At 72.1% G+C, this 228,110-nt stretch carries 208 protein-coding genes, 1 pseudogene and 1 riboswitch (2 of these 210 only partly in view); of the genes and pseudogenes, 100 read left to right on the forward strand and 109 right to left on the reverse strand.

The features are described 5' to 3' along the window. From DEI92_RS05340 to DEI92_RS05390, 11 genes are all read right to left on the reverse strand, one after another. Nucleotides 1-44 carry the beginning of a glycosyltransferase gene (locus DEI92_RS05340; protein WP_111012627.1) on the reverse strand. It extends 1,057 nt beyond the left edge of the window, so only the first 44 of its 1,101 coding nucleotides appear in the window; its start codon is at nt 42-44; its stop codon lies off the left edge, out of view. Further along, nucleotides 41-1,372, reverse strand: a complete 1,332-nt coding sequence (gene ftsW / locus DEI92_RS05345) for a putative lipid II flippase FtsW (protein WP_111008633.1) — start codon at nt 1,370-1,372, stop codon at nt 41-43. The genes DEI92_RS05340 and ftsW overlap by 4 nt, the downstream gene beginning before the upstream one ends. Beyond that, nucleotides 1,317-2,879 carry a UDP-N-acetylmuramoyl-L-alanine--D-glutamate ligase gene (murD, locus tag DEI92_RS05350; protein WP_111012628.1) on the reverse strand — a complete coding sequence of 521 codons (1,563 nt, stop codon included), beginning with the start codon at nt 2,877-2,879 and terminating at the stop codon, nt 1,317-1,319. Before murD ends, ftsW begins: the two co-directional genes overlap by 56 nt. Further along, on the reverse strand, nt 2,876-3,982 hold the full coding sequence (gene mraY, locus DEI92_RS05355) for a phospho-N-acetylmuramoyl-pentapeptide-transferase (RefSeq protein ID WP_111012629.1): 1,107 nt from the start codon (nt 3,980-3,982) through the stop codon (nt 2,876-2,878). Before mraY ends, murD begins: the two co-directional genes overlap by 4 nt. Further along, entirely contained in the window at nt 3,979-5,445 is a 1,467-nt protein-coding gene (gene murF / locus DEI92_RS05360; RefSeq protein ID WP_111012630.1) for a UDP-N-acetylmuramoyl-tripeptide--D-alanyl-D-alanine ligase, read from the reverse strand. The genes mraY and murF overlap by 4 nt, the downstream gene beginning before the upstream one ends. Then, the gene (locus tag DEI92_RS05365; protein ID WP_111008931.1) at nt 5,442-7,022 is read right to left on the reverse strand and encodes a Mur ligase family protein; all 1,581 of its coding nucleotides are present in this window, start codon (nt 7,020-7,022) and stop codon (nt 5,442-5,444) included. The genes murF and DEI92_RS05365 overlap by 4 nt, the downstream gene beginning before the upstream one ends. A 14-nt stretch (nt 7,023-7,036) precedes the next feature. Beyond that, the gene (locus DEI92_RS05370; protein WP_258370075.1) at nt 7,037-8,818 is read right to left on the reverse strand and encodes a penicillin-binding protein 2; all 1,782 of its coding nucleotides are present in this window, start codon (nt 8,816-8,818) and stop codon (nt 7,037-7,039) included. 29 nt (nt 8,819-8,847) lie between these two features. Next, nucleotides 8,848-9,516: a hypothetical protein gene (locus tag DEI92_RS05375; protein WP_111012631.1), complete on the reverse strand. Its 669-nt coding sequence runs from the start codon at nt 9,514-9,516 to the stop codon at nt 8,848-8,850. Nucleotide 9,517: 1 nt separating this feature from the next. Beyond that, nucleotides 9,518-10,477, reverse strand: a complete 960-nt coding sequence (rsmH, locus tag DEI92_RS05380) for a 16S rRNA (cytosine(1402)-N(4))-methyltransferase RsmH (RefSeq protein WP_111008628.1) — start codon at nt 10,475-10,477, stop codon at nt 9,518-9,520. 103 nt (nt 10,478-10,580) lie between these two features. Then, nucleotides 10,581-11,012: a division/cell wall cluster transcriptional repressor MraZ gene (gene mraZ, locus DEI92_RS05385; protein WP_111008627.1), complete on the reverse strand. Its 432-nt coding sequence runs from the start codon at nt 11,010-11,012 to the stop codon at nt 10,581-10,583. Between the two features lie 357 nt (nt 11,013-11,369). Then, nucleotides 11,370-11,738, reverse strand: coding sequence for a DUF3040 domain-containing protein (locus tag DEI92_RS05390; RefSeq protein WP_111012632.1), 369 nt, complete (start codon nt 11,736-11,738; stop codon nt 11,370-11,372). A 79-nt stretch (nt 11,739-11,817) separates the two neighbouring features. Between DEI92_RS05390 and DEI92_RS05395 the strand changes: the two genes are divergently transcribed. Then, nucleotides 11,818-12,936: a polyprenyl synthetase family protein gene (locus tag DEI92_RS05395; protein ID WP_111008625.1), complete on the forward strand. Its 1,119-nt coding sequence runs from the start codon at nt 11,818-11,820 to the stop codon at nt 12,934-12,936. A gap of 115 nt (nt 12,937-13,051) precedes the next feature. Here DEI92_RS05395 and DEI92_RS05400 read toward each other — a convergent pair whose 3' ends face one another. Continuing rightward, nucleotides 13,052-13,405, reverse strand: a complete 354-nt coding sequence (locus tag DEI92_RS05400) for an Rv2175c family DNA-binding protein (RefSeq protein ID WP_258368399.1) — start codon at nt 13,403-13,405, stop codon at nt 13,052-13,054. 212 nt (nt 13,406-13,617) lie between these two features. On the opposite strand from DEI92_RS05400, the gene DEI92_RS05405 reads away from it, so the two are divergent. Then, on the forward strand, nt 13,618-14,844 hold the full coding sequence (locus tag DEI92_RS05405) for a LysM peptidoglycan-binding domain-containing protein (RefSeq protein WP_258370076.1): 1,227 nt from the start codon (nt 13,618-13,620) through the stop codon (nt 14,842-14,844). Between the two features lie 139 nt (nt 14,845-14,983). Further along, nucleotides 14,984-16,996: a Stk1 family PASTA domain-containing Ser/Thr kinase gene (gene pknB, locus DEI92_RS05410; RefSeq protein ID WP_220037463.1), complete on the forward strand. Its 2,013-nt coding sequence runs from the start codon at nt 14,984-14,986 to the stop codon at nt 16,994-16,996. A gap of 99 nt (nt 16,997-17,095) precedes the next feature. On the opposite strand, the gene DEI92_RS05415 is transcribed toward pknB, so the two are convergent. The 3 genes from DEI92_RS05415 to DEI92_RS05425 all read right to left on the reverse strand — a co-directional run bounded on the left by DEI92_RS05415 (nt 17,096) and on the right by DEI92_RS05425 (nt 20,286). Continuing rightward, on the reverse strand, nt 17,096-18,433 hold the full coding sequence (locus DEI92_RS05415; protein WP_111008927.1) for a class II 3-deoxy-7-phosphoheptulonate synthase: 1,338 nt from the start codon (nt 18,431-18,433) through the stop codon (nt 17,096-17,098). A 125-nt stretch (nt 18,434-18,558) separates the two neighbouring features. Then, nucleotides 18,559-19,305, reverse strand: coding sequence for a 1-acyl-sn-glycerol-3-phosphate acyltransferase (locus tag DEI92_RS05420; RefSeq protein WP_111008623.1), 747 nt, complete (start codon nt 19,303-19,305; stop codon nt 18,559-18,561). A gap of 27 nt (nt 19,306-19,332) precedes the next feature. Continuing rightward, nucleotides 19,333-20,286, reverse strand: coding sequence for an ROK family glucokinase (locus DEI92_RS05425; protein WP_111008926.1), 954 nt, complete (start codon nt 20,284-20,286; stop codon nt 19,333-19,335). A gap of 118 nt (nt 20,287-20,404) precedes the next feature. On the opposite strand from DEI92_RS05425, the gene DEI92_RS05430 reads away from it, so the two are divergent. Continuing rightward, nucleotides 20,405-22,264: a long-chain fatty acid--CoA ligase gene (locus tag DEI92_RS05430; protein WP_111012633.1), complete on the forward strand. Its 1,860-nt coding sequence runs from the start codon at nt 20,405-20,407 to the stop codon at nt 22,262-22,264. 61 nt (nt 22,265-22,325) lie between these two features. Here DEI92_RS05430 and DEI92_RS05435 read toward each other — a convergent pair whose 3' ends face one another. From DEI92_RS05435 to DEI92_RS05445, 3 genes are all read right to left on the reverse strand, one after another. Beyond that, a complete protein-coding gene (locus DEI92_RS05435) occupies nt 22,326-24,221 on the reverse strand; it encodes a hypothetical protein (protein WP_146242843.1) in 1,896 nt (631 codons plus the stop codon). Nucleotides 24,222-24,344: 123 nt separating this feature from the next. Then, nucleotides 24,345-24,836 carry a peptide deformylase gene (locus tag DEI92_RS05440; protein ID WP_111008620.1) on the reverse strand — a complete coding sequence of 164 codons (492 nt, stop codon included), beginning with the start codon at nt 24,834-24,836 and terminating at the stop codon, nt 24,345-24,347. Continuing rightward, the gene (locus DEI92_RS05445) at nt 24,836-28,243 is read right to left on the reverse strand and encodes a pyruvate carboxylase (protein WP_111012635.1); all 3,408 of its coding nucleotides are present in this window, start codon (nt 28,241-28,243) and stop codon (nt 24,836-24,838) included. The genes DEI92_RS05440 and DEI92_RS05445 overlap by 1 nt, the downstream gene beginning before the upstream one ends. A gap of 121 nt (nt 28,244-28,364) precedes the next feature. On the opposite strand from DEI92_RS05445, the gene DEI92_RS05450 reads away from it, so the two are divergent. After that, nucleotides 28,365-29,180 carry a ParA family protein gene (locus tag DEI92_RS05450; RefSeq protein ID WP_111012636.1) on the forward strand — a complete coding sequence of 272 codons (816 nt, stop codon included), beginning with the start codon at nt 28,365-28,367 and terminating at the stop codon, nt 29,178-29,180. Nucleotides 29,181-29,302: 122 nt separating this feature from the next. Here the strand turns inward: DEI92_RS05450 and DEI92_RS05455 are convergent, their stop codons facing one another. From DEI92_RS05455 to DEI92_RS05475, 5 genes are all read right to left on the reverse strand, one after another. Next, nucleotides 29,303-29,788, reverse strand: a complete 486-nt coding sequence (locus DEI92_RS05455) for a MerR family transcriptional regulator (protein ID WP_258368453.1) — start codon at nt 29,786-29,788, stop codon at nt 29,303-29,305. Between the two features lie 292 nt (nt 29,789-30,080). Beyond that, nucleotides 30,081-30,788 carry a MerR family transcriptional regulator gene (locus DEI92_RS05460; protein WP_111008616.1) on the reverse strand — a complete coding sequence of 236 codons (708 nt, stop codon included), beginning with the start codon at nt 30,786-30,788 and terminating at the stop codon, nt 30,081-30,083. Further along, on the reverse strand, nt 30,788-31,270 hold the full coding sequence (locus DEI92_RS05465; RefSeq protein WP_111008615.1) for an FHA domain-containing protein: 483 nt from the start codon (nt 31,268-31,270) through the stop codon (nt 30,788-30,790). Before DEI92_RS05465 ends, DEI92_RS05460 begins: the two co-directional genes overlap by 1 nt. A gap of 166 nt (nt 31,271-31,436) precedes the next feature. Continuing rightward, nucleotides 31,437-32,459, reverse strand: a complete 1,023-nt coding sequence (locus tag DEI92_RS05470; RefSeq protein ID WP_258370077.1) for an iron chelate uptake ABC transporter family permease subunit — start codon at nt 32,457-32,459, stop codon at nt 31,437-31,439. Further along, nucleotides 32,456-33,475 (reverse strand): iron ABC transporter permease, encoded by a 1,020-nt coding sequence (locus DEI92_RS05475; RefSeq protein WP_111012637.1) that lies wholly within the window; start codon nt 33,473-33,475, stop codon nt 32,456-32,458. Before DEI92_RS05475 ends, DEI92_RS05470 begins: the two co-directional genes overlap by 4 nt. Before the next feature lie 190 nt (nt 33,476-33,665). Between DEI92_RS05475 and DEI92_RS05480 the strand changes: the two genes are divergently transcribed. Further along, nucleotides 33,666-35,120 (forward strand): S1C family serine protease, encoded by a 1,455-nt coding sequence (locus DEI92_RS05480; protein WP_258370078.1) that lies wholly within the window; start codon nt 33,666-33,668, stop codon nt 35,118-35,120. A gap of 25 nt (nt 35,121-35,145) precedes the next feature. Here the strand turns inward: DEI92_RS05480 and DEI92_RS05485 are convergent, their stop codons facing one another. Beyond that, nucleotides 35,146-36,576, reverse strand: a complete 1,431-nt coding sequence (locus tag DEI92_RS05485) for a hypothetical protein (protein WP_111036103.1) — start codon at nt 36,574-36,576, stop codon at nt 35,146-35,148. Between the two features lie 57 nt (nt 36,577-36,633). Next, nucleotides 36,634-36,954 carry a hypothetical protein gene (locus tag DEI92_RS16810; RefSeq protein WP_258370079.1) on the reverse strand — a complete coding sequence of 107 codons (321 nt, stop codon included), beginning with the start codon at nt 36,952-36,954 and terminating at the stop codon, nt 36,634-36,636. Nucleotides 36,955-36,998: 44 nt separating this feature from the next. On the opposite strand from DEI92_RS16810, the gene DEI92_RS05495 reads away from it, so the two are divergent. Beyond that, nucleotides 36,999-37,361 carry an RNA-binding S4 domain-containing protein gene (locus DEI92_RS05495; protein WP_111012639.1) on the forward strand — a complete coding sequence of 121 codons (363 nt, stop codon included), beginning with the start codon at nt 36,999-37,001 and terminating at the stop codon, nt 37,359-37,361. Between the two features lie 51 nt (nt 37,362-37,412). Here the strand turns inward: DEI92_RS05495 and DEI92_RS05500 are convergent, their stop codons facing one another. After that, a complete protein-coding gene (locus tag DEI92_RS05500) occupies nt 37,413-38,357 on the reverse strand; it encodes a DnaJ domain-containing protein (RefSeq protein ID WP_111012640.1) in 945 nt (314 codons plus the stop codon). A gap of 119 nt (nt 38,358-38,476) precedes the next feature. Beyond that, the gene (locus tag DEI92_RS05505) at nt 38,477-39,211 is read right to left on the reverse strand and encodes an aminoglycoside phosphotransferase family protein (protein WP_111008610.1); all 735 of its coding nucleotides are present in this window, start codon (nt 39,209-39,211) and stop codon (nt 38,477-38,479) included. Between the two features lie 147 nt (nt 39,212-39,358). Between DEI92_RS05505 and DEI92_RS05510 the strand changes: the two genes are divergently transcribed. Genes DEI92_RS05510 through pcp form a run of 3 tightly spaced genes read left to right on the forward strand, consistent with a single transcriptional unit; the run spans nt 39,359 to nt 41,947 of the window. After that, on the forward strand, nt 39,359-39,979 hold the full coding sequence (locus DEI92_RS05510) for a GntR family transcriptional regulator (RefSeq protein WP_181434657.1): 621 nt from the start codon (nt 39,359-39,361) through the stop codon (nt 39,977-39,979). 2 nt (nt 39,980-39,981) lie between these two features. Continuing rightward, complete coding sequence (locus DEI92_RS05515) at nt 39,982-41,295, forward strand: MFS transporter (protein WP_220037455.1); 1,314 nt, start codon at nt 39,982-39,984, stop codon at nt 41,293-41,295. 10 nt (nt 41,296-41,305) lie between these two features. Then, nucleotides 41,306-41,947, forward strand: a complete 642-nt coding sequence (gene pcp / locus DEI92_RS05520; protein ID WP_111012643.1) for a pyroglutamyl-peptidase I — start codon at nt 41,306-41,308, stop codon at nt 41,945-41,947. Here the strand turns inward: pcp and DEI92_RS05525 are convergent. From DEI92_RS05525 to DEI92_RS05535, 3 genes are read right to left on the reverse strand one after another with little or no spacing between them, the layout of a single operon-like run. Further along, nucleotides 41,940-42,878, reverse strand: a complete 939-nt coding sequence (locus tag DEI92_RS05525) for an NUDIX hydrolase (protein ID WP_111012644.1) — start codon at nt 42,876-42,878, stop codon at nt 41,940-41,942. The genes pcp and DEI92_RS05525 overlap by 8 nt on opposite strands. 55 nt (nt 42,879-42,933) lie before the next feature. Next, nucleotides 42,934-43,452: a metallophosphoesterase gene (locus tag DEI92_RS05530; RefSeq protein WP_111012645.1), complete on the reverse strand. Its 519-nt coding sequence runs from the start codon at nt 43,450-43,452 to the stop codon at nt 42,934-42,936. 1 nt (nt 43,453) lies between these two features. After that, nucleotides 43,454-43,960 carry a MarR family winged helix-turn-helix transcriptional regulator gene (locus tag DEI92_RS05535; RefSeq protein ID WP_111012646.1) on the reverse strand — a complete coding sequence of 169 codons (507 nt, stop codon included), beginning with the start codon at nt 43,958-43,960 and terminating at the stop codon, nt 43,454-43,456. A 127-nt stretch (nt 43,961-44,087) separates the two neighbouring features. Here DEI92_RS05535 and DEI92_RS05540 point away from each other — a divergent pair, with 127 nt between their 5' ends. Further along, on the forward strand, nt 44,088-45,233 hold the full coding sequence (locus DEI92_RS05540) for a hypothetical protein (RefSeq protein WP_146249103.1): 1,146 nt from the start codon (nt 44,088-44,090) through the stop codon (nt 45,231-45,233). A gap of 23 nt (nt 45,234-45,256) precedes the next feature. Here the strand turns inward: DEI92_RS05540 and DEI92_RS17005 are convergent. Beyond that, a pseudogene (locus DEI92_RS17005) lies at nt 45,257-45,774 on the reverse strand (VOC family protein). A gap of 73 nt (nt 45,775-45,847) precedes the next feature. After that, a complete protein-coding gene (locus DEI92_RS05550; protein WP_111012648.1) occupies nt 45,848-46,132 on the reverse strand; it encodes a GNAT family N-acetyltransferase in 285 nt (94 codons plus the stop codon). A gap of 81 nt (nt 46,133-46,213) precedes the next feature. On the opposite strand from DEI92_RS05550, the gene DEI92_RS05555 reads away from it, so the two are divergent. Continuing rightward, nucleotides 46,214-46,861 (forward strand): NADPH-dependent F420 reductase, encoded by a 648-nt coding sequence (locus DEI92_RS05555; RefSeq protein ID WP_111012649.1) that lies wholly within the window; start codon nt 46,214-46,216, stop codon nt 46,859-46,861. A 176-nt stretch (nt 46,862-47,037) separates the two neighbouring features. Here DEI92_RS05555 and DEI92_RS05560 read toward each other — a convergent pair whose 3' ends face one another. Together DEI92_RS05560 and DEI92_RS05565 are read right to left on the reverse strand one after the other, a co-directional pair. Next, nucleotides 47,038-47,610 (reverse strand): hypothetical protein, encoded by a 573-nt coding sequence (locus DEI92_RS05560; protein ID WP_111012650.1) that lies wholly within the window; start codon nt 47,608-47,610, stop codon nt 47,038-47,040. Between the two features lie 61 nt (nt 47,611-47,671). Further along, on the reverse strand, nt 47,672-48,643 hold the full coding sequence (locus DEI92_RS05565; RefSeq protein ID WP_111012651.1) for an aldo/keto reductase: 972 nt from the start codon (nt 48,641-48,643) through the stop codon (nt 47,672-47,674). Nucleotides 48,644-49,418: 775 nt separating this feature from the next. On the opposite strand from DEI92_RS05565, the gene DEI92_RS16285 reads away from it, so the two are divergent. After that, complete coding sequence (locus tag DEI92_RS16285) at nt 49,419-50,648, forward strand: hypothetical protein (protein WP_146249104.1); 1,230 nt, start codon at nt 49,419-49,421, stop codon at nt 50,646-50,648. A gap of 33 nt (nt 50,649-50,681) precedes the next feature. Here the strand turns inward: DEI92_RS16285 and DEI92_RS05575 are convergent, their stop codons facing one another. Beyond that, nucleotides 50,682-51,539: a LysR family transcriptional regulator gene (locus DEI92_RS05575; RefSeq protein WP_111008596.1), complete on the reverse strand. Its 858-nt coding sequence runs from the start codon at nt 51,537-51,539 to the stop codon at nt 50,682-50,684. Between the two features lie 138 nt (nt 51,540-51,677). Between DEI92_RS05575 and DEI92_RS05580 the strand changes: the two genes are divergently transcribed. The 3 genes from DEI92_RS05580 (at nt 51,678) to DEI92_RS05590 (ending at nt 54,617) form a co-directional block, all read left to right on the forward strand. Then, complete coding sequence (locus tag DEI92_RS05580) at nt 51,678-53,009, forward strand: MFS transporter (protein WP_111008595.1); 1,332 nt, start codon at nt 51,678-51,680, stop codon at nt 53,007-53,009. A 142-nt stretch (nt 53,010-53,151) separates the two neighbouring features. After that, a complete protein-coding gene (locus DEI92_RS05585) occupies nt 53,152-53,532 on the forward strand; it encodes a helix-turn-helix domain-containing protein (RefSeq protein WP_111012653.1) in 381 nt (126 codons plus the stop codon). 56 nt (nt 53,533-53,588) lie between these two features. Next, entirely contained in the window at nt 53,589-54,617 is a 1,029-nt protein-coding gene (locus DEI92_RS05590) for an NADPH:quinone reductase (protein WP_111012654.1), read from the forward strand. Nucleotides 54,618-54,629: 12 nt separating this feature from the next. Here the strand turns inward: DEI92_RS05590 and DEI92_RS05595 are convergent, their stop codons facing one another. Then, the gene (locus tag DEI92_RS05595) at nt 54,630-55,220 is read right to left on the reverse strand and encodes a DoxX family protein (RefSeq protein WP_111012655.1); all 591 of its coding nucleotides are present in this window, start codon (nt 55,218-55,220) and stop codon (nt 54,630-54,632) included. 130 nt (nt 55,221-55,350) lie between these two features. Between DEI92_RS05595 and DEI92_RS05600 the strand changes: the two genes are divergently transcribed. Both DEI92_RS05600 and DEI92_RS05605 read left to right on the forward strand, forming a co-directional pair. Beyond that, the gene (locus DEI92_RS05600; RefSeq protein ID WP_258370080.1) at nt 55,351-56,232 is read left to right on the forward strand and encodes a patatin-like phospholipase family protein; all 882 of its coding nucleotides are present in this window, start codon (nt 55,351-55,353) and stop codon (nt 56,230-56,232) included. A gap of 75 nt (nt 56,233-56,307) precedes the next feature. Beyond that, a complete protein-coding gene (locus DEI92_RS05605) occupies nt 56,308-58,440 on the forward strand; it encodes a prolyl oligopeptidase family serine peptidase (RefSeq protein WP_111012656.1) in 2,133 nt (710 codons plus the stop codon). Between the two features lie 19 nt (nt 58,441-58,459). Here the strand turns inward: DEI92_RS05605 and DEI92_RS05610 are convergent, their stop codons facing one another. Next, on the reverse strand, nt 58,460-59,689 hold the full coding sequence (locus tag DEI92_RS05610) for an acyl-CoA dehydrogenase family protein (RefSeq protein ID WP_111012867.1): 1,230 nt from the start codon (nt 59,687-59,689) through the stop codon (nt 58,460-58,462). Nucleotides 59,690-59,752: 63 nt separating this feature from the next. On the opposite strand from DEI92_RS05610, the gene DEI92_RS05615 reads away from it, so the two are divergent. Continuing rightward, nucleotides 59,753-60,415: a QsdR family transcriptional regulator gene (locus tag DEI92_RS05615; RefSeq protein WP_181434710.1), complete on the forward strand. Its 663-nt coding sequence runs from the start codon at nt 59,753-59,755 to the stop codon at nt 60,413-60,415. Between the two features lie 10 nt (nt 60,416-60,425). Continuing rightward, the gene (locus tag DEI92_RS05620) at nt 60,426-61,067 is read left to right on the forward strand and encodes an FMN-dependent NADH-azoreductase (RefSeq protein ID WP_111012869.1); all 642 of its coding nucleotides are present in this window, start codon (nt 60,426-60,428) and stop codon (nt 61,065-61,067) included. Nucleotides 61,068-61,109: 42 nt separating this feature from the next. On the opposite strand, the gene DEI92_RS16465 is transcribed toward DEI92_RS05620, so the two are convergent. From DEI92_RS16465 to DEI92_RS05650, 5 genes are all read right to left on the reverse strand, one after another. Beyond that, complete coding sequence (locus DEI92_RS16465) at nt 61,110-62,102, reverse strand: hypothetical protein (RefSeq protein ID WP_181434658.1); 993 nt, start codon at nt 62,100-62,102, stop codon at nt 61,110-61,112. Nucleotides 62,103-62,170: 68 nt separating this feature from the next. Continuing rightward, nucleotides 62,171-63,490 carry a bifunctional glycosyltransferase family 2/GtrA family protein gene (locus DEI92_RS05635; RefSeq protein ID WP_111012659.1) on the reverse strand — a complete coding sequence of 440 codons (1,320 nt, stop codon included), beginning with the start codon at nt 63,488-63,490 and terminating at the stop codon, nt 62,171-62,173. Between the two features lie 97 nt (nt 63,491-63,587). After that, nucleotides 63,588-65,033 (reverse strand): cell wall metabolism sensor histidine kinase WalK, encoded by a 1,446-nt coding sequence (locus DEI92_RS05640; protein WP_181434660.1) that lies wholly within the window; start codon nt 65,031-65,033, stop codon nt 63,588-63,590. Between the two features lie 68 nt (nt 65,034-65,101). Then, nucleotides 65,102-65,824, reverse strand: a complete 723-nt coding sequence (locus DEI92_RS05645; RefSeq protein WP_111012661.1) for a response regulator transcription factor — start codon at nt 65,822-65,824, stop codon at nt 65,102-65,104. Nucleotides 65,825-65,834: 10 nt separating this feature from the next. After that, a complete protein-coding gene (locus DEI92_RS05650) occupies nt 65,835-68,102 on the reverse strand; it encodes a glycosyltransferase family 39 protein (RefSeq protein ID WP_111012662.1) in 2,268 nt (755 codons plus the stop codon). A gap of 124 nt (nt 68,103-68,226) precedes the next feature. Here DEI92_RS05650 and DEI92_RS05655 point away from each other — a divergent pair, with 124 nt between their 5' ends. Then, the gene (locus tag DEI92_RS05655; RefSeq protein WP_111012663.1) at nt 68,227-69,249 is read left to right on the forward strand and encodes an MBL fold metallo-hydrolase; all 1,023 of its coding nucleotides are present in this window, start codon (nt 68,227-68,229) and stop codon (nt 69,247-69,249) included. A 42-nt stretch (nt 69,250-69,291) separates the two neighbouring features. On the opposite strand, the gene DEI92_RS05660 is transcribed toward DEI92_RS05655, so the two are convergent. Beyond that, nucleotides 69,292-69,954, reverse strand: a complete 663-nt coding sequence (locus DEI92_RS05660; RefSeq protein WP_111012664.1) for a hypothetical protein — start codon at nt 69,952-69,954, stop codon at nt 69,292-69,294. Between the two features lie 77 nt (nt 69,955-70,031). On the opposite strand from DEI92_RS05660, the gene DEI92_RS05665 reads away from it, so the two are divergent. Genes DEI92_RS05665 through DEI92_RS05675 form a run of 4 tightly spaced genes read left to right on the forward strand, consistent with a single transcriptional unit; the run spans nt 70,032 to nt 73,706 of the window. Then, nucleotides 70,032-70,838 carry an enoyl-CoA hydratase/isomerase family protein gene (locus tag DEI92_RS05665; protein WP_111012665.1) on the forward strand — a complete coding sequence of 269 codons (807 nt, stop codon included), beginning with the start codon at nt 70,032-70,034 and terminating at the stop codon, nt 70,836-70,838. After that, nucleotides 70,835-71,695 (forward strand): enoyl-CoA hydratase/isomerase family protein, encoded by an 861-nt coding sequence (locus tag DEI92_RS05670; protein WP_111012666.1) that lies wholly within the window; start codon nt 70,835-70,837, stop codon nt 71,693-71,695. The genes DEI92_RS05665 and DEI92_RS05670 overlap by 4 nt, the downstream gene beginning before the upstream one ends. Beyond that, entirely contained in the window at nt 71,692-72,639 is a 948-nt protein-coding gene (locus DEI92_RS16470; RefSeq protein WP_181434662.1) for a hypothetical protein, read from the forward strand. Before DEI92_RS05670 ends, DEI92_RS16470 begins: the two co-directional genes overlap by 4 nt. Next, entirely contained in the window at nt 72,636-73,706 is a 1,071-nt protein-coding gene (locus tag DEI92_RS05675; RefSeq protein ID WP_181434664.1) for a phosphotransferase family protein, read from the forward strand. The genes DEI92_RS16470 and DEI92_RS05675 overlap by 4 nt, the downstream gene beginning before the upstream one ends. A gap of 93 nt (nt 73,707-73,799) precedes the next feature. On the opposite strand, the gene DEI92_RS05680 is transcribed toward DEI92_RS05675, so the two are convergent. The 4 genes from DEI92_RS05680 to thiM all read right to left on the reverse strand — a co-directional run bounded on the left by DEI92_RS05680 (nt 73,800) and on the right by thiM (nt 76,706). After that, nucleotides 73,800-74,447 (reverse strand): TenA family protein, encoded by a 648-nt coding sequence (locus DEI92_RS05680; RefSeq protein WP_111012668.1) that lies wholly within the window; start codon nt 74,445-74,447, stop codon nt 73,800-73,802. Continuing rightward, complete coding sequence (thiD, locus tag DEI92_RS05685; RefSeq protein WP_111012669.1) at nt 74,444-75,253, reverse strand: bifunctional hydroxymethylpyrimidine kinase/phosphomethylpyrimidine kinase; 810 nt, start codon at nt 75,251-75,253, stop codon at nt 74,444-74,446. Before thiD ends, DEI92_RS05680 begins: the two co-directional genes overlap by 4 nt. Beyond that, complete coding sequence (thiE, locus tag DEI92_RS05690; RefSeq protein ID WP_111012670.1) at nt 75,250-75,900, reverse strand: thiamine phosphate synthase; 651 nt, start codon at nt 75,898-75,900, stop codon at nt 75,250-75,252. The genes thiD and thiE overlap by 4 nt, the downstream gene beginning before the upstream one ends. Further along, nucleotides 75,897-76,706 carry a hydroxyethylthiazole kinase gene (thiM, locus tag DEI92_RS05695; protein WP_111012671.1) on the reverse strand — a complete coding sequence of 270 codons (810 nt, stop codon included), beginning with the start codon at nt 76,704-76,706 and terminating at the stop codon, nt 75,897-75,899. The genes thiE and thiM overlap by 4 nt, the downstream gene beginning before the upstream one ends. Continuing rightward, nucleotides 76,698-76,795, reverse strand: a riboswitch (TPP riboswitch). It overlaps the preceding gene by 9 nt. A gap of 153 nt (nt 76,796-76,948) precedes the next feature. Here thiM and DEI92_RS05700 point away from each other — a divergent pair. The 6 genes from DEI92_RS05700 to DEI92_RS16480 all read left to right on the forward strand — a co-directional run bounded on the left by DEI92_RS05700 (nt 76,949) and on the right by DEI92_RS16480 (nt 81,887). Then, nucleotides 76,949-78,634: an AMP-binding protein gene (locus tag DEI92_RS05700; protein ID WP_111012672.1), complete on the forward strand. Its 1,686-nt coding sequence runs from the start codon at nt 76,949-76,951 to the stop codon at nt 78,632-78,634. A 101-nt stretch (nt 78,635-78,735) separates the two neighbouring features. Then, entirely contained in the window at nt 78,736-79,791 is a 1,056-nt protein-coding gene (locus tag DEI92_RS05705) for an ATP-dependent DNA ligase (protein WP_111012673.1), read from the forward strand. 4 nt (nt 79,792-79,795) lie between these two features. Continuing rightward, the gene (locus tag DEI92_RS05710; RefSeq protein ID WP_111012674.1) at nt 79,796-81,034 is read left to right on the forward strand and encodes a hypothetical protein; all 1,239 of its coding nucleotides are present in this window, start codon (nt 79,796-79,798) and stop codon (nt 81,032-81,034) included. A gap of 276 nt (nt 81,035-81,310) precedes the next feature. Beyond that, nucleotides 81,311-81,478 carry a hypothetical protein gene (locus DEI92_RS16475; RefSeq protein WP_181434666.1) on the forward strand — a complete coding sequence of 56 codons (168 nt, stop codon included), beginning with the start codon at nt 81,311-81,313 and terminating at the stop codon, nt 81,476-81,478. Further along, on the forward strand, nt 81,475-81,741 hold the full coding sequence (locus DEI92_RS05715) for a hypothetical protein (RefSeq protein ID WP_111012675.1): 267 nt from the start codon (nt 81,475-81,477) through the stop codon (nt 81,739-81,741). The genes DEI92_RS16475 and DEI92_RS05715 overlap by 4 nt, the downstream gene beginning before the upstream one ends. Continuing rightward, on the forward strand, nt 81,738-81,887 hold the full coding sequence (locus DEI92_RS16480) for a hypothetical protein (RefSeq protein WP_181434667.1): 150 nt from the start codon (nt 81,738-81,740) through the stop codon (nt 81,885-81,887). The genes DEI92_RS05715 and DEI92_RS16480 overlap by 4 nt, the downstream gene beginning before the upstream one ends. A 149-nt stretch (nt 81,888-82,036) precedes the next feature. On the opposite strand, the gene ligD is transcribed toward DEI92_RS16480, so the two are convergent. Beyond that, a complete protein-coding gene (gene ligD / locus DEI92_RS05720) occupies nt 82,037-83,062 on the reverse strand; it encodes a non-homologous end-joining DNA ligase (RefSeq protein WP_111012676.1) in 1,026 nt (341 codons plus the stop codon). Nucleotides 83,063-83,180: 118 nt separating this feature from the next. On the opposite strand from ligD, the gene DEI92_RS05725 reads away from it, so the two are divergent. Continuing rightward, complete coding sequence (locus tag DEI92_RS05725) at nt 83,181-83,360, forward strand: CopG family transcriptional regulator (RefSeq protein WP_111012677.1); 180 nt, start codon at nt 83,181-83,183, stop codon at nt 83,358-83,360. Further along, nucleotides 83,357-84,061: a hypothetical protein gene (locus tag DEI92_RS05730; protein WP_111012678.1), complete on the forward strand. Its 705-nt coding sequence runs from the start codon at nt 83,357-83,359 to the stop codon at nt 84,059-84,061. Before DEI92_RS05725 ends, DEI92_RS05730 begins: the two co-directional genes overlap by 4 nt. 196 nt (nt 84,062-84,257) lie before the next feature. Here the strand turns inward: DEI92_RS05730 and DEI92_RS05735 are convergent, their stop codons facing one another. After that, on the reverse strand, nt 84,258-84,854 hold the full coding sequence (locus tag DEI92_RS05735; RefSeq protein WP_258370081.1) for a G5 domain-containing protein: 597 nt from the start codon (nt 84,852-84,854) through the stop codon (nt 84,258-84,260). A 217-nt stretch (nt 84,855-85,071) separates the two neighbouring features. Here DEI92_RS05735 and DEI92_RS05740 point away from each other — a divergent pair, with 217 nt between their 5' ends. Next, nucleotides 85,072-86,313, forward strand: coding sequence for a glycosyltransferase (locus tag DEI92_RS05740; RefSeq protein WP_258370082.1), 1,242 nt, complete (start codon nt 85,072-85,074; stop codon nt 86,311-86,313). Beyond that, nucleotides 86,310-87,353 carry an excalibur calcium-binding domain-containing protein gene (locus DEI92_RS05745; protein ID WP_258370083.1) on the forward strand — a complete coding sequence of 348 codons (1,044 nt, stop codon included), beginning with the start codon at nt 86,310-86,312 and terminating at the stop codon, nt 87,351-87,353. Before DEI92_RS05740 ends, DEI92_RS05745 begins: the two co-directional genes overlap by 4 nt. Before the next feature lie 16 nt (nt 87,354-87,369). Here the strand turns inward: DEI92_RS05745 and DEI92_RS05750 are convergent, their stop codons facing one another. Next, nucleotides 87,370-87,861, reverse strand: a complete 492-nt coding sequence (locus DEI92_RS05750; protein WP_111012679.1) for an SRPBCC domain-containing protein — start codon at nt 87,859-87,861, stop codon at nt 87,370-87,372. A gap of 150 nt (nt 87,862-88,011) precedes the next feature. Between DEI92_RS05750 and DEI92_RS05755 the strand changes: the two genes are divergently transcribed. Beyond that, nucleotides 88,012-88,650, forward strand: coding sequence for a uracil-DNA glycosylase (locus tag DEI92_RS05755; protein WP_111012680.1), 639 nt, complete (start codon nt 88,012-88,014; stop codon nt 88,648-88,650). Between the two features lie 11 nt (nt 88,651-88,661). Here the strand turns inward: DEI92_RS05755 and DEI92_RS05760 are convergent, their stop codons facing one another. From DEI92_RS05760 to DEI92_RS05775, 4 genes are all read right to left on the reverse strand, one after another. Beyond that, nucleotides 88,662-89,303: a hypothetical protein gene (locus DEI92_RS05760; RefSeq protein WP_111012681.1), complete on the reverse strand. Its 642-nt coding sequence runs from the start codon at nt 89,301-89,303 to the stop codon at nt 88,662-88,664. A gap of 36 nt (nt 89,304-89,339) precedes the next feature. Next, a complete protein-coding gene (locus DEI92_RS05765; RefSeq protein WP_111008569.1) occupies nt 89,340-89,759 on the reverse strand; it encodes a DUF6892 domain-containing protein in 420 nt (139 codons plus the stop codon). A gap of 42 nt (nt 89,760-89,801) precedes the next feature. Further along, a complete protein-coding gene (locus tag DEI92_RS05770) occupies nt 89,802-92,612 on the reverse strand; it encodes a non-ribosomal peptide synthetase (RefSeq protein ID WP_181434669.1) in 2,811 nt (936 codons plus the stop codon). A gap of 291 nt (nt 92,613-92,903) precedes the next feature. Further along, nucleotides 92,904-93,842, reverse strand: coding sequence for an ADP-ribosylglycohydrolase family protein (locus DEI92_RS05775; protein WP_111012683.1), 939 nt, complete (start codon nt 93,840-93,842; stop codon nt 92,904-92,906). Nucleotides 93,843-93,954: 112 nt separating this feature from the next. On the opposite strand from DEI92_RS05775, the gene DEI92_RS05780 reads away from it, so the two are divergent. Then, nucleotides 93,955-94,869, forward strand: coding sequence for a hypothetical protein (locus tag DEI92_RS05780; protein ID WP_146249105.1), 915 nt, complete (start codon nt 93,955-93,957; stop codon nt 94,867-94,869). Between the two features lie 10 nt (nt 94,870-94,879). Here DEI92_RS05780 and DEI92_RS05785 read toward each other — a convergent pair whose 3' ends face one another. The 3 genes from DEI92_RS05785 to DEI92_RS05795 all read right to left on the reverse strand — a co-directional run bounded on the left by DEI92_RS05785 (nt 94,880) and on the right by DEI92_RS05795 (nt 97,181). Beyond that, the gene (locus DEI92_RS05785) at nt 94,880-95,392 is read right to left on the reverse strand and encodes a DUF427 domain-containing protein (protein WP_181434671.1); all 513 of its coding nucleotides are present in this window, start codon (nt 95,390-95,392) and stop codon (nt 94,880-94,882) included. An 80-nt stretch (nt 95,393-95,472) separates the two neighbouring features. Then, nucleotides 95,473-95,901, reverse strand: coding sequence for a hypothetical protein (locus DEI92_RS05790; protein ID WP_111012686.1), 429 nt, complete (start codon nt 95,899-95,901; stop codon nt 95,473-95,475). A gap of 143 nt (nt 95,902-96,044) precedes the next feature. After that, the gene (locus tag DEI92_RS05795; RefSeq protein ID WP_111012873.1) at nt 96,045-97,181 is read right to left on the reverse strand and encodes an acyl-CoA dehydrogenase family protein; all 1,137 of its coding nucleotides are present in this window, start codon (nt 97,179-97,181) and stop codon (nt 96,045-96,047) included. A gap of 92 nt (nt 97,182-97,273) precedes the next feature. Here DEI92_RS05795 and DEI92_RS05800 point away from each other — a divergent pair, with 92 nt between their 5' ends. From DEI92_RS05800 to DEI92_RS05810, 3 genes are read left to right on the forward strand one after another with little or no spacing between them, the layout of a single operon-like run. Continuing rightward, nucleotides 97,274-97,888, forward strand: a complete 615-nt coding sequence (locus DEI92_RS05800; RefSeq protein WP_111012687.1) for a 2Fe-2S iron-sulfur cluster-binding protein — start codon at nt 97,274-97,276, stop codon at nt 97,886-97,888. Next, the gene (locus DEI92_RS05805; protein ID WP_111012688.1) at nt 97,885-98,925 is read left to right on the forward strand and encodes a xanthine dehydrogenase family protein subunit M; all 1,041 of its coding nucleotides are present in this window, start codon (nt 97,885-97,887) and stop codon (nt 98,923-98,925) included. The genes DEI92_RS05800 and DEI92_RS05805 overlap by 4 nt, the downstream gene beginning before the upstream one ends. Next, nucleotides 98,922-101,015 (forward strand): xanthine dehydrogenase family protein molybdopterin-binding subunit, encoded by a 2,094-nt coding sequence (locus DEI92_RS05810; protein WP_111012689.1) that lies wholly within the window; start codon nt 98,922-98,924, stop codon nt 101,013-101,015. Before DEI92_RS05805 ends, DEI92_RS05810 begins: the two co-directional genes overlap by 4 nt. 11 nt (nt 101,016-101,026) lie before the next feature. On the opposite strand, the gene DEI92_RS05815 is transcribed toward DEI92_RS05810, so the two are convergent. The 4 genes from DEI92_RS05815 to DEI92_RS05830 form a co-directional block, all read right to left on the reverse strand. Beyond that, the gene (locus tag DEI92_RS05815; protein WP_258370084.1) at nt 101,027-102,010 is read right to left on the reverse strand and encodes an XdhC family protein; all 984 of its coding nucleotides are present in this window, start codon (nt 102,008-102,010) and stop codon (nt 101,027-101,029) included. Nucleotides 102,011-102,122: 112 nt separating this feature from the next. After that, complete coding sequence (locus tag DEI92_RS05820; protein ID WP_111012690.1) at nt 102,123-104,030, reverse strand: S9 family peptidase; 1,908 nt, start codon at nt 104,028-104,030, stop codon at nt 102,123-102,125. Further along, nucleotides 104,027-105,826 (reverse strand): N-acetylglutaminylglutamine amidotransferase, encoded by a 1,800-nt coding sequence (locus DEI92_RS05825; protein ID WP_111012691.1) that lies wholly within the window; start codon nt 105,824-105,826, stop codon nt 104,027-104,029. Before DEI92_RS05825 ends, DEI92_RS05820 begins: the two co-directional genes overlap by 4 nt. A gap of 1 nt (nt 105,827) precedes the next feature. Continuing rightward, a complete protein-coding gene (locus DEI92_RS05830) occupies nt 105,828-108,365 on the reverse strand; it encodes a carboxylate--amine ligase/circularly permuted type 2 ATP-grasp protein (RefSeq protein WP_111012692.1) in 2,538 nt (845 codons plus the stop codon). Nucleotides 108,366-108,541: 176 nt separating this feature from the next. Here DEI92_RS05830 and DEI92_RS05835 point away from each other — a divergent pair, with 176 nt between their 5' ends. The 6 genes from DEI92_RS05835 (at nt 108,542) to DEI92_RS16485 (ending at nt 115,151) form a co-directional block, all read left to right on the forward strand. After that, the gene (locus tag DEI92_RS05835; RefSeq protein ID WP_111012693.1) at nt 108,542-109,510 is read left to right on the forward strand and encodes a TIGR03557 family F420-dependent LLM class oxidoreductase; all 969 of its coding nucleotides are present in this window, start codon (nt 108,542-108,544) and stop codon (nt 109,508-109,510) included. A 149-nt stretch (nt 109,511-109,659) separates the two neighbouring features. Beyond that, nucleotides 109,660-110,649 (forward strand): 3-oxoacyl-ACP synthase III, encoded by a 990-nt coding sequence (locus DEI92_RS05840; protein WP_258370104.1) that lies wholly within the window; start codon nt 109,660-109,662, stop codon nt 110,647-110,649. Beyond that, a complete protein-coding gene (locus DEI92_RS05845) occupies nt 110,646-113,621 on the forward strand; it encodes an alpha/beta fold hydrolase (RefSeq protein ID WP_258370085.1) in 2,976 nt (991 codons plus the stop codon). Before DEI92_RS05840 ends, DEI92_RS05845 begins: the two co-directional genes overlap by 4 nt. Next, on the forward strand, nt 113,618-114,586 hold the full coding sequence (locus DEI92_RS05850) for an NAD(P)-dependent oxidoreductase (protein ID WP_111012694.1): 969 nt from the start codon (nt 113,618-113,620) through the stop codon (nt 114,584-114,586). Before DEI92_RS05845 ends, DEI92_RS05850 begins: the two co-directional genes overlap by 4 nt. Nucleotides 114,587-114,605: 19 nt before the next feature. After that, nucleotides 114,606-114,860, forward strand: a complete 255-nt coding sequence (locus DEI92_RS05855; RefSeq protein ID WP_111012695.1) for a hypothetical protein — start codon at nt 114,606-114,608, stop codon at nt 114,858-114,860. Nucleotides 114,861-115,010: 150 nt separating this feature from the next. After that, nucleotides 115,011-115,151: a hypothetical protein gene (locus DEI92_RS16485; RefSeq protein WP_181434673.1), complete on the forward strand. Its 141-nt coding sequence runs from the start codon at nt 115,011-115,013 to the stop codon at nt 115,149-115,151. A 145-nt stretch (nt 115,152-115,296) separates the two neighbouring features. Here DEI92_RS16485 and DEI92_RS05860 read toward each other — a convergent pair whose 3' ends face one another. The 7 genes from DEI92_RS05860 to DEI92_RS05890 form a co-directional block, all read right to left on the reverse strand. Further along, nucleotides 115,297-116,199, reverse strand: coding sequence for an ROK family protein (locus DEI92_RS05860; protein WP_181434674.1), 903 nt, complete (start codon nt 116,197-116,199; stop codon nt 115,297-115,299). Nucleotides 116,200-116,251: 52 nt separating this feature from the next. After that, the gene (locus DEI92_RS05865; protein WP_111012697.1) at nt 116,252-117,229 is read right to left on the reverse strand and encodes an N-acetylglucosamine kinase; all 978 of its coding nucleotides are present in this window, start codon (nt 117,227-117,229) and stop codon (nt 116,252-116,254) included. 1 nt (nt 117,230) lies between these two features. After that, the gene (locus DEI92_RS05870; RefSeq protein ID WP_111012698.1) at nt 117,231-118,394 is read right to left on the reverse strand and encodes an SIS domain-containing protein; all 1,164 of its coding nucleotides are present in this window, start codon (nt 118,392-118,394) and stop codon (nt 117,231-117,233) included. A gap of 139 nt (nt 118,395-118,533) precedes the next feature. Beyond that, nucleotides 118,534-119,883: a hypothetical protein gene (locus tag DEI92_RS05875; RefSeq protein ID WP_111012699.1), complete on the reverse strand. Its 1,350-nt coding sequence runs from the start codon at nt 119,881-119,883 to the stop codon at nt 118,534-118,536. After that, nucleotides 119,880-120,713: a carbohydrate ABC transporter permease gene (locus DEI92_RS05880; protein WP_111012700.1), complete on the reverse strand. Its 834-nt coding sequence runs from the start codon at nt 120,711-120,713 to the stop codon at nt 119,880-119,882. The genes DEI92_RS05875 and DEI92_RS05880 overlap by 4 nt, the downstream gene beginning before the upstream one ends. Next, nucleotides 120,713-121,699, reverse strand: coding sequence for a carbohydrate ABC transporter permease (locus tag DEI92_RS05885; protein ID WP_181434676.1), 987 nt, complete (start codon nt 121,697-121,699; stop codon nt 120,713-120,715). The genes DEI92_RS05880 and DEI92_RS05885 overlap by 1 nt, the downstream gene beginning before the upstream one ends. Next, a complete protein-coding gene (locus DEI92_RS05890; protein WP_111012702.1) occupies nt 121,696-123,027 on the reverse strand; it encodes an extracellular solute-binding protein in 1,332 nt (443 codons plus the stop codon). The genes DEI92_RS05885 and DEI92_RS05890 overlap by 4 nt, the downstream gene beginning before the upstream one ends. A gap of 212 nt (nt 123,028-123,239) precedes the next feature. Here DEI92_RS05890 and DEI92_RS05895 point away from each other — a divergent pair, with 212 nt between their 5' ends. From DEI92_RS05895 to DEI92_RS05925, 7 genes are all read left to right on the forward strand, one after another. Then, the gene (locus DEI92_RS05895) at nt 123,240-123,998 is read left to right on the forward strand and encodes a DeoR/GlpR family DNA-binding transcription regulator (RefSeq protein WP_111012703.1); all 759 of its coding nucleotides are present in this window, start codon (nt 123,240-123,242) and stop codon (nt 123,996-123,998) included. Between the two features lie 82 nt (nt 123,999-124,080). Continuing rightward, on the forward strand, nt 124,081-125,379 hold the full coding sequence (locus DEI92_RS05900; protein WP_111008539.1) for an alpha-glucosidase/alpha-galactosidase: 1,299 nt from the start codon (nt 124,081-124,083) through the stop codon (nt 125,377-125,379). Between the two features lie 124 nt (nt 125,380-125,503). Next, complete coding sequence (locus DEI92_RS05905; RefSeq protein ID WP_111012704.1) at nt 125,504-126,784, forward strand: D-tagatose-bisphosphate aldolase, class II, non-catalytic subunit; 1,281 nt, start codon at nt 125,504-125,506, stop codon at nt 126,782-126,784. 173 nt (nt 126,785-126,957) lie between these two features. After that, nucleotides 126,958-127,977, forward strand: a complete 1,020-nt coding sequence (locus DEI92_RS05910; RefSeq protein WP_111012876.1) for a PHP domain-containing protein — start codon at nt 126,958-126,960, stop codon at nt 127,975-127,977. A gap of 140 nt (nt 127,978-128,117) precedes the next feature. Continuing rightward, on the forward strand, nt 128,118-129,734 hold the full coding sequence (locus DEI92_RS05915) for a hypothetical protein (protein WP_111012705.1): 1,617 nt from the start codon (nt 128,118-128,120) through the stop codon (nt 129,732-129,734). 187 nt (nt 129,735-129,921) lie between these two features. After that, nucleotides 129,922-130,632 (forward strand): RNA polymerase sigma factor, encoded by a 711-nt coding sequence (locus DEI92_RS05920; protein WP_111012706.1) that lies wholly within the window; start codon nt 129,922-129,924, stop codon nt 130,630-130,632. Further along, nucleotides 130,629-131,531 (forward strand): hypothetical protein, encoded by a 903-nt coding sequence (locus DEI92_RS05925; RefSeq protein WP_111012707.1) that lies wholly within the window; start codon nt 130,629-130,631, stop codon nt 131,529-131,531. The genes DEI92_RS05920 and DEI92_RS05925 overlap by 4 nt, the downstream gene beginning before the upstream one ends. 110 nt (nt 131,532-131,641) lie before the next feature. On the opposite strand, the gene DEI92_RS05930 is transcribed toward DEI92_RS05925, so the two are convergent. Next, a complete protein-coding gene (locus tag DEI92_RS05930; RefSeq protein WP_111012708.1) occupies nt 131,642-132,667 on the reverse strand; it encodes an aldo/keto reductase in 1,026 nt (341 codons plus the stop codon). 172 nt (nt 132,668-132,839) lie between these two features. Here DEI92_RS05930 and DEI92_RS05935 point away from each other — a divergent pair, with 172 nt between their 5' ends. The 3 genes from DEI92_RS05935 (at nt 132,840) to DEI92_RS05945 (ending at nt 137,708) form a co-directional block, all read left to right on the forward strand. Then, complete coding sequence (locus tag DEI92_RS05935) at nt 132,840-133,454, forward strand: TetR/AcrR family transcriptional regulator (RefSeq protein WP_258370086.1); 615 nt, start codon at nt 132,840-132,842, stop codon at nt 133,452-133,454. Nucleotides 133,455-133,486: 32 nt separating this feature from the next. Next, complete coding sequence (locus DEI92_RS05940) at nt 133,487-137,041, forward strand: DEAD/DEAH box helicase (RefSeq protein ID WP_181434678.1); 3,555 nt, start codon at nt 133,487-133,489, stop codon at nt 137,039-137,041. Nucleotides 137,042-137,246: 205 nt separating this feature from the next. After that, the gene (locus DEI92_RS05945) at nt 137,247-137,708 is read left to right on the forward strand and encodes a GNAT family N-acetyltransferase (protein WP_181434679.1); all 462 of its coding nucleotides are present in this window, start codon (nt 137,247-137,249) and stop codon (nt 137,706-137,708) included. Nucleotides 137,709-137,738: 30 nt separating this feature from the next. On the opposite strand, the gene DEI92_RS05950 is transcribed toward DEI92_RS05945, so the two are convergent. Then, nucleotides 137,739-138,299, reverse strand: coding sequence for a cysteine hydrolase family protein (locus DEI92_RS05950; protein WP_111012711.1), 561 nt, complete (start codon nt 138,297-138,299; stop codon nt 137,739-137,741). Nucleotides 138,300-138,376: 77 nt separating this feature from the next. Here DEI92_RS05950 and DEI92_RS05955 point away from each other — a divergent pair, with 77 nt between their 5' ends. Continuing rightward, complete coding sequence (locus tag DEI92_RS05955; RefSeq protein WP_111012712.1) at nt 138,377-138,847, forward strand: MarR family winged helix-turn-helix transcriptional regulator; 471 nt, start codon at nt 138,377-138,379, stop codon at nt 138,845-138,847. Next, nucleotides 138,844-140,289 (forward strand): MFS transporter, encoded by a 1,446-nt coding sequence (locus tag DEI92_RS05960; RefSeq protein ID WP_111012713.1) that lies wholly within the window; start codon nt 138,844-138,846, stop codon nt 140,287-140,289. The genes DEI92_RS05955 and DEI92_RS05960 overlap by 4 nt, the downstream gene beginning before the upstream one ends. Before the next feature lie 89 nt (nt 140,290-140,378). Here DEI92_RS05960 and DEI92_RS05965 read toward each other — a convergent pair whose 3' ends face one another. Then, nucleotides 140,379-141,173: an aldo/keto reductase gene (locus DEI92_RS05965; RefSeq protein ID WP_220037236.1), complete on the reverse strand. Its 795-nt coding sequence runs from the start codon at nt 141,171-141,173 to the stop codon at nt 140,379-140,381. 106 nt (nt 141,174-141,279) lie between these two features. Between DEI92_RS05965 and DEI92_RS05970 the strand changes: the two genes are divergently transcribed. Beyond that, nucleotides 141,280-142,368: an alpha/beta fold hydrolase gene (locus DEI92_RS05970; RefSeq protein WP_111012714.1), complete on the forward strand. Its 1,089-nt coding sequence runs from the start codon at nt 141,280-141,282 to the stop codon at nt 142,366-142,368. A 51-nt stretch (nt 142,369-142,419) separates the two neighbouring features. Here the strand turns inward: DEI92_RS05970 and DEI92_RS05975 are convergent, their stop codons facing one another. The 3 genes from DEI92_RS05975 to DEI92_RS05985 all read right to left on the reverse strand — a co-directional run bounded on the left by DEI92_RS05975 (nt 142,420) and on the right by DEI92_RS05985 (nt 144,055). Then, complete coding sequence (locus DEI92_RS05975) at nt 142,420-142,779, reverse strand: hypothetical protein (RefSeq protein ID WP_111012715.1); 360 nt, start codon at nt 142,777-142,779, stop codon at nt 142,420-142,422. A 50-nt stretch (nt 142,780-142,829) separates the two neighbouring features. Further along, nucleotides 142,830-143,261, reverse strand: a complete 432-nt coding sequence (locus tag DEI92_RS05980; protein WP_111012716.1) for a hypothetical protein — start codon at nt 143,259-143,261, stop codon at nt 142,830-142,832. A gap of 77 nt (nt 143,262-143,338) precedes the next feature. Further along, nucleotides 143,339-144,055 carry a haloacid dehalogenase type II gene (locus tag DEI92_RS05985; RefSeq protein WP_111012717.1) on the reverse strand — a complete coding sequence of 239 codons (717 nt, stop codon included), beginning with the start codon at nt 144,053-144,055 and terminating at the stop codon, nt 143,339-143,341. Between the two features lie 120 nt (nt 144,056-144,175). Between DEI92_RS05985 and DEI92_RS05990 the strand changes: the two genes are divergently transcribed. Continuing rightward, the gene (locus tag DEI92_RS05990) at nt 144,176-144,547 is read left to right on the forward strand and encodes a hypothetical protein (protein WP_111008525.1); all 372 of its coding nucleotides are present in this window, start codon (nt 144,176-144,178) and stop codon (nt 144,545-144,547) included. Nucleotides 144,548-144,626: 79 nt separating this feature from the next. On the opposite strand, the gene DEI92_RS05995 is transcribed toward DEI92_RS05990, so the two are convergent. Beyond that, nucleotides 144,627-146,693, reverse strand: a complete 2,067-nt coding sequence (locus tag DEI92_RS05995; RefSeq protein ID WP_111012718.1) for a prolyl oligopeptidase family serine peptidase — start codon at nt 146,691-146,693, stop codon at nt 144,627-144,629. A gap of 54 nt (nt 146,694-146,747) precedes the next feature. After that, nucleotides 146,748-147,899: an MFS transporter gene (locus tag DEI92_RS06000; protein ID WP_258370087.1), complete on the reverse strand. Its 1,152-nt coding sequence runs from the start codon at nt 147,897-147,899 to the stop codon at nt 146,748-146,750. An 89-nt stretch (nt 147,900-147,988) separates the two neighbouring features. On the opposite strand from DEI92_RS06000, the gene DEI92_RS06005 reads away from it, so the two are divergent. Beyond that, nucleotides 147,989-148,291 carry a helix-turn-helix transcriptional regulator gene (locus DEI92_RS06005; RefSeq protein ID WP_111012720.1) on the forward strand — a complete coding sequence of 101 codons (303 nt, stop codon included), beginning with the start codon at nt 147,989-147,991 and terminating at the stop codon, nt 148,289-148,291. Nucleotides 148,292-148,358: 67 nt separating this feature from the next. Here the strand turns inward: DEI92_RS06005 and DEI92_RS06010 are convergent, their stop codons facing one another. Further along, a complete protein-coding gene (locus DEI92_RS06010) occupies nt 148,359-150,053 on the reverse strand; it encodes a glycoside hydrolase family 13 protein (RefSeq protein WP_111012879.1) in 1,695 nt (564 codons plus the stop codon). A 213-nt stretch (nt 150,054-150,266) separates the two neighbouring features. Between DEI92_RS06010 and DEI92_RS06015 the strand changes: the two genes are divergently transcribed. The 4 genes from DEI92_RS06015 to DEI92_RS06030 all read left to right on the forward strand — a co-directional run bounded on the left by DEI92_RS06015 (nt 150,267) and on the right by DEI92_RS06030 (nt 153,395). After that, entirely contained in the window at nt 150,267-150,605 is a 339-nt protein-coding gene (locus DEI92_RS06015; RefSeq protein ID WP_111008522.1) for a DUF3140 domain-containing protein, read from the forward strand. A gap of 89 nt (nt 150,606-150,694) precedes the next feature. Beyond that, nucleotides 150,695-151,180 carry a hypothetical protein gene (locus tag DEI92_RS06020; RefSeq protein ID WP_111012721.1) on the forward strand — a complete coding sequence of 162 codons (486 nt, stop codon included), beginning with the start codon at nt 150,695-150,697 and terminating at the stop codon, nt 151,178-151,180. A gap of 199 nt (nt 151,181-151,379) precedes the next feature. After that, on the forward strand, nt 151,380-151,829 hold the full coding sequence (locus DEI92_RS06025; protein ID WP_111012722.1) for a MarR family winged helix-turn-helix transcriptional regulator: 450 nt from the start codon (nt 151,380-151,382) through the stop codon (nt 151,827-151,829). Between the two features lie 117 nt (nt 151,830-151,946). After that, nucleotides 151,947-153,395: an MATE family efflux transporter gene (locus DEI92_RS06030; protein WP_111012723.1), complete on the forward strand. Its 1,449-nt coding sequence runs from the start codon at nt 151,947-151,949 to the stop codon at nt 153,393-153,395. Nucleotides 153,396-153,478: 83 nt separating this feature from the next. On the opposite strand, the gene pdxA is transcribed toward DEI92_RS06030, so the two are convergent. From pdxA to DEI92_RS06050, 4 genes are read right to left on the reverse strand one after another with little or no spacing between them, the layout of a single operon-like run. Further along, nucleotides 153,479-154,501, reverse strand: coding sequence for a 4-hydroxythreonine-4-phosphate dehydrogenase PdxA (pdxA, locus tag DEI92_RS06035; RefSeq protein WP_111012724.1), 1,023 nt, complete (start codon nt 154,499-154,501; stop codon nt 153,479-153,481). After that, the gene (locus tag DEI92_RS06040) at nt 154,498-155,550 is read right to left on the reverse strand and encodes a four-carbon acid sugar kinase family protein (protein ID WP_111012725.1); all 1,053 of its coding nucleotides are present in this window, start codon (nt 155,548-155,550) and stop codon (nt 154,498-154,500) included. The genes pdxA and DEI92_RS06040 overlap by 4 nt, the downstream gene beginning before the upstream one ends. Nucleotides 155,551-155,594: 44 nt before the next feature. Next, on the reverse strand, nt 155,595-156,488 hold the full coding sequence (locus tag DEI92_RS06045; RefSeq protein WP_111012726.1) for a cyclase family protein: 894 nt from the start codon (nt 156,486-156,488) through the stop codon (nt 155,595-155,597). Further along, nucleotides 156,475-157,815, reverse strand: coding sequence for an MFS transporter (locus DEI92_RS06050; protein ID WP_111012727.1), 1,341 nt, complete (start codon nt 157,813-157,815; stop codon nt 156,475-156,477). The genes DEI92_RS06045 and DEI92_RS06050 overlap by 14 nt, the downstream gene beginning before the upstream one ends. A 270-nt stretch (nt 157,816-158,085) precedes the next feature. On the opposite strand from DEI92_RS06050, the gene DEI92_RS06055 reads away from it, so the two are divergent. Both DEI92_RS06055 and DEI92_RS06060 read left to right on the forward strand, forming a co-directional pair. Beyond that, a complete protein-coding gene (locus tag DEI92_RS06055; protein WP_111012728.1) occupies nt 158,086-158,883 on the forward strand; it encodes a DeoR/GlpR family DNA-binding transcription regulator in 798 nt (265 codons plus the stop codon). Nucleotides 158,884-159,075: 192 nt separating this feature from the next. Beyond that, the gene (locus tag DEI92_RS06060; RefSeq protein WP_111012729.1) at nt 159,076-160,008 is read left to right on the forward strand and encodes a fibronectin type III domain-containing protein; all 933 of its coding nucleotides are present in this window, start codon (nt 159,076-159,078) and stop codon (nt 160,006-160,008) included. A gap of 189 nt (nt 160,009-160,197) precedes the next feature. Here DEI92_RS06060 and DEI92_RS06065 read toward each other — a convergent pair whose 3' ends face one another. Together DEI92_RS06065 and DEI92_RS06070 are read right to left on the reverse strand one after the other, a co-directional pair. After that, complete coding sequence (locus DEI92_RS06065; protein ID WP_258370088.1) at nt 160,198-161,382, reverse strand: dipeptidase; 1,185 nt, start codon at nt 161,380-161,382, stop codon at nt 160,198-160,200. A 40-nt stretch (nt 161,383-161,422) separates the two neighbouring features. Continuing rightward, the gene (locus tag DEI92_RS06070) at nt 161,423-162,286 is read right to left on the reverse strand and encodes an alpha/beta fold hydrolase (protein ID WP_111012731.1); all 864 of its coding nucleotides are present in this window, start codon (nt 162,284-162,286) and stop codon (nt 161,423-161,425) included. Between the two features lie 746 nt (nt 162,287-163,032). Here DEI92_RS06070 and DEI92_RS16290 point away from each other — a divergent pair. Next, nucleotides 163,033-164,331 (forward strand): ImmA/IrrE family metallo-endopeptidase, encoded by a 1,299-nt coding sequence (locus tag DEI92_RS16290; protein ID WP_146249106.1) that lies wholly within the window; start codon nt 163,033-163,035, stop codon nt 164,329-164,331. Between the two features lie 77 nt (nt 164,332-164,408). On the opposite strand, the gene DEI92_RS06080 is transcribed toward DEI92_RS16290, so the two are convergent. Further along, entirely contained in the window at nt 164,409-167,942 is a 3,534-nt protein-coding gene (locus DEI92_RS06080; RefSeq protein WP_220037456.1) for a bifunctional RecB family nuclease/DEAD/DEAH box helicase, read from the reverse strand. A 245-nt stretch (nt 167,943-168,187) separates the two neighbouring features. Between DEI92_RS06080 and DEI92_RS06085 the strand changes: the two genes are divergently transcribed. Beyond that, complete coding sequence (locus tag DEI92_RS06085) at nt 168,188-168,724, forward strand: CHAP domain-containing protein (protein WP_111012733.1); 537 nt, start codon at nt 168,188-168,190, stop codon at nt 168,722-168,724. An 86-nt stretch (nt 168,725-168,810) separates the two neighbouring features. Here the strand turns inward: DEI92_RS06085 and DEI92_RS06090 are convergent, their stop codons facing one another. Further along, nucleotides 168,811-172,014, reverse strand: coding sequence for a glycoside hydrolase family 38 C-terminal domain-containing protein (locus tag DEI92_RS06090; protein WP_146249107.1), 3,204 nt, complete (start codon nt 172,012-172,014; stop codon nt 168,811-168,813). Between the two features lie 155 nt (nt 172,015-172,169). Between DEI92_RS06090 and DEI92_RS06095 the strand changes: the two genes are divergently transcribed. Beyond that, a complete protein-coding gene (locus DEI92_RS06095; protein ID WP_111012735.1) occupies nt 172,170-173,228 on the forward strand; it encodes a LacI family DNA-binding transcriptional regulator in 1,059 nt (352 codons plus the stop codon). 391 nt (nt 173,229-173,619) lie between these two features. Beyond that, on the forward strand, nt 173,620-175,386 hold the full coding sequence (locus DEI92_RS06100; protein WP_111012736.1) for a class I mannose-6-phosphate isomerase: 1,767 nt from the start codon (nt 173,620-173,622) through the stop codon (nt 175,384-175,386). A 154-nt stretch (nt 175,387-175,540) separates the two neighbouring features. On the opposite strand, the gene DEI92_RS06105 is transcribed toward DEI92_RS06100, so the two are convergent. Next, nucleotides 175,541-176,626: an ROK family protein gene (locus tag DEI92_RS06105; RefSeq protein ID WP_111012737.1), complete on the reverse strand. Its 1,086-nt coding sequence runs from the start codon at nt 176,624-176,626 to the stop codon at nt 175,541-175,543. Nucleotides 176,627-176,854: 228 nt separating this feature from the next. Between DEI92_RS06105 and DEI92_RS06110 the strand changes: the two genes are divergently transcribed. From DEI92_RS06110 to DEI92_RS16490, 10 genes are all read left to right on the forward strand, one after another. Beyond that, nucleotides 176,855-178,105, forward strand: coding sequence for an ABC transporter substrate-binding protein (locus tag DEI92_RS06110; RefSeq protein ID WP_258370105.1), 1,251 nt, complete (start codon nt 176,855-176,857; stop codon nt 178,103-178,105). A gap of 3 nt (nt 178,106-178,108) precedes the next feature. After that, nucleotides 178,109-179,194: a carbohydrate ABC transporter permease gene (locus tag DEI92_RS06115; RefSeq protein WP_111012739.1), complete on the forward strand. Its 1,086-nt coding sequence runs from the start codon at nt 178,109-178,111 to the stop codon at nt 179,192-179,194. Then, complete coding sequence (locus DEI92_RS06120) at nt 179,194-180,015, forward strand: carbohydrate ABC transporter permease (RefSeq protein WP_111012740.1); 822 nt, start codon at nt 179,194-179,196, stop codon at nt 180,013-180,015. The genes DEI92_RS06115 and DEI92_RS06120 overlap by 1 nt, the downstream gene beginning before the upstream one ends. Before the next feature lie 469 nt (nt 180,016-180,484). Next, nucleotides 180,485-181,171, forward strand: a complete 687-nt coding sequence (locus DEI92_RS06125) for a uracil-DNA glycosylase (RefSeq protein WP_181434682.1) — start codon at nt 180,485-180,487, stop codon at nt 181,169-181,171. 100 nt (nt 181,172-181,271) lie between these two features. Next, nucleotides 181,272-183,362: a nuclease-related domain-containing DEAD/DEAH box helicase gene (locus DEI92_RS06130; protein WP_111012742.1), complete on the forward strand. Its 2,091-nt coding sequence runs from the start codon at nt 181,272-181,274 to the stop codon at nt 183,360-183,362. A gap of 93 nt (nt 183,363-183,455) precedes the next feature. After that, the gene (locus DEI92_RS06135) at nt 183,456-184,550 is read left to right on the forward strand and encodes a type I restriction endonuclease (RefSeq protein WP_111012743.1); all 1,095 of its coding nucleotides are present in this window, start codon (nt 183,456-183,458) and stop codon (nt 184,548-184,550) included. Nucleotides 184,551-184,763: 213 nt separating this feature from the next. Beyond that, on the forward strand, nt 184,764-185,363 hold the full coding sequence (locus DEI92_RS06140; protein WP_111012744.1) for a hypothetical protein: 600 nt from the start codon (nt 184,764-184,766) through the stop codon (nt 185,361-185,363). Between the two features lie 105 nt (nt 185,364-185,468). Beyond that, nucleotides 185,469-186,089 (forward strand): hypothetical protein, encoded by a 621-nt coding sequence (locus tag DEI92_RS06145; RefSeq protein ID WP_111012745.1) that lies wholly within the window; start codon nt 185,469-185,471, stop codon nt 186,087-186,089. Further along, entirely contained in the window at nt 186,079-187,329 is a 1,251-nt protein-coding gene (locus tag DEI92_RS06150; protein WP_111012746.1) for a hypothetical protein, read from the forward strand. Before DEI92_RS06145 ends, DEI92_RS06150 begins: the two co-directional genes overlap by 11 nt. Before the next feature lies 1 nt (nt 187,330). After that, nucleotides 187,331-187,501, forward strand: a complete 171-nt coding sequence (locus DEI92_RS16490; protein WP_181434684.1) for a hypothetical protein — start codon at nt 187,331-187,333, stop codon at nt 187,499-187,501. Between the two features lie 37 nt (nt 187,502-187,538). Here DEI92_RS16490 and DEI92_RS06155 read toward each other — a convergent pair whose 3' ends face one another. Beyond that, nucleotides 187,539-189,287 (reverse strand): DUF2075 domain-containing protein, encoded by a 1,749-nt coding sequence (locus tag DEI92_RS06155; protein WP_111012747.1) that lies wholly within the window; start codon nt 189,285-189,287, stop codon nt 187,539-187,541. Beyond that, nucleotides 189,274-189,594: a nucleotide pyrophosphohydrolase gene (locus tag DEI92_RS06160; RefSeq protein WP_111012748.1), complete on the reverse strand. Its 321-nt coding sequence runs from the start codon at nt 189,592-189,594 to the stop codon at nt 189,274-189,276. The genes DEI92_RS06155 and DEI92_RS06160 overlap by 14 nt, the downstream gene beginning before the upstream one ends. 146 nt (nt 189,595-189,740) lie before the next feature. Between DEI92_RS06160 and DEI92_RS06165 the strand changes: the two genes are divergently transcribed. After that, nucleotides 189,741-190,358, forward strand: coding sequence for a hypothetical protein (locus DEI92_RS06165; protein WP_111012749.1), 618 nt, complete (start codon nt 189,741-189,743; stop codon nt 190,356-190,358). Between the two features lie 140 nt (nt 190,359-190,498). Here the strand turns inward: DEI92_RS06165 and DEI92_RS06170 are convergent, their stop codons facing one another. From DEI92_RS06170 to DEI92_RS06180, 3 genes are all read right to left on the reverse strand, one after another. Beyond that, entirely contained in the window at nt 190,499-190,771 is a 273-nt protein-coding gene (locus tag DEI92_RS06170; RefSeq protein ID WP_111012750.1) for a hypothetical protein, read from the reverse strand. A 103-nt stretch (nt 190,772-190,874) separates the two neighbouring features. Beyond that, nucleotides 190,875-191,228 (reverse strand): hypothetical protein, encoded by a 354-nt coding sequence (locus DEI92_RS06175; RefSeq protein WP_111012751.1) that lies wholly within the window; start codon nt 191,226-191,228, stop codon nt 190,875-190,877. Then, nucleotides 191,225-191,416: a hypothetical protein gene (locus DEI92_RS06180; protein ID WP_111012752.1), complete on the reverse strand. Its 192-nt coding sequence runs from the start codon at nt 191,414-191,416 to the stop codon at nt 191,225-191,227. The genes DEI92_RS06175 and DEI92_RS06180 overlap by 4 nt, the downstream gene beginning before the upstream one ends. A gap of 152 nt (nt 191,417-191,568) precedes the next feature. Here DEI92_RS06180 and DEI92_RS06185 point away from each other — a divergent pair, with 152 nt between their 5' ends. The 5 genes from DEI92_RS06185 to DEI92_RS16295 all read left to right on the forward strand — a co-directional run bounded on the left by DEI92_RS06185 (nt 191,569) and on the right by DEI92_RS16295 (nt 195,046). Next, on the forward strand, nt 191,569-192,336 hold the full coding sequence (locus DEI92_RS06185) for an SDR family NAD(P)-dependent oxidoreductase (protein ID WP_111012753.1): 768 nt from the start codon (nt 191,569-191,571) through the stop codon (nt 192,334-192,336). Nucleotides 192,337-192,496: 160 nt separating this feature from the next. Next, nucleotides 192,497-193,156 carry a hypothetical protein gene (locus tag DEI92_RS06190; RefSeq protein WP_146249109.1) on the forward strand — a complete coding sequence of 220 codons (660 nt, stop codon included), beginning with the start codon at nt 192,497-192,499 and terminating at the stop codon, nt 193,154-193,156. Between the two features lie 215 nt (nt 193,157-193,371). Continuing rightward, nucleotides 193,372-193,878, forward strand: coding sequence for a hypothetical protein (locus DEI92_RS06195; RefSeq protein ID WP_146249110.1), 507 nt, complete (start codon nt 193,372-193,374; stop codon nt 193,876-193,878). 125 nt (nt 193,879-194,003) lie between these two features. Next, complete coding sequence (locus tag DEI92_RS06200; RefSeq protein ID WP_146249111.1) at nt 194,004-194,201, forward strand: hypothetical protein; 198 nt, start codon at nt 194,004-194,006, stop codon at nt 194,199-194,201. 251 nt (nt 194,202-194,452) lie between these two features. After that, nucleotides 194,453-195,046: a hypothetical protein gene (locus DEI92_RS16295; RefSeq protein ID WP_146249112.1), complete on the forward strand. Its 594-nt coding sequence runs from the start codon at nt 194,453-194,455 to the stop codon at nt 195,044-195,046. Nucleotides 195,047-195,192: 146 nt separating this feature from the next. Here the strand turns inward: DEI92_RS16295 and DEI92_RS16300 are convergent, their stop codons facing one another. Further along, nucleotides 195,193-195,690 carry a hypothetical protein gene (locus DEI92_RS16300; protein ID WP_146249113.1) on the reverse strand — a complete coding sequence of 166 codons (498 nt, stop codon included), beginning with the start codon at nt 195,688-195,690 and terminating at the stop codon, nt 195,193-195,195. Nucleotides 195,691-195,776: 86 nt separating this feature from the next. Beyond that, nucleotides 195,777-196,160, reverse strand: a complete 384-nt coding sequence (locus tag DEI92_RS06205) for a hypothetical protein (RefSeq protein ID WP_111012757.1) — start codon at nt 196,158-196,160, stop codon at nt 195,777-195,779. Nucleotides 196,161-196,278: 118 nt separating this feature from the next. On the opposite strand from DEI92_RS06205, the gene DEI92_RS06210 reads away from it, so the two are divergent. Together DEI92_RS06210 and DEI92_RS06215 are read left to right on the forward strand one after the other, a co-directional pair. Beyond that, complete coding sequence (locus DEI92_RS06210; RefSeq protein ID WP_111012881.1) at nt 196,279-198,075, forward strand: dihydroxyacetone kinase family protein; 1,797 nt, start codon at nt 196,279-196,281, stop codon at nt 198,073-198,075. Beyond that, the gene (locus DEI92_RS06215) at nt 198,072-198,533 is read left to right on the forward strand and encodes a ribose-5-phosphate isomerase (protein WP_111012758.1); all 462 of its coding nucleotides are present in this window, start codon (nt 198,072-198,074) and stop codon (nt 198,531-198,533) included. The genes DEI92_RS06210 and DEI92_RS06215 overlap by 4 nt, the downstream gene beginning before the upstream one ends. Before the next feature lie 147 nt (nt 198,534-198,680). Here DEI92_RS06215 and DEI92_RS16815 read toward each other — a convergent pair whose 3' ends face one another. The 3 genes from DEI92_RS16815 to DEI92_RS06225 all read right to left on the reverse strand — a co-directional run bounded on the left by DEI92_RS16815 (nt 198,681) and on the right by DEI92_RS06225 (nt 200,502). Then, complete coding sequence (locus DEI92_RS16815) at nt 198,681-199,106, reverse strand: RidA family protein (RefSeq protein WP_258370089.1); 426 nt, start codon at nt 199,104-199,106, stop codon at nt 198,681-198,683. 92 nt (nt 199,107-199,198) lie between these two features. Beyond that, the gene (locus DEI92_RS16820; protein WP_258370090.1) at nt 199,199-199,885 is read right to left on the reverse strand and encodes a hypothetical protein; all 687 of its coding nucleotides are present in this window, start codon (nt 199,883-199,885) and stop codon (nt 199,199-199,201) included. Then, nucleotides 199,882-200,502, reverse strand: a complete 621-nt coding sequence (locus DEI92_RS06225) for an LppP/LprE family lipoprotein (protein WP_111012760.1) — start codon at nt 200,500-200,502, stop codon at nt 199,882-199,884. The genes DEI92_RS16820 and DEI92_RS06225 overlap by 4 nt, the downstream gene beginning before the upstream one ends. 66 nt (nt 200,503-200,568) lie before the next feature. Between DEI92_RS06225 and DEI92_RS06230 the strand changes: the two genes are divergently transcribed. Continuing rightward, a complete protein-coding gene (locus DEI92_RS06230) occupies nt 200,569-201,453 on the forward strand; it encodes an oxidoreductase (protein WP_258370091.1) in 885 nt (294 codons plus the stop codon). A 23-nt stretch (nt 201,454-201,476) separates the two neighbouring features. Here the strand turns inward: DEI92_RS06230 and solA are convergent, their stop codons facing one another. The 4 genes from solA to DEI92_RS06250 all read right to left on the reverse strand — a co-directional run bounded on the left by solA (nt 201,477) and on the right by DEI92_RS06250 (nt 205,694). Next, a complete protein-coding gene (solA, locus tag DEI92_RS06235) occupies nt 201,477-202,616 on the reverse strand; it encodes an N-methyl-L-tryptophan oxidase (protein ID WP_111012762.1) in 1,140 nt (379 codons plus the stop codon). A gap of 10 nt (nt 202,617-202,626) precedes the next feature. Continuing rightward, nucleotides 202,627-203,580: a 3-hydroxyacyl-CoA dehydrogenase family protein gene (locus DEI92_RS06240; RefSeq protein WP_111012763.1), complete on the reverse strand. Its 954-nt coding sequence runs from the start codon at nt 203,578-203,580 to the stop codon at nt 202,627-202,629. Further along, a complete protein-coding gene (locus tag DEI92_RS06245) occupies nt 203,577-204,557 on the reverse strand; it encodes a sugar phosphate isomerase/epimerase (protein ID WP_111008473.1) in 981 nt (326 codons plus the stop codon). Before DEI92_RS06245 ends, DEI92_RS06240 begins: the two co-directional genes overlap by 4 nt. Nucleotides 204,558-204,812: 255 nt before the next feature. Further along, nucleotides 204,813-205,694 carry an NAD-dependent epimerase/dehydratase family protein gene (locus tag DEI92_RS06250; RefSeq protein WP_111012764.1) on the reverse strand — a complete coding sequence of 294 codons (882 nt, stop codon included), beginning with the start codon at nt 205,692-205,694 and terminating at the stop codon, nt 204,813-204,815. A 97-nt stretch (nt 205,695-205,791) separates the two neighbouring features. Here DEI92_RS06250 and DEI92_RS06255 point away from each other — a divergent pair, with 97 nt between their 5' ends. Beyond that, entirely contained in the window at nt 205,792-206,370 is a 579-nt protein-coding gene (locus DEI92_RS06255; RefSeq protein ID WP_111012765.1) for a TetR/AcrR family transcriptional regulator, read from the forward strand. A gap of 190 nt (nt 206,371-206,560) precedes the next feature. Here DEI92_RS06255 and rlmN read toward each other — a convergent pair whose 3' ends face one another. Continuing rightward, complete coding sequence (gene rlmN / locus DEI92_RS06260) at nt 206,561-207,811, reverse strand: 23S rRNA (adenine(2503)-C(2))-methyltransferase RlmN (protein WP_111012766.1); 1,251 nt, start codon at nt 207,809-207,811, stop codon at nt 206,561-206,563. Between the two features lie 193 nt (nt 207,812-208,004). Here rlmN and DEI92_RS06265 point away from each other — a divergent pair, with 193 nt between their 5' ends. Then, a complete protein-coding gene (locus tag DEI92_RS06265; RefSeq protein WP_111012767.1) occupies nt 208,005-208,394 on the forward strand; it encodes a TM2 domain-containing protein in 390 nt (129 codons plus the stop codon). A gap of 300 nt (nt 208,395-208,694) precedes the next feature. Here the strand turns inward: DEI92_RS06265 and DEI92_RS06270 are convergent, their stop codons facing one another. The 3 genes from DEI92_RS06270 to DEI92_RS06280 form a co-directional block, all read right to left on the reverse strand. Further along, nucleotides 208,695-210,173, reverse strand: coding sequence for a mannitol dehydrogenase family protein (locus DEI92_RS06270; RefSeq protein ID WP_111012768.1), 1,479 nt, complete (start codon nt 210,171-210,173; stop codon nt 208,695-208,697). A 264-nt stretch (nt 210,174-210,437) separates the two neighbouring features. Beyond that, nucleotides 210,438-212,927 (reverse strand): glycosyltransferase, encoded by a 2,490-nt coding sequence (locus DEI92_RS06275; RefSeq protein ID WP_146249114.1) that lies wholly within the window; start codon nt 212,925-212,927, stop codon nt 210,438-210,440. A 197-nt stretch (nt 212,928-213,124) separates the two neighbouring features. After that, nucleotides 213,125-214,066, reverse strand: a complete 942-nt coding sequence (locus tag DEI92_RS06280; RefSeq protein ID WP_111011469.1) for an NADP-dependent oxidoreductase — start codon at nt 214,064-214,066, stop codon at nt 213,125-213,127. A gap of 112 nt (nt 214,067-214,178) precedes the next feature. Between DEI92_RS06280 and DEI92_RS06285 the strand changes: the two genes are divergently transcribed. Continuing rightward, nucleotides 214,179-214,601 carry a PPOX class F420-dependent oxidoreductase gene (locus DEI92_RS06285; protein WP_111011478.1) on the forward strand — a complete coding sequence of 141 codons (423 nt, stop codon included), beginning with the start codon at nt 214,179-214,181 and terminating at the stop codon, nt 214,599-214,601. 10 nt (nt 214,602-214,611) lie between these two features. On the opposite strand, the gene DEI92_RS06290 is transcribed toward DEI92_RS06285, so the two are convergent. After that, entirely contained in the window at nt 214,612-215,145 is a 534-nt protein-coding gene (locus DEI92_RS06290; protein WP_111012770.1) for a hypothetical protein, read from the reverse strand. Nucleotides 215,146-215,403: 258 nt separating this feature from the next. Between DEI92_RS06290 and DEI92_RS16495 the strand changes: the two genes are divergently transcribed. From DEI92_RS16495 to DEI92_RS06300, 3 genes are read left to right on the forward strand one after another with little or no spacing between them, the layout of a single operon-like run. After that, nucleotides 215,404-215,565, forward strand: a complete 162-nt coding sequence (locus tag DEI92_RS16495; RefSeq protein ID WP_181434685.1) for a hypothetical protein — start codon at nt 215,404-215,406, stop codon at nt 215,563-215,565. A gap of 5 nt (nt 215,566-215,570) precedes the next feature. Next, nucleotides 215,571-215,843, forward strand: coding sequence for a hypothetical protein (locus DEI92_RS06295; protein ID WP_111011467.1), 273 nt, complete (start codon nt 215,571-215,573; stop codon nt 215,841-215,843). A gap of 7 nt (nt 215,844-215,850) precedes the next feature. After that, the gene (locus DEI92_RS06300) at nt 215,851-216,954 is read left to right on the forward strand and encodes an SDR family oxidoreductase (protein WP_111012771.1); all 1,104 of its coding nucleotides are present in this window, start codon (nt 215,851-215,853) and stop codon (nt 216,952-216,954) included. A gap of 112 nt (nt 216,955-217,066) precedes the next feature. Here the strand turns inward: DEI92_RS06300 and DEI92_RS16825 are convergent, their stop codons facing one another. After that, nucleotides 217,067-218,005 carry a C40 family peptidase gene (locus DEI92_RS16825; protein ID WP_258370092.1) on the reverse strand — a complete coding sequence of 313 codons (939 nt, stop codon included), beginning with the start codon at nt 218,003-218,005 and terminating at the stop codon, nt 217,067-217,069. Nucleotides 218,006-218,187: 182 nt separating this feature from the next. Between DEI92_RS16825 and DEI92_RS06310 the strand changes: the two genes are divergently transcribed. Together DEI92_RS06310 and DEI92_RS06315 are read left to right on the forward strand one after the other, a co-directional pair. Next, nucleotides 218,188-218,583: a hypothetical protein gene (locus DEI92_RS06310; protein WP_146249115.1), complete on the forward strand. Its 396-nt coding sequence runs from the start codon at nt 218,188-218,190 to the stop codon at nt 218,581-218,583. Nucleotides 218,584-218,594: 11 nt separating this feature from the next. Then, nucleotides 218,595-220,154 (forward strand): hypothetical protein, encoded by a 1,560-nt coding sequence (locus DEI92_RS06315; protein WP_111012773.1) that lies wholly within the window; start codon nt 218,595-218,597, stop codon nt 220,152-220,154. 57 nt (nt 220,155-220,211) lie between these two features. Here DEI92_RS06315 and DEI92_RS06320 read toward each other — a convergent pair whose 3' ends face one another. Further along, on the reverse strand, nt 220,212-221,321 hold the full coding sequence (locus DEI92_RS06320) for a hypothetical protein (protein WP_111012774.1): 1,110 nt from the start codon (nt 221,319-221,321) through the stop codon (nt 220,212-220,214). A 149-nt stretch (nt 221,322-221,470) separates the two neighbouring features. Between DEI92_RS06320 and DEI92_RS06325 the strand changes: the two genes are divergently transcribed. Beyond that, entirely contained in the window at nt 221,471-223,201 is a 1,731-nt protein-coding gene (locus DEI92_RS06325) for an HAD family acid phosphatase (protein ID WP_258370093.1), read from the forward strand. Nucleotides 223,202-223,301: 100 nt separating this feature from the next. Here the strand turns inward: DEI92_RS06325 and DEI92_RS06330 are convergent, their stop codons facing one another. Further along, entirely contained in the window at nt 223,302-224,351 is a 1,050-nt protein-coding gene (locus tag DEI92_RS06330) for a zinc-binding alcohol dehydrogenase family protein (RefSeq protein WP_111012775.1), read from the reverse strand. 338 nt (nt 224,352-224,689) lie between these two features. Between DEI92_RS06330 and DEI92_RS06335 the strand changes: the two genes are divergently transcribed. After that, nucleotides 224,690-226,255 carry a long-chain fatty acid--CoA ligase gene (locus tag DEI92_RS06335; protein ID WP_111012776.1) on the forward strand — a complete coding sequence of 522 codons (1,566 nt, stop codon included), beginning with the start codon at nt 224,690-224,692 and terminating at the stop codon, nt 226,253-226,255. 3 nt (nt 226,256-226,258) lie between these two features. On the opposite strand, the gene opgC is transcribed toward DEI92_RS06335, so the two are convergent. Continuing rightward, nucleotides 226,259-228,110, reverse strand: partial view of an OpgC domain-containing protein gene (gene opgC, locus DEI92_RS06340; RefSeq protein WP_146249116.1) — the 3' portion only. The gene runs 668 nt beyond the window's last position; only the last 1,852 of its 2,520 coding nucleotides appear in the window; its start codon lies beyond the right edge, outside the window; it ends in the stop codon at nt 226,259-226,261.

A 228,110-nucleotide genomic window follows, 5' to 3' on the forward strand; every position in this document is an offset into this window, starting at 1 on the left:
ACGTGCCCCGCCGTGCCTCCGCCCGCGAAGAGGAAGCGGCTCACCGAGCACCCCGTCCGGGGTTCGCGACCCGGCCGGCACGCGCCGCCGCGGCCGCCGCGGATCGCTGCGCCGCGACGAGGTGCCCGTCCACGGGTACTGCGGTGTCGGCGTCCGGAGCGACGCGGGCGAAGGACAGGACGACGCCGATCGCGACGAGCGTCATGATGAGCGCCGAGCCACCCGCGGATATCAACGGCAACGGCACGCCGAGCACGGGCAGGAGGCCGAGCACCACGGCGATGTTGACGAGTGCCTGCCCGACGATCCACACCATCACCGCGCCGGTCACCGTCCGCACGAACGGGTCGCGGGAGGTCCGGATCACCTTGACGAACCCGATCGCGAGGACCACGAAGAGGACGAGCACGACGATCGCGCCGATGAGCCCGAGCTCCTCGCCGATGATCGCGAAGATGAAGTCGTTGTCCGCCTCGGGCAGCCACGACCACTTGAGCTTCGAGTTGCCGAGGCCGACACCGAACACTCCGCCGGACGCGAGCGCCCACATGCCGTGCACGGGCTGCCAGCAGAGGTCCTGGTACTGGTTCGAGTTCGTGCAGCCCGACAGCCAGGCGCTGATCCGGGACGACCGCGAACTCGACGACATCGTGAGGAACGGGACGACCACCGCGATCGCGAGCACGCCCACCCCGAGGTGCCGCAGGCGGGCGCCGCCGATGAACAGCGCACCGAACACGAGCAGCATCATGATGATCGCGGTCCCGAGGTCCTTGCCGACGAGGACGAGCCCGATCGAGCCGAGCGCCGCGAGCCCCACGGGGATGAAGACCTCGCGCCAGTCGTCGAGCTTGTCCCGCTTGGCGTAGATGATCGCACCGATGCCGAGCGCGAGGGCGAGCTTGAGGATCTCGGACGGCTGCGCGGTGAAGGAGCCGATCCGGATCCAGTTCCGGTTGCCCTGGATCGAGTACCCGAGCGGTGTGAGCACGACGAGCGCCTGCACGACCAGGCCCGCGACGACGATCCGCATCGCCCACTTCCGCCAGAAGCGCACCGAGAGCCGCGATGCGACGAGCATGAGCGGGACGCCGATCACGGCGTACATGCCCTGTCGCGTGAAGGCCCCGAAGAAGTCCTTCGTGGCCGCGTACTGCTCGACGCTCGACGAGGACAGGACCATGACCACGCCGAACACGACGAGGAACAGGGTCACCCCGAGGATCGTGTAGAACGCGCCCGTCTCGGCGACGAACAGCTGGCGGACGGCGACCACGGCCCCGTTCGCGCGTCGAGCGGCCGCACCGGCAGACCGGTCACCGCCCCCGGTCCGGGTCGTCCCCGTGCGGACGGTCGTCGGCGGGTTCGCCATCGGCGTCTCCTCCCAGGTGCTCGTGGACGGCCGCCGCGAACCGGCGCCCCCGGTCCGCGTAGGAGCCGAACTGGTCGAACGACGCGGCAGCCGGGGCGAGGAGGACCGTGTCGCCGGGTCGTGCGACCGCGGCGGCATGCCGGACCGCCTCGGGCATGACCTGCTCAGTGTCCGATGCGAGGACCTCGACGAGGGGCACATCGGGCGCGTGTCGTGCGAATGCCGCGAGCACCGGTGCGCGGTCCGTCCCGATGACGACGGCCGCACGCACCTCGGGTCCGAACCGGGCCACGAGGTCGTCGACGTCGACGCCCTTGAACAGGCCGCCGACGATCCACACCACGTCCTCGAAGGCCGCGAGGGACGCCGTTGCAGCGTGGGGGTTCGTCGCCTTGGAGTCGTCGACCCAGCGCACGCCGTCGGCGACCGCCACGAGCTCCGTGCGGTGGTGGTCGGGACGGAACCCCCGGACCGCCTGACGGATGTCGGCGGGCGTGACACCACCGGCGCGGGCGAGCGCCGCCGCCGCGAGCACGTTCATCGTCATGTGCGGCGACGCGAGGCCGGCGAGCTCGAGGTCCGCCTGCGCGGCCAGTTCGAGCGCGGCGTTCCGCCGGTCGTCGAGGAACGCACGGTCGCACAGCACGTCCTCGACCACCCCGACGTCGCCCGGCGCCGGGACGCCCGCGGTGAACCCGACGGCACGGCACCCCTCGACGACGTCGGCGTCCTCGACCATGCGCCGCGTGGCCTCGTCGACGACGTTGTAGACGCACGCGACGACGGTGTTCGCGTAGACCTTCGCCTTGGCGTCCCGGTAGGCCGCGGCGGATCCGTGCCACTCGAGGTGGTCGTCGGCGAGGTTGAGGCACGTGGACGCGAGGGGCACGACGGCGCCCGGTCCGGTCGTCGGCATGCTGTGCAGCTGGTGGCTCGAGAGCTCGACGACCAGCACGTCGTACCCGTCCGGGTCGCGGACGACGTCGAGCACGGGGACGCCGATGTTGCCGCAGGCCGCGGCACGCCAGCCCCCGGCCGCGTACATCGCCTGGGTGAGCTGCGTCGTGGTCGTCTTGCCGTTCGTCCCGGTGATGAGCACCCACGGCGCGGGTCCGCTCGGACGCACCACCTTGTCGCGGACGCGCCAGGCGAGTTCGATGTCGCCCCAGACCGTGCTGTGCTCGACGGCCCAGGCGAGCGTCGGGTTCGACGGCGGCAACCCGGGCGACGCGACGACGAGGTCCGGGGCGGCGACGACGAGCTCGTCCGGCACGGTCGCCAGGGAGGTCCGCACGAACCGGGCACCGATCACGCCGAGCAGCTCGACGCGGTCCTCCGGGGCGTCCTCGGACCACACGGTGACCTCGCTGCCGAGTTCGACGAGGGTGTCGGCGACCGAGAACCCGGTGGCACCGAGCCCGAGCACCGCCACGCGGAGCCCACGCCATCCGGTGGCGTGCCAGCTGGTCAGACCGTCGAGCCGGGAGGCCCGGGTGGGTCCTGTCATGCTTTGGCTCTCGTGATCCACTCGAGGTAGAACAGCCCGACGCCGGCGGCGACACAGAGTCCGGCGATGATCCAGAACCGCACCACGACCGTGACCTCGGCCCAGCCCTTGAGCTCGAAGTGGTGGTGCAGCGGACTCATCAGGAAGATGCGCTTGCCGTGGGTGATCTTGAAGTAGGCCCGCTGCAGGATGACCGAGCCGGTGACGATGAAGAACAGGCCTCCGATGAGGACGAGCAGCAGCTCCGTCCGGCTGAGGATCGCGAGCGCGGCGAGGGCGCCCCCGAGGCCGAGCGAGCCGGTGTCACCGAGGAAGATCTGCGCCGGCGACGTGTTGTACCAGAGGAACCCGATGAGCCCGCCGCAGATCGACGCGGCCACGACCGCCAGGTCGAGCGGGTTCGTCACCCGGTAACACGCGTGCACGACGCTGTCGTCGAGTCGCGCTCCGCCGCACTCCTGGTTGTACTGCCAGAAGCCGATGAAGATGTAGGACGCGATCGCGAGGATGCTCGACCCGGTCGCCAGCCCGTCCAGCCCGTCGGCGACGTTGACACCGTTGGACGTGGACACCGTGAGGAACACGATCCACGCGAGGTAGAGCACGGTCCCGACGACGGTGCCGAGGGCCATGAAGTCGAGCCACGGGATGTCCCGTACGGCCGAGATCATCTTGGACGCCGGGTACTGTCCGTGCGCGTTCGGCACGACGAGGGCGACCGTCGCGAAGATCACGCCCACGATGACCTGCCCCAGCACCTTCGCCCAGCCGCCGAGCCCGAGGCTCCGCTGCCGACGCACCTTGAGGAAGTCGTCCACGAACCCGACCACGCCGAGCCCCACCATGAGGAACAGCACGAGCATCCCGGACAGGGTCACGGTGTCGCGGCCGGCGAGGTGCCCCACGAAGTACCCGATGACGGACCCGAGGATCAGGACGATCCCGCCCATGGTGGCCGTCCCGCGCTTGGTGTGGTGGGACTGCGGACCGTCGTCGCGGATGAACTGCCCCCACCCGAGTCGGTGGAAGAGCTTGATGAACAGCGGGGTGAGCAGCAACGTGAACACGAGCGACACCGCCGCGGCGATGAGCAGTGCGATCATGCCGGAACACCTCCGATGCGGTCACCGAGGTGTCGGAGACCGGCGGACTTCGAGGACTTGACCAGGACGACGTCGCCGGGGCGGAGCATGTCCTGCAGGGTACGGACGGCGTCCTCGGCGTCCTCGACGTAGACCGACTCGCCGTCCCACGATCCCTCGAGGGAGGCGGCCTGGTGGATGGGGAGCGCTCCGGGCCCGACGACCAGGAGCTGCCCGATGCCGAGGCGGACGACGAGCCGTCCGACGCGGTCGTGCTCCTCGACGGAGTACTCGCCGAGCTCGGCCATCTCGCCGAGCACCGCGACGGTGCGCTCGCCCGGACGGGCGATCTGCGCGAGCGTCCGGAGCGCGGCGGCCATCGAGTCCGGCGAGGCGTTGTACGCGTCGTTCACGACCGTGACGCCCTCCGGGCCGCCGTGGAGGAGCTCCATCCGCCACCGCTCGGCGCGCGTCATCGTGGCGAGCGCCTCGGCTCCGTCGGCGAGCGGGACACCCCACTCGGCGGCGACCGCGAGCGCGGCCGTGGCGTTCATGGCGTGGTGCTCGCCGAGGATGGCGAGGCGGACGGTGACGGTCTCCTCGGCCTGGGTCGGGCCTCCCGGCACCGCCGACGCATCCGTGCTCCGACGGGTCAGCGTGAACGCGGTGCCGTGCCGGTCGCTCGTCAGGTCCCCGATGCGGTACGCGGCGTCCGGGGAGGTGCCGAAGCCGACGACCCGTGCGGCTGTCAGCGCGCGCATCGAGGCAACGCGGTCGTCGTCGATGTTGAGCACGGCGGTCGCGGTCGACGGCAGGTCGGTCACCATCTCGGACTTCGCGCGCTGGGTCGCCTCGATCCCGCCGAACTCGCCCGCGTGCGCGAGTCCGACCTTGAGGACGACCCCGACGTCCGGCTCGGCGATGCGGACGAGCTTCGCGATGTGCCCGACACCGCTCGCGCCCATCTCGACGACGAGGAACCGCGTGTCGTGCGTGAGTCGCAGCATCGAGATCGGCGCGCCGACGTGGTTGTTGAACGAGCCCTCGGGTGCGACGGTCTCGCCGTGCCGGGACAGGATCGTGCGCAGCATGTTCTTGGTGCTCGTCTTGCCGTTCGAGCCGGTGATGCCCACCACCCGCAGGCGGCCGCCGGCGCGGACCCGGGCGACGACCTCGTGCGCGAGCGCGGCCAACGCGGTGTAGCCGTCCGCGACGACGATCTGGGCGACGTCGGCGTCCGGCCGGCCCGCCACCTCGGTCGCCGTGACGCGCTCGGTGATCACGAGCCCCGCCCCCGCCGACACCGCCGCGGGGACGAACAGGTGGCCGTCGGTCGTCTCGCCGGCGAGGGCGAAGAACACCGACCCGGGCCCGACGAGCCGGGAGTCCGTCTCGACGGAGCCCTCGATGACCCGCTCGGGCGCGCCGGCGACGAGTTCGCCGCCCACCGCCGCGGCGACCTCGGCGAGGGTGAGCGCGATCACCGGCGGGCCTCCCCCGGGGTCCAGCCGGCCTCACGGAGGGCGGCGCGTGCTTCGTCACGGGCGGAGTACTCCGTCCGGACCCCGCGGATGTCGCGGTAGTCCTGGTGTCCCGGTCCCGCCCAGAGGATCGAGTCGCCCTCGCCGGCGAGCGACACGGCGTGCCGGATGGCGGCCTCGGGCGGCGTGACCTCGTACAGCTCGTGGTCCGGGTAGGCCTCGCGTGCGGCGTCGACGAGCGTCTTGCGGATCGACGCCGGGTCCTCGAATCGCGGGTGGTGGTCGGTGACGACGAGCACGTCGCTGCCCGCCGCGGCCACACGGGCCATATCCGCCCGCTTCGTCGTGTCCCGGTCGCCGTCCGCGCCGAAGAGCATGATCACCTTGCCGGGCGTGAACTGCCGGACCGCGGCGAGGGTGTTGAGGAAGGCGTCGGGGCTGTGCCCGAAGTCGACGTAGACGCTGGGTCCCTCGTCTCCGGAGACCCGCTCGGTGCGGCCGGGGAGGTACGCGTCGATACCGCTCGTGCCGTCCTCGTGGCGGAGGGCCTGCTCGATGGCGCCGAGCTCGAACCCGCCTTCGACCAGCATGACGATCGCGAGTGCAGCGTTCGCGGCCATGTGCCACCCGATGAGCGGGACGCGGGTGGTCAACGACCGGCCCTCGGGGCCGGTGAGCCGGAACTCGGTGTACGCGGCAGCGGCCTCGGTGATCTCGACGCGCCACTCGGCCTCGACCTCGGGTCGGACCGTGATCGTCGTGACCGGGATCCGGGACTCGGCGACCACGCGCGCCCCCCACTCCGAGTCGAGCGAGACGACGCCCCGACGCCCGTGTTCGGGTTGGAACAGGGGCAGCTTCGCCTGGAAGTACTCCTCCATGTCGGCGTAGTCGTCGAGGTGGTCGTGGCTGAGGTTCGTGAACGCGACGACGTCGAACACGATGCCGTCGACCCGGTGTCGGCTGAGGGCCTGGGCACTCACCTCGACGGCGACCGCGCGCACCTCGCTCTCACGCATCCGGGCGAGGAGCGCGTGCATCTCGCTCGCCTCCGGCGTCGTGAGGCGGCTCGTCACGCTGAGCTGCCCGATGTGCCGCTCCGCGGTCGAGCTGAGTCCCGTGACGAGCCCGAGCTGCCCGAGGACCGCCTCGAGCAGGTAGGCGGTGCTCGTCTTGCCGTTCGTGCCGGTAACGGCGAAGAGCTGCGGCAGGTCCTCGGCGTCCTGCGTCGTGCGGTACACCCACGCGGACACGTCTCCGAGCGCCGCGCGCGGGTCCTCGACGACGATCACGGGGAGACCGCTCGGTGCCGCCAGGGCCACCCCGGCGTCGTCCGTCATCACCGCGACGGCACCACGCTCGGCAGCGTCAGCCGCGAACTCGGCCCCGTGACGGTGCGCTCCGTGGACGCCGACGAAGACGTCCCCCGGCTGCACCTCGGCGGCGCTGAGGGTCACGCCGGTGACCTCGATGCCGTCCGACGAACCGACGACGCGCAGGCCGAACGCGTTGACGAGTTCGGCGAGCGGGCGTGCGGCCGGGTGTTCGGGACGGAGGACCGGAGGGATCCGAGCGGACACGTGCTCCTTCTTCCTCACCACGTGGACGGGTAGGTCTTCTCCGCCGTCGTGGAGGGGGTGACGCGGTACTTCTCGAGCACCTGGGACATGAGGGTGTGGAACGCCGGAGCGGCGGAGCTGGAGAACCGATGTCCCGGCCCCGGCTTCGTGAACGTCACCGTGACAACATACTGGGGGTCCTCGGCAGGTGCCATTCCGGCCACCGAGATGATGCGGTCGCTGCCGTACCCGCCACCGTTCGCCACGGCGACCTCGGCGGTCCCGGTCTTGGCGGCCACGTTGTAGCCCGAGATGGGCTGCATGCCGGCGAGCGTGCCCGCGTGGTCGGTCAGGGTGCTCTGCAGCATCTGCACGACCTGGTCGGCCGCCGAGGTGGACACCACGCGCGTCGGCGTGACGTCGGGCTTGTCGGTGACGGTGCCGTCGGCCTGCTCGCACCCCGAGACGAAGTGCAGCGGGATCCGCTCCCCGCCGTTCGCGAGCGTCTGGTAGATGCTCGCGACCTGCAGCGCGGTGGTCGAGATCCCCTGGCCGAACATCGAGTTCATGTTCGTCTGCGGGTCCCAGGAGGGCGACGCGGCGTCGGGCCAGGTCGGCTGCCCCGGGAAGGCGATCCCGGACTGCGACTCGAACAGGCCGAACTTGCGCATGTAGTCGTACCGCTGCTGGGCGCTGAGCACCTGCCCCGCCTCGGTGATGCCGACGTTCGACGACTGGGCGAGGATCCCGGTCAGGGTCAGGTTCTCGGTGCCGTGGTACTCGGCGTCCGAGATCTTGCCGCCCCACGGGAAGGTCCGCGAGTACGGGACCGACTCCGGGGTGAGCGGCGTCGCCTTGCCGGTGTCGAGGAGGGCCGCCGCGATCGCCGCCTTGATCGTCGACCCCGGCTCGTAGGTCGCGGTGAGCGCCCGCGAGCCGAACGACCCGGTGTCCTTCGTCGCGTCCACGTCGTTCGGGTCGACGCTCGGCCAGTCCGCGATCGCGCGGATCTCCCCGGTTCCGACCTGGACGACCGTCGCGGTGGCCGACTGCGCTCCGAGGGCCTGCGCCTGCTGGGCGATGTCCTGCTGCGCCATGTACTGCAGGTCCTCGTCGATGGTCGTCTCGACGGTCCCGCCGTTCTTCGCCTGCTTCGTCGTGACCGTGCTGCCCGGCAACTGGACGCCGTCCTCGCCGCGCTCGTAGGTCTCGGACCCGTTCGTCGCCGCGAGGCACTTGTCGTACGCCAGCTCGAGCCCCGCCTGCGCCCCGTCCGTGCCCATGAACCCGGTGAGGTTGCCGGCGGCGGCCCCGTTCGGGTAGGTCCGCGATGCTTGCTTCTCGGGGTAGATCCAGGGGATGCCGAGCGCTTCGACCGCGCGGTAGTGCCCGACGTCCAACCCCTTGACGAGGTAGGCGAAGTCGGAGTTCGGGGCGGCCGCGATGGCGCGCTTCATGGTGGGGACGTCGCCACCGGACGCCGTCGCGAGCGCCTGGAGCGCCTGCGCGATCGAGACGTGCTTGATCCGGGTCCCGCCGAGCTTGCCCTGGAACGCGTCGACGATGCGGGGCGCCGTCGTGATGTTGTAGCGCGTGACGCTGTCCGCCAGGGGCGTGCCGTCGCGGTCGACGATGGACCCGCGGGTGCCGTACAGCGTCACCGGGATGCTCCGCTTGGCGACGGAGGCCTTGTCGAGCTCGGCCGCCTGCACGACCTGGATGTCGACGAGGCGGACGACGAACACCGCGACGAGTGCCATGATCGCCACCATCACGACGCTGTAGCGGATGCGTCGGTTCTGGAGGGTCTTCCTCACACTGCGTCCTTCCGGACCGAGGGCGACGGTCAGCGCGTCTGGGGCGCCTGGAGCTCGGCCGCGTCCGACGATACGGACGAGTCCGAGGAACCCTGGCCCGACGCGCTGGCGCCGCTGCTCTTCCCAGCATCGGAGCCCGACGTACCGGTCGCCGAGCCGGTCGTGGTGGTGTGGGTCGTCGGCTGCTCCGCGCTCGTGGCCGTGTCCCCGTGCTTCGCGACGACCGCGGTGCCGTCGAGCAACGCGTTCGGCACCTGGTTCGTCGTGGTGGCCGCGGTCGAGTCGGTCGCGGCGGCCGGCGTCGGCGTGCCGTACACCACGCCCGTCTTCGGGTCGAGGTACACGGGCGACGAGTTCGCGATCATCCCGAGCGCCTGGGCGTTGCGGGCGAGGTTCTGCGGCGAACGAAGGACGGACAGCTGCTCGTCGAGCTGCTGCTGCGACCGGCTCAGGTCCGTCTGCGTGGACTGCAACGCGTCGAGCTGGTAGGCGCCCTTGCTCAGGACCATGCTGATGCCGAGCTGGGCGAGCAGGAGCGCCGCCAGCGCGGCGACCGCCACGAAGGCGGCGACGATCCGCGGTCGTGCCCGACGCTGCGCGCGGGTCGCCGTGACCTCGACGAGTTCTGGGCGGGCACGGCGGTGGTCGGGGCGGGGCTCGGCCGCGATGCCGGCCGCGAGGGCGAGGTTCGTGGTCATGTCACTTCCGGATTCGCTCGGCCGCGCGGAGTCGCACGGGGGTGGCTCGGGGGTTGGCGGCGCGTTCGGCCTCGTCGGCCAGCTCGGCGCCCTTGACGACGGCGGTGAAGGTCGGGCGGTGCTCGGGCAGCTCGACCGGGAGGCCCGCGGGTGCGCTCGACCGCGTCCGCTCGGCGAGCGCGCGCTTGACGATGCGGTCCTCGAGCGACTGGTAGGCCTCGACGACGATCCGGCCGCCGACGCGCAGGGCGTCGAGCGCGGCCGGGATCGCGCGCTCGAGCACCGCGAGCTCCTGGTTGACCTCGATCCGGAGGGCCTGGAACACCCGTTTCGCGGGGTGGCCCTGCCGCTGCACCGCGACCGGGGTGGCGGCGGTGAGCACCTCGACCAGGTCCGCCGACCGCTCGAACGGGCGCTCGGTCCGGCGCGCGACGATGGCCCGGGCGTACCGCGCCGCAAGTTTCTCCTCGCCGTACACCGTGAAGATCCGGCGGAGCGCGCGCTCGTCGTACTCGGCCAGGACGTCGGCGGCGGTGGGGCCGGCGGTGCGGTCCATGCGCATGTCGAGCGGCGCGTCCTTGCTGTAGGCGAAGCCGCGCTCGGCCCGGTCGAGCTGCAGGGACGAGACGCCGAGGTCGAACAGCACGCCGTCGACGGCGTCGATCCCGACGGACGCGACGGCCGCGGGCAGCTCGTCGTACACGGTGTGCACGAGGTGGACACGGTCACCGAAGGGCGCGAGGCGCTCCCCCGCGATCCCGAGGGCGTCCGTGTCGCGGTCGAGGCCGACGAGGGTGAGCTCCGGGAAGCGCGCGAGCAGTGCGGCCGAGTGACCGCCCATGCCGAGCGTGGCGTCCACGAGGACCTTGCCGGACCCCTCGAGCGTCGGCGTGAAGAGCTCGACGATGCGCTCGAGGAGGACCGGTGTGTGCGGGAAGGTCCCGCCGTCGGATGCTGTCATGTCGCCCCCGCTTCCTGGACCGTGGATCCGGATCCCCATCCATCCCGACCTGACACCGGGGAAGGTGTGTCAGGGCGCATGGCTGGGAGTCCGGGTCCGCGGGTCAGAAGACGCCCGGGATCACCTCCTCGTCGTTCTCGGCGAAGTCGGCCTCGCTCGCGGCGTAGTAGGCCTCCCACGCGGGGGTGGACCAGATCTCGGCTCGGTCACCCGCGCCGATCACGGTCAGGTCGCGCTCGAGGCCCGCGTACTCGCGGAGGTTCTGGGGGATGGTCACGCGGTTCTGCTTGTCGGGCTGTTCCGCGCTCGCCCCGGAGAGGAACAGGCGCATGTAGTCGCGAGTGCGCTTGTTCGTCATCGGTGCCTGCCGGATGCGGTCGTGCAGCGCGGCGAACTCCTGCTGGCTGAAGACCACGACGCACCGTTCTTGTCCGCGCGTCATGACGATGCCGTCGGACAGCTCGTCACGGAACTTGGCGGGGAGGATGACGCGCCCTTTCTCGTCGAGCTTCGGAGCGTACGTACCGAGCAGCACGGCCGACCCCCTCTGCTCCAACGACCACCTCGTCCCTCCACTTTACTCCACCACCCACCACCCAGCAACGGAACGGCGCCCCGGGAAGGCCCCCGAGCCCCCGTTCTGGGGGCGAGAAGGCGGCGTCGCGGCGGGCCGGAGCGCTGCGGAACGCCCGCACGCATGCGGATCCGGCGCCGTTCCTCCCGGTCGGAGCGGGGGTGGAGGGAAGTGGGGGGATCGTGTGGAGCGGAGTGGAGGAGGGGGTGGAGGGCCGCGGTGTGTCGTCGGACCATCGACGGCTGTCGCCCGGGAACGCGACAGCGGGGCCGACCCGAAGGTCGACCCCGCTGTGGTGGTGCAGGTGGACGGGAGCGGCTACTGCTCCTGGTTGCGCTTGTCCCAGCGCTCGTTCATGCGGTCCATGAACGAACCGCCGGCGCCGCCCTTGGCGGTCGGACGGCCGGCCGGCCGGCCGGCACGCGAGCCGACACCGGGACGCAGTGCGAAGAGGACGCCCGCGAGCATGAGCACGAAGCCGACCACGCCGATCACGGGCTGCCGGAGCGCGAGGCCCAGCACGACGACGCCGACCCCGACGAGTGCCCCGAGGACACCGAGCGTGATCGAGGTGTAGGTCGGCCGCCCCTGCCGCTTGGTGACGCGGGCCACGAAGTCGGAGTCGTTCTGGTAGAGGCTGCGCTCCATCTCCTCGAGGAGTCGCTGCTCTTGCTCCGAGAGTGGCATCTCAAGTCCCTCATCCCTGGGATCGACGCTGGTTCAGTGGGCCGATTCTATGCCTCAGCCACCCACTAAGGTAAGGAGGGTGGCTGAGAGTACGCGGTTAGTGGATCTCGTCTCGGATCGCATCGAACGCGCGCTCACGGAGCAGCGCACGCGGCTCGCGGCGATCAGTCCCGACCTCGCGCCGTTCAGCGACTTCTCGCGCGATCTGCTCGCCGGCGGCAAGCGGTTCCGTGCCCTCTTCTGCTACTGGGGCTGGCAGTCCGTCGCCGGCCGGTCGGGCTCGTTCGACCCGCTCGCCGCGGGATCCCGTCAGACCACCGCGGAGGCCGTCGTCACCGCGGCCGCGGCCCTCGAGGTGTTCCACGCGGCGGCCCTCGTGCACGACGACATCATGGACCGCTCGGACACGCGGCGCGGCCGCCCCGCAGCCCACCGTCGCTTCGAGCGCCTGCACGCAGAGCACGGATGGATCGGCGACAGCGCCGCGTACGGCACGAACAGTGCGCTGCTCATGGGCGACCTCCTGCTCTCGCTGTCCGACAGCGTGTTCGACGAAGCCCTGGCCCTGCTCGAGCCCGGCCGTGCGCGCCTGGTCCGTCAGGAGTTCCACGCGATGCGACTCGACGTCACCGCGGGGCAGTACCTCGACATCCACGAGGAGACCGCGTGGCCGACCGTCGACGAGGCCGACCTGCTCGTCCGCGCCCAGCGGGTGATCGTGTTCAAGTCGGCGAAGTACTCGGTCGAGGCGCCGCTCGCCATCGGCGGACTCATCGCCGGCGCGGACGACCGCCAGCTCGAGGGGTTGCGGGCCTTCGGCCTCCCCCTGGGCGTCGCGTACCAGCTGCGCGACGACCTGCTCGGCGTGTTCGGCGACCCCGAGGTCACGGGCAAGCCCGCCGGTGACGACCTGCGCGAGGGCAAGCGGACGGTGCTCATCGCGACCGCACGGAAGGCCCTGCCCACGGGCGCCCGGCAGCTCGTCGACGAGTTGCTCGGCGATCCCGAGCTCGACGAGGACCAGATCACGATGCTCCGGGCGACCCTCACCGAGTCCGGCGCCGTCGCCGCCGTCGAGCGGTCGATCGAGCGGCACGTCGCCCGGGCGAAGGCCGCGCTCGCGGCGGCGCCGCTCACGCCGTCGGCGCGGGAGCAGCTCGTCGCCCTGGCGGACACGGTCGCCCAGCGCGTCGCCTGAGGACCACCCCGACTCGGCGACTGGTCGCGGCTCGACGACCCGCTGCGCCTCGGCGACCCGCTGCGCCGCGACGACCCGCCGCGCCTCGCCGCGCCTCGCCGACCATCGCGGCCGGTCAGAGCAGGGACTGCGCGACCCGGCGCACCTCGGCCTTGCGTCCGGCCCGGAGCGCTGCGATGGGCGGGACACCGATCGACTCCTCGGTCGTGAGCATCCAGCGCACGGCCTCGTCGTCGCTGAAGCCGTTGTCGCCGAGCACGATGAGCGTGCCGCGGAGCTCCGGCAACGGCTCCGCACCGTCGAGGAACTCGACCGGGACACGGAGCACACCGTCGACCCGCGCGGGGAGCAGGGTGCGCTGCTCGAACAGCCGGTGGACCCGGCCCGGGCTCACACCGAGCAGCTCCACGAGGTCGGGCACGGTCAGCCAGCGCTCGGACAGGGCGTCGTCCGTCAGTGCGTCAGTCACGCTGCCATGGTGCCAGAATCCCCCGCGGTCCTCGAACGGGGGCGAGGGGCACGTGAGTCACATCAGTCACATGCGTCTCGTTGATTGACTCGCGTGACGATCCGTGCCACGGTGGTGCGGACCTTGCCGCGGCGCGACGGAGCACCCGCGGCGCGGCACCCGGCCGAAGCAGCACGGCACCCCCGCCGCGGCCCCCGAGGAGAGTGATCACCGTGGACACCGACGACGCCGCCGCACGGCGCCCGCGCGCAGCCCGATTCGCGACGATGCCGATCGTCCTCGCCGGCACGATCGCCGTCGCCGCCGGCCTGACCGGACCGGTGGCCGCCGGACACCTGGACCAGCGCCATCGCCCCGAGGAGAAGCACGAGGGTGACCACACGCGCCGCGCCGCGCCCGACCGCGTCGAGACCGACCGCCCGGTGTTCGGCACGGCGGTCGCCACCTCGACCCCGACGGTCACGACCGTCGCCGCCATCACCGAGGCGCCGGCCTCGTACACCGTGGTCCAGGGCGACACGGTCAGTGCGATCGCGGCCCGGTACGGGCTCTCGCCGCGCGACGTCCTCAGCGCGAACGGCCTGAGCTGGAACGCGATCATCCACCCGGGGCAGACCCTGACGCTGCGGTCGGGGTCGACCGCGACCGGCCGGACCGGCGGGACCTCGACCTACCACGTGGTGTCGGGCGACACGGCGACCGGCATCGCGGCGCGGCTCGGTGTCTCCACGAACGCGCTGCTCGCCGCCAACCAGTTGTCGGCCACGAGTGTCATCTACCCGGGGCAGACGCTCCGGGTGCCATCGGCGACCACCACCTCGACGGTCGCGGTGACGACGAACGCCGGGACCAGCACCGCGGCACCGGCGGTCAGCAGCGCGACGACCGTGCACATCCACGCCGGCGACACCCTGGCCACGATCGCGTCGGCGCACGCCGTCTCGGTCGCCGACCTGCTCGCCGCGAACGGCCTGACCTACACGAGCACGATCTACGCCGGGAGCACCCTCGTCGTGCCGGCGTCGAGCGGTGTCGGCCTGACGAACGAGATGCGGGCCAACGCCGAGACCATCGTCCGCGTCGGCCGCGCCCTGGGGGTTCCCGAGCGGGGCCTCGTCGTCGCGCTCGCGGCCGCGATGCAGGAGTCCGGGCTCCGCGACCTCGACCACGGGGACCGCGATTCGATCGGACTGTTCCAGCAGCGGCCGAGCCAGGGCTGGGGATCCGCGTCCGAGCTCATGGACCCGACGTACGCGGCGAGGCTGTTCTTCGGCGGTCCGCACAACCCGAACGCCGGCACGACGGCCGGTCTCCTCGACGTCCCCGGCTGGCAGTCGATGTCGGTCACGGACGCGGCCCAGGCCGTGCAGAACTCGGCGTACCCGAAGGCGTACGGCCAGTGGGAGAAGCCCGCGACCGCGTGGCTCGCCACCCTCTGACGCCGGATCCGGCCGCCAGGTCGGAAGCGGGACCGGTCGCCCGTGAGCACCGCCTCCTCCTCCAGATCGAGATTGCATCACGGTCGGTGCGTCAGCGGCGGTGGTCCGACGCCCGATTCGTAGAATGCCGACCGTGACCATGAACGCCGCGACGGATCCGATGATCGGTCGGATGATCGACCAGCGGTACCGCGTCCGGTCGCGCATCGCCCGCGGTGGCATGGCCACCGTGTACCTCGCCACGGACGTCCGTCTGGAGCGCCGCGTCGCGATCAAGATCATGCACGGTCACCTGGCGGACGACGCCGCGTTCCGCGGACGCTTCATCCAGGAGGCCCGGTCCGCCGCCCGTCTGTCCCACCCGAACGTCGTGGGCGTGTTCGACCAGGGGCAGGAGACCGACTGCACCTACATCGTCATGGAGTACATCCCGGGCATCACGCTCCGTGACCTCCTGCAGGAGCACCGGGCGCTCACGAGCGACCAGGCGCTCGACATCCTCCGCGCCGTCCTCGCCGGGCTCGCGTCCGCGCACCGGGCGGGCATCGTGCACCGTGACCTCAAGCCCGAGAACGTCCTCCTCGCGGACGACGGCCGGATCAAGCTCGGCGACTTCGGCCTCGCGCGCGCCGCGACGGCGAACACCGCCACCGGTGCGGCCCTGCTCGGGACCATCGCGTACCTCTCCCCCGAACTCGTCACGCGCGGAGTGGCGGACACCCGGAGCGACATCTACGCCGTCGGCATCATGCTGTACGAGATGCTCACGGGCGAGCAGCCGTACAAGGGCGACCAGCCGATGCAGATCGCGTACCAGCACGCGAACGACACGGTCCCGGCGCCGAGCGCGAGCAACCCGGCGGTGCCGCCCGAACTCGACGACGTCGTCCGCTGGGCCACCGCCCGCGACCCCGATGAACGACCGCGCGACGCCCGCGCGATGCTCGACGGCCTCGCGGGCATCGACGAGCGGATGAGCGGTCCTCGCGCGACGTCCGTGCTCCACCCCGCCGGCACCACCACCGTCCTGCCGCTCGACGCCGCGCCCGCGGACACCACGATGCTCGGTCCGCGTGGTCCGCTCGCTCCGCCCCGGAGCCCGATCGGTCCGCAGCGCTCGACGGCGTCGGCGCCCCGGTTCCCACCGACGGCGAGCGACTCGGTCGAGACCGCTCTCGCTCCCGCCGCGGGACGCCTCGCGCACACGACCGCCCGGCGCCGTCGCCGCGGATGGGTCCTCCTCGCCGTCGTGGTCGTGGTGGCACTCGTCGTCGGGGTCGTCGCGTGGTGGTTCGGACCCGGGCCCGGCGGCAACGTGCGCGTGCCGGAGGTCGCCGGCAAGAGCGTCTCCCAGGCACGCCGCCTGATCGAGGAGCGGGGACTGCACGCCGCGTCGAGCACCGGTGCGCGCCCCGACGCGGTCGTCCACGCGGGCGCCGTCTCGGCGACCGCGCCGGACGCACGGCGCATCGTGACGCGCGGGACGACGATCCGGATCCTCGTCTCGTCCGGGCCCCGTCCCATCGTGCTGCCCGCGATCGTCGGACAGCCGGTCGCGACCGTGCGGAGCGAACTCGCCCCGCACTTCACACTCGAGCAGCTGCGCTACCGGTTCGACGGATCCGCTGCCGCGGGCACCGTCCTCGCCGCGACCGGCACGACCGAGGCCGGCGACGACGTCGACCTGACCACCGTCCACCAGTACGGCGAGCGGATGCCCGTCCGCCTCACGGTGTCGCTCGGCGCCGTGCCGGACGTCGTCGGCAAGTCGAGCGACGCGGCCACCGCCGCGCTCGAGGCGGTGGGGCTCGACGCCGGCCAGGCGCCCGGCCAGTACAGCGACGACGTCCCCACCGGCGACGTCATCAAGGCGATCCTCCCGGCCGACCCCGTGGTCAAGGGTTCCACGGTGCAGCTCGTGGTGTCGAAGGGGCCCGTCCCGATCACGCTCCCCGACGTCCGGAAGAAGCCGATCGACCAGGCCGCGTCGACCCTCCAGGCCCTCGGCCTGCACGTGTCCTACCCGGACTGCACGAACGTGCTGTGCTCGTTCTACGACTGGAAGTCGTCGCTGCCGGTGTCCGCCACCGACCCGGCCCCCGGCTCCACCGTGCACAAGGGCGACACGATCACGCTCGACTACGAGCAGTGACCGGTGCGCGCCGTCCGGCCTCGGCTGACGCAACGGGAGGCCGGGACGGACGGGAGGCACGACACCGGTCCGGTGCCGTGCCTCCCGTCCCGGGGACCGTCAGGACCGCGGTGCCGCGCTCAGCTCCTCGGCCACGAGGAACGCGAGCTCGAGCGACTGCATGTGGTTGAGGCGCGGGTCACAGAGCGACTCGTACCGGGTGGCGAGGGTCTCCTCGTCGATGTGCTCGGACCCACCGAGGCACTCGGTGACGTCGTCGCCCGTGAGTTCGACGTGGATGCCGCCCGGGTAGGTCCCGACCGCGCGGTGGGCCTCGAAGAAGCCGCGGACCTCGTCCACGACGTCGTCGAAACGCCGCGTCTTGTAGCCGGTCGGCGTCGTGAGGCCGTTGCCGTGCATCGGGTCGGAGACCCAGAGCGGGTTGGCGTCCATGCCCTTGATCGCCTCGAGCAGGGGCGGGAGCTTCTCGCGGACGAGGCCCGCACCCATGCGCGTGATGAACGTCAGGCGGCCCGGCTCGCGCTCGGGGTCGAGCTTGTCGATGAGCGCCTCCATGTCGGAGGCCGAGGTCGACGGCCCGAGCTTCACGCCGATCGGGTTCCGAACCCGCGACAGGAAGTCGACGTGCGCGCCGTCGATGTCGCGCGTGCGCTCCCCGATCCACACGAAGTGGCCGGACGTGTCGTACGGCAGCCCGGACCGCGAGTCGATACGGGTCATCGGGCGCTCGTAGTCCATGAGGAGGCCCTCGTGGGACGCGTAGAACTCGACGTGCTTGAGTTCGTCGAAGTCCGCGCCCGCGGCCTCCATGAACCGGATGGCGCGGTCGATCTCGCGGGCCAGGTGCTCGTACCGCGCGTTCGCCGGGTTCTCGGCGAAGCCCTTGTTCCAGCTGTGCACCTGTCGGAGGTCGGCGAACCCGCCCTGCGTGAAGGCGCGGATGAGGTTCAGGGTCGACGCCGCGGTGTGGTACCCCCGCACGAGACGCTGGGGATCCGCCTGCCGGGACTCCGGCGTGAAGTCGTAGCCGTTGATGATGTCGCCGCGGTAGGCGGGCAGGGTGACGTCACCGCGGGTCTCGAAGTCGCTCGACCGCGGCTTGGCGAACTGCCCCGCCATGCGTCCCATCTTGATGACGGGCGTGGAGGCGCCGTACGTCAGGACGACGGCCATCTGCAGGATCGTCTTCACCCGGTTGCGGATGGCGTCGGCGGTCGCACCGGCGAACGTCTCGGCGCAGTCACCGCCCTGGAGGAGGAAGGCCTGACCCCGAGCCGCCGCCGCGAGCCGGTCGCGCAGCACGTCGACCTCGCCAGCGAACACGAGCGGCGGGAAGGTCGCGATCTCGGCCGATGCGGCCTCAGCCGCGACGGGGTCCGGCCACGCCGGCTGCTGCTTGATCGGAAGCGTCCGCCAATAGTCGAGCCCCTCGATCACGTCCGGATCCTGCAGGGCGACGATGTCGGTCGACTCGAACACTTCGATTCCCTCGTGGTTGTGTGGCTCGATGCCACGTCGGGCAGGGCTGTCCACACCGGTCGGGGCGTGCGGACTGACTGAGCCTAACGTGGAAGCGTGGCGCCCTGTTCCCCAGCGGTGGAACCGACGCGCTGCCCCGTGGACCGGAGGGCCGCTGCGCCGCGCTCCTTGACGCTCGACGCGTACACGTCGGCGTACTCCTGGTGGCTCAGGCGTCGGAGCTCGTGCATGATCTCGTCGGTCACGCTGCGGAGGATGAAGCGGTCCGACTCCAGGCCCGTGAAGCGGGAGAAGTCGAGGGGCTCGCCGAAGACGACCCCGACGCGCTTGATCTTCGGCACGTGCTGACCGATCGCCATGACCTCGCGCGTGCCGACCATGGCGACCGGGACGACCGGGACGCGCCCCTCGAGCACCATGCGGGCGACGCCCGTGCGGCCGCGGTAGAGGCGCCCGTCCGGGCTGCGCGTGCCCTCCGGGTAGATGCCGAGCTGCTCCCCCCGCGCCAGCACGCCGAGGCCCGTCCGCAGGGAGGCCTCGCTCGCCTTGCCGCCCGACCGATCGATGGGCAGCTGGCCGAGCGCGCCGAAGGCGGTCTTCGTGGCCCAGCCCTTGATCCCACGACCGGTGAAGTAGTCGCTCTTGGCGAGGAACGAGATCCGGCGGTCGAGCACGACCGGCAGGATCACGGAGTCGATGAACGACACGTGGTTGCTGGCGAAGATGACGGGACCCGTCGCCGGAACGTGCTCACGCCCGACCACCCACGGGCGGAACACCGCCGTGAGCAGTGGTCCGATGAGCAGGTTCTTGAGCACCCAGTAGAGCATCGTCGCGTCCTCGGTCCGGTCGAGCGGTCAGGCGGTCCGCGCGTGGATCCGCGCCAGGTCCGCGGCACCGACGACACCCGCGTCGTTCACGAGCTCCGCGATGACGAAGTCCGGCTCCGGATGGTAACCCCGCGCGGGCAGGTTGTTCAGGTACGCCTGGCGGATCGGTTCGAGCAGGCGGTCCCCCGCGCTCGCGACCCCACCCCCGAACACGAACAGCTGCGGGTCGAGCACGGCCGACAGCGACGCGCACGCCTCGCCGAGGTGTCGTCCGAGTCGACGGAGCGCCGCGAGGGCCCCCGGGTCGTCGGCGAGGATGAGGTCGCCGACGATCTGCCCGTCCAGCGTGCCGCCGTTGGCGTCACGGGCCTCGGCGAGGGCGACACCGATGCCACCGGCGTCCGCGACGTCGTTCGCCATCCGCTGCAGCGCCCGACCCGAGCCGTACTGCTCGATGCACCCGCGCGCACCACAGCCGCACGGGAGCCCGTTCGGGACGATGCGGAGGTGGCCGATCTCGCCACCGGTGCCGAAGCCGCCGCGGAACAAGCGGTCCTCGGTGACGATCGCCCCACCGACACCGGTGCCGATCGTGAGCATCGTCATGTCGCTGACGAGGCGGCCGGCACCGAAGCGGAACTCCGCCCAGCCCGCGGCGTTGGCGTCGTTGTCGACGGTGATGTGCACGTCGCCGAGGCGTTCCTGCAGCCGCTGCCGCAGCGGCTCGTTCCGCCACCGGATGTTCGGCGTGTAGTAGACGATCGACTGCGAGGCGTCGATGAACCCGGGAGCCGCGACACCGACGGCCTCGATCGCGTGCTCCGCGCGAAGGCGTTCGACCATCGAGACGACGTCGTCGAGCATGGCGGTGGGGTCCGCGGCGTTGGTGGGGACCCGGTCCTCCGCGACGATCTCGCCGAGTTCGGAGACGACCGCGCCCGCGATCTTCGTGCCCCCGATGTCGATTCCGATGGCATGCACGAACATCGACCCTACCCGGTGTGGACACTGGACTCGCGCGGGGGCGTGGGTCCTATGCTGAGCGCGTCCGGCTCGACGACGAGGCGGATCAGCATCGACGGTCGACGAGGGAGTTGCCGTGCACGATCACCGAACCTCACCCGAGGGGACCGACCAGACCCACGCGGACGCCGGGCACGGTTCCGCCGCCCGGATCCTCGTCGAACGGGCCGCGGCGACGCCCGATCGCGGACTCCTCGCCCAGCGGCACGGGGAACGGTGGGTGCCGATGAGCGCTGCGAGCGTCCTCGCCCGCGTCCGCGCCGTCGCCAAGGGCCTCGTCGCCGCAGGACTCGAGCCGGGCGCCCACATCGCCGTGCTGTCCCGCACGCGGTCGGAGTGGACCATCGTCGACTTCGCGATCTGGCACGCGGGTCTCGTGTCGGTGCCCGTCTACGAGACGAGCTCGCCCGACCAGGTCCGGTACATCCTCCAGGACTCCGAGTCCGTCGCGATCGTCGTCGAGAGCGAGGAGCACGCACGCCGTGTGGCGGGCGTCGCCCCGGACCTCCCACGTCTCGCGCAGCACTGGACCATCGACGGCGGCGGGCTCGACGACCTGGCGCGACTCGGCGAACCGGTGACCGACGCCGAGCTGGACGCCCGCCTCGACGCGGTGTCCGCGCACGACGACGCGACCATCATCTACACCTCCGGCACGACGGGTCGGCCGAAGGGCTGCGTCCTCCGTCACGACAACTTCACGACGCTCGTCGAGGGTGCAGCGGAGGCGATGGCGGACGTCGTCGAGGAGGGCGCCTCGACACTGCTGTTCATCCCCATGGCGCACGTGTTCGCGCGGTTCATCGCCGTCATGTCGATCGGGACCGGTGTGCTCGTCGGTCACGAGCCGGACACCAAGGACCTCATGCACGCGGTCGCCACGTTCCGGCCGACGTTCCTGCTCGCTGTCCCGCGCGTGTTCGAGAAGATCTACAACGCGGCCGAGCAGAAGGCGGCCGTCGGCGGACGCGGCCGGGTGTTCCGGCTGGCGGCCGACACCGCGGTCGAGCACTCCGAGGCGCTCGCCACCGGGACGGTCCCGCTCGGCCTCCGCCTGCGGTTCCGGCTGTTCGACCGGCTCGTCTACGCGAAGCTCCGCGAAGCGCTCGGCGGTCGGGTGCGGTACGCGATCAGTGGGTCGGCACCGCTGTCGCCCCGCCTGGCCCACTTCTTCCGGTCCGTCGGGGTGCTCGTGCTCGAGGGCTACGGCCTGACCGAGACGACCGCACCCGCGACCGTCAACCGGGCGGCGGAGATCCGCATCGGGTCCGTCGGCCGCGCCCTCCCCGGCGTCGAGGTGCGGATCGCCGACGACGGCGAGATCCTCGTCCGTGGCGTCGACGTGTTCGACCGGTACTGGAACCGCCCCGACGCCACCGAGCAGGCGTTCGTCGACGGCTGGTTCCGCACCGGTGACCTCGGGACGCTCGACGAGCACGGCGTCCTGACCGTCACCGGGCGCGCGAAGGAGCTCATCGTCACCGCGAGCGGCAAGAACGTCGCACCCGCCCCGCTCGAGGACGCCGTGCGCGAGCACCCGCTCGTCGCGCAGGTCGTCGTCGTGGGCGAGGGCAAGCCGTTCGTCGCGGCGCTCGTCACCCTGGACCGCGAGATGCTGCCCGGCTGGTGCGCGGCGAACGGGATCGTCCCCGCGCTCACCCCCCGGAGCGCCGCCCACGACGCACGCGTCCACACGGCCGTGCAGCACGCGATCGACGCCGCGAACCAGCGGGTGTCCCGCGCCGAGTCGATCCGCTCGTTCACGATCCTGGACGCCGAGTTCACGGAGGCCTCCGGGCACCTCACGCCGAAGCTCACCGTCAAGCGGGACCGGGTGCTCTTCGACCACGCCGCCGACGTCGAGCACATCTACTCGGGCTCCGCGGTGCAGACCACCGCGGTGCCGGTCGTCGAGCACCGGCACCGCGGGTACTGACCCGACCCGACGACGAACGCCCCGCCGGAGCACCGGCGGGGCGTTCGTGTGTGGTCGCGGTTCAGCCGACCGTCACGGACTTGCATCCGAGCGTCGGGTTCGACCCACCGCCCTGGTTGATCGCGTACGCGCACACCTTGTGGGTGCCCTTCGCCAGCGAGACCGTCGTGCTCCACCCGGTGTTCGCCGGGGCTCCCGCCACCGCACGCGCCACGTCGGACCGGGCGATGGAGGTCGTCACGCTTCCCAGGTACTTCGACCCGGAGGTCTGGTCGTACAGCCGGACCTCCGTGCTCGAGGTCTGGTCCGGGTCCCATGCCCATCCGCGTGCCGTGGCCCCGCCGCTCGTCGCCGTGAGGGTGTCGAAGCTGCCCTTCGGGGTGGCCGAGGCGGTCGAGCCCGACGCGGCGGCCTTGGACATGATGACCGGCGCGGACGAGAACGCCAGTGCGTTCCCGCTGTTCGGGTGGTGGAGCACGACCTCGACGTGGTAGGTCCCCGCGGCCATCGAGCCGAGCGAGAAGGTCGTGGCGTTCGTGCCCTGCTGCACCGGGACGCCCGACGCGATCGTCGTGTAACCGGAACCGTTCGCGCTCGTACCGACCTTGACGTCGGCCGTCGTGCCGGCGACCCACGCCGCGTCGTGGAACTTGACCGTCGTGCTGCCGGTCGCGGCCGGCGTGTTCCGCAGGTGGATCGACTTGAGGTGCCAGACCGCGGCACCCTTGTCCTCGTTCGGGTCGAACCGGAACCCGGTGATGACCTGGCCGGCCCACCCGACCTTCGGGTTGAGGGCGGTCTCGTCGAGGGGGTTCACCGCGGTCATGTCGATCGCGACCTCACGGGCGTTCGCCCCGGAGAACGTCAGGATGTCGTTGCCGATCTGCGGCGTCGACGTGCTCGCGCCGTACCAGATGACGCGCGCCATCTTGCCGCCGCCCGCAGCGCTCGCCAGTGAGAACCCGCCGTCATAGGTCAGGTCGAAGGTGAGGTAGTGGTACTGGTTCGCGCTGAACTTCTGCACGGGCAGGTGGACCTGCGGGTCGCCCTGGTTCGGCCCCTGGTTCTGCGCCGTCAGACCGTCGCTGCCGTAGTGGATGAGCCGCGCGTTCTGCAGCGTGACGCCCGACGCGTTCGCCGACGAGGTGAACTCCCACGGCTTGCCCCGCTGGACCGTGGCGAGGTCCTTGCCGTCCGCCGGGCTGGGGCTGTCCACCACCGGCTCGGGCATCGGCTCGACCCGGTAGGTGCCGTGGTCGCCGGGCGGCATCGCGGCCTGCGTCGTCGTGCCGCCGTGCAGGCGCACCCAGTTCAGGGTCGCCGACACCGTGGGGTGCGCCGCGTTCGTGACGATGGGCTGGACGCGGAGTGCGACCACCTTCGCGCTCGTCCACGGGATCTTGCTGCCCTGGTTCGACGTCCCGTTGAGCGGGATGTCGTACACGTGGTCGCCCGCCGTGACGTTGAAGGTGGTCCCGCCGAGGCAGCTGCTCGTCTTCTCGCGGCAGGTGTACCAGTAGACGATGCCCTTGCCCGAACCGGCCGACGACGTGTTCATCTCGAACGACAGGCGCTGGTAGCGCGACGTGTTGATCGGCGCCGCGGCACCGTCCCGCCCGTAGGCCAAGCTGCCGCTCACCGTGTCGACGAGCGAGATGAAGCCCCCGGTGCCGTAGTTCATCGACAGCTGCCCGTTGGCCACCTTGTAGGTGCCGGGCCCGCTGAGGTCGGTGTTGTAGTCGGCCGCGTCGCTGAAGTCCCACGGGTCCTGGAAGGTCTCGGACGCGTAGTCCGGGGACTCCCCCACCACCGGCTCGGTCGCGGCGTGTGCCGGTGCCGCAGCACTGACCGTCACCACCGCGAGCGGCGCGGCGACGACCGTGAGGACCACCCCGAGGGCGGTCAGTCGTCCGCGGCGCGAGCGCGCACGGACGAGACGTGTTCCTGATGATGACATCGCTGTCCCCTGATCCTGTCGGCGGACGCCCTCTCTGCGTCCGGGTCCACGGTGACCAGGGAACCTGATCCGCGTCCACCCCGTGAACGGGGGTGCCCGCGTCGGGAGCGATGTGCGCCCCGGTCAGAACCAATCCTGCCCGCGGATGTCGCGGAGCGCACGTCGTCGTGTCTCCGGATCGAGCGTCATGACGTAGACGGTGCCGTCGAGGTGGTCCGTCTCGTGCTGCAGCGCCTCCGCCATGAGCCCCTCACCCTCGAGCACGACCTCGGCGCCGTCGACGTCGAGGCCCCGCACCCGCGCGTACGGGAACCGTCGGGTCGGGTACGCCAGGCCGGGCACCGAGAGGCATCCCTCGTCCATGAGCTCGGGCTCGCCACGGGTCTCGACGAGCTCCGGGTTGAGCACGTAGCCGACGAAACCGTCGACGTTGACGCTGAAGGCGCGCAGTCCGACGCCGATCTGCGGCGCGGCCACGCCGGCACGGCCCGGCACCCGCACCGTGTCGAGGAGGTCCTGCACGAGGTCCGCGACGCCGTCCGCGCCGATCCGGACCGGGTCGGCCGGTGACCGCAGCACGGGGTCGCCGAACAACCGGATGGGTCGGACCGTCATCAGGCGACCACCACCAGGAGGTCCCCGGCGTCGACCTGTTGGGTCACCGGGACGGCCAGCCGTGTCACCGTTCCCGCACGGGGCGTCGTGATCGCCGCCTCCATCTTCATCGCCTCGATGCTCGCCACGGCCTGCCCCGCCTCGACGCGGTCGCCGGGCTGCACCTTGAGCGTCACGACACCGGAGAACGGTGCCGCGACCTGACCCGGGTCGTCGCGATCGGCCTTCTCGGCGGCCTTCGACTCCACCGCGACCGACCGGTCACGGACGTACACGGGGCGGAGCTGCCCGTTCAGGGTGGTCATGACCGTGCGCATGCCGCGCTCGTCGGCGTCGCCGATGGCCTCGAGGCCGACGTGGAGCGTGACGCCCCGGGCGATCGACACGACGTGCTCCCGCCCCTGCTTGAGCCCGTACAGGTAGTCGGCGGTCCCCACGCCCGAGAGGTCGCCGTACTGGTCCCGGACACGGTGGAACTCGTCGATCGGACCCGGGAACAGGAGCCGGTTCAGGGCCGCCTGCCGCGCCCGGCCCGGCTCGGCGAGCACCGCGGCGTCCTCGTCCGAGATCGGCGTCGTCGTGAGGTGGACCTCGCGCCCGGCGAGCACCTTGCTGCGGAACGGCTCCGGCCAGCCGCCGGGCAGGTCCCCGAGCTCGCCCGCCATGAACCCCACGACCGAGTCCGGCACGTCGTACCGCTCGGGGTGCTGCTCGAAGTCGGCGGGGTCGGCGCCGACCGCCGCGAGCTGGAGTGCGAGGTCGCCCACCACCTTGGAGGACGGGGTCACCTTGGTCGGGCGTCCCAGGATCCGGTTGGCCGCGGCGTACTGGTCCTCGACCTCCTCGAACCGGTCGCCGAGGCCGAGCGCGATCGCCTGCTGCCGGAGGTTCGACAGCTGCCCGCCCGGGATCTCGTGCACGTACACCCGACCGGTGGGACCCGGGAGGCCCGACTCGAACGGCCGGTAGACGCGGCGGACGGCCTCCCAGTAGGGCTCGAGGTCGCTCACCGCCCGCAGTGCGAGCCCGGTGTCGCGCTCCGTGTGCGCCAGCGCCGCCACGAGCGCCGACATGCTCGGCTGGCTCGTGGTGCCCGCCATGGGCGCGGCCGCGACGTCGACGGCGTCCGCTCCGGCGCGGCTCGCCGCCAGGAGGGTCGCCAGCTGCCCGCCGGCGGTGTCGTGCGTGTGCACGTGGACCGGCTGGTCGAACCGCTCCCGCAGGGCCGTCACGAGGCGGTCGGCAGCACCGGCACGGAGGAGGCCCGCCATGTCCTTGATCCCGATCACGTGCGCACCCGCCGCCACCATCTGCTCCGCGAGGCGCAGGTAGTAGTCGAGCGTGTAGAGGTCCTCCGCCGGGTCGAGCAGGTCGGCCGTGTAGCAGAGCGCGGCCTCGGCGACGGCCGTGCCGGTCGCGAGCACGGCCTCCAGGGCGGGTCGCATCTGCGCGACGTCGTTGAGGGCGTCGAACACGCGGAAGACGTCGACGCCCGTCGCCGCGGCCTCGGCGACGAAACCCTCGGTGACCTCGGTCGGGTACGGCGTGTAGCCGACCGTGTTGCGGCCGCGGAGGAGCATCTGGATCGGGATGTTCGGCATCGCCGCACGGAGGGCCGCGAGCCGTTCCCACGGGTCCTCGCCGAGGAACCGCAGGGCGACGTCGTACGTCGCGCCGCCCCAGGCCTCGATGCTGAGCAGTTCCGGGGTGAGCCGCGCGACGTACGGCGCGACCGCGACGAGGTCCGTGCTGCGGACGCGGGTCGCGAGCAGGGACTGGTGGGCGTCGCGCATGGTCGTCTCGGTGACGGCCAGGGCCGTCTGCGCGCGCAGGGCTTCCGCCCAGCGCGCCGGACCGAGGGCGAGGAGGCGCTGCCGCTGCCCGGCGGGCGGCTCCTGTCCCAGGTGCACACGCGGGAGCTTCACCGCCGGGTCGAGGGCACCCGTGCCCGGCCCGTTCGGCTGGTTGACGGTGACGTCCGCGAGCCACGCCAGCACCTTGGTGCCACGGTCCCGCGAGACGTGGCCGCCGAGCAGCTGCGGGCGCTCCTCGATGAACGACGTGCTGACGTCACCGCGAGCGAAGTCCGGGTCCTCCAGGACGGCCTGGAGGAACGGGATGTTCGTGCTCACGCCGCGGATGCGGAACTCGGCGAGCGCACGACGGGCCCGAGCGACCGCGGCGGGGAACGACCGCCCGCGGCACGTCATCTTGGCGAGCATCGAGTCGAAGTGCGGGCTGATCTGCGCGCCGGTCGACACCGTGCCGCCGTCGAGGCGGACCCCCGCGCCACCCGGGCTCCGGTAGGTCGTGATCCGGCCGGTGTCCGGGCGGAACCCCTGCGACGGGTCCTCGGTCGTGATGCGGCACTGCAGGGCAGCCCCGTGCACCGCCACGTCCTCCTGCGACAGTCCCAGGTCCGCCAGCGTCTCGCCCGCCGCGATCCGCATCTGCGCCTGGACGAGGTCGACGTCGGTGACCTCCTCGGTCACGGTGTGCTCGACCTGGATGCGGGGGTTCATCTCGATGAAGACGTGCCGCCCGGCGCGCTCGCCGACCGTGTCGAGCAGGAACTCGACCGTGCCCGCGTTCACGTAGCCGATCGACCGGGCGAAGGCGACGGCGTCCCGGTGCAGCGCTGCCGCCACCGCGGGGTCGAGGTCCGGCGCCGGCGCGATCTCGATGACCTTCTGGTTCCGGCGCTGCACCGAGCAGTCGCGCTCGAACAGGTGGATGGTCCCGGCCTCGTCGCCGGTGGCGTCCGCGAGGATCTGGACCTCGATGTGCCGGGGCCGGAGCACGGCCTGCTCGAGGAACATCGTCGGGTCGCCGAACGCACTGTCGGCCTCGCGCATGGCCTCCTCGAGGGCGGGACGGAGGTCCTCGGGACGGGCGACACGGCGCATCCCCCGGCCACCGCCACCGGCGACGGCCTTGGCGAACACCGGGAATCCGATGGCCTCGGCGCCGCGCACGAGCTCGTCGACGTCGCGGGAGGCCGGCGTGCTGGCGAGGACGGGCACCCCCGCCGCGACGGCGTGTTCCTTGGCCGTGACCTTGTTGCCGGCCATCTCGAGCACGCGCTCGCCCGGGCCGATGAACGTGATGCCGGCCGCTGCCGCAGCGGCCGCCAGCTCCGGGTTCTCGGACAGGAAGCCGTACCCGGGGTAGATCGCGTCCGCGCCGCACTCGCGGGCGACGCGGACGATCTCGGCGACGTCGAGGTAGGCCCGGACCGGGTGACCGGGCTCGCCGATCTGGTACGCCTCGTCCGCCTTGAGCCGGTGCTCGGAGTTCCGGTCCTCGTAGGGGTAGACGGCGACCGTCCGGGCACCGAGCTCGTACGCGGCGCGGAACGCCCGGATGGCGATCTCGCCTCGGTTCGCGACCAGGATCTTGCGGAACACGGGCTGCCCTTTCGGCATGCACCCGGGCGTCGTCGTGGTGCCCGGGCGGACGGCGCGATCGGCCGTCGAGCACGGCGGATCTTGAGGTGGTTCAACCCTAGTGGGGCTATCGTGTCTCGACGTGCATGTACTCAGCGTCAGCTCCCTCAAAGGAGGCGTCGGCAAGACGACCGTGACCCTCGGCCTGACGTCCGCCGCGTTCGCCAAGGGACTCCGCACGCTCGTGGTCGACCTCGACCCCCAGTCGGACGTCTCCACGGGGCTCGACATCTCGCTCGTCGGCCACCTCAACGTCGCCGACGTGCTCGAGAACCCGAAGGAGAAGATCGTCCGTCAGGCGATCGCCCCGTCCGGGTGGACCAAGGGACGCCAGGGCAAGATCGACGTCATGGTCGGCTCCCCCTCGGCCATCAACTTCGACGGTCCGCACCCCTCGATCCGGGACATCTGGAAGCTCGAGGAGGCCCTCGCCAACGTCGAGGCCGACTACGACCTCGTGCTCATCGACTGCGCTCCCTCGCTCAACGCCCTGACCCGCACGGCGTGGGCCGCCTCGGACCGCGTGTCCGTCGTCACCGAGCCGGGGCTGTTCTCCGTCGCGGCGGCCGACCGCGCACTGCGCGCCATCGAGGAGATCCGCCGCGGACTCTCCCCGCGCCTCCAGCCGCTCGGCATCATCGTCAACCGTGCCCGCGTGCAGTCGCTCGAGCACCAGTTCCGCATCAAGGAGCTCCGCGACATGTTCGGCCCGCTCGTGCTGTCGCCCCAGCTGCCCGAACGGACGTCACTGCAGCAGGCCCAGGGTGCCGCGAAGCCGCTGCACGTGTGGCCGGGCGAGTCCGCACAGGAGATGGCACGGAACTTCGACCTGCTGCTCGAGCGGATCATGCGGACGGGCAAGATCGGCGAGTACGCCGAGGGGGTCGCGCAGGCCTGATCCGGCCGAGGCGCGGCGTCCCCGTGTCGCCTGCCGTGCGCTGCGCCGTGTGACGCGTCGGACGCGCGGGTCAGGAGACCCGGGAGACCGCGCGGGTCAGGAGACCCGGGAGACCGCGCGGGTCAGGAGGCCCGGGAGGCCCGGCGCGCCGCGAGCTCGTCGCTCGGGTCGGCCGCCGGCGTCGAGTCGAGTTCCACGAGACTCGTCTCGACCTCGCGCAGGACCTTGCCGACCGCGATGCCGAAGACACCCTGCCCTCGGGAGACCAGGTCGATGACCTCGTCGTTCGAGGTGCAGAGGTACACGGACGCCCCATCGGACATCAGGGTCGTCTGTGCCAGGTCGTTCACCCCCGACTCGCGGAGCTGGTTCACCGCGGTGCGGATCTGCTGCAACGAGATGCCGGTGTCGAGCAGGCGCTTGACGAGTTTGAGCACGAGGATGTCGCGGAAGCCGTAGAGCCGCTGCGAACCGGACCCCGCCGCGCCACGGATGGTCGGCTCGACGAGGCCCGTCCGCGCCCAGTAGTCGAGCTGGCGGTAGCTGATGCCCGCGGCCCGGGCGGCGACGGTGCCGCGGTAGCCGTTGGACTCGTCGCGCTCGGGCATGCCGTCGGTGAACAGCAGGCCGAGGTCGTAGCGGGTCAGCTCGCCGTCGGGCGTGTCCACGGCTGCGTCGGACGGTGCGTCCCCGGGGGTCCGGGGCGTTTCGTTCCCACTCATCAGACTGCCTTCCACGACGTTCCGGCCCGCAACCGAACGTTCAACGATCGGTTGAGAGTTGTGCCGAGGTCCACGCTAGCGAGTCGGACCCGGTCGTCGCGGGACATCCGCACCGGGGAGTTCGGCGTGTCGAGGATAAGCCCGACCGACACCGGCTGTCCACGTTCGGGCCCCGTGCTCACGAGGCGTCGAACCGCCCGATCGCAGCCCGGATGAGGCTCGACCGGACGACCTCGAGTTGCCCTGCGATCTCGCGGGCGAGCTCCGCCGCCTTGGCGCGTGAGGTGGCGTCGGACCGGCGCCGGACGGGCATGAGCGCCGACTCGATGAGACCGAGTTCGCGCTCCGCCGACGCCCGGAACGTGCGGAGATGCCGTGGCTCGATGCCGGTGCGCTGCAGCTCCACGAGCGCCTTGACGACGGTGACGGCGTCCTCGCCGTAGTGCTCGACGGCCGGCAGCAGCGACGCGGACACGGCGTCCGACACGAGCATCGGGGTCGCGCCGGCCGCGCGGACGAGCTCGTCGCGCGTGTACCGCCGCTCGGTGCCGAGGATCGAGGGCCGCGGGCCGTCGGCACCACCCGGCAGGACCGGGTCGCGCCCGGCGTCGAGGTCGGCCAGGTACTCCTTGATGACCTTGAGCGGCAGGTAGTGGTCTCGCTGCAGGCCCAGGACGATCCGGAGCCGCTGGACGTCGGCGGGCGAGAACTTGCGGTATCCGCTCTCGGTCCGGATCGGCGTCACGAGCTCGCGTTCCTCGAGGAACCGGAGTTTGGAGTTCGACAGGTCCGGGAACTCGGGCTTCAACCGCGCGAGCACCTGCCCGATCGTGAGCAGGTCGGGACCCGCGGCCGTCGACCGGGCCGCAGCGCTCCGCGCCGGCACTACGCGGTCGCCAGGCGCGCGATGTCGACGCGGGACGCGTAGAAGGTGAGGCGGAACTTGCCGACCTGCACCTCCGCGCCGTCGGCGAGCAGGGCCTCGTCGATGCGGACGCCGTCGAAGTAGGTGCCGTTGAGCGATCCGAGGTCCTTGACGCTGAAGCTCGTGCCGTGCCGGAGGAACTCGGCGTGCTTGCGCGACACCGTGACGTCGTCGAGGAAGATGTCGGCGTCGGGGTGTCGGCCGGCCGTCGTGACGTCGGAGTCGAGCAGGAACCGAGCCCCGGCGTTCGGCCCGCGGCGGACGACGAGCAGCGCCGACCCGGACGGCAGCGCGCCGATCGCGTCGATCTCCTCGGTCGAGACACCGTTCTCCGGCGTGAGCGCCGCCCCCATGTCCATGCTGAAGGTCAGGGTGGTGTCGACGCGCCGCTCGGGCGCATCGGATCGTGCGGCGCCGTCGCGCGGACCCGTTGGACCTGCCATCGTGGACCTCCTTCTGGCGGACCAGCGTATCGGAAACGCGCGGCACCGCGAACGCCCTTTCACTCCTGTGGAGCGACCGCACGGTCCACACACGTCCTGCACACGGCGGGACCGCCGGGAGGTCCCGCTCGGTCGGCGTGGAGCAGCCGGGAACGGGCGGGCGCGGTCAGCGCCCGCGCGCGATCAGCCAGAGCAGGTACGGCGCGCCGACGATGCCCGTGACGACGCCGACGGGCACCGCCACCCCGGGGATCGCGAACTGCGCCACGAGGTCGCTCGCCTGCACGATGACGGCCCCCACCGCCGCGGCGGGAGCGACGGCGACGCGACCACGACCGACGAGACGACGGGCGATCGGCGCGGCCATGAGCGCGACGAACGACACCGGGCCCGCTGCCGCCACCGCCGAGGCGCTCAGGCCGACCGCGGTGAGGACGAGCAGCACCTTGGCCCGGTCCGGCGGCAGCCCCAACGACGCCGCGACGTCGTCCCCGAGGGTGAGCACCCCGAGCCGCGGCGACTGGAGGAGGGCGAGGACGAACAGCACGACGAACGCCACCGCGAGCACCGCGAGCACCGTGGGGTCGACCGCGTTGAGGCTGCCCGTGAGCCACACGAGCGCGACGGCGGCGTCCTGCACGTTCCCGCGCGTGAGCATCCACCCCGTGACGCTCACGGCGATCGCCGCGACGCCGACGCCGACGAGGACGAGCCGGTTGTCCCCGATCCCGCCGCGCCAGCTCAGCGCGGCGATGACGACCGTCACGAGGACGGCACCGACGACGACGACCGAGAACAGAGTGAGCCCCGAGGCGGCGAACAGCGCGATGGCCGTGATGCCCGACGCGCTCGCGCCCGAGGTGATCCCGATGACGTCGGGGCTCGCGATCGGGTTCCGCACGACGCTCTGCACGATGCCGCCGGCGGTGCCGAGGCTCGCGCCGACGAGGACCGCCGCCAGCAGCCGGGGCCCGCGGAGCTCGGTGATGACGAAGTCCGTCACGCGGTCCGCGCGTCCGACGAGCGCGGCGAGGACCGCACCCGGGGAGATCGCGATCTCGCCGAGGCCGAGCGCGGCGACGGCGAGCACCACGACGAGCACGAGGGCCCCCGCGAGCACGAGGAGCTCGCGCCGCAGTCCGGCATCGGTGTCCCGTGGTCGCCGAGGGGTCCGGGTCGACACGCTCACAGGTCCCGCACCGCCCTGCTCCGGACGAGCGCGATGAACACGGGAGCGCCGATCACCGCCGTCACGATGCCGACCTGGACCTCGCCCGGGAAGGCGACGACACGACCGATGACGTCGGCGACGAGCAGGAGGGCCGGGGCCACGATCGCGGACAACGGCAGGGTCCACCGGTTCGCGGGACCGGTGACACGGCGGACGGCGTGCGGCACCGCGAGCCCGACGAACCCGACGGGTCCGATCGCCGCCGTCGCCGCGCCCGCGAGGAGGACCGTGGCGAGCGCGCCGAGTGCCCGCGCCACGACGACCCGCTGCCCCAGGGACGCCGCGAGCTCGTCCCCGAGGGCGAGCGTGTCGAGTGACCGGCCGAGGGTCATGGCGATGGCCAGGCCGACGACGACCGGCACGGCGACGACAGCGACGACGTGCAGGTCCCCCGTCGCCAGCGAACCCACCTGCCAGAAGCGGATGCGGTCGAGTGCCGACTGGTGCGTCAGGAGGACCGCGGTCGTGACCGACCCGAGTGCGGCGGCGACCACGGCACCGGACAGAGCGAGGCCCACCGGGGTCGGCCCGCGCCTCCCGGCCGATGCGATCCCGTACACCACGACGGCCGCGACGGCGGCGCCGACGAAGGCGAACGGCAGCGTCGCCGCCGTGCCCGCGATCCCGAACACCGTCGTCCCGACGACCACCGCGAGTGCGGCGCCGGCGTTGATGCCGAGGATGCCCGGATCCGCGAGCGGGTTGCGGGTGACACCCTGCATCACCGCGCCCGCCACGCCGAGCGCGGCTCCGGCGACGAGTCCGAGCGCCGTCCGGGGCACCCGCTCGCCGACGACGATGAGCGTGATCTCGTCCGTCCGGCCGGGGTGCAGGAGCACCGTGACGACCGCCAGCGGATCGATCGGACGCGCGCCGACCATGACGCTGAGCACGCACGCCGCGGCGAGCACCACCAGGGACACGGCGGTCGTCCCGACGAGGCGCGCTCGGCGCGGACGAGCGGTCGGGGACATCGGCGCAAGCCTAGTCCGGCTCCCCCGCGGTCGAACGGCGGGCGCGGTGGCGACGGCGACGGCGCCGCAGCCGATCCCGAGGGAGTGCGGAGCCGCTGTCCACGCCGCTCATAGGCCACTCATCGGATCGGGTCCTGTACTGGACGCATCGACGCCCCACCGGCTGTCGGACGAGCCACCGGAGAGACCAATGACCGAGCACCCCACCACCCCCGCCGACGACGAGCGCGGCGAGGACGCCCCGCGCGACACCACGCAGCCCATCGGCACGCCGGCTCCCGCAGCGGCACCGCACGTCGACCCGAGCACGCTGCGGTCCGCCTACGCGTTCGACGGATCGGGCCCCTACCTCTACGCGCCGGACGGCTCCGGCCCCTACACGTACACGCACGACGGCCACGGCCCCTACCTCGTCGGCGCCACGGCGGGTGCCACCGACCCGACCGCGGCAGCGAAGCCGAAGCGCCGCCGCGTCGGCCTCATGGTCGGGGCGGGTGTCGCCACCCTCGCGATCGTCAGCGCCGCGGGCGGCACCGCCTTCGGCCTGGCCTCCCGGGACACGGGGACCACGACCTCGAGCCAGTCGAGCGGGTCCTCGAGCAACGGATCGTCGGACAGCGGCGGCATCGGTGGCGGCTGGTCCGTCCCGGGCGACGGCTCGTCGAGCGGATCGAGCGGTTCCGGGTCGAGCGGGACCGGGTCGAGTGGATCCACCGACAGCGCCCAGACCACGGCCACCGACTCGCAGAAGGCCGGGATCGTGACGATCGACACGACGCTCGACTACGACTCCTCGTCGCAGGCGGCCGGCACCGGGATGATCATCTCCTCCGACGGCGAGATCCTGACGAACAACCACGTCGTCGAGGACGCCACGAGCATCGAGGTGACCGTCGAGTCCACCGGCAAGACCTACACGGCGGACGTCGTCGGCACGGACAAGACCGACGACGTCGCCGTGCTCGAGCTGCGCGGGGCGTCGGACCTCACCACCGCGACACTCGACGACGACGACAACCTGGCCGTCGGCGACACCGTGACCGACGTCGGGAACGCGGAGGGCCAGGGCGAACTCGTCGCCGCGAAGGGCTCCGTGACCGCGCTCGACCAGGACATCACCGTGCAGAGCGAGTCCGGCACCGGCACGGAGTCGCTCACCGGTCTCATCGAGGTCGCGGCCGACGTCGTGTCCGGCGACTCGGGCGGCCCGCTGCTCGACTCCGAGGGCGAGGTCGTCGGGATGACCACCGCCGCGTCGTCGGGCACGAGCGACGTCACCGGGTACGCGATCCCGATCGCGACGGCCAAGAGCATCGCCGAACGGATCCTGTCCGGCACCGCGACCTCGACGATCGTCATCGGGACCCCGGCCTTCCTCGGCGCGGAGGTCTCGTCGACGACTCCGACCACCGGCTCCGGTGTGACGCTGCAGGGCGTGGTGTCCGGGTCCCCGGCCGAGAACGCCGGGCTCGCCGCGGGCGACACGATCACGAGCATCGACGGCACCGCCGTGACCGGTGCCGATCAGCTCACCGAGCTCATCCAGGCACACGCCGTCGGGGACTCGGTCACCGTCGGGTACACCGCCGCCGACGGCACGGCGGGAACGGTCACCGCGACGCTGGTCGCCGGTCCGGCCGCCTGACGCGGGACGTCCGGGAGGACCGGGGTCAGCCCGCCAGGACCGTGCGGACGAGCAGACGGTGGACGTTCGCGGACGCCTCGACCCGGATCGCGGTCCCCTCGGCCGTCGCCCGTCCGATGCGCGCGAAGCCGACGCCCGCGGCGTGGACCACCGTGACGGGACGCGGCCGCGTCGGCACCCGGAGGTGCGACACGGTCCACGGGGCGTCCCAGAACCGCGCGAGCACCGGATCGGCCGTGCGGACCGCCACGGGCAGGTCGGGGCGGGCCGTCGGGTCCTCGACCCGGCGGTCCAGGACCGCGGCCGGGAGCCGCGGCGTCGCGAAGGCGAAGGTCCACGACGGGGTCACCCCGACCCTCCCGGCCGCGAGCGCCAGGAGCGTGGCGTCGTCGACGCTGCCGATGCGGAAGCCGGCCTCCTCGGTCCCGTCCAGCACGGTCACGGCGGCGTCGCCGCGCCACCAGCGGAGCCGGGTGGCGGGCCCGTCCTCCCGCTGCTGCTCGAGCGTGACGGGGTCGACGCCGGCTTCCCAGGGCGCGAGCACCGCGCTCGTCAGTGACGGGACGGTGCCGAAGCGGCCGACGAGCCCCTGGTCGATGAGCGCGCGACCGCCGGGCGACCGGAGGACCGCGGGGTTCCAACGGCGGCCCGCCATGCCCTGCAGCGCGGCGAGCGCCTCGGCGTCCACCGGCACACCGAACGGGGCGAGCGTCGGGCGCACGGGGACCGGGACGTCCTCGAGCACGCGTGGCGGCTGGGCTGCGGCCGGCGCGGGGCCGACGACGCGGACGGACTCGAGCACGCGGGCGACGACGTCGTCGGTGGCGTCGAGGACCGCGAGCGGGCGCTCGGCGACGACGTCGATGCGGTGCCGACCGGTGGTGACGAGCAGGTGCGACACGAAGACGCCCGTGCGGTCGGGGGCGCGGTGGCCGAGGGCGGGAACGGGCCGGTGCGGTTCGTGTCCGTGCTCGGTGCCGTCCGACTCGCCGACCGCGGGGCGGTCCGTCGCGGCGGCGGCCTCCAGCGGCGGAGCGGGGCGGTGGTACTCGACGAGGCGGGCCGGCGCCCCGGCGCTCCCCCACGGGTCGCACCCGACGACGAGCACGCCGTCGACCGAGCCGGGCAGCCGAGCGACCAGCGCGGCGGTCTCGTCCGCGATGCCGTTGTCGCTGGGGCGGGAGCGCACGGTCACGGTGACGCCGTCACCCGTGGTCCGGAGGTCCGCGTCGGCGGCGTGCACGGTCGCCCAGGACGCGGGGCGCGTGATGCTGACGCGGGCGGTGCGGTCGGTCACGGTGTCCGCGTGCTCGCGGCGACCCGGCGTCGACCGGCCGGGCGACGGCGCCGGCATCCCGGCCGACGAGCTCACGTCCGGCGACGACGGGGCCACCGACGACGGGCCCACCGATGACGGGGCCGGTGCCGGGTTCGGTGCCTGTGGTGCGGGGACCATGCCGTTCACGGTACGGGCGACGGGTCCCCCGCTCGACGAGGCGCGCGGGCGGCGCGCTCAGGACGCGCGTCGGCGCTCGCGGGGCGGCGGCGGCGGTGGCACCGGACGGGCGGCGACGACGGCGGCGAGGGCGATGTCGACGTCCTCGCGGCGGGTGCGCACCGTGCAGATCGTGTCGGTGCGTGCGACCAGGGTGCCGAGGGCGTCCCGCGCACCGTCGCCGTGGTGGGCGCGCACCACCAGGCGCGTGCCGATCGGGGCGGTGGCGAGGAGGGCGAGCGCCCGGCGGCGGTGGGCGTCCGCGCGGCGGACGTCGTCACGCGCAGCGGACCCCGCGTGGTCGGCAGGGTCGGCCTGGCCGTCGGGGTCGTCGTCCACGGCACTCATGGTAGGACCGGGGCGTTCCGCATAGGCTGTCGCGCATGGACCGCGCCCGCGTCGACAGCTGGTTGTGGGCGGTGCGGCTGACGAAGACCCGCTCCGCCGCCACCGCTGCCTGCCGTGCCGGGCACGTCCGGGTGAACGGCGAGCGCGTCAAGGCAGCGCAGTCGGTCGAGATCGGCGACGAGGTGCGGTTGCGGACCAACGGGGTCGAACGGATCGTCGTCGTGCGCGGGATCGTCGTCAAGCGCGTCGGGGCACCGGTGGCCGCCACGTGTCTGGAGGACCGGACGCCCCCACCGCCGCCGCGCGAGGAGACGGCCTGGTTGCCGGCGCGGGACCGCGGAGCGGGTCGACCGACCGGGCGGGAGCGCCGCGACCTCGAGAAGCTGCGCGGGTACTGAAGCCGCGTCTCGGGTCCGCGCTCGGCGCTCGCGGTCCGTCGACGAGCACGGTCAGACGAAGCGGACCGTCTCCTGGAGCCGCGCGCGGAGCTCGAACACGTCGACCGATCCCGTCTCGGCACCGGGGCCGAGCAACACGCCGGCCAGGGCGCTCCGCCGCACGACGAACGCGGTCGGTCTGCGTGCCGGTCCCACGAGCCGGACGTCGTGGTCGACCGCGGAGTCCGGGACGACCAGGAGCCGGCCCGTGAACCGGACGCGGGTCGCCTTCTGGACGGTGCGCGCAGCCCGGACGAGTTCGCGCACCGGGCGCTCCCCCGGCGCGAGGGTCGCGCCGACGACCTCGCCGTGCTCGATGCGGACGGGAGCACCCCAGTCGATGGACTCGAGCGCCCAGAGTCCGCTCGTCGTGAGGACGACGTGGTCCAGCTTGCCCTCCGGCCCGGCGTCGAGGTCGTGCCACACCGTCACACCGATCCCGAGGTCGGCGACGATCGCCGCGGTCGCCTCCTCGGCGAGCGCCTCGGCCAGGAGACGGCGGATGTGGCGCGGGGCGGAGCGGACGAGTGCCGGGTCGTACGGGTCCTCGATCGGGTCGCCGAGGCCGACCCACTCGCGCTCGGCGGCGAGGAAGACCTCGCGCGACAGTCCGCCGGGGTGCCCGAAGGACCGGGCACGTGGGCGGGAGTCGCGGCGCGCGGCGGGCGGCGCGTAGGCGTCACGGCCCGAGGCCGGACGCCCCGCGGGGTCGCCGGCGGGTCCGTGCCCGGCGATCGCCGAACGGGAGGCTCCCGCGTCGTACGCCCGGCGCGCCTCGGGGGTGCCGACGCGTTCCCACGCCTCTTGCAACAGGCGGAACGAGCGCGGGTCCCCGCCGAGGTCCGGATGGGTCTCGCGGGCAGCCCGGCGGTAGGCGCGCCGGAGGGTGTCGTCGTCGGCGGAGGCGGGGACGCCGAGCACCTCGTACGGGGTGGCGTCGGCAGGGCTGTCGCTCATGGCGGTGGAACACTACCGGCTCGCCGCGCGGAGCACGCCCCGTGATCGCCGTGGGCTCGCCGTGCTCCCGCTGGGCGCGGGCTGCGTGCCGGTGTGGTGCCGCCCGCGTGGAGCCCTGCTCAGGCCACGGCGTGCCGGATGGCGTCGGCGTGGTGCTCGATGTAGGCGACGTCGGCGCGGTAGAGCTCGGCGTGGCCGGCCGCGAGGTCCCGGGCGAACTTCGGGTCCCCGGCGGCGGCCTCGGACTCGATGGTCGTCACGAGGGCGACGAGGCCGGCGACCACGGCCTCCACGAGCCCCGCTCGGCTGGACGCGTCGAGGTCGTAGGCGCGGCAGAACTCGGCCGCACGGGCGAGCTGGTCGTCGAGACGCGTCACGGGGGTGTCCCCGGTCGTCAGCGGCGCGAACCGGTAGACCGCCGACGCGACGTCCCACACCCGCGGCCCGGGGTGGGCCGTGTCGAAGTCGATGATCCCGACCGCGGCCCGGCCGTCGAACACGCAGTTGTACGGGGCGAAGTCGCCGTGGCAGATCGTCTCGACAGGAGCACGGTCGGCTTGGGACCACACGTCGTCCGCCGCCACCGCGTAGGTGGCAGCGGCGTCGTGGTAGTTGCGCAGCAGCCGGGCCGCGGTGACGAGCGCGGCCTCGGACGCGACGTCGTCGGTCCAGGGGTACTCACCCGCGAGACCGGGGATGAACGACACGGTCTCGAGCACCTCACCGAGCGCGATCGGCTCCGGCGCCTCCACGAACCCGCGCTCGTGGAGGTGTGCGAGCAGCCGGTGGACGGTCGGTGTCCAGGGCCCAGCGGGGCGGTGGACACGGTCCTCGGCTCGCGTGATCCTCTCCATGACGGTCCCTCCAGTCGGACGTCGCCGTCGACGCCGTCCCGTCAATCTACGCGGTGGCACCTCGGGAGTCCGGGCCGGAAACGCGATGTTCACATGCTCCTCGGACAAGCTGCACGGGCACTTGCATGCAAGACGTACGATCGACACATGTCGTCCGCGGAGCGCGCCTACGAGCACACGAAGCAGCGGATCATCCGCGGTGAACTCCCTGGCGGTGCCCTCCTCAGCGAGGGGGTCGTCTGCCAGGAGCTCGGCATCAGCCGGACCCCGGTGCACGAGGCGTTCCTCCGGCTCGCCGCGGAGCAACTGCTCACGCTCGAGTCCCGGAAGGGCGCCGTCGTCCGCCCCATGTCCCCGAGCGAGTCCGCCGACGTCCTCGAGATGCGGGAAGCGGTCGAGGCGTCCGCGGCGACCCGAGCACTCCGCGGTGGCCCGCGTCCGGACCTCGTGCCCGTGCTCGACGACCTCCTGCGCGACCAGGCCGACGCGATCGCGGAACACGACGTGGACCGGTTCGTCGACGCCGACGACGCGTTCCACACCGCGGTCGTCGCGGCCGCGGAGAACCCCGTCGCGGTGCACTTCACCCGCCTCCTCCACGACCGCCAGCAACGCCTCCGGCACCAGCTCATCCGGGTCCGTCCCGAACAGCTCCACCCGGCGCTCGACCAGCACCGCGCACTGGCCCGGGCCGTCGCCGCCGGCGACGCCGCCCGCTACGCCGAGGTGCTCCGCGACCACGTCGCCGGGCACCGGGGCGCGCTGTGAGCGTGGACACGTCGACGGGAGCGGTCCCGTTGCAGCGGACCGGGCCTCCCGGCCGGCCCGGTGTGACGAGCCGGCGGGCAGCACGGGTGCGGCCGTGGCTCGCGGTGTGGGGCGCCGTCTTCGTCTGCTCGTGGGGCGGCAACCAGTTCAGCCCGTTGCTGCTCATGTACCAGGAGCGTGCGCACTACTCGACGCTCCTCGTCAACGCGTTCCTCGGCGTGTACGTCCTCGGTCTCGCACCGGCACTGCTCGTCGCCGGGTCGCTCTCCGACCGGCACGGACGCCGCCCCCTCATGCTCGTCGGGGTCACGGCGGCGCTCGTCGGCAGCGGCCTCCTGGCCCTCGGTCCGTTCGGCGCGGGGTACCTCGCGGCCGGGCGACTGTGCTCCGGGATCACCGTGGGCATCGCCATGGCCGTCGGGAACAGCTGGGTGAAGGAACTGTCCCAGGGCCGGTACGACCCGGTGGCCGACGCCGGATCGGGCGCACGACGGGCATCGCTCGCGTTCACCCTCGGATCCGGCAGCGGCGCACTCGTCGCCGGCTGCATGGCCCAGTGGGGCCCGGTCCCCGAGGTCCTGCCGTTCCTCGTGCACCTCGCCGTCGCGGTCCCGTTCCTCGTCGTCGTGCTGCGCGCACCCGAGACCCACACGTCCGGCGGCGTCACCGGGCCCTGGTGGCGGCAGCTCCGCGTGCCGTCGGCCGGACACCGGCGCTTCGTCCGCGTGGTCATGGTGTCGGCCCCGCTCGTGTTCGCGTCCGCCGCGATCGCGTACGGCTACCTGCCCACCCAGTTGCACGACGCGACCGGACGCTGGGGGCTCGTCTTCGCGACCGCCGCGACGGTCGTCGCGCTCGGGGTGTCGAGTGCGGTCCAACCGATCGCCGGACGGGTGCACTCCGTGTCGAGCGCGCGCGGGCTCGTCGTCGCCGTGCTCGTGATGACCGTCGGCATCGCGGTCGTCGCGCTCGCGATCGCGGCCGATTCGGTCTGGATCGGGCTCCTGGCGAACGCGGTCGTCGGTGCCGGCATGGGCATCGCCCTGGTGTCGAGCCTGCTCGAGGTGCAGCGGATCGCGTCGAGTCGGGACCTCGCGGGCCTCACCGGCGTGTTCTACGCGGTCGCGTACGCGGGGTTCCTCGCTCCGGCCGTGATCGCCGCGGTGGCCGCCGTCGCGCCCGTGACGGCGATCCTGCTCGTGGTCGTCGGCCTCGGTCTCGTGGCGTGGGTGCTCGTGGGCGTCTCGTCGCGCCGCCACCTGCCCGCCGCGGCCGCGGGCGTCGGACCGGACGACCCCACGGCGCACCTGGGTTAGGGTCGCGGGCGTGACCACGATCCTCCTGACCGGGTTCGAGCCGTTCGCGGACGCGCCCCGCAACCCGTCCTGGGACGCCGTCGAGCGCGTCGCCGCGACCTGGACGGGTCCGGAACGCGTCGAGGCCGTCCTGCTGCCCGTCGCGTTCGGACGCTCGGTCGACGCACTCCGTGACGCCGTCGAGCGGGTGACGCCGGACGTCGTGGTCGCGGTCGGGCTCGCCGAGGGGCGCAGCGCGATCACGCCCGAGCGGGTCGCCGTCAACCTCGACGACGCCCGGATCCCGGACGCCGACGGCGCGCAGCCCGTGGACGTGCCCGTCCTGCCGGGAGGCCCGGCCGCGTACTTCACGACGCTCCCGGTCAAGCGCATGGTCGCCGCCGCACGCGCGGCGGGCGCACCGGCCGCGCTGTCCGCCACGGCCGGCGCGTACGTGTGCAACCACGTGTTCTACGCGCTGCAGGCGTTGGCCGGGGCCGGGGTGCGCTCCGGGTTCGTGCACGTGCCCGCGACGCCCGAGACCCTGCGCGAGGCGGACGACGCCGTCCCGACGGTGTCGCTCGACGTGCTCGTCACCGGACTCGCCGCAGCGGTCCGCGCCGCGGTGGACCCGGCACCCGACCTGGCCGTCGCGGGCGGTGCGATCAGCTAGCGATCAGCGCTCGGAGCCAGGACGGCCCCGTCACCGACGCTCCGAGGGCCTCGACGCGCGCTCGCAGCCCGCGGTCGGCCGTCACGACGACGACCGGACCGGCCGCTCTCGCGATCGCCCGGTGCACGGACTCGACGATCGCGTCGTCACCCGCGCCGGTCGCGCGGACGACCTCGACCTCGGGGCCGTCGGTCCGGGCGGCTCGCGCATCTCCCTCGAGGACGACCGACCACCGCGGCCACCACCGACCGGCACCGAGTCCGAGTTCCGCAGCGGCCAGTCCCGACGCGGCGAGCGCGCCGATCGCGTCCACGAGTCGCTCGGCGGCGCCGGCGCGGTCCCGCCACCAGCCGTCCGGCACGCTGCCGACGACGTTCGCGGCGTCGACGACGACCACGGGCTCGGTCACGAGCACACCGCGGAGGGCCGGCCAGCTCGCGCCGAACCCCGGGTGCAGGGGCAGCCCCTCGACGTCGTCGACCGGCACCCAGTCGAGGGCGAGGCTCTCGCGGTCACCGACCTCGGCCCGGAACGGGTGGACGGCGCGTGCCACCACCGTCGTGTAGGTCCAGAACCCGAGGTCGAGCACGGAGGTGTGGCGGATCCGGAGCGCGGCGGCGGGGACACCGGCTTCTTCCGCGGACTCGCGGAGCGCTCCGGTGACTGCGTCCTCACCCTGGTGTCGCGCACCACCCGGGATGCCCCAGGTCCCGCCGTGGTGGCTCCACTCGACACGGTGCTGCAGCAGGACGCGGCCCGCACCGTCGTCGACGAGCAGCCCCGCGGCGCCGAACAGGCCCCACGCCTTCTGACCGTCCGGCCCGTACGCCCACGCGTCGCCCGGGTCCCGGGGGCCGGGCGGCGGACCCGGCGGGAGGGACGGCGCGGCCTCCGCGGGCACCGCGCGCTCGTCGTGCCGGTCGTCCGTCATCGCCCCAGCGTCCCACGTCGGCACACCGCACGGCCAGTCGGGTCGCGCCGCGGCCTCAGCGCTCCCGCGGGACCGGTGGGAGGCGCACGAGTTCGACCGCGAGGTCGCGACCGTCGACCACCGCGGTCATCCACGTGTGGTCGGGCTGTCGTCGCCGGTCCGTCGGCGATCCGGGGTTGAGCAGTCGGAGCCCGCTCGACGCGGTGGAGTCCCAGGGGATGTGCGAGTGCCCGAACACGAGGACGTCGACGTCGGGGAACCGCTGCGCCATCCGGGCGTCGCGTCCCGCCGCGGCGCCGGTCTCGTGCACGACCGCGAACCGCAGGCCCTCGACGTGCTCGTATGCGACGAGTGGCAGCCGGTCCGCGAACCCCGGTTCGACGTCGTTGTTGCCGCGCACCGCGACGAGCCGTCGAGCCCGGGCTGCGATCCGGTCGACGGTCGCCAGGTCCACCCAGTCCCCCGCGTGCACCACGAGGTCGGCGTCCTCGATCGCTGCCCAGAGCGCCGGCGGTAGGTCCTTCGCGCGCCGGGGCAGGTGGGTGTCGGACAGGAACACGAGGCGGGTGGGCACGTCAGGCCTCCATCGGGGCCGCGGCGCCCGGCAGGTCGTCGTCGTCGATGTCGGGAACCGGCACGGGATCCTCGGTCTCCGCGGCGTTGAGGCGCTCGAGCAGACCGGCGAGCAGCGCGACGTCGTCGTCGGACCACGACGCCAGCCGTTCCTCCAGGCTCTCGCGGTGCACGCGGACGGAGCGTTCCAGCGCCGCCTCGCCGGCCGCCGTCACCGCGAGCGGCTTCGCGTTCCCGGTGCCGCCGTCGACCTGCTCGATCAGGCCGGCGGCCAGGAGGCCCGACAACTGCCGCGAGATCGTCGACCGGTTGAGCCGCAGGTACCGGGCGATGTCGATCGCCATGCACCCGTAGTGCTGGGCGACGAAGTCGACCAGCGAGTGGTCGACGATGCTGAGCGCGGCTTCGGGACCTCGGGCGCGGACCGCGGCGCGCCGGGTGATCCGCGCGAGTTCCCGGTAGGCCCGGGTGATCTCGGCGGCACGAAGCCGATCGGTTCCCTGCTCCATCGACGAGTCCCTCCCTGTCGTCGCGTCCGCCGCGACCCGCTCCGCGAACGTGCCAGCGTGCGCGGTGCACCGCGTCGTGTACGCGACACGCTAGCGGACCGGGGATCGAAGTTGTACAGTGCAACACGTGTCCGATGTTGCAAAGAACAACTTGCTACCCGTCCGTCGCCTGACCGAGCGGCCGACGCCCGGTCACGCCGCCGACCGCCACGCCGGCAGCGCGCCCGCGCACGAGCCGTCCATGCTCCGTCCTGCCGGGCTCGGTCGGCTCCTGCTGTCGTTCGCCTCCCACATCCTCGTCCCACTGTTCCTCGCCGCGGGGATGGGCCTGGCCTACCTCGGCGCGTTCCACGCCCCGACCCCGAAGGACCTGCCCGTCGGGGTCGTCGGCACGGGAGCCGCGACCCAGGTGTTCGCACAGACCGTCACCGACCGGTCCGACGGCGCGCTCGTCGCCCACGTGGTGCAGGACCCCGCGCATGCGCGTGCGGCGATCCGCGACCGTGATCTGGCGGCCGTGTACGCGCCGGGGTCGACGAGCGCCACCCTCTACGTGTCCACCGCAGCGTCGGACACCACCGCGACCGCTGCCGAGCGGATCTTCGTGCCCATCGCCTACCAGCAGCACCTGCCGTTCCACGTGGTCGACGTCGTCGCCGTGCACGACGAGGACGCGACGGGCCAGGGACTCTTCTTCCTGCTGGTCGCACTCAGCGTCGGCGGGTACTCGAGCGCGATCGCGGTCGCCGCGTTCTCCGGGCGGCTCCGCCTGCTCTGGACGGCGGTCATCGGCGTCGCGACCGCCGGGGTCGTCGCGGGGATCGGCGTCGTCATCGCCGGTCCCGTCTACGGCGTGATCACGCACCATGCGTGGCCGATCTTCCTGTTCGCCTGGATGTACGACCTCGTCATCATCGCGCTCGGTGTCGGACTCCACCCGATGCTCGGCCGGTGGACCACGCCGATCCTCACGATGCTGTTCGTGATGCTCAACTTCACGTCGTCGGGCGGGATCTTCCAGTCGGCGTTCCAGCCCGGGCTGTTCGCGGGACTCCACACCTTCTGGAGCGGCGCGGCCTGGCTGCAAGCGGCGCAGGACCTGCAGTACTTCCCCGCGGCATCCCTCGGCCGCAGCGCCCTCGTGTTGGCGCTCTGGCTGGCCACCGCAGTGCTCCTGGTGCTCGTCGTGCACGGACTCGTCGCCCGACGGACCCGGATCGCCCGCGACCGCGAGGTCTCCCGACTGGAGGAGGAGCAGGTCGTCGCTGCCTGAGCACCCCCGGTTCGGAGCGAGGTTCAGCCCGCGGTCCCCGCGCCTCCGCGTCCGTCGGCGGCTGCTTCGAGCGCGGCGATGTCGAGCTTCACCATGTCCTGCATGGCGAGCATGGCGCGGGTCCGCCGTTCGGGAACGGGGTCCGCGAGGAGCTCGGCGAGTCGGACGGGCGTGACCTGCCACGCGACGCCCCACCGGTCTGTGCACCACCCGCACGCCACCTCGTGGCCGCCGTCGCTCGTGAACGCGTCCCAGAGCCGGTCGACCTCGTCCTGCGTGTCGCAGTCGACCTGGAACGAGATCGCATCGGAGTGCGGGTGCCCGGTCCGCCGTTCATCGCTCGCCATCGCTGCCCGAAGAGCGTGAACTCGACCACCAGCGCCTTGCCCGCGTCGGGCGTGCCGTCCGGCCATCGGCCGATGGAGTCGATGCGGGCGTCCGGGAACAGGCCCGTGTAGAAGGTGACGGCCTCCTCGGCCTGGTCGTCGAACCAGAGGAACGGGACGATTCGCTGCACGGGAGTGTCCTCTCCGGCGGTCACGACGTCGGACGACCGCCTCGGCGGGACACTACTGCCGAGGCGCCGGGATCACCAGACGGTCCACATCGTGGGGTCATCGGGAGAGCAGGTCGGCCTTGTCCGGGTGGTCCTCGAACCACTGACCGACGAACCAGCACATCGGGACGATCCGGCGGGTGCTCGTGGTCTCGACGTCGGCGACGGCCTGCTCGACGAGCTCACCCGCGTAGCCGTGACCCCGATGCGCGGGCACCGTGTACGTGTGCGGGAACGCGATCGAGTCGCCGTTCACCCGGTAGTCGAGCACGCTGACCAGGGCGCCGTCCACGTAGAGCGCGTAGCGGTCGCGGTCGGTCTCGTTGCGGAACTCGTGGGCCATCGTGCCATCCTGCCCGCCACCCCCGCGCGCTGCCCGGACGTGCGCTGACCATCGCGCGTCCGACCGGAGCACACTCGATCCATGACCACCATCGGATTCATCGGATCAGGGAACATCGGTTCGCAGCTCGCCCGACTCGCGGTGCAGAACGGCTACGACGTCGTGATGAGCAACTCACGCGGCCCCGAGACCCTGTCGGACCTCGTCGACGAACTCGGACCGCACGCGACCGCCGGGACCCCGGAGGACGCAGCGACCAAGGGCGACGTCGTCGTCGTGACCACGCCGCTCGCCGCGATCGAGACCATCCCCGTCGAGCCCCTCGTCGGCAAGGTCGTGATCGACACGAACAACTACTACCCGCAGCGGGACGGGCAGATCGCGGCCCTCGACGAGGAGACGACCACGGTGTCGGAACTGCTCCAGCACCACCTGCCGCAGTCGCACGTCGTCAAGGCCTTCAACCACATCGCCGCGGCCGACCTGACCACCGCGGGGACCCCGCGCGGTACCGAGGGGCGCCGTGCCCTCGTCGTGGCCGGTGACGACGACGAGGCGAAGCAGGCCGTGGGCGACCTGATCGACGAGTTCGGGTTCGACGCCGTGGACATCGGACGTCTGAGCGAGGGCTGGCGCATCCAGCGCGACACCCCCGGGTACGTCAAGCCGTACGCCGCGATCGACCTCGAGCTGGCGGTCGCGGACGCGAAGCGTTACCGCGACATGTGAGTCCGGGCCGGCGGCCGCCGGCGGTCGCGGCCACTGGCGGCCGCGGCCGCCGGCCCGGCGGCACACCCGCCGAGATCGCAGAAGATGCCGCTTCGACCTGGGTCGGAGCGGCATCTTCTGCGATCTCGGCGAAGGGGCCGGGGGTCGGCCCGGCCTGCCGGGCCGGGCCGGGCGGGTCAGCGGCGGCGGAGCGCCTTGCGCACCACGCCCTTCGCGACGTTGTGGGGGCGCTGCATCTCGCCCTCCTTGGCACCGACCACGATGATCCAACCGCCGAAGATCGCCTGGAGCCACTGCAGGCGCTGGAGCTTCCGCTGCACGCGCGCGAGCTCGGGTGACGTGCCAGGCGCCGGCTCCGTGGCCCCGGCCGCCGGCTGCCCCTTGCGCGCGTCCGCCTCGACGAGCTTGCCGTAGCGGTTGCCGACGACGGCCGTCCACAGCGTCACACCCGCGCCGACCAGGGTCACGACGGCCTTGTAGGTGTTGATGCGGTGCATGCCGTGCTGGACCGCGCTCCGCGGCGCGTTGTGCGCGGTCACGTCGAGGTCGGCGAGCAGGTGCAGCACGACGGCGCCCGTCTGGATCGGTCCCCAGCGCCGCCACCCGATGGTGGTGAGACGGGTCCGTTCCTCCGGGTCCGTGGCGCGGGCCGCGGCACCGTTGAGCCCGATGGCACCCATGAGGGAGCCGCCGAACCACGCGGCCGCGGTCAGGTCGTGGATGGATCGTCCGGGGAGGTTGCCTGCCATGTCCCGGACGCTACGCGCGGACGGCGCAGGAACGCCCAGCCGCCGTACGTCGGCGCTCGGGTCAGACCCCCTCGAACACCAGCGTCATCTCGGCGAGGTCGTCCTCGGACGGGGTCCAGGCCGAACCGGCGTCGACGTTCTGGGCGATCTGCTCCGGCTTGGTCGCACCCGCGATGACGCTCGTGAGTCCGGGCTGGGCCAGCAGCCACGCGAACGTCGCCTGGAGCATGGTCACGCCCCTGGCCTCGCAGAAGCGCTGGTACTCCTCGATGACGTCCCACGGGGCGTCGTCGAGCAGCTGCGGCTTGATGTTCGTGATCCGGGCGTCCGCCGGGCCGCCGCCGCGTCGGGTGTACTTGCCGGTGAGCAGGCCGTTGGCGAGCGGGAAGTACGGCAGGAACCCGAGCGCGTACGCCCGCACCGCCGGCAGGACCTCGGCCTCGGCACCACGAGCGAGCGGGCTGTACTCGTTCTGGGCCGACACGAACGACGTGGTGCCGGCGATGGAGGCGGTGAGCTCGGCCTCGGCGATCTGCCACCCGGCGAAGTTCGAGTGCCCGATGTAGCGGATCTTGCCCTCGCGCACGAGGTCGTCGAGCACCGACAGGGTCTCCTCGATCGGCGTGATCGGGTCGGGGACGTGCATCTGGTACAGGTCGATCCAGTCCGTGCCGAGTCGACGCAGCGACGCCTCGACGGCGAGCCGGACGTACCGACGGGAGCCACGGACACCCCAGTCGGGCCCGTTCGCACCGCGCATGTCGCTGCCGAACTTCGTCGCGAGCACGACCTCGTCGCGACGACCGGCGAGGGACCTGCCCATCATCGACTCGCTCCGGCCGGGCTCGCCGCCGTAGATGTCCGCGGTGTCGAACAGGGTGACTCCGGCGTCGAGCGCAGCGTGGACGACGGCGTCCGTGCCCTCCTGCGTCTCGGTGGCGGTGCCTGGTCTGCCGAAGTTGTTGCAGCCGAGCCCGACGGTCGAGACGACCAGGCCGGAGGGACCGAGAGGACGGTGTTCGATGTCTGCCATGCCGCAGACGCTACCGGCGTCACCCGCACTGGGGCGTCCGGGAACGGGCGCTGCGCACTAGAACAGTAGGACGGACCATCGAGAGGGAGCACGCGTGGGCCAGCACCGCATGCCGGGCGCGACGCCGGACCAGGCGTCGACGCCGGACGTGCCGACCCCTCCGCCAGTGACCGGGACCCGCGGCCTCCCGGCGTGGGTGACCGCACCGCCGACGCCCGTGGCACCCGTCCCGGCTCCGCAGACCGCCGCGCCCGCCGAACCGGGCGTCACCCGGCCCGTCGCCGCGACTGATCGCCCCGCCGTGGCGACCGGACGCCCCGTGACGGAGGGTGCGACGACGCCCGTTCCCGCCGCACGCACGGTTCCTGCTGATCCGCTTCGTCGTCCGCGGACCGCGCGAGCCCCCCTGCCCCCCGCGCCGCTCTCCCCCACGGTCGACACCGGCGCGATCGAGGCGGCCCGCCGTCACGCGGCGTCCGGCACGGCGTCGCGGATCGCGGCGACCGTCCGTCCGGGCACCTCCGACCCGACCGCGCCGCCCGTACCCGACCTCGCGGCATCCCTCACCGCGACCGTTGCCGGGCACGGCTCCGCGACCGCATCGGAGGCGGACGCTCACGTCACGTCCCCGCTCCCCACCGGCGAGCCGCACGCCGGTCCCACCGGCCGGACCGCATCGGGTCGCGGCCCGGGCCAGGTCCCGGTCCCGGATCCCGGGAGGCCCGGCGTCGGCGTCGCGGGTGCCGTCCGCCCCGCCACGTCCGGGTTACCGATCGTGGCGACCCCGGGTGGACCGCGCCCCGTCACGCCGCAGCCGACGGAACGACGGACGACCGACGCCGCCGAAGGGCCCGTCGAACCCCGGCCGGGTCAGCCGCGGTTCTCGGTGCCCGGGCTCGAGTACCTCGTGGTCGGAGGCCCCGTCGACGAGGACCTGCCCCGACCCGTCGGGGCCCCCAGGCCCGTCCCGGGGACGCCGGTCGCACCGGCGTGGGCGACTCCGACGGGCGCTCCCGCACCGCAGGCCGCACCGATCCCGCCCGGGACGACGAGCCTCGTGACGCCGGACACCGTCGACCCCGCCGCTCCGGCGTCGCCGTTCCCGGCTCCGGCACCCCCGGCCCCGACCGCGCGGGACCGGCGTCGTGCCGCCGCTGCCGAGAAGCAGACCGCCGCCGCAGAGCGGGCAGCGCAGAAGCAGACCGCGGCCGCAGAGCGCGCAGCGCAGAAGCAGACCGCCGCCGCAGAGCGCGCCGCCCAGAAGCAGACCGCGACGGCAGAGCGCGCCGCCCAGAAGCAGACCGCCGCCGCACGCACCGCCCCGGAGCAGCCTGCTCCGGCCGTCGGCGCCGCCGAGCAGCCCGCGGCGACGGCCGCGCAGACGTCGGACCACCGGGGCAGCGAGGGCAACGACGAGCCGGTCGTGTTCGCTCGCTCCGTCGCCTCGGCCGTGTCCCTCGCCGGTCGACGTGGTCGATCCGGTCGCCGCGGCGCCCGGACCGAGCGAGCGCACGGCCTCCACCGCGCAGCCCCCGTCGGGAGCCGAGAACCGCACGGATCCGACGCCGGCGCGCCCCGCCGGGCCGGGGCCCGGACCGACGACCCGCGGCGGGTCTCCCGGACCGACGCGGCACGGGCCTCCCGGACCGACGGGCCGGACGGACGCCCGGCCGTCAGCCCCGGCACCGCCGCCGCGCTCGCGGTGGTCGCCGGCCTCGCGACGCTCGCGGTCGGTGCCTGGTTCCTGCTCGTCGCGGGTCAGGTGCACGTCGTGGCCCTCGTGCTCGGCGGCCTCGCGATCGGTCTGGCCGTGACGGTGCTGCGGGCACGGGCAGCTGCGTCGTGGACCCGTCTGCTCTCGCTCGTCGGACTCGTGTTCGGCATCGCTGGCAGCGCCGTGCTGCTCGCCGGCCTCGCGAGCGCGCTCGCGCCGACCCTCGGGCTGCACCTGCCGGACCTCGGCACGATGACCGGGACCGGCAGCGCGACGTCCGTCACCTGGTGACGCGGACCCGACCGGACGACCGGACCGCGCGGGTCAGACCGCGCGGATCACGCCGCGGCTGAGGATCGCGTTCGTCAACGCGTCGACCGGCCCGCGACCGGCGGCCGGGTTCGCCATGAGGACGTAGTCGACGGCCGGGAGGTCCGGCAACACCAGCCGCTGGGACACCTTGACGAGGTCGGCCGGGATGAGGGAGTGCGGGAACACCGCCACCCCGATGCCTGCTCGGACCGCCGCGAGCACGCCGTTGACGTCGCGCGTGTTGCACGTGATCCGCCACGTGCGGCCGACGGCCTCGAGCGCGTCGATGGCCATCTGGCGACTGATGCTCGGCGCCTGGTAGGCGATGAGCGGCACGGGTTCGTTCGGCTCGAGCGCGATGCCGTCCTGGGCCATCCACACCATCTGGTCGCTCGCGACGCGCGTGCCCTCGGCGGGCTGCCCGGCGGTCTGCTTGATGAACACGAGGTCGAGCTGACCGGCCTTGAGCCGCCGGAGCAGCGGACCCGACTGGTTGACCGTGAGCTCGAGGTTGATGTGCGGGTGGAGCCGCCGGAAGTCGCGGAGGATGCGGGGCAGCTGGGTGATCGCGAGGTCGTCGGCCGCCCCGAAGCGCAGGCGCCCGCGGTTCGCCTGGCCCGAGAAGTACGCATCGGCCTGCCCGTGTGCGGCGAGGATCGTGCGCGCGAAACCGGCCATGGCGTCGCCGTTGTCCGTGAGCGCCACGCCCCGTGTGTCCCGGACGAGGAGGGTCCGGGACACCGCGGTCTCGAGCTTCCGGACGTGCTGGCTGACGGTGGGTTGGCTGATGCCGAGTCGGCCCGCGGCCTGCGTGAAGCTCAGGGTCTCCGCGACCGTCAGGAACGTGCGGAGCAGGATCGGATCGAGCAACAGTTCCCCCGGTGGTCGCGGCGATGGTCATCACGGAACGCAATGGATTGATAGGGACGATAGCCCTCGGCAATGGGTCTCGGCGATTAGTTTCGAAGATGAACAGCATTCGCCACCGATCGCCGGAGCCCCAGAACCGTGAGCGCCCCCTCGTCCTCGTCCACCCTCTACCCGCCGACCGAGCCGCTCCCCGTCCTGGCGACCCGCCCGCCGTGGCGACACACCCTCATCGCCCTGTCGGTACCGAACTTCCGGCTCTTCACGGCGACGAACCTGGTCGCGATGACCGCCGGGTGGATGCAGCGCGTCGCGCAGGACTGGCTCGTGCTCCAGCTCACGCACTCCGTGGCGGACGTCGGGATCACCGTCGCGATGCAGTTCGCCCCGATGCTCCTGTTCGGCCTGTTCGGCGGCGTCATCGTGGACCGCTACTCGAAGCGTGCGCTGATGATGCTCACGCAGGCGTCGTTCGCGCTGCTCAGCGGCGTGCTGGCGGCGCTGACGCTCGCGGGGGTCGTGCAGGCCTGGCACATCTGGGTGATCGCGTTCGTCGTCGGGCTCGTCACCGTGATCGACAATCCGGCGCGGCAGGTGTTCGTCACCGAGATCGTCGGACAGGAGCACCTCCGGAACGCGATCAGCGTCAACTCGTCGGTGTTCCAGCTCGGCGGCATGATCGGCCCGGCGCTCTCCGGCATCCTGCTCGTCGCGGTCGGGGCGGGCTGGTCGTTCGGCATCAACGGCATCGCCTGCGCGGCGGTCGTGGTGACCCTGGGGTTCCTCCGCGTCTCCGAACTCCACCGGATGCCGGCCGTGCCGCCGTCGAAGGGGCAGCTGCAGGAGGGCCTCCGCTACGCCATCCGGAAGCCGACGATCATCGTGCCCGTGGTGCTCGTCGCGTTCTTCTCGGTGTTCGCGCTGACCATGCCGGTCCTCCTGTCCGCGTTCGCCTCGGACGTCTACCACGTCGGGGCCGGCGGCTACGGCGTGTTCAACTCGATGGTCGCGATCGGCGCGCTGACCGGCGCGCTCCTGTCGACGCGGCGTGCGGTGGTACGACTGCGGACCATCGTCGGCGGCGTCGGCATCACGGGGCTGCTCCTCGTCCTCGCCGGCGCCGCGCCGATGATCGCGCCGTTCGCGCTCATCCTCGTCGCGGTCGGGATGGCGCAGCTGCTGTTCCAGACGGCGTCGAACTCACTCGTCCAGATGTCGTCGAACATCGGGATCCGCGGCCGTGTGATGTCGCTGTACGTGCTCGTCCTGCTCGGCGGCCAGGCGATCGGCGGGCCGGTCATGGGGCAGATCGTCGACCGCTTCGGTGCGCACGTCGGCATGGTCGTCGCGGGTGGGGTGCCCGCGATCGCCGCCGCGGTCATCGCGGTCGTGCTCGCTCGACGGGGCGGCCTGCACCTGGAGGTCCGCCTGCGGCACCACCTGCCGCTCCCGGCCATCGTCGGCCAGCACTAGGGGGCCGACGGACGGGAGGGACGGGGCGGAGCCGCCCCGCCCCTCCCGTCCGTCGTGCACCCCGTCTGGAACCGCACCATCAGGGCGTTACTCTCTTCGGGGAAGCGGGCACCTCGCGGGTGCACGGCGAGGAGCGGGGACGATGACCACGACGGACGCACCACGGTACGAGGCGTACAGCCCGTACGCGCGGGACTGCCCCACCCGGCAACTGCTCGACCGCATCGGTGACCGGTGGACCGTCCTCACGCTCGGGGCGCTCGTCGACGGGCCACGGCGGTACTCCGCGATCGCGGGGCGGGTCGACGGCGTGTCGCAGAAGATGCTGACGCAGACGCTGCGGGCGCTCGAGCGGGACGGCCTCGTCACGCGCACGGTGTTCCCGGAGATCCCGCCGCACGTCGAGTACGCCCTGACCGATGCCGGGTGGTCGCTCCGGACCGTGCTCGCCGGGCTCGAGGACTGGGCGACTGGCCACATGGACGACGTCCTCGCGGCCCGCGCGGCGTACGACGAACGCTGACGGTCGACCCGGGGTCCACCGGAACACCCGGCGCGTCCGCGTGGTTGCCTGCCGGTATGCGATCGATCGTCTACACCCACACCGGTGACCCCTCCGTCCTCGAGCTCGTCGAGCGGGACGTCCCCGAGCCCGGCCCGGGCGAGGTCCGCGTCCGGGTGGTCCGTTCCGGCGTGAACCCGACCGACTGGAAGTCGCGGCGCGGCGGCACGGACGGGTCTCGGTTGCCGTTCCCCGAGGTCACCCCCAACCAGGACGGCGCGGGCGTGGTCGACGCCCTCGGCGACGGTGTCGACGGCCTGGTGGTCGGTGACCGTGTCTGGACCTTCCTCTCCGCGCAGCAGCGTCCGACGGGCACCGCGCAGGAGTACACCGTCCTGCCACGGGAGCGTGTCGCGGCGTTGCCCGACGGCGTCGACTGGGACGTGGCCGCGTCGCTCGGGGTCCCCGCACTGACCGCGCACCGCGCGCTCACCGTGCACGAGGACGGGCCGACACGTCTCGGTCACGGGGCGCTCGCGGGACGGACCGTGCTCGTCGCCGGTGGCGCGGGTGCCGTCGGGCACGCCGCCATCCAGCTCGCCGCCTGGTCCGGTGCCCGTGTCGTCTCGACGATCAGCAGCCCCGCGAAGGCAGCACTCGCGACCGCGGCCGGCGCCCACGCGACCGTCGACTACCACGACGACGACGCCGCGGACCAGGTCCGGGCGTTCGCGCCGGACGGCGTCGACATCGTGGTGGAGGTGGCCATCCCGCAGAACGCCGACCTCGACGCGCAGGTGCTCGCCACCCGCGGTGTCATCGCGATGTACGCGAACAACGGCGGCGACGAGGCCACGCTGCAGGTCCGGCCGAACATGGCCCTGAACGCGCGGTACCAGTTCGTCCTGCTCTACACGATGGGCGAGGTGGCGCTCCGCGCGGCGGTCGAGGACGTCACCGCGGCCCTGCGCGACGGGGCGCTGCCCGTCGGCGAGGAGCACGGCCTCCCGATCACGCGGTTCCCGCTCGAGCGGACGGCCGACGCGCACGACGCGGTCGAGCACGACGCGGTCGGCAAGGTGCTCATCGACGTCCAGCCCGAGTGAGGCGGGGCGCGGTCAGCCCTCCTCGGGGTCCGAGGACCCCGCCGCCTCCGGCGTCTCGGCCGTGCTCTCCGCCGGAGGCTCGGTCGGGTCCGCCGCGAGCGCCCGCTTCCGGCGCGTGACCTGCACGGCGATCGCGACCGGGACGGCCGCCAGGGCCAGGCCGCGCATCCACGGGCGGTCGAACACGTGCCCGGTCGCGTGGTCGAGGGAGACCGCTCCCGGCCCACCGAGCGCGAACATCGACGCGGCGAATCCCAGGAACGCGGGGAACTCGAACCCGCCGTCGGCGTTGAAGAACCCGTTCGGCACGTGGATGCTCGCCGCCGTGCCCATGGTCGTCGCCGCGCCGGCACCGGCCACGGGGGTCCCGAGCCCCAGCACGAGGGCCGCTCCCGACCCCGCCTCACCGAGCCCAGCGAGCACGGCGTGCGGTTTCGCCGGCCGGAAGCCCATCGCGTGCATGCCCTGCGCGGTGCCCTCGATGCCACCACCGCCGAACGCCCCGAAGAGCTTCTGCGAACCGTGCGCGACGAGCACCGCCCCGAGGGCGACGCGGAGCAGGGTCGTTGCGGTGGTCGCCGCCGTGGTTCCCGGATGACGCATGGAGTTCCTCCCTGGTGTCGACGGGCCCGCACCACGCGGGCCGGTGTCGCCGAACGTACTCACGCTCTCCGGCACGCGCCCGCCGGTCGACGCTCCGGACTCCCCGAGGACGATGCGGTAGGCAAGAGGGGTGACCGACCTGCCGGACCTGACCGACCGCCCACAGCACACCGCGATCGTCCTGGGTGGAGGTGGCGTCGCCGGCATCGCGTGGGAGCTCGGGCTCCTGAGCGGGCTGCTCGACGCCGGGATCCCGCTCGCCGACGCCGATCTCGTGGTCGGGACGAGCGCCGGCAGCGTCGTGGGCACCCTGCTCCGGACGGGTGGCGTCGCGGACGCCTACGGTCAGCAGGTCGATGACGTGCCGTGGGACTACGAGGAACCGGCCTCGCCCGACTGGGCCGCGATCGGCGCGCAGTACGTGGCCGCGCTCCAGGGCGCCACGGGCGACCAGGACGCTCGCGCCCGCATCGGTCGCCTCGCGCGCACCGTGACGTCGGGACAGAGCCAGGAGGAACGCATCGCCTCGTTCCGCGCGACGTTCCCCGCCGACACGTGGCCGGACGCGCCCCTCGGCATCACCACCGTCGACGCGACCGACGGGTCGTTCCGGGTGCTCACCGCCGCCGACGGCGTCCCGTTGACCCGCGCGATCGCGGCGAGCTGCTCCGTGCCCCTCGTGTGGTCCCCGGTGACCGTCGACGGCCGCCCGTACGTCGACGGCGGCGCCCGCTCGGGGACGAACGCGGACGCCGCGGCGGGGTACGAGCGCGTGCTCGTCATCGCCTGCCGTGCGGAGGACCCGAGCCCGACCGGTCCGTGGCTCGACCGCGCAGTGGCCGGTCTGCGGCACGACGGTTCGGCCGTCGAGGTGGTCGTCGCGGACGCCACGAGCCAGGCCGCCTACGGCGCGAACGTCCTGGCGCTGTCGACCCGGGCCCCCGCCGCGCACGCCGGTCGGGCGCAGGCAGCCGCCGTGGCCGCGCGCGTCCGCGACTTCTGGGTCGGCTGAGCGATCGGTCGGCTGGCGCTCGGTCGGATCGGCCGACTCCGAGGCCGTGTCGCCGCCCTCCGATAGCGTGGGTGGATGCCGAACGACGACGACGCCACACCGTTCTCCGACCTCGACGCCTTCGTGGCGCTCCCCCGTGTCGACGGCATCGCGCTGTCGCCGGACGGCACGCGCGTGGCGCTCACGGTGAGCACGCTCGACCACGACCGGACCGGGTACACCCGCTCGATCTGGTCCGTGCCGACGTCGGGCGAGGGCGTGCCGGTGCGGCTCACCCGCTCGGCGAAGGGCGAGGGCGGCGTCGCGTTCACCCGGAACGGCGACGTCCTGTTCGTCTCCGCCCGTCCGGACGCCGACGCCGCGAAGGACACCGAGGCCGGTCAGGTGTGGCTCCTGCCCGCCGCCGGCGGCGAGGCCCGGGCGGTCACGCGACTCGCCGGTGGTGCGGGCATCGCGGCGACCGCGCGGGAGGCCGACACCGTGGTCATCAGCGCGGGGCTGCTCCCGGGTGCGAACGACGCCGAGGGGCGCCTGCTCGAACGCGACGCCGAACTCCGCGCGGCCCGGAAGGAGCACGCCGTCGCGGCGATCCTGCACGAGACCCACCCGGTCCGCTTCTGGGACCACGACCTCGGACCCGACGAGCCGCACCTGTTGGCGCTCGACCTCGGCGACCTGCACGAGACGCTCGACGCTCCCGTCGCACCGGGCACCGCAGCCCCGGACGAGGTCGCGGTGGCCGATGCACCGGTCGCCGTCACCGCCGAGTACCCCGCGGACCTCCCGCGCCCGCGCGACCTCACGCCGTTCCCCGGGCGCTCCGCCGACACGGCCGGGCAGGCGCTGACACCGGACGGCCGCACGCTCGTGGCGGCCCTCACGGTGCACGAGCAGCGCGGTGTCCGGGCCGTGCTCGTCGCGATCGACACCGAGACCGGTGAGCGCACCACGCTGTTCGACGAGCCGGACGTGTTCCACGAGATGCCGGCCGTCAGCCACGACGGCACGACGATCGCTTGGGTGCGCGCCCCGCGGGACACCCCGGCCGGGCCCGCCGACCGTGAGATCTGGGTGGCGGACCTCGACGGCGGCCACGCCCGACGCATCGCGACGGAGTGGGACCGCTGGGCGAACGAGTTCGTGTTCGACGCCGACGACCGCGCCCTCATCGCCACCGCGGACCAGGACGGCCGCGCGCCGGTGTTCCGGATCCCGCTCGACGGGAGCGCCGTCGAACAGCGCACCACGGACGAGCACGCGTACAGCGGGGTGGCAGTGGACCGGGCGACTGGCGTCGTCGTCGCGCTCCGGTCCTCCTGGGCGGCGCCGCTGCACCCGGTCCGGATCGACCCCGACGGCACCGTGACCGCCCTGCCGACCCCCGCGCCGCTGCCCGCGGTGCCGGGCCGCGTCGAGGAGGTCGAGACGACGACCGCGGACGGGACGCGCGTGCGCGGCTGGCTCGTCCTGCCGACGGGCGCGTCGGCCGACGCGCCCGCGCCGTTCCTGCTGTGGATCCACGGTGGACCGCTCAGCAGCTGGAACGCCTGGAGCTGGCGGTGGAGTCCGATGGTCGCCGCGGCGCGGGGCTACGCGGTCCTGCTGCCCGACCCGGCACTGTCCACCGGGTACGGCCTCGAGTTCATCGCGCGCGGCTGGAACGCCTGGGGGCAGGCGCCCTACACCGACCTCCTCGCCATCACCGACGCCGTCGTGGCGCGGCCCGACGTCGACGAGACCCGGACCGCGGCCATGGGTGGCTCCTTCGGCGGCTACATGGCGAACTGGGCCGCCGGGCACACCGACCGCTTCGACGCGATCGTCACGCACGCGAGTCTCTGGGCGCTCGACCAGTTCGCCGGCACCACCGACGCGTCGTACTACTGGCAGTCCATCTTCACGGCCGAGGGCATGGCCGAGAACGACCCGCACCGGTCCGTGGACGCGATCACGACACCGATGCTCGTGATCCACGGCGACAAGGACTACCGCGTGCCGATCGGCGAGGGGCTGCGGCTCTGGTCGGAGCTGGCCGAGCACCACGCCGACCCCGACGGCACCATGCCGCACCGGTTCCTGTACTTCCCGAACGAGAACCACTGGATCCTCACGCCGCAGCACGCGAAGGTCTGGTACGAGACGGTGTTCGCGTTCCTCGCCCAGCACGTGCTCGGCGAGGCCTGGGAGCGGCCGGAACTGCTCGGGTGAGGACGCCGGGCGGCAGCGGTCACACGAATGCGGCGTGCCCCGTGATCGCACGTCCCACGATGAGCGTGTTCATCTCGCGGGTGCCTTCGTACGAGTAGATCGCCTCGGCGTCGGCGAAGGACCGCGCGACGCCCGCGCCCAGGACGATGCCGTTGCCGCCGAGGACCTCACGACACCAGCCGACGGTCTCGCGCATCCGCGCCGTCGCGAACGCCTTGGCCAGCGCGGAGAACTCGTCGCGGTGATCGCCGCGGTCCTGCAGCGCCGACGCCTGGGTGCACAGCGCGATCGACGCCGTGATGTTGCCGACCGAGCGGACCAGGAGGTCCTGCACCAGCTGGTGCCGGGCGATCGGCTTGCCGAACTGCTCGCGCTCCCGCGCGTACCGGAGGGCGGCCTCGTACGCACCGACGGCGATGCCGATCGCCTGCCACGCGACCTCGCACCGGGTGAGCCGGAGCACCGCCGCGGTGTCCCGGAACGACCGGGCACGCTGCAGCCGCCGCTCCTCGGGGACACGCACGTCGCGGAGCACGATGTCGGCGTTCTGCACCGTCCGGAGCGAGATCTTGTCCTCGATCTTCGTGGCGGTGAACCCCGGCGAGTCCGTGGTCACGAGGAATCCCTTGACCTGCCCGTCGGCCACGTCCTTGGCCCAGATCACGACGACGTCGGCGAACGTCGCGTTGCCGATCCAACGCTTCTCGCCGTCGAGGACCCAGGTGTCGCCCTCGCGTCGGGCCGTGGTGCGGAGACCGCGGGCCGAGTCCGACCCCGAGCGCGGTTCCGTCAGGCCGAACGCACCGACGAGTTCGCCGGTGGCCATGCGCGGCAGCCACGCGCGCTGCTGGTCCTCGCTGCCCGCGACGGCGATGGCGTTCATGGCGAGGCCGGACTGCACGCCGACGAAGGTCGCCATGCCCGCGTCGACCCGGCCCATCTCGAGGGCCGCCCACCCCCGGTACACCGCCGAGTTCTCGAACCGGGCGACGAGCGGGATCCCGGATCCGAGTACCCCGGTCTCGGCGAGCGGCCGGATGAGGTGCGTCGGGAACTCCGCGTCCGCCCACGTGCGGTCGGCGATCGGCGCGACCCGGTCCTCCATGAACGCGCGGAGCGCCAGGACGCGTTCGCGCTCGACGTCGGTCAGGTCGTCCTGGAAGCGGTAGAAGTCGGCCTCGAGGTGGGCCCGCTGCACGCGCTCGGTCGTGTCGAGCGATGCAGCGGCGGCGGGGGTCGTCGTTGACATGACCCCCATGGTGCATCGTTCTGGGGAACGTTGCAACACGCGTAGGCTCCGGTGGTGGACGGTATGCGGGAGGCGCGGCTCGGCCAGCACGGCACGGCGCTCGTCCCGAGCACCCTCTCCGCCCGTCTGGAGGCCCATCCCGACGCCCTCCGCGCGTTCCGTTCCGCGCGACACCGGTTCGTGGACGGCGAGCGGATCGACATGGGCCGCCTGGCCGCCGAGCTCGGCGTCGACCGCACGAGCCTGTTCCGCTGGGTCGGCAACCGGGACCAGCTGCTGTCCGAGGTGCTGTGGTCCCTGGCCGTGCCGACGCTCGACGCGGCCGACCGCGCCGTGACCACCACCGGTGCCGCCCGGATCGTCGGCGTGCTGACCCGGTTCACGGCCGACCTCATCGAGGCGCCGTACTTCCGCGTGTTCCTGACGCGGGAGCCCTCGCGCGCGCTGCGACTGCTCACGACCACGGACAGTGACGTGCAGCGCCGGCTCGTCGCGGTCGTCACCACCCTGATCGACGAGGAATCGGCCGCGGCGCGCTTCGATCCCGCGCCACTGTCGGCACGCGAGGTGGCATCGCTGCTCGTCCGGATCTCGGAGTCGTTCTCGTACGCCGACCTCATCTCGGGCGAGCCGCCGGACGCCGACCGGGCTCGCGCCGCCTTCGAGTACGTCCTCCGTCCGTCCGCGCCGGCCACCCCGCCCCCGTCCGAACCGACCGCCGGATAGCGTGGCGACCATGCCCACGCTCCTGCACCTCGACTCGTCCGCCGACCTCGCCGCGTCGCGGTCCCGTGCTCTCACCGCGGTGTTCGCGGACGCCTGGCGGGCTCGTGGTGCCGACCACACCGTCACGTACCGGGACCTGCACGTGCACCCGCTCCCCCACCTCGAGGCATCGGCGTTGCACTGGCCGGCCGCGGAACGCCGGCCCGGCGCGGACGTCCCCGCCGGATCGCAGGAGCTCCTGCAGTCCGTCGTCGACGAGCTGCTCGCCGCGGACGTCCTGCTCGTCGGGGCGCCGCTGTACAACTACTCGCTGCCGTCGACCCTGAAGACCTGGATCGACCGGGTGCACCTGCCCGGGGTGCTCGTGCCGGACGCCGGGTCGACCGGCCCGCTCGCCGGGCGTCCCGCCGTGGTGGTCGTCACCCGCGGTGGCGCCTACGACGCGGGGACCCCGACCGAGGGCTGGGACCACGGAACGCCCGTGCTCGAGCTGATCCTCGGGACCGCACTCGGCATGGACGTCCACACCGTGACCGCGAGCACGACCCTCGCCGAGACCGTCCCCGCGCTCGCGCCGTACCGGGAGCGTGCCCGCGCCGAGTTCGCGGACGCCGAGCGCGAGCTCGCCCGACTCGGGTCGACGCTGGCCTGAGGTCGGACCTCAGGATCCGCCTCGCTGCACCGAGGGCCGGCGTCAGGAGTCGCCGTCGCTCGAGCCGGAGCCGGAGTCGGAGCCGGCACCCGGTCGCGTGGTGCAGCCGGCCGAGCTGGCGGCGGAGACGGTGATGGTCGTCGCGGCGATCGACGAGCCGGATGACGACGAGGACGAGGACGAGGCCGAGGCCTGCACGCACTCACCGACGGCGAACGCCGACGACGTCGCCGACGCCGTCCTCATGTAGGTCGTGTCCGCGTCGACCGAGAACGTCGACGTCGATGATGCACCGGACGCGCCCGTCGTCCGGACGGTGATCGTCGACCCCGAGACCTTCGTGACGAGGCCCGAGACCGCACCGCCCATACCGGAACCGCCGGATCCCCCGCCTGGTCCGCCCGCTCCTCCCGGTCCCCCGGTCGGCGCGCCGCTCGGGGCAGTTGCGTCCGTTGAGCCCGCCCCGGTACCACCCGGGGCGGAACCACCCGGTGCACCGCCGGGGGCAGTGCCGGTCGTGCAGGCACCGTCGACCGCGGTCGAGACCGTGACCGTCGACGCGGTCGCGGTGTCGGAGGAGGTGCCCGAGCCCGACGAGCCCGACGCCGGCATCGATGACGCGCTCACGCAGACGCCCTTGCTGACGTCGGACAGCGACGCATCGACGAGCTGTTCGATCGTGGTCGAGGACGAGTAGGTCAGGGTCGTCGTGTCGGATGTGTCCGACGTCGTCGTGACCGCGAGCGTTCCCGAGCCGACCGAGGCGATCGTCCCGCGGACCATCCCGCCGATGCCCCGGCCGGCGACGCTCGTGCCACCCGCGGTCGACGCCCCCGTGGCGGTCTGGTCGGTGCCGTTCGATGACGAACAGGCCGTCAGGGCAGCCACGAGGGCGAGCACGCCGACCGAGGCCGATGCTCGGAGGAGGAGGGGTCGGCGCGATGCGCGGGAGACGGTGGTGGTGCGGTCGGTGGCGGTGCGGTCGGTGGCGGCGCTGATCGCGGGGCGGCTCGAGCCGGCTGACGTGGTCGTCATGATGCCTGGTCCTGGTTGTGGCGGTCGGATGTTCGAGATGTGGGAGCGCCCCTGAGGAGCGGACGTCGTCAGGGCCGCACCTGCTGGAACGGGACGGACGAGGTGGCGGCTGGCGCGGATTCGTCGCCGACGGCCCTCATCGGACGTGTGGCGACGTCGGACGCGGGGCGCTCGACTCCATCGGCGGGTTGTCGGCGCCGCCCTCGGAACACCCAGAGCTTGAACAGCACGAACCGCATCCCGGTCGCGACGAGGTTCGCGACCGTCAGGACGACGACCTCGGTCCCGCTTCCGGCATGCGGGGCCGTCGCGTGGAGTCCGGCCAGCGACCCGGCGGTGATGAGCCAGGCGACGCCGAACACGACGAGCCCCTGTACCTGGTGTCGCCCGGCACCCGCCGCTCCCCGGACGCCGAACGTGAACCGGCGGTTCACAGTCGTGTTGCCGATCGCGGTGACCATCAGCGCCACGAAATCGGCGACCTGAGCGCCGAGCGCCGGCTGCAGGACGACGTAGAGCAGGGCGAATGCGAGGGTCGAGGCCACGCCCACCGCGCCGAACCGGAGCACCTGCGCGAACAAGCCGATCGTCGGGGTCGTGAACGGATGGCGCCCGACGGCGTCGTACACCTCGGCGAGCGGCAATCGCCTACGAGCGAGATCCCGGCCGACGCGGAGCATTCCACGGAGGTCCTCCCGCGCGGTCGCGGTGATGTCCACCGACGAGTTGACGTCGTCCACCCAGTCCACGGGGACCTCGTGGATCCGCAGTCTCGCGTGCTCGGCGAGGACGAGGAGTTCGGTGTCGAAGAACCAGGCGTCGTCACGGACGAGGGGCAGCAGACGCGCAGCGACGTCGCGGCGGATCGCCTTGAAGCCGCACTGGGCATCGGAGAACGACACCCCCATGGCGGTCCGGAGCAACGCGTTGTACGAGCGCGAGATGAACTCCCGCTTGCCGCCCCGGACGACCCGCGACGACCCGACCAAGCGAGTTCCGATGGCGAGGTCCGAGTGGCCCGACAGCAGTGGCGCGACGAGTGGGCCGAGCGCCGCCAGGTCGGTGGAGAGATCCTCGTCGACGTAGACGAGGACCTCGGCCGGTGAAGCGGACCACACCGCTTTGAGCGCGCGCCCGCGGCCCTTGAGCGGCAGGTGCACGGCGACGACCCGCGGCAGGATCGCGGCGAGGTCGTCCGCGATCCGGGCGGTGTCGTCCGTCGAGGCGTTGTCCGCGATGGTGATCCGCCACGTCCGTCCCGGCCCGGCCACGAGTGGTTCAGCGCTGAGGAAGCTGTGGAGCCGCCGGATGTGCGCGGCGAGGGTGCCCTGCTCGTTGTAGCAGGGCACCACGATGTCGATGTCGATGGTGTCCGTCGGTGCGCTCATGCCAGACAGCGTGCGGAGCGGGGATGGAGGAAGCGCTTCCGGGGCCTGTGGTCGCCGTAAGAACGACCGAGGCGTCGCCGAGGAGGTCGGCGCGACCTCAGCTGGCGGCGACGTCGAGCGGCAGCGACACGACGAACTCCGTCCGGGTCGGGCCACTCGTCACCGAGACCGAACCGCCGTGCGCGAGGGCAACGGCCTGCACGATCGACAGACCGAGCCCCGTCGTGCCCGTCGACCGCGACCGCGAGGCGTCACCCCGGCTGAACCGGTCGAACAGCGTCGGCAGGGACGCCGCTGAGATCGGAGGACCGTCGTTCGCGACGGCGAGCCGAGCGCGGGCACCGGCTCCGTCACGCTCGTCCCGGTGCACCGAGACCGCGACGTGCGTCCCCGCTGGCGTGTGGATCCGCGCGTTGGCGAGGAGGTTGACGACCACCCGACGCAGCTGGACCGGGTCGCCGATGACCACCACCGGCTCGTCGTGGAGGTCGAGCGCCCATCGGTGCTCCGGCCCGGCCGCACGGGCGTCCATCGTCGTCTCGACGGCGAGTGCGGACAGGTCGACGGGCTCCCGGACGGGCGGCACGGTCGAGTCGAGCCGAGCGAGCAGCAAGAGCTCCTCGACGAGGTCACCCATGCGCACCGCCTCGGCTCGGATCCGCTCGGTGTTCCGGTGCACCGCGGGCGACACGGGTTCAGATCCCGTCAGCTCCGCGTACGCCCGGATGGTCGCGAGCGGCGTCCGTAGCTCGTGGGAGGCGTCCGCCACGAACGCGCGCACGCGGGTCTCGGCGCGATCCCGCACGGCGAGGGCCTCCGACACGTGCCCGAGCAGGCTGTTCAGCGCCGTGCCGACCTGGCGGACCTCGCGACTGACGCCGATGTCCTCGTCGGAGACCCGGATGGGGATGCCCTCGTCGCCGCGGTCGAGATCGAGGGCGGTGACGGCCGAAGCGGTGGCGGCGACTCGCGAGAGCGGACGCATCGCGCGACGCACGAGCATCGCCCCGGCCCAGGCAGCGACCACGACCCCGAGCACCGCGACGATCGCGATGACCAGGACGAGCCGCGCGATCGCCGCCGTGATGCCGCCCACGGGGAGCGCCGTGATGAACACCGCGCCGTCCGACCTGGTGGCGAGCACTCGGTAGGCACCGAGGGAGCCGAGCTCGCGCGTGACCGGGTCGCCGTCACGCGGCACCCGAGCGAGCGCCGCCTTCGCAGCGGTGCCGAGACGGTGCTGCTCACCCTTCGCGTCGGTGTACCCGGCGAGGACGAACGCTCCCTTCCGGGAGACGGCGACGACCGTGTCCGCGGACTGGCCGGGTGCGCCGATGAAGTCGTGGTCTGGGTCGGTGCCGGTGACGCCCGGGGGCGGGTTGCGCCCGTCCGGCGGCGGCGACGGGAGGTCGCTCTGCGCGTCGAGCGCGCGCTGTGACGCGGTCGTCAGGTCGTCGTCCAGGCGCCCGAACAGGTACCCACGGAACGCCACGACGGTCACGACGCCGACGACGACGTTCGTGACCGTCAGGAGCAGCGCCACGATGAGGACGATCCGCCACCGCAGCGAGCGCGTCCGGTCCTTCCGCGGACTCCCGGCCCCGGACGCCCTCACGTCGGTGGGCGGAGGACGTACCCGGTGCCCCGTACGGTCTGGAGGAGCGGCTCGCGCCCGGCGTCCACCTTGCGCCGCAGGTACGACACGTACATGTCCACGAGGTTCGACGACGCCCCGAAGTCCATCCCCCAGACGTTCGTGAGGATGCGATCCCGGGTGAGGACCCGTCGTGCGTTCCGCATCATGTACCGCAGGAGCTCGAACTCGGTCGCCGTGAGGTCGATGCCCTCGCCACCGCGGGTGACCGCGTGCGTGTCCTCGTCGAGCTCCAGGTCCTCGACGACGAGCCGGGCCGGCCCCCCGTCGGCGACCACACGCGACGACGTCCGGGCGAGGATCCGCGCACGGACGAGCAACTCCTCGATGCCGAACGGCTTCGTGAGGTAGTCGTCCCCACCGCCCGTGAGTCCGGCGATCCGGTCCTCGTGGGCGTCCTTGGCGGTGAGGAACAACACGCGGGCGTCATCGCGGGCGTCCCGGAGCCGGGACAGGACCTCGAAGCCGTCGATGTCGGGCAGCATGACGTCGAGCACCACCACGTCCGGCTGGAACTCCCGGGCTGCGAACAGGACGTCGCGGCCGCGGTGCACCGCGTGCGTGGACCAGCCGTCGGCCGTGAACGCGAGGCCGATCGCCTGGGCGAGGGCGACCTCGTCGTCCACGACGAGCACCCGGACGGGCGTGCCGTCGGTCCTCGTGAGGGGCGCGCTGCTCATCGCGGTGAGCCTAGTCGCCGCTGAGGTCGTAGACCGTCTGGCCCCCGACTGTCTTCGCCGTGAAATGCGCCTCGACCCAGGCCTGGATCGCGCTCGCCGTGCTGGTCGACTGGCCGCCCGGCATCCCGCCGCCAGCTCCGCCGTCATCGCCGTCGACGCTGCCGCTCGTGTCGCCAGCGCTGCCGCTCGTGTCCGCTGCCGAGCTACCGCCCGGACCGCCACCCATGCCGCCGCCCATGCCGCTCGAGACGATGTAGTAGCCGACCTTGCCCTCCTTCACCCATGCCTTGAACTGCGCGAGCGTCGGTGTCGGGTCGCTCGACCAACCGCCGATGGCCATGACGGCCTGGTCGGTGTCGAGCTCGAGCTGCGCTGCGGACTGCGATCCGTTCACGGCCGCCGCCCACTTGGCGTCGGACGCCTCGAGGAGCTTCTGCAGCGCGGTCGAGGTGGTCTGGCTCCCGCCGCCCATGGTGCCGGCATCCGCCGCTCGGCCACCCCCGTCGCTCGTGCCGCTCGTGCCCGACGAACTCCCCGGCGCACCGGCGGGCGGCTGCCCCGTCGTCGCGTCCGGGTCCGATCCTCCGGACCCACCGGGCGGCATGCCCGTCCCGGCACCGGAACCGGTGGTGGAGTCACTGGAGGAGCCTCCGGGGCCACCGGTGCCACCGGGCATGCCCCCGCCCACGCCACCCGCGGCGCCGCCCATCCCCGAGGATCCGCTCCCCGCAGGACCGACACTCGGGATCGACCCCGTGTGGCCGACCGTCGTGGTCGCCACGGCGTACGCCGTCGTGCCGGTGAGGCCGAACAACGTGCCTGCGAGAACGCCGACCGCCACGAGCCGGCGCAGAGTCGGCACGGTCCCCACTACCACGGCGCCGGCTGACAGGAATCCGCCGACGAGGACGACCCACCGCAGCCACGGCACCCAGGTCGCGTTCTCGCCCAGGAGCGCCCAACTCCAAGACGCGGTGATCGCGATCATGGCCGCGAGCCCGAGCGTCCCGAGCGCCGACCGACGACGGGCCCAGAGCATCGCCCCGCCGGTGCCCACCAGACCCGCGATCGCTGGAGCGAGCGCGACGGTGTAGTAGGGGTGGATCGTGCCGGACATGTAGCTGAACACGAGCCCGGTCACCAGGAGCCATCCACCCCAGAGCACGAGTCCGGCGCGGGCCGGATCGGCCGGAGGACGCCGCCCAGCGGCCACGAGGCCGAGGACGAGCGCGAGGAGCGCCGCGGGGAGGAGCCACGAGATCTCGAGCCCCATCTCGGACGAGAACAACCGCTCGAGGCCGGTCGACCCGCCGAATGACGAGCCGGCCGTGCCCCCGGTCATCCCGCCGCCGCCACCGCCGCCGTTGCCGTCACCGCCGAAGATCCGCCCGAGGCCGTTGTAGCCGAACACGAGGTCGAGCACGGTGTTGTCGGTCGATCCGCCGATGTACGGGCGGGCGTCGGCTGGCCAGAGGGCCACCGTGAGCACCCACCACCCCGCCGCGACGACGAGGGACACCATCCCGATGACGGCGCCGACGATGCGCTTGCGCCAGCTCGCCTGGGCCGCGAACACGTAGACGAGTCCGAGGGCCGGCATGACGAGCAGACCCTGGAGCATCTTGGTCAGGAACGCGAACCCGAGCGCGACGCCGGCGAGCGCGAACCACCGCCAGCTCCCGCGGGGCAGGGCCCGGACGGTGCAGTACGCGGCGGCCGTCATGAGCAGCACGAGCAGGGCGTCCGGGTTGTCGAAGCGGAAGATGAGCGCCGCGGCCGGGGTCATCGCCAGGACGAACCCGGCGAGCAGCGCGCCGACGTTCGCCGTCGTGCCACCGAGTCGCGCGAGGGTCCGACGGACCACCCCCCAGGTCAACGCGACGGAGGCGACGGCCATGAGCGCCTCGGGCACGAGCATGCTCGCGCTCGAGAAGCCGAAGATGCGCGCCGAGAGTCCCATCACCCACAGGGACGCAGGGGGCTTGTCGACCGTGATGAAGTCAGCAGTGTCGAGCGACCCGAAGAACCAGGACTTCCAGCTCTCGGAGCCCGCCTGCACCGCCGCGGCGTAGAAGCTGTTCGCGGAGCCGGACACCGTGATGTCCCACAAGTACAAGACGGCGGTCAGGAGCAGCAGCGCCCAGAACGCCGGACGGAGCCAGGCCGCGTCCGCGCGGTCGCCGAGGAAGAGTCGGACGATCGCACTGCGTCGTTCCGCGGTCCTCCTCTCCGCGGGATGGTCGGGTCGGTCGATCAGGGTCGCCGGGTGACTGGTCATGGGTCGAGGATGCCGAGCGAGCGCGTATGATTCCTCGGCGATCCCTATGCCGTGGATCAGAACGGCTGCCAGCCGGCTGTGGAGGATCGCCATCGCGCTGGCGGCCCGTCGTTAGGCTGCCCTCGTGACGACCCCGGCGCCCACCAGTCCGCCCACCCCCGTCAGCACCCTGCAGGCCGAGGCGTTCGCCGCGGGCACCCTGCCGCCCGTCGAGCAGGTCCGGGACGGCGTCTGGACCCTCGCGATCCCGTTCGCCGCGGGCATCCCCGACTCCACGCTCACGTACGTGCTCGAGGCCGCCGACGGGTCGCTCGTCGTCGTGGACCCGGGCTGGGGCACCGAGCCGACGCTCGCGGTGCTCCGGGACGGCCTCGCCACGATCGGTCGGACCCTCGACGACGTCGGACTCGTCGCCGTGACGCACCTGCACGTCGACCACCTCGGCGCGGCGGCGGCCGTCCGGAACGCCTCCGGCGCGCGGGTCGCGATGCACCCGGCGGAGGCGCGAGCGATCCGCCACCAGGACGAGGACCGTCGGCGGGACGACGAGGACATCGCACGCTGGGGCGTGCCGGAGCCGCTGCGCGCCGGCCTGGTGCGGGCCTGGGGAACGGGGCGGCGCCTCCCGGACGTCGAGGCGGACCTGCTCGTGGAGGACGGGGACGTCCTGCCGGTCGCGGGGCGCGAACTCCGGGCCCTGTGGACGCCGGGCCACACGACCGGACACCTGTGCTTCGTCGACGCGCCGGACGGACTCCTGTTCACCGGCGACCACGTGCTCCCGCGGATCAACTCCGGGCTGGGGCTCGGGGGTCGGACGGCCACGAACCCGCTCGAGGACTACCTGGCGTCGCTCGACCGACTCGCCGACCTCGCGGAGCTCGAGGTGTGCCCCGGACACGAGTACCGGTTCCGCGACGTGCGGGCCCGGGCCGCGACGCTCGCCGACCACCGGCGGGAACGGGGCGAGCACGTCGCCGCGGCACTCGACACGCTCGACCGTCCCACGCTGTTCGAGGTCGCCGCGCACGTGCCGTTCCGTGGGGGCATCGCGTCGATGACCGGGTACCTGCTCGCGTCCGCGCTCGCCCAGACCGCGTTCCACGCACGGTTGCTCGGGCGGTCGGACGAGATCCGACCGGCCTGACGCCGCCGCGACACGGGCCTCGACGCAGGGCTCGAGGACGGGTCAGCCGCGCACCTGGGCGTCGAGCGGCACCTGCGCCGCCGCGGCGACCGAGCGGACGACCTCGCGCAGTGCGTCGTCCTGGAGCGCCACCGAGAACCCGACCACGCGCCGGTACACCGGGAGGTCCACGGTCGTCCAGCGTCCGCCGCTGTCGACCACGACCCGGAGCGCCTCGACCGTGCCGACGCCGTAGCGGTTGGCGGAGGACGTGGTCCCCGTGCCCACCTGACCGACCGCGGCGCGCGGGACCCCGAGGAGGAGCGTCGGCGTCCCGCCACCGACGTACAGGCCGATCCCGTGCTGGTCGGCGACGAGCGTCCCCGCCGCGCTCCTCGGCGCCCGCCGCTCGGGTCGCACGCCGAGGAGGCCCGCGGCGCGGTCGACCTCGGCCGCGGTGCCGCGCTTGACGAGGACGGGGGCCGTGAACGCACCGGGGTGCCGCTCGGCGAGCACCCGCTCACGGGCGCGGGTGCGGGCGTGCTGCACGGCGAGGACCACCTCGATGAGGACGAACACCCCGAGCGCGATGACGAGGAGGCTCTCGACGATCCCGACGGTCGACATGCCGTCCTCGTGCTCCCGGTACGCGAGGAACCCGAAGCGGAGCGCCGCGTACGCCACCACGAGCACGATCCCGACGATGCCACCCCGACGTCTGCGCATGTGGACACCCTAAGCCGCTGTCCACAGGGGCGCCGCGCCCCCGTTCGGGCCTCCCGTGGCCGGGCTAGTCTCGACCCGTGAGCAGCCCTGGATCCGATCCCGCGCCCGTCCGCGTCGAGCGCCCCGCGCCGGGCGTCGTCGTCGCCACACTCGACCGACCCGACGCCGGCAACGCGCTGGACGTCGCGATGGTCCAGGCGCTCGAGGACCTGGCGGACGCGGTCCGTGCCGACGTCGACGTCCGGGTCCTGGTGATCGGCGCCTCGGGATCCGCGTTCAGCCTGGGGTACGACGTCGCCGAGTCCGCGGACCGCACGGACGCGACCGTCCCGGACGACCTCGACCGCCAGGAGCGCACCGCGGACGCACTCGCGGCGATCCGCGCCCTCCGCGTGCCCGTGGTCGCCGCCGTGGGCGGACCGGCCGCCGGGACGGGTCTGGCACTCGCACTCGTCGCCGACATCCGGCTCGCCGGACCCGACGCGGTGTTCCAGGCGTCGTTCACCGCACTCGGCACCTCCGCCGGCGAGTACGGCGTGTCGTGGCTGCTCCCCCGGCTGGTGGGCCCCGCGGTCGCGGCGGACCTCGCGTTCACCGCCCGCGCGGTCGACGCCGACGAGGCCGCCGCCCTGCGTCTCGTGAACCGGGTCGTGCCGGACGTCGACGCCGCCGCGCTCGAGCTGGCGCGGACGATCGCCGCGAACTCCCCCGCGGGCGTCCGACTGTCGAAGCGCGCGATGCAGGCCAACCTCGAGGTCCCGTCGTACGACGCGGCGCTCGAGCTCGAGAACCGCGGCCAGACCCTGCTCACCCGGACCTCCGACATGGCGGAAGCGCTCGAGGCGTTCCTCGAGAAGCGCCAGGCGTCGTTCTCGAACCGATGACGCCGAACCCCACCGAACGCACGACCGGCAGCACCGTCGCTGGTGACAGCACGGGCCTGCCGACGGTCCCGGACGGAAACGGCACGCCCGGCAGCGGCGCGACCGGCTCCGGACACGCGCACCCCTGGCAGGGCATCCGTCTCGAGCACCTCGACGCCGGTGTCAGCCGCCTGGTCATCGACAACCCCACGCGGATGAACGCCGTGGACGCCGACGTCTTCCGCGAGATCGGGGAGGCCGCGCGGCACCTGCGGCGCGACGGCACGCGGGCGCTCGTGCTCACGGGCGCCGGCGACCGCGCGTTCTGCGCCGGGTACGACCTCGCCGCGCTCCCGGCCCTGCGCGCGACGACGGTCCCGGCGTTCCTCGACATCGAGGACACCGCGAGCGAGGCCGTCCAGGCGCTCCACGACCTGCCGTTCCCGGTCGTCGCCGCGGTGAACGGCGCTGCGTCCGGCGGTGGCCTGTCCCTGGCGCTCGCGGCCGACGTGCGGCTCGGTGTGCGGCGTGCCTCCTTCAACGCGGCGTTCGTCAAGGTCGGCTTCTCGATCGGCGAGCTCGGGACGTCGTGGATGCTCCCCCGCGTCGTCGGCCCCGGCATGGCCGCCGAGCTGGCGTTCACCGGTCGGGTCGTCCGTTCGGACGAAGCCCTGGCGATCGGGCTGCTCGACCGGATCGTCGACACGACCGCCGACGACGCCGTGGCCGCGTTGCAGGCCGAGGCCGTCGCACTCGCCACCGCGTACGCGGCCCCCGACCGCCGTGGCACGCGCATCGGCAAGAGATCGCTCGGGAGGGCCGGGGAGACCCCGTCGTACGAGGTCGCGGTCCGGCAGGCGTTCGGGGACCGGGCGTGAGCGCTGCGGCGAGCGACGGGGCGGACGTGCTCCGGGCCTCCCGTGCGTTGCTGCCGACGGACGACCTGCGGCACCGACCGGCACCCGGGGCGCGCATGCGGGACAGCGTCTTCTACCAGACGGTGCTGCCCGAGGAACGACTGGCGGTGCAGGTGTACCTGTTCGTCACCGGCACGGGTGCCGCGGGCTACAACGTGGCGGTGTGGGGGGACGCCGCGCCGACCGTGCGCGAGTTCGGCGGCGGGCGCGTGGCCGAGGCCATGGACCTCGACGACTTCACCGTCGGCGGTCTCACGGTCCGGCACCGGGATCCGCTGCGCACGGCTGACGTCGTCGTGCGGACGGACCGCATCGAGCTCGACCTGACGTTCACGGCCCTGCACGAGGCCTTCAGCTTCCGCGACGCCCCCGACGGCCTGCCGTCCTGGTTCGCGGAGGACCGCATCGAGCAGACCGGTGCCGTCCGTGGCCATGTGCGCGCGGACGACCACGCGTTCGAGCTCGGGCCGATCGGGCACCGCGACCACTCGTGGGGCCTGCGGGACTGGCGTGCGCCCCAGCACTGGAAGTGGCTCGTGGCGTACACGCCCTCCGGGCGCGCGGTGAACGGGTGGACGTGGATCGCCGCCGGGCGGTGGGGGTTCGCCGGGTACGTCCTGCGGGACGGCCGGCCGGTGCCCGTGTCGCGCATCGAGGACGACACGACCTACGGCGCTGGGTACGAGCAACGCCGACTCCACGCGGTCCTGCACGACGTCGAGGGCGGCACGACGACGCTCGACCTCGACGTCTTCGGCGTGCTGCACCTGCCCGACGAGCGGACCGGGACGACCGTGCTCGAGGGCGGGTGCGTGGCGCGCATCGACGGCGAGCGGGGCGCTGGGCAGTTCGAGGTCGAGTGGCCGACGGACTACTTCGCCCACCTGCGTGGGGACGACGCGTGAGCGACGGTGCGACCGCCGGGACCACCGGCGCGGGAACCGGGACCGCCGTCGACGCGACGACGACCGCGGCCCTCGGGCGGTGGCTCGCCGACGCCGGTCTGACCGACTCGCGCGTGTCGGTGCGGCCGATCGGCGACGGCCACGCCAACGTCACCTGGCTCGTCGAGGACGACGCCGGGCAGCGCGTCGTGGTCCGACGCCCACCCCCACCGCCGACGCCCCCCGGCGCGAACGACGTCCTCCGCGAGGCCCGCGTGATCGCGGCGGTGGGCAGCAACGCCGGCGGATCGGTACCCGTGCCGCGCGTGCTCGCGACGGCCGACGCCGGCACGGTGCTCGACGTGCCGTGCTTCGCCATGTCGTACGTGGCGGGTCCGGTGGTCACGACGGACCTGCCCGAGGGGCTGTCGACACCCGCCGCCCGCGCCGCACTCGCCGACGACCTCGTGGACCGGCTGGCCGCGCTGCACCGCCTGCCGTGGGACACGCTCGGGCTCCGCGGCCGACCCGAGGGCGCGAACCTCCGGCAGCGGGACCGCCTCGCACGACTCGTCGCCGAGCCCGACGGCTCCCCGCCCGACGCCTTCGCCGACGTCGACGCGTGGTTGGTCGAGCACGCGCCGGCCGAGTCGGGGGCCGCGTTGGTGCACAACGACTACCGACTCGGGAACCTGCTGCTCGCGCCGGACGCCCCGCGGGTCGCGGCCGTGCTCGACTGGGAGCTCGCCGCCGTCGGTGATCCCCTCGTGGACCTCGGGTACCTCGTCGCGTCCTGGTCCGGGCCCGGGGGCCCGTCGACGCCCGTGCAGGAACTCGGCGCGGCGAGCAGTGCGCCCGGGTTCCCCGACGCTCGCACGCTCGTGGCGCGGTACGCCGATGCGACCGGCGCTCCCCTCGACCACCTCCGGTGGTACGTCGTGCTCGCGAACTGGAAACTGGCGGTGCTCTACGAGTACAGCCGCCGCCGCCACGAGCGCGGGGACGGCGACCCGTACTACGCGGGTACGGACAAGGTCAGGGCCCTCCTGAGGGCCGCGGACGCCGCGCGCACCGAGCCGTTGACCTGATGCGGCGCGCGCGAGCGGCCACGCCGCGCGAGTCGCCCCGCGTCGGCGCCGCGCCGGTGCCGCGCCGGCCGCAGCCATCCGCCGCGACGCCCGTCACACCGGCCACACCTCGTGTCGCCAGGCGGCGTCCCAGAACATCCACTCGTAGCGGGACGCCGTGGTGAACGCCTGTCGCATCTGCTCGACCTGGTGGGCGGAGGCTGCTTCCGCGGCACTGTCGACCACGTCGCGGGCCTCGGCGGTGACCGCGGCGAAGCCCGGATCCCCGTAGGTCCCGATCCAGTCCCCGTACGGATGGCCGTCGAGGTCGCCCACGCGGTGCCGCAACCGGCGTCCGACGTCGTCGTAGAGCCAGAAGCACGGCAGCACACCCGCGACGATCACCGGGTACGACGACGACGCCGTGAGCGACAGCAGGTACGACGTGTACGCGACGCAGGTCGGTGACGGGGCCACCGAGGAGCCGTCCACACCGTGCGAGGCGTGCAGCTGCCGCTCGACCGCGACCGCGTTCGCGGCGGCGTTGCTCCAGAAGGCGAGGTCCCCGGCGTCGTCGGCTCGAGTCGCCGCGGCGGCCAGGACCCTCGCGTACGCCCCCAGGTACGCCGCGTCCTGCTCGAGGTAGTGGAGGAACGTCGCCCTCGGGAGGGAACCGCGCTCGAGCGCCACGAGGAACGGGAGCGCGTCCACCGCATCGCGGATCGGCGCCACGGTCTCCCAGACCTCGTCCGTGAAGCTCATCGCTCGTCCCACAGGCGCACGAAGTGGTGGACAGGGCCGTGGCCCTGTCCGACGTCGAGCACGTCGGCGCCCGCGAGCGCGTCCTGCAGCCAGGACCGGCCGTCACGGACCGCCTCCGCCCACGAACCCCGTCGCGGCCGCAGTGCCGCGACCGCCGAGGACAGGCTGCACCCCGTGCCGTGGGTGTTCTCCGTCGGGATCCTCAGGCTCCGGAGGCACTCGACCCCCGACGCATCGGCGAGGACGTCGACGACCTCGTCTCCGGTGTCGAGGTGTCCGCCCTTGAGGAGCACGCGACGAGCACCGCGGCGCACGAGTTCGCGTGCCTGGTCGCACATCGCGTCGACGGACGTGGCGGGCGCCGTCGCGAGCAGCGCCGCGGCCTCCGGGATGTTCGGCGTGACGAGCGAGACGAGCGGCAGGAGCTCCGTCATGGCGTGGACCGCGTCGGGACGGAGCAGGAGGTCACCGCTCGTGGCGACCATCACCGGGTCGAGCACGACGACGTCGCACGGTGGCATCCGGAGGAACGCGGCGACCACGTCGATGGTCCCGGCGGTGGCGAGCATGCCGATCTTCACCGCGTCGACGCGGACGTCGTCGGTGAGCACACGCAGCTGCTCGGCGACGAAGGACGAGGGCACCTCGTGCACGCCGTACACACCGGTGGTGCTCTGCGCGGTCAAGGCGGTCAGAACGGTCGTTCCGTACGCGCCGAGCGCGCTGAAGGTTTTCAGGTCCGCCTGGATCCCCGCCCCGCCGGACGGGTCACTGCCGGCGATGCTCAGGGCGACCGGTGGCCTCATCGGGCACCACTCCCCCAGGCAGCTCTGAGCGCGGACGTGGCTGCCGCGACGTCGGGGCGGCCGCAGATCGCACTGACCACGGCCATCCCCGCCGCACCGCTGGCCCGGACCGACGGCGCACGGGCGACGTCGGCACCGCCGATGGCGACGCACGGCCAGGGGCTGGCATCGACCACGGCACGCAATCCGTCGAGTCCGCAGGGCTCGGCGGCGTCCGGCTTGGTGCTCTGCGGCCACACCGGACCGACGCCGAGGTAGTCGATGACGCCCGGCCCCATCGCCTCCGCCGCGTGCACGTGGGCGACGGTCTGGGCGGAGAGCCCGATGAGTGCGCTCGGTCCGAGCAGACGTCGTGCCAGCACCGGGTGCAGGTCGGACTGCCCCACGTGCGCGCCGTCGGCTCCGATGGCGCGCACGAGTGCGACCCGGTCGTCGACGAGCACGGGGACCCGCCCGCCGGCGGCGGCGACGACCGCGCGGCCCATCGCGACGAACTCGTCGTCGGATGCATCGTGGTCTCGGAGCTGCACGGCCGTGACGCCGGCACCCACGGCCTCCTGGACGGTGTCGGCGACACCCCTCGCCCCGCACATCCGCGTGTCGGTGACGAGGTAGAGGGACAGGTCGGACGACCGGGAGGCGCTCATACGAGCCGGACCCGGTCCGCGACCTCGGCCGACGTGATCGAGGCGAGCTGGTCGAGCAACTGCACGGCGAAGGTGCCCGGCCCGCGGCTGAGCGGGGCGGCCTGCTCCGCGGCCACGGTGAGCACCGCCGTCGCCGCGGACGCGGCGAGCAGCGGTTCGGATCCCGTCGCCGCGAACGCGGCCATCAGCGCCCCCAGTGCGCAGCCGACCCCGGTGACCTGCGTCATCCAGGGGTGCCCGTTACGGAGTCGGACGGTCCGGTCGCCGTCCGTGAGGTGGTCGGTGGGTCCGCTCACCGCGACGACCGTGTGGAAGCGGCGGGCGACCTCCTCCGCCGACCCGAGCGCCGCCTCCGGACTGTCGGTCGCGTCCACGCCCTTGCCGCCCGCGCCGCCCGCGAGCGCCATGATCTCCGATGCGTTCCCGCGCACGATGGAGGGCCGGTGCTCGAGCAGGTCCATGGCGACGCCCGTGCGCCATCCCAGCCCGCCCGCGGCGACCGGGTCGAGGACCCACGGCGTCCCGTGCTCCGCGGCGCTGAGCACCGCCGCCGTCATCGCCTCGACGGTCGGCTCCTGCGGGGTGCCGAGGTTCACGAGCACGCCGCCCGCGGCCCCGGCGAACGGCCCGGCCTCGTGCGGGTTGTCGACCATGGCGGGCGCGGCGCCGACCGCGAGCAGCACGTTCGCCGTCCACTGTGCGACGACGATGTTCGTCAGGCACTGCACGAGTGGTGGGCGGTCGCGGAGACCGTCCAACGCCGCTGCGAGCGCCGACGGGTCGAGTGGGACAGATGGAGATGCCACGGATGACGTCCCTTCGCTAGTACTAACCAGATCAGGTTCGACGGGTCTGTTCTCAGCCTCGCTCGATGGAGGCACCCCGCGTCGCAGGCGAGTCTAGGGCCGTCGGACATTGGCGCACCCTGCTGTTAGCCTGACGAACGGCCGAAGATGAGCCGGACCACGACCGAGCGTCCCGTGCGAACCCGATCCGGACCCGACCCGTCTCCGAACCAGCAGCGGCACCACGTTGGAACAGGAGCACGATGTCAGCGAGCAGCGCCCTCGGGAACTACACGGCGGAACAGGTCGAGCGGTACTACGCGAACGGCGACTGGCAGGACGGGGTCCTCATCGACATCGTCCGCGACCGTGCCGACGCCCACCCGGAGCGGACGTTCGTCACCGACGGCACGCTCACGCTGACGTACGGGCAGCTCCGCGAGGACGCCATCCGCCTCGCCGTCGGCCTGCGCGGCCTCGGCGTGGAACGGGGCGACCGCGTCGTCGTGCAGATGCCGAACTGGGCGGAGTTCGCCACGATCGTCGTCGCGCTCTCGCGGCTCGGCGCGATCCTCGTCCCCACGATGCCGATCTTCCGGCACGACGAGGTCGGCTACGTCCTCGAGCACTCCGAGGCGAGGGTCGTGATCGGCCCGCACGTGTTCCACCGCTTCGACCACCTCGCCATGTTCACCGCGCTCAAGGACCGGATCCCGACCCTCGACCACGTCGTCGTCGCCCGGGCCGAGTACCCGGACGCGCTCGACGGCGCGATCGACCTCGCGTCGCTGGCGGCCGAGGGCGACCTCGACGAGCTCGACGCGTCGCTCGGTGACACCGCGGGCCCCGACGATGGCTGCCTCGTCGTCTACACCTCGGGCACCACGAGCCGCCCGAAGGGCTGCTTCCACACCTTCAACACCATCCACGCGGCCGCACGCCTGCTCAACGAGCGCCTGCACGTCGACGAGGGCGACGTGATGTTCAACCCGTCGCCCGTGAGCCACTCGACCGGGCTCATCACGGGCCTCCTCATGCCGCTCATGGTGGGGGGCGGCACCCACTTCATGCCCGTCTGGGCGCCGGACGAGGGCATCGAGCGCATCCGCGAGTACGGCTGCACGATCACCGTGACGTCGACGACGTTCCTGACGACCGTGATGGAGGCGTTCGACCCGGAGCGCCACGACCTCAGCTCGATGCGGTACTGGGTGTGCGCCGGCGCGCCGATCCCGGGTGCCGTCGTGCAGTCCGCGCGCGCGATGTTCCCGTCGTGCCAGATCCTCAGCCTCTACGGGCGGAGCGAGAACATGACGACCGCGTTGTGCGCACCCGAGGACGCCCCCGAGAAGTCCGTGCTCTCGGACGGCCGCGCCCTCGCGGACTCCGTCGTGAAGGTGGTCGACGAGGACGGCGTCGAGGTCCCCGCCGGCACGAGCGGCGACATCGCGTACCAGGGTCCGTCCCACATGCTCGGGTACTACCGCGATCCGGAGCAGACCGCCGCGCTGTTCACGCCTGACGGGTTCTCGCGCTCGGGCGATCTGGGCGTGATGGACGCGGACGGCTTCGTGCGGGTGAGCGGCCGCATCAAGGACATCATCATCCGCGGCGGCATCAACATCTCGTCGCGCGAGGTCGAGGACCTGCTCGGCGAGCACCCCGCGGTCCGCACCGTCGCCGTCGTCGCGATGCCGGACCCGCGGCTGGGCGAGCGCTCGTGCGCCTTCGTGGTGGTCGCCCCCGGTCACGACGAGCCCTCGTTGTCCGACCTGACGGACTTCCTCCGGAGCAAACAGATCGCCGTGCAGAAGCTGCCGGAGCGCCTCGTGGTGATCGACGAGCTCCCGATGACCCCGGTCGGCAAGGTCCGCAAGAACGTGCTGCGCGACCGGATCGCGTCGATGCTCGCCGAGGAGCAGCGCGGTGTGACGTCCTCCCAGGACTGACGGCTCCGCCGCGGCCGTCAGCGCCGTCGACGGCCGTCAGCGCCGCCGGTGCCCGTCGACGCTGACGGCAGCCTCCCGGCCGCGGGGCGTTGGATGGGTCGATGGCCCTCCCCACCGCCGCGGACCCCGTCGCCCCGATGCTCGCCAAGGCCGTCCCGGACGTCCCCGCCGCGGACGCCGTGCCCGGGGGCCTCAGCTACGAGCCGAAGTGGGACGGCTTCCGCGGGATCGTCTACCACGACGGCACGGACGTCGAGATCGGCAGCCGCGGGTCGAAGACGCTCACCCGGTACTTCCCGGAGCTCGTGGCGGTGTTCCGCGACCAGCTGCCGGGGCCGTGCGTGCTCGACGGCGAGATCGTCGTGCGGACCGGCGAACCGGGCGCGGAGCGGCTGGACTGGGACGCCCTGACGCAGCGGATCCACCCCGCCGCATCCCGGATCCGGAAGCTCTCGGTCGAGACCCCCGCTGCCTTCGTGGCGTTCGACCTGCTCGCGTTCGAGGACCGGGACCTGCGGGACCTGCCGTTCGCCGAGCGCCGCGTCGCACTCGAGGAGCTCGGTCGCGCGTTCGAGGACCCGCTGTTCGTGTCCCAGCGCACGCTCGACGTCGAGGAAGCCCGCCGCTGGCTGGTCGAGTTCGAGGGGGCGGGACTCGACGGTGTCGTCGCGAAGCCCCTCGCCGGGCCGTACGCGCCGAACAAGCGCACGATGCTCAAGGCGAAGCACCACCGCACCGCCGACGTCGTCGTGGTCGGCTACCGCGTCCACAAGTCGGGCGAGGGCGTGGGGTCCCTGCTGCTCGGCCTGTACGACGCGGACGGCGAGCTGCGCATGGTCGGCGGCGTCTCCGCCTTCTCCGACGCCCGACGGCGGGAACTCGTCACCGAACTGGACCCACTGGTCCGGCGGGACGCGGACGGGAGGCCCGTCACCGGCGCCACCGAACGCAGCCGGTTCGCCTCGGGGCGCGACACCTCGTTCGTCGAGCTCGAGCCGGAGCGCGTCGTCGAGGTGCGGTACGACCAGATGGAGGGCGACCGGTTCCGCCACACGGTGCAGTTCGACCGGTGGCGGCCCGACCGGAACGCGCGCTCCTGCACCTTCGAGCAGCTCGAGCAGCCGATCGCCTACGACCTCAGCAGCGTGCTGCGCTGATCCCGTGGGTGCCTGGGACCTCGTCGAGCGGGGACGTCCGCGTGGCCGCGACGGCCTGTGGTCCGACCGCGCGCCCGGACGGCTCACGATCCCGCGTCCGGGCGCGGCGACCCTCGTCGTGCTCGGCGGCTACGCGGTGTCGCGGGTGCTCGCGACCGGCCTGCTGCTCACCGCCTGGATCGTGAGCGGCGGCGTCCACGACGCACACGCGACCCTCCGGGCTCCAGGCGGGTTCGGCGGGTTCCTCACGGCCTGGGACGGCGCCTGGTACCGGCGGATCGCCCTGCACGGCTACCCGTCGGACCTGCCCGTGACGGGCGGTGCGGTGCAGAAGAGCGTGTGGGCGTTCCTCCCGGTGTACCCGGCCGTGGTGCGCGCGCTCATGTCGCTGACCTCGCTCGGATACGCACCGGCCGCGGTGACCGTGTCGGTGGTGGCGGGCGGCGCGGCCACGGTCGTCCTGCACCGGCTGCTCGCGGAGCGGTTCGGCAGCCGTCCGGCGATGTGGGGCGCGCTGTTCTTCGCGTTCGGACCGCTCGGGTTCCTGTTCCAGGTCGCGTACGCCGAGTCCCTGTTCCTCGCGCTCGTGTTCGCCGCACTCCTGGCGGTGCTCCGGGGCCGGCCGCTCGTGGCGATGCCGTTCGGGGTGGCCGCGGCGTTCACGCACCCCGGTGCCCTCGCGGTGCCGGTCGCCCTCGCGGCGGTGTGGGTGGCGTCACTCGTGCGTCGACGGCCGCTGCCGCTCCGGACGCACCTCGCGGTGGTCGCGTCCGGTCTCGTGACCGCGGCGGCAGGACTCGCGTGGCCGGTCGTCGTGACGCTCGTCACCGGCCGCGGCGACGGCTACGTGGCCACGGAGACCGCCTGGTGGCGGGACTACATCGGGGACGCCGCCGCGGTGTTCCGCCCGCTGACGCCGTGGTTCCTGTTCGCGGAACGGCTCGTCGGCGGCTGGGGCGTGCCGATCGTCGTACTGCTCCTCGTCGCCGTCGGCTGGTGCCTGGCGTTCCGGAGTCGTGCACTCGGCGTCGGGATCGGGGCGTTCGTCGTCGCGTACGTCGCGTACCTCGTCGCGGTGTTCCTGCCGCAGCAGAGCACCTTCCGCATGTTGCTGCCGCTGTCCCCGGTGCTCGGGACCCCTGCGCTGTCCGCCTCACCGCGTCGCGCGACGGCGACGTTGGTCGTCGGCATCGCGGTCCAGCCGATCGCGATCTGGGCGCTCTGGGTCGCCTGGCCACCCTGACCCGCGGTTCCCGACCGGACTGTCCCGTTCACGCGGCTGTCCCCCTGAGGAGGTGCACGGTTCACCCAGCGATGCGACGATCAGCGGGTCGAGGACGCCGATCAGGGCCCACCGAGTCGCCCGGCCCCGGCGGAAACAAACCGACTGTCCGAATTCCGCACAGTTCTCCTCCATAGTTAGGCGAACTAGTAACTCCGTGCCACAGTTGTTCCAGGTCGGAGATAGTCTCCGAACCGAACGAGTTCCCGGGCACTGCCCTTCGAGAACAGGACCACCATGAGCACGCATCTCCTCCCCGTCCGTCACACGGCGCAGCGCAGCCCGTTCACGGAGATCCGGGAGGCGCGGCACCAGCGCGCACTCGTCGCCAGCGCGACCGTGACCGGCATCGTCAGCGTCACCGTCGCGAGCCTCGCGCTCGTCACCCTCGGGCTCGGCGCGTGAACGCCCCCGCCATCGTGACGCCGCTCATCGCGAGCGCCGCCGCTCCGGCACCGACGACCACCTGGGCCCTCGCGGACGAGGGCCTCTGGGTCGCGACGCACGCCGGGTACTTCGGCGGCACCATCGACCAGCACGGCGCGCACCACTACGCGATGGACACCTTCGGGCGCTACGTCGGGGACTTCGCGACGCTCGACCTCGCGAAGCAGCACCTCATCGAGCACATGACCACGCTCTTCGGCACGGAAGGAATGGCAGCATGAACGGCATCGACGGCATCAGCGACGCGCACCGCGGGACGTGGTCGCGCTTGACCCGCCTCCACACGGCGAGCGCGGGCCTCCCGACGCAGACCAAGCGCACCGAGGACGGGCGCACCGCACGCGACGAGGCAGCGCTCGGCCTGTAGGAACCGATCGGCACCCAGCCCAGATCGCACAACGCGCCGCTCACCTCCGGGTGCAGCGGCGCGTTCTGCATTCTCCGCGGAGACGCGGCGCGTTCTGCATTCTCGGCGCGGAGACGCGGCGCGTTCTGCGATCTCGGCCGGGGCGCGCGTCAGGCCTGCTGCTTGCGCGCCCGCGACGGCTGCACGCGGGGCGGCTCCCCCGGCATCTTCGGGTAGTCGGGCGGGAACGGCATCTCGCCCAGACCGGCAGCGAGGTCCCGCTCCCACCAGCCGAGCAGCGCGTCGATGCGGGCCGGCTGCGCGTGCATGTCCTCCCACGGGTCACCGACGGTGCGGAGTCGCTCGGGCACGGTGCGCACCGTGTGTGTCCGCGGGTCGGTCTCCGACAGTTCCTCCCATCGGAGCGGGGTCGAGACGGACGCGTGCGGGAGTGCTCGGGGGCTGTAGGCACCGGCGATCGTCCGATCCCGGTTCGCCTGGTTGAAGTCGACGAAGATCCGCTCGCCGCGCTCTTCCTTCCACCACGCGGTCGTCACCTGCTCCGGCATCCGCCGTTCGAGTTCGCGGGCGGCGGCGATCACCGCGTGCCGCACGTCGAGGAACTCCCATTCGGGCTCGATCGGCGCGTACACGTGCAGGCCGCGGTTCCCCGAGGTCTTGATCCACGCGGTCAACCCCGCTTCGTCGAGGACCTTCCGCAGCTCGAGCGCGGCGGGGACGGCGTCGTGGAAGTCGGTGCCCGGCTGCGGGTCGAGGTCGATCCGCAGCTGGTCGGGGTGGTCGCTCCGCTCGGCCCGTGACGCCCACGGGTGGAACACGACGGTGTTCATCTGCGCCGCCCACACCGCCGCGGCGGGCTCGTCGATGATCATCTGCGGGTGTGCGCGGGCGCTCGGGTAGGTCACGGTGACGGCGCGCACGAAAGCGGGTGCGCCCTTCGGCGGGTTCTTCGAGAAGAACTGCTCGCCGTCGACGCCCTCGGGGAACCGCTGGAGCGACACCGGCCTGTCCCCGTTCGCGCGCACGAACGCGTCGCCCACGGTGACGAGGTAGTGCGCGAGGTCGAGCTTCGTCAGCCCGAGCTGCGGCCACAGAACGCGTTCCGGACTCGAGATCCGGACCTCGCGGTCACCGTCCGGTCCGGGCACCGTCAGCACCGTCGCGTTGCTCGCCATCCGTGCAACCTACGCCGGCCGGCCGGGAGGCGCGGCACCGGCCCGCACACCGGCGTCGCTCCGCTCCGCCCCGCCCTCCCCCGTGGACAGACTGACCGTTCCGATCTAGATTGCTAGCATGGTAGCCAGCAGCGGGAACAAGGTGCAGTTCAACGTGTACCTGCCGGCCGAACTCGTCCGCGAGCTCAAGCACCGCGCCATCGACGAGGGGGTCTCGCTCTCGTCGCTCGTCGAACACGTGATGTCCACGTACCTGTCGGGTGCCGAGGCCGCCCCGACGGAGGGGGAACGGCCATGACCACCATCCGCAGCATCCTGTACACCGCCCACCCCGCCGCATGGCAGGACCTCGCGACGGCGCTCGGGCTCCGACGGCACGATGCTCCCGCCGACGACGACTGGACGGAGTTCGACGGCGACGGTGTCCTGGCGATCCACCGCGTCGACGCCGGGTCGGCCGACGACGGACGGATCGATCTGCAGGTGCTGGTGGCGGACCTCCCGGCAGTGCGGCGCGAGCTCGACCGAGCAGAGCTGGCCGTCCGGACCAGCACGCTCGCCGACGTCGGGGAGCTGCTCACCGTCGACGCCGCCGGTGCACCGGTCGCGATCACCACCGCGGACCGAGCAGCAGTGGGCGGCGACCTCAGCGTCATGCCCATCCGCTACGCGTCGTCGGTCCCCGAGGCGGCGCGGGTGTTCCGAGCGATCGGCCTCGGACCCCGGATCGCGGCCGACGGCGGCGGATGGGCGGACTTCACCGCGGACGACGGCGGCCTCGCGGCCCTGCACCACGGGGAGGACGGCCGCACCGAGCTGTCGTTCGAGCACCGCGGCGACCTCGACGCACTCGCCGCACGTCTCCGCGCCGGCGGGTACGAGGCGGACGTGGTCGACGAGGCATACAACCGGACCGTCCTCGTGACCACGCCCGACGGCTGGCGACTGTGGGTCAACGGGGCCCAGGAGGACCTCCACGGGTACTCGCGTCAGGACTGAGCGCAGCCCCAGGCCGACCGCGGCCCGCTCGCCCTGCCCCGCGTCCGCTCGGTCCTCCCGCGAGATCGCAGAAGGCGTCGCTCCGGGGTCCGGTCGAAGCGGCAACGACCGCGACCTCCGTGGGCTCCGGAGGCGGGTGGGCTCCGGAGCGGCCCGACCGCCTGTCCGGCAGTCCGGCCCCCTTGACTGGGCGGCGTCAGGGGATGGTGTTCCAGTGGTAGTCACCTCGAGCGTCCGCACCGTGGCCGCCGCACCGGTACGACGTCCCGGAGGCCGACTGAGCGACCTGCCCGACCTGACTCGACGAGCAGTAGGCACCCGGAGTGATGACCGCGCTCTGCGCCGGGGCGGGTGCCGGTGCCGGTGCCGGTGCCGGTGCCGGTGCGACGTACGTGCCCACGGAGGTCACCTGAGTCACGGGCGGTGTCGTCACGACCTGGCTGACCTCTGCGCGCCCGGTCTCGACGCCGTCCGTGTACGTGACGCGGTAGGTCGTGGTCCGGACTCCGTTGACGCCCGTGGTCGTGATCACCGAGGTGCCCTTGGCCAGCGTCGCGTCGTCGAGCGTCGTCGAAGCGAACGGGATCGCCGCGGTCGTGGTGACGAGCTTCGTCGTGACGATCGGAGTCGGCGTCGGGCTCGAGGAAGCGACCCGGTGTTCGCGCTCGTGCTCGTGCTGCACGGTGGACGCTGTCGAGGATGCGACGGCGTGCGGCTCGGACGTCGCTGCAGCACACCCCGCACCGACCACCAGCAGGACCGCTGCTCCGGCCGTCGCGACGGTCGCCCTCACCCGTCGGGACATTGTCTTCCAGGACATCGCCACCCCCATGCTCGTCATCGCGCGGGACAAGTGTCGTCCCGCGAAAGGGGGACAACCACCCCCCGTACGAGGGTCACGAGATCGCAGCCGGTGTCGCTTCAATGGGGATCGAAGCGGCAACGACTGCGATCTCGATGAGGTGGGAAGCAGGACGGGGCGTGATGCCGCTCGCCAGTAGGCTGACGCGGTGACCGACACCCCCGCCACCCCGCTCCGGATCGCGCTCGTGTCGCTGCACACCTCCCCCGGCGACGAGCCCGGTTCCGGCGAGGTCGGTGGGATGAACGTCGTCGTGCGACACCAGGCCGAGGCGCTCGCGGATCTCGGGCATCGGGTCGAGATCGTCACCCGCCGGTCGTCACCGACGCAGCCGGACTCCGTCGAGATCGTCGCGGGCGTGTGCCTCCGGTTCCTGTCGGCCGGGCCCGCACAGCCGGTCCCGAAGGGCGAACACGACGCCTTCATCGAGCCGTTCCGGGCGGGACTGGCGGAGCTCGGCCCGTACGACGTGTTCCACGCGCACCACTGGTTCTCGGGCATGGCCGCGCTGCCGGTGGCTCGGGAGCGCGGGGTCCCCCACGTGCAGTCCTTCCACTCGATCGCCGCCGACGCAGCGACTCCGCTGTCCGAGGGCGAGCGCCCCGAGTCGGCGGGCCGGATGGAGGGCGAGGCGTTCCTGGCGCGCGAGTCGGACGCCGTCGTCGCGATCAGCGAGGCCGAGGCCGACACCGTCCGCTCCCGGCTCGGCGCCGCAGCGGATCGGGTGGTCATCGTGCCACCCGGCGTCGACGGCTCCGTGTTCCGTCCGGCGAGCGCCGCGACCCGCGCCGCCGCCCACGACCGCCCCCGCTACGTCGTCGCGGCCGCGCGGGTGCAGCCCCTCAAGGGCCTCGACCTGGCGATCGCCGCGGTCGCCGCCGTTCCCGAGGCCGTTCGGCCGGACCTGGTGATCGCGGGCGATGCGTCGAGCGAGGCGACCGGATACGTCGAGGAGCTCCGCGCGCTCGCGGATCGACTCGGCATCGGGGACCGGGTCCGGTTCGTCGGTCCGCAGTCGCGCCCGGACCTGGCGATGCTGTTCCGCAACGCGGGACTCGTGCTCGTGCCGTCGCACTCCGAGACGTACGGTCTCGTCGCGCTCGAGGGCTCCGCGTCCGGCGTGCCCGTGGTCGCCGCCGCCGCGGGTGGCCTGCGCGAGGCGGTCGTGGACGGTGAGACCGGCGTCGTCGTGGAGTCGCGCGACCCGGAGGTCTGGGCGGGCGTCATCGCGACCGTCCTGACCGATCCGGCGCTCGCGGACCAGCTCGCCGCGGCGGGGCGGGAGCGCGCGGAGCGGCTCAGCTGGGAGCGGTCCGCCGAGGGGCTCGTCGAGACCTACCGGTCGGTGATCGCGCGCGTCGAGGAGCGCCGGCGCTCCGCGTCCGCGTGAGCGCCGTGCTCCGGCGAGCCGTCCGGGCGGCGCTCGTCGCCGGGGCCCTGTGCCTGCTGACCGGGTGCTCGGCGGTGAGCGGCGGCGTGCCTCCCGGCTCCGGCACCGGCGGCATCGGCGGGGCCGGCACCGCTGCTGCCGGCCCCGGCGCGGTGAGCGTGAGCGCTGCCGCGAGCGCGGGGACCGCCCCGGGTGCCGCCGACACCCCCTCCATGGCGGCGACGGGCACCGCCGCCGCCCTCCTGGCGGCGCTGCCCGTCAAGGGCCGCGCCGCGGCGACCGGGTACGACCGCGTCGGCGACTTCGGCACCGCCTGGCTCGACCGCGACCACGACGGATGTGACACCCGCGACGACGTCCTGGCGCGCGATCTCACGGACGTCGAGCGCCCGGGAGGCTGCCGGGTGCTGTCCGGCACCCTCGTGTCGCCCTACACGGGAGCGGCGATCCGGTTCACGCGCGGCGCGACGACCTCGGCCGCCGTGCAGATCGACCACGTCGTGGCGCTCGAGGACGCCTGGCAGACGGGCGCGCAGCAGCTCGACCAGGAGGCTCGGGAGGACCTGGCGAACGACCCGGGCTACCTCCTGGCGGTCGACGGGCCGTCGAACGAGCAGAAGGGGTCCGGTGATGCCGCCACATGGCTGCCGCACGTCGTCGCGTTCCGGTGCTCCTACGTGGCCCGGCAGGTCGCGGTGAAGGCCGCGTACGGACTCTGGGTCACCCCAGCCGAACACGACGCGATCGCCCGGATCCTGGCGACCTGCCCGATGCAGCCCGCGGTCCGCACGGCGTTCTCGGCCCGACCGGGAGGCACGGCCGCCGCAAGCGGGTCGGGCGGCGCCGCCGTCGCCCCGGCTCCGGCGACTCCTGCGGCTCCCGGAGCGCCGGCTGCGACACCTGCCGGTCCGACGCCGGCACCGAGCTTCGCGAACTGTGCGGCGGTCCGGGCAGCCGGTGCGGCACCGCTCCACGTCGGCGACCCGGGGTACTCGCGCCAGCTCGACCGCGACGGCGACGGCACGGCCTGCGAGGACTGACCGCGGACGGCCCGTGCTACCCCTGACCGGCGAGGAGCTCGTCGATCCGCTCGAAGTCCTCGTCCATCCCGGCGTCGATCCCGCTCGCGAGGACGGCGTCGCAGGCCTCCTTCGAGGCGTGGGTCGAGGTGATCTCGAGCGCGGATCGCCCGCCCTCGAGGTCCACGAACCGCAGGGTCTCGAGCGTCACCCCGCTCTCGCCCTCGTACTCCCACGTGTGGACGATGCGACCCGGCACGACCTCGTGGTACGAGCCACGGAAGGTCCAGCCGTCGCCGTTCGCCGCCTCGACGACGTAGCGGAACGCACCGCCGGTCACCGCGTCGAACCGGTCGAGCCGGACGGTGGTGCCGTGGGGCCCCATCCACCGGACGAAGCGCTCGGGATCGGTGTGGGCGCGTTGCACGGCGCTCGCTGGAGCGTCGAACTCGCGACGGTGCCGAACGCTCTGGTCGCCGACGCGGATGTGCTCCGTCTCGGCCGGGCCGCGGGGGTCGTCCTGAGGCATCGGGGGTCCTTCCGGATTCGGCCGCGGCGGTGCGGCCGGGTTCGTTGTGCTCGTGTCAGCGCGCGGCAGCACCGTATTCGGGCTCGCGGTCGGACGTCAAGGACCGCGACGGTCGTGCTCGGCCGATGGTGCGAGCGGCAGGATGGGGACATGCCCCTCGACCTCGCCGCGTTCTGGTCGGCGCTCGACGCGGTCCCGGTGCCCGACGACGCCGAGGCGTTGTACGACGCGTCGGCGGAGGGCACGCTCCGACGCGGCAACCTCGACCGGTACCTGCGCCTGCTCGCCGACGCCGGATCGACCGTGCTGCTCGTCGCCGAGGCCCCCGGCTGGCGGGGCATGACGAACACGGGCCTGCCGTTCGTCAGCGTGCGGGAACTCGACGCGCGCCCGGGGATCGTGACCGGGGCCGCCGAGGGTGACGGCTTCGCGCGACCGCCGGAGCCGACCGCGCCGTGGGAGGCCTCCTCGCGGGTGGTCTGGGCCGCGCTTCGGGACTGGGCGGGGCCGTTGCCCGTCGCGTGGCCGGTGTACCCGCACCACCCGTTCGCCGCGCCCGACCGACGCACGAACCGGACGCCCCGACCGGCCGAGGTCCGAGCCGGCGCTCCCGCGACGCTCGCGCTGCTCGATGCGCTGCGCATCGAGCACGTCGTCGCCGTGGGGCGAAAGGCCCAGGGAGCGCTCGCCACCGCCGGCATCGACGCGGTCGCCGTCCGCCACCCCGCCCAGGGCGGCGCACGACAGTTCACGGACCAGCTCGCCGCGTTCTCCGCGGCCGTCCGCTGAGCCGGCGCGGATCAGGGCGCGGGACGGCTCGCGGACACGTCGCCTCCGCTCGCACCGTCGGCCGGGAGGAACGGGTACCGCCATCGGGACGTCGGCCCGTCCGGTGTCGCCCGCCACGTCACCGTCAGGGTCCGGTCCCGCGTCGCGGCGTCGGGGACGGCCCGGAACGCGACGGACTCCCCCGCGGCGAGGTCCGCCGGCGGCTCGGACACGACGACCGGCATGGTCGGGTCCGCCGTCAGACGCACGTCGAACGCGCTCGCCGTGCCGGTGTTCCGGAGGACGGCACCGCCGTCCGGCGCCGACGCGATCCGCCACGAGACGGACGGAGCCGGAGGGACCGACGCGGCACGGGCCTCCCGGCCGGCGTCCGACGGAGCGGGCGTGGACGGCGGACCCCCGCTCGGGCGTGCCAGGCGTTCGAGCGCGCCGGCGATGCGCTCGAGGGTGTCGATGGACAGCGCCGAGGTGCGCTCGGCCCGTTCGGCGCTCGCGGCGGCGGCGTGCCGGTCCTGCTCGGCAGCTCGACGGGCACGCTCGGCGGTCCGGGCGTCACGCTGCTGCTGCCGCGCGGTGTACACCCACGACACGACCACGCCGAGCAGCGCGACGACGGTCCCGACGACCTGGATCCACGTGTCGATGCCGCTCATGCCGACACCCTGCCGGACACCCCCGACACCGCCGACCTACGTGGTCTCGATCGTCACGCCCTTGGCCCGGAGCTCGGCGTCGACGTGCGCGGGCAACGGCGCGGACGTCCACACGGTCTCGAGCGCCGGCAACTCCACGATGTCGCTCCACGTCAGCGGGTCGTGGCGGTCGTCGTCCCCGCTCCAGTCGGGATCGACGTCGCCGTAGATCTGCAGGTCCCCGTCGACGGTCAGCTGCGTCACCAGCGCGAGCTGCGAGGGCAGGACCTCGAGGTCCTCGTAGTACTCGCGGGCGAGCTGCCCGGAGCCCTCGACGACCTCGTCCTCGTCCTCGGCGTCCTCGTGCGCCGCACCCGCGTACGGTTCGAGGACGTCGAGGTCGTAGCACAGCGCCTCGAGGACGATGAGCTTGGCGTTCTGGTCGGCGAAGTCGTACGGCTCCTCGGGCGTTTCCATGCCCGGGATCGTATCCCCGCCGCCGGTGCCGTGACCGTGCGGTCAGATCCCCGTGACGTCGTGGAGCATCGCCGCGAGTTCGGTGACGTGGGGTTCGCGGAGCAGGGAACTGTGTTCGCTCGCGAGCCGGGGGAACCGCATCTCGCCGCGCAGGTAGGGGCGCCACGAGTCCGGCCCGTCCGGGTTGCCGTCGGCGAACACGAACGTGACCCTGCCGTCGTACGGGCGCACCCGGTGCCGGCGGACCATCACCGAGGCCTGGTCGAAGAACGCGTCGAAGTGGTCCTGTCCCCGGTACCGGACGACCCCGGCCGTGTAGGCGCGGAGCCGGCGGGACACCCGCTTGACCTGCGGGAGCCCACCCGGCAGGACCCTGCGGAGCTGTTGTTCCGCGCCGCGGCGCACCGCGTTGAGCACCCGCGACCCGTGCTCGCGCTCCGGCAGTCGGGCGAACTCGAGCGCGCCCTGCTCCGCCGTGCTCCGCGGCAGGTAGGTGTCCAGGAGCACGACGTGCTCGACGGTCTCCCCGTTCTCGGCGAGGGTCGTCGCGATCTCGAGGGCGATCAGGCCGCCGAGCGAGTGCCCGATGAGCCGGTACGGGCCGTGCGGCTGGACCACGCGCATGAGTTCGATGAACCGACGCGCCGCCGCGGGGACGCTCCAGTCCGGCAGACTGCGCCGTTCGAGGCCGTGCTGCTGGAACACGTACACGTCGTGGTCGGCCAGGTGCCGGGCCAGGGGCACGAACGTCAGGCCGAGGGCGCCGGCACCGGGGAAGCAGAACACGGGCGCACCGCCGCCACTCGTCAGCTTGACGACGTCGGGGTGGCTCGGCACGGCTCTGGTCCCGGCACGGACCCGCCGCGCGAAGTCCGCCAGGGTCGGATGCTCGAGGATCTCGGCGGACCGCACCTCGACTCCGATCCGGTCGGACACGGCGGCGAGCATCTCCTCCGCGGCCAGGGAGTCCCCGCCGAGCGACGCGAAGTCGTCCTCCGGCGCGACGGCGGGCAGCCCGAGGACCTCGGCCCAGATCTGCCCGACGGCGAGTTCCCACTGGTCGTGGGTGGTCTCGTCCATCGTGGCGACCGCGCCGTCGCCCCCACCGGCGTCGTCTCCGGTCCCGGCGGCCGGGGGCGGCGGGAGCTCGGCGCGGTCGACCTTGCCGCGCTCGTTCCGCGGCAGCGCCACCATCGGCACGATCGTCCCGGGCACCATGTAGGCGGGGAGTTCGGCACGCAGGGCACGTCGGATCGCAGCGGGCGACGCCGTGCGCCGCCCGGCTCGACCGACGACGTAGGCGACGAGGCGCGTGGATGCCCCGGGTTGCACGATCGCGGTGACCACGGCCTCCTGGACCGTGTCGATGCGGCGGATGGCGGCCTCGATCTCGCTCGGCTCGACGAGGTACCCGCGGACCTTGACCGCGTCGTCGGCCCGACCGAGGAGCGTGAGTTTGCCGTCCTCGTCGATCCGCGCGAGGTCGCCCTGCTTCCAGGTGGCCCGGCCGTCCTCGGCGATCCCGGCACGGAGCGCCGTCTGCTCGTACGCGCCCCAGTACCCCGGGGTCACCGCGTCGGACACGCACAGCAACTGCCCGGTCTCGCCGACCGCCGCGGTGGTGCCGTCCTCGCGGAGGATCCGGATCTCCTTGTCGAACGCCGGCTCGCCCGCCGGGATGCTCCCCTCGGGCACCGGATCGCCCGGCGCGATCTCGTTGAAGGCGAGCGACGCGGTCTCACTCGATCCGGTGAAGTTGAAGAACGACGTCGTCGGGCCGAACAGCGGTCGTACCGCCGCGACGTCGGTCCCCGTCACGGCCTCACCGACGGTGGCGAACACCCGGAGCCCGCGGAGCCGGTCGTCGTCGGGTCCGAGCGCGTCGGCGATCGTCCGGGCGAGGTGCGGGGTGCTCTGCATCACGGTGATGCCGCGCTCCGCGATGCGGTCGACGAGTCCGAGCACCCCGGCGTCACGCGCGTCGAGCAGGTGCGCCTCGGCACCCGAGTGGATCGTGCCGAACGCCATGGCGAACCCCGCGGCGAACCCGACGGGCAGCACGACGGCGGAGCGCTCGCCGGGAGCGAGCCCGAGGCGCTCGCGGTAGCCGGTGACGTCCGCGAGCATGGCTCGGTGGCTCGTCACGACGCCCTTCGGCGCGCCCGTCGAGCCGGACGTGAACACGATGTTGAAGCCGTCCGTGCCGCCGCGTTCGAGGGCGGCGGGCACGACCCGGATCGGCCCGCCCGCTGCGGCGATCGACTGGGCCTCGTCGAGCATCGGGTCGAGCGGGAGGACCGCGGTCGGGCCCGCCACGAGCGTCGCCGCGAGCGCGCGGTGCGCCTCGTCCGCGACGATCTCGGTGATGCCCGCGAGCGCGATGACGTGCCGGATCCGTGCCTCTGGCAGATGGGCGTCGAGGACGACGAGCAGCCGGCCGGCGAACGCGAGACCGAGGACGCCGAGCACGCCGCTGCTCGTCTGGCTGGCCATGATCCCGACCGGCACCGGCCCGTCACCGGGCACGGGGCCGACGCCGGCCGCGCTGTGGTCGTCCGGCCGGAGGCGCTCGTCGAGGAGTGCGCCGAGGGCGCGGCTGATCTCGTCGGCCTGCCGGTAGGTCACCGTCGTGTGCTCGTCGGACAGCGCGATCTCGTCCGGCCACCTGGCTGCGGTGCGGGCCCAGCGTTCGAGCAGGGAATGCTCGGGCATGAGCTCGCCCTGCCGCGAGGACTCGGCCGGCGGCGCGATCGCGACGGCCGGGTGTCGGTCGTCGGGCGCGGCGCCGACGGACGATCGAGGCGCGCCGCCGGCGGTCGTCGAGGACAGCGTGGTCGCGCTGCGCTCGGACATGGTGGTGTCCTCGTCGGTTCCGGTGCGCGTCGGGGCAGCGCGGTCCGGAACCATCGCGGCGCCTGGGTGGGCGTCGTGCATGGGCAGAACCTCCCGTTTCGGGTCGGGGGTCGTGTTCGGGTGGTGCGACCCTACCCTGCCGCTCACAGCTCGTCCATAGCGCGTGGGGTTCCGGCAGTGGTCGGACGATCGGCGGACGAGACCCGTACCCCGCGCGCCGGCACCGTCGCAGGGCCCGGCAGCGGGCACCGGACGACGACCGGAACCGGTCCACCGAGTCCCGGGAACCGGTCAGTGCGTGGTCGCGAGCGCCCGCGCGGTCAGGGTCCGGAGCCAGTCGATGCGCTTGCCGGGCCAGCCGTGCACCACCGCGAGCCACTCGTCGGGCAGGGCGCCCGCCCCGTACCGGGCGCCGGCGAGGCTGCCCGCGATCGCCGCGACGGTGTCGGTGTCGTTCCCGCCCCGGACCGCGCGCTCGAGGACGTCGACGAGGTCGCTGCCGCGGGTGACGGCGGAGACGGCCCCCTGGAGCGCCGCCACGACCCAGCCGTTCCGGTCGGCGAAGTCCGCCGGGTTCGACTGCTCGGCTTCGTCGAGGAGCGCGAGCCACCGGGCGCGGCGTGCCCGCGGCAGGAGCGGGATCCCCGTCCGGACGTCGACGTGGCCCTTCCGGACCGCGCGGCGGATCGCGGCCGTCCAGAGCACGCAGGCGTCACCGGCGTCGTCCTCGTGGTGCGTCAGTTCCGAGACCCGTCGGGCCGCCGCGGCCAGTTCCCGCTTCGTGCCGTCTCCGAGGTACGCGAGCGCGACGGGCCCGGTCCGCATGAGCGACCCGTTGCCAGCGGACCGGCCGTTCGCCTGGTGCACCGCGAGTGCGGCGGCGCGGGCAGCGGCCTCGGTGTTGGCGTCGAGCTCGGCGAACACCGCGCGGGTCTGGACGCCGGCGTCGGGGGCGTCCTGCGCCCAGTCGGCCCACTCCGCCACGATGCGTCCGAGCGTCCGGGCGTCGTCGAGGCGATCGCCGCGCGCGAGGGCCTCGAGCACGGGGATCCCCATCGCGGTGTCGTCGGTCCATTCCCCCGGCGCGGTGCCCGTGGGTCCGCCACCCCGCATGCGCACGGGCGCGTCCTGGGCGAGCGGCGGTCCGAACTCGTAGCCGGCGCCGAGGGCGTCACCGCATGCGGCGGCGAGCACCGACCCCAGCGCGCGATCGCGCACGTCGTCGTCCATCGAGCCTCCCGGGGCAACGCTACCGGGCGCGTGGGCCCCGACGTCGATCGTGACGTCGCCCCGGACGGGGGCATGTCGCTTCGGGTGACGCACGGGAGGATCACTTACTGTCATGCCCGTCCGCCCGCGACCGAACCACGTCGCGTCCGCTCCCGGAAGGTCCGCCCGCCCCGTGATCCCGACCGCGCCCAGCCCCGTCCGCGACGCCGTGCTCGACCGCACTGGACAGCGCAGCACGGGCCAGCGCAGCACGGGTCAGCGCAGCACGGGACAGCGCAGCACGGGAGAGCGCAGCACGGGACAGGGCAGCACGGCTCGCGCCGGCGCGATCGGCGGTCGCCGGACCACGGGCCGCTCGACCCGGGCGCGCCGACGACCGCGGCGCACCAGCGCTGCCCCGGGCCGGTTCGGACGTCGCGTGGCCGTCGGGGTCGTCTCGGTCTTCGGCGCCGGCGTCGTCGCGGCGGCGATCGGGATCGTGGTACTCGTCGTCATCGCGGTGAACTCCCTGCACGGGCTCGTCGGTGCCGGGACCACGGCGACGGCGATCACGTGCCCCGCGGTACCCGCGAAGACCGTCGGCGGCATGGTGGTCCCCCGGGGCCCGGTCGCGGGCTACTGTCAGGACCGCCTCGTCAACGCCGCGTACGTCATCGAGGCCGCTCAGTCGCTCGGCATCGGCCCGCACACCCAGGCCGTCGGGGTGATGACGGCGATGGGCGAGTCCGGGCTCGTGGACCTCGACCACGGGGACGCGGCCGGTCCGGACAGCAGGGGCCTGTTCCAGCAGCGGGACAACGGCGCGTGGGGGACGTACGCCCAGCGCATGGACCCGTACACGGCAGCGACGATGTTCTTCCGGAAGCTCGTGAGCATCCCGGGGTGGAAGACGATGACCCCGACCCAGGCCGCACACGCCGTGCAGGTGAACGCCGACCCGGACCACTACGCCCGGTACTGGCCCGGGGCGGTGCAGATCGTCGAACGCCTGACCGGCGAGGACGTCCCCGAGGTCGCGCCGCAGTAGCCCACGGCGGTCACCACCCGAGCGTGCCCGGGGCCCCCTTGAACGGGCCCACCACGCGGGACGTCACCCAGCCGCCGTAGAAGTCGCCCGGTTGTGGCTCCACCCGTTCCCCGTCGACCTCGCAGTCGTCCACGGCCCCCGGGTAGACGGCGACCCGGTCGGCGAGGACCTCGTACCCGGCCCAGGGACTCGGGTAGCGCCAGGCCGCGCGTGGCGCCGTCCGGCCGCCCCCGTGCAGGTCGAGGTATCCGGCCCGGCCCTTGAACTCACACATGCTCACGCCCTCCGCCGGGGTGAGGGCGCCGGGGGCGAACCCGGACAGCGGGAGGTAGTACACGGGTGGATGGCTCGTCTCGAGCACGCGGACGGCATCCCGCGTGTCGGCGACGACGACGCCGCCGAGCCGGACCACGACGTGTTCGGCGGTCGACTCGACCCGCGGTGGGCGCGGGTAGTCCCAGACGGACTCCTGACCGGGTCCCGGGACCACCGGGACCAGGCCCTTCGGGCGGATGCTGGCCATGTGCCCCCGTCTACTCGCGCCGCCCGGGAGCGGCCACCCGGCAGCCTGCAGCCGCAGGGAGCCTGCCGCCACCGGGGATGTCATGCCGCGACCGCGCCGAGTGCCGGGAGGAGCGCCACGCCGTCGTCGGACACGAGCACCTGCGCGCGCAGCGGCACCGCGGCTCGAGCGAAGGCGACCGTGACGGCCTCGGCCCACGCCCGGTCGCGATCGCGGGGTGCGGACGAGCCAGGCCGTTCCCACGCCACGATCACCTGGGTGGCGCCGACATCGGGCACGATCTCGCCCATGGCCTGCGCGAACTGCGCCACGCCGTCGGGCTCGGGAGCGGCGGGGAGGTCGTCGATGGGCACGAGCACCTGCACCGGCACGGCGTCCTCGCCCAGGAACAACAGCCAGCACTGTCGGCGGACGACGGGCAGGAGCAGCGCCCGGACGAGGGCGAGCACGTCCGCGTCGGTGTGGACGGGGCGGTCACGGAGCGTTTCGAGTGCGTTCTGATCGGTCATGGGACCGAGCCTGGCCATGTGGCGGAGCCGCTCCGGGCCTCCCGGTCGGGCCTGTGGACCGCACGACCGACGCCCGCCCTGTGGACGGCGAGGACGAACGCCGATCCCGGGTCGAGGGCCCGTGCCGGCCGCGGAGACGCGGGTCAGAGCCCCAGCCCGCGCCCGATGATCTCGCGCTGCACCTCGTTCGCGCCGCCGTAGATCGTCGTGGCGACCGCGGTCCGCAGCTGCTGCTCCATGCCCGCGGCCGAGCCGTACCCGGATCCACCCATGAGCTGCACGGCCTCGAGCGTCGTGTGCTTGTACGTCTCGGTGGCGCGCAGCTTCGCCATCGACGCCTCGGTGTTGAGCCGGTCCTCCTCGCCCGCGTCGACGCGGTCGGCGATCTCGTACACGTACGCGCGACACACCGCGACGTCGGACGCGAGGTCGGCGATGCGGTGCCGCACCGCCTGCTTCCGCGACAGCGGCGCCCCGAACTGCTCGCGCGTCGTGACGTGCGCGACGAGCTGGTCGAGCGCCCGCTGGGCCGCCCCGACGCTCATGGCGGCGATGATGACACGCTCGACCGCCAGGCCGCGGCCGATGTGTCGCCACGCCTCACCGCGTGTCCCCACCACCGCGGACGACGGCACGCGCACGCCCGACAGGAACACGTCGTTCACCATGTGGGCGCCCATCGTCTCGATCGGGCGCACCGTCACACCCGGGGCGTCGGCGGGGACCATGAACAGCGTCAGCCCGTCGTGCCGGACACCACTGTCGTCCGTCCGGGCGAGCACGAGCAGGTGGCGCGCCAGGCGCGCGAACGAGATCCACGTCTTGCGGCCGTCGAGCACCCAGTCGTCGCCGTCCCGGGAGGCGCTGGTCGTCGCCGCCGCCAGGTCCGACCCCGCCTCGGGCTCGGTGAACGTGACCGACTCGGCATGCCCGGAGACGATCGAGGCCACGATGGTCCGGCGCTGGTCGGCGTCGCCCCACTTGAGGTAGCTCTGCGCGGCGGTCAACGCCGTCGAGTAGGCCGTGAGCGGCACGCCCGCGCGCGCCGTCTCCTCGAGGAGCAGGCACTCCTCGGTGAACGTCCGTCCGCCGCCACCGTCGGCCACGGGCAGCGACACCCCGAGCAGACCCCGGTCGGCGAACAGCGCGAAGGCCTCGGGTGCGTTGAGCGCGGTGTCGTCGCGCGAGAGGCGGCGGCGGGCCTCCTCGTCCGGGACGAGCTCGGCGCACGCGGCACGCACGGCGTCGAGGTACGACCGCTGCTGCTCGGTCAGGCGCATGGACTCCTCCTCAGGGACGAGCCGACGGTACTCCGTCCACAGGAACGCTCCTGCCTCCGGACACACCAGCCGTCCATGGGTACGTTCCACCCATGGACGCTTCGGTGCGGGATGCAGTACCCACGACGGCGGTGACGCTGCGGATCAACGGCGAGGACCGCCCGCTGGTGGTGGACAACCGCACGTCGTTGCTCGACGTGCTCCGCGAGCGACTCGACCTCATCGGCTCGAAGAAGGGCTGCGACCACGGCCAGTGCGGCGCGTGCACGGTGCTCCTCGACGGCCGCCGGGTGAACAGCTGTCTCGTGCTCGCGGTCGCGGCGGAGGGCAGCGCCGTGACGACCATCGAGGGACTCGCGGACGGTGACGATCTCCATCCGGTGCAGGTGGCCTTCCTCGAGCGCGACGCGTACCAGTGCGGGTACTGCACGCCGGGCCAGATCTGCTCGACCATCGGCGCGCTCCGCGAGGCCCGTGCGGGGATGCCGAGCCACGTCACCACCGACCTCGCGGCCGACGAGATCGTCCTCGATGACGCCGAGATCAGGGAACGGATGAGCGGCAACATCTGCCGCTGCGGTGCGTACGTCAACATCGTGGCCGCGGTCCACGACGCCGACGCCGCCGACGCGGTCCACGTGCACACCGAGACCGACGACACCGACGGCGCGCAGCGGCGTGACGAGACGACAGGGGCTGCACGATGAAGACGTTCGACTACGAGCGCGCGACGGACGTCGACGACGCGGTCCGGCGACTCGCGGCGGAGCCGACGGCCAAGCTCCTCGCCGGCGGCACGAACCTGGTCGACCTCATGAAGCTCGGCGTCGAGCGGCCCGATCGCCTGGTCGACGTGTCCCACCTCGGTCTGACGGACGTCGTGGAGGAGCCCGACGGCTCGCTCACCATCGGCGCGGGCGTGCTCAACGCCGACCTCGCCGCGCATCCGGCCGTCCGTACGCGCTTCCCGGTGTTGAGCCGCGCACTCCTCGCCGGGGCGTCCGGACAGCTCCGGAACCGGGCGACCACCGCCGGCAACCTCCTCCAGCGGACCCGGTGCGTGTACTTCAACGACGTGAGCAAGCCGTGCAACAAGCGGGAGCCCGGGACCGGCTGTCCGGCGATCGAGGGCCTGTCGCGCGAACTCGCCGTGCTCGGCACGTCCCACTCGTGCATCGCGACGCACCCCGGCGACATGGCCGTGGCGCTCACCGCACTCGACGCGACCGTGCACTTCACGACCACGGAGGGGCCGTCCTCGCTCCGGATCGGCGACTTCTACCGGCTCCCCGGCGACGAGCCGGAGCGTGACACGAACCTGCCGGTCGGCGCGGTCATCACCGCCGTGACGATCCCCGCGCTGCCGTTCGCCGCCCACTCGACGTACCGCAAGGCCCGCGACCGCCGGTCCTACGCCTTCGCACTCGCCTCCGTCGCGGCCGCGATCGACGTCGACGGCGACGTCGTCCGCGATGTCCGGATCGCGTTCGGTGCCGCGTCGCACAAGCCGTGGCGCGCCTCCGCCGCCGAGGACGCGTTGCGGGGCGGCCCCGTGACCCTGTCGGCGTTCGCCGCGGCTGCCGACGCCGAGCTGGCCGCCGCGACCCCGACCGACCAGAACGCGTTCAAGGTCCCGCTGCTGCGGCGGCTCGTCGTCGGCGTCCTCGCCGAACTCACGGGCGTCGACGACGCCGCCGGCCCGACGAACGGTCGCGCGGCGGACACCGGCGAGGCCGCGGCGTGACCGCGATCGGGGCTCCCCTCGCCCGCCTCGAGGGGCGGGAGAAGACCACCGGCATCGCGCGGTACGCCTTCGAGCAGGGGCCGGAGGACGACGTCCTCTACGCCTGGCCGGTGCAGGCCTCCGTCGTGACGGGTCGGATCGTCGCCACGAACGCCGACGAGGTCCGCGCCATGCCCGGCGTGGTCACGGTGCTCACCCACGAGGACGCGCCGCGCCTGCAGGAGTCGGACGACGCCGAGTTGCTCGTGCTGCAGTCCGACCGGATCGCGTACCGGGGCCAGGTGGTCGCCCTCGTCGTGGCCGAGACCCTCGAGACCGCCCGCGAGGCGGCAGCCCGGTTCGTGCCCGAGTACGCCGAGGAGAGCATGGACGTCGTCCTCACCGAGGACCACCCGAAGCTCTACGCGCCCGAGCAGGTGAACGCGGGGTTCGCCACCGACTCGAGCGAGGGGGACGTCGACGCCGCCCTCGCCACGGCGGCCACGAGCATCGACGCGACGTACCGGACGCCCGCGCTCTTCAACAACCCGATGGAACCGCACGCGACCACCGCGCACTGGCACGACGGCCGGTTGGACGTGGTCGACGCGTCGCAGGGCACGAGCCCCGACCAGTCGACGATCGTCTCGCTGTTCGGGCTCGACCCCTCGTCCGTACGCGTCCGGGCCGAACACGTCGGCGGCGGGTTCGGGTCGAAGGGATCCCCACGGCCGAACGTCCCGCTCGCCGTCATGGCGGCGATGGCCACGGGTCGACCCGTCAAGATCGCCTACACGCGGCAGATGATGTTCGCGATCGCGGGCTACCGCACGCCGACGATCTCGCGCATGCGGCTCGGGCTCGACACCGACGGCCACCTGACGGCGGTGTCACACCAGGCGTACTCGCACACGTCGAGCATCCAGGAGTTCGCGGAGCAGACCGGCGAGGTCACCCGGCACATGTACGGGGCCCCGAACATGCTCGTCACGCACCGCCTCGCAGGCCTCGACGTCCCGACGCCGCGGTGGATGCGGGCCCCGGGCGAGTGCCCCGGCATGTACGCACTCGAGTCCGCGATGGACGAACTCGCGATCGCCGCGGGGATCGACCCCGTCGAGCTCCGCGTGCGCAACGACCCGGAGGTCGACCCGGAGTCCGGGCAGCCCTTCAGCAGCCGGAACCTCGTCGCCTGCCTGCGCCGGGGCGCCGAGCTGTTCGGGTGGGACGGCCGCGACCCACGGCCCGGCGTTCGACGCGAGGGCCGATGGCTCGTCGGCACCGGTGTGGCTGCGTCGTCGTACCCCGCGATGGCCCAGCAGAGCGGTGCCCGGGCGACGGCGCTGCCCGGCGGACGCTACGCGATCGGTGTCAACGCGACGGACATCGGCACCGGCGCGCGCACGGTGATGGCGCAGATCGCCGCCGACGCGCTGGACGTCCCCGTCGAGGCGATCGACATCAGCATCGCGGACAGCGACCTGCCCGTCGCGTCCGTCGCGGGCGGCTCGTCCGGCACGGCGTCCTGGGGGTGGGCCGTCACGAAGGCGTGCCGCCACCTCACCGCGCTGCTCGACGAGGGTCAGCCGGTGCCGCCCGAGGGCCTGGAGGTGGTGGTCGACACCACCGAGGACGTCGCCGCCATGGGCCCGTACGTCCGTCAGGCGTTCGGCGCGCAGTTCGTCGAGGCGCGGGTCGACCTGGACTCGGGTGAGGTCGTGGTCCCCCGCATGGTCGGGGTGTTCGCGGCGGGACGGATCATGAACCCCCGCACCGCTCGATCGCAGTTCGTCGGCGGCATGACCATGGGCCTGTCGATGGCCCTGCACGAGCACGGCCTGCTCGATCCCGTGCTCGGGGACTACGGCAACCACGACCTGGCGACCTACCACGTGGCGGCGAACGCCGACGTCGAGGACCTGCACGTCGAGTGGCTCGACGAACGCGACGACCACCTCGCGCCGATGGGCGGCAAGGGGATCGGCGAGATCGGGATCGTCGGGGCCGCGGCCGCCGTCACCAACGCCGTGTGGCACGCAACCGGTGTCCGCATCCGCTCCCTGCCCGTGCAGCCGGACAAGCTCGTCGGGGCGCTGCCCTCGCGGGCCTGACGCCGACCGGGTCAGGACGCGGTGGACGCCGCCCGCGCCGGGTGGATGTTCCCGGAGCGCTCCCGGAGCGGCCGGGCGCTGGTGGCGTTCCTCGTTGCGAGCACCTCGGCGAGGATCGACACGGCGACCTCCTCCGGGGTCTCCGCACCGAGGTCCAGGCCGATCGGCGACCGCAGTCGTGCGACGTCCGTCACGCCCAGCCCTGCGAGTTCCTGCATCCGCCGCTCGTGCGTGCGCCGCGATCCCATGGCCCCGACGTACCCGGCGCCCCGCTCGAGGGCGAGCGCGACGACCTCGGCGTCGAACCGGTCGTCGTGGCTCACGACCACGACCGCGGTGTCGGCGTCCAGCCCCGCGGACGCGAGCCACGTCGGAGGCCAGGCGACCACCACCTCGGCCGCGGCGGGGAACCGTTCCGGGGTCGCGAACACCGGGCGGGGGTCGCAGACCGTCACCCGGTAACCGAGGGTCGACGCCGCGTTGGTGAGTGCGACCGCGAACTCGACCGCGCCGACGACGACCATGCGCGGTGCCGGCTCGTTGCGCTCGGTGGCGCTCCGGACGTCCGAGCACTCGTCCGGCCGGGCCACGATCGCTCCGAGCCGGGGACCCTCGAGGACCCGCGTCACGCGGGCAGGACGCCCGGCCGCGGCTCGGCGCAGGGCGTCGACGGCGACCAGGTCGTCGCGCGTGAGCCGGGTCGCGAGGACCTCGACCCGTCCACCGCAGGCCAGGCCGATCGCGAACGGGTGGTCGTCGTGGCCGAACGACTCGAGTTCCGCGACGCCGGACGCGAGGACCCGCTCGCACATCTCGTAGACGGCGCCCTCGACACAGCCCCCGGAGATGCTCCCGATCACGGTGCCGTCGACGGTGACGGCCATCGAGGTCCCGGCGCCGCGGGGCGCGCTCCCGTCCACGCCCACGGCGGTCGCGACGGCGACGGCCTCGCCTGCGTCGAGTCGGGCGAGGATCCGGTCGGCGATCTCGAACACGTGCTGGTCCTCCCGGTCGTCGTGTCGGCCGCACCCGCTCCGGGTGCGGCGGTCCGGGCCTCCCGACCCGACCCTCACAGCCAACCACCGGTGGCGGCGGTGGGCCACAGCGTCAGCCGGCGCCGAGCACGTCGGCCAGGAACCGGACCATCGTCGCGACGAGCGTCCGTCGCGACTCCCGCCGCCGGTACTCGTGCCCCTCCCCGGCGAGCTCGAGGTACGACACCGGGCGGCCCCGCTCCCGCAGCGCGGCGACGACCTGGTGCGCCTCGCCGATCGGCACGTTCGTGTCGAGTTCGCCGTGCACGACGAGCAACGGCGCGCGGACGTCGTCGACGGCCCGCATCGGCGAGAGCGCGTGCAGCAGGTCGGCGTCGTCGACCGGGTGGCCGTACTTCGTCGCGGCGGCGGAGGCGATCCACGGCTCCGTGTCGCGGTAGAACGTGGCGAAGTCGGACATGCCGCACACGTCCACCCCAGCCGCGAACACGTCCGGCGTGAACGCCAGGGAGGCGAGGGTCGCGTACCCGCCGTACGACCGGCCCGTCACGGCGATGCGCGCCGGGTCCGCCACGCCCGCGTCGGCGAGGAACCGGGCCGCGTCGACGACGTCGGCGAGCGCCATCCACCGGCGCTCGCGGTCGTCGGCGTGCACGAACTCGCGGCCCGATCCGCTCGAGCCGCGGATGTTCGGCGCGAACACCGTGATGCCCGCGGCGACCATGGCCTGGTGCTGGGGTGAGAACGTCGGCCGTTCCTGCGACTCCGGTCCGCCGTGCAGGTGGAGCATCGCGGGTCCGGCCGGTGCGAGGGGGACGCCGTCGACCTCGGCGGACCGGGAGGCGTCGCGCGCCGCCGCCGGGACCCGGTACAGCCACCCGGTGATCGGCAGGCCGTCGCGGGCGTGGAAGGTCTCGAGGGTCGGCTCGACGAGCGGCACGGCCGGCAGCTCGGGCACCGCCGTCACCCGGGTCCAGGTGAGTGCGGCGGTGTCGAGCCGCCACAGCTCGCGGGGACGGGTCGGTCCCTCGACCGCGAGGACGACGCTCCGGCCGTCGCGGCTCAGCACCGGGTCGGTCACGACGGCGCCCGGCAGGTCCGGCACGGTCGTCCGGGAGGCCGTGGCCGTGTCGACGAGGTCGAGTTCCGTCCGCCCCGCCACGTTCCACCCGAGCAGCAGGGTGCGGCCGGCGTCGTCCGCGTCGAGGTACTCGAGGTCGGCGTCGTCGCGCCCGACGAGGACGCGGGCCTGTCCCCGCCATCCGTGCGGCCCGAGGGGCATCGCGAGGAGCTGGCGTCGCGGGAGTCCGGCCTCGGTGGCGATGTAGGCGACGAGCGGACTCGTGCCGCTCGCGGGTGCCGGGCGGAGCAGCGCGATCTCGGCGGAGCCCTCGTGCGGTGGGGTGAGGAGCGGGTGGTCCTCGTCCGTCAGGCGGTCGACGACCACCACGAACTCCTCGCCCCGCTGGCCGTCACGGAGGACGACGAGGCGTTCCTCGACGGACAGGTCGAGGATGTGGATGAGCTCCCCCACCGCCAGGTCGTCCCGCTGCCCGGTCGCCGGGTCGACGAGGTACGCGCGGGCGGGCTGCTCCGGCTCCGTCGAGGGCAGCGTGACGACGACGCGGTGCCCGCTCCGGCTCCACGGGCCGAGCTCGGCGTGCTGGTACCGGGAGCCCGCGATCTGCTGGGCGTCGGAGCCGTCCGGCCGGACCACCCACACCTGCTGCTTCACCCCGCCGTCCGTGGCCACCGCGACCGCGAGCCACGCGCTGTCGGCGGACCAGGTGACGGCGACGACGGGGTCGTCCGACAGCGGGATCCGCCGGGCCTCGGGCGGAGGGCCGTCGACCACGACATCCTGCACGAACACCTCGGGGGTGCCGTGCCGGTCGCTGACGAACGCGACGCGTCGGGCATCACGGGTCATCGTCGGACCCCATGAACCCCACGCGTCGGTCAGGGCGTCGCCGAGCGCCACGGCGTGCGCGACGCCGACGAGATCGGTCACGTCGGTCATCGGATCCCCTGTGTCTGGAGCCACATCTCGAGCAGCGCGAGTTGCCACAGGGCGTTCGAGCCGAGCGTCGTGCGGGTGGTGTTCGGGTCGGCGAGCATCGCCGCGACGCTCGCCTCGTCGAAGATCCCGCGCTCGAGGGCCGCGGGGTCGGTGAGGGCGTCCCGCACGCGGTCGAGGTACGGCCCCTCGAGTTGCCGGATCGCCGGCACCGGGAAGTACCCCTTCGGCCGGTCGATCACGGCGTCCGGCACGATCCCCCGCGCAGCGCGCTTCATGACACCCTTGCCGCCGTCCGCGAGCTTGAGCTCGGTGGGGATCGTGGCGGCGAACTCGACGAACTCGTGGTCGAGGAACGGGACCCGCGCCTCGAGGCCCCACGCCATCGTCATGGTGTCGACACGCTTGACGGGGTCGTCGACGAGCATGACCGTCGTGTCGATGCGGAGCGCGGCGTCGACCGAGTCCTCGGCGCCGGGGCGGGCGAACGCGGCGTCGACGAACGCGCTCGGGGTGTCCTCGTCGGGCAGCCACTCGGGCCGCAGCAGGCGTCGCAGGGCCGGCCAGCGGCGGTCCATGAACACGCGCTTGTACGCCTCCGCGGCCTCGTTCCGCGGGACTCCGGCGAGCGGCGGGTACCAGTCGTACCCGCCGAGGACCTCGTCCGCGCCCTGCCCCGACTGCACGACCTTGATCGTCTTCGAGACCTCCTGTCCGAGCAGGTAGAACGCGACGCAGTCGTGCGACACCATGGGCTCGCTCATCGCGGCGACCGCGCCGTCGATCCCGGGCAGCAGGGCGTCCGAGGCGATCGGGATGCGGTGGTGGTCCGTTCCGAACGCCCGCGCGACGGCGGACGAGTACGCGAACTCGTCGCCGGACTCGCCCCCGGCGGACTCGAACCCGATGCTGTACGTGGCGAGGTCGTGCTGGCCGGCCTCGGCGAGGAGCGCCACGACGAGCGACGAGTCGATCCCACCCGAGAGGAGCACGCCCACCGGGACGTCGGCGACCATGCGCCGTTCGACGGCGGCCCGCAGGTGCGCGACGAGGGCCTCCTGCCAGTCCTCCGGCGTCCAGTCCGCCCGTGCCGGGTCCCGCATGAACGACGGCTCCCAGTACCGGGTGTCGCGCGCGGACCCGTCCGGCTCGACCACCCGGACGGTCGCGGGCGGGAGCTTCTCGATGCCCGCGATGATCGTCCGCGGCGCGGGGACGACCGAGTGGAACGTCATGTACGAGGCGAGGGCGACTCGGTCGATCGACGTGTCGGTGTCCGCGCCGGCGGCCTCGCCGCCGCGGAGGAGCGCCGGCAGCGTCGATGCGAACCGGATGCGGTCCCGCGTGTGCGACACGTACATCGGCTTGATGCCGAGCCGGTCGCGGGCGAGCACGAGCCGCCCCGAGCGGTGTTCCCAGATCGCGACCGCGAACATGCCGAGGAACCGGTCCACGAACGCGGTGCCCCACTCGGCGTACGCCTTGAGCACGACCTCGGTGTCCGACGTCGACGCGAACGTGTGGCCCGCGGCCCGGAGCTGTTCGCGCAGCTGCGGGTAGTTGTAGACCATCCCGTTGAACACGATCGTGAGCCCGAGCGCCGCGTCGACCATGGGCTGGGCGCCGGCCGACGACAGGTCGACGATCGACAGGCGCCGGTGCCCGAGCACGACCGGCCCCCGTGCCCACAGCCCGTCGCCGTCGGGGCCGCGGTGGGCCTGGCACGCGGACATCGTGGCGACGACGCCGACGTCCGCCGGACGGCCGTCGAACCGGAGCTCTCCCGCGAGTCCGCACATGTCAGTCCCCTCCCACGATCCACGTGTCCTTCGCTCCGCCGCCCCGGGACGAGTTGACGACCATGCTGCCCTCGGGCGCCACCCGGGTCAGCGCGACGTCGGCGAGGTGCGCCTCGTCCGCTCCGGTCCCCGTGAGGTACACGAACGCGCGGAGGTCGACGTGCCGGGGTTCGAGCCCGGCGGGCGTGAGCGTCGGGTGCGAGGACAGCTGGACGACCTCCTGCGCCACCCACGCCTCGGGAGCGGCGGCGATGGCGGTCCGCCGGTCGGCGACCTCCTCCGCGCTGGCGCTCGGTCCGATGAGCACACCGCGGCCGCCCTCGCCGTCGACGGGCTTCGTCACGAGCTCGCCGACGCGCTCGAGGACGGTGAGGCGCTCCGACTCGTCCCGCGTCCGGTACGTCGGCACGGACTCGAGCAGCGGTCGCTCGTCGAGGTAGTACCAGATGAGGTCGGGCACCGAGACGTACATCGACTTGTCGTCGGCCAGACCGTTGCCCGGGCCGTTCGCGAGGAACACGTCCCCCGCGGCGGCGACCGCGAGGACGTGCTCGCCGAGGTCCGGGTCGGCGTCGTTCGTCATGTCGACCACCTCGCCGTCGATGCGGATCAGGAGGGCGTCGACGACGCGACCGGTCGATCGCTCGACGACCCGGTCCTCCCGGACGGCGACGTCGTCGGGGGTGAGCAGCAGCATGCCGGCCTCGTCCGCGAGCGTGTGGTGTTCGTACCAGGCCGCGCTCGACGGCCCGCTCGTCAGCACCGCGAGCGTCGGGTCCGCGACGCCGCGTGCGCGTGCCGGGGCGGCCAGGGTCGCGCGCAGCAGCGGCAGGACGCTCCGTGCGTCCCGGAGCCCCGTCGGGCGAGGCGCGTCCGGCAGGACGTCGTCGATGAGCCGCCGCACCGCGAGCGCGTACGCCACACCGCTCGGTGAGCGGACGTTGTCCTCGAGGACCCGCCATCCGCCGAACTCGTTGCGGACGACGTCGAACCCCTGCACCGCGGCCCGGACCGTGCCCGCCGGCAGCCGCGTGGCCTCATCGCGCCACCCGGCCGCGCCGACGACGTCGGACTCGCGGAGCACAGCGTCGGCGACGATCCGCCGATCGCCGTACGCGTCCTGGAGGAACGCCTCGATCGCGCGTGCCCGTTGCGTCAGCCCGCGCTGCAGCTGGCCCCACTCGTACGGGTTGACGATGCGCGGGACGAGGTCGCAGTGGAACGGCTGCCGGGCACCACCGACGACGAACCCGAGCTGCTCCCGCTCCGTCCACGCGTCGCGGGCGGCGCACCGGGCGAGCGCCTCGTCGTCGTCCCACCCACGGAGGTACCCGGCGAGGTCGCGGAAGACCGGGCGCGGGAAGGCGCCCGGACCGACCGCCTCGTCGCCCGCGCGCACGTGGTAGCCGGGGATGGCGACCGCGCGCTCGTCGGCGCCGACGTCGGGATCGCTCCGGGACTCGCGGACCACCAGGTCGACGACGTCGTCGAGCTCCCCGCGTTCGGCGTACGCCGTGCGCTGCCGGTCCGCCGAGTTGCCGCGGGCCAGGGTCTCCTCGACGAGCGTCCCGACCAGGCCCCAGTCCCCGAGCTCCTCGAGCTGCGGACGGAGGCGGTCGACGAGCTGCCGCACCGCCACGTGGGCCGGGAGCCGCTCGGGGTGTTCGCCGAGCCCGACGAGCTCGCCCGACAGGCCGCCACGAGCCGCCTGCCACATCGCCGCCCGGTGCAGGGGTTCCCGGCGGGGGTGCCACTCGTCACCGCGCTCGATGTCCTGCTCGGCGTGGCGGACCGCGGCGCGGAACAGGCCCGCGATGAGCACGGCATCGTCGACGATCGGCGTCGCGTCGCACACCCGCAGCTCGAGCGTCGGGGCGTGCGAGGACGGCCGGACGTCGAAGTACGCCATCTTGGAGTCGGCGATCACCCCGCTCGTGATGAGGTCCTGCAGCATCCGGTCGTACTCGGCCGCACTCGTCATCCGGCCGAACGACCCCGCGGTGGGCCAGCGCTGCCAGATGATGCTGCGGATGCTCGCGTACCCGGTGTCCTGGCCGTTCCAGTACGGGCTGCTCGCGCTCAGGGCGAGCAGCACCGGCAGCGCGGGGGCGACCCGCTGGGCGATCTGCACCGCCAGGTCGCGGTCGCTCACGCCGACGTGGATCTGCAGCCCGCAGATGAGCTGCTCGTCGACGAGCATCCGGTACTGCTCCTGCATGCGCCCGTACCGGCCGGTCGACGTCAGCTCGAAGTCGGCGAACTCCGAGCGCGGTGCCGTCCCGACGCTCCCGATCGCGAGCCCGTGCGGGGCGATCGCCGCCGTCAGGTCCGTCCGGAGCCGGACGATCTCGGTCCGGAGGTCCGCGAGGTCCCGCACCACCGGCACGTTCGTCTCGATCGTCGTCCGCTGCAGCTCGGCACCGTACCGGTCGGGCGGCAGGCCCGGGAGGAGCTGGGGGGCCTTGGCGGACAACCGCCCTGTCCGCAGGTCGATGAGGTGGAGCTCTTCCTCGGCGCCCAGCGTCAGCTCTGCACTCATCCCTGCACGCTACGCGGGCGGCGTGTCGGTGGGGTGTCCGGGCCGTGTCGGCGGTGTTTCCCCGATCCCGGTCCCGCGGAGCACCCGCGGCACCCGATCCGCGGCGGCAGGATGCGCGCTCGCGGCCGTCGAGGCGTAGACGAGGAAGCCGGACACCCTTGACGAGGAGCACCCTGATGACGAACTTCGGCTACACCCTGATGACCGAGCAGAGCGGCCCCCGCGAGCTCGTCCGGTACGCGCAGAAGGCCGAGGACGTCGGGTACGACTTCGAGGTGTCGAGCGACCACGCCTTCCCCTGGCTCGAGAGCATGGGGCACGCCCCCTACGCCTGGACCGTGCTCGGCGCCGTGGCGCAGGTGACGAGCACGGTCGAGCTCATGACCTACGTGACCTGCCCGACGATCCGGTACCACCCGGCCGTGGTCGCCCAGAAGGCCGCGACGCTCCAGATCCTGTCCGAGGGCCGGTTCACGCTCGGGCTCGGTGCCGGCGAGAACCTCAACGAGCACATCGTCGGGGAACGCTGGCCCGCGGTCGGCGAACGACAGGACATGCTCGAGGAGGCCATCCACATCATCCGCGCGCTCGAGTCCGGTGACGTCGTGACGTGGGAGGGCACGCACTTCCGCGTCGACCAGGCGAAGCTCTGGGACGTCCCGGACGGCGGGGTCCCGATCGGCGTCGCGGTGTCCGGCGCGAAGGGCATCGAGCGGTTCGCGCCCCTCGGCGACCACATGATCACCACCGATCCCGTGCCCGAGCTCGTGCAGGGGTGGGACGAGCACCACCAGGGCGCCCCGTCACGCAAGATCGGCCAGATCCCGATCTGCTGGGACCCCGACGAGGACGCCGCGGTCGCGCGGGCACACGACCTGTTCCGCTGGTTCGCCGGCGGCTGGCACGTCAACGCGGACCTGCCCACCCCCGCGTCGTTCGACAGCGCCAGCCAGTTCGTGCGTCCCGAGGACGTCGCGGAGTCGATCGCGTGCGGCCCCGACCTCGACCGACTCGCCGAGAGCGTGCGGCCGTTCCTCGACGCCGCTTTCACCGACATCGCGATCGTCCAGGTCGGCGACGAGGGTCAGGACCGGTTCCTCGACGAGGCCGCCGGTCCCCTCCTGGAGAAGCTCCGCGCGCTGTGACGACCGTCGACGCGCACACCGCCCAGCGGGAGGGGTGCATCATTGATGAGGTGTCAACCGTCACAGACCGCCCCGCAGCCACCCCAGAGACGCGCCGGGCCGACCTCCCCGCCCCCGGCAACGCCACCACCCGTCACGAGAACGTCGGCCTGCTCGCCGTCGCCACCACGATCGCCGATCGCGTCACGACGTCCGCGGACATCGAGGAGCGCCTCCACCCCGTGCTCCGACGCCTCCGCCTCCCGAAGGGCCTGCTCGAGCGGGTCGCGGGCGTCAAGGAGCGTCGGAACTGGGGCCCCGAGCAGAGCTTCGACGAGGCCGCGATCGACGCCGCCCGCCGGGCGCTCGCCGAGGCCGGGGTCCGCCCGGACCAGGTCGGGCTGCTCATCAACACGTCGGTGACCCGCCCGCACCTCGAGCCGAGCGTCGCGGTCCGCCTGCACCACGGGCTCGGGCTGCCGACGTCCGCGATCAACTTCGACATCGCGAACGCGTGCCTCGGGTTCGTCAACGCGATGAGCGTCGCCGCGGGCATGATCGACTCCGGTCAGATCCAGTACGCGGTCGTCATCGACGGCGAGGACGCCGACCAGGTCCAGCTCAACACGATCGCGCGACTGAGCGAGGGCGGTCGGAACCGCAAGGACTTCATGAGCGAGTTCGCGAGCCTCACCCTCGGGTCCGGTGCCGCGGCCGCCGTGCTCGGCCCGATGGACGTCCACCCGGAGGGGCACCGCATCCACGGCGGCGTCACCCGAGCCGCGACCCAGTGGTACGACCTCTGCGTCGGCAGCGTGGACGGCATGTTCACCGACGCCAAGGCCCTGCTCCGCGGCGGCGTCGAGCTCGTCGTGTCCGCCTGGAACGAGGCCAAGCGCGACTGGAGTTGGGGCGGCATGGACCGCTACATCTTCCACCAGGTGTCGGACATCCACATGAAGGCGATCGTCGAGGCGATCGACATCGACCGCGACCGCGTCCCCGTGACCTACTCGCGGTACGGCAACGTCGGTCCGGCGTCGATCCCGATCACCCTGGCCGAAGAGGTCCAGGCCGGCAACGTGCGGCGCGGCGACCGCGTCCTGCTCGGCGGCGTCGGCTCCGGCCTCAACACCGCCATGATGGAGATCGACTGGTGAGGTCCGGCCTGCCGCGCGCCGCCGCGGCGACCGCGCCCGCCGCGCTCCCCCCGCACCTCCCCGGACTCGACCCCGCCTGGTCGCGCCTCGTCGCGACCCCCGCGGTCGGGCCCGAGCACGCGCCGGGAGGCCCGTCACCCGCCACGCGCACCTGGCACGTGCTCGACAACGCGGGACAGCTCGCCGAGCTCGGGGTCGAGCCCGTCGGCACCGTCCTCTGCGTCCACGGGAACCCGACCTGGTCGTACCTCTGGCGCAGCGTCCTCACCGCCGCGACCGAGACCGCCCGGGCCGGCGGTCCGGCCTGGCGCGTGGTCGCCGTCGACCAGCTCGACATGGGGTACTCGGAGCGCAGCGGTGTGCCCCGCGGACTCGCGCAGCGCGTCGCGGACCTCGGCGCCCTCACCGACGAACTCGGCCTCACCGGTCCCGTCGTCACCCTCGGGCACGACTGGGGCGGCGTCGTGTCCCTCGGCTGGGCCGTGGACCACCCCGATCTGCTCACCGGCGTCGTCGTGTGCAACACCGCCGTGCACCAGCCCGCCGACGCCCCGATCCCCGCGCCGCTCCGGCTCGCCCTGCGGCCGTCCGTGCTCGGGCGCGCGACGGTCCTGACACCCGGGTTCCTCGAGACGACGCTCGCGATCGCCCACCCGCCGCTCCCCGCTCCCGTGCGCGACGCCTACCGTTCGCCGTACCGCGGAGCCGACCGACGGGGCGGCATCGGCGGGTTCGTGGCGGACATCCCCGTCGATGACCGCCACCCGAGCGCCGTCGAACTCGACCGGATCGCCGAGGGCGTCCGCGCGCTCGGCGTCCCCGCCCTCGTGCTGTGGGGCCCGCGCGACCCGGTGTTCCTCGAGCGCTACCTCGACGACCTGGCGACGCGGATGCCGCGCGCCGACGTGCACCGCTTCGAGGGCGCCGGACACCTGCTGCCGGAGGACGTCGACGTCGCCGGGGCCGTCCTCGCGTGGCTCGGCGACCGTCTGCCCGAGGGACACGTGCCCACCGAGGTCGGTGCGGGCCTCCCGGCCGATGCCGATGCCGACACCGACACCGACGCCGGTGCGGGCCTCCGGGCCGATGCCGACGTGAGCCGCCCGGTGTGGGCGGCCCTCGACGAACTCGCCGACGCCGACGACGTCGCCCTCGTCGAGATGGCGCCCGGCGGCGGCCGTCACCCGCGCTCCGTCAGCTGGCGGCTCCTGAGCCGTCGCGTCCGCGAGATCGCCGCCGGTCTGGCCGACGCCGGGGTGCAGCGCGGCGACCGCGTCTCGCTCCTCGTGACGCCGGGCGCCGACCTGACCGCCGTGCTCTACGCCTGTGTCCGCATCGGGGCGGTCGTCGTCGTCGCCGACGCCGGCCTCGGGGTCCGCGGGCTCACGCGGGCCGTGCGCGGCGCCCGACCGGACTGGCTCGTCGGCGCGCTCCCCGGGCTGACGGCCGCCCGGGCGCTCGGCTGGCCGGGTCGGCGCATCGCGACGCCGTCGGTCCCCCCGGCGGCCCGTGTCGCCCTCGGGGTCGAGCACACGCTGGCGGGGCTCGCTTCGCGGGGCGCGGCCCGGCTCCGTGCCGGGGTCGCACTGCCGGCGGCACCCGCACCGACGGACACGGCCGCGGTGCTGTTCACCTCGGGATCGACCGGACCCGCGAAGGGCGTCGTCTACACGCACGCGCAGCTCGCCGCCGTCCGGGACGCCCTCGCGACGCAGTACGGTGTCGGCGTCGGCACCGGGCTCGTGGCGGGGTTCGCGCCGTTCGCCCTGCTCGGACCCGCGCTCGGCGCCCGGTCGGTGACGCCCGACATGGACGTCACGGCGCCCCGCACCCTGACGGCGCGCGCGGTCGCCGCTGCGGCCGCCGCCGCCGCCCCGCCCCTCCGCGAGATCGCAGTCGTTGCCGCTCAGACCGGGTCGGGAGCGGCAACGACTGCGATCTCGGCGGAAGGAACCGGGGCGACCGAAGGGACCGGCCGGACCGAGCCCAGCGGCGAGGGCGTCGTCGTGTTCCTGTCGCCCGCCGCGCTGGCGAACGTCGTCGCCACGGCCGGTGCGCTGACCGCCGAGGACCACGCCGCGCTCGGACGCGTCCGCCTGTTCCTGTCCGCGGGCGCGCCCGTGCCCGAACCGCTCCTCGCCGAGGCCGCTCGACTCATGCCCGCCGCGAGCGCCCACACGCCGTACGGCATGACCGAGGGGCTGCTCATGACGGACATCGACCTCGCGGGCATCCGAGCCGCCGCGGTGGGCCCCGCCCACACCCCGGCGAGATCGCAGTTGTCGCCGGTGTCGCAGGGGTCAGAACGGCAAGGACTGCGATCTCGCGGAAGGGGGACCGGGGCCGGGGCCGGTGGGGGCGTGTGCGTCGGGAGGCCGGCCGCCGGTGTCGCCGTGCGCATCGCATCCCTCGACGACCTCGGCGCGGCGACGGGTCCCCTCGGCACGACACCGGAGGTCACCGGCGAGATCGTCCTCGCTGCGCCGCACGGCAAGGACCACTACGACCGGCTGTGGCTGACCGACCTCGCGGCGCGACGGCAGGTGAGCACGGACCGTCGCTGGCACCGCACCGGCGACGTCGGACACCTCGACGCCGACGGACGCCTCTGGGTCGAGGGGCGGCTCCCCCACGTCGTCGCCACCGCGTCGGGCGTCGTCACCCCCGTCGGACCGGAGCAGCGCATCGAGTCCGTGCCGGAGGTCGACCGCGCGGCCGTCGTCGGCGTCGGCCCCGCCGGGACGCAGCAGGTCGTGGCCGTCGTCGAGACCACCCCGGCGGCGCGACGGCCGCACCTGGCCGACCCCGCGCTCGCGGAGCGGGTCCGGGCGACCGTCGACGTGCCGCTGGCGGCGGTGCTGGTCGTGCCGGGCCTCCCGACCGACATCCGACACAACTCGAAGATCGACCGCACGCGCGTGGCGCGCTGGGCCGCCGGCGTGCTCGCGGGGGGCCGGATGGTGCGACCGTGAGGGTCCTCGTGACGGGCGCGAGCGGGTTCCTCGGCCGCGCCGTGGCCGCCGCGGTCCGCGACGCCGGTCACACGGTGCACACCTTCCAGCGGCGCCCGTCCGGCGTCCTCGGCCTGGAGGACCGGCTCGGCTCCCTGACGTCGGCCGCCGACGCCGAGGCGGCCGTCGCCGACACCGACGCGGTCGTGCACCTCGCGGCGAAGGTGTCGCTCGCGGGCGACCCCGCGGACTTCGCGCGCGTCAACGTCGAGGGGACGCGGACGTTGCTCGCCGCGGCCCGCTCGGCGGGGGCGTCCCGGTTCGTGTTCGTGTCCTCGCCCTCGGTGGCGCACGCCGGCGCCTCGATCGTCGGGGACGACGCCGCGCCCGCCGATCCGTTCCGCGCACGTGGGGACTACGCCCGCACGAAGGCGCAGGCCGAGCTCGCTGCGCTGGCGGCCGACGCTCCCGGGTTCGCCGTCGTCGCGGTGCGCCCGCACCTGGTGTGGGGTCCGGGCGACACCCAGCTCGTCGGCCGGATCGTCGAGCGCGCCCGGACGGGGCGGCTGCCGCTGCTCGACGCCGGGGCGGCCCTGATCGACACGACGTACGTCGACAACGCGGCGAGCGCCATGGTGGCCGCACTCGACCGGGCCGAGGACGTCCACGGCAACGCGTACGTCGTCACGAACGGCGAGCCACGCCCGGTGGCGGAACTCCTGGCGGGGATCTGTCGCGCGTCGGGCGTGCCGGCGCCGACGCTGCACGTGCCGGCGGGACTCGCCCGGGTCGCGGGGTCCGCCGTCGAGGCGCTGTGGCGCGTCCGCCCCGGGCGCGACGAGCCGCCGATGACGCGGTTCCTGGCCGAGCAGCTGTCGACCTCGCACTGGTTCGACCAGCGGCGGACCCGGGCCGACCTCGGGTGGACGCCCGCGGTGTCGCTCGACGAGGGGTTCCGGCGGCTCGCGGCCGTGCCCAGGCGTTGACCTCTGGTTGACTCGTCGGGTGTCCCGACGTCGACGCCCGCTGGTCCGTCTCCTCGCGGCGGCGGCGGTGCTCCTGGTCCTCGCGGGCACCGCGGTCCTCGTCCTGCGCGTCCATGCGTCGCGCGAGGGCGGTGCCGTCCGGTACACCAGCCGCCCGCCCCTCGTCGATGCGGTCCAGGTCGACAACGCGCTGGCGACCCTGGCGCTCCTGCTCGTCCTCGCGGCGGTGGTCTGCCTCGTCGTCGCAGCGGTGCGGGCGCTCCGGCGGCGCTGACGCCGCGACCGAACCGGGTTCCGGACATCCCGCCGCGCATCGGCGCGGCTCGTCGTCCGTACTGCGGCTCAACGCCCGCGATGGACCGTGACGGGAGCACGCGGGAGGGGCTAGCCTCGCGATCACCACGAGGGGGCAGTCAGCATGCGGATGATCACCATCGCAGCACGAACGGCAGCGTGGCTGCTCAGCACCGCCGCGAAGACGGTCGGCGGGATGCACGGCGTGAAGCCGTTCGCCGACGAGTCCGCCGCGGCACTGTACCGACGACGGGGCGACTACCGGCCGTAGCGCGTCGGGCGGGCGCGGGGCTTCCGGAAGGGCGCGCGCCGACGACGACTGCGCTGTCGTCGCGACGGCGCAGTCGTCGTCCAGGCGCGCAGTCGTCGTCCAGGCGCGCAGTCGTCGTCCAGGCGCGCAGTCGCCCGGGATCGGGTCAGCGCTCGAGCGTCAGCGCCGCCGCGACGGCCCCGAGCACGCCCGAGTGGTCCCCGAGCGCCGGCTGTGCCAGGAAGTCCGGTGCGTCGAGCGACGCGGCGTGCCCCGCGCCGGGTCCACCGGACAGGATCGGCAGCTGCGCCCGCACGGCATCGAACAGCCCCGGGGACTTGAGCACCCCGCCGCCGACGACGAAGCGCTGCACGCCGGCGGTGATCGCCGCCGTGAGGGCGAGCTGCGCGATGTAGGAGCCGAGCATCTCGTAGGCGAGGGCCTGCTCCTCGGGGTCGGTGAACGAGGAGGCGTCGTGTCCCCATCGGCCGAGCACGGCCGGCCCGGACGCGAGCCCCTCGAGGCAGTCGCCGTGGAACGGGCAGCTGCCGACGAAGTCGTCCTGCGGGTGCTTGCGGACGATGACGTGCCCCATCTCGGGGTAGCCGTTGCCGTGCAGCAGTCGGCCGCCGAGCGCGAGGCCGACGCCCACGCCGGTCCCGAACGTCGCGTACCCGACGCGGTCGACGTCGCGCCCCGCGCCCCAGGTCGCTTCGCCGAGGGCCGCGCTGCCCACGTCGGCCATGATCACGGTCGGGACCCGGGAGGCCAGGGGGATCCGTCCGAGCAGGTCCTGGTCCGCCCATCCCGGCTTGGGCGTCCCGGTGACCCAGCCCCAGCGGTCCTCGGCGGGGTCGACGTTGACGGGGCCGAACGACGCCACCCCGAGCGCGGTGACCGGCTCGGACGACGACGCCTCGGCCTCGTCGAGGAAGGCGTTGATCGCGGTGGTGGTCTCGTCGGGCGTGGTCGTGGGGATCCGGGTCGTGCTGAGCAGCCGCTGGGGGTCGTCCTCGGAGACCACCCCGCAGATGACCTTCGTCCCGCCCGTCTCGATGCCTGCGATCACGTGTCTTGACTCCTTCGTCGGCGATGGGCGCCGTGCTGCGTTCGAACGCCTCTCAGGATGGCATGCCCGCGGGGGCCAGTCGCGCCAGCGCGGCGGGGTCGAGCGGATGGCCGGCGGTCTTGGCCGCGTAGAGCGCTGCCCCGACGTGGGACGAGAACCGGGGCGTACGGAGGTCGTACGCCGTCACGCTCGCGTCGAGGAGGGCCGCGAACCGTGACCGGACGGCCTCCGCACGGAACACCCCGCCCGACCACGAGACGGGCACGGACTCCCCCGCGGCGAAGCCGAGCTGCCGCGCCGTCGCCTCGACGAGCTCGACGAGTTCGGTCGCCGCTCGGTCGAGGATCGCGGTGGCGGTCGCGTCCCCGTCCTCCGCCGCACGCGTGACCGTCGGTGCGAGTGCGGCGATGCGACCGCGGCTTCGGCCCCACTGACGGAACACGACGTCGACGAGGTCGAGGTCGTCCTCGACCTCGGCGACCGTGCGGATCCGCTCGTGCAGGAGGGTGCGCGGCGCCCGACCGTCACTCATCCTGCTGAACGCGGTGAGGGCCTCCAGACCGATCCAGTACGCCGAGCCCTCGTCGCTGAACAGTTCGCCCCATCCGCCCACGCGGACCCCGTGCCCACGCCGCTCGCCGTACGTGATGCTGCCCGTGCCGGCGACGATGTTCACGCCGTCCTCACCGCCGAGCGACCCCGCCCACCCGGCGACGGTGTCGTTGCCGCACCGGTAGCGGTCGTGTCCGAGCGCGACCGCGGGGAGCCGGTCGAGCAGCGGGGTGTCGTGGCTCGACTCACCGTGTCCGGGGAGCGCGAAGAACGCGTGGTCGACGTCGGCGGGCGTGATGCCGGCCTGGGCGGTGACGGCGGCGACGCCCTCGACGAGCACCTGCTCGACGCGGTCCATGCCGTGTTCGAGGTGGTAGCTGCTCGATCCCTCGACGACGCCCTGCTCCGCGCCGTCGTCGCCGAGCAGCACGAACGCGGTCTTGGTCCCGCCGCCGTCGACCCCGAGCCAGTGGGCCACGTCAGCGCTCGTCCGCGACGGGAGCGAGCGGGTGGATGCGCACGCCCTGCACGACGCGGTTCACACCGCCGCCGGGGAACGGGTTGTCCGGCGTCGTGCCGACCTGGAGCGCGAACGACAACGCGAGGATCTGCGCCGCGACGATGTCGACGAGCGCGAGGAACCCGTCGTCGATCGTCTCGAGGCCCGGCAGCGCGATGCCGTCGACGTCCTCGCCGGGCAGCGCGCCGACGGTGAGGACCCGCTCGGCCCCGAGCGCCGAGCGGAGTTCCCGCACGATGTCGAGGTCGTAGCCGCGCGTGTAGGGGTCGGTCGACGGGAACACGATCGCCAACGTCTCGTCGTCGAGGACCGCCTTCGGTCCGTGCCGGAAGCCGAGCGAAGAATCGTGGTAGCTCACGACCCGCCCCGCGGTGAGCTCGAGGACCTTGAGCGCGGACTCCTGCGCGAGGGCGGCGAGCGGCCCGCTGCCCAGGTAGACGAGGCGGCGGACGCCCGCTTCGGCGAGCGCGGCGATGCCGGGCCACCGGTCGTCGATCACGGTCTGCGCCGCGTCCGCGAGCAACGTGACGCGATCGGGGGCGTCACCGAGGAACACGAGCAGCGCGCTGAGCATCATCGACGTGAAGCTCGACGTCATCGCGAACCCGGCGTCGTTCGAGGCGGCCGGCATGTGGAGCACGAGGGAGTCGTCGCGCTGCTCGTGCTGCCGGGCGAGGTCGCCGTCGGCGTTGCAGGTGATGACGAGGTGGTGGGTGTGGGCGAGTACCTGGTCGGCGAGCTGCGTGGCGGCGACGCTCTCGGGGCTGTTCCCGGACCGCGCGAACGACACGAGGAGCGTGGGGACGTCCTCGGCGAGGTAGTGGTGCGGGTTCGACACGAGGTCGGTGGTCGCGATGCTCTCGACGCGGCGGCCGGTGGCGCGAGCGATCGTCGGGGCGACGACACCACCGGCGAACGCGGAGGTGCCCGCACCGGTGAACACGATGCGGAGGTCGGGCAGCGCGAGCAGGGAGCCGAGGAACGCGTCGACCTCGTCACGCCGGTCGGTCAGGGTCGCGGCTGCGTCGCGCCAGACCGCGGGTTGCTGGCGGATCTCGCGGAACGTGGCTTCGGCGCCCGCCGTGACCGCGTGCTCGGTGGCGTGCGGTTGGGTGTCGGTCATGTCGGTCTCCAGACGTCGATGGTGCTCCGCCGCACCCGTGCGGGTGGGCGGACGATGGTGGTGGTTCGGTCGGTGATGCGTCGGCGTCCGGTCGCGTCGACGATGGTGCAGGAGCGGGGCGGGGGTCGGTCCGCGGTGGTCAGGCCTCGGCTCGTTCGGCCCGCGCGAAGCCGCCGAGGTGTTCCGGGTCGGCCGTGACGGCCGCGTCGAGCACGGCGACGGCCGTGGCGCGGTCGGGCACGAGCGGGTCGAGCACGAGTGCCTGCAGCGCGAGGTCGCGGCACCCGGACAGCGCGGCGTCGACGGTGATCTCCTGCTGCTCGGCTCGGGCGGACAGCACCGCCGCGATGCCGGCCGGGAGGTCCCCGACGCCGATCCCACGGATGCCGTCGGCACCGATCGCCGCCGGCACCTCGACGACCGCGGTCGCCGGCAGGTTCGTGATGAGGCCCCGGTTCGGCAGGTTGACGGCGAGCTCGACGTGGCTGCCGCCGGTGCGGATCGCCGCGGCGATCGCGACGAGGCGCTCCGCCTCCTGGTCGGTCGGCGGCGGGACCGGCCGATCGCCGTCGGCGAGCTCGCGCAGGTCGTCCCACAACCGCGACTTCTCGCCGATGTACTCGCGGGTCGCGTCGAGACCGGCCTGGAGGCCCCACTGCAGCGCGTCGTCGGGTCCGGCTCGCAGGTAGTCGCCGAAGAACTCGGCGACGTGCCGGTCCCCCGGCGCCGGGTAACGGTCGAAGGTCCGCAGCAGGTCCGCGGAGACCGGCGCCTGCGGCCCCTCGGTCCAGTCCGAAACCGCGTCGATCCCGCCCGCTTGGTCGGCCACCAGATCGCGGAGGCGCGGGTACAGGTCGCGCTCCGGCGTGCGGATGTCGAGGAGCCAGCACAGGTGATTGAGCCCGGCGAAGGTGGCGGAGACCCGGTCCGGGTCCTCCCCCAGCGCCCGGACGAGCGCCGCCTTCGTGTGCATGGTGCCGTGGCAGAGCCCGACCGCCTGCACCGGGGTCTCGCGGGTCACGGCCCGCACGTTGGCGGTGAGCGGGTTGCTGTAGTTGACGAGCACCGCCTCGGGCGCGACGTCGGCGACGTCCCGCGCGATCGCGACGAGCTCGGGCACGTGCCGCAGCGCGCGGAGCACCCCGCCGGGGCCGACGCTGTCGCCGACCGTCTGCCGGATGCCGAGCCGCTCGGGGATCTCGAGGTCCCGGCGCCAGCCGTCCGCGGACCCGACCGCGATGGTGGTGGTGACGAACCGGGCGCCGCGGAGGGCCTCCCGCCGGTCCGCGACGGCCTCGACCCGCATGTGCGAGCCGTACTGGGCTGCGATGCGTCGTCCGACCGCGGCCATCGTCTCGGCGGCCTCGGGCACGAGGTCGACGAGCCGGACGGTGACGTCGTCGAACGCCTCGTTCCGCGCGAGGTCGGTGAGCAACCCCGGCGTGAACACCGTGCTGCCGGCGCCGATGAGCACGAACGCGTCCGTCACTTCACGCTCCCGGTGAGCAGGCCGCTGACGATGTAGCGGTTGAGGACGACGGCGATCGCGGCGGGCACGACGACCGCCAGGACGCCGGCGGCGCTCATGAGCGAGTACGGCACCGTGTGGCGGCCCTGCAACGCGGCGATCACGACCGTGAGCGGCTGGGTCGAGATGTCGCTCGAGAGCACGAGGGGGAACAGGAACTGCGCCCAGGCGGACAGGAACGTGATGATCGCCGTCGAGACGATGCCCGGCCGGGCGAGCGGGAGCACGATGTGCCAGAGCACGCCGAGTCGGCTGGCCCCGTCCATCGACCCGGCCTCCTCGAGGGCGAGCGGGAGGCTCGACATGTAGTTGAAGAGGATCCAGGTCGCGAGCGGCAGGAAGCCCGACACGTAGACGAGCACGATGCCGGTGTAGGTGTTCACGAGTCCGGCGGCGCTGAGCATCCGGTACAGCGGGATGAGCGTGGCGTAGGCGGGGAAGGCCATGGTCGCGAGGACCGCGGAGAACAGCACGTTCCGACCACGGAACGTCATCCGGGCGAACGCGTACGCCGCGATCGTCGCGAGCACGACGGTGACGATCGTCGCCCCGCCGCACTCGATGAAGATGTTGAGCGTCGACTGCCGGACTGATGAGGCGATGTCCCCGCTGCCGCCGAGCAGGGTCGCGTAGTTGCCGAACGTCGGCGTCGGCGGGATGTAGTTCGCCGGCTTCGCGCTGATCTGCTGGTCGGTCTGGAGGCTCGTGTTGAGCACCCAGTACAGGGGCACGAGCGTCCAGAGGACGATGAAGACGACGCCGACGGGACGGGCGACGGATCTGCGACGCATCAGAACTCCACGGGCTTGTAGACGAAGCGGACGACCGCGAGCGAGACGACGACCGTGACGATGGTGATGAGCAGCGACAGCGCGTACCCCTCGCCGAAGTCGAGGTTCTGGAAGCTCACGAAGTACGTCTGCTCGGTGACGGACGCGCCCGTCGATGCGGCGCCGTTCAACACGTACGGCTGGTCGAACACGTTGAGGGTGGCGATGACGGCCTGCACCATGGCGATCGCGATGCCCGGTCGGGCCAACGGCAGCGTCACCTGCATGAACGACTTCCACCCGGTGGCGCCGTCGATCGAGGCCGCCTCGTAGAGCTCGCCCGGGATGTTCTGCAGCGCCGCCAGGACGAGCAGGGTCGACAGCGGCGTCATCTGCCACACCTGGACGATCTCGATCACGAGGATCGTGACGAACCGGTTCTGGCCGAGGAACACCTGGTAGTGCGTGATGACGTGCAGAGTCGACAGGACGCTGTTGAGCAGCCCCGTGTTGCTGTCCCAGATGCCCGACCAGACGATGCCCTCGACGACGCCGGGGAGCGCCCACGGCAGGATCAGGATCGCGATGAGCACCGAGCGGCCGATGAACGGCTTCTGGAGCGTCACCGCCATGACGATCCCGAGCACCGTCGACACGATCACGCCGATCACGACGTAGTAGGCCGTGTTCACCATGCTCGACACGATCGTGTCGTCACGGAACAGCTGGACGAAGTTCTGGATGCCGACGAACGAGTTCGGCGGATCCAGCGGCTGCGCTTTGAAGAACGCCTCGACGAGCGTGATGCCCGCGGGCACGAGCGCCAGGACGAGGATGAACAGTGCGAGCGGCGTGACGAGCGCGTAGGGCAGGAGGTCCATGCGCTTCCGCCGCCCCGGGCCTCCCGGTCGGCCCGCCGGCAGCCCGCTCGCGGCGCGGCCCGCCCTGCCCACGCGACCGGCCCGGCCGGTCCGCGTGGTGGCCGGCGCGCTGGTGCCGACCGTCACGAGTTGCCCTTCGCGAGCGAGTTCGCGCTCTTCGCGATGGCGGCGACCGCCTGGTCGACCGACATCGAGCCGACCGCTGCCGCGTGCAGGTTCGTGTTCACGGCGCGGGAGAACTGCGGGTACCAGGACGGCGCACCGGCCGGGAACACGGCCTTCGAACCCTGCAGCAGCGTCGTGAGCTCGGCACCCTGCGCGAGGTTGCCCGACGTCGTCAGGGTCTTCATCGCGCTGAGCCGCGACGGCGTCGGGTAGTTCGGCATGACCTTGGACGCGCCGTCGGCACCGGCGAACGCGGCCTGGTTGCCGGAGGCGGTGATCCACTTGATGAACTCCGCGGCGGCCTTCGGGTACTTCGCCTGCTTCGGGATCCCGATGCCGTCCGGGTTGCCGAGGTTGGCGACCGTGCCGCTGACACCGGGCGTCGGGATGTACTGCACGTGGTGCACGACGGTGGACGAGGCCGGGACGTCGTACAGGCTGCCGACGTTGCCGGAGTAGTCCGACAGGGTCGAGGCGGTGATGCCCTTCGCCATGAGGTTCTGCATGCCCTGCGAATCCGTGACGTTGATGTTCCCGTTCGGGACCAGGCCGTTCTTGATCGACTGGACCATCCACTTGGCGGCCTTGTAGCCGCCGGAGCTCGGCGACGTGAACTGCGGCATGCCGCTCTTGTCCAGGACCTGCCCGCCGAACGCGGCCGTCGTCTGGTACCAGTACGTCGACAGGCCCTCGGCCGCGGCGAACGGGATGTTGAGCGGGGTGTCCGTGACGCCCTTCGCCTTCACCTGCTCGAGGTCCTTGGTGTACTCGTCCATGGTGGTCGGCATGGTCGTGATGCCGGCCTTGGCGAACTCGTCCTGGTTCACGGTCGTGACCATGTACGACGAGTCGAACGGGATGCCGTAGACGGTGCCGTTCGAGGTGAACGAGCTCATCTGCGGCATGTCCGACTTCATCGACTTCACGTCGAGGTAGTCGGACATCGGGCGGAACCACCCGAGCTTGCCGAGCTGACCGACGCGGGACCAGTCGACGTCGGTGACGTCGGCGAAGTACGTGTTCGAGGTCGCTGCGGCCGCGATCTTCGTCTGCAGGCTGTCCCAGTCGACGACGGTCCACTTGACGTGGATGCCCGTCTGCTTCGTGAACTGCGCGAGCGCCGCCTTGGGCGGGGAGGGGTTCAGCCACGCGACCGTGATCGTCGCGCCCTTGGTCTGGTCCGACCCCGAGCTCGCCCCGCCCCCGGCACACCCGGTCGCGAGGAGCGAGAGCCCGAGCGCTCCCGCGACGAGCGCCGAGCCCCGGAGGCCCTTCCGCTTGATTGCCATTGTCGTGACCCTTCTGCCACCGCAGCGCGTCGTCGCGCCGAGGACCGATACCTGCGCAACCTGCGCGGGCGTGGCGGCAACACTTGCACTTTTCGCGCAGTTCCGTCAACTGAGCACGGGCGTTCGTAACGAGCAGGACACAAAGTTGCAGGAATCATGATCGAAACGCGCGAACACTCCCCCGGAGACTGCGCGAAGGCTAGAGTTGCTGTGTGCAGCGAAAGCAACGGCTCAACCAGATCGTCGCCGCGATCGTCGAGAACACCTCGATGGACGTCCCCGAACTCGCGGAACGGTTCGCCGTGTCCGAGGCCACCGTCCGGCGGGACCTCGAGCTCCTCGAACAGCAGCAGCTCGTCAGTCGGACCCGAGGCGGGGCCACCCGGCACGTCGCGTTCAACGACCTGCCGCTCGGGTACAAGACCTCGCAGGACGCCGCGGAGAAGCACCGCATCGCCCGTGCCGCGCTCGCCTACCTCGAGGGCGCCCGCGTCATCGGCCTGACCGGCGGCACCACGGTGTGGGAGTTCGCGCAGCAGATCGGCAACCGCACGGGGCTGACCGTCGTCACGAACGCGCTCAACATCGCCACGGGGCTCGTCGAACACAGCGGAGTCAGGGTGTTCGCGGCGGGTGGGGAGGTCCGGTCGAGCAGCCAGGAAACCGTCGGTCCGAGCGCCGAGGCGTTCCTGTCCGATTACCACATCGACGTGTCGTTCGTCGGGGTCGACGGAGTTGACGCCACGGCCGGGTGCACGAACTACGATCCGGTCGGCGCCCGGGTGAACGCGATGATGAGCCGGCGGTCCCGCGCCACCGTGGTGCTCGCCGACGCCACCAAGATCGGTCGCATGGCGCTGGCGAGCGTCTGCTCGATGGCCGACGTCGACGTCCTCGTCACCGACACGCGGGCGCCGGACAGCGCCGTCGAGGCGATCGAGCGCCAGGGCTGCCGGGTCGTCCGCGCCTGAGGAACCAAGCAGTTCGCGCAGTTCTCCATGCATTCCTGCGCGCTGATTGCGCAGAAAGCACGCAGCATGCCAGGGTGAGCGCGTGGTCAAAGTAGCCTTCATCGGCGCCGGGAGCGTCGAGTTCACCCGCAACGTCGTCACCGATCTGTGCACCTACCCGGAGCTCCAGGGACAGCTCGAGCTGTCGCTCCACGACATCGACGCCGAGCGCCTCGGGTACGCCGAGGCCCTCGCCGGCCGGGTGTCCGACCTGGCCGGGGCCGGCGCGCGCATCAGCTCCGACATCGACCGACGCGCCGCGCTCGAGGGCGCCGACTTCGTCATCAACGAGATCCAGGTCGGCGGGTACGCGGCGACCCGCCTCGACTTCGACATCCCCGCCAAGTACGGGCTGCGTCAGACCATCGGCGACACGATCGGCGTCGGCGGCATCTTCCGCGGCCTCCGTACCATCCCCGTGCTCCAGGGCATCGGGAACGACCTCGCCGAGGTCGCGCCCGACTCCACGCTCCTCAACTACAGCAACCCGATGGCGATGCTGCCGTGGGCCGTCGCGGCGAGCACGCCCTTCCAGCGCGTCGTCGGCCTGTGCCACTCCGTGCGCGACACCCACCGCCAGCTCGCCGAGCTCGTCGGCGTTCCGCAGGACGAGATCGAGTACGTCACCGCCGGCTTCAACCACCAGGCGTTCGTCCTCCGGTTCACCCGCGACGGCGAGGACCTGTACCCGCGCCTCCGCGAGGTCGTCGAGGCCGACCCGGAGCTGCAGCGCCGCGTGCGCGTCGAGATCTTCCGCCGGTTCGGGTACTTCCCCACCGAGTCGAGCGAGCACTCGGCCGAGTACGTGCCGTGGCTCATGCACGACGACGCCGCGATCGATCGGTTCCGCATCCCGGTCGGCGAGTACCTGCGCCGCTCCGAGGAGAACCTCGACGAGCTCGACGAGACGAAGCACATCCTCGAGGGCGGCGGGGAACTCACGCTCGAGCCCACCTCGGAGATGGCGTCGGAGTACATCCGCGCGCAGGTGACCGGTCAGCCGACGGACCTGTACGTCAACGTCGTGAACAACGGCAAGATCGCGAACCTCCCCGACGAGTGCGCGATCGAGGTCCCCGCGACGGTCGACGCCGACGGCCTGCACCCGCAGTCCGTGGGCGCACTGCCCGCGCAGCTCGTCGCGCTCAACCGGACGTTCCTCAACGTCGTGGAACTCACGGTCAAGGCCGTCCTCGAGGGCGACCGCGACCACGTGTACCACGCCGCGATGCTCGACCCGAACGCCGCCGCGTCGCTGAGCCTGGACGACATCCACGCGATGTGCGACGAGCTGCTCGAGGCGCACGGCGACCGGATCCCACAGGCGCTGCGTCTCCACTGATCGCCGCCGCACCACCGTCGGGTGCGTCGGGAACCGCCATGCTGGTCCCGATGCACCCGTTCCCGGTCGACGTCCCGTCGTCGACCACGGATCGCGCTCACCGCGCTGGAAGGAACCCCACGACATGAACCAGGTCGAAGCCATCGTCCGTCGGCACCGCGGCGGCGACACCGTCGGGATCACCTCCGTCTGCTCCGCGCACCCCCTCGTGCTGCGGGCGTCGATGCGGCAGGCCCTCGAGGACGGCTCCGTCCTGCTCATCGAGGCGACCTCGAACCAGGTCGACCAGTTCGGCGGGTACACGGGCCTCACGCCGGAGCAGTTCCGCGACCAGGTGCTCGGCTTCGCCGACGAGGAGTCCTTCCCCCGCGACCGCCTGGTGCTCGGCGGGGACCACCTCGGGCCGAACCGGTGGCAGCGTGAGACGCCGGATCAGGCGATGCCGAAGGCCGACGACCTCGTCGCCGCGTACGCCGCCGCCGGGTACGCCAAACTCCACATCGACTGCAGCATGCGGCTCGACGGCGACCCCACGCCCCTGCCCGACGCCGTCGTCGCCGAACGCGCGGCCCGGCTCATCGCGATCGCCGAGGCCGCCCGGCCGGCCGACGGCGAACCGCCCGTGTACGTGATCGGCACCGAGGTGCCCGTGCCGGGAGGCGCGCACGAGACCCTCGGCGCGCTCCAGCCGACGAGTCCCGCGGCCGCACGCGAGACCCTCGACGCCCACCGGGGCGCCCTGCGCGACCGCGGCCTCGACGCGGTGTGGCCGCGGGTCGTCGCACTCGTCGTGCAGCCCGGCGTCGAGTTCGACCACCTCAAGGTGATCGACTACGACCGGACGGCCACGCAGCAGCTGCAGCGGGTCCTCGACGACGAGCCCGACATGGTGTTCGAGGCGCACAGCACCGACTACCAGACCCGCGGCCACCTGACCGAGCTCGTCGAGGACCACTGGGCCGTGCTCAAGGTCGGGCCGGGGCTGACGTTCGCCCTGCGCGAGGCCCTGTTCGCCCTCGCCGCGATCGAGGGCGAACTCGTGCCCGCCGGCGAGCGCTCCGACCTCGTCGCGTTCATGGACGAGCGGATGGTCGCCGATCCCGGGTACTGGGAGCACTACTACGAGGGCGACGCCGAGGAGCAGCGCATCGCCCGCCGGTACAGCTACAGCGACCGCATCCGCTACTACTGGGCCTCGCCCGAGGTCGAGGAGCGCGTCGACCGGTTGTTCACCAACCTGACCGCGTCCGGGATCCCCGAGCCGCTGATCGGGCAGTTCCTGCCGAAGCAGTTCACGCGGGTGCGGCAGGGCGTGCTGGCGCCGGAGCCCGAGGCCCTCGCGGTCGACGCCGTGCGCGAGGTCCTCCGCGACTACGCGGCGGCCTGCGGACACAGCGTCGGCTGACCGCCGGCCGCTCCCCCGCTCCCCCTTCCGCGAGATCGCAGTCGTTGCCGTTCTGACCGGCCTCGGAACGACGACGACTGGGACTTCGTCGGAACGGTCGGGTGCCGGCCACCCGGCCACCGGGACGCCGGACGCCCGGACGCCCGGACGCCCGGACGAGCAGGATGGACGGCGTGCACCCCGTCGACGCCCTGCAGGAGATCGCCTTCTGGCTCGAACGGGACCTCGCTCCGTCGTTCAAGGTGCAGGCGTTCCGCACGGCGGCCGCCGCGATCGCCGGTCGGTCCGACGACGATGTGGAGGCCCGGCTCCGCTCCGGCGCACTCGCCCGCACCAAGGGGGTCGGTTCCCGCAGCCTCGAGGTGATCGGCCAGGCGCTCGAGGGCCGCGTGCCCGACTACCTGCAGGCCCTGCGCGACCGGGAACGCGAGACGACGAGCGAGGCCGGGGCGGGCCTCCTGGCCGACCTGCGCGGCGACCTGCACTGCCACAGTGAGTGGTCGGACGGCGGCACGCCCATCCCGCTCATGGTCGAGGCGGCGCGGACCCTGGGGCGCGAGTACATCGCGCTCACCGACCACTCGCCCAACCTGACCGTCGCGCACGGTCTGACCGCCGAGCGCCTGACCGAACAGCTCGGCGTGCTCGACGACGTCCGGGCGGACCACCCCGACGTCCGGGTGCTCAGCGGGATCGAGGTCGACATCCTCGAGGACGGCACGCTCGACCAGACCCCGGCGATGCTCGACCGGCTCGACGTCGTCGTCGCGAGCGTGCACTCGAAGCTCCGCGCTGACCGCCGCACGATGACGGAGCGCATGCTCGGCGGCATCCGTGATCCGCACACGAACGTCCTCGGGCACTGCACCGGCCGCCTCGTGCAGGGGTCCCGCGGCGAGCGCCCGCAGTCGACGTTCGACGCGCGTGCGGTGTTCGAGGCGTGCGTGGAGCACGACGTCGCGGTCGAGATCAACAGCCGACCCGAGCGACAGGACCCGCCGGACGACCTCATCCAGCTCGCGCTCGAGGTGGGCTGCCTGTTCAGCATCGACACCGACGCACACGCGCCCGGACAGCTCGACTTCCTGCGGCTCGGGGCGGAGCGGGCGGCGCAGAACGGGGTGCCGGCGGACCGCATCGTGACGACGTGGCCGGTGGAGCGCCTCCTGGCCTGGGCGCATCCGCAGGCCTGACCGGGCCGGCGGGCCGGCAACCGCTCGGCGGGCCGCCAGCCGAAACCGTCGAGATCGCACTTGTTGCCGCTCTCGCCTGGGTCAGAACGGCAACGACTGCGATCTCGCGAGATGGACGCCGGTCCCCCTACTGTGAGCGCGTGACCGTCGTCGATCCGCTCGAACCCCTGCCCCCCGTCGTCATCGGCGCGATCACGATCGTGGTCGACGAGCATCGCCCGGTCGCCGCACTCGTGACCGACGACGACACTCGATTCGCAACCTGGCCGGATGCGCCGCTCCCGGAGCACGCACCGTCGACGGAAGTCATCGCCGCCCCGGACGGAGTCTGGGTCGTGTACGAGGAGTCCGAGGACGGCGAGATCCCTGACAGCGGAGCCGGGACGCGTACCGGCCCGACCTGGACCGCGGTCCACGTCGGGGCCGACGGCAGGACCTCCTCGGTCGATCTGGGTCCCCGGCGGCCGAGCAGCGCCGACGCGGCCGGGCTCTGGACGGTGGACCCGCGGGGTCCCTCGCTCTGGATCGGATCCGAGGACGACGAACAGCCCGACGACGCAACCTCGTTCCCCGACGTCGAGGACCTGCCGCTCGAAGCGCCGCCATCCGACGACCAGGACGACGAGGCGTTCTGGCCGGACGCGGGCGCGTGGGGCGACGCCGACGGCTGGACCGAGGAGGACGGGACCTGGCTGGAAGAGGACGAGGACGAGAACGAGGACCACCCCGAGGACCACGCGGAGGGCGACCACGCCGCCGCCGAGTCCGAGGCGGCGGGCCCGAGTGTGGTCGCCACGGCGGCCATGTTCGCCGCTGCGACGGGGAACGACGCCGACGACGGGGGCCCGGGCTCCGGCTGGTACATCCGCTTCCCGGGCGACGACGAGGACGAACGGCCGCTCGGACCCACCCCGACACCGCTCCCCACGCCTCCCACTGAGATCGTGCACGTCGGCATGGACGGCGCGCGGCGCACGATCGTCGTCGACCACCTCGTCGATGCGGTCGAGCGGGTCGGTGACGTGCTGCGCCTCCGCGTGCACGCGGCAGGTCCGCGCCACGTCCCGGCGCACCGGTCCTGGGACATCCGGTACGAGCCGCGCACCGTCGAGGTGGACGTGCGGCAGGGCCTCCCGGATCGGATCGTGACCGACTCGTTGCCCACGGTCGAGGGGCGGTCCGCGGCCGACGGCGAGCGGTGGGACGACGCCGACGACCCGTCGGACGACGACCCGTCGGACGACGACCCGTCGGACGGCGACCCGTCCGACGAGGGTGACGACTGGGGCGAGCGGTGGGAGCGCCATCTCGACGACCGCGAGGCGACGGTGCATCCCTGGCGGGATCGCATCGAGCTCGACGGCGTCGCGGGGACACGCTGGCACCTCGCCGAGCGCAGCCACGAACAGATCATCGCCGACGTCGAGGCAGTCCGCTCGCAGTTCACCGGGCTCAGCTCCGACACCGTCATGTGGACCGCCGAGGACGATGCGATGCACCGCATGCCGAGTGACTACCGCAACGTGGAGGTCGTCGTCGAGGGGGCCTGGCCGCGCGACGTGGTCGTCGCCACGTTCGAGCACCGGCGGTACCCGTACGTCCGGTTCCGCCGTCGGGTCCCCGTCCACGACGCGAGCGGCCGCCCGATCGTCCGTCTCTACCTGTCGGTCCACCTCGACGAGATGCTCGACACGGGGCAGGTGCCGCCGCGGTCGGAGGCAGTCGACGGCGTGCTCGACCTCGACTTCGCGTCCTGACGCCGTCCCTCCCGGCCGCCCGACCGCCACCCTGACCATCTGAGCGCCGAGATCGCAGTCGTTGCCGCTCTGGCCCGGGTCAGAACGGCAACGAGTGCGATTCCGCGGACAAGGGGACAAGGGGATCCGGTTGCACACTGGGGCGTGCCGGACACATCCAGGGTGACCACCGATCCGAAGGAGTCCCGTGGACCCCACATTCACCGAGCTGTACCGGCTCCACTACCCCGCGGTGCTGCGGTTCGTCCGTCGACGAGCGCATCCGGCGGCCGTGGACGACGTCGTGTCCGAGACCTTCGTCGCCGCGTGGCGCCGGCAGGACGAGATGCTCGTCGCACCGCTCCCCTGGCTCTACCGGACGGCGCGGAACGTCATGCTCAACGCCGCCCGGAGCGCCGGACGTCGGACCGGACTCGCCGTCCGGGTGCAGGGTGAGGCATCGGTCGCGGTTCCGAGCGACGACCCGATCGCGGCGCTCGAACGTCGGCACGACCTCGCCCTCGCGTGGCGCTCGCTCGACGAGCTCGACCAGGAGGCCCTGGCCCTGCAGGTCTGGGAGGGCATGACCGGAGCGCAAGCCGCCGCCGTCCTCGGCATCAGCCGTGCGGCCTACTCGATGCGCGCCAGTCGCGCCCGACGCCGCCTGGCAGCGGTGCTCCGCGCCTCCGACGACGGCGAGCGACGCGGATCGCCGACGGCAGCGTCCGCCGCCACGCACCCCGACACCGGCCGGGAGGCCCCGCAACCCGCCGCCGACTGGCCCACCTCCGACGCCGGCCGGGAGGCCCCGCACCCGCTCGCCAGCTGGCCCACCCCCGACGCGGATCCGGGCCCCGACCACCCGGACTCCCCCACCGCGATGACCGCAGTCCGCCACGACCGGAAGGCACGACGATGACACGACCGCACGCACCACGACTCGAGCACGAGCTCGGCGGCCTCGACACCGAGCCCCGCGCCGACCTGACCCCGAGCGAGGTCGACCGCGCGGAGCGCCTCCTCGCCGCGATCGTCCGACTCGACCGCGAGCCGGAGGTGGTCCGCGTGACGGGCTCGTCCCGGGCCTCCCGGCCGATGCCGGCGACGCGGATCGGACGCGGGCCGATCACACGGGCCGCCTGGGCGACCGGTGCCACCGTGGCGGGCGGCGCGCTGCTCCTCGGCGGCGCGGTGGTCGGCCTGCCGATCGCCCGCGACCTGTACCACCAGCTGCCGGGACACGCGACGAGCCTGTCGACGGCCGAGATCGCCTCGTGGACGGCGGTCCCCTCGCACCCGTCGGCGACGTCCTCGTCGATCGAGGCGATCGCGCAGCAGTGCACGAGGTCGGTGGGCACCGACGCGACCCCGGCGGCCGGACGGATCTCGGTGTCGGACGTCGACCGCCGCGGCTCGGTCCTGACCATGGTGGTGTCGAGCGCGGGCGACGGCGCGCGGCGCTGGTGCCTCGTCGGCTCCGGACATGTCGTGTCGTGGGAGCTCGTCGACGACCGCTCGACCCCGCTGCCGGTGCTCGCCGCCGGGACGGTCAACGTCCAGAGCACCGAGATGAACGGATCGGGCGGCCAGGCGATCAGCCGCGCGTACGGGCAGGTCGGGCCGGACGTCACGGGTGTCGTGCTCCACACCGCCTCGGGCCGGACGATCACGACGACCGTCGGGGACGGCCTGTGGACCGCGTGGTGGCCGCCGGTGGACCGGGACACCGGGGACCTCGGGGACCTGACCGTGACCTGGACGACGAGCGACGGCGCCACGCACTCGGCGTCGACGGACGCCCTCTCCGCGCTGCGCTGACCAGCGTTCCCACCGGCCCGGTCACCCCCCCTTCGTCGAGATCGCAGTTGTTGCCGCTCTGGAGACGCAGATACCGGCAACGACTGAGATCTCGCGGAAGAACGGGGCGGTCAGGCGGCGGAGCGCTCCGCGGCCGGGCGTCGGCGCAGCGCCGGGTCGCCGACCTCCGGCCCGCGGTAGACCATGTCCATCGCCCCGACGCTCTCGCCGGGCGGGACGATCGCGTCGATCCGGTCGAGCACCTCGTCCGACAGCGCGACGTCGATCCCGGCGAGCGTGTCCTCGAGCTGCTCCATGGTCCGGGGTCCGGCGATGGCGGAGGTCACGCCGGGATGCGCGATCACGAAGGACATCGCGAGGTGGGTGAGTGGGACACCGACCTCCTGGGCCAGCGTGATGAGCTGCTCGACGGTGGCGAGGCGGCGTTCGTCGCGGAAGTGCCGCATCCCGGAGACCGACGAGCGGAACACGTCGTTGTCCTGACCCGCCCGGTAGCGCCCGGTCAGGGTGCCACCGGCGAGCGGGCTGTAGACCAGGGTCCCCATGCCGTAGCGCTCGGCGACGGGGAGGATCTCGCGCTCGATCTCACGGTCGAGGATCGAGTAGTTCGGCTGTTCGGTGCGGAACCGCTCGAACCCGCGGCGCTCGGACGTCCACTGCGCCTCGACGATCTCGGAGCCGCGCATCGAGGACGACCCGATCGCGCGGACCTTGCCCTGCCGCACGAGGTCGGTGAGCGCCGACAGCGTCTCGTCGATGTCGGTGTCGGGGTCCGGGCGGTGGAGCTGGTACAGGTCGATGTGGTCGGTCTGCAGGCGGCGGAGCGATCGCTCGACCGCCTGGGTGATCCAGCGTCGCGACGCGCCCCGGTGGTTGACGTCGTCGTCCACGGGACCCCAGAACTTCGTGGCGAGGACGACGTCGTCGCGGCGGCCCTTCAGCGCTTCGCCGACGACCTCCTCGGAGTCGCCGTAGCGGTCGGCGGTGTCGACGAGGTTGATGCCGGCGTCGAGGGCCCGGTGGATGATCCGGACGCCCTCCTTGCGGTCCGGATTGCCGAGACTCCCGAGCATCATCGCGCCGAGCGCGTACGGGGTGACCTTGATGCCGGTGCGGCCGAGAGTGCGGTACTGCATGATGCTCCACTTCCGGACCCGCGCCGCCCTGTCAGCCGAGGCGGTCGTATGATCGATGAATCGGAACGACCTTCCGGAACGACGCTCGATGCGATCGGTTATCCGGAACCCTGTTCCGCTTGATTCCGTCACCTTATGCGGAACTTTGTTCCGCCGCAAGAGGAGCCCCATCATGCCCGCGCCCACGAGCGACACCGAGGCCTCGATCGCGCCGGCCGGCCGACGGATGCGTTCGGACGCGCGGCAGAACGTCGATGCCCTCCTCGAAGCCGCGAAGGCGGTGTTCGCGGACGCCGGTGTGGACGCACCGGTGCGGACGATCGCCGAACGCGCGGGCGTCGGGGTCGGCACCCTGTACCGGCACTTCCCGCTCCGCTCGGACCTCATCTCGGCGGTGTTCCGGCGCGAGATGGACGCGTGCGTGGCAGCCGCGGAGGAGATCGAGGCGAGCTCGCCGCCGGGCGAGGCACTCGACCGCTGGATCATGCGCTACACCCAGTTCGTCGCCACGAAGCGCGGGCTCGCTGCGGCACTCCACTCGGGCGACCCGGCGTACGAACCGCTCGCCGAGTACTTCTCGACGCGACTCGCACCGACGCTCGATCGGCTGCTCACCGCGGCGACCGCGTCCGGGGACGTCGTGCACGAGGTCGACGCCGCCGAGTTCCTCGGGGCGGTCGCGGACCTCTGTCACGCGGGTGGGCCTCCCGGGACCGAGCGGTCCGGCCGTGCCGAACGCATGGTGGGGCTGCTGCTCGCGGGACTGCGGGCGGAGCCGGGCGACTGACGACGTCGGACGCTCCTGCGACGATGGGGGACATGCCCGCCCCGCTCGTCGACGCGGTCGACGTCATCCGACTCGTCGGCCCGCGTCCGTTCGGGCGCGCGAAGGACCTCGTGCGTGCCGGCGGCGTGCTCGGGACCCGCTGGGACGACGCGGACGAGACGCTCGCCGCCCTCGTGCAGGGCTCCGGCCCCGAGCCGTACCAGGTGAGCGTGCACCTCACGCCCACCCGCGGTCCGTTCAGCCGACCCGGCCGGAACACCTGCACGTGCCCCATCGGTGGCGATTGCAAGCACGTCGCGGCGGCGCTCCTCGAGGTCACGGCCGCCGCGGTCCGGCGCGACCCCGGGCTGACCGGCGCGGCCGGACTCACCGGACTCGTGGAGCCGACGGGCCTCGCCGCGACGGCGGTCGACGACGCCGTGGCCGCGCCGCCCGAGCACTGGCGGACGGCGCTCGGGTCGCTCGCCGGCGACCCCGGGCCGGCGAGCGCACGGACGACCGCGATGGGCCTCCAGTTCGAGCTCCGCGACCTCGTCCCGCAGCGACTCGCCCGCGCGGCGGCGGGTCGCGACGCCGCCGGGTCGACGGGCAGCCGTGTCCGCCTCGGCGTCCGCCCGGTCACGCGCAGCGCCGCGGGCAACTGGGTCCGCGGGCAACTCACCTGGGGGTCGCTCCCCTACTCCCGCAACCGCCTCGGCGCGGACCCCGACCAGCACGCCTGGTTCCTGCAGTTCGCCGCGCTGCACCGCTCCGCGCACGCGGCGTACGCGCCGGGCGAGAGCGACTGGCTGTTCCTCGACGAGTTCGCGAGTCCGCTGCTGTGGCCGCTCCTGCACGAGGCCGAGCGGCTCGGCATCGCGCTCGTCGCAGCGGGCGCGAAGGCCGCCGCACGCGGGCGCGGCCGGAGCGCCAGTGCCGGCACCGGCACCGGCACCGGCACTGGGACGGCGCCCGACCCCAGCGCCGACACCGACGCCCGTGCCGTCGTCGTCGGCCGGGAGGCCCGGGTCGTCCTCGATGCGTCCCGCACGTCGGACGGCGTGCAGCTCGGCGCGCTCGCCCTGGTCGACGGCCGTCCGATCCCGCCGGGGGCCGCGGGCGCGATCGGTACCCACGGCGTCTACGCCTTCCGCCGCTCCCCGTCGCTGCACGTCACCCTCGCACCGACACCGACGCCCCTGCGCGAGGACCAGCGCCGTCTCCTGACGACCGGGGACCGCATCACCGTCCCGCCCGCGGACGTCGACGAGTTCCTGCACGACGTCTCGCCCCGCCTGCGCGGCAGCGTGGACCTCGTGAGCGCCGACGGTTCGCTCGAGCTCCCGGACCGCACGCCGCCGGAGTTCGTCCTGACCGTGACGTTCGAGCCCGAGGACCGCGTGCTGCTCAGCTGGCGTTGGCACGTCGACGGCCGACGGGACCTCCCCGCAGCGCACGGACCGGTTCCGGACCTGTCGGAGGTCGACGGGCCGCCCGGCCTGCGGTGGCCGAGCCGGACCGGCGTCGACCCGGTCCGTGACCGCCGCCGCGACGTCGACGTCGACGGAAGCGACGCCGACGACGGGGACTCCGACGACGGCGACCAGGTGCTCGACGGTTCCGACGCCATCGAGTTCACGACGACGACCCTGCCGACACTCCAGGCCCGCGACGACCTGCGCGTCCGCATCGTGGGCGAGCGCCCGGACTACCGGGAACTCACCGACCGGCCGAAGCTGACCCTGACCACGATGCCGAGCCCACACCGCGACTGGTTCGACCTCGGGTTCCTCGTGACCGTCGAGGGTCGCACGGTCCCGTTCACGCCCCTGCTCGAGGCGCTCGCCAAGCGGGAGCGGAAGCTCAAGCTCATCGACAACACGTACATGTCACTGCAGAACCCGGTGTTCGACGAGCTGAAGCGCCTCATCGACGAGGCGACCGAGCTCGACGAGTGGGAGCCCGGCCGCTACCGCATCAGCCCGTACCAGGCCGCACTGTGGTCGGAGTTCGACCAGCTCGCCGACGAGACCGTGCAGGACGCCCGGTGGCGCGAGACCGTCGAGGGCCTCCTGCGGTTCCAGGACGCCACCGACGACGACCCGGTGATCACGGCCGTGTCCGTGCCGGAGTCGGTGCACGCCGAGCTCCGCCCCTACCAACGCGAGGGCCTGGCGTGGCTGACGTTCCTGTACGAGCACGGGCTCGGCGGGGTCCTGGCGGACGACATGGGGCTCGGCAAGACGCTGCAGACGCTCGCGTTCGTGGCGGGCGTGCGGGAGCGCGAACGCGCGCGGGCCGGCTCGGGGGACGCCGCACCGGACCGGTCGGGAGGCCCGTCAGCCGCGGCTCCCGACCGTCGCCCGTTCCTCGTGGTCGCGCCGACGAGCGTCGTCGGCAACTGGGTCACCGAGGCGGCGCGGTTCACCCCGTCGCTCGTGGTGCGCGGCGTGACGGCGACGACCGCGAAGCGACGGCGGATGCTCCGGGACGCCGCGGCCGAGGCGGACGTCGTCGTGACCTCGTACGCGCTGTTCCGGCTCGACGCGGCGGCGTACCGACAGCAGGAGTGGGCCGGGCTGGTCCTCGACGAGGCGCAGTTCGTCAAGAACCGGACGTCGCAGGCGAACCGGCTCGCGGCGGACCTCCCCGCGCCGTTCAAGCTCGCGATCACCGGGACGCCGCTCGAGAACGGGCTCATGGACCTGTGGTCGATCTTCTCGGTCGTCGCGCCGGGTCTGCTGTCGAGCGTGACGCGGTTCACCGATGACGTGGTCAAGCCGGTGGCGTCCCCGGACCTGACACCGGAGCAGCGGGCCGATGTGATGGGTCGACTGCGGCGGCGGATCCGGCCGCTCATGCTCCGGCGCACCAAGGAGTCCGTGGCGGCGGACCTGCCCGAGAAGGTCGAGCAGGTGCTGCACGTCGACCTCGACCCGGAGCACCGCGCCCTCTACGACCGGACCCTGCAGCGCGAGCGGCTCAAGGTGCTCGACCTGCTCGACGACATGGACCGGCACCGGATGATCGTGTTCCGCTCGCTGACGCTCCTGCGGATGCTCGCCCTCTCGCCGGCGCTCATCGACCCGGACTCGGCCGTGCCGTCGGCGAAGCTCGACCTGCTGCTCGACGACCTCGCGGAGCTCGAGGCCGAGGGGCGCCGTGCCCTCGTGTTCAGTCAGTTCACCTCGTTCCTCCGGCTCGTCGCGTCCGGGCTCGACGCGCGCGGCGTGGCGTACGAGTACCTCGACGGGTCGACGACCGGTCGCGCAGCGGTGATCGACCGGTTCAAGCAGGGCAGTGCGCCGGCGTTCCTCATCAGCCTCAAGGCGGGCGGGTTCGGCCTCAACCTGACCGAGGCCGACACGGTGTTCGTGCTCGATCCCTGGTGGAACCCCGCGGCGGAGGCCCAGGCGATCGACCGCGCGCACCGCATCGGGCAGCGGGTCCCCGTGAGCGTGCACCGCCTCATCGCGCAGGACACCATCGAGGACAAGGTCCTGGCCCTCGCGACCCGCAAGGGGGAACTGTTCGACGCGGTCATCGACGAGGACGACACGTTCTCGGGAGCGCTGACGGCTGAGGACGTGCGGGGGCTCCTGGAGTAGGACAGTTCCGTCCGGATCCACCACACCCCGAACTGGGTGGTCACCGGGGACAGGACTCACAGCGTGCCCCCGGTGTGACCTGATTTGCTAGACAGACTAGCGAATCCGAGTTCCCGCCCGGCCCTGGACGTGGCGACTCCGGACGTGCAGTGGGGCGACCGAGCGGTCACCCTGTGCAACCCGAACCGAGGAACCAATGACGCTCATGAGCACCACAGCACCATCCGAGATCACGATCGACCACGAGCCGTACAGCGGCGAGGACGCCGTTCGCCTGCGGGCCGTCGCACTCCTCAGCGCCGGACTCCCCCCGCGCATGGCACGGACGCTGCCCCTGGCGTCGGTCGCGGCGAACCTGACGGTCCGCAACGGCATGGGTGAGCCGCTCGGCTACGGGGTCCTCAGCGAGGTCGCCGATGGCGTGCTCGAGATCCAGTCGTTCTTCATCCGCGAGGACGCCCGGGGCGCCGGTGTCGGCAGCGCGCTGCTCAGCCGCCTCGAACAGGTCGCGGGCGAACTCGGCTCCCCCGCCCTCGTGCACGCCGGCACCCCGGGCGACGCGGACATCACGGACACGCTGCTGCGCCGCGGGTACGTGCCGATCGCCCCGTTCGGTGCGCACACCCTCGTGGCGGACGTGGTCTGCGTCTCGAAGATCCTGGTCTGATCCGGGGGACGGCCGGGAGGCCCGGCAGCGTCATCCGCGGAGGTTCGCCACCCAAGCGTCCACGGTCGTGACGTCGGCCTGTCGGGGGTAGACCTTCTCGGTCAGGACCCGGTGGACCTCGGGATCGGCGTCCGCACATGCGTCGGCGAGGACCGTGATCCCGTAGTCGAGGTCCGCGGCCTGCCGGAGGGTCGACAGCACGACCCCGCTCGTGGCGATGCCCGCGAGGACGAGCTCGGTCGCCCCGGCAGCGCGGAGCACGACGTCGAGGTCGCTGCCGGCGAAGGCACTGACCCGGCGCTTCGTCACGACGACCTCGTCGGGGCGGACCGCGAACGCGGCGTGGATCGCGGTCGAGCGCTCGTCGAAGCCGGCGGCGTCGCCCCGCTGCCGCATCGCGCCGAAGCTCTTGTTCGACGCAGCGATCTCGGGGAACCCCGCGCGGAAGGCGACGCGGACGAACACCACGGGCACGCCGCTCGTGCGGGCCGCGTCGACCGCGCGCGTGGCGGCCGCCAGGACCTCGGGCGACCCGAGCCGGTCGACGATGCTGGTCTGGAAGTCCATGACGAGCAGGACGGGTGTGGACATGGCGAGCCTCCGGTGGTCGTGTGGAATTCGACAGTCCTGAATGTACAGGTACTGATGCGCAGTCTAGGCTGCCGATCATGTCCGACGAACCGATCCCACTCAACGCATCCCCCGCGGCGACCTCGCTGGCCGTGCGCGTGGCCGTCGGCCGTTTCCTCCGCCGCCTGCGCGAGGTCGCGGCCGAGGGCGACCTCACTCCCTCGCAGGCGTCCGTCCTGACCCGCGTCGGCAAGGGCGAGGCGACCACCGCCTCGGCTCTCGCCGTGCTCGAGGGCGTCCGGCCGCAGTCGATGGCGAACACCCTCACCGCGCTGGAGGCCGCAGGGCTCGTGCAGCGGGCACCCGACCCCACCGACGGGCGCCGCCAGATCGTCGGCCTGACCGACGCCGGGTCGGTGCAGAACGAGGGCAACCGCGCCGCGCGGCAGGAGTGGCTCACCGAGGTGATGGCCGAGCGGTACACGGAGGACGAGCGCCGTCGCCTGCTCGAGGCCCTGGCGCTGCTCGACCGGGTCGCCGAGGCGCCGACGGAGCGCACCCACCGATGAGCGAGTCGGACACCGGGCGGCTCCCCCGCCCCACTGCACCGTCCACGCCGGGAGCCGGACGACCGCGCCGCGCCGCGCCTCCCGACCGGTTCGACCGGCGCCTGCTCGCGCCGATGATGCTCGGGTCGATCCTCAACCCGATCAACTCGTCGATCATCGCGGTCGCCCTCGTGCCGATCGCCGCCGCGTTCGGCGCCCCCGCGTCGGAGACCGCCTGGCTGGTGTCCGCGCTGTACCTGGCGACGTCGATCGGGCAGCCCCTGGTGGGGCGACTCGTCGACACGTTCGGGCCGCGGCGGCTGTTCCTCGTCGGCGCCGTGCTCACCCTCGTCGCGGGCGTGATCGGCACCGCCGCCCCCGGGCTCGGGTGGCTCGTCGCCGCCCGGGTCGTGCTCGGGTTCGGCACGTGCGCGGGGTACCCCGCCGCCATGACGCTCATCCGTGCCGAGGGCCGCCGCACCGGGCAGGACAGCCCCCAGGCGGTGCTCACCGCGCTCGCCGTGACGACGCAGACCATCGCGGTGATCGGGCCGACGCTCGGCGGACTCCTCATCGCCGTCGGCGGGTGGCGGGCGACGTTCGCGGTCAACATCCCGCTCGGTGTCGCCTGTCTGGTGCTCGGCTGGGTCGCACTCCCCCGGCACACCGCGCTCGACGCCACCCGGACGCGTGCGCGGTTCGACGTCGCCGGTGTCCTGCTCTTCGCGGCGACGCTCCTCGCGCTCCTGCTGTTCCTCATGGACCTGCGGCCGGCACTCGTCTGGCTGCTCGTGGTCGCCGTCGCCGCCGCGGTCGCCTTCACGGTGCGCGAACTCCGTGCCGTCGACCCGTTCATCGACGTGCGGGTGTTCGCCGGCAACCTCCCGCTGCTCGGGACGTTCGCGCGCGCCCTCGTCGCCCAGGTCGTCAGCTACGCGTTCCTCTACGGGTTCACGCAGTGGCTCGAGGACGGCCGTGGCTTGTCGGCATCGGCCGCGGGGCTCGTGCTGCTCCCCCTGTTCGGTGCGGCCATCGTCGTGTCGACCCTGACCGGCAGACGGCCCGAGGTGCGGGCGAAGCTCGTCGTCGGCGGCGTCCTGTTGCTCGTCGGCTGCGTCCTGCTCCTCGCCGTGGGGTCCGGCACGGCCGTGTGGCTCCTGTTCGCCCTCACCACGCTCGTCGGGATCCCGCTCGGGCTGCTCAACCTGGCGAACCAGAACGCCCTGTACCACCAGGCGGACCCCGAGCGGGTCGGCGCGTCCGCGGGCTTGCTCCGGACGTTCTCGTACCTCGGCGCGATCGTGGCGTCGGCGTCGGGCGGGGCGGCGTTCGGGGCGCGGGCGACCACCCCCGGGCTGCACGAACTCGCGTGGATCATGGTCGTGGCGGCCGCGGTCCTCGTGGCGCTGACGCTCGCCGATCGCTCGCTCGCAGCGCTCTCGCGCCCGGCCCGGACGCCCTGACCGTCCACCCCCTCTTTCACGAGATCGCAGTCGTTGCCGTTCAGACCGCGTCTGGAACGGCAACGACTGCGATCTCGCGGGGTCGTGCGTCAGCGGGCGGTGCCGCCCAGGGCGTCGATCGCGGCGACCTCGTCCTCGGTCAGCTGGAACGTCACGCCGCGCGCGTTCGAGCGGATGCGCTCCGGCTGCGACGACTTCGGGATGACGACGAACTCGTGCGCGATGTGCCATGCGACGATGACCTGCGCGGCGTCGGCGTCGTGCGCCTCGGCGATGCGGAGGAACGTCGGGTCCTGGAGGTTCGAGGCCTTGAACGGGCTGTACCCCTCGAGGACGACGCCGCGCTCGGCCAGTCCCTGCGCGAACGCGACGTCGTACTCCGCAGGGCTCCAGCGCACCTGGTTCACCGACGGCGTCACGCCGGTCGCGTCGATGAGTTCGTCGATCTGCGCCAGCGAGTAGTTGCTGACGCCGATGGCCTTGGTCAGACCGTCCTGCTGGGCGGCGATGACCTGCTCCCACACCGCCGGGGTCGCCTCGCCGTTCGGCGGCCAGTGCACGAGCCACAGGTCGAGCTGGTCGACGCCGAGCTTGTCCAGGCTCTCGGAGATGGTCTGCCGTTCACGGCCGCCGTGCTCCGGCGGCAGCTTGGTGGTGATGAACACCTCGTCGCGGTCGAGTCCGGACTCGGCGACGGCCCGACCGACCCCGCGCTCGTTGGCGTAGCCGGTGGCGGTGTCGATGTGGCGGTAGCCGGCCTCGAGGGCCGAGCTCACGGCAGCGGGGGCGTCGGCGTCCTCGATCTGCCAGGTGCCGAAGCCGAGCAGCGGCATCGAGGCGGTGGGCAGGGCGACGGCTGGTTCGTTGTACGCGTCGTTGGGCATGACGCCTGTCTACTCCGCCAGGCGGGCGCGGGTGAGCGTTCACTCGCCGACCGGCCGGGAGGCACGACCCCTGTCCTCGTCGCTTCCCCCGGTGCAGCATGGGGACATGAGCACGAGGACCGTCCTCCACCCCGTCGATCCGGACGTCCTGCGGGACCTGCGCGAGCGCGTGCGCGCACGCCGGGTGCTGCCTGCCGTCGACCGCGCCGGTCAGGACCTCGGCATGGCGGGGCGCGACCTCGACGCCCTCCTCGACCACTGGGCCGACGCCTACCGGTGGGAGGACCACGAGGCGCGCGTCCTCGCCCGGCCATGGGTGCGCTCGGGGTCGGCGACACCGGTGAACGCGATCGTCCACCGTGCGGGCGCCGACGCCCCGGTCGTCCTGTTCCTGCACGGGTGGCCGGACTCGGTCCTCCGGTTCGAGCGGGTGCTCGACCGCGTCGACGACGTGACGTGCGTCGTTCCGGCGCTGCCGGGCTTCCCGTTCGCCGCGGCGACGGAGCGGAGTGGGTGGTCGGCGATCGATATGGCGGACGCGGTGCACGCCGCGATGCTCGACCTCGGGTTCGACCGGTTCGTCGTCTCGGCCGGGGACGTCGGCTGTGACGTGGGCGAGGCGATCGCGGCCCGGCAGCCCGGAGCGGTGGCTGCGCTGCACCTGACGGACGTGTCGCAGTACCACTTCCTCGGCGGCCTCCCCGACGACCTCGACGACGACGAGCGCGCGTACGTCGAGCGCGGCCGGCAGTGGCAACGGGCCGAGGGCGGGTACATGCACGAGCAGTCGACGCGTCCGAACACGCTGTCCGTCGGGCTCGCGGACTCGCCTGCCGGCCTCGCCGCGTGGATCGGCGAGAAGCTCGACCGCTGGACCGACCAGGCGGTGGACACGCCGCCGTTCTCGCGCGACGAGCTGCTCACCTGGATCACCGCCTACTGGGTCAGCGGATGCATCGGCACGTCGTTCGCGCCCTACGCGGTGGGCGGCGGCAAGGACTGGGGTCGCATCGACGTACCGACCGTGATGACGGTGTTCCCCGCCGACCTCGTCAACGCGCCGCGACGGTTCGCCGAGCGACGCTTCCGGATCGTGGACTGGCGGGAGTTCGAACACGGCGGGCACTTCGCGGCGTGGGAGCGACCCGACGACTACCTGTGGGGCGTCCGACGAGCGGTCGAGGTCGGGTGGTGACGGCGGCGGCGTTCGGTCAGCTCCTGGCGGCAGCGACGAACCCGGCCCCGCTCAGCGGCGGGCGTGCCGCCAGCGCGCCCACCGCACGACGTTGATGGCGGGGTAGGTCAGGAACGCCAGCGCGAGGAGCAACAGCAGGATCGAGGAGGCCACCGGGGCGGAAGCGCCCGGGTCTGCCGCCGCGACGATGCCCGACACCGCGCGAACGAGGTCGAACAGTCCGATGACGCCGAGCACCACCGAGACGACGACCCGGACGGCGAGCTGCCGGGGACGCAGCGGCGTGAGCGGCTCGCGGTGGTCGACCTCGGCGAACTCGGGCGCCACGTACGTGCCGCTGCTGCCGCGCTGTGCACTCCGCGCCGTCGCGGTCGGATCTCCGTGGTAGGTCTGTCGGTCGGTCATCGTCACGATCCCCTCGTCGTCGTACCCGCAGCCGAGGCCCGGATCCGCCAGCGATGTCAGAACCCGCCGAAGCCGAACAGCGCGGTGACGCCACCGGTCACGAGCACCCAGAACGACACGGGGACGGCCATCGCGCCGAGGACGACGACGACGACCCCGAGCGTGCGGTGTCCCGGGTCGGCGGAGCGCGCCCCGCGGACACCGAGCACGAGCACGCTCGTCGCGGCGATGACCGAGCCGACCGACAACAGCCCGAGCAGCAGGGCGGCCACCTGCACCCACCACGAGGGCATCGTGAGCGCCGCGTGCGGCTCGTGACGCACGAGTGCCAGCAGGACGAGGTAGGCGCCCAGGAGCGCGGCCGCGTAGCCGACGAGCAGCGTCATCCCCACGATCGACGCGCCCGCACTCCCCCGCGGACGCCGATCGGCCAGCGGGTCCGGCGCCCACTCGTCGTCGAAGCCCGCCCACACCCCGTCGTTCCCCATGACGGCAGCATGGCAACGCGAGGAGTGCTCGCACATCGGCCGAGGGGATGACCACGTCAGGCGGTCGCGGCCCGGTCTCAGTCCGGCCGGTGCGTCAGAGTCGGAAGTCGATCGCCGAGGTCGGCGAGGTCGCGCACCGCGATCGTGAAGCGGTCGTCGGGCGCCGGAGCGTCGGCGGACGGGCGCGCGACGTACGCGGTCTGCATGCCGAGCGAGGCCGCCGCCCGGAGGTCCCACGGATGCGCCGCCACCATCATCGTGCGGGCGGCGGGGACGCCGAGCAGTTCCAACGCCGTCCGGTACACCGAGGCCGCGGGTTTGAAGGCACGCGGGAACTGCGCGGAGACCACGGCGTGCCAGCGCAATCCGGCACGCTGCGACAGCGCGGCGAGCTCGTCGAGGTCCGCGTTCGACAGGGACGCGACCACCACCTGCCGTCCCAGCGTCGCGAGGGCGTCCGCCGAATCGGGCCACGGCCGGAGCGTCTCGGTGACGTCCACGAGCTCGTCGTGCTCGTCGGCCGACAGCGCAGGGAGCGAGCCGTCCGCGACGAGGTCGTCGAGGGACTCCCGTCGGATCGCGCGGTGCGGGCGCCAGGGGGCCTCCCCGGCGTTGACCGCCGCCATGGCGGCGTCCATCAGGTCGTCCCATCGACGGGCGATCGCGTCGACGTCGTGTCCGGCATGCGCGGCGAGCGCCACCGCCAGACGGTCCCGGATGGTCCCGACGTCGTCGACGACGGTGCCGATGGTGTCGACGAGGAGTGCGTCGACGCCGGTTCCGTGGTCGGTCATGCGCCCAACCTACGGATCACTTCCGACCGCGGGACGGTCATCCTCACGACGGATGCCGCTCCGGTGCACGGTCCGCCACGATCGGTACCACCCGCCCGCGGATCCCTGGAGGCCGTTCCCATGCCCTTCCTCGTCCTGGTACCCGTCATGTGTCTCTGCATCGCCCTGCCGATCACGGATGCGCTCGTCCGGAAGGACCTCGGTCGAGCCGGGCGGGTGCTCGTCCTGCTGACCGTCGCGATCGTCGTGGGCGCGTGCTCGGAGTTCGTCGTCTACCTCGCCGTGCCGGCGTTCGCCGTCCCGGCGGTGGTCTACCTGGCGGCCCGTGGCCGGCTCCCGTTCGTGCAGCGGCTCGTCCCCGGTCGGTCCGGTGACCCGGACCGGCGGCGCGCACTCGCCGTGCGGCCCGCGTTGGCCCTCAGCGCGGTGGCACTCGGGGTCGCGGTCCTCGCCGTCGTCGCGATGATGAGCGTGGCGCTGTCCGAGATGTGAGGGCACCGAGGCCGGCGGGCCGCGCCGGGACGAACGGGCGACGGCCCTCGATGCGGCCGCGTCAGTCCATCGCGATTCCTCAGTCGATCCGGTTGGTCAGGGCCTCCCCGCCGCGGACGTGCTGGTCGCAGAACGTGAACACGGTCTCGCTCCACACGCGGAAGTTCGACGGCGACAGCACCCAGTGGTTCTCGCTCGTGAGCTGCAGGAACCGGTGCGGCATGTCCTCGGGCGCGCCCGGGAACCCCGATACCAGGTCCCACCACGCCCGCAGCGCCTCGGAGATCGGCACGCGGTAGTCCCGGTTCCCGTGGATGAGCAGCATCGGCGTCGTGATCGCCTCGGCAGTCCGGTCGGGCGAGTTCTGCGCGTACCAGTCCGGGTGCTCCTGCTCGGTGCCGAAGATCCCGTTCTTGTTCTCGGCGGCATCGGTCGTGTCGTGCTGCTGGTCGAGCGACCAGAGCCCGGCGTGCGTGACGATGCAGTCGAAACGGTCGGTGTGGCCGGCGATCCAGTTCGTCATGTACCCGCCGAAACTCGCGCCGAGCAACGCCGTCCGCGTCGGGTCGAGGCGGTGGTCGCTGTCGGCGAGGACGGCCTCGAGCACGCCCTCGATCTCGCGCCACACGATCGCGGCGCGGTGCGGCCAGGCCCGCGCGATCCACTCGTCGCCGTACCCGGTCGAGAGCGCCGGGTCGGGCAGCACGACGGCGTACCCGCGCTCGACGGCGAGCCAGGGGCACCAGCGCCACGACCAGGCGTTCCAGGACGAGAACGGTCCGCCGTGCACCCACGTCATGACGGGTGCCGGGCCGTCGCCGCGGTGCGCGTCGTCCGGCAGGAACAACCATCCGGGCACCTCGACACCGTCGACCTCGGCCGATACTCGCTGCACGGTGCCGGGCAGGGTGTCGACCACGCCGGGGGCCGGGAGGAACGCGGGCGTCTGGTCCTCCGCGGTCACGTCGAGCCGCACCGGGCTCGCCGGACGGTCCATCGCCGAGCGGAGCGCGAACAGCGTCCGCCCGTCCGGGTGCACGAGGAGGTTCGAGTACGACGCGTCGGTGACGAGCCATCGGACGATGGCACCGGAGGTCGGGTCGACGAGGACGACCGCCCCCGCGCCGTGCAGGTCACCCGTCACCAGGAGGCCCGTTCCGTCGGCCGTCCACACGACGTCGTTCGCTGTGATGTCGCCGAGGTCGAGCCGCACCGCTGCTCCGCCGTCGATGCTGCGGACCTCGATCCACTCCTGGTGCGGGGAGTCGTACGTCCCGCGCACGCGCATCGCGACGGCGAACCGGGAGGCGTCGGGCGCGATCCGCGCCTGGCTCGCGTCGGCGCCGTCCTCGTCGACGACGACGGACCGCTCCCCCGTCGCGACGTCGATCCGGAGGAGCACGGCATGCGAGCGTCCGCGCGTGACCCGCTCGGTGGCGCGAGCGAGGACGAAGGAGCCGTCGGGAGCGATGTCGAACTCGGGGTTCCGGAAGCGCTGCCCCGCGTCGGGGGCGAGGTCCCGGAGCGGGGTGGGACGGGCCTCCCGGTCGCTGGCCCGAGCGGCGTCGGGGGCGGTGGCCCCCGCGTCGTCGAGCACGAGCAGGCGCGCCTCGGTGTCGTCGAGTTCGTGGTCCCACCAGCGGATGGGCATGCCGTCGTGCAGGATCGCGGTGACCGCCTGGTCCTTCCGGCGCTCGCGGCGGGCTCGGTCCTCGTCGGCGTCGGACGAGCCGACCAGGCGGCTGCCGGTCACGATCACCACACCCGAGCGGCTGACGAGCGGACTCCCGACGCCACCGGGACTCGTCGCGACGCGGATCGGCTCACCGTGTTCTGGCAGCGACCAGAGCGCGGGGTCCTCCGTGTTCTCGCCGCTGCGCGGGTCGGGGCGGCTCGACGTGAAGAGCAGGTCGCCGGACGGGGTGAACGCGGGCGACGACTCCCCCTGCTCCGAGGACGTCAGGCGGACCGGCGGGCGATCGCCGACGGGGTCGACCTCCCACAGCGCGCTCCGGTACCGGGCGGCGTCCGCGTCGGGCTCCTGCACGGTCGCGACGACGCGGGCGCCGTCGTGACTGAGCGCGAGGCCCGTGACGCGGGGGTGGCGGATGAACGAGTCGAGGTCGGCGAAGAGCGAGGAGGTCATCGCCTCCGAGCGTACGGCGGGGCGCCGACGAGCGGCCGCATCCGCGCGGGCCGCTCACCGCCGAGGACGTGCGTAACCAGACATGAACGCCACGAGCGCGAGCACCGCGGTCACGGCACCAGCAACGGGCACCGCCACCGCTCCCGCGTCGACCCCGACCCCGAGGACCTGCGCGCCCACCACCGGGGCGAGCGCGATCCCGACGTACATCGCGGTGGAGTACCACGACAGCGCGATCCCCGCGGTACCGGGGTCGATGCCGACGAGGCGGTGCTGCACGGGCACCACGGCGGCGAACGCGACGACACCCCACACGACGAACGCGGCGCCGACCGCGACGACGGAACGGTCCACGAACGGCAGGACCGCCAGCACCACCGCCTCGGCTGCGAGGGCGACCGCGACCATCGGCCGGCTCCCGACCCGGTCGGTCAGCCGCCCCGACAGGTTCGTCCCGACGATCCCACCCATGCCGTAGAGCAGGAGGAGCACGGCGAGCACGCCGTTCGAGCCGTGCGTCGCCGGCCGGGTCACGACGGCGCTGAAGATGTAGACGACGTTGAACGCCATGGTGAGGAGCACGGTGGCGAGGAGGGTCGCGAGCATCGGCCGGTGTCCGAGGGTGCGGAACCGCTCCCGCATGCCGATCGCCGCTCCGAGCGGGACCCCGCGGACGAACACGGCCACCGTCACCGCGAGCACGAGCCCGAGGCCCGCCAGGACGCCGAGCGGGAGCCGCCACCCGCCGATCCCGGCGAGCGCGGTCCCGGCCGGCGATCCGATCGCGGTGGCGAGGGTGAAGCCGAGACCGGCGATCGCGAGGGCCCGACCGCGCTGGTCCGGCGGCATGATGGCGGGTGCCGCCGCGGTGGCGGCGGGGACGAGCGCGGCACCACCGAGCGCTGCCAGGAACCGGCCGACGTCGAACACCTCGAGCGTCTGCGCGACGGCTGCGACGCTGGTGCCGAGCGCGATGAGCACCAGGCCACCGGCCATGAGGCGGCTGCGGTCGAGTCGTGCGAGGAGGACCGAGATCGCGGGCGAGGCGACGGCCACGACGATCGCGTAGAGCGTGATCGAGTAGCTCACCCGCGACACGGAGGTGTGCAGGCTGGCCGCGATCTCGGGCAGGAGCCCGGCGATCACGAAGGCGTTCGTCCCGACGACGAACAGGCCGGCGGCGAGCACCGCCAGACGTGCGGTCACGGCGCGGGCTGGGTACGATCGTTCGATCACCGTCATACGGTGCAGCGTACGCATTCGTTCGATTGTTGTCGAACTATTTCTGGAGGCCCGTGCCCGACTACCCCGTCCCCGCCATCGACGACGTCGAGCTCGTCGAGGTCATGCGCGCCCTGGCGGATCCGATCCGCCTGCACATCGTGCGGATCCTCGCCGACGGCGAACCCCATGGCAAGACCATGGAGGACTGGGGCGTCGACGTCACGAAGTCGACCATGTCGCACCACTTCCGCACCCTGCGCGAGGCCGGTCTGACCCGCACGATCATCGACGGCCGGACGCACGCCATCCAGCTGCGGCGCGACGAGCTCGACGTGCGGTTCCCCGGACTCATCGCGGCCGTCACGCAGGCATGACGCAGCGGGAGGCGCGGTGCGGGTCGGGCCCGCGCCGCGCCTCCCGGCCGTTCCCCCGGGGCGACGGTCAGGGACGCACCCAGACCGTGGTCTCCCCCGGGAGCACGCCAGCCGCGGTGAGCGGACCGCTCGCGACGACGACCGAGCCGGCGGGCGCGGGCACGGGGTCGGTCCCGAAGTTCATCGCGCACACCCAACCGTCGTGCCGGGCGAAGGCGATCGCGTCCGGCCCCGGAGCGCCGAGCCAGCGGAGATCCTCGCCCTGCTGCAGCGCGTGGCGGGCGCGGAGTGCGGCCCGGTAGAGCTCGAGCGTCGAGTCGGGCGCATCGTCCTGCACGGACACGGCGAGGTCGGCGAACCACGCCGGCTGCGGCAGGTGCGGCGCGGCCGGGCCGAAGCCGAACGCCGGCGTCGACGTGTCCCACGGCAGCGGGACACGGCAGCCGTCACGGCCCTTGCGCGTGTGCGCACTCCGGACCCACACCGGGTCCTGGAGGTCCTCCTCACGCAGGTCCGCGACCTCACGGAGTCCGAGCTCCTCGCCCTGGTACAGGTACGCCGAGCCCGGCAGCGCGAGCAGGAGGAGCGTGGCGGCGCGGGCGCGGCGGAGTCCCCGGGTCTCGTCCGCCGCAGGACGCGTGCCGCCGGACATGAGCCAGTCCTCCTCGTCTGCACCGGCGGGCAGCGCGTAGCGGGAGGCGTGGCGGATGACGTCGTGGTTCGAGAGCACCCACGTGCTCGACGCACCGCTCTCGGCCGCGAGCCGCAGGTTGTCGTCGATGATCCGCGAGAACGTGCCGGCGTCGAAGTCGGCGCGGAGCAGGTCGAAGTTGAACGCCTGCCCGAGCTCGGTCGGCCGCGCGTAGAGGGCGACGCGTGCGCTCGGCACCCAGGCCTCGGCGACCGCGGTGCGGGGCGGGTCGTACTCGTCGAACACCCGCCGCCAGCCGCTGAAGATCTCGTGCACCTCGTCGCGGTCGTACAGCGGGTCGCTGCCGTCGAGCGGGAGGTCGAAGTCCTTCGGGTTCGCGTCGCGGAGCGGCTCGCTGAGGTCCTTCGCCAGCGCGTGTGCGACGTCGACGCGGAACCCGTCCACCCCGCGGTCGGCCCAGAACCGGAGCGTGGTGTGGAAGTCCTCGCGGATCTCCGGGTTCGCCCAGTTGAAGTCGGGCTGCTCGGGCGCGAACAGGTGCAGGTACCACTGGCCCGGTGTGCCATCGGGGTCCGTGGTGCGGGTCCAGGCGCTGCCACCGAAGTTCGACTGCCACGTGGAGGGAGGGATCTGCCCGTCGTCGCCGAGCCCCTCGCGGAACACGTAGCGCTCGCGAGCGGCGGAACCGGGCTCGGCGGCGAGCGCCTCCCGGAACCACGCGTGGTCGTTCGAGCTGTGGTTCGGCACGATGTCGACGATCACCTTGATGCCGGCGTCGTGCGCGGCGGCGACCATGGCGTCGAAGTCGTCGAGCGTGCCGAGCCGCGGGTCGACGTTCCGGTAGTCCGCGACGTCGTATCCACCGTCGGCGAGGGCGGACGGGTAGAACGGGCTGAGCCAGATGGCGTCGACGCCGAGCCGCTGCAGGTACGGCACGCGACTCGTGACACCGGCGATGTCGCCGAGGCCGTCCCCGTTGCTGTCGGCGAAGCTCCGCGGGTACACCTGGTAGACGACGGCCTGGCGCCACCAGTCTGGGTCGGTGCCGTCGATGGCGATGAGCTCGCCGTCGTCGCGTGCGGTGAGGCCCGGGGTGGTGGGTTCGGACATGGCGTTGGCCTCCTGGGATGGTCGTGGTCCCTGCACGAGGGACGTCGACGAACGGCGGACGATCACCCCCAGCATGGCGCTCCCGACGGCGACAGGCCCGCTTCCCGCGTCCCTGACCCGCAGCTGAAGGGGCACGGCACCCGACGTCTAGGGTCGGACCGGTCCTCGTCCGCGGTCCGACCGGTCCGCTCTCCCACCCACGCAGGAGGTTCCATGGCCCACACCGACATCGACGACGCCCTCTGGGACGACTTCCACGCGGCCGTCAACATGACCTCGCGCGAACTCCGCGAGTGGCTCGAGACCGATGCGTCGCAGCCGGACAGCGAGGCCTTCGCCGACCAGGCCGGTGACGAGCGCTCGCGCGCCGTGCTCGAGATCCTCGGCAAGCGCAGGACGGACCTGACCGACGACGACGTCACCGTCATGGAGACCGTGGTCGCCGAGGTGCAGGCCGAGCGCGGCGACGACCGCGAGCCGACGGCCGGCGACGCGGAGTGGCGGCACCGGCTCATGTCCATCGGGCACGACCCGCTCAAGCCCTCGACCTGAGCCGGGAGCACATGCCAGCGGACGCGGCGGCCGCTGAACGGGCAGACTCACAGTCGAACCACGCTCATGCTTCCGACGAAGGAGTCCCGATGACCTACGCCTCCGAGCGCCAGGCCCGTGCCACCCCGCCGACGCTGGTGAACGCCGCGTTCTGGCTGTTCATGCTCGCCGTGCTCGCCCAGATCGTCAGCCTGATCGTCTCGATCTCGACCTTCGGCACGGCGGAGGACGAAGCGAAGCGACGGGTCGCGTCGACGTCGAGCAACCTCTCGGAGTCGACGGTGCACGCCGCGCTCGTCGCCGGACTCGTGATCGCGATCGTCATCGGCGTGCTCTCCATCATCGCGTTCGCCCTGTTCGACGTGTTCATGCGTCGCGGGGCGAACTGGGCGCGCATCGTGCTCCTCATCCTGACGATCCTGTCGCTCTTCACCATCCTCGGGGGCCACGGCATCAACGCGGTCGGTGAGGTCGCCGCCATCGTCGCGACGATCCTCATGTACCTCCGGCCGTCGAGCGCCTACTTCGCCGCGGTCAAGGCGCGGAAGACGGGTGCCCAGCCGCTCGGGTACTGACCCCCGGACCACCACCGCAGGACCACTCCCGGCCGGGAGGCGCCGTGTGCGCCTCCCGGCCGTCGTGCGCTCCCGGCCGTCGTGCGCTCCCGGCCGTCGCGCGCCCCGGCCGTCACGCGCCTCCCGGCCCTCGCGCCCCGAACAGGATCGGTCGGTTTGATCCTTGACAGTTAGATATCGAACTGTCAGAGTTCTGACCATGACCGAACAGGAGCCCGAACTCACGACCAACATGGACCTGCTCCGGTGGGTCGGCTGGGCGCAGCAGCAGGCCGGACTGGACTGGATCCGGCAGCGCGAGCTGAGCCACCAGCAGGGCTTCGCACTCGGGTTCCTCGTGCAGAACCCCGGTGCGATCCAGCGTGACATCGCCGCGATGACACGGACGACCCCGGCCAGCGTCTCGAGTCTCCTGCAGGGGCTCGAACGACGCGGACTCATCGAGCGCCGCACGGAACCCGGGAACGAACGGAGCAAACGCGTGTACGCCACCGAGGCCGGCGCCGCGCTCATCGCCGGGTTCGACGACGCGATGCGGGACGCCGAGGAGACCATCCTCGCGCCCCTCAGCCAGGAGGAACGTCACACCCTCCACGCCCTGCTCACCAAGGTGACCTCCGCACTCCCGCGTCCGACGCGGGAGCAGTAGCCAGTCGCCCGCGCGCCCGTCCGCGGGTCGCACCCCCACCACCGCCGTGCCGGCGTCCGTCGGCGCGCCATCCGTCATGCCCGGAACCGGGCTCCACCCTGCCCTCGAGGAGTCACCATGAGCACCTCAGCCCCCACCACCGTCGACGTGTCCGTCGCCACCCCCGCCATCGTCACCAACCGTTGGTACCTGTCCGCCGCGCCCATCGTGCGGGCGCTCGTCCACCTCTGCATCCCGATGGCCGCCGCACTCATCGTCGGAGCCGTCTACAACGTCGTCAACGCCGGGTTCATCGGTTCGCTCCACGACGCGACGCTGTTGGCCGCCGTCACGTTCGGCTCGCCGATCCTCGGGCTCGTCATGGCCGTCGGCGGTGTGTTCGGGACCGGTGGCAGTGCCCTCATCTCGCGGCTGCTCGGCGCGTCGGAACAGGACCCCGCGGAGGCGGGCGAGATCAAGCACGTCGCCGCGTTCTCCGTGTGGGGTGCGGTGATCGTCGGCGCGGTGCTCGGCGGCGTCGGCCTCGTGGTCCTGCACCCCCTGGTGCTCGCCCTCGGCGCGCACGGTGTGGCCGTCCCCGCGACGAGCGCGTTCGTCGCGGTCATGCTCGCCTTCGTCCCGGTGCTCGCCGCGGCGTTCTGCCTCGAGCAACTCGTGCGCGCCGAGGGCGCCGCACGGCAGGTGATGATCGGCCTCATCGCGTCCACGGTCGGCAACCTGGTGTTCGACGTGCTGTTCATCCTCGTGCTGCGCTGGGGTGTCGCCGGCGCGGCACTGTCGGTCGGGCTGTCGAACCTCGTGACCGTCGTGTACTTCGTCACGTGGCTGACCCGGCACAGCGAGCACGTCAGCCTCGCGCCGCGATGGTTCACGCTCTCCCCCGCGGTCATGCGGCCCGTGTTCGGGATCGGCATCGGCGAGCTGCTGCAGTCGGCGTTCCTCATCGTGACGTCGCTCGTGCTCAACAACCTGGCAGCGGGCTACGGCGACGGCCCCCTCGCCGCGATGGGAGTCGCCGTGCGGATCGCGCAGGTGCCGGAGTTCCTCATCATGGGCGTCACGCTCGGGGTCCTGCCGCTGCTCGCCTACACGTTCGGCAAGGGCGACCGGGCGCGGCTCGCTACGGCGCTCCGCGGCTCGGCGATCACCGTCGGCGGCATCGCCTTCGTGTTCTCCGGGGTCGTCTTCGCCTTCCGGGACCAGGTGTTCTCACTGTTCGTCGCGGACCACGCGCTGCTCGCCGTCGGCGCCACGATCATCACCGCGCAGCTCGTGTCGATGATCTGCAACGGGTTCACCGGCCTCATCACGTCGCTGTTCCAGGCGGCCGGCCGCGCCCTGCCTGCGACGATCATGTCGGTCACCCAGGGGGTGCTGTTCATCCCGATCGTGATCCTGGCGAACCTCTGGTTCGGCCTCGGGGGCATCATCTGGGCGCTCACCGTCAGCGAGGGTCTCGTCCTCGTCGCCGGGATCGTCATGTGGTCCGGGCTCCGCGGTTCGATCGACCGCGGGCTCGCCGAGGGCAGCCCGGAGCGCGCGGAGGCCGTGCTCGAGGAAGCGTGATGCGGCGCGACGAGCGAGCCGGGACGGCCGGGAGGCGCGGTGCGGGTCCGACCCGCACCGCGCCTCCCGGCCGTTCCCCCGGATCAGCTGAGCGCGTCGACCACCGCGCCCCAGCCCGGGGCGAGCTCGGCCGCCCGGACGCAGGAGAGCAGCATGCTCGCCTCGTTCGCCTGTCCGGTCCCGGCGATGTCGAACGCCGTGCCGTGGTCCACGGAGACGCGCACCGCGGGCAGGCCGACCGTGATGTTGACCCCGTCGTCGCCGTAGACCGACTTGAAGGGGGCGTGGCCCTGGTCGTGGTAGCACGCGACGAGCAGGTTCCAGCGGCCCCGGCGCATCGCCGCGGGGAACAGCGCGTCGGCGGGGATCGGTCCGTCGACGGGGATGCCCCGCTCGCGGGCGGCCTCGATCGCCGGGGTGAGGACGTCGGCGTCCTCGTCGCCGAACAGCCGGTTCTCGCCCGCGTGCGGGTTGAGGCCGGCGACGGCGATCCGCTCCTCCGGACGCCCGAGGGCCCGGGCGAGCCCGTGTGCGAGGTTCAGCACCTGGGTCGTCCGCTCGACGGTGACGTCCTCGATCGCACGGCGGAGCGACACGTGCGTGGTGAGATGGAACACGTAGAGGTCCCCGGCCGAGAGCACGAGGCTGTAGTCCTTGACGCCGAACTCGTGGGCGAGCAGCTCGGTGTGGCCGGCGAAGTCGTGGCCGCCCGCGTGCATCGCCGCCTTGTTGAGCGGCGCGGTGACGATCGCGTCGGCGCGGCCGGCCCTGACGAGGGAGCAGGCCTCGACGACGAAGCGGTAGGCGCCGTCGCCGGCGGCCGCGCTGAGCTCGCCGATCGGGACGTCGGCCAGGGACGGTCCGCTCTGCACGAGTTCGACGGTGTCCGGGTCGTTCCGGGCCTCGCGCGGGTCCTCGATGACGACGAGGGCGTCCGGGTCGAACCCGGTGGCGCGCATCCCGCGGCGCATCGCGTCGGCGTCGCCGATCACGACCGGACGCGCGATCTCCCGGAGTTCGGGGTGTGCGAGCAGCGCCTTGGCGGTGATCTCCGGACCGATGCCGGCGACGTCGCCGAGGGTGAGCGCGAGCGTGGGGTTGGTCATGGTTCGTCCTTCGTGATGGTGCGGATGATGGCGTTCAGGGTGTCGGCGTCGCCGAAGCCGCCGGACTTGGTCACGATCGTGGTGCCGTCGGCGCGACCACCGCGGATCCGACCCCAGGGCACGCCCGGCAGCACGGACCCGAGGACCTCGACACCCTCGGCGCCGAGCGCGCTGAGCAGGGCGTCGGTGCCGTCGCCGCCGATGACGACCACGGCGGTGTCGGCATCCCGGTGGACGTGCTCGGCGGCACGGTCGGCGGTGGCCCGCGCGATCGCGACGGCCTGCTCGTGCGTGACCGTCCCGATGTCGAGGTTGGGCGGCGAGACGATCGGCACCCGGCCCTCCAGGGCGTCGATCTGGGCGCGGGACACGGGGTGCACTGAGGTGACGACCACGACGACCCGCGCGGCCCGCGGGCCTGGCGCCTGCCGTGGCGAGCGCCGTGCGCCGATCGCGGCGGCGAGGCCCGACGCGCCGACGGGGACGGCACGGGGCCCGGCGGCCTCGATGACGGCAGCGAGCGCGTCGAGGTCCGCCTGGGTCGCGGCGTCCACGACGACGGCGGGGTGGTGCCCGATCGCGCCCGGGAGGTCCGCGAGGTCCACCAGGGGCGCGTCGAACAGCACCGGCAGGCGGTCCTCGCGGGTCGGGGCGACCGGATCGGCTCCGGCGGCCGTCTGCGCGGCGGGGGTCCCGTGGACGAGCACGCGGCCGTCGGTGACGGTGCGGCCGAGTGCCGGGGCAGCCGGGCAGATGACGGCCGTCGCGGACGGGCCCCACCACGCGAGGGCGGTGCGGACGTGCTCGCCCGGCCAGCCACGGAGCGTGGAGTCGATCTTGACGAACAGGCGGTCGACGGCGTCGCGGTCGAACCGGTCGTCGGTCTCCCAGTCGTGCGTCGGCTTGGCGCGGGACCCGGTCGAGACGGACGCGACGTCGACGTGGACCGGCAGCGTCACCCCGTACTCGACGAGGCCGGTCCCGGCGAAGCCCACGGCGCTGTCGAGCGCGCCGGTGACGTCGTCGGCGAGGATGAGCCACCGTTCCATCGCGTCTCCTCCTCGGTCTGTGTGCTGCACTGCTCGGATCCCGTCTACGCGATCGCGATGGGACGGACCATCGAGCCGGTCGCGCCCGCGATCTTGAGCGGCAGGCAGATGAGCGTGAACTCGGCCACGCCATCACGCGCGAGGTCCTCGAGGAACGCGTTCTCGAGCAGGTGGACGCCGCGCTGCCGCAGAGCGAACTCGTGCACGGGGTGCGGGTTCTGCGGGTCGGCGGATGGGACCTGCTCGACCGTCGAGGTGTCCGAGCCGAGCACGACGCAGCCGAGGTCGTCGATGAGCCAGCGCGCGGCCTCGAGGTCGAGGCCCGCACCGTCGGCGGCCCCGTAGCGGGCGGGATCCGGCCACACCGACATGAGGCCGGTGCGGACGAGCACGCAGGACCGCGGCGGGATCGTCGTCCCCTGGGCCGCGGCGACGGCTTCGAGGTCCGCCCGGGACAGCCCGCGGCCCTGTTCGAGCAGCGGGACGTCGAAGTACCCCGCGGCGTCGAGCAGGACACCGCGCAGCACGATCGGCGGGATGCTCGCGGCGTCGGCCCGGGTGGGACCGAAGTCGCTGCTGTGCTCCGCCGCGTGGAAGCCGCCGAACCACGTGTCGTCGGCGTCCGTGATGTGGCAGAGGGCGTCGAGGTGCGTGCCCGTGTGCATGCCGGTGATCATGAGCTCGGTCAGCATGCTCACGCCTGCGGCGTTCTGCTGCTCGCCGAAGAGGGGGATGTCCTGCGCCCGCTTGATGCCCTGCGGCGTGCGGTACGGGGTGAGGGTGAAGGTCGGGTGTCCATCCCACTGCGGCATGCCCACGAACCGGCCCGCGTCGAGGTCGTAGACGCGGCCCTGTCCGGCGGCCCCGAGGGCGTCGAGGACGTCGGCGGGACCGATGTCCCCGACGCGGCCGATCTCGCGGGGCTCAGGCGCGCGCACGGGGTCCCCCCTTCCCGAGGAGACCGGGCGCCGCGACGGCCGCCGTGGCTCCGGGCTCGAGCACGTCCTCCTGGAAGTCGAGCTTGCGCCCGCGGGTCTCGACACCGGCGATCACCATCGGGATCGGGATGAGGGCGAGCAGGATCACCTGCAGGAGCCAGAACGTGTTCCAGTTGCCGCTCGTGACGAGGTTCGTGCCCCAGAAGGCCGAGGTCCCGTAGCCGAGCGACCACTCCGCGACGACCGCCAGTCCCATCCCGACACCACGGATCCGCGTCGGGAACAGGAGGACGAAGTACGCCGCCGTGACGCTCCAGCCGAGCTGACGGAAGAAGCCCGCGATGAACAGGTACAGCGAGACGGGCACCACGCCCTGCGAGAACGGCGCGAGCCAGATGAGCAGGGTGAATGGCACCGCGATCCAGACGAGCGGCAGCGTCCACTTGGCGGACACCTTGTCCATGAACCAGCCGCCGAACACCGTGGACACGACCAGGGCGATCTCGTAGGCGTACGTGATCGTGGTGCCCGACACCGCGGGGATCGGGTGTCCGGTGATGCCGCCGTGGGCGTACCAGGCCGGGTAGTTGAAGTCCCAGCCGCCCTGGGGAGCACCGATGAGGAAGGCGATGATGAGCGCGATCAGCGTGTAGCCGAGTTGCTTCTTGGCGAACAGCGCACGCAGGCCCTGCTTGAACTCGCCGGGCGCGGCCTCCTGGGCCTCCTTGATCCTCGCCCACTGCGGCGACTCGCGCAGGCCGAGGCGCACGAGGTACGCGATGGCCGCGAACGCGAAGGACGCCAGGTAGGCGACGCGCCACCCGGCGGCCGTCGGGGCGCCGAAGGTCTGCGCGAACACGTTGGCGAGGCCGTAGCCCACGCCGACGCCGGCCTGGGTGCCGGCGAGCATGAGCGACCGCCGCTTGACCGGCGCGAACTCGGACAGCATCGCGAGGCCCATCGCCCACTCACCGCCGGAGAAGAACCCGGCGAGGAAGCGGACCACCATGAGCTGGGGCGCGTCCTGCACGAGACCGGTCAGACCGGTCATGAGGACGGTGCCGATGATGCCGTACATGAACGCGCGCTTCCGGCCGAACAGCCGGTCGCTGAAGTACCCGAGGACGAGGGCGCCGAGGCCCAGACCCACCGCGTACAGGAAGAACGCGTCGCCGACGGTGCCCGTGCTCGTGTGCAACGACTTCGCCATCGGCCCCTGCACGAAGCTGACGATCTGCAGGTCGAGGGTGGTCACCGCCCACCCGAGGAACACCGTGAGCCAGACGAGGAACACGTGGTTGGACGACGACTTCGTTGTGCCGCTCATGGACTACCTCTCGAGGGGGGCGAGGGGGCTCGGCATCCGGGCCGGCTCCTTGATTGCGCGTTGTGCGCAAGAAGCAAGCGTACTGCGCGTTTCGCTCAGCGCAACTCCAGGAGGGCCGGACCGCCGCTCGACGGACCAACGGACCGGCCGCCCTGCCGTGGCGGAGCCGCGCCGCACCTCCAGACCGGCCCGGATCCGGCCGCCCGGTATGCTCCGTGTGCCGTTCTCCGAGGCGGACTCGGCGGACCGGAGGACGGGAGGGCCGCGGAGATGCCCAGAGGCAGGGGCAAGACCGGTGCCGCCCAGCGCCGCGAGCAGATCAAGCAGCTCACCTCGCGCGCCGGACTGGTGGACGTCGAACAGCTCGCCGAGACCTTCGACGTCACCCCGTCGACGATCCGCCGCGACCTCGCACAGCTCACCGCGGACGGCGAACTCGCCCGCACCTACGGCGGCGCCATCGCCACGAGCGCGGCAGGCCAGGAGCCCTCGCTCGGTCAGCGGACCACCATGGCGGTCGCGCAGAAGGAACAGATCGCCCGCCTCGCGTCGACGTTCGTGCAGGAGGGCGAGACGCTCATCCTCGACGCCGGCACCACGACGGGCAGCCTCGCCCGACGCCTGCGCGGACGCTCCGGCCTCACCGTCATCACCAACGGCATGACGACCCTGGCCGAACTCTCCGACGACGAGCACGTGCACGTCATCGGCCTCGGCGGCGACCTCCGGAACATCAGCCAGGGGTTCGTCGGCCCCCTCGCCGAGCTCGCCCTCACCCGGTTGACAGCGGACCGCGCGTTCCTCGGCGCCGACAGCCTCGACGCCCGGCTCGGGATCTGCGAGGCCAGCCCGGTGCAGACCCGGCTCAAGGAACTCATGATGGACCACGCCGAACACGTCTACGTGCTCGCCGACAGCTCGAAGCTCGGTCGCGCCCCGTTCGACGCGTGGGCACCGATCGAACAGCCGTGGACCCTGATCACCGACGCGGGGGCAACCGAGGAGCAGCTGGCGCCGTTCCGGGCGCGCGGCGACGTCACCGTCCTCGTCGCCGGCGGGCGGGGCTGACGCGCGGCGCGTGCACGCAGGTCGGAACGCGGCCCCGACGCGTGGGCCAGCCCGGACCCGACACGCGGCCCGACACGCGGGGTGACACGCGGGGTGACACGCAGAGCGGACACCCCCTTCCGGGGGCCCGCCGAAACCGGATACGGTGATCGAGCTCCACCCGAAGCGCGACACCCGAGGGGACCCGAACCCGTGCGCACAACGACCATCACCGTCATCGCCGCTGCCGTCTGCATCGCCGCAGTCGGCATCACCGTTCCCGCCGCCGCGGCGACCGCATCCGACCACGCGACCACGGCGGCGTCCGCCGCAGCCCGCAGCAGCGCGCCGGCCGCCGGGCGGACACCGTCCGCGACCACGCCCTCGTCTGCGTCGCCGTCCGCCGCGCCGTGGTCCGCGACCGCGACCGCGTCCGCCACCCCGAGCGCTGCCGCGGCGGCGAAGTCGAGTACTGCCGCGACGGCGAAGCCGAGCGCCGCCGCGCCCGCGCGCACCGCCACCGCGAAGGCCCCGGCTCCGACCGCCCTCACGGCGACACCGCTCCCCCTCGCCTCGGCCCGCGCCACGTTCGGCAGTGCCCTCATCCACTGGACGAAGCCCGAGGGCGCCCAGGGCGCGTGGGTCGTCAGCCGCAACGGGACGGACTCACTCGGCATCGGCCCGCAGAGCATCAGCACGACCTCGGCGAACGACACCGCACTCGTGCTCAACCACCTCGTCCGCGGCAGGACCTACACCGTCACCGTGACGGGCGACCTCGGCCAGGGGCGATCCGCCTCGACCACCGTGCGCGTCGGGTCGCATCAGGTCACGCCGCCGCGTGCCCTCGTGGTCACGCGGAACGACGAGAACGCGCGGGTCGGCACGGTGTCCGCCGCGTGGGCGGCACCGCAGGTCTCGGCCGGCGAGAAGGTGCTCGGGTACCAGGTCACCGTGCAGCAACTGGCCACCGGTGCCGCGCCGACCGTCGTCGTGCTCGCGCCGAGCGCGCGCTCCTACACCTCGGGTGAGCTCGACTCCACGTTCACCTACCTGGTGTCCGTGTCCGCGATCACCAGTTCCGGCGTGGGGCCCGCGGCGCAGGGGTCGATCCAGATCGGGGACTCGAACAAGCTGTACCCGTGAGGTACCCGGGCCGTCCTGGACTGAACGGCTGGCGACGACCGGTTTAGGGGTCGTCGACGTCCCGCCGGTGGTCGACGTCGATGAGCGCGGGCTTCGGCGACGGATGGGGTTGTCCTGCGTGGACTTCCAGCGCTCCAGCCACGCAGGACATCGAGCCCGCGGCAGCGGATGCGGACCCGAACTGCGCGGTCAGCCCGCCCAGACCTCCCCGAGCACCCGGAGCACGTTCCCGCCGAGGACCTTCCCGATCTCGTCGTCGGAGTACCCGTGCTCGACGAGCCACGCCGCGATGTTGTGGAAGCTCTCCGTCGGGTTCTCGAGCCCGTCGACGTACTCGACCCGGGGGTGGTCCTCCGTCGTGGCCGCGGTCGCCCCGAGCATGGACGAGAACGTCGTGTGCAGGCCGACGTGGTCGCCGTAGAGCGTGTCGGGCCCGAAGGCCACGTGGTCGATGCCGAGGAGTTCGGCGCAGTACTCGAAGTGGTCCATGACGGACAGGAGGCTGTGGGTCGGGTGGTCGCGCGAGATCGTCGTGTGCGGGGCGGCGGACATGCCGATCACTCCCCCGCCGGCGGCGACGGCCCGGAGCACGTCATCCGACTTGAGCCGCGGGATGTCCCAGAGTGCGCGCGCGCCCGCGTGCGTGATGAAGACCGGGACGTCGGACGCGTCGGCGGCGTCGATGCCGGTCCGGTCGGACGAGTGCGACACGTCGATCGCGAGCCCGAGCTGGTTCATCCGACGCACGGCGGCGCGACCGAAGTCGGTCAAGCCGAAGTCGGTTCGCTCCGAGAGTCCGGCCCCGAGACCGTTCGACTGGGAGTAGGCGAGCCCGATCTGCCGGATCCCGAGTCCGTACAGGATGTCGAGGCGGTCGAGGTCGTTCCCGATCGGGGTGGCGGCCTCCAGACCGAAGACGAGCCCGGTCCTCCCGGCCGCGTGGGCGGCGTGGATGTCGGCGAGCGTGCGGATGACGACGACGTCCGACTGGTGGGCGATGTCCGCCTGCCGCATCCCGAGGTCGGTGACGACGTCCTCCCACTGCCATGGCGTGTTGCCCGTGACGGTGGCGGTGCCGTCCATCATGTTGTCGAACACGACGGTCAGCCCGGACGCGCGCAGGCCCTCGAACGCGGTGAACTGACGGCCCGCGCGGTTGTAGGCGGGTGTGTTCGCCATGTCGGCCGGGAACCGGACCGGGTGGTCGTGCAGGCTGATCGTGATGGTCGCCGCCAGGAGCCGCTCGGCGCGCTCGATGACCGCCGGCGTGTGCCCGCCGTCGTACGGCGGGACGCGGTCGAACTCCGGCGTCAGCGGATCTCGCGGTAGGTGGAGGTCACCGTCGAGGTAGTCGTAGGACTCGTAGCCGGACACGATGCGCGGGCCGCCGTTCCCGATCTCCTCGTGCTGCGGATCAGACGGTGGCCGCGACGGGAACCGCGCGGGCGAGGAAGTCGCGGAGCGTCTGCTGGAACTTCTCGCGCTCCTCGACCTGGGGCGAGTGGCCGGACTTCTCGAAGACGACGAGCTCCGCGTCGGGGATCAGTCGGGCGATCGTCTCGGAGGCGCTGACCGGCGTGACCCAGTCCCCGCGGCCGACCGTCACGAGGGTCGGGACGGCGATGCCCGGCAGGTCCGGCTTGAGGTCGTAGGTCGGGAAGTTGTCGACGAAGCAGGCGTTGTGCGCCTCGTGCCGGTAGATGCCGGCCTCGACCGCCGCCGTTGACTTCTCCTCGTCGTACTCGTAGTCGTACAGCGGGATGAGCTCCGCCCACAGCGACTTGAGTTCCTCGTCGCTGCGCGTCTGGCCACCCCAGTAGCGGTTGAAGTGGTCCCAGTTGATCTCGACGCGGTCCTGGTTCCGCGCGTTCTCGAACGCGAGCTCGAGGTTGCTGCCGTCGGCGGAGGTGTCCCGCAGGATGATCGCCGAGACGTGCTCCGGGTAGCGGACGGCGTACTCGAGGGCGATGAACCCGCCGTACGAACCACCGGCCACGACGATCTGCTCGACGCCCGCCCACTGCCGCAGTCCGTCGACGTCTGCCGCCCACTGCTCGTGCGTGTACGGGCCGACGCCCTCGCTGCGGCCGCACCCGCGCGAGTCGAAGACGATGACCCGGAAGCGGTCGTGGAGCGGGCCGAACGTGGCCTTCGGCTCGGCGAGCGAACCGATCCCCCCGCCGCCGTGGTGCGCGATGAGGACCGGTGCGTCCGGGTCGCCGTTCGTCGGCTCGAGCACCTCGACGTTGAGTCGGGCGCCGTTGATCGTGAGGTCCATCGGGTTCCTTCCGGGATGCCCCTCGCCGATGCGACAGGCGGAGCACAACTCTAGATGTGGTTGAGGGGACGACCGAGCGTTCTGCCGCGGTCGTTCACCCGTACGTTCACTGCGCTGGGCGTCCCAGACGCCGCACGGTATGGCTCGGGAGGCGTCGCGAACCAGCCGAGCAGACCCGTGTCTGCACACACGAAGATATGGACCTCGCCGGTGCACGTGCTGCGCGGAGCGCCGAGGTCGGCAGGAACATACGTGTGACCTGTTCCCCGGGACAGTCTGCGCTGATCGCGGCGTGCCCTGATCAGGGCTTCGTCGCAGGTTATCTCGAGGAGGCCGAGCCGCAACGACTAACGGTAGTATCTCGCCGTGCGCCTGCCCGACCGTCGTCCACCCCGGAAGCAACTCGCCGCGGCTCCCGCGCTGGCTCGCCTCGAGAAGGCGGCCCGAGGCGCGACTTACGTTGGAAGTGTGGAGCACAAGACTGGTCACTCGTGGCTTGGACCCGGGAAGCTTCGATCGGACGCCACGCCTTGTCCCCCGGAGTACCGGGATCGACATCAGTTCACCGCTTGGCTCAAGCAAGCGCTTCTGGATGGTCGCGTGAGTGAATACTGGGAGGACGATTTCCCGCGGTACGTGTGGGTGCTGCACGAGGGACGCCTTTTCGAAGGGCGACTCATGAATCGCGTTCAAGGCCAGTACAAGGGTTACCCAATTGATCGGCGCTCGGCTCCGAAGGGTCTCGAATGAACAGCTTCGAAGTTTGCATCGATTGGCTTGATGCGGCCGGAGTCCGGACTCCAGAACTGGCAGCAACCTGGGCCTCTCTCTCGATGAGGATCGGAAATGAACCCGTTACGCTTGTTCGCGACACCCTGGCTAATTCGTATCGCGATTCAATACATGTATCGGCCTATCCACTGGCGGAATGGATTGCTTACAACTGGTGGTTGCTCACTACCCCCGGGTCAACGGCTCAAGTAGATTTCCTCAACGCGGCACAGCGCCCCTCACTCGATATGCGCGCGGCAGGCGACGGCTTCGCCTGGCCGCCGATTCGACTATTCCCAGAACAGGGCTACTACTTCATTACTAGTCGCCCTGAGGAGAGTGCGGACCAACGAATTATCTACCAACAGCGTTCAAGCTGGGTAACTGATTTTGACGACACCGTAACGGGCTTGTTTGGCTTCGTTGCATCCGTGATCACGCGACTTGAGCAAGAGAACATATTCGACACCCCTCTCCAGCGGGAGTGGAGTCGGGTGGAGAATATGTCGGAGGACGAACTAGAGTTTTGTCGAGTCGCCGCAGCCTTCGGCCTCGATCCCTATTCGGCAGGCCCCCTGGAATCTCAGGGGCTAATTGATGCCGCCGCAAAGGTTGGTAACGTTGACCTTCTCGCGGAAGTGGTGCCCGTCACCCCTCGTGACGGGCTTCAGTACAGTGCTGACTGGCTCGCGGAGTCCCTGCAAGAACTGAATGAGCTCGAAACGTCAGAAACCGGTCGAGTCGTCGAGAAAATCGCTTCGGCCGTCTCAGCTCGGCATCTCCGTCAGCAGGCTAGGTCTTTGGAGCACCCGTGGACCATAGGCTTCAGCCGAGCCCGCGCGGCTCGGGACGTTCTCGGCCTGAAGTCAAGTGATGCGGCACCTGTAGAGACTTACATCTCCACCGCTTACAGCAAACTGCCCTCTCCGATTCACGCTCCCGCTCTCGTTACACCCTCTACGCCCTCTCCACGGGCAGTGGTGGGTCCGTCTCGAGGAGTGAGTAGCACGCGCTTCCTCCAAGCGCGCGTGCTTTCCCGAGCTGTGTACCAAAGCGACGAGCGCGTTCACGTCATGACCGACGGGCCCTTTATCAGCGATCGGATCGAACGAGCATTTGCGGCTGAGTTTCTCGCACCCGCAATTGGCATCAGCACCCTACTCGCGGGCGACTTTTCCGACAGGGCTTGCCAAGGAGTGGCGGATCACTTCGGAGTGGACAGGCGCGTAATCGAGCATCAGATCGACAATCAAATCCGAGCCGACTTCTCATGAAAGGGAGCCGTCGCTGATTCGGTCGTCAGTCGTCGCCTCAACCTCCTGGTGGCGCTTGTCCGCCGTTCCTTCACGGCCTACCGGCATTGTACGAGCTCGATGAACCGCGACAACAACGCCATCCCCGCGATCGACGTCGGCAGCGCCGTCGTCAGACCCGGCGAGTACACGACGAACGCCGCCCACTTCGCCCGCGAGATCGCGACGTTGAGCCGGTTCGGCATGAGCAGGAAGTCGAGCCCCCGCGGGATCTCGGCCGCGGAGGACGCGGCGAGCGACACGATGGCGACCACGGCCTCCCGGCCCTGGAACAGGTCGACCGTGCCGACCTGCGTCCCGCGCAGCCCGGCGGCGTCGAGCGCGGCGCGGATCAGCGCGCCCTGCGCGTTGTAGGGCGCCACGACGATGACGTCCTCGTCGGTCAGTGGCCTGGTCACGCCGCCGTCCGTCCACGGCAGCCCGATGACGGACGACGCGAGCGACACGACCCGCTCCGCTTCTTCGGGCGAGGACGTCGTGTTCCCGATGTGCGCGACCGGCGCGACGTGGAGGCCCGGCTCGAGTCCCCGGAGCGACCGGGACAGGACGGCCTCGGACGCGGTGAGCGACCCGTTGTAGGACAGGCGCGAGACGGGCGCGGTCAGGGCCGGGTGCATCCGCCGGGTGTGCGCCAGGAAGTACCCGAACTCCGGCGGCAGGACGTGCTCGCCGTCGGCCAGCCAGCCGAGGGCGGACTCGTCGACCGGCTCGGGGTGCGAGCCCTGCGACACCTGGGGCAGCTGCTGCGGGTCGCCGAGCAGCAGGAGTCGCGACGCGGCGACGGACGAGGCGATCGTGGGCGCGAGCGAGAACTGCCCCGCCTCGTCGACCACGAGCAGGTCGAGCGACCGCCGTTCGACGGTGTTGGCGTTGGCGAAGGTCCACGCCGTCCCGCCGACCACACCGCCGGGCCGACCGGTCGATCCCGCTGCGGGGCCGGTCAGGAACGCGGCGAGCGCGACGTTGTCCTTGACGGGCGTCCAAGCGGCCGCCTCGAGTCGGTCGGGATCTCCGCCGCGCTGCGGCACCTTGACGACGCGGTCGGCGGGAACACCCGCGGTGACGACGGCGTCGAGGAAGTTCTCGGAGGTCGCGTGCGACTGCCCGACCACTCCGACCCGCCACCCGTGCTCCTGCACGAGCCGTGCGACGACGTGCGAGCCGACGTACGTCTTACCGGTGCCGGGAGGCCCCTGGATCGCCAGGTACGACCGGTCGAGTCCGAGCAGGGTCGCGACGACGGCCGCGACGGTGTCGTCCTCCGTCACGGACAGCGGCACGACGCCTCCGCGCGGCGGCACCCGCCGCAGCAGGTCGAGGGCCGGGTCGGGCAGCATCGACGGGAGCGCATCGAGCACCTCGCGCCCCCACTCGGCGATCGCCTCGGGCTGCGGCTTCGCGGCCGGCGGTGCGGCGGGCGTGAGGGCCACCGGCAGGTCCTCGTGCCCCGTCTGCCCCTGCCCGACCGACTCCTTGAGCAGGATCTCGATGCGGTCGCCGTTCGGCCCGATGTCGAGGACCTCGCCCTTGCTCGAGGCGCCACGCATGCCCGGCCCCGGCGAGGTGATCGAGATCGGCAGGGGTTCGTCGTAGACGAGGTGCGGCTTCGTGCCCTCACGGACCTTGCTGCCGGGTGCGAGCGTGCCGAGCAGGCGGAGTTCGCGCGAGAACGTCCGCTTGCCGGGCAGCTTCGCCCAGTCCTGCACGACCTCGGCCTGCTCCACGATGAACACGTCGCGGGTGTCGGCCCACTCGTCGATGGGGTTCCGGAGCCGGTCGAAGTGCTCCTGCCAGAACGTCTTGCCCTCACGCCGGTGGTAGTCGATGGCGGCCGCGGCGAGCGCGATGGCCTGCTGGTCCGCCGTGCGGTCGAGCGCGTCGACGCCCTCGATCTCGACCATGAGCGCCAGGTACACCGGGTCGGGCTCGCGCACGGCCGGCGGGAGCACGACCTCCAGCTCGTCGGATGCGCCGTCGGACCCGGCCGTGTCGGGTGCGGAGCCGTCGTCGTCGACGCGACCCCGGTCCTCCAGGCCGAGCAGCCAGTCGCGGAGCCGCAGCGTCGATCGGCAGTCGTACTCGTTGTAGTCCGCGACCTGGTCGAGCGCGTGCTGCCCCAGGACCGGGTCCCCGTTCCGGAGCTCCTCGATCGCCTCGACGTACGCGGTGATGCTGTCCGCGGCGTTCGTCACGCCGGCGTCGTCGCGCAGGTCCTCGCCCATGTAGAGCGGCTCGAGCTTCTTGATCGAGTAGCTGCGGCTGCCGACGAGCAGGGCCTTCCGCACGATCGGGTACAGGTCGACCAGGACGTTTTCGCGGAGCAGGTCGTCGACGTCGTCCTCGCCCACACCGTGCCGCGCGGCGAGCGACAGCAGGTGCGTCCGCTCGTACGACGCGTAGTGGTAGACGTGCATGCCCGGGTACTGCGCACGCCGCTCCTTGACGAACGCGAGGAAGTCGACGAGCGCGCGCCGTTCCTCCCGGATCGTGTGCGCCCAGAACGCGGTGAAGCGGGCGTCCGTGTCGACGAGCCCGAACAGGTAGTCGAGGCCCCAGGTGTGGCCGTCCTCGGAGTACAGCGGGTCGCCCTCGAAGTCGAAGAACACGTCGCCCGCGTCCGGCGCCGGGATCGCCGCGAGCGCCTGCGGGTCGACGACCTCGAACCGGGGTGCGGGGTGGACGTCGGAACCGGCGCGCTGTCGGTCGCGTTCCGATCCGGTCTGGAGGCGCGCCTGCGCCCGCAACGTCGCCAGCGTCGCCGCGCTGACACCGGGCACCGGGCCCTCGGCGGTCGCGAGGGCGTCGATGCTCGTCACGCCCGCCGCGATGAGGCGCGCTCGCTGGTCGAGGCGCATGCCGGCGACGAGGACGAGGTCGCGGTGCTCCTCGACCTGCGTGCTGCAGATGCCGCACCGGCCGCACGAGGTGTAGCGGGGGTCGCCCCACGCGAGCGGCTCGGAGGCGGCGATGCGCTCGTCGATGACGCGCCGGAGCTCGTCGCGCTGCGTCCGGTACACCGGTGCGATGTCGGCGAGGTCGTGGCTGCTCACGGTCTCGTCGCCGAGGACCAGGTGCACCTGCGCCCCCACCGGGATGCCGAGCCGCTCGATCTGCTCGGCGTACGCGGCGAGCTGCAGCAGCGCGGTGATCTTGGCGTGCCGGGCGAGCTTGGTGTCGTAGACCTCGTACTCGCCGCGGTCGTTGCGGATGAGGAAGTCCGAGAACCCGATGAAGCCCGGGTCGTGGAACGTCGCCTGGTACAGGACCGCGACGCCGGCGCGCATGGCGTCCGCCGCGGCCTGCGCCGCCTGCTGGTACTGGTCCGGGTCGGGGCGCTCGAACTCGACGACCTGGTCCGCGCCGTGCTCGGCCTTGAGCGTCGCGAGGTACCGGAGCTCGTGCTCGTCACCCAAGCGAGCGGTGCGGTCGAGCATCGCGTCTGCCGCCTCGGCCACCGGTTCGGCGCGCCCCAGCTTGGCGTCGAGACGCCGCAGGAACGCCCACTCGCACGACGCCCAGACGCTGAGGTCGCTCGGGCTCAGCACGACGCGGCCGTCGGTCGTCAGTTGCACGGTTCCTCCCCCGGGTGCGCTCGTTCGTCGCGCAGCACGACGGTAGCGGTCGCGACCGACACGACCGACACGACCGACACGACCGACACGACCGGGACGACCGACACGACCAGCACGCAGGGGTCGACACGACCGGGACCCAGCAGCCGCGGCCGAGCGACACTGACATGCCGGGCGGACGCGCCGCAGTCTGTCCTCTGGAGTGAGGACTTGTCGCCTGCTCGTGCCGCTGCCAGTGTCTCGCCATGGACGCACCCACAACGAAGTTCGACGTCTCCGGCTCACTGAGCCGACGCTCGCTCCTCATCGGAGCGGGCGGTGTCTCGCTCGCCGCGGTCGCTGCAGTCGCAGGACCCGCATCGATGGCGAGCGCCGCCGCACCCACCACCCCGTCCGCCGTGATCACCGAGGCGAAGAGCTACACCGGCAACAGCCTCGCGCAGATGAACGCGATCTGGTCCTCCAAGTACAAGACGAGTGGCGACTGGTGCGCGATCTTCGTCAGCTGGTGCCTCCGTGGCACCGACACCGGCTTCAGCCCTCGGGCGTCGGACTTCTACAAGCTCTGCACGCCGGTGTCGGCCGCCAACGTCCGCCAGGGCGACATCATCTGGTACTACGGCGTCGGGCACATCGGCCTCGTTCGGTCACACAGCGATGGCCACGTCCGCACGGTGGAGGGGAACGTGGGCTCGGGCAACGCCTCGACCAACCACGTGAAGATCTACGAGGACCCCTGGGACACGAGCGGTCAGTACAAGTTCGCGCGGCCGAAGTACTGACCCCGTCGAATCAGCCGACGTCGACCGCGCACGCGGACGACAAGTGCGCATGCGCCCGCATGCGCACTTGTCGTCCGCGTGTGCACTCAGTCGGTGGCGACCCCGCCGCCCCAACGCACGCCCACCGCGGTCGTCGCGAACGGCGCGAGCGGAACCCGCACCGCACCATCATCGACCGGGAGGCCCGTCCCCCGGTCCCCGAGGAACGAGCTCACCCACGCCTCGGCCATCGCCACGCCGGGCCGGAGCGTCAGCACGACGTCCTGGTCGGCGAACGACTGGAGCCGCACGATCGAGGTGCCCTCCTCCGGTCCTGCGACGACACCGACCAGTTGCACGCGGTCGTCGTCGAGGTCGAGCAGGGACACATCGGCCCGAGCGGCGGTGTCCGGACGGCCCTTGGCCTCAGCGGTCGTCAGGGGGTGCACGAGCTCGCCGGTCGTCGCCACGGCCAGACCCTCGGTCGAGGCTCCGTCCCGGTCCGTGCGGACCCCGACGGCGTACCGGAAGGTCGCGGTGAACGCCTGCTCGATCGGGAAGTTCGTGTCCCACACGTTGTTGTGGAGCCACGAGAACACGGTGCCCGGTTCGACGGGACTCGTGCTCGCGGGGAACGGCGCGTACGGCACCGCGATGCTCCCGGTCTGCACGAGCGGCGCGTCCTTCGTCACCCAGACGACGTCGTCGTGGGTCTCCGGGTCGGTCAAGGTGATCCAGTTGCGGATCGCGCGCATGTGCTGCGGCGCTCCCGGGATGTGCGGGACGCCGTCGCCCGTGACCCCGCCGGAGACCTCGAACCGGACGACCGGGTCGTCGACGGCGAACGGGAACGCGAAGTAGGCGCTCTCCTTGATCAGGGTCGTCGGCTTGGCCAGGCGGTTCTCGATGAGCAGCACGCCGTCGCCGTGCCGGAGCCGGAGCGTCACGACGACGGAGTCCACCCCGTCGGCGACGAACTCGTAGACCAGGCGTTCCTCGACCGCGTCGCTCGTCCGCTCGAGGACGACGGCGGGCCGGGCGGTCGTCCGTGACACGAGCAGTTCGAGCCGGTCGGAGACGGACAGCTTGTTTGCCAGGTGGTTGAACCCGGCGCCCGAGCTGCCGTACTGGTCGTAGAGGTACGCGTTGAACCCAGCGACGGACGACCCGTTCACGAGCTCGCGTCCGGTCCGCCGCTCGACGATCGACGCGATGGAGGACGTGGTCTCGTCGACGACGACGCGCAGGTACTCGTTCTCGAGCGTGAGCACCTCGGCGCGGGCCCGGGACCCGAGGGGAACGGGAGCGTCGTTCGGCGCGGACGTCGCCGCGACGGAGACGTCGAGTCGGACGAACCCGAACGCGGGCACGTCCTCGACCCGCACGACCGCCCAGCGCCCGGACTCCCGGTGCGCCGTGTTCGACTGCGGTTCGAGGACCACCGGTATCGGTTCGCCGGTGCGGCCGTCCCGGACCTCGATGTCCTGGTCGAGGCCGATGTGGGCCTCCTTGACGAGCAGGCGCGCGACGGTGCTGCGGCGGCGGCCGGTGGCGTTCGCGGCGATGAAGCTGACGACCGCGTCGGGATCGCGCGGCACCGCGGCGCCGAGGTAGGCCATCGCCTGCTCCCGGAACTCGGTGGCCCGCTGGTGCGCGCCGATGCCCTGCGCCACCTTCCACTGCCACTGCAGCTCCCCCGACTCGAACCCGGCGTCCCCGTGGGTCCAGGAGTTCCCGGCGCCCCACGTGTGCTCGTTGAACATCGAGATCGCGTCGTAGGCCTCGGTGCGACGCGCGGTTTCCTCCGGTACCGCGGCAGCGCCGATCAACGCGGCCGCCTGCGAGAACGCGCCGGCGTCGGTGACGGCGGCCTGGGCCTCCCGGGCGAGTGCGAGCGGCACGGCCGCGGAGCCGACGCCCTCGACCCACCAGTCGCCCCAGTCCCCCTGGAACGTCTGGAGCTCGTCGCCGTGGCGGGCCTCCGCCTCGGCGAAGAAGTCCTCGTTCCGCGACACCCGCAGGGTCGGGGACGTCCACGTGTCGTTCCACTCGCGGACGATCTCGGCGAGCTGGAGCCGGGCGGGGCCGTTGTCGCCCATGAACCCCTGCGTGCGGATGTGCAGGACCTCCCACGGGTAGCCGTCGCGGCCCTCGGTCTGCTCGCCGTGCGCGCCGAAGATCCCGGGCGGGAACGGGTAGCCGCGGGTGGCGAGCGCGGTCAGGTACGCGGGGAACAGCGCGTCCACGGACGCGTACGACTCGGTGAAGCCGATCATCGGCCCCTCCATGTACGCCAGGCCGTGCGGGCTGTCGGTCATCCACACGATCACCGAGTTGCCGGCGGGGGTGCGCCAGCGGAACATGCGCGGCAGGTTGAGCGCGCCCGAGGTGTGCGGCTGCGACCGGCCCGCCCAGTTGTGCGCGACCGCCAGGTACTTGACGCCGACCTCCTGCAGCGCGTCCGGGAGGCCCGCCACCTGTCCCGGGACGTCCGTCTGCATCGCGGTGGTGAAGTCGATGCCGTACTGGTCGCGGATGCGCCGCGCGTCACGGAGGAGCTCGTGCAGTTCGTCGGTGGAGCACGTGTCGGTGTGCAGGTTGTACGGCATCGCGCTGAGGCCGATCCGGCCGTCCTTGACGAGCTGCACGAACTCGTCGACCTGCGCCTGCGGGCGGTGCCGCTCCCAGTCGGTGAACGCCCAGAGCGCCTCGGCGTTCCAGCGGAACCGGGCCTCCTCGGGCCAGTCGTCGGTCGCGCGGGCGAGGTCCATGGCGGTGTCGAGGTACGACCGCTGGCTCGCGATGACCGTCGCCTGCGGGTCGGTGTAGCCGAAGTCGAAGTGCGAGTGGTGCACGACGTGCACGGACCACGGCCGCTGCGGCGTGAGCTCGACGGACACCGCGCCGTCGCCGAGGGACGGGATCCGGACGGTCGCCGCGGTGGGCGCGTTGACGACCCGGACCAGGAGGCGCACCGACAGCGCGTCGGGGGCCGTCGCGAAGCCGACGAACGCGCCTGGCGCGGCGGCGGCGCCGGTGCCGGTGCCGGTCGCGGTGCCGCGTTCGATCACGACGTCGGTCGCGCGGGCCGCCGCTTCCTCGGTGTCGAACAGGAGGCGCACCGCCTGGACCTCGACGTCGTCCCGTGTGGCGCGCATGGGCTCCGGCAAGACGCGGACGCGTTCGCCGCCGATCGTGCCGGTGGCGGCGACGGCCCGGTCGATCAGGCCGACCCGCGCGTCGGTGTGCTGCCACGGCTGTGCCGAGATCAGCGGGGGTCGAGTCGGGCGATCACCACGGGCGTCGGTCATCAGCAGCACCATTCGTCGTCGAATTGATATCGTTACCAACAACGCTAGCAGGACGACGGGGGCGCTCCGCAAGGGGCAATCGTGTGACCGGCCGAAGCCGGTGCTGCTGTACACGTGTGACCGGCCGGAGCCGGTGCTGCTGTATACCTTGAGGCATGGCAGCCGCGGGGAACGGGAGCGGGCCCACGACGGGGCGCGGTCGTGGTGCGCCGACGGTCAAGGACATCGCGCGTGTCGCCGAGGTCAGCCCGATGACCGTGTCCCGTGTGCTTTCCGGGGGCAAGAACGTCCGGCCCGAGCTCCAGGACCGGGTCGAGCGCGCCATCGCCGAGGTCGGCTACCACCGGAACGAGAACGCCCGCCGACTCCGACAGGGTCGCCGCTCGGGACTCGTCGGCGTGCTCATCACGAACGTCGGGAACCCGTACTACGCGGGGATGCTCCAGGGCGTCGAGGAGGTCGTCGGCGAGGCCGGCCGACGCATCATCATCGGCGTCACGAACGAGGACGAGGACCTCGAGCAGCAGCTGCTCGCGGACTTCCTCGGTCGGCAGGTCGAGGGCCTCATCGTCGTCCCCGCCGGTCGGGAGCCGGCCCGGTTCGCGCCCGACGCCCTCGCCGGCGTGCCCGTGGTGCTCGCGTCGCGGACGTTCCCCGACGTCAGCGCGGACGCGATCCTGCTCGACGACATCCACGGCGCGTTCGTCGCCACGGACCGCATGCTCGTCGAGGGGCACACCCGCGTCGGGTTCCTCGGCAACCAGGTGTCGGTGTCGACCGGCCGCCGACGGTTCGAGGGCTTCCGCCAGGCGCACGAGCGCCACGGGCTCGAGCCCGTCGACGAGCTCGTCCGGCTCGGGCAGCAGGACGTCAGCTCGGCCGAGCAGGCGATGGACCAGCTGCTCGGCCTGGAGGCCCCGCCCACCGCCGTCTTCGCCGCCAACAACCGCAACTCCATCGGCGCGATCCGCGCCATCACGAAGTCCCGGGCGCGGGCGAGGGACCGCGGCGAGCAACCCGCTCCGATCCGGCTCTTCGGGTTCGACTCGTTCGAGTTCGCCGACATGTCGCCCGTGCCGCTGTCCGTCGTCGCGCACGACGCTGCCGAGCTGGGTCGCGTCGCCGCCCGGATGCTGTTCGACCGCCTCGACCGTGGGGACGACAGCGCGCCGCGGCTCGTCGAGCTGCCGGTGGAGTTCGTCGACTTCGCGTAGCGCCGGCGGGCCTCCCGGCTGCGCCGCCCCGCACTCGAGGACCACCCGTGTATGCCGACGATCCCGCTGTCGAACGAAACCGGGACCGTCGAGCGCAGCGGCGGGGCACGTAGTGGAGCCGCAGCCGCCCGGGAGTTTCGACGGTGCTGCTGGCGAACGACAACCGGGACGTCGAAACCAGGGGCCGGGAGGCTGGGGTCCATCGGGAGGAGCGGCAGCGCTCCCGAGGAGACGCCGGACGCGGCGCCGAGACCGGCCGGAGCTGGCCCTCCCGACGGGCCGGTGCCGGGCCTCCCGGCGGGCTTGCGATCGGTGCCGATCCTGATAACGTTACCAACCTGAACACACGTCCATGCGGCCAGCGTCGGTCGCGGACGCGAAGGGAGCGGGGATGGACGACCGACCGACCGGATCACGGGCGACCTACGACAGGGCACCGTCGGTGGCCGTCGGACCCGGGCACCACGCCTGGACCGGCCCCGAGGCCTGGGGGCGACTGGCGGAACACGCGGCTCCCGGTCGCCCGATCGCGATCGACACCTACCCCGGCAGCGACCTCGACGGGCTGCGCGCTGAGCTCGCGCGCGCGCTCCCCGACGCCGAGCTCATCGACGTCGAGGTCGCGGCGGCGCACTCCCCCGAGTACATCGACGCGCTCCTCGCCCCGAACCTCACCGACGACCGGGTGTTCGGCGTCATGGACCATCGCACGCTCGACATCCTGTACGACGCGGACCGGCTCGCCGCCGTGGCCGACCGGGTCGCCGCGTCCGAGCGGCCCGTCGTGGTCTACGGCTGGGGCGCCACGCTCGTGCCGACGACGTTCGACACTGTCGTCCTCGCCGACCTCGCCCGATGGGAGATCCAGCAGCGGCAGCGCGCGGGCGCCCCGAACTGGCGCGCGGACAACGGCGACGACGACCAGCTCCGCAAGGTCAAGCGCGGGTTCTTCGTCGAGTGGCGGATGGCCGACCGGCACAAGCAGGCGTTGTTCGACCGGATCGACTACGTCCTCGACGCGAACAGCACGATGGCGACCGCCAAGCTCATCACCGGCGACACGTTCCGAGCCGGCCTGGCCGCCGCGACGACCCGTCCGTTCCGGGTCGTCCCGTTCTTCGACCCCGGCGTGTGGGGCGGCCAGTGGATGAAGACGACGTTCGACCTCGACGACGCCGAGAACTACGCCTGGTGCTTCGACTGCGTGCCCGAGGAGAACAGCCTGCTGCTCGACGTCGACGGCACCACCGTCGAGGTTCCGTCCCTCGACCTGGTCCTCCGGCACCCGCGGGAGCTCCTGGGCGAGCGGACCCACGCGCGGTTCGGCCCGGAGTTCCCGATCCGCTTCGACTTCCTGGACACCATGGAGGGCGGCAACCTGTCACTCCAGGTGCATCCGCTGACCGGGTACATCCAGGACAAGTTCGGCATGCACTACACGCAGGACGAGAGCTACTACCTGCTCGACGCCGCCGACGACGCCGTGGTGTACCTCGGGCTCCGCGAGGACGCGGAACCCGCCGCGATGGAGCAGGCGCTCCGCACCGCCGAGACCGGTGCCGCCCCGTTCGAGGCCGACGCGTTCGTCAACGCGTTCCCCGCCAAGAAGCACGACCACTTCCTCATCCCCGCCGGCACCGTCCACTGCTCCGGGGCGAACTCGATGGTGCTCGAGATCTCGGCGACGCCGTACATCTTCACGTTCAAGATGTGGGACTGGGGCCGGGTCGGGCTCGACGGCGTCCCGCGTCCGATCCACCTCGACCACGCGATGGCGAACGTGCAGTGGGACCGGGACACGACGTGGACCCGCGACCACCTGGTCGACCAGGTGACCGAGGTGGCCTCCGGCGACGGCTGGGTCGAGGAGCGCACGGGCCTGCACGAGCTCGAGTTCATCGAGGTCCGCCGGCACTGGTTCACCGACGTCGTCCCGCACGACACCCGCGGCACGGTCAACGTCCTCAACCTCGTCGAGGGCGCCGAGGCCGTCGTCGAGAGCCCGACCGGCGCGTTCGAACCGTTCGTCGTCCACTACGCCGAGACCTTCATCGTGCCGGCCGCCGTCGGGCCCTACACGATCCGGCCACACGGGCGCGGGACCGGTCAGCGCCTCGGGACCGTCAAGGCGTCGGTGCGGGGCACGGAGCGGGGGTAGCGCGCGGGGCCGCGACCCGCCGAGGGGGCACAACACGCCGTTCCGCCCCGGAGTGAGCGGCGCGTCGTGCACACTCGCCCCTGCCCCCGCCCCGCCCCGCGCCCGCTCCCGTCCGCACGAGCCTCGGCCGGGCGGACGACGCCGGAACCTGACGTCAGCGGCCGTCCGCCCAGACCGCCGCCCCGATGAGCGGCGCGTCCGCCCCGAGCTGCGCCGGCCGCAGCTCGGTCACCGCTCCCGCCTCGGCGAACGCCGTCGCCAGGGGCTCCTCGAGCAGGTCCCACGAGCCCGCCATCGCACCGCCGATCACCGTCCGGGAGGCCCCGAACCGCCGCACCCACGGACCGAGCGCCCGCCCGAGTGCGGTCATCGTCGTGCTGATCACCCGCGTCGCCACGATGTCGCCCTGCCGCGCGCGGTCGGCGATCTCGCGGACGCTCGGCGCGTCCGCTCCCCCGCCGTGCTGCGTCGCGCCAGTTGCATCCGTCGCGCCCGCGGAATCCGTCGCACCCGCGGCACCCGTCGCCCGCGCGTAGGCATCCCGGAGCGCGGCGGTCGACACGGTCTCCTCGAGCGGGCGGCCGTCGAGCCGGATCGTGTGCGCCTCACCGCGGGCCGGGACCAGGTCACCGTGGTCGACGTGCACGCCGTGGTCGAGGAACGCCGACCCCACGCCCGTCCCGAGCGTCAGGCACACCATCCGTGCAGCTCGCTCGCCCGCACCCGCAGCCCACTCCCCGATGCCGTACGCCACCGCGTCGTTGCAGAACCCGACGGCCGTCGGCGGCACCCCGAGCCGGTCGGCCAGCGCCGCCCGGAGGTCGACACCCGTGAGCGCTTCGAACTTCCCCATGCCCCGGAAGTCGCCGACGCCACGGACGGGATCGAACGGACCGGGCATCGCGATCGTCCAGGCGGGCGCACCCTCGGCAGCGACCTCGCGGGCGGCGTCGACCAGGACCTGGAGCAGGGCGTCGCGGGGTGCACCCGCATCGAGCTGCCGCGTCCGGGAGGCCCGCACCGCCCACCGGACGTCGGCTCCGATACCCGCGACATCCGCACGCTCGAAGCCGGCCCCGGGCACGCCACCGGTGACCGTCGCGACGCCGGACGCTGGTCCCGCATCGAGGGCGATCGCGGCGCCGGTCCCCGTCACGACCGCGGCGGTCACATGACTGCCACCGACGTCCATGACGTGGATCAGGCCTCCCGGCCGGTGCTGCTGGTGCGTTCCGCTCATCGTCCCCACTCACCTGTCGTCCGGTCACGCCGTCGTCCCGCGGCGCCGCTGTCCGACCCGCGCAGTCCGTCCGGTTCGGGATCGACACCCTTGCCGCTCCGTCGCAGCGCATGTTACTGTCAGCGCCTGGTAACGATACCAACGGATTGCATCCGCACTCCTCGCACTGAGTTCCACGAGCGGCGAGACGCGTGCACCGGGCCGAGAACAAGGGAGTTCAGCGTGAAAATGAAGCGATTGCTACCGGTCATCGCGATGACCCTGGCGGCATCAGCGGTGCTCGTCGGGTGTTCGTCGTCGAGCTCGTCGAACACCACCACCGGCACCTTGAGCTTCGTCAACGACAAGTCGTGGGACTTCAAGTCGTTCTCGAAGGTGTCGCAGAAGGACATCGGCGTCTCGCTCAAGTCCTCGACCTACGCGGACCAGCCGGCGTTCCAGGCGTTCGTCAAGCAGTCGTTCCGGACGAACAAGACGCCGGGGCTGTTCACCTGGCACACCGGCGACCAGCTCAAGCAGCTCGTCGACCAGGGCCTCGTCGCGGACACCTCGAGCATCTGGAAGAAGGCGATCGCGAACGGCCAGATCGCCCCGAGCGTCAAGAGCCTCTACACGATCGACGGCAAGCAGTACTGCACCCCGATCAGCGTCGACGACTGGGTCATGTACTACGACAAGTCGATGTTCGCCAAGTACAACTTGACGCCGCCGACGACCTGGGCCGAGATGATGTCCGACGCCGCGGTCCTCAAGCAGCACGGCATCTCGCCGTTCTGGAGCTCGGGCGGCGACCCCTGGGCGTTCGTGTGGTTCCAGATCCTCCTCGCCGGCACGGACCTGAACCTCTACCAGGGCCTCTCGACCGGCAAGGTCTCGTACACCGATCCGCGCGTGGTCAAGGTGATGGACACGTGGCTCGACATGGAGAAGAAGGGGTACTTCAGCGACCCGGGTTCCAAGACGGCCCCCGAGACGCAGATGAAGGACGGCAAGCTCGCCATGATCCCGTTCGGCACCTGGTACGCGTCGACGATCGACCAGGTCGGCCTCAAGCCCGGAACCGACTGGGGCGTGTTCACGATCCCCAAGGTGAACCCGGCGCAGGCCAAGACCCCCGTGGCGATCGAGACCGCGCCGGCGTGCGTGCCCGAGAAGTCCTCCCAGAAGCAGCTCGGGCTCAAGTACTCGGCCTGGTGGATGACCGCGAAGGCGCAGACCGCCTGGTCGAAGCAGCAGAACAACCTGCCGTACAACCCGAAGGCCACCGCGGCGACGCAGACCTTCGTCGACGCGAGCAAGGAACTGTCGAACACCAGCAAGTACGAGACGTACCTGCGCTACTACGAGGCCACGCCGCAGCAGATCCTGACCGAGGCGCTCGACCAGTTCACCGGGTTCATGACGAACCCCGGTGACCCGAAGAAGTACCTGTCGGGCATCCAGCAGGTCGCCGCGCAGTACTGGAAGAGCCACAAGTAACCGATGGCCGACCGCAAATCGACCAACTACCAGGCCGCCGCCTGGGCCTTCCTCGGCCCAGGCGCGGCCGTGGTGGTCCTGGTCCTCTACCTCCCCGTCCTCTACACCGTCTACCTCAGCTTCACGTCGTACACGGGCCTCGGCAGCGCGTCGTTCGTTGGGCTCGCCAACTACGCCTCGATGTTCACGGACCCGGTGTTCACCACCGCGCTCCTCAACACACTGATCTGGGTCGGCGGCTCGCTGCTCATCCCCGTCGGGATCGGGCTCCTCGTCGCCTACCTGTCATTCGGCCTCAAGGGCGCCGCCTGGCTCCGCGTGCCGTTCCTCATCCCCTACGCCCTCTCCGGCGTCGCGGTCGGCATCCTGTTCAACTTCGTGCTGCAGAACGGCGGTGCGCTGTCCCAGGCACTCGCGTTCCTGCACCTGCCCGGCAGTGACATCCGCTGGCTCCAGGTGGCCCCGCTCAACACCGTGGTGATGATCCTCGCCGCGTCGTGGCAGGGCATCGGCGTCAACGCGCTGCTGTTCACCGTCGGCCTGCAGTCGATCCCCAAGGAGCCGCTCGAGGCCGCGCGCGTCGACGGCGCCTCCGGCTGGCGCATGTTCCGGTACATGATCTGGCCACTGCTCCGGCCCTCCACGACCATCGTGGTCGGCCTGTCGATCGTCAACAGCCTCAAGACGTTCGACATCGTGCAGGCCATGACGCAGGGCGGGCCGAACCGGGTGTCCGAGACCCTCGGCGTCACCATGTACCGCGACACGTTCTCGAACAGCCAGTACGGGCTCGGGTCGGCCGTCGCGATCTTCCTCAGCGTCATCACCGTCGCCGCGAGCGTCATCTACCTGCGGCGGCAGCTCGCGATCGGCGACTCCTCGGGTGACGGGGCGGCGCGCGATGGGGCGGGCGCGGGTCGGGCCTCCCGGCGTACGCGCGGTGGCGACGGCGGTGCGCCCGGGGGCTCGGCCGGGAGGTCCGCCAGCGGTCCGTCCGACGCCTCGCCTCGTGAGACGGTCGGGGCCGCCAGCGGCGCCGGACGGTCTGACAGGTCCGGCGTGGCTCGTTCAGAACGGAGGGCCGTCTGATGCGGTCGACCATGCCCCGCTACGTGATCCTCGGCGCCATGGGCCTGCTGTGGCTCGTGCCGATCTACCTGCTGTTCGCGAACGCGAGCAAGAGCTCCGCCTCGTACTCCGGAGACAACTTGTGGAGCGCCGGCTCCCCCGTCGGCCTGTGGGACAACGTCATCGCGGTGTTCCAGAACACCGACGTGCCATCCGGCCTCGGCATCACCGCCGTGTACGCAATCGTCGCGCCGATCATCGCCGTCGCCCTCGGCGCCGCCGTGGCGTTCGCGGTCATCGTGCTCAAGGTGCGACACGGATTCTTCTGGTTCTTCGTCATCTTCTGCGGCACGGTGTTCCCGCTGCAGATGATGCTCATCCCCTGGTTCTCCGTCTACGCCGACATCGGCCTGTTCGACACCGCGCCCGGCCTGATCATCATCTACGCCGTCGTCGCCCTGCCGTTCTCGGCGTTCGTCATGCGGAACTTCTTCGTCGGCATCGCGCCGAGCGTGTTCGAGGCCGCGGTCGTCGACGGTGCCAGCGTCTGGCGGATCTTCACCCGGATCTACCTGCCGATGTCGCGCAGCGCCCTGGTCGTCGTGTTCATCCTGCAGGCCACGTGGGTGTGGAACGACTTCCTCATCGCGCTCATCCTGACGCAGAGCCCGTCGACCCGGCCCGTGATGCCCCTGCTCAACGCGCTGCAGTCCGTCGAGGGCGGTGGGCCCGGGTTCACGATCATCCTGACCGCGGCGCTCCTGGTGTCGCTACCCACCGCGCTGCTGTTCGGGTTCGCGCAGCGGTTCTTCCAGCGGGGGTTGTCGTTGGGGCAGTACTGAGCGGAGTCACTTCGAAGGGCCGCGCCCGCGCTGCCGGAGCGGCCCTTCTGTGCGTGGTTGAGCTTCCCCACGCGCGACGTCACATCCTCGTACTGATATTCCATGTGCTACGGTGTATCTTCATCCACACTCAGGGTCACTCGACGCGTGTCCGACGCTTCGGCTGCTGCTCGTACCGTCCCGCAGGGGGTCTGACTCATGGTCTTGGTCGAGGTCGGCGCGGCCATCATCGCCCTACTCGTGACGGTCCTTCCGGCGCGCGGCGTCATCGGTCGCAATCGGTAGCTGGGCATCCGGATCTCGACGACACGAGTGACACGAGAGTCGAGCGGGCATGGAGCCAGCATCCCGGGGTGAGTCCTTGCTACCGCCACTTGCTCCGCGGCCGGAAAGCCAATGCCCGCAAGCCACAGGGCAAACAAGGTCCCATCGGGGCGGCAAAAGCGCCTTCGCGGATGCCAGGAACGGTGTGGCCCATCGACGAAGCAGCCTGACAAGCATTCCTTCTCGTTACGCTCGCTCCATGTTCCTCGACGCGCCCCGCGGACTGCGTGATCCGGATGTCCTCGCGGACCGCAATGCGATGCTCGGCACCGCAAAAGAGACGCTGCCGCTCGAGGCGTGGGCCCGTGAGGTCGAGGAGCGCCGACGAGCGCTGCAGCCAGGGATCGTGATCCCTCACTTCGACCCGGCGGAATCAGGCGTGGCGGCCCGAGCGCTGCTGTTGCTCGAGGCACCAGGCCCGAAGACCGTTCCGGAGTGGGGCGGCAGCGGCTTCATTTCCGTGGACAACGACGACCCGACGGCACAGAACGTGTGGACCACCCGGAACGACGTCGGGCTTCACGACCACGCTCTCGCATGGAACATCGTGCCGTGGGTACTCGGCCGCGCTTCGGTCAAGCCGAGCAGCGCGGAGCTCGCGCAGGGCGCCGTCGAGCTCCGCGGACTTCTCAACGTGCTCCCGAACCTCCGCGTCATCGTCCTCGCCGGCCAGAAGGCACAACAGGCATGGGACGCGCACCTCGACCTGATCATCGGCGACCAGTACCGAGTGATCCGGACGGTGCATCCTGCCGGGCAGTCGTTCGCTCAACCCGGGGCGAAAGAGCGATTCGTCGCGGCGCTTCGGAAGACCGCCGAGCTCGTCGCGTAGCCCACCCCCGAACGGGTACTCCCACACAGGACGTCCGTCCCGTCAAACTGGTTTGCGGTCGGTACGAGTCTCATCAGCCGACAGATGAGGGGTCGGGGTCGTGATCGCAGGGGAATCCGCTGGCGTCGAAGCACAACGGCAGCTGCGGCGCGCTGCGGCGCTCGAGACTGCCGCCGGGGTCGCGCGGGCGACCGCTAAGCGGTTCGCCATCGCCCATCGGACGGAGGAGGAGACCGCACGTCTCCTTGCCCCGCTGGGCGCGATCGGCTATCACCTGTTGGCCGACCGCCGCTGGCCCGGAAGCCGGCACGCCCAGGTCGACATGGTCGTCGTCGGACCGGGTGGCGTGTTCATCGTCGACACGAAAGCCTGGAGTGAAACCGCGATCAGCGACGGGCGCATGTTCCGCGGCCAGGAGGATGTGACCGACGACATAGCGCGCCTCGCGGACCTGAGATACGGGGCGGAGGCGGTCCTCGCCGAAGTCGGCCTCGCGCCGAACGAGGTCCACGCGGTCGTCGCGCTTGCCGGTCGTAAGGGCATTCGCGCCGAGGTCGCGTCGGTCGACGTCCGGGGCGCCCTCGATCTCATCGCGCACATCACCGCGTACCAACGGCGGTTACCGGGCCCGCAGGTGGATGCGGTCCTGCTCGCGTGTATGCGGCATTTCGCCCCGATGAACGGAGCGCTCGATGAGGACATCCCCGACCTCACCGTGCCGACACCGGTGCTACCGAGGACCCCGCTCGACCTCTCGGGCGTCGAGCACCGTGCTGCCGAGGAGCTTGAGGCAGACCTGGTCACCGGCATGTTGGACGCACCGATCGAGGCGTGGATGGCCACGCTCGACCCAGCGCAGGCGAAGCTCGTGCGCCGCAACTTCAACGGCCCGTCTCGAATACGCGGCGCTGCTGGCACCGGCAAGACCGTGGTCGGTCTCCACCGGGCTGCCTACCTGGCTCGCAGCACTGGCCAACGAGTCCTCGTCGCCACGTACATCCGAACGCTGCCGGCGGTACTCGGCAGCCTGCTCACGCGGCTTGCACCTGATGTGAAGGACCGCGTCGACTTCAGCGGTATCCACCAGTTCGCGATCAAAGTCCTCAAGGACCGCGCGGTCCCTGCCCGCCTCGACGGCATGGAGGCGAAGCGAGCCTTGTACGAGGCATGGAACGGAGTCGACGCCGACAGCCCCCTCCGATCCAAGCGGTTCTCGTTCTCGTACTGGGAGGACGAGATCGGCTCTGTGATCAAGGGACGCGGGCTCACGCGGTTCGAGGAGTACGCGGACCTGGCTCGGGTTGGCCGCAAGCACCCGTTGACGCTCGATCAGCGGCAAGCGGTATGGGACCTGTACTCGGCCTATGACGAGAGCCTCCGCCGCCGCGGCGTCGTCGACTACGCAGACGTCATCCTGCTCGCACGCGATTCGCTCCGAGCCGACCCTCTACGTGACTACGAGGCCGTCATCGTCGACGAGGCGCAGGACCTGTCGTGTGCCATGGTCGCGATGCTGCACGCGCTCGTCGGGAACCGGCCGGACGGGCTCACCCTCATCGGTGACGGCCAGCAGACCATCTACCCCGGCGGGTACACGCTCGGCGAGATCGGAATCAGTGTCGCGGGGCGTGGCGTCGTGCTCGATGTCAATCACCGCAACACGGCAGAGATCCTGGCGTTCGCCAAGGACCTCGTCGCCGGCGACGACTACGTCGACATCGAAGGTGTCGACGGGTCCGGAGACGCCGTGTCCGCGGTCACCAAGACCGGGCCCGCGCCCGTCATCCGACGGTTCCCGTCCTGGGCGGAGCACGACGACGCCATCGTCCCGCGCGTTCGCGAGGTACTCCGCCTCGTCGACACCAGTCTCGGCGACATCGGCATCCTCACCAGGACGAACACCGACGCCGACCGAGTGATGACCGCGCTCGCGGAGGCAGGCATTGCGAGTGTGTCGTTGAAGAAGTACAACGGCATCCCCATCGCCGCCGTGAAAGTCGGGACGATCAAGCGCGCGAAGGGTCTCGAGTTCAAGCAGGTCCTGCTCCCCCGCGTCCGGACCTCGCTGCTCGACGAACGCCCGAAGGCCGACGCCCGTGAATCGGACCGAGAACGACACGCGCTCGATCGCCGGGAGCTGTACGTCGGAATGACACGAGCCCGGGACGGGCTCTGGGTCGGTGTGCACTGAGGGTGCTCGGCCGACCCGCGAACCTCTCGAAGGACGCACTAGTCATGGAGCACGAGTTGCTCCACAATACGAACACCCGAGGAAAGGATCACAGTGGAATTTGAAGAACGTCTGGCAGCTCTGGCGACGAAGGTCCAGAATCAACGTCAGGCCATCGAGACCGAAGAGGCGACGAAGAACGCGTTCGTGATGCCGTTCATCTCGACGATCCTCGGGTACGACGTGTTCAATCCCCTCGAGGTGGTACCGGAGTTCACCGCCGACGTCGGCGTGAAGCGCGGCGAGAAGGTCGACTACGCGATCATGCGGGACAGCGAAGTCCAGATCCTGATCGAGTGCAAGAAGTCGACCGAGCCGCTGAAGATCGAGCACGCCTCTCAGTTGTTCCGGTACTTCTCCGTCACCAACGCCCGGATCGCCATCCTCACCAACGGTGAGGTCTACAACTTCTACACGGACCTCGACGCTCCGAACAAGATGGACGACAAGCCGTTCCTCGTGCTCGACCTCGGCGACATCGACGAGACGTTGCTCCCGGAGCTGCAGAAGCTCACCAAGGAGAGCTTTGATCTCGACTCGATCATCAGTGCCGCCGAAGAGCTGAAGTACGTAGGGTCCCTGAAGCGCGCGCTGGCCGCACAACTCCGCGAGCCATCCGACGATTTCATCAAGTTCTTGACCACCCGCGTCTACGACGGTATGTACACGCAGAAGGTGCGCGAGCAGTTCACCACACTGGTCTCGAAGGCCATCAAGCAGTTTCTGAACGAACAGGTGAACGACCGCCTGAAGACTGCCCTCGGCAGCTCCTTCGCCGCACCCCATTTCGAAGCGTCCGTCGAGAGCGTTCAAAGCCAAGCCATCGCTGAGGAGAACCTCGAGCAGCCCTCTGACGTCGTCACGACCCAGGAGGAGCTCGAGGGCTACCAGATCGTCAAGGCGATCGCCTGCAGCGAGGTCAAGCCCTACCGCGTCACACACCGCGATCAGAAGTCGTACTTCGCCGTGCTGCTCGACAACAACAACCGCAAGCCGGTCGCGCGGCTCTGGTTCAACGGCAAAAAGCAGAAGTACCTCGGCTTGTTCGACCAGGAGAAGAACGAGACGCGTCACCCGATCGACGCACTCGAGGACATCTACGAGCACGCTGACGCAATCCGCGAGACGGTTCGCACCTTCGCTGTCTGAAGCGGACCGGGGCTGCTTCCGCGCCCTGTCCGCAACGGCTCCAGCATATGACGGTGGCTCATGCCAAGATGAGCAAGCAGGCCGAGCGACGACTCGAACCGCCCCTCCGCTCGCCTCGCGCACCCGAACAAAGAAGGAACGAGCAATGACCGGCCTGTCCGACTTCAAGGTCGACATCGTCTGGTGCACCCGTCCGCACCAGACGAGCCGCTGATGGCCGTCCTGCTCGACACACCTGCTTGGGCGTCGCGCTCGACGGTCGCCGACCGCGATGCCCTGCCGCTCGAGGTACTCGAGAACCTCATGCACTGGCCGAGCGTGCAGCGGGTGTGGATGCCGCATTGGTTGGCGTCGCAGGAGGCCGTGGTGTCGTCCATCTTCGAAACGCTGGAGTCCGCGCACCCCGCACGTCGTGCGTCCGCCGCCTCGTTTGCGTCGGCCGCTGAGTTCCTGGACGCCGTCCTCGACGGCACATCGGACGCCGCAGACTTCGGCATCGGTGCACCAGCGTTACCGGTCATCACCGAGCCTGACGGCGAGCCGATCAACCGAGAGGCCGAATCCTCTCCCGTCGACGTAGCTCCCGTCGCCGTCATGGCCGGTCCGGCGACGAGTGCGGTTCTGGACTTCGTCAGTACCGGCTGTGCAGGTGGCGGAGACTGCACCAACGCCGGTCCCTGCCGCGGCACCTTCCTCGTTGTCCCAGGACGAGGTGTTCGCGGCACTCACCAAGCTGGCCGACCTGGCGAAGGCTGGCATTTGACTGAGGAGGAGTTCGCGCCGAAAAAGGCGGAGCTCCTCGCCCGACTGTGATGCAAGAGACGTCGGCCATGCACACGGGCCGTTGTCCAAGCGGACGTTGCCGTCCGAGGATCGTGGGTTCGCCAACATCGTGCAACGGGGCCGGCGGTGAGCCCCATGCCGGTCGGTGACACGGAACGACGGATCGAGCAGCTGGCGGCAGCGGACGGACTGCGGTTCGAACGCAACGTCGTCCCGGCGATCACCCAACGAGGGCACCTGGACCTCCGCGATGTCGCGCCTGAGACGGTCTCGCTTCTCCGTGGTATCTACCTCGACCTCGGTGGGAACGAAGACGAGCTCGCAGCCAAGCGTCCGACACCCCTGCGCGGAGACTTCCTCCACGTCGCGACTCGGACGGTCGTCGAGATCGATGAGTTACAGCACTTCACAACGGCACGGCGCCGAACGCTCGTGGCGTACCCGCCGCAACTGTCGCTCGGATTCGACCTCAACGAGTACCTCCAACTGTGTGACGAGTGGTCGAGTCGAGCCGATCTCCAATATGCGCACCGCCCGGCCGTTGGTTTCGGCCCCGGCGGCCGCCAGCGGCAGCGCGCTTACAACGATGCACTGCGGGACATTGCCCTCCCGGCGCTGGGATACGCACCCGTCGTGCGGATTGCTACGCCCGACCGAGATGGCGAGACTGCGTACGCCCGCGTCCGTGCCGAACTGCTTTCCCGAACAACCACCCGAACACCTCTCCATCCCGAGGAGCAGAACGATGAACGATGAAGTAGAGCTGATCAACGACGGCACCGGCCTGGCCGTAATCGGGGATCCGGCAGCGGTGGAGCGCTTCCTGTCCAGCACCGGTCTTCCCTCCCGTGAGCTTGACCTCCACAGACTCCGCCGGCAGTCATCCGGCGCCGCGAGCGCCCTCGCGCAGGCCGCTGCGGACGGTGTCGCCCAGTCCGGCCGCTGGGTGAAGCTGACGAAAGAATCGGCAGAGGTCGCGAAGAACCTGCCGCTGATGAAGGGCTCAAAACCCGGCGTCGGTCGCGCGATCGTGACGGAGAACGGGAAGATCAAAAGCATTCTCGAGATCGCGAAGGGTCCCCGCGCGCTCGCGGCAAATCCAGCCCTGCTTGCTGGCGCCGCCGGCATCATGGCGCAGGTCGCCATGCAGCAGGCAATGGACGAGGTGACGGACTACCTCGCGAAGATCGATGAAAAGGTCGACGACATCCTTCGGGCGCAGAAGGACGCAGTGTTCGCGGACATGATCGGCGTCGACCTCGCTCTCACCGATGCGCTCCGGGTCCGCGAGAACATGGGTCGCGTCCCGGACACGACGTGGCAGAAGGTGCAGCACACGTCCGTCATGCTTGACACCGTCCAGGCGTACGCGCTCCGGCAGCTCGACGCGGTTGCAGAGAAGCTCGAGGGCAAGTCGAAGATGGGCGATCTCGCAGCCGCTTCCGAGGCGGCCAAGGCGTCAGTCGGAGACTGGTTGGCGGTCGTCGCACGTTGCTTCCAAATGCAGGACGCCCACTCCGTGCTCGAACTCGATCGAGTGCTCGAAGCAACCCCTGGCGAGATCGACGACCACCGGACCGCGCTGGCCCTCACACGCGAAGCACGTCGCGACCTGATCAAGACGAGCACGACGAAGATCCTGAGCCGCATGGACGACGCCGCCGAGCGGGCCAACTCGAATGTGCTGCTCCACCCGTTGAACGCGCACGTCGTGGTCGATTCCAGGAATCAGATGGCAAGCGGCGTCACCCAGTTCCACGGCCATCTGGGCATCGAGAGCGCCGGGCAGGCTCTGGAGTCAAAGCGGTGGTCGGCCGCGGCGCTCGAAATCAGAGACAAGGCCATCGACGCGGGTGAGAGCGGCATCGACGGTGCGAAGCGCCTCGGAGATGCGGCAGTCACCAAGGCGCGGTCCGCAGCCGGAGAGGCGGCGCTCGCGTTCGCGGAGCGGATCATGCCGCGCAGCGGGTCGAAGAAGGCGGACGACGAGTCCTAGCGTGCTGCGTGGCCCCCGCTTATTTCAGCGATCGTGCCAGGGACACGTCCGACTGTTCGACACCGCGACCGGCCTGATCATCATCCACGCCGTCGTCGCCCTGCCGTTCTCGGCGTTCGTCATGCGGAACTTCTTCGTCGGCATCAGGATGACCCCAGGATCTTCACTTTGAAGGGTCGATGAAAGCGAAAAGCGACACCACCGGCGAGTCACGCACCTCGGCGAAGCGAGGCCCCGGATTCAGACCAAGCATAGTCGCGAAACCTCTGACGGAGCGCGCGATCGGCGATCCACAGGTAAGTGCCGCGGATACCACGAGTCAGCAGCACCGCATAGATGTTCGACACGAAGCGCAACAGATCCTCGTCGGAGTACGTCATCCCCAGCCGTGGATTGTTCTCCATGCCCTTCTTGTCAAAGTAGCTCGAACGATCGAATATGATACGCCCGGCGTGCTCGTCGTAGCGGAGGTCCGGTCCGATGACAACGCCAGCGTAGTTCAGGTCGTACCCCTGAACAGTGTGAATCGAGCCCACTTGGTCGACGGCGCCTGCCGAATGTATCCAGTCCGTTTGCGTCTGGTTCCAGCGAAGCCGGCGCCCGTCTTCCTCGATGTCGTAGGCGGACGGATCCCTCTTGCTCTTCCACGGCCACGCATATCCCGCAACCAGTCGCGACAAACCGTACTGCTCGTCTCGCACCCGGATGGCGTCGTGCATCTCGCCAAGGTCGTCGAACATGCGGAACTCGTAGTCCGCGAACATCTGCGGAGCGGGATTCTCGTCACGCATGATGGCCCGGACGTACTCCACATAGTCCTCGCCCGCGCGAACTCGCATCTGGGAGAGCAGACGGTAGTACCGGTGATGCTCACGCGCTTCGGCGATCACGTTCACCTGCAGCTCGTTCGGGAGGTCCGCCGGCCGCACGCTCTGCTCGGAGTCGATGAGGAGGATCTGATTCGTGCTCTTCCGGCGGATCCAGTCGAGCTGCGTCCAGTGGTCGGCGTCGCTCCCGAAAAGTGCCGCGTTGATCTCGCCAAAGCTCTTGTTCTGCGGGCCGGACGCCTGGTTCGCCCGCTGATTCAAGCGGTGCGCCTCGTCGACGATCAACAGGTCGAAGTCTTCGCTGCTCTTCCCGACGTCGAACGGCGTGAGCACCATCGACGGGTGGAGCCCCGGCGTCTTGGCGAAGACTTTCCGGAGCGAAGCGCGTAACGCCTGCTGCGGCACGACCAAGCCCATGCGGAAGCCCTGCAGCAATTCGTGGTTGTCAGCCACGAAGAAATCGCTGAACAGGGAGTCGCCGTCCAATTCGTCGATGTCGATGCCCCGCGCGATGTCGCTGAGCAGCTTCATCAGGTAGACCGCGACGACGGTCTTCCCCGTGCCGGGCGCACCCTCGATCACGATCGTGTCGCCAGTATCGCTCTCCAGGTCCTCGAACAAGCCCTCCAGTATGTCTTCAATGGCGACAGCTTGGTCCTGATTCAGAGCCTTGAATGGGGAGAGCTTGAACAGTTCGCTGTTCTCGATATCCGCGATGTCGCGGGTGAAGAGTTTCTGCTCGCGGAGCGCTTCGAAGATCCCGTCGAACTTCTCGCGATAGCTGGCGCGGGCGTAGTAGTCTGCGTCGACGATGCCTTCGTTGCGGTTGAGTACCGTGTACTTGCCCTCACCCGCGAAGAGTCCGATCAGTCGAGACTCAAGGTCGAGACAGACGGACTTGTTGAACGTGTCGTCGAGCACCACGCGCACGGCGCGGAGAGAGCCGCGTTCCTCGGACTCGAGGTGCTGGCGCATACGTGCCGCCGCGTTGCGAGTCTCGCCCACGTACACACGCTTGCCGTCGTCGAGAACGTAGACGACGGGCCAGTTCGTGAACCGAGGATCGCGCTCGCGCCACGCCTGGATTTGCGCAGCGCCGAACGGCAGGCGCTCGATGCTAAAGCCGGTCATACTTCGTGCTTCGGCCCTTCGCTCGGTCGACCGGGTACTTCTGCCGGGTCTCTTCGAGCTTCGTTCTGACGATCGCCTCCGGATCGAGCCCCAGTCGGTCCGCGAGCATCAGACAGTAGGTCAACACGTCCGCGAGTTCCCCACGCACGTCCTCGAGCGGCGCATCGTCGCTCCACTGATAACACTCGAGGAGCTCCCCGGCCTCGATCGAGACGCTCTTCGCGAGGTTGCTCGCACTGTGGAATTGGCCCCAATCGCGTTCGGATACGAAGGCTCGTAACTCGCCCATCAGTCCGTCGTCCGGCATGCACGAACGCTAACAGCCAGAAGGCGCGTCATGAGGCCCAGGAGAGGCCTCAGAACAGCCTCCCGCCCCGCGGGGCGCTCGGCGTGGTCCGATCCCGGCAGCGTGTCGTCGCTCGAAGGAGCCCACGGTCACGGGAAGCTTCTCGGGTGAACATTGACGCGTGGACCGATGACGTCACGGCGATCGGTACCGCGCTGACGCCGATCCTCGTCGCGGTGCTCGGTATCGTCATCACCAAGCGGCAGTCGCGCAACTCTGAGCTGCTCAAGCTTCGCGTCGACTACTACCGGCAATTGGTTCCGAATCTGAATCGGCTAATGTGCTACGTCACGTTCATCGGAGGCTGGCGTGACGATTCACCACTCGACATCGTGGCGCTCAAGCGGCACCTGGACAGCGACTTCTACTGTGCAGCCCCCTTGTTCTCGCGAGCTGTGTCTGCCGCCTACGAGAACTTGATGTCGCGGAGCTTCATCACCTTTGGCGCCTGGGGTTCGGACGCGAAGATCATCAGCAGCTCGTACAGACGAAGTCAGGCCTGGTGTCGGCAGGACATCGGTTGGCAGCCGGGGTGGGAGCAGCACTTCGCCCTCGCTCCGCACGACCACATCGGCGCGGACGTCCTCGACGGGTACCGGAAGGCGTACGACGAGTTGTTAGCGCGGCTGGTGGATGATCTCAACATCAGTCGTACTCGTCAGAACTACACGACTGCGAGAGTCTCCCTTAATGCCACTGCGCCGAGGCCCCGAGCGATCGACTGACGCGCCCGTCCAGGACCCGCCGGCGTCGCCGACGGCGCTGTCAAGTCGGGAGGCCCCCCTCCGGATCCCGTCGGCCTGCGCCTCGAGCTGCCGCGCGAGGGTGCGGATGCTGCTCGAATCGCCGGCGAGCGGGTCGGCGGTCATCGAGCCGCCTTCGCCAGGTGGCCGTCCGCAGCGAGCATCGACTGCGGGGTGTCGCCGACGAAGGTCGCGAGCGAGGTCGCACTCGTCTCGAGCCAGCGCACCATCTCACGGTGCGCGGCGACGGTCCGAGCGAAAGCGTCCTCGACGTCCGCGGCGCCGAAGGCACCCCCGGGAAGCGCTGGACCCTCGTCGCGGAAGTCCTCCGCCGCCTGCCGAGCCAAACGAGCCACGTGCTCGATCGCGCTGACGTCGATCCGCAGGTCCCCCATGGAACTCCCCCTCACCGCGAGCGACCGTCGCAAATATCAGTTTCGACGCGGAGACGGTACGGGTTCCACGGACGCTGACTCGCGGGTGAACCGCCCACACGTGCTACCAGAGCACGGTCTCCGGCTCCCCGCCGCCGTTCTGCCGCTCGTAGTCCGCGAGCACGGCGCTCCGCACGTCCTCGCCCCGCGTCATCGCCTGCAGGTGCGGGATGATCCACCGCCCGCCCGGCTCCTCGAGGAACCGCAGCCAGTTCGCGAGGACGTAATCGGCGGTGAAGATGCCCCCGTGGGTCTCCTTGGCGTCGGACTGCGAGAACGCCACCTCGCGGGTGTCGAAGGCGATCCAGACCTCGCACTCGAGCACGATCTCGCCGAGGCGGTGTTCGGCCCGCGCGGCCGCGACGATGTCGTCACGGCGCCACTTCGCGACCTTCGAGCACAGCGCTGGCGCTCTCATCCGCGCGGCTCCGCACGTGGGACGTGAGCACGCACGTCGTCGGCCTGCTCGTCGTCGAGGACCCAGCGCTCGTGCTTCGGGTGCTCCGGGTACCGCTGTCGCAGGTACCTGCGAACGACCGCTCCGGGTCGCGTCTCGTCCCGGTACCCGAGCTCCACCGCGAGCTCGCGGGGCGTCGATGTCGTCACGCCCCGGATCCTATTCGGGCGCTCGACGGTCCGGACCCGCGTCCACAAACACGGTGTCGACGGGCTGCAGCCGCGCCTCCCGGCTGAGTGCCGCCGATCGCGGTGGTGGGTCAATGGAGGCACCGCACCCGCCGCCGATGAGAGGAACCGCCATGCCCAACCGATTCGAGAACAAGGTCGCCGTCGTCACCGGAGCGGGCTCCGGGATCGGCGCGGCGACGGTGCGCGCGTTCGTCGGCGAGGGTGCGCGCGTGGTGGCCGTGGACTCCGTCGGCGAGAAGATCGCGGAGACCGCTGCGAGCCTCCCGGATGGTGCCGTGACCACGATCACCGGCGACGTCGCGCAACCGGCGACGATGGAGGAGGCGGTGCGCACCGCCGTCGACACCTACGGCCGCCTCGACGTGCTCGTGAACAACGCGGGGACGTTCACCTCGGGCGACATCACCGAGATCGAGCCGGAGGAGTGGCGGCGCGTCATCGAGACCGACCTGTCCGCCGTGTTCTACGGCACGCGCGCGGCGCTCCCCCACCTGCGCGAGACGAAGGGGTCGATCGTGAACACCTCGAGCGTGTCGGGCATGAGCGGCGACTGGCGCATGAGCCCCTACAACGCGGCGAAGGGCGGCGTGAGCAACTTCACGCGGGCGGCTGCTCTCGACAACGGGGAGCACGGGGTGCGCGTCAACGCGGTGGCGCCCGGGCTCATCTGGACGGACATGACGCAGCAGCAGGCGGAGAACGAGGAGCTCAAGCAGGCGTTCGCCGAGCGGATCGCCCTGGGCCGCGGGGGTCAGCCCGAGGAGGTCGCCGCCGCGATCCTGTTCCTGGCGAGCGACGAGGCGTCGTTCATCACCGGGGCGATCCTGCCCGTGGACGGTGGGACGACCGCGAGCAACGGGCAGCCGCCGCAGGCGTAGTGCTTCCGCAACTGCGTGCGCGGACGACAACTGCGCCGTCGCCTGGCCGCGCACTCGTCGTTCGTGCGCGTCTCGCTGGTCCGCCGGACACCGCCGACGGCACGGGTTCCCTGCACTGGCGGATTCACACTAGTCGACTAGCGCCGATACACTTGTGTGCATGGCCGAGGTGAGCATCGCCGACTACGCGCACCAGTACGGATTCTCTGAGCAGATCGTCCGCAAGGCAGCGCGCCAGGGTTTCCTGCCGGCCCGGAAGGCGAGCGGCGTCTGGCTCATCGACGACGGCGAACAGCTGCGTCCTCAGCGGAGTCGTCCGCTGGCGCAACGCATGGCCGCCGCGCTCCTGTCCATGATCGACGGGAGCGACGCACTGCGAGCCTCACTGCGTCCCACCGAGCGTCATCGCCTCGATGCGCGGCTCCACGCCCTCCGCCACGACGAGCACGCGGCCGACGTCTTCACCACATGGTTCCGCCCTCGCATCCTGCAGCGACCTCTGATGCTGTTCGTGCAACCTGCCGACATGGCCGACCTTCGATTGGACGATCGCCTCGTCCTCGGCGGGGTGAGCGACCCACGTGCGGAGATCAGCGCCCCGGACTTCCTCGAAGCCCATGTGGCGGAGCAGGACATGGACAGCCTGCGGCGCGAGTTCTTGCTCCGAGAATCAGTGGCTCCGAACGTCGCTCTCCACGTCGAGGCAGACCGCGCGCCCGCCACGCTCCCGCTGTCGACGCTCCTCCTCGATCTCGCGACGGACGGCGGCCCACGAGAGCGCGCTCGGCTGGCACAGCTCCTTCGAGGGACGAACGAGTGATCGTTGCGCCGGCCCTCGCGACCGCGCAGGCAGCTGCATGGCATGCGCTGTTCGATGCGTACGAACGACTGCCGCGGGACTGGATCCTCGTCGGCGGCCAGATGGTGCAGTCGCTGTGCTGGGAGCGGGGCTCTGCGAGCGCACGTCCGACGCAGGACGCCGACGTCGCGCTCGACGTCCGCGCGCATCCACAGATCCTCTGGGATCTCACGCGGGTGCTCGCCGACCTCGGATTCGAGCCAGACGGGACTTCGTTCGAGGGGCACCAACATCGGTGGGTCCGAGAAGGCGCTCAGATCGATGTCCTGCAGGCTCGATTCCTCGGCGAGCGTGCTGACAGTCGGCGCGGCGTCCGCGGAGGAACGACGATCGCGGCGCCCGGCACGCAAGGTGCGCTGTATCGCGCCTCAGAGGTCAAGGTCGACGTGAACGGACGCGTTGGGCGCCTGCTCCGTCCGACACTGCAGGGTGCACTGGTGAGCAAGGCCGCGGCGGCCGACGCACTCGCCGGACAGGACAACTCCCGTCACCTCGTGGACATCGCCACACTTGCAGCACTGGTCGAGCGTCGTGACGCGCTCGGGATCGACCTGACCGCCACGGAGCGGCGTCGATTGCTCGCGGCCGCAGCGCGCATCAAGCGGGATCCGTCGCTGAGCCGGCGCGCTGGCGTTGACCCGGACGCGGTGGAGGTCCTTCGGATCGCCCTCGCATCGGATTGACGCTGGCGAGAAGCGCGCGTCGACGACAAGTGCGCGGTCGTCCGATCGACCGCTTGTCGTGGACGCGCGCAATCGGCGCGATCGACGCACCCCGACACGGAGGCACCGCGCGTAGCGTGCGCGCCATGAGCGACAACGAGCAGACCGAGCCCGTCATGAACGGCGCCACCGACGCGACGAACAAGGAGAAGCTGGCGGGCCTGATCGAGCAGGTGGACAACGACCACGGGAGCGAAGGCGCCTCGAGCATGGCTGACGAACTCCGGAACCGGATGGAAGAGACGCAGGTCGAGCCGGAGTCTGCTGCAGACGCTGAGGACTGAGGACCGCCGGGCCGGGCCCTCCGCGGGGGACCGTAAGGCAGATTGGCGATCGCGACCAGGACGATGACCGCGAGGCCGATGCCAGTGCAAGTGCCAGTGCCAGTGCCAGTGCCAGTGCCAGTGCCAGTGCCAGCGTTCGTAATTACAAAGCTGGCATCTGAGGTGATGGATTTGGACGACCCAGCTCCAGCGAAGCACGATCTCGAGGGAACATCTGGCTGCCAGGCCCAAGATATGCCACAATCCTGGCCATGCTTCTGGTCTCTAACATTCCTCAACTGTGGTCGTACACGTGGTTCCGAGACATCGGGCTTCCCCTCTTTGCGGGTGCAGGGTCCTTCTTAGTTGGGCTAATTGCCGCCATCATCGCATTGCAGAGCAAGAATGTGGCGAAGCGCTCGAATGCGCTCGCCGAGCGAGCGAATAATCTGGTAGAGAGTGCGCGGAGAAAGGAGGACCAGCGCGACGATTACAACTTCAAAAGGGAACTGGAGCGCGAGCGCGCGAATTTAGCAAAGCGCTGCAACGAGCTACTCAAGCTCCGACAGTCAGATAGTCGCGGCGTGATCGATCAACACTGGGAGACATCACAACTCACCCTACTAGATTACGAAGTTCGCGGATTCCACGATAGATCCGCTGCCGACGGTTTACTCAACCAGATACGCGAACACCTTCAACGGGCGGACTCTGCTCCCGGCCCGCATCCGGCTCACGTAGAGATACAAAGGGCCGGTATGGCGATTCACCAGTACCTGTACGAGGTGGGCTACACTCCTGGTGAAACTCGCGCATTACGTATGCAAGCAGAAAAGCGCACAGCCCCGTGGCTGGCTGAAAACTGATCTGCGGCCCAGCTGATCCCCTTTCCAGATAGTCCCTTGGACCCCCGATGTCGGCTCTGATCCCGGCCCGTTGCCGACTGCCAATCGACCGGTAGCAACTGAACCTCGATGAATAGGCGTTCGAGCTTCGCACCTCTCAGGGCTTGTCAGTGCGGCAGGTTGGTGATCGCGACCACCAGGGCGATATCCCCGATCACGACCATGCCGATCCCGATCAACCGCGTGAAGCCCGGCGCGATCCTCACGCCCGCCACGGCCCACACGTTCGGGTCTGCGTCGCCTTGCCGACGCGTGAGAACCCCTTCGAGAAGACGGCAACGCACGAACCGCACATGATTCCGACACCAGCGACGATGAAGAAGAAGACGTCGGGGGCCATGGGGCTCCTGTTCTGGCGCGGGATAGCGCGGCGCGGGTACGGCGAGGCGAGGCGAGGCGAGGCGAGGCGAGGCGGCAGCGTGTCGGACCTCCGTCGACCGTATCCGCGCAACGCTCACAAAGCCGGTGGAGAAGTCGCTCAAGCATCCACGAGCGGACGCGCCGCACGTGGAAGCACAGACAGCCGACATGTCGCCGACCGGCACGGTGATATCTGGTGTACCACCGATGCCGATGACCGGCAATACCTGTGCGATCCTGGCCACCCGCTGACCCACTAACCACCGACAGGAGCACCATGCGTCGTCCGAACCTTCTCCGTCTCGCCCTCGCCGCGGGAGTCATTGCGACGCTAGGAGGGGTCGGCGCTGCGGCGCTCCCGATCGCCGCGAACACGGCTTCCCCGCGCACTGCCGAAGCGCCAACCATCGCCGAGCACGTCGCCGAAGTCGCTCACGATCGACGTTGATCGTAACGAGGTCGTCGCGGTCTCGGAGACGACGAGCGAGCCTGCCGCAACCACCGGACGCACGAGCGCTATGGCGTACTGGCGGGCATCGCCCAACCTCGACCTGGCCACCGGCGCGCTCAGCATGAACAGTGTGATCTCCGTCAGCGGCAGCGGGATCACCAGCGCGAGGGTGCGGGTGAGCTGACGCTGGCCTCCCAGCCAGTGCGGAACTGCGCGCCTCGACGACAAGTGCGCCGTCGCCGAGCCGCGCAGTTCGTCGTTCACGCGCGCACATCGCACCACGCCCGCATAGCGCACCGCGCGCGCACACCGCACACCGCGCACCCACCCACCGACCCGCAGTAGCCTGCTCCCGACCCTGATGATCCAACGGAGGAACGTCGTGACGAGGCTTTGGAACGATCCGCACCAGTTCGTCGACGAGATGATCGAGGGCTTCGTCCTCGCGAACGGCGATCGAGTCCGCCAGGTCCGAGGCGGTGTCACCCGGTCCACGAGGAGCCCGGACCCCGAGGTCGCCGTGGTCATCGGCGGCGGTTCGGGTCACTGGCCGGCGTTCGGCGGTCTCGTCGGTCCGGGGCTCGCGCACGGTGCGGCGATGGGCAACCTGTTCGCGTCGCCGTCGTCGATCCAGGTCGAGTCGGTGATCCGCGCGAGTGAGCAGGGCCGGGGCGCCCTGCTCAGCTACGGCAACTACGCCGGCGACGTCCTCAACTTCACGGCAGCGCAGGACGCGGTCCGGGCGGACGGCGTCGACTGCCGCACGGTCCTCGTGACGGACGACATCTTCAGCGCGTCGAGCGACGAGCGCGGCAAGCGTCGCGGCATCGCGGGCGACCTCACGGTGTTCAAGGTGGCCGGGGCCGCCGCTGCCGAGGGCATGGACCTCGACGACGTCGAGCGCGTGGCGGTGCTGGCGAACCAGCGGACGCGGTCGATGGGCGTTGCGTTCAGCGGCTGCACATTGCCCGGCGCCGACGAACCCCTGTTCGACGTCCCGGAGGGCCGCATGGCGATCGGGCTCGGCATCCACGGCGAGCCGGGCATCGACGAGACCGACATCCCCAGCGCCGAGGGGCTGGCCGAGCTGTTCGTCGAGCGGCTCCTCGCCGAGGCGGAGATCCCCGAGGGCGTCGACCTCGACGGCGCGCGGGTGGTCCCGATCCTCAACGGGCTCGGGTCGGTCAAGGTCGAGGAGCTGTTCGTCGTCTACCGCTCGATCGCGGGGCTGCTGCAGGACCGCGGGCTCACCGTGGTCGACCCGCAGGTGGGCGAGTTCTGCACGAGCTTCGACATGGCCGGCGCGTCCCTGACCCTGCTCTGGCTCGACGACGAGCTCGAGCGGCTCTGGACCGCGCCCGCCGACACCCCGGCGTTCCGTCGGGGCAGCGTCCAGCAGGACCTCGTGAGCGCCGGACCGACGGCTGCCGAGGCCGACACGGAGGACGCGATCCGGCCCTCCAGTGCGGAGTCCCGCGAGTCCGCGGCACACATCGTCGACCTGCTCCGCACGGTCGCGACGACCGTGGAGGACCACGTCGCCGACTGGGGGCGTCTCGACTCGATCGCCGGCGACGGCGACCACGGCATCGGCATGCAGCGCGGTGCGAGCGCGGCACTCGACGCCGCGACTGCCGCTCTGGAGGCCCAGGGCGGCGCCGCCACGGTCCTCCACCGGGCGAGTGCCGGCTGGGCCGACCGCGCGGGCGGCACCTCGGGCGCGCTGTGGGGCGTGCTGCTGCGGACCCTCGCGAGCGAGCTCGACGACGAGACGCAGCCGACCGCCACCGCCGTCGCGACCGGTGTCGGCCAGGGCCGGGAGGCCGTGCAGTCGGTGGGCGGCGCTGCCGTCGGTGACAAGACGATGGTGGACGCGCTCGTGCCGTTCGCCGACACGCTCACCGCGCGGGTCGAGGCGGGCGACGACCTGGCGACCGCGTGGGCTGCCGCAGCCTCCGCCGCCGAGGAGGGCGCGGCGTCGACCGCGGACCTCGTGCCGCACCTCGGGCGGGCGAAGACGCACGGCGACAAGGCGGTCGGCTCCCCCGACCCCGGCGCGGTGTCGTTCGCGGCGATCGTCGGCGCCGTTGGCGACGCACTCGCAGATGGCACGGACGACGACGGAGTACACCGGGACCCCGGAGCGACAGACCGTCGCGAGGAAGGAGCCACGCGATGACCCAGTGGCGATTGGTGATCGGCTCGGACGACGCCGGGTACGACTACAAGGAAGCGATCCGCAAGGACCTCGAGTCGAGCGACCTCGTGGCCTCGGTGGTCGACGTCGGTGTGGACGCCGACGGGCACACGAACTACCCGACCGTGGCGACCGCCGCGGCAGAGATCGTCGCCCGCGGGGACGCCGACCGGGCGATCCTGCTCTGCGGCACCGGCCTCGGCGTCGCGATCTCGGCGAACAAGGTCCCGGGCATCCGAGCCGTGACCGCTCACGACTCCTACTCGGTGGAGCGCTCGATCCTGTCGAACGACGCCCAGGTGCTCTGCATGGGGCAGCGCGTCATCGGCCTCGAGCTCGCCCGCCGCAACGTGCGGGAGTGGCTGACGTACGAGTTCGACAGCTCGAGCGCGTCGAACGACAAGGTCGAGGAGATCCGGGCGTACAAAGCGGCGCACTGAGCGGAACTGCGTCGCGGTCGGCCTGAAGCGAGACTCCCCGGCACTCGGGTCGCGCTCACGGGCGGCGTCGTCCTCGTCGCAGCCTCGGGGCGGGGTCTTGCCGGGCCTCCCAGCCCATCGAACCGGAGCGCAACGGCCGCGTGGACGTCACCTATCGAGGACCGCGGCGACCGCCTCGATCTCGACGAGCTGCCCGTCGTACCCGAGCACGGTGACGCCGAGCAGGGTGCTCGGGACGTCGTGAGCACCGAACGCGGCACGCACGACGTCCCAGGCGGCGATGAGGTCCGCCTGCCGCGACGACGCGACGAGGACCCGCGTGCTGATGACGTCCTCGATGCCGGCGCCTGCCGCGCGAAGCGCCGTCACCATGTTCTCGACGCACTTGGCAGCCTGTCCGGCGTGGTCCCCGAGCGCGACGGTCGCGCCGGTCTCGTCGAGGGGACAGGCCCCCGCCAGGAACACCAGCCGCGCGTCGGCGGGAGCGGTCGCGGCGTAGGCGTAGTCGACACCCTGCGCGAGGCTCGCGGACCGGATGAGCGTCACGGTCTTCGGATCGGTCGTCTCGCTCACGCGACCATCCTCCTCGCTCCTCGTCAGCGTGGTCCGGCACCGGGCCTTCCGCTCGATCACCTGCACAGGACGAGGCGTGGGCCGCCGAGTAGTCAACGGCCGAGCGCCCGCTCCATCACCGCGATCGACTGCCTGGCCGCGTACTCGTCGCGCTCCGTCTGCGCGTCCTCGACCCGCAGGTGCACGACGCCCGTGTACCGGCTGGTGCTCACGCCGTCGCGTGGGGCGAGGTGCAGCACGACGCCCCATCCCTGCTCGGACTGTTCCCACGAGTGGTCCGGGGTGTGGAACGGCTCGATCGACAGCACCTCGGCCCGCTTCGCGATCCGAGGGCCCTCCGTGTCGGTCTCGGTGTCCCAGATCGCGATGCCCTCCGGAGTGAACGCGAGCTGGCACGGGAAGGTGACGGGGAGCCCCGGGTCCCACATGGCCAGGTCGTCCCTCGTCGTCGAGGTCGCCTGCGCGGTGACGAACGCGATCCCCGGATGCCGGGCACTCAGCGCCCCGCGCTCGTCCCTCCGGCGGAGTCGCATCAGACGCAACGGGCCAGCGGCGGCGCACACGATGGTGGCGAAACCGCCCATGCGCAGGACGAATCGGAACAGGTGCGGGGGGACGCCGTGGATGCGGACGAGCAACACGACCGTCAGGACCGCGAACACGACGGCGAGCACACCCAACACGATGATCGACGGATGCCGCCGAACGGTCGCACCGAGCGACGTCGACGTCGCGCGGTGCTCGCTCACCGGCATGTCGGACACGGGCTGCTCGCTCACGGCACCGGAGGGGTGCTGCCGGCCATCGTGACCTTCCCGGCACCGGCGTCCCAGGTGTACGTGGCGTTCGCGCGGCCGGTCGGATTCGCGTCGGAGTCGTCGCCCTGCGTGTACGGGTACGTCACGGCGATGCTCGTCGACGAGGTCCTCCGGACCGTTGGCTGGAACGCGTACTGCTCCTTCGTCCCCGTACCGAGGTAGGTGCCGTCGTGGAACAGCAGGATCGCGTACGGGGAGCTCGCCGTGGAGCCGGCGACCGTCACGACCGACCAGGACAGCGGCGCACAGGGGTCGTAGCCGGTGTAGTCTGCGCCCGCGGCGTCCCACGTCGCGCTCGACAGCCCGGCCGGCAGCGGCAGCGCGGCGATCCCCTTCGCGGCGGCGGCCTGCCCGGTGGCGGGTCCACACGTGCCCGTCGCGCTCGGGGTGCTCGTCGTGCTCGGGGTGCTGGTGGCGCTAAGCGATGCCGGAGCGGCGGTCGGCGCCGGGGAGCTGTGGGTGGCCGTCCGGGCCGTGCTGCTCGGGTGCGGCGACGCTGTCCCGCCCGAGCAACCGGCCAACGCCACGGTCAGCGCCGCGCTGACGAGGACCAGACCGGATGTACGTCGAGTGAGCATGCCTCCACATTGGCCCCGCTCGCCGAGCGCGTCCTGACCGTGCGCCGAAGCGCCAGGATGGAGTCCATGGACCCGAGCATCGCGATCGTCGGCCCTGGTGCGATCGGCACGACGGTGGCAGCAGCGCTCCACGAGGCCGGTCGGACCCCGCTGCTCGCCGGCCGGACGCCGCGGGAGCACCTCCGGCTCCGGACCCCGGACGGCGCGGTCGTCGTCGTCCCCGGGCCGGTGCACACCGATCCGACGACGATGTCCGGACCCGTCGACGTCGTGTTCCTCGCCGTCAAGGCCACCCAGATCGAGGCCGCCGGGCCCTGGCTCGCCGCACTGTGTCACGCCGACACGGTCGTGTGCGTGCTGCAGAACGGGGTGGAGCAGGAGGCGACCGTCGGTCCGTGGGTCCCGGGCACGGTCCTCCCGGCCGTCGTGTGGTTCCCCGCCCAGGCCGAGCCGGACGGCACGGTGGCGCTGCGGCGACCGCCGCGCCTCACGCTCCCCGACGTGCCGGCGGCGCAGTCGGTGGTCGATGTCCTCAAGAGCACCCGGTGCGCGGTCGACGTCACCGAGGACTTCGTGACCGTCGCGTGGCGCAAGCTCCTCCACAACGCCGCCGCCGGGCTCATGGCGCTGAGCGGACGGCGATCCGGGATGTTCCGACGTGAGGACGTCGCCCGGCTGACGCTCGACTACCTCGCCGAGTGCCTCGCCGTGGCGCGGGCAGCGGGCGCCCGCCTCGGCGACGACGTCCCGCATGAGGTCCTCGACGGCCTCCGCGCACAGCCGGCGGACCTCGGGACCTCGATCCTCACCGACCGCGCCGCGGACCGCCCGCTCGAGTGGCGGGTCCGGAACGAGGTCGTGGCACGGCTCGGCCGCATGCACGGCATCCCCACCCCGGTCAGCGACGTGGTCGTGCCGCTGCTCGCCGCCGCGAGCGACGGGCCCGGCTGAGCCGGGAGGCCCGCCGCGGACGGTCAGGCGGTCGGCACGGGGGCCAGGACATCCCGGAGCCGGAAGGCGCTGATGTCGTCATCGGTCCGACCATCGAGGGCGAGCTCCGCCAGGATCCGCCCGATCGTCGGCGTGAACTTGAACGCGTGGGCGGCCCCGAGGGCGACGAGCACGTCCGGGTGCCCCGGCAGCGCGTCGAGCACGAACCGGCGGCCGGGGGTCAGCGTGTACTGGCAGGTGATGGTCCGGACGTCCCCGCCGCTGGCGGGCAGGAACCCGCGCATGAAGGTCCGCAGCTGGTCCAGGAGCTCCTCGGAGTGCCGGAAGGTCCGCTCGTCGGGCGTCATGCGGTTGTCGGAGGCGTCTCGGCCCGCCTTGACGGTCGGCTCCCCGTAGGTCGGGAACCCGTAGTAGCAGGGCTCGTCTTCCCAGATCCACACGGGGAGCCGGTCGTCGCCGAAGTCCTCGGGGCGGTCCGGCCCGAAGTACGTGACCTGCTCCTGCATCGTCACGAGCGGGACCTCGACACCGAGGGGCGCGATGAGCGCGTTCGTCCACGCGTCGGCGGCGACGACGACCTTCCGCGCACGAACCGTCCCGACGGTCGTCACGACGACGACACCGTCGGGCTGCGGCCGGAGCTCCTCGACCCGTGTCCGGTCGCGGAGCACCGCACCCTGCGACCGGGCCTGCATCTGGAGCGTCGCGACGGTGCGGGACGCGGGGACGATCCCGGTGTCGGGCGTGAACACGGTCTCCACCCCCGGGGGCAGGGCGAACTGCGGCCAACGAGCGCGCACCGCGTCGCGGTCGAGGACCTCGAACGGCAGGTCCTGCGCCGTGAGTGCCGCGGTGAAGGTGGACACGGGGTACGGACTGCCCGGTGGCACGAACACGACGCCGCCGGTGGTGGTCACGAGGCGTTCGCCGCTGACGCGTTCCAGCTCGGCCCAGTCCCGGTACGCCGACTTCGCGAGCCGGACGTAGGCCTCGTCACCGTACGAGGTGCGGAGGATCCTCGATGTGTCGTGGGAGGCACCGCGCACGTGACCGAACTCGAACTGTTCGAACAGGACCACCGTCGCACCCCGGAGTGCCAGGTGGTGGGCAGCGGCGCTGCCCAGCGCCCCGGCGCCCACGACGGCGACGTCGAACTCCTCCATCGCGGTCCGGTCAGTCGATCGGTGCGGGGCCGAGCTCGTCGAGCAGCTTCTGCAACGCCACGTACGCCCGGTTCCGGTACGCGACGAGTTCCGGCGTCCGGTCGGCCGGGACGTCGAGGTACCCCGCGCCCGACTTCGTGCCGAACTTGCCCTCGGCCACGAGCGCGGCGAGCGACTCCGGGGTCGCGAACCGCTCCGGCCACCGGGTCTGGAGGGACGCGTAGCAGAACGCGTACACGTCCAAGCCCGCCATGTCGGCGATCGCGAACGGGCCGAACACGGGCAGCCGGAAGCCGAACGTGGTCCGGACGATGGTGTCGATGTCCTCGGGGCTCGCGATGCCCTCGGCGGCGATGTCCGCGGCCTCGGAGAACAGCGCGTACTGCAGGCGGTTGAGGACGAAGCCGACGCTGTCCTTGACCCGCGCGGTCTGCTTGCCGGTCGCGCGGACGATCGTCTCGGCGGTCGTGATCGCGGACTCGGTGGTGGTCTCGTGCGGGATGATCTCGACGCCGGGGATGAACGGCGCGGGGTTCGAGAAGTGCACGCCGAGGAACCGTTCGGGCCCCTCGACGGCCTCGGCGAGTGCGCTGATGCGGATGGTCGACGTGTTCGAGCCGATCACCGCCTCCCGGCCCGCGGCTGCGCTGATCCGGGCGAGGGTGGCGTGCTTGATCTCGATCTTCTCGGGCACGGCCTCCTCGATGAACTCGGCGTCGGCGACCGCGGCCTCGACGGACTCGGCGGGGTGGACGAGCGCGGCGATGCGCTCGACGGCGTCGGCGGGGAACAGCCCGTCGGCGACGAACTGCCGAGCCTCGTCGAGCAGCCGCGTGTGGTTGCTCGCGGCGATCTCGGCGGAGACGTCGGCGAGGGCGACCTCGGCCCCGGACAGCGCGAGCATCTGCGCGATCCCGCCACCCATGTACCCGGATCCGACGACGGCGGCTCTGATCTGACTCATCGTGCGACCTCCTGGGGCAGCAGGGTGCGGATGTACCGCTGGTTCGTGGCGCAGACGCCGAGGCTGTCCCCGCCGTACTGCTCGGTCATGATGATGCCGCGGAACCCGACGTCCACGGCCTCGCGCAGGACCTGCCGGTAGTTGATGATGCCGGTCTCCATCGTCGAGGGGACGCTCGTCGCCCAGGAGCCGTCGCCGGCCTCGTCGCGTGTGTAGTTCTTGACGTGCAGGTAGTTCGCGTACGGCAGGGTCGCGGAGAACACCTCGCGCCAGTCCTCGACGGGACGGTGCAGACGGATCAGGTTCGCGACGTCGGGGTTGAGGCCGACGTTGTCGAGGCCCACCGCCTCCACGAACCGGACGGCGCTCTCGGCCGTGCCGAGGTACGTGTCCTCGTACATCTCGAGCGCGAGGGGCAGCCCGACGTCGGCGGCGTGCTTGCCGAGCTCACGGATCGACCGGACGGCGCGGTCCCAGACCTCCGGGTCGTCGGGGTCCTTCGGCCCGGGCGCGGTCCAGAACCACAGGGCCTTGCGCTGGGCCTCGCTGAACGGCTGGTGGAGCCCCGTCGAGAACACCTGCATGCCCCACGCGGCGGCGGCGTCGATCGTGCGGTGCGCGTACGCGAGGTTCTCCTCCTCGTGCCCGGGCATGATGACGCTCCGGCGCTGCAGGTGCACGCTGGGGATCCCGATGCCGTGCTCCCTGGCGGTGGCGAGGAGCTCGTCACGCTTGCCGGGGTCGTAGTCGGCGGGGCGGATCCGGTCGTCGGCCATCTCGGCGAGCGTGAAGCCCACCCGCTCGATCTGGGCGAAGATGTCGTCCCACACCGCGATCGGGGCGTCGTGCAGCGTGGTGCCGTCGCGGCCGACCGGTGGGAACCCGTGCAGACACACGGCGATCGGCCAGGTGTCGGCGGTCCAGGTGGCGGGGTCCCAGTCCTGCTCGGTTCCGGGTCGGTCTGGTCCTCGGGCCACGGTGCCTCCTCGCACGTCGGCGTCACGGGCGACACCGGTGCCTACGTTACTCCGGTGGTGACCGCGGGCGTCCGGACCCGGGCGTCTCGGTCGAGTGCGCGCGGTCGTCGTCGACGCGCGATGGTGCGCGCCGACGACGAGTGCGCGCGCCAGCGACAGCGCAGTTGTCGTCGGCGCGCGCACGTGCAGGGGCCGCGGCGGGTCGGCCGGGAGGGACGGTGCCAGCCCGCCCCGTCCCTCCCGGCCGCCAGGGGGTCAGGGCTGCACGAGCTCGAGGTCCTCGAGCACGCTCGGGTGCGTCGGGGTCCAGCCGAGCGCCCTGCGGGTGATCGCGCTCGAGGCCGGCTGGTCCGTCGCGAAGATCGGTCCGAACGGGCCGAACGTCTCGTCGGGCACCTGCTCGACCGGCAGGCCGAGGCGCCGACCGATCACCCGGACGAGGTCGATCACGGCGTCACCCTCGTCGGCGACGGCGTGCCACGCGGACCCCGCCGGGGCGGACTCGAGCGCCAGCCGGAAGAGCACCGCGGCGTCGGCGGCGTGCACGGCGGGCCAGCGCTGGCTGCCGTCACCCGGGTAACCCGCGACGCCGGTCCTCCTGGCGTTCTCGGTGAGGAGGCCGGCGAACCCGCCCGTCCCGTTCGCGTGCACCGTGCGGGGCAGGCGGATCGCCGAGGACCGCACACCCCGGTCGGCGTACCCGAGGATCGCGTTCACGGTGATGCCGCGCCCGCCGACGGGTCCGTCGGTCGGCAGCGGGTCCTCCTCGGTGGACGGACGGCCCTCCGCCCACGGCGTCCCGGAGACGACGACGAGCGGACGGTCGCTGCCCACGAGCGCGTCGGCCAGCGTGGTCATCGCCGCGGTCTCCTCGGCCATGCCCTGCTGCAGCGACTCGGTCGACCCGTAGTCGCGGCTGAACGCCAGGCTGATCACGCCATCGACCTGCCCGGCCGCGGTCCGGAGGACGTCGAGGTCGCCGATGCTCCCCCGGATCGTGCTGGCGCCGGCCTGCTCGAGCGTGGCAGCGGAGGCCTCGGAGCGAGCGAGGGCGAGGACGGTGTGGCCGTTGGCGAGCAGCTCGGCGACGACGGGCGTGCCGATCGTGCCGGTGCCGCCGGTGACGAAGACGTGCATGGGGACTCCTCCGGGTGATGAGACTGTTGTCCCATCACCGTAGCACCGTGATGGGACACCTGTCCCATCACGGGCTCGGAGTCGTAGGATGAATGGCATGGCGCGATGGGAACCGGGAGCGCGGGACCGACTCGTCCTCGCGGCCGTCGACCTGTTCACCGAGCAGGGCTACGACGAGACGACGGTCGCGCAGATCGCCGAACGTGCCGGCGTCACCAAGAGCACCTTCTTCCGGTACTTCCCGGACAAGCGCGAACTCCTCGTCGCCGGGCAGGAGACCCTGAGCACCCTGCTCGCCGAGGGCATCGCCGCCGCGCCCGCGGACGCGTCCCCGCTCGAGGCCGTCGCAGCCGGGCTCGCACGCGCCTCGGACGAGATGGGGCCGATGAACCGCGACATCGGGCCTCGGCTCCGGGCCGCCGTCGCCGCGAGCGCCGAGCTGCAGGGACGGGACGCGCTGAAGAGCGTCGGGCTCGCCGTCGCCATGACGGACGCGCTCGTCGCCCGCGGTGTCCCGGCCGCCACCGCGCACCTCGCGGCCGAGATGGGTCTGCTCGCGTTCAAGCAGGGCTACAGCCGCTGGGTCGAGGGTCCGCGCGACGACGATGCCGGGCTCGCGCCGCACGCGCTCGCCGCGCTCGAGGACCTCCGGGCCGCGACGGCGTCACTCGGCTGACGCTGCGGCCGGAGCCCCGGCGCGAGTGCGCGCGCCGCACGTGCGCACGCCGACGACGAGTGCGCATGCGGGCGCATGTCCCGTTGTCGTCGGCGAGCGCACCCCGCACCGGACGTCGGACGGGAGGGACGGCACCAGCCCGCACCGCGCCTCCCGGCCGGTGGGCGGTCGCCGCCGGCGGGCGGTCGTCCTACGCGTCGGCGGCGGCGAGCTGCCCGCAGGCGCCGTCGATCTCCTTGCCGCGGGTGTCGCGGAGCGTCGTCGGGATGCCGGCGTCGTTGAGGCGCCGCACGAACTCGTCCGTCACGTCGCGCTCCGACGCCGTCCACACGGAGCCGGGCGTCGGGTTGAGCGGGATCGGGTTGACGTGGACCCAGCCGTGGCCGCGCTGGTTGAGCTTGTGCGCGAGCAGGTCGGCGCGCCAGGCGTGGTCGTTCATGTCCTTGATGAGCGCGTACTCGATCGACACCCGACGGCCCGTCTTCTGGAAGTAGCGGTACGCAGCGTCGATGGCCTCGTCGACCTTCCAGCGGGAGTTGACCGGGATCATCTCGTCGCGGAGCTCGTCGTCGGGCGCGTGCAGGGAGAGCGCGAACGTGAGGGGGATGCCCTCGTCGGCGAGCTTGTCGATCGCGGGCACGAGTCCGACCGTCGACACGGTGATGTGCCGGGCGCTCATGCCGAGGCCGTTCGGCTGCGGTGCGACCATGATGCGCACGGCGTCCATCACGCGCTTGTAGTTCGCGAGCGGCTCCCCCATGCCCATGAACACGATGTTCGTGACGCGCTCGGGGTCGGTTCGGTCCTGGCCGCCACGGGTCGGGGCACCCGCGAGCTCCCCCGCCGCCAGCGCCCCGTTCGCCCGGACGATCTGCTCGACGATCTCGGCGGTCGACATGTTGCGTGTCAAGCCGTTCTGCCCGGTGGCGCAGAACGGGCAGTTCATCCCGCACCCGGCCTGCGACGACACGCACAGCGTGATCCGGCCCGGGTACCGCATGAGCACCGACTCGACGAGCGCGCCGTCGTGCAGCTTCCACAGGAACTTGATCGTGTCGCCCTTGTCGGTCGTCAGACGCCGGGCCTCGGTCAGGAGGGGCGGCAGCAGTCCGGCGACGAGCTCCTCGCGTCCGGCGGCGGGCAGGTCCGTCATCGCCGCCGGGTCCGAGGTGTAGTGCGTGAAGTAGTGCGTCATGAGCTGCTTCGCCCGGAAGCCCGGCAGGCCGAGCTCCTTGACGCGGGCGATGCGCTCCTCGGCCGTCAGGTCCGCGAGGTGCACCGGCGGCTTGCCGCGCTTCGGCGACGCGAACTGCAGCAGCGGGCGACCGGTCTGGTCGAGCTGCTGCTTCCAGCCCTCGGTCGTCGGACGGACCTGGGGGCGGGCGGCCTCCGTGCTCACGGTCGCGGGGCGGAGGCCGGGGGTGCGGAGGTCGGAGGGCATCGGGCGATTCTAGCCCGTCTTGGTGTCGAAACCGACCCTTTTCGACCCGACCATTGTTGAACGACAGCGGCGAATCCGATCTCGTTCCCGCGATGTGAAGCGTCACCCGAACGGGCGGTGTCTGGGCCTTCCTCAACTATGGGAAGCTCTGGCCAACGCGGTCCACCGCGGCACGACGCCTGAGGGGAACATCATGACGAATTCGCAGTACGACGATCGCCGATTCGAGGAATCCGAGGCAGGCGTGACCGCGACGCCGGAGACCGTGGTGACAGAGCCCGGGAACGAGGTTGCCTCGTACACCTCGGCCTCCGTCGACCCGCTGATGCAGACCCAGGCCATGCCCTACCCGCCCTCCCCCGCGTACTTCCACCCGTACGACAAGCAGGTGCACATCGCCTACATCCTGCTGATCTTCTTCGGGGCGATCGGTGTGCACAAGTTCTACCTCGGCCGCGTCGGTCTCGGCATCGCGTACATCTTCACCCTCGGGTTCCTCGGGATCGGCACGCTCGTCGACATCTTCACGCTGAACGGTCAGACCCTGCAGGCGAACGCGAAACGGCGACAGCTGGGACTCTGACCCAGTCGATGGCGGGGTAGAAGACGCGCTCTGCTCGAACACGGGTGAGGCGGAGGCCGTACAGGCCCGGTTCGGCAGGAGATACGCGCCGAGCGGGCCGATTCACGTCGGGCCTCCCGTCACGACGACGTTCCCGCGGTCGAACGACCGCGGGAACGTCGTCGTATGCGCATGCGCATGAGGCGTGCAGATAGGACGACGCCGCCGTCGTCGTCCGACCGCGGTTCTGTCGGAAGCCAGCGGATTCGGAAGCGGTGCCGGCGGAGGGCGGGGCGGGGCAGCCTCCGGAGGGGTCGGCCGTCAGCGGCGGACCGACAGGACCTCGTCGAGCGCCGCCTGCGCACCGGCGGAGCAGAGGGTGCCGAGGCTGCGGCGGTAGGGCGTCGTGAACCGCTCGTCGTCGACGAGGTCCCCGAACACGTCCCGGTTGCGCAGGAACGCGAGGTCGTCCGACCGCTGCTGCGCCGCCGCCGGCATGAGGACGTCGCGGAGCTGGTCGACGACCTCGAACCGCTCGCCGTGCTCGCCGCCACCCTCGGCGTACCGGGCCCAGCTCGCGACGACCGCCGCCGCCAGGTCGATGGGGATGCCCGCCTCCAGGTCGGCGCGCACCACCGGCAGCAGCCACTTCGGGATCCGGTCCGACGACTCGGCGGCCAGCCGCGCGAGCGTGTCGAGGATCGCGGGGTTGCCGAACCGCTCCATGAGCGTCGCCTTGTACTGGTCGAGGTCGATGCCCGGCACGGGGTCGAGCGTGGGCGTCGCCTCCTCGTCCATGTAGCGCTCGAGGAGCCGGGCGATCAGCGGGTCGGTCGCGGCCTCGTGCGCGTAGGTGTGTCCGGACAGGAGGCCGAAGTACGCCATCGCCTGGTGCGAGGCGTTGAGCAGGCGGAGCTTCATGAGCTCGTAGGGCACGACGTCCTCGACGACCTGCACGCCGGCCGTCTCGTACAGCGGACGGCGCAGGGTGAACCGGTCCTCGAGCACCCACTGCTCGAAGGGCTCCGCGACGACGGGCCAGGCGTCGTCGATGCCGAACTCGTCCCGGACCATCGCGCGGTCGGCATCCGTGGTGACCGGGGTGATCCGGTCGACCATGGAGTTCGGGAACGACACGTGCCGCTCGATCCACGCGCCGAGCTCCGGGTCCTTCGCGGTGGCGAACGCGACGATGGTCTGCCGGGCGGTGTCGCCGTTGCCCTGGATGTTGTCGCACGACATCACGGTGAACGGCGGGATGCCCCCGTCGTGGCGGCGGCGCAGGGCCTCGGTGATGAACCCGAACATCGTCGTCGGCGTCGCCCCGGGCGTCAGGTCCGCGGCGATCGCCGGGGCGTCGAGGACGAACTGCCCCGTGACGTGGTCGATGTTGTAACCGCCCTCGGTGACGGTCAGGGACACGATGCGCGTGGTGGGCGCGGCCATCAGGGCGAGCACGGCCTCCGGGTCGTCCGGGGCGTACAGGAAGTCCGCGACGGAGCCGATGACACGAGGCTCCAGGGTCCCGTCGGGGTGCTTGAGCACGAGCGTGTACAGGTGGTCCTGGGAATCGAGCGCGTCGCGCATCTCGGCGTCGCGCGGCATGACCCCGACGCCGGTGATCCCCCAGCACAGCTCTCCCCCGGCGTTCATGAGCCGGTCGACGTACATCGCCTGGTGCGCCCGGTGGAAGTTGCCGAGGCCGAAGTGGACGATGCCGGTCGTGACGGCGCTCCGGTCGTAGGTGGGCACGGCGACGCCGGTGAGCGTGTCGAGGGTGGCGTTGCTGAGCGTGGTCATGTGGGGTCCTCCCGTGGCGCGCTCCGTCGCACGCCCCTCCCGTCACTGTACGACCGGTGGTGGCGTCTGCGGGAGTGGTGGCACGGGTCGGGCCGACTCGGACGTGCGCGCATGGACGACGACTGCGCTGTCGTCTGGCGGCGCCCTCGTCGTCCGCGCGCGCACCCGCCCGGTCGTCGTCCGCGCGCGCACCCGCCAGGTCGTCGTCCGTGCGCGCACCCGCCCGGTCGTCGTCCGCGCGCGCACCCGCCCGGTCGTCGCACCTCAGGCTTCCGCACGCGCCGCACACCGCTGGCGGAGGAGCGCGGCGAACCGTTCGTGCATCGCGGCGGCGTACGCCTCGAGCCGCTCGGCCGTGCCGACCCACAGACCGTCCGAGAGCACCGGGCCGTCGACGACCGCGCGCAGGGCACCGGCCAACGCCTCGACGTCGCCCGGCGGCACCTCGACCAGCTGAGGACCGACGAGCGGTCGGAGTTCCGCGAGCGCCGGGCTCGCCGCCGTGATGACGGTCCGCCCGCACGCGAGCCCCTGCCACACCTTGTTCGGGATCACGGACCGGGCCTTGTCCGACGTGCCGAACACCCCGAGGACGACGTCGTGGTTCGCGATGACCGTGGCGAGCTCCTCTGCCGGCACGGGTTCGAGCAGGGTCGCGTCGACGCGGTCGCCCTCGTCGTGGAGCTGTGCGCGGATCCGCTCGAGGACCGAGGCGTACGACACGAACGTCGCGCGGACGGGACGACGGACCTCGCCGAGCGCCGACACGATGACCGGGACGCCGTGCAGCGGGACGTCGTGGCCGTAGAACAGCACGCGGAGCGGCCCGGACGCAGCGGCCGCGCGACCCGAGGGCAACGTGCCGGCCTCAGCGGCAGCGCCGGCGCCCGCGCTGGCAGCAGCGCCGGCAGCAGCGCCGGCAGCAACGCCGGCAGCAACGCCGGCAGCAACGTCGGCGCGCGACACGGCCTTGGCGCCAGCCTCCGCCGGCGGGACCGTCGGCGGGACCGCCCACGCCGGCGCCCCGACCGGGAGGCTCAGCACGGCCGTCCGCGCCGGCACCCGTTCCCGGAGCGCCGCGGCCCGCACCTCGGTGTCGATGAGCAGCACGTCGGCGGAGCGTTCGGCCAGGCGATCGACGACCCGGCAGCGGAGGGCGCGGAGTGACCGCGGGGCGGCCAGTCCGTGGTCGTCGATGTCCGTCTCGTACTGCCCGACGAACCGATCGACGACGACGACCCCGCCGCGGAGCCGCGCGACGAGTGCGACGAGCGGCGCGACGACGAGCGACATCTCGGCGAGGAGGTGGACGTCGTACCCCCGGAGCCCGAGCACCGTGCGGGCGTCGCGGGTCATCCGTCCGATGACGCTCCCGCCCCGGTGGCGCCGGACGACGTCCACCGCGAACCCCGCCGCACGCAGGTGGTGGCGCACGCGGGCGTTCCGCGGGTAGGCGGGGTCGTCGACGCGGACGTGTGCGACGCGGAGGACCGATGTGGCCCGCCGGACGCGCCGTCGCCGCCGCCGATCGAGCACGACGACGGCGACGACCTGCACGGCGAGCACCGCGGCCTCGGCGGAGAGCACCCCGAGCATCGCTCCGCGCGCACCGTCGACGCGGGCGAGGACGAGCACCCCGGGCACCCCGACCAGGCATCCGGCGGCGGCGCTCAGGGTGATCGCGGGGACCCCGCGGAGCGCCACGAGCACCAGGCCACCGGTGGCCCGCGATGTCGTGACGACGACGACGAGCAGGCCGCTCAGCACGGCGAGGTCGGGCGCGACGGTGGCGACGCCGGCGAAGAACGCGCGCGAGACCGCGGGGACCACGACGACGAACCCGGCGCCGACGAGGACCCCGACGCCGACGTTCCCCCAGAGCGCGACCCAGGCCCGTCGGATCCGCCGGTCCGGATCGGCGGGGCCACCCACCCACCCCTGGAGTGCGGTCGGCAGGGCCTTGAGCGCGGTGAGCGCCCATCGCTGGAGCCGGTCCGCGGCGGCGAACACCGCGACGGCCCCGGGCGCACTGACGCCGGCGAGCGTGATCGGGACGCTGATGTAGGTCGCGCTGAGCACGCGTCCGAGGAGCGGTTGCAGCTGGATCCGGACGGCGCGCACGACGAGCCGCGGGGTGAGCTGTCGCAGGGTCGCCGGTCCGATGCCGAGCAGCGTCGTCCCGAGCACGACCGGCACGAGTCCGCTGACGACCAGGGCGAGGGGGAACACCCACAGCGGCGCACCGGCAGCGAGGGCGACCGCGGCGACGACGACGGGCAGCGTGCGGGGCAGTGTGTCCGCCCAGAGGATCGGCCCCGGCCGCCCGAGGCCGATCCAGCACCAGACGACGTTGACCGAACCGAGTGCCCCCGCGGTGCCGATCCAGCCGACGAGCGCGGGAGCACCGACGGGTACCAGGTGCGCGACGACCCAGACACCCGCGGTCACCGGCAGCAGGACGAGCACCTGGGTCACGAGTGCGAGCCCGACCGAGCGACGGAGGTTGCCGAGCGACTGACGGGCGGACCGCTGCGGCCCGCTGATCCCCCAACCGAGCTCGACGACGACCGCCGCGGCCGCCCCGATCGACTGCCCGACCGCGACGTCGCGCCACCCCTCCGCACCGAACCGCGCGGCGATCGCGGGGACCGCGACGAGTGGCGCGAGCCCGCCGACGACGGGGAGCACCGCGAACCCGACGAGCCGCCGGATCGCCATGACTCGTCTGCTGTCGGTCGGGAGGAACGGGGCCACCCGCCGACGCTAGGTCGCCGCCGTCACGCTCCGGTCCGCGGCCGACGGCCTCCCGCCGGTCGTCGGGGATGCGTCCCGCCCGGATTCACCCGTCCGGTCACCCGGACGCACCGAGCCGCGTCATCACGGCGACGGCGCGGGTACGACGAGGACCGCGCCCCCGCCCACCCGCGCTCGCACCGCCTCCCGGCCCGGTGTCACCAGACGAGCACGAACCGACCACGGACGCCCCCGGCCTCCATGCGCCGGTGGGCGTCGCGGGCCGACTCCGGGTCCGCGGCGGGCAGGACCTCGGCGACGCGCAGGGTGAGCAGGCCGTCCTCGACGTCCTGCCGGAGCCGGTCGAGCTTGTGTCCGGAGTGGTACTCGTCGAACACCATGACGCGCTCGAACCGGATGCCCCGCTCGCCGTTGCCCGGCCAGCCGCGCACGGCGACGAAGACGCCCCCGTCCCGGATCGCGGGGACGACCTGCTCGTGCAAGAGCGCGGTGTCCGCGAGACCGTCGACCCCGTCGGGCACGATCGCCCGGATCCGATCGACCACCCCGTCCCCGCGTTCGACGACGTGGTCGGGACCGAGCGACTCGACGAGCGCACGGTCCTTCTCGGCGGCGTCGGCGATCACGACGAGTCCGGCCTGCTTCGCGAGCGGCACGAGGTACGTGCCGAGGGTCCCGGCGGCTCCGGTCACCATCAGGGTCTGGCCGGGCTCGAGGTGCATGAGCTCGAGGATCCGCACGGCCGTCAGCCCGTTCATCGGGAGCGTGCTGGCCTGCTCGAAGCCGACACCCGCGGGGATCCGGGCGATCGAGTCCGGCGCGGCGACGAGGTGCTCGACGTACGCTCCCCCGTGCTCGCGCAGCGGCAGCGCGATCGCCATGACCTCGTCACCCGTCTGCCACTGGTCGACGCCCTCGCCCACCTCGTCCACGATGCCGGCCGCGTCCATGCCGGGCACGTAGGGGGGCTGCGCACCGCCGAGGTCGCGTCCGCCACCACGAACGCCGGCGTCGGTCGGGTTGACGGCGAACGCCCGCACCCCGATCCGGACCTCGCCCGGGCCGGCGTGCGGCTCCGGGACCTCGTGGACGGCGAGGGCCTCGGGCCCTCCGAACTCCTGCACTCCGATGACTCGCATGCCCCAGGTCTACCGCGGCCACGGTCCTCCACACCCAGCGGCGGCCCGACCGGACGTCGAGGGCGCGGCTGCGAGGATGACGGGGACCGATCCCACGACGAACGGAGACCACATGTCCCTGCCACCGCTCCCCGACGACGCCGTCGCGATGCTCCAGCAGCCGAACCCCGCCGTCATCGCCACCCTGCGGTCGGACGGCACGCCCGTCACCGCGGCCACCTGGTACCTGTGGCAGGACGGCCGGGTCCTCGTGAGCATGGACGACAGCCGTGTGCGCCTCAAGCACCTGCGGCGTGACCAGCGCGTCAGCCTGACGGTCCTCGCCGAGGGCGACTGGTACACCCACGTCACCCTGATCGGCCGGGTGGTCGAGTTGTACGCCGACGAGGGCCTCCGGGACATCGACCGCATCTCGACCCACTACACGGGCGGCGCCTACCCGGACCAGGTCCGTCCGCGCACCACGGGCGTCATCGAGATCGACCGGTGGACGGGCTGGGGCGCGATGAAGGACAACGACCAGCCGACGACCTGACGGACATCGCTCAGCCGAGTCCCGCGAGACCCGTGCGGTCCGGGATCGTGAACCGCAGGTCGGGCAGCCAGGCCGCCGGGTCCTTCCAGCGCGGTGCCATCGGGAGCCGTCCGAGCCGCTTCCGGATCGCCCAGGCCGATGCCGGCTCGGGCAGCACCCGTCGCGGCCCCTCGACGGCGAGCGCCCCGAACCACCAGTGCCGCCAGGTACCCTCGACGGACTCCGGGTCGAGCACGACGTAGTAGTCCGGCATGACGCGGTGGCCCGCGGCGAAGGCGGCGAGCGCCGTCTCGACCTCGAGCTCGAGCGTGCCGAGCGTGCTGCGGTCGTCGAAGAACTCGACCCACGCGGCGGCGACGTGCGCCAGGGGGTCGGCGTCGTGGACGACGTACGTCCCGTTCGATGCGCTGATCCGCGCGGTGCCGTCGGCGTCCGCCTCGCCGAGTCGGAGGGCGTCGACCCCGCGGAGTGCGCCGAGTTCGTCGAGGAGGCCCGTGGCACCGGCACCGACGAGCGCGATGATCGTTGCGGTCTGGACGGCCATGCCCCACTCTACGTCCACACGTCCCACGCGGCGGCCGTGCGCCGGAGCCGGGCCGACGGACCGGTTGCCGCGCAGGACCTGACGGCGAACGAGAGCCGCTGCGCGAAGCACCCAGGCCAGGTCCCGCATCGAACGGACGAGAACCGACATTCTGCCCCTCATCCGAGGTACGGTTGGCGCTACCAGACGGAAGTCGGGAACTGCGTCAGGGCAGTCCCGGCATCGTCACGACCGCGCATGACGACAGGGATGATGGGCATGAGCTCGTACGAGTCCGAACCGGGCGTCGCACCGGTCCGCATCACGACGTTCAAGCGGCAGCGCAAGCTGTGGCGCCGCGGGTACGCGCTCGAGACAGGGCACGACGATCGCTACGAGGACTTCTTCCGCGACTCGTCCGCGTTCCGTCGACGGGACTGATCGACGTGGACGGCTGGCCGGACACCCACCGGCTCGGGCGGGCAGCGTCGCTCCCCGTGGACGCGCCGCAGCGCACGATGACGCCGTGCTTCGCCGCGAGCGGGCAGTGGATGCTCCGGACCCATGCGATCCCCCGACAAGCGGTCGCTGGGCTCCTCGGGTACTCCGAGGTGCAGAGTGGGTTCGACGAGATCGTGTCGATGCAACCCGAGGTCGGGCTGCTCTGTGCCGGCGTCCGGAACGCCGCGCGCACGATCGCAGGAGCCGACGAGACCTAGGACGCCCATGACGACCGAGACCACCGCCCCGACGAACGACGCGGTCCTGGTCGCCGGCGCCGGCGGCGTCGTCGGTCGCAGTGTCGTCGAGCACTTCGCCCGCACCGGTGTGACGACGCGGGGCATCAGCCGCCGGGCGCCGCAGGGCGTGTCCGGTTGGACCCACCTGCCGGTGGACCTGCTCGACGCCGACGCCGCCGTCGAGGGGCTGCGTCCGGCGTCCGACACGACGCGCCTCGCGTTCGCCGCGTACATCGAGAAGGCGGACCTCGCGGAGCAGATCGGCCCGAACGTGGCACTCCTCGAGCACACCCTCGACGCACTCGACCGGCTCGGCGCTCCGCTCCGGCACGTGACGCTCTACCAGGGCATGAAGTACTACGGCGCCCACCTCGGCCGGTTCGCGACGCCCGCCAAGGAGGACGACCCGCGTCTCCTCGTGCCCAACTTCTACTACGACCAAGAGGACCTGCTGCGTGAGCGTGCGGCGCAGCGGGGGTTCGCGCTCACGGTGTTCCGGCCCGAGGCCGTGATGGGCTACGCGCAGGGCACGCCGATGAACCTCCTCATGGCGATCGGCACCTACGTCGCGATGACCCGCGAGCTCGGCCTGCCGCTCCGGTTCCCGGGGCAGCGCGAGACGTACGACCGGATCCTGTACCAGATGACGGACGCCGAGCTCCTCGCGCGCGCGACGGACTGGGCCGGTTCGGCGCCGACCGCGGCGGGCGAGGCGTTCAACATCACCAACGGCGACGTCGTGCGGTGGAGTCACCTCTGGAAGCGACTCGCGGACCACTTCGGCCTCGAGCTCGGCGAGCCGCAGACGCTCCCCCTGGCGACCGTGATGCCACCGCGCGAGGACCTGTGGAACCGCATGGTGGAGCGGCACGGTCTCGTCCCGACCCCGTACACGGAGCTCGTCGACTGGCGGTTCGGGGACATGATCCTCGGCTCGACGTGGGACAACGTGTCGAACGTGATCAAGCTCCGGCAGGCCGGGTTCGGCGAGTGCCACGACAGCGCCGACCGTCTCGTCGAGCTCCTCGACGACCTCGGTCGTCGGCGGATCCTGCCGGCCGCACCGGGCGTCGAGGTCCAGCCGGTCTGAGCACGATCGGCGCGGACGCCGGGAGGTGCGGATCGGCCTGGTCCCGCGCCTCCCGACAGACACGATCCCGGGAGGTCCGGGGCGCGCCGGTCCCGCGCCTCCCGTCCGCCGGTCAGTCGGCGGGCAGGACCCGCGCGAAGTGGTGCGGGGCGGAGAACATCGGGATGATGTCGACGGGTTCGCCCGGGTGCGGTGCCTGGATCACGAGGCCGTTGCCGAGGTAGAGGCCGATGTGGGCCTCGCTGTCGTAGACGACGAGGTCGCCGGGCTGCGCCTCGGACTCGGGGATCGTCGTCGCAGCGGCGTCCTGCGTCGGCACGTAGTGGACGAGCGGGATCCCGACCGACGCGTACGAGACCATGACGAGGCCCGAGCAGTCGATGCCCGCGTGGGACGCGCCGCCCTCGACGTACGTGTCGCCGAGGTAGGTCAGCGCGGTCTGGATGACCTGCGCACGCTTGCCGCCGGCGCTCAGGGCGTCGACGATCGCGCTCTGTGCGCCGGAGACGGTCGCACCGCCGCTGACGACGACCTCGGTCGGGGCGGGCGCGGCGATGATCGTCGTGCCGTCGTGCTCGATGACGGGGAGCGTGATGTCCCGCGACACGGTGTACTGCTGTGCGCCGGGGGTCGACGAGGTGACGGCCGCGGCGGCGCTGCTCAGCGTGTCCGCGTTGGCGGGGAGCCCGAACGCGATGCACGACGTCATGGCGAGGATCGGGGCGACGATGAGCGAGAGACGCTTCGCGCTCACGGCACGGCGCTCGTGACGGAGGACCGGGGCGGCGACGGCCGGGGCGGTCGCGACGACCGGAAGGGCGCGGGCGGCGGTGACCCGACGGACCGCGGCCAGGCGGGCTGCGGCGTGGTGGGCCTCGGCACGGCGGATCTCTGCCCGGCGGCTCGCTTCGGCGGGGCGGTGCTCGGCGAGGGGCGAGGTGACGACGACGACGCGCTCGGCGACGGTTGCGGTGGGACGGGGACGAACGGCGCTGGTGTCGGCACGTCGGGTGCGGCGGTCCTCGACGGGGAGCGCGTGTCGTCCTGCCATGTGTCCCTTCCTCGTCCCGCCGAGCGCGGGACACGAGAAGATAACGTATTGGTAACCGTCTGACGGTCGCCCTGGCAGCGGGCCGTGCGCGCCTGCGGGTCTCCACAGGTTCGATGCGACCCGTCCGGTGACGCGCGATCTGGGGGATGGCCGGACGCCCGGCGCCTCCGTACCGTGACGACATGCCCGTCATCCGCCGATGGAACACCACCGCGAGCGACCGGATCTGGGCGGCGCGCATCGGCCCGGAGAACGCCCGCCGCCTGGCCGGCGTCCGCCTGCCGGCCTACCGCGCCCTCGCCGCGTTCGTCGTGCTCCTCGTCGTCGCCGCGGCCGCCGCCGCCCTGGCCCCCGCACCGGTCGGCGTCGTGGTCGCCGCCCTCGCCGTGCTCGCCGGCTCCGCCGTCGTGGGCGTCGGGGTCCGACCGCTGCGCGCGGAGGGACACGCACTCGCGGTGCGCCTCCGGGACCTGGGCCACCGGGTGGACCGCGACGCACCCCTCAACGACGGCGGCGCGTTCGACCGCTGGGCCGCGCGGAACGGACTGCCGCGGGAGCAGCTCGTCACTCCGTGGTGAATGATCGTCGGATGCGCTTCCTGCCGCCCCTGACCGGTCCCCGCATCACGGCCGCCGCGGTCGGGATCGCCGTCGTCGCCCTGATCGCCTGGCTGTGGGGTCCGCAGGTCGCACACGGCGTGGTGCGCACGGGTGTCGCCGGTGCGTTCGTCCTCATCCCCCTCGCGGTGCTGGCCGCGCTCGTGCTCGTGGGACTCCGCGTCGGGCCGTCGCTCCGGGCCGTGCTCGCGGCCGCGCTCGTGCTCGTCTTCGCCGGCTCCGTGGTCGCCTGGGTCCGGCACGCGTACGACGTCGACCGATTGTACGTCGCCGACGTCCGGACCGTCGACCACCCGGCACCGAGCTTCGCCGAACGCTCCCCGTACGACGTCGCCGCGACCTCGTCGACCAAGAACCTCGGCGACACGACGGGCACGGCGCTGCCGGTCAAGTCGCTCACCGACCAGCGCAGCCACGGACTGTGGGACGCGCTCGTGCAGCGCCGTGGGTTCCTCGCCGGGTACGAGAGCGTCCAGGTCCAGGACATGCCCCTGTTCGGGCAGACCGAGCCCGACCAGGTGAGGACGTGCGACTTCACGCGCACCGCACGGCTCCGCGTCGGAGGGTCCCTGCCGGCCAACTCGCTCACCCGCGCGATCGATGCCGCGACCCCGCCGACCGTCGGTTTCGAGCCGACCGACGTCTACGGGTACTGCGACGGCCGGGCCCCCGATGTCGTCGTGCCGTTGACGCAGGTGCACGGGTTCTGGGACACGTCCTACGACTTCTTCGGCGACGCCCTGTACAACGGCCGGACGGGCGAGGTCCGCATCGTGACCCGCGCCGCCGACCTCCCCGGCCCCGCGTACCCGCAGTCCCTGGCGAAGCGACAGCGGACGGCCCTGCGCGCGCTCGGGTCGTTCGGCGACTACTGGTTCCACCGCTCCGGGTACGAGGACACGTCGGACGACTCGGACAACCCCGACTCGTTCAACCCGTCCGAGCTCGGACTGCGCCGCGCGAGCGACGACCACGCCACGTACGTCACCCCGCTCACCCCGCCCGGGTCGTCGTCCTCGGTCGTCGCGCTCTCCGTCGTCGACGCCTCGGTCGGCCACGCCGGCAGCCGCAACCCGATCACGGTCTACGAGTACGAGAAGGGGTCCGCGCGGCAGGCGAACTCGTCAGTTGCCTCGACCATCAAGACCACCTACAGCTACCTGCCCGACTGGGCGAGCGGGCTCAAGATCTTCGAGATCGTGCCCGGAGCGCGGAACCAGTGGGTCGCCTCCATCGGGCAGTCCCAGGGCGTCGTCTACCGCGCGGTCATCGACGCTGCGGGCGCGGCCACGCTGTACGACGCGAACGGCGACGTCGTGACCCGATCGGGCACGGAGTCCGCGGGAACGGACGGCGGGACCGGTGCCTCGGGCTCGAGCGGAGCCTCCGGATCGGCCGGGTCCCCGGACCTGTCGAAGCTGACGCCGCAGCAGCTCCGGGACCTGGCGCAGGCGGCGCTGAACGAGCTCGCCAAGCGGGCGGAGTCGTCGGCCCCGCCGACCACGGCGCCGTCACCGACGCCCGGCGGCTGAGCCGCAGGAACGACGAACGGGAGGCGCTGCGCACGACAGCGGAGTGCCTCCCATCCGTCACACCCCTGGGTGGGGCTGCGGCGGGGCGACCGAGACGACGTTCGCGGCCGCGACCCCGTCGTCACCGCCGTGGTCGTCGAGGAGGTCGGCGTGCGCGACGGCGTAGGCGCGAGCGCGACGCATCCGCACGACCGCCGCGGGGATGGCGACCGCGGCCCCGACGACCAGGACCCCGAGGTAGACGATGCCGAGCCGCGTCATCCCGTCGAGGGTCAACGACAACTCGTTGCAGGCGATCCCGGCGTACAACAGCGCCAAGTACCCGATCTGCAGCCCGAGGACCGTCGGGACCGTCGAGGCGTACCGCGCCGCAGCCCGTTGGTCCGCCGCCGAGAGGTCGAGGGCCTTCCCACGGAGGACGACCTTGTTGAACTGCCGGAGGCGTGCGAGATCGCGGCCCGCCGCATCCCGCAACCGGCGCTGGAGCGGCACGACCAGGACGACCATCACGAACGCCGGGACCATGAACGTCATCTCCGCCCCGAGGAGTCCCGTCGTCGCGAGGTCGAGACCACGCTCGCGCCCGAGGGCCGCATCGACGACGACCCACGCCGACGCGAGGACCACCATGCCAGCGAACACCACCGACACGATCAGGAGCTTCCGACGGATCAGACCGGGGTCCACGGGTTGCCACCAGTAGGGCGACGCCAGTGGGCGCTCGGCGCGCCGGAGGCGGTCACCGAGCGGTCTCGCGACGACGAGCAGCAGCGCGGTCACGAGCGCGACGAGCACGGGCACCCACACGGGTCCGCCCGCGACCACCGTCGCGACGACGAGCAGGCCGACCGCGGCGAGGTCGACCGCGAGCACGACGACGCCCGCCCGACGCAGGTACCGACCAGCGTCGGGCGAGGACCGTCGATCCCAGAACGTGTTCCACGACCCGAGGAGCAGCGGACCGTACACGATGAGGGCGACGCCCGTGCCGGCCGCCACGACGAGACCGTCGGGGCCGCCCCGCAGCTGGATCGCCACGAGCAGTGCTCCGCCGATGCTGAGCACCGTCGACACGAGCACGCTGAGGATGTACGCGAGGATGCGCATGGTCCTGCCTCCCGGCAGCGCCGTCGGGTCGGCGCCGCCGTCGTCATCCTGCTCCGCCACGCGATCGGGTGGAACGACACCTTGACGGATCCTCAGGCTCCGGATCGCTCGTCGCCTCGGAGAATTCATGCTCGTTCCTGTGCCGATCCCCAGGTATCGTGCCGAGCACACCCCCGAACGGGGTGCATCCACGAGAACGGTAGAACCAGTTGCGCAGACATCAGGGGATCAGCAGCTCCACCACCGCCGTCCGACTCGCCGTCGTGGGGGTGACGACCGTCGGCCTCGTGCTCGGGTCGACACTCCTGGGCGCCGGGGTCGCGACCGCGTCGCCCGTCGTCGGGCACCACACCACGACGATCACGCCGGACCACCGTCAGGGCGGGGTCGGCAGTGGCGTCGACCGGGCACTCGCACCACGGACGCAGTTCACGATGGCGCCCGACGGCTCCTCGGGCGCGACCCAGGGTGGCGAGGGCATCCCGAACATCGACTCCGTCAAGAAGACGATCGCGACCTACTACGGCGACCCGGGCACGGGCATCGCCGACAAGACCGACAGCCCCTACATCCGCGAGATGGCCGCCATCGTGCGGCGGGAGAGCGGCCAGCTCCAGCGTCAGTACGACGCCGCCGTGGCCGCGGGCGAGAAGCCGGCCATCGTGCTCGACAGCGACGACACGACGCTGTTCACGTACGACATGGAGGTCGGGGACATGCACTTCACGTTCTCGCCCGCCGAGCAGGACGTCTGGGTGCAGGGCGAGCGGTTCCCCGCGACCCCGTCGATGGTGTCGTTCGTGAACCGGGCGGCGGCGATCGGCTACACAATCTTCGGCGTCACGGGCCGCAACGACGACCAGAAGGCCGCGACCCTCGCCAACCTGTCGAAGGACGGGTACGACGGGTTCACGTCCGACGACTTCTTCACGAAGTGGACCGGCGTCGGTGCCTCGCAGCAGCCCTCGTACGTCACGTGCGTCGCGACGTGCACGACGGTCGAGTTCAAGGCGGGGACGCGCAAGCACATCGAGCAGGACCTCGGCTACACGATCACGCTCAACGTGGGCGACCAGTACTCCGACCTGCAGGGCGGGTACGCCGAGCACACCCTCAAGCTCCCGAACCCCACCTACTTCCTCCCCTCGGCGGACCTGCCGGGGGTCTCGGAGCCCTGGCTGGCACCCCGGACGCACTTCACGATGGCACCCGACGGCTCATCGGGCGCGACGCAGGGCGGCGAGGGCATCCCGAACATCGACTCCGTCAAGAAGACGATCGCGACGTACTACGGCGACCCGGGCACGGGCATCGCGAACAAGTCCGACAGCCCCTACATCCGCGAGGTGCGGTCGATCGTCGCGCGACAGGCGCCGGTCGTGGTGGCGCAGTGCGCGATCGCGAGGGCCCGGCACCGCAACCCCGCGATCGTCCTCGACGCCGACGACACGACCCTGTGGACGTACGACATGGAGGTCGCGGACATGCACTTCACGTTCTCGCCCGCGGAGCAGGACGTCTGGGTGCAGGGCCAGCGGTTCCCGGCGACGCCGTCGATGACCTCCCTCGTCGCGGTCGCCCGCGCGGCCGGCTGCACGGTCATCGGGCTCACGGGCCGGAACGAGGGCCAGCAGGCAGCGACGATCGCGAACCTGCGGAAGGTCGGGTACCCCGAGTTCGCCGCGACGCAGCACGGCAACCGGACCTACTACACGAAGTGGACCGGCGTCGGTGCCTCGCAGCAGCCGCCGTACGTGCACTGCGCGGCCGCGTCCTGCACGACGATCGAGTACAAGTCGCAGACGCGCGCCCACATCGAGTCGGCTGCGGGCGGCCGGTACGACATCGTCAGCAACTGGGGCGACCAGTACAGCGACCTCATCGGCGGCTCGGCCGACCGGTCGGTGAAGCTGCCGAACCCGACGTACTACCTGCCCTGACCTCCGGCGGGTCCCGATGACGGGAGGCGGTGAGCACGACGGCTCGCCGCCTCCCGTTCGTCATGGGTCGGGCCGCGCGCGGAGCGCCAGGAGCGCGCGCTCAGTCGAGGGTGACGACGAGTTTCCGCGCCGAGACACCACGCCGCAGCCGGGCGAGCGCCTCGGGGACAGCAGCGATCCCGTGCCCCACGACCTCGCGCTCCGGAGCGGCGACGTAGCGGCCCGTCGCCAGGGCCTGCGGCAGGAACGCCTCGTAGACGAGCGGACCCACCTGGCTGACCAGGGGCGTTCCACCCCAGATCGCGGAGACGGTGATGCCCTCGCGCCGTGCGGACCGCGCACGGAGTCGCGTCGCCGGGGTGGGGTAGGCCGAAGCGAGGCGCCGACTCCCCGCGGTGGCGCGGACGACGCGGAGGGTGCGGGTGAGCGAGCCCGCGCCGATCGCGATCGTCCCCGCGAGCGGCCGGTCGCCGATCGCGTCGGTGATCCGCCGCTCGGCGTCCGGGTCGTGGTAGTCGAACACCTGCTCGGCGCCGAGTCCGCGCACGAGGTCGTGGTTCCGGTCGGACGCGGTCCCGAGGACGTCGTACCCGGAGGCCCGCGCGAGCTGGACGGCGTTGCACCCGACGCTCGTCGACGCACCCCACACCAGGACGACTGCTCGACGCGGCTCGGGGTCCAGGGAGGGCCCGGCCAGGCCGAGCTGGTCCGGCTCGTACAGGCTGGCCGCCGCGGTCGTCAGTGCGAGCGGCAGCACCGCGGCGTCCTCGAGCGGCATCGACGCCGGGACCGGGGCACAGTTGCGCTCCTGCAGCAGGACGAATCGTTGGAAGGCGCCCTCGGCAGCGGCGTTCCGGTGTCGCTCCTGCCCCGCGGCGGAACCGAGCACGCGCGCCCCGAGGTCGAACCGCCGCACGTCCGGGCCGACGGCGACGACCTCGCCGGCGACGTCCGAGCCGAGTACCGCCGGGTACCGCAGCCACGGCGTCACGAACGGACGCGCGAGGCCGGACATCGCGTCGACCGGGTTCACGGCGACGGCACGCACCCGCACGACGATCTCCCCCGGGCCAGGGGTGGGCATCGGTGCGGGGCCGATCCGCAACCGCCCGACCGGACTCCGCAGCCAGACGGCCTCGTTCTCCACCATGAGTCAGCTCCTCCACTTGACGACACGCAATGTCATCACTCTGCACCATGACACTCCGTGTCGTCAATGGTGTGTCGTCGTGCGATCGGGACCCCGCGGGCCCGGGCCCGTCTGCAGCGCCGCGTCCGGGAGGCACGGGTCGGCCGGTCCGACGCCTCCCGTTCGCGGGATGGTCGGGCGACGGACGCGGCTGGCAGGATGAGCACCGGGCATCGCCACGCCGGCCACCGGAGGACCAACCATCCCCCGGAACGCGGAGTCGGGACACCGTCGATGGCCGCAGCCGTCCTGCGCCCCTGGGAGGGGCCGTCGACGCGCACCGCGATGAGGAGGAGACCATGCCCGATCCCGGACTCGGGACGATGAACGTCGCGGCGATCGCGGCCGAGGGAGCGCGGCGGCACCGGTCGAAGGCGGCCGTGATCACGGCCCTCCCGGACGGCGGTACCGAGACCCTGACGTACGCGGACCTGTGGGAACGGGTCCGGGCGATCGCGGGTGCGCTGCGGGCGCAGGGCGTGCGACCCGGCGACCGCGTCGCCGTCATGCTCCCGAACATCACGGAGTTCCCGTGCGTGTACTTCGCGGTCCTCGCCATGGGCGCGGTCGTCGTGCCCGTGCACCTGCTCTTCAAGCGCGACGAGATCACCCACGTGCTCCGGGACTCGGAGGCCCGGGTGCTCGTCGCGTCGGCGTCGATCCTGCCGCAGGCCGGACCGGCGGCCCGCGACGTCGGCGCGTTCGTCGTGGCGGTCGGGGCCGCGTCGGCAGCGGAGGTCGACGCGGACGTCACGCTGGCCGAGTTCGAGGGCGGTGCGGACCCGATCGACGAGTACGTCGCGGTGAACCCGCTCGAACCGGCGACGGTCCTGTACACGAGCGGCACGACGGGGACGCCGAAGGGTGCCGTCGGCTCGCACTTCGCGCTCATGGAGCAGGTGAACGTGTCGCTCATCGACCTGTTCGACCTGCGACAGGAGGACGTCGTGTTCGGCGGCCTGCCGCTGTTCCACACGTTCGGGCAGACGGTCGTCATGAACACCTCGCTCCGCCGGGGTGCGACGATCGTGCTGCTGCCACGCTTCGATGCGGCGACGGCGCTCGACCTGTGCGTCCGGCACCGCGTGACGGCGTTCGACGGCGTGCCGACGATGTTCATCGCCCTGCTCGAGGCCGCCCGCGACACCACGGAACGGCCACCGCTGCGCTTCTGCATCTCCGGCGGCTCCGCGCTGCCGGAGGCCGTGCTCGAGCGGTTCGAGGCGACGTTCCGCGCACCCATCCAGGAGGGCTACGGCATGACCGAGACCTCGCCTGTCATCGCCGTGAACCCGAAGGGCGTCCCGAGCCGTGCCGGGAGCGTCGGACTGCCCATCTGGGGCGTCGACGTCGTCATCGCGGACGCGGACGTCGAGGACCGCATCGTGCCCGTCGCCCCGGGCGAGACCGGCGAGCTCGTCGTGCGCGGACACAACCTGTTCACGGGCTACCTCGGTCAGCCCGAGGCCACGGCCGCAGCCATGTGCGACGGGTGGCTCCGCACGGGCGACATCGGCACGATGAGCGCTGACGGCTACGTGACGATCGTCGACCGCAAGAAGGACATGATCATCCGGAACGGCTACAACGTGTACCCGTCCGAGGTCGAGTCGGTGCTCCACCGGCACGAGGACGTCACGTCGGCGGCGGTGTTCGGCGTGCACCACGACGTGCACGGACAAGAGGTCCACGCGGCGGTCGTGCTGCGCGACCCGGACGCCGACGTCGCCGCGATCGACGCGTTCATGCGCACGCGCGTGGCCGCGTTCAAGTACCCGCGGGTGTTCCACGTCGTCGACTCCCTGCCGCTCGGGCCGAGCGGCAAGGTGCTCCGGCGCGCGCTGTCGGCGACGTACTCCGCCTGACGGCTACCGCGGGATGACCGCGAACAGGAACCGCTTCCGCACCATGTACCAGCTGAGCAGGATCATCGCGGTGTGGATGAGCGTGCCCTCGAGGACGTTCGACGGGTCGAGGCCGGGGATCGACGCGATGAGCAGCACGAAGAACACCTGCCACACGAACACGTAGAGGCTCGCCTGCCCGAGCGGGATCCACAGCCAGCCGATCGCGGCGTTGATCGGCTTCCAGAACACGGTGAGCACCGCGTACGACACGACCGCGAAGAACGCGATGTCGACGAGCCGGCCCCACTGCAGGTCGACGCGCTGGTACGCCGTGTTGTACAGCTCGTCGTACATCCCCGCGGGGAACGGCGTCGGGGTGAACCCGGCCACGTGACCCGCCCAGACGTAGACGAGGAACCCGGCGTACCCGACGACGCCGATCGCCATGAGCAGCTTGCCGACACGGCTCGTCAGCGCGGCCACGATCCGCCGGCGGTAGTACCCGAGCACGAGCCCGTGGGTGAACACCACCTGCCAGGTGAAGAGCGGGAACACGGCCTCGAACTGCGACGGCAGCGGCGACAGGTCGGGGCGCACGGCATCGAGCACGTAGAGCGCCCAGCTGACGACGAGCAGCGCCCACCACGCACGGCGCCGGATGATCCACATGAGCACCGGGATCGCGATGCTGAGCACCACGAAGAGCCCCATGATGTTGAACGGCCACGGGCCCATCTCGAGGAGCAGGAACTGCCGGACGGCGTACCAGGGCGGCGGGTAGTCGAGTAGCCGCATGGCGTTCGGGTAGAGGTCGTAGACGCGGCCTTCCGCGCCGACCCCGCCGGTGCCCGTGCCCCGGTCCGTGAACGTCGTGATCGCCGACGCCTTGAGGAACGGCACGAAGCTCAGCGCGAAGACGACCAGGATCACCCCGAGCGTGACGAGGTACTGCTTCCGGGCGCGCCGCCACGCGTTCACCGCCGAGGCCCACTCGCCGAACCGCGCGACGCCCAGCGGGTAGACCATGCCGAGCACGAGTCCGCTGAGGAACACGAACATCTCGGCGCCCGTGATCGCGCCGATCGCGTGCAGGGTGAGGTACGAGTAGGGCCCGGCGAGCTCGACGTGCGTGATCACGACCGCGAGGATGATGAACCCGCGGAACAGGTCGATCCGGAGGTCGCGCCCGGGCTTGCCGTCGTCGTCGTACCGCCAGGACGGCGCGAGCCGACCGACGAGCCCGGACAGCAGGAACGTCAGCGCGAGCACGACCGCGCACGCGACGATCCAGGCCATCTGGTCGCCGCCGGTCTCGAGCTGCTGGTTCGTCGCCGCGCTGCCCTGCTGGGCGGTGACGCGGTCCGTGACGGGTCCGAACACGAAGCGTCCGGCGTCCTGCAGGTCGGTCCGGAACGACCCGGCGATCCCCCGGACCGCGGTGTCCCGCCAGTCCGCGACCCGGTTGCCCGCCTCGGGTTCCTCGCGGTCGGCCTCGAGCCAGGTGACGCCCCGGACGAGCGGGTGGCTCGGCAACGCGGCGATGACCTGGCGCCACCAGCCCTGCTTGACCGTCAGCTCGGCGGCCCCGCCGAGCGAGTGGACGTCCAGCGCGCCGGTGTCGAGCAGCAGCGGCCGGTGCTCCCCGACCGCGAACCGCTGGTAGAAGGTGCGGTCCTGGGGCTGGGTGTACCCCCAGGACTCGTCGAAGCGTCGGTCGACCTCGCCCGCGACGGGGGCCGCGTTCTGCGAGAGCGACACCGCCCGGCCGGCCGCCGCGGTCGCCTTGCCCTTGCCGAAGAAGAACATGGACAGGCCGACCCAGTCGACGGAGCCGCTCCCCGGCCAGTACGGAGCGTACGGGTCGTCCGCCTCG

The sequence above is a fragment of the Curtobacterium sp. MCBD17_034 genome (genome assembly GCF_003234515.1).
Lineage (GTDB): Bacteria > Actinomycetota > Actinomycetes > Actinomycetales > Microbacteriaceae > Curtobacterium.

What these genes read in the sequence shown, in the direction of transcription:
- DEI92_RS06020 (WP_111012721.1), top strand. Translation starts at nt 150,695, where the DNA reads ATGACCTACGCCTCCGAGCGCCAGGCCCGTGCCACCCCGCCGACGCTG.
- DEI92_RS06040 (WP_111012725.1), bottom strand. Translation starts at nt 155,550, where the DNA reads ATGGAACGGTGGCTCATCCTCGCCGACGACGTCACCGGCGCGCTCGAC.
- DEI92_RS05660 (WP_111012664.1), bottom strand. Translation starts at nt 69,954, where the DNA reads ATGCGCAGACGTCGGGGTGGCATCGTCGGGATCGTGCTCGTGGTGGCG.
- DEI92_RS06175 (WP_111012751.1), bottom strand. Translation starts at nt 191,228, where the DNA reads ATGAGAGCGCCAGCGCTGTGCTCGAAGGTCGCGAAGTGGCGCCGTGAC.
- DEI92_RS06270 (WP_111012768.1), bottom strand. Translation starts at nt 210,173, where the DNA reads ATGACCACGCTCAGCAACGCCACCCTCGACACGCTCACCGGCGTCGCC.
- DEI92_RS06150 (WP_111012746.1), top strand. Translation starts at nt 186,079, where the DNA reads ATGAACGATGAAGTAGAGCTGATCAACGACGGCACCGGCCTGGCCGTA.
- DEI92_RS05525 (WP_111012644.1), bottom strand. Translation starts at nt 42,878, where the DNA reads ATGACGGACGACCGGCACGACGAGCGCGCGGTGCCCGCGGAGGCCGCG.
- DEI92_RS05725 (WP_111012677.1), top strand. Translation starts at nt 83,181, where the DNA reads ATGGTAGCCAGCAGCGGGAACAAGGTGCAGTTCAACGTGTACCTGCCG.
- DEI92_RS05495 (WP_111012639.1), top strand. Translation starts at nt 36,999, where the DNA reads ATGGACCGCGCCCGCGTCGACAGCTGGTTGTGGGCGGTGCGGCTGACG.
- DEI92_RS06230 (WP_258370091.1), top strand. Translation starts at nt 200,569, where the DNA reads ATGGACCCGAGCATCGCGATCGTCGGCCCTGGTGCGATCGGCACGACG.
- DEI92_RS06085 (WP_111012733.1), top strand. Translation starts at nt 168,188, where the DNA reads ATGGACGCACCCACAACGAAGTTCGACGTCTCCGGCTCACTGAGCCGA.
- mraY (WP_111012629.1), bottom strand. Translation starts at nt 3,982, where the DNA reads ATGATCGCACTGCTCATCGCCGCGGCGGTGTCGCTCGTGTTCACGTTG.
- DEI92_RS06120 (WP_111012740.1), top strand. Translation starts at nt 179,194, where the DNA reads ATGCGGTCGACCATGCCCCGCTACGTGATCCTCGGCGCCATGGGCCTG.
- DEI92_RS06285 (WP_111011478.1), top strand. Translation starts at nt 214,179, where the DNA reads ATGTCCCTGCCACCGCTCCCCGACGACGCCGTCGCGATGCTCCAGCAG.
- DEI92_RS06105 (WP_111012737.1), bottom strand. Translation starts at nt 176,626, where the DNA reads ATGAGCGGAACGCACCAGCAGCACCGGCCGGGAGGCCTGATCCACGTC.
- DEI92_RS05670 (WP_111012666.1), top strand. Translation starts at nt 70,835, where the DNA reads ATGACGCCGAACCCCACCGAACGCACGACCGGCAGCACCGTCGCTGGT.
- DEI92_RS05780 (WP_146249105.1), top strand. Translation starts at nt 93,955, where the DNA reads ATGCCCGTCCGCCCGCGACCGAACCACGTCGCGTCCGCTCCCGGAAGG.
- solA (WP_111012762.1), bottom strand. Translation starts at nt 202,616, where the DNA reads ATGGAGGAGTTCGACGTCGCCGTCGTGGGCGCCGGGGCGCTGGGCAGC.
- DEI92_RS05505 (WP_111008610.1), bottom strand. Translation starts at nt 39,211, where the DNA reads ATGGAGAGGATCACGCGAGCCGAGGACCGTGTCCACCGCCCCGCTGGG.
- DEI92_RS06145 (WP_111012745.1), top strand. Translation starts at nt 185,469, where the DNA reads ATGCCGGTCGGTGACACGGAACGACGGATCGAGCAGCTGGCGGCAGCG.
- DEI92_RS06315 (WP_111012773.1), top strand. Translation starts at nt 218,595, where the DNA reads ATGCGCTTCCTGCCGCCCCTGACCGGTCCCCGCATCACGGCCGCCGCG.
- DEI92_RS05775 (WP_111012683.1), bottom strand. Translation starts at nt 93,842, where the DNA reads ATGGACGACGACGTGCGCGATCGCGCGCTGGGGTCGGTGCTCGCCGCC.
- DEI92_RS05645 (WP_111012661.1), bottom strand. Translation starts at nt 65,824, where the DNA reads ATGAGCAGCGCGCCCCTCACGAGGACCGACGGCACGCCCGTCCGGGTG.
- DEI92_RS06110 (WP_258370105.1), top strand. Translation starts at nt 176,855, where the DNA reads ATGAAGCGATTGCTACCGGTCATCGCGATGACCCTGGCGGCATCAGCG.
- pdxA (WP_111012724.1), bottom strand. Translation starts at nt 154,501, where the DNA reads ATGACCAACCCCACGCTCGCGCTCACCCTCGGCGACGTCGCCGGCATC.
- DEI92_RS05760 (WP_111012681.1), bottom strand. Translation starts at nt 89,303, where the DNA reads ATGAGCGGCATCGACACGTGGATCCAGGTCGTCGGGACCGTCGTCGCG.
- DEI92_RS06055 (WP_111012728.1), top strand. Translation starts at nt 158,086, where the DNA reads ATGCCCAGAGGCAGGGGCAAGACCGGTGCCGCCCAGCGCCGCGAGCAG.
- DEI92_RS05555 (WP_111012649.1), top strand. Translation starts at nt 46,214, where the DNA reads ATGACCACCATCGGATTCATCGGATCAGGGAACATCGGTTCGCAGCTC.
- DEI92_RS06095 (WP_111012735.1), top strand. Translation starts at nt 172,170, where the DNA reads ATGGCAGCCGCGGGGAACGGGAGCGGGCCCACGACGGGGCGCGGTCGT.
- DEI92_RS05535 (WP_111012646.1), bottom strand. Translation starts at nt 43,960, where the DNA reads ATGGAGCAGGGAACCGATCGGCTTCGTGCCGCCGAGATCACCCGGGCC.
- DEI92_RS05970 (WP_111012714.1), top strand. Translation starts at nt 141,280, where the DNA reads ATGAGCACGAGGACCGTCCTCCACCCCGTCGATCCGGACGTCCTGCGG.
- DEI92_RS05440 (WP_111008620.1), bottom strand. Translation starts at nt 24,836, where the DNA reads ATGACGGTCCGACCCATCCGGTTGTTCGGCGACCCCGTGCTGCGGTCA.
- DEI92_RS16465 (WP_181434658.1), bottom strand. Translation starts at nt 62,102, where the DNA reads ATGACGACCACGTCAGCCGGCTCGAGCCGCCCCGCGATCAGCGCCGCC.
- DEI92_RS06140 (WP_111012744.1), top strand. Translation starts at nt 184,764, where the DNA reads ATGGCCGTCCTGCTCGACACACCTGCTTGGGCGTCGCGCTCGACGGTC.
- DEI92_RS06090 (WP_146249107.1), bottom strand. Translation starts at nt 172,014, where the DNA reads ATGACCGACGCCCGTGGTGATCGCCCGACTCGACCCCCGCTGATCTCG.
- DEI92_RS05940 (WP_181434678.1), top strand. Translation starts at nt 133,487, where the DNA reads ATGCCCGCCCCGCTCGTCGACGCGGTCGACGTCATCCGACTCGTCGGC.
- DEI92_RS05375 (WP_111012631.1), bottom strand. Translation starts at nt 9,516, where the DNA reads ATGACCACGAACCTCGCCCTCGCGGCCGGCATCGCGGCCGAGCCCCGC.
- DEI92_RS06115 (WP_111012739.1), top strand. Translation starts at nt 178,109, where the DNA reads ATGGCCGACCGCAAATCGACCAACTACCAGGCCGCCGCCTGGGCCTTC.
- DEI92_RS16495 (WP_181434685.1), top strand. Translation starts at nt 215,404, where the DNA reads ATGAGCTCGTACGAGTCCGAACCGGGCGTCGCACCGGTCCGCATCACG.
- DEI92_RS05390 (WP_111012632.1), bottom strand. Translation starts at nt 11,738, where the DNA reads ATGCCACTCTCGGAGCAAGAGCAGCGACTCCTCGAGGAGATGGAGCGC.
- DEI92_RS06190 (WP_146249109.1), top strand. Translation starts at nt 192,497, where the DNA reads ATGGCCGAGGTGAGCATCGCCGACTACGCGCACCAGTACGGATTCTCT.
- DEI92_RS05550 (WP_111012648.1), bottom strand. Translation starts at nt 46,132, where the DNA reads ATGGCCCACGAGTTCCGCAACGAGACCGACCGCGACCGCTACGCGCTC.
- DEI92_RS06310 (WP_146249115.1), top strand. Translation starts at nt 218,188, where the DNA reads ATGCCCGTCATCCGCCGATGGAACACCACCGCGAGCGACCGGATCTGG.
- DEI92_RS05595 (WP_111012655.1), bottom strand. Translation starts at nt 55,220, where the DNA reads ATGCGTCATCCGGGAACCACGGCGGCGACCACCGCAACGACCCTGCTC.
- DEI92_RS05475 (WP_111012637.1), bottom strand. Translation starts at nt 33,475, where the DNA reads ATGTCCCCGACCGCTCGTCCGCGCCGAGCGCGCCTCGTCGGGACGACC.
- DEI92_RS05985 (WP_111012717.1), bottom strand. Translation starts at nt 144,055, where the DNA reads ATGACCGACCACGGAACCGGCGTCGACGCACTCCTCGTCGACACCATC.
- DEI92_RS06330 (WP_111012775.1), bottom strand. Translation starts at nt 224,351, where the DNA reads ATGGTGGAGAACGAGGCCGTCTGGCTGCGGAGTCCGGTCGGGCGGTTG.
- DEI92_RS06335 (WP_111012776.1), top strand. Translation starts at nt 224,690, where the DNA reads ATGCCCGATCCCGGACTCGGGACGATGAACGTCGCGGCGATCGCGGCC.
- DEI92_RS05835 (WP_111012693.1), top strand. Translation starts at nt 108,542, where the DNA reads ATGACGAACTTCGGCTACACCCTGATGACCGAGCAGAGCGGCCCCCGC.
- DEI92_RS05830 (WP_111012692.1), bottom strand. Translation starts at nt 108,365, where the DNA reads ATGAGTGCAGAGCTGACGCTGGGCGCCGAGGAAGAGCTCCACCTCATC.
- DEI92_RS05905 (WP_111012704.1), top strand. Translation starts at nt 125,504, where the DNA reads ATGAACCAGGTCGAAGCCATCGTCCGTCGGCACCGCGGCGGCGACACC.
- DEI92_RS16825 (WP_258370092.1), bottom strand. Translation starts at nt 218,005, where the DNA reads ATGGCAGGACGACACGCGCTCCCCGTCGAGGACCGCCGCACCCGACGT.
- DEI92_RS05435 (WP_146242843.1), bottom strand. Translation starts at nt 24,221, where the DNA reads ATGTCATCATCAGGAACACGTCTCGTCCGTGCGCGCTCGCGCCGCGGA.
- DEI92_RS05925 (WP_111012707.1), top strand. Translation starts at nt 130,629, where the DNA reads ATGACACGACCGCACGCACCACGACTCGAGCACGAGCTCGGCGGCCTC.
- DEI92_RS05960 (WP_111012713.1), top strand. Translation starts at nt 138,844, where the DNA reads ATGAGCGAGTCGGACACCGGGCGGCTCCCCCGCCCCACTGCACCGTCC.
- DEI92_RS06010 (WP_111012879.1), bottom strand. Translation starts at nt 150,053, where the DNA reads ATGTCCGAACCCACCACCCCGGGCCTCACCGCACGCGACGACGGCGAG.
- DEI92_RS05620 (WP_111012869.1), top strand. Translation starts at nt 60,426, where the DNA reads ATGCCCACGCTCCTGCACCTCGACTCGTCCGCCGACCTCGCCGCGTCG.
- DEI92_RS06265 (WP_111012767.1), top strand. Translation starts at nt 208,005, where the DNA reads ATGACGAATTCGCAGTACGACGATCGCCGATTCGAGGAATCCGAGGCA.
- DEI92_RS05730 (WP_111012678.1), top strand. Translation starts at nt 83,357, where the DNA reads ATGACCACCATCCGCAGCATCCTGTACACCGCCCACCCCGCCGCATGG.
- DEI92_RS06215 (WP_111012758.1), top strand. Translation starts at nt 198,072, where the DNA reads ATGACCCAGTGGCGATTGGTGATCGGCTCGGACGACGCCGGGTACGAC.
- DEI92_RS05770 (WP_181434669.1), bottom strand. Translation starts at nt 92,612, where the DNA reads ATGTCCGAGCGCAGCGCGACCACGCTGTCCTCGACGACCGCCGGCGGC.
- DEI92_RS05930 (WP_111012708.1), bottom strand. Translation starts at nt 132,667, where the DNA reads ATGCAGTACCGCACTCTCGGCCGCACCGGCATCAAGGTCACCCCGTAC.
- DEI92_RS05805 (WP_111012688.1), top strand. Translation starts at nt 97,885, where the DNA reads ATGAAGACGTTCGACTACGAGCGCGCGACGGACGTCGACGACGCGGTC.
- DEI92_RS05750 (WP_111012679.1), bottom strand. Translation starts at nt 87,861, where the DNA reads ATGCCTCAGGACGACCCCCGCGGCCCGGCCGAGACGGAGCACATCCGC.
- DEI92_RS05455 (WP_258368453.1), bottom strand. Translation starts at nt 29,788, where the DNA reads ATGCCCGAGCGCGACGAGTCCAACGGCTACCGCGGCACCGTCGCCGCC.
- DEI92_RS05765 (WP_111008569.1), bottom strand. Translation starts at nt 89,759, where the DNA reads ATGGAAACGCCCGAGGAGCCGTACGACTTCGCCGACCAGAACGCCAAG.
- DEI92_RS05485 (WP_111036103.1), bottom strand. Translation starts at nt 36,576, where the DNA reads ATGGTCCCCGCACCACAGGCACCGAACCCGGCACCGGCCCCGTCATCG.
- DEI92_RS06225 (WP_111012760.1), bottom strand. Translation starts at nt 200,502, where the DNA reads ATGCTCACTCGACGTACATCCGGTCTGGTCCTCGTCAGCGCGGCGCTG.
- DEI92_RS05465 (WP_111008615.1), bottom strand. Translation starts at nt 31,270, where the DNA reads ATGGCAGGTCCAACGGGTCCGCGCGACGGCGCCGCACGATCCGATGCG.
- DEI92_RS05785 (WP_181434671.1), bottom strand. Translation starts at nt 95,392, where the DNA reads ATGGCCAGCATCCGCCCGAAGGGCCTGGTCCCGGTGGTCCCGGGACCC.
- DEI92_RS06025 (WP_111012722.1), top strand. Translation starts at nt 151,380, where the DNA reads ATGACCGAACAGGAGCCCGAACTCACGACCAACATGGACCTGCTCCGG.
- DEI92_RS05890 (WP_111012702.1), bottom strand. Translation starts at nt 123,027, where the DNA reads ATGGCAATCAAGCGGAAGGGCCTCCGGGGCTCGGCGCTCGTCGCGGGA.
- DEI92_RS05480 (WP_258370078.1), top strand. Translation starts at nt 33,666, where the DNA reads ATGACCGAGCACCCCACCACCCCCGCCGACGACGAGCGCGGCGAGGAC.
- DEI92_RS06030 (WP_111012723.1), top strand. Translation starts at nt 151,947, where the DNA reads ATGAGCACCTCAGCCCCCACCACCGTCGACGTGTCCGTCGCCACCCCC.
- DEI92_RS05795 (WP_111012873.1), bottom strand. Translation starts at nt 97,181, where the DNA reads ATGCGCCTGACCGAGCAGCAGCGGTCGTACCTCGACGCCGTGCGTGCC.
- DEI92_RS05565 (WP_111012651.1), bottom strand. Translation starts at nt 48,643, where the DNA reads ATGGCAGACATCGAACACCGTCCTCTCGGTCCCTCCGGCCTGGTCGTC.
- DEI92_RS05950 (WP_111012711.1), bottom strand. Translation starts at nt 138,299, where the DNA reads ATGTCCACACCCGTCCTGCTCGTCATGGACTTCCAGACCAGCATCGTC.
- pknB (WP_220037463.1), top strand. Translation starts at nt 14,984, where the DNA reads ATGAACGCCGCGACGGATCCGATGATCGGTCGGATGATCGACCAGCGG.
- DEI92_RS05700 (WP_111012672.1), top strand. Translation starts at nt 76,949, where the DNA reads ATGTCAGCGAGCAGCGCCCTCGGGAACTACACGGCGGAACAGGTCGAG.
- DEI92_RS05990 (WP_111008525.1), top strand. Translation starts at nt 144,176, where the DNA reads ATGCCCTTCCTCGTCCTGGTACCCGTCATGTGTCTCTGCATCGCCCTG.
- DEI92_RS05590 (WP_111012654.1), top strand. Translation starts at nt 53,589, where the DNA reads ATGCGATCGATCGTCTACACCCACACCGGTGACCCCTCCGTCCTCGAG.
- DEI92_RS05995 (WP_111012718.1), bottom strand. Translation starts at nt 146,693, where the DNA reads ATGACCTCCTCGCTCTTCGCCGACCTCGACTCGTTCATCCGCCACCCC.
- DEI92_RS16485 (WP_181434673.1), top strand. Translation starts at nt 115,011, where the DNA reads ATGATCACCATCGCAGCACGAACGGCAGCGTGGCTGCTCAGCACCGCC.
- DEI92_RS06200 (WP_146249111.1), top strand. Translation starts at nt 194,004, where the DNA reads ATGAGCGACAACGAGCAGACCGAGCCCGTCATGAACGGCGCCACCGAC.
- thiE (WP_111012670.1), bottom strand. Translation starts at nt 75,900, where the DNA reads ATGAGCGCCTCCCGGTCGTCCGACCTGTCCCTCTACCTCGTCACCGAC.
- DEI92_RS05880 (WP_111012700.1), bottom strand. Translation starts at nt 120,713, where the DNA reads ATGCGTCGCAGATCCGTCGCCCGTCCCGTCGGCGTCGTCTTCATCGTC.
- DEI92_RS05965 (WP_220037236.1), bottom strand. Translation starts at nt 141,173, where the DNA reads ATGCCCAACGACGCGTACAACGAACCAGCCGTCGCCCTGCCCACCGCC.
- DEI92_RS05615 (WP_181434710.1), top strand. Translation starts at nt 59,753, where the DNA reads ATGCGGGAGGCGCGGCTCGGCCAGCACGGCACGGCGCTCGTCCCGAGC.
- ligD (WP_111012676.1), bottom strand. Translation starts at nt 83,062, where the DNA reads ATGGCGAGCAACGCGACGGTGCTGACGGTGCCCGGACCGGACGGTGAC.
- DEI92_RS06300 (WP_111012771.1), top strand. Translation starts at nt 215,851, where the DNA reads ATGACGACCGAGACCACCGCCCCGACGAACGACGCGGTCCTGGTCGCC.
- DEI92_RS05945 (WP_181434679.1), top strand. Translation starts at nt 137,247, where the DNA reads ATGAGCACCACAGCACCATCCGAGATCACGATCGACCACGAGCCGTAC.
- DEI92_RS05605 (WP_111012656.1), top strand. Translation starts at nt 56,308, where the DNA reads ATGCCGAACGACGACGACGCCACACCGTTCTCCGACCTCGACGCCTTC.
- DEI92_RS05980 (WP_111012716.1), bottom strand. Translation starts at nt 143,261, where the DNA reads ATGGGGAACGACGGGGTGTGGGCGGGCTTCGACGACGAGTGGGCGCCG.
- DEI92_RS06240 (WP_111012763.1), bottom strand. Translation starts at nt 203,580, where the DNA reads ATGAGTCAGATCAGAGCCGCCGTCGTCGGATCCGGGTACATGGGTGGC.
- DEI92_RS06160 (WP_111012748.1), bottom strand. Translation starts at nt 189,594, where the DNA reads ATGCCGGACGACGGACTGATGGGCGAGTTACGAGCCTTCGTATCCGAA.
- ftsW (WP_111008633.1), bottom strand. Translation starts at nt 1,372, where the DNA reads ATGGCGAACCCGCCGACGACCGTCCGCACGGGGACGACCCGGACCGGG.
- rsmH (WP_111008628.1), bottom strand. Translation starts at nt 10,477, where the DNA reads ATGACAGCATCCGACGGCGGGACCTTCCCGCACACACCGGTCCTCCTC.
- DEI92_RS16295 (WP_146249112.1), top strand. Translation starts at nt 194,453, where the DNA reads ATGCTTCTGGTCTCTAACATTCCTCAACTGTGGTCGTACACGTGGTTC.
- DEI92_RS16475 (WP_181434666.1), top strand. Translation starts at nt 81,311, where the DNA reads ATGAGCACGCATCTCCTCCCCGTCCGTCACACGGCGCAGCGCAGCCCG.
- DEI92_RS05560 (WP_111012650.1), bottom strand. Translation starts at nt 47,610, where the DNA reads ATGGCAGGCAACCTCCCCGGACGATCCATCCACGACCTGACCGCGGCC.
- DEI92_RS05800 (WP_111012687.1), top strand. Translation starts at nt 97,274, where the DNA reads ATGGACGCTTCGGTGCGGGATGCAGTACCCACGACGGCGGTGACGCTG.
- DEI92_RS06255 (WP_111012765.1), top strand. Translation starts at nt 205,792, where the DNA reads ATGGCGCGATGGGAACCGGGAGCGCGGGACCGACTCGTCCTCGCGGCC.
- DEI92_RS05705 (WP_111012673.1), top strand. Translation starts at nt 78,736, where the DNA reads ATGGCCCTCCCCACCGCCGCGGACCCCGTCGCCCCGATGCTCGCCAAG.
- DEI92_RS06155 (WP_111012747.1), bottom strand. Translation starts at nt 189,287, where the DNA reads ATGACCGGCTTTAGCATCGAGCGCCTGCCGTTCGGCGCTGCGCAAATC.
- DEI92_RS05420 (WP_111008623.1), bottom strand. Translation starts at nt 19,305, where the DNA reads ATGCTCTACTGGGTGCTCAAGAACCTGCTCATCGGACCACTGCTCACG.
- DEI92_RS06290 (WP_111012770.1), bottom strand. Translation starts at nt 215,145, where the DNA reads ATGGCCGTCCAGACCGCAACGATCATCGCGCTCGTCGGTGCCGGTGCC.
- DEI92_RS05755 (WP_111012680.1), top strand. Translation starts at nt 88,012, where the DNA reads ATGCCCCTCGACCTCGCCGCGTTCTGGTCGGCGCTCGACGCGGTCCCG.
- DEI92_RS05870 (WP_111012698.1), bottom strand. Translation starts at nt 118,394, where the DNA reads ATGACCGACACCCAACCGCACGCCACCGAGCACGCGGTCACGGCGGGC.
- DEI92_RS05790 (WP_111012686.1), bottom strand. Translation starts at nt 95,901, where the DNA reads ATGACCGATCAGAACGCACTCGAAACGCTCCGTGACCGCCCCGTCCAC.
- thiD (WP_111012669.1), bottom strand. Translation starts at nt 75,253, where the DNA reads ATGAGGCCACCGGTCGCCCTGAGCATCGCCGGCAGTGACCCGTCCGGC.
- DEI92_RS05500 (WP_111012640.1), bottom strand. Translation starts at nt 38,357, where the DNA reads ATGAGCGACAGCCCTGCCGACGCCACCCCGTACGAGGTGCTCGGCGTC.
- DEI92_RS05680 (WP_111012668.1), bottom strand. Translation starts at nt 74,447, where the DNA reads ATGAGCTTCACGGACGAGGTCTGGGAGACCGTGGCGCCGATCCGCGAT.
- murD (WP_111012628.1), bottom strand. Translation starts at nt 2,879, where the DNA reads ATGACAGGACCCACCCGGGCCTCCCGGCTCGACGGTCTGACCAGCTGG.
- DEI92_RS06015 (WP_111008522.1), top strand. Translation starts at nt 150,267, where the DNA reads ATGGCCCACACCGACATCGACGACGCCCTCTGGGACGACTTCCACGCG.
- DEI92_RS05650 (WP_111012662.1), bottom strand. Translation starts at nt 68,102, where the DNA reads ATGACCAGTCACCCGGCGACCCTGATCGACCGACCCGACCATCCCGCG.
- DEI92_RS06050 (WP_111012727.1), bottom strand. Translation starts at nt 157,815, where the DNA reads ATGAGCGGCACAACGAAGTCGTCGTCCAACCACGTGTTCCTCGTCTGG.
- DEI92_RS06170 (WP_111012750.1), bottom strand. Translation starts at nt 190,771, where the DNA reads ATGGGGGACCTGCGGATCGACGTCAGCGCGATCGAGCACGTGGCTCGT.
- DEI92_RS05820 (WP_111012690.1), bottom strand. Translation starts at nt 104,030, where the DNA reads ATGACCGACGTGACCGATCTCGTCGGCGTCGCGCACGCCGTGGCGCTC.
- DEI92_RS05510 (WP_181434657.1), top strand. Translation starts at nt 39,359, where the DNA reads ATGTCGTCCGCGGAGCGCGCCTACGAGCACACGAAGCAGCGGATCATC.
- DEI92_RS06100 (WP_111012736.1), top strand. Translation starts at nt 173,620, where the DNA reads ATGGACGACCGACCGACCGGATCACGGGCGACCTACGACAGGGCACCG.
- DEI92_RS16290 (WP_146249106.1), top strand. Translation starts at nt 163,033, where the DNA reads ATGAACAGCTTCGAAGTTTGCATCGATTGGCTTGATGCGGCCGGAGTC.
- DEI92_RS05610 (WP_111012867.1), bottom strand. Translation starts at nt 59,689, where the DNA reads ATGTCAACGACGACCCCCGCCGCCGCTGCATCGCTCGACACGACCGAG.
- DEI92_RS05585 (WP_111012653.1), top strand. Translation starts at nt 53,152, where the DNA reads ATGACCACGACGGACGCACCACGGTACGAGGCGTACAGCCCGTACGCG.
- rlmN (WP_111012766.1), bottom strand. Translation starts at nt 207,811, where the DNA reads ATGCCCTCCGACCTCCGCACCCCCGGCCTCCGCCCCGCGACCGTGAGC.
- DEI92_RS05825 (WP_111012691.1), bottom strand. Translation starts at nt 105,826, where the DNA reads ATGTGCGGACTCGCGGGAGAGCTCCGGTTCGACGGCCGTCCGGCGGAC.
- DEI92_RS06280 (WP_111011469.1), bottom strand. Translation starts at nt 214,066, where the DNA reads ATGCGAGTCATCGGAGTGCAGGAGTTCGGAGGGCCCGAGGCCCTCGCC.
- DEI92_RS16480 (WP_181434667.1), top strand. Translation starts at nt 81,738, where the DNA reads ATGAACGGCATCGACGGCATCAGCGACGCGCACCGCGGGACGTGGTCG.
- DEI92_RS05955 (WP_111012712.1), top strand. Translation starts at nt 138,377, where the DNA reads ATGTCCGACGAACCGATCCCACTCAACGCATCCCCCGCGGCGACCTCG.
- DEI92_RS06250 (WP_111012764.1), bottom strand. Translation starts at nt 205,694, where the DNA reads ATGCACGTCTTCGTCACCGGCGGCACCGGCACGATCGGCACGCCCGTC.
- DEI92_RS06070 (WP_111012731.1), bottom strand. Translation starts at nt 162,286, where the DNA reads ATGGACCTCACGATCAACGGCGCCCGACTCAACGTCGAGGTGCTCGAG.
- DEI92_RS05635 (WP_111012659.1), bottom strand. Translation starts at nt 63,490, where the DNA reads ATGAGCGCACCGACGGACACCATCGACATCGACATCGTGGTGCCCTGC.
- DEI92_RS05935 (WP_258370086.1), top strand. Translation starts at nt 132,840, where the DNA reads ATGCCCGCGCCCACGAGCGACACCGAGGCCTCGATCGCGCCGGCCGGC.
- DEI92_RS06185 (WP_111012753.1), top strand. Translation starts at nt 191,569, where the DNA reads ATGCCCAACCGATTCGAGAACAAGGTCGCCGTCGTCACCGGAGCGGGC.